Here is a 228,132-nt window from a genome sequence, read left to right as displayed (position 1 = left end):
TAACACGTCTTTGAGAACCTGCTGGACTGTCTCTGTATCCGTGTCACTGAGTTCCGCCGCCGCCGTTTCGAGACTGTCTTCGAGTGTCCCTTTCTGTGAATTTGTACGTAAGACTCGTACCCGTTCGCGCTCTTCTGCGAGGTTGATAAGTTCAAAATACGTTAGAAATGCCCGTGCGAGAACCCGCTTGTCTTCCGTTTCAAGCTCCGGAATTTCTGCGCGGACGTGCTCGCGTGAGTCACGGTTTCCAGCCCGGTATTCGACGAGTTCACTCCGAAACCGTTCGACTGTTTCGTACGCGGACTCCGACTCATGTTCCTGGATTATGTCTCCAAGCAACGCCGCAAACTCGCGGATGTTCTGCCCAAGCGTCCCCCCGTGTAACTGCTCTTTTGGCGTGTTGTCAGCCATCACCACTCATACAAACCGGCACAAAAAGTAACTTTTCCCTAATGATTTATTGATATACACCGTCGGATGCGGCGATTTTCGGAATAACTGCCAACTGTCGGTGAACGTCGCCAAACGCTGCTTGGGACATGTAGGAGACGACGGGCCACAGTTTGGGGAGTACAACTGTCGTGTCCCGACCACTTCACTGTACAGTTCGATTGTGTCACCAGAACACCAGTTGAATTACCCGGTGGTTCCAGAAAGAATTACCGCTGAATAGCGAGCACTGGTGTGTCAGCCTCGCGGATAACCTGTTCAGTGACGCTACCGTATAAGAACCGACCGACGCCGGATCGGGCGCTGGTTGCCATGACGAGAAGGTCTGCCTCGCGCTCAGACGCCTGTTCGAGAATGATTCGTGAGGGGACGCCTGTTTCGACAACACCGTCAGCGTCGACTCCAGCGGACTGTGCCTTCTCGACCAGCGATGCAAGTTCGTCCTGTTGTGTCACACGCTGTTCCTCAATTACATCGCTGTCGTGGGCCTCCGGTGCTGCAGTCCCTGACATCTCGACAACGGCAAGAAAGACGAGCCGAGCGTCGTGAGCAACAGCCTGACAGACCCCGTGGTCGGCAGCATCGCTGGCTGCTTTGCTTCCGTCTATCGGCACGATGATGAGGTCGTACACGGTTGCTAGTCGGCACGCAGCGTAATCAATTCCCGGCTGTAGTCAGCCTGTCCGCCGGAGGATGAGTCCAATATCGGCAACAACATCGAACCCCATCGGAACGAGGTGGAGAAGACCACCCACGACAAAGAGTTTCGGCCCTACCAGTGCCTCAAACGACGGCCACGGTGATAGAATAGCCAGGCAGACAACACCGGCAAGCGCATAGACGACACGCTCGCTCTTGCGAAGCTGTGGGTTCGACCAGTTATAGAGTGCAGTTGCGAGATAACCCACACCAACTGCGAGAAACCAGGGCCGCCAGTAGCCAAGGCCAAGCAGGTCAGTAGCGAAGGGGGCATCTGCGACAGGCCCGGGAAACCAGCCGGCAATAGTTGCCCCATTGATTCCAACCGCAGAGGCGTTCAGCCCGGCCCAGACAAGCCAGATACGGTTGCGTCGTACGGTCGGTGCGGTGTAGACAACAGCGACAACAACGATAGCAGCGGTGAGCGTAACCCATAGCGCGACAATACTTTCGAGTAAGCCAAACGGTGCAAGCGACGGCTCGGAGACGAACAGCCAGGACAGTGACCAGCCGAGAAGACCTTCCACAAAGCCAACAACAAGGAGACCGTCTCCGGGCAACGGGGGTGAGAGGAGTCGCCGAGTGTATCCCGAAAGGATTGCTACCTCCGTGCTGGCAGCCACTCGGGAAAAGTAGTCGAATGACACACCCTAGTTATGTGTGGCAGCATCTTAACCCGTCGCCTGAATGTGAACCCGGTTTCGTGGGTTACAGTCACACACCCAAGGTCGTCGCATGAACAATCCCAGCAGTCTGGCCAGTTGCGACTAGGACAAAACCCCCAAGCGAGAGCACGCCAATCGGGCCAGTCGCTGCGGCGAGATAGACGAATGTCCCGACGACAGACAGTGTCCCACTCGCATAGTAAATTGACTGTGCCTCAGTAAAGCGTCGGCCCGTATCGATGAGTCCAGCGGCGGGGAGAACCATCCACCCCACGAGACTAATTGCAAGCAGCGGTTCCGACTCTAACAGAAACCCACCGATGCCTGCGACTGTCACTCCAAATCCACCAACCAACACTAGCCGCCACCCACGGAGCGCACCAGTCTCCATCGCCGACCAGCCGGTGACGGTAAACATCGCGATGAAGCCAACCATCACAAGATGAGCTATGAACATCGCCGTGGTGCCCACGGGACCATGTTGTGCACTGGCGGCGACGAACCATGCGGCCGGCACGAGAACGCTTGGTGCTCCATCACGAACAGTCCGGAACATACTGAGTCTACTCACGATGGCGTCAAGAAAGTATCCGGGACAGCTATTAGATAAGCAAAACACACAATCAGCAGACCGTTGCTGGAGGCTAAGCGTCAGAAGATGTTTGTCTCGACGGTGCCCCGTTTCCTAAATTTCAGCGAGTGTCTCGTACTCGTCCCAGCACTGACACTCAAGATCCTCGATCGATGTGATCTCGTCAGGGAGATCAGATATCGGCATCCCATCTCCAACTTCATCGCAGTCGTCAGCGTGAACCGAGAAGTCCTCGCTAGACATAATGGGCATATCTAAACATACAATTGGAAGGTAATAATACCATCTACCACAGTCAAGCGGCCAACAAGTAATTCAGCTAGCAGAAGTATACCGAGTGGGCTTATGGCAGTCGGCAACGAAATGTCGGATATGTTCACGCTGGATATAGACCGGTTCATGTTCGAGTTGAAAGAAGGAGTTCTAAAACACGTCGGTAGTTCGACTAAATCTGCGACAGCAAAGCTCTACGATGTCGAATCTGTGGACGTCTACGAGTTCGGGGATGAACGTCTGAAAGTGACCTGTGAGGATGACGGTGGCAACGAGGTCGAAATCGCGCTCGATGCTCCCGAGGCCAGCAAGATTGCACGGGATATCGAGGCGCTTGAAGACAAGAGTGATATCTTCGAGTGAGCCTGTAATGCGAGAGGCCGACGCGTTTTTGCATCTCCCCGCGAAGAGTCTCGTGTGGAGAGTCTTGACGACGAGCTAGACCGTGCTCGCTCCCTGTCAGTAGACGACCTCGCCGACGCCATTGAATCAATCGGCTTCGAGTGTACCCACTGCGGTGCCTGTTGCAAGGCTGCCGATTGTGGTGATGACACCGACACAAGCGAGGACCATACCGCAACGGTGTTTCCCGACGAGGTGCGTGAGATACAGGCAAGCGAAGAGTACGACTGGCGTGACGTGGCCCGGCCGATGCCCTACGGTCTCGAAACAACCGAGTCCGGTCCAGCAGGTGAGACATTCGAGTGGGCGCTTCAGACCGACAGCTGTGGGGATTGTACATTCTACGACGATGACGCTGCCCGCTGCTCAGTCTACGGAGACCGCCCGCTTATCTGCAAGACCTACCCGTTCAGTGTTGCTCTTGGTGGGACCAGCCAGCCGATGGGCGAAGCTGTCGACACCGAAGGAATGGTTCGGGCCCATGAATGCGAAGGACTCGGCCGTGATATCTCACACGAGACGGCAAAAGAGCTGGCAGCAGCGCTCAAAAAGCGGGCAGTCCGGGAACTCGAAGAGGCAATCGCTGTCAGTGATAACTACGAGCCGGTCAACCGGGAAGAGGGTGTTGTCGTTTACGACTCAGAAGGTCCAAAACGGCCGGATGGGAGCGACTATTGACAGCCCTTCGACGGCGTGTCTGAAGGGTTTGAGACAGCAACTACTTTAGCAGTGGCAGCCTCACCAGTACATACGGAGGTCTACCTACCTGTGGAAATTTCAAATGAGCTACTCTGTCTGTTCAGCACTCAGGTATCGGACGACGGCGATAGTTACACCATCGAACTACCACAACGAGAGATAGAGACTGGCGCAGTCACACCGGGCGATACGTACCGTGTCGCTCTTATCGAGCCCGAAAACGAACCAGCTGCGGAAACGGCTGTCTCCGGCGAGCCCCAGCCACCGGTTGAGTCCGGAGAAATCCGCTACGTCGAAATCGAAGACCTCGGCAAGCAGGGCGACGGCATCGCTCGCGTCGAACGCGGGTACGTCATTATCGTTCCAAGCACCGAGGTTGGCGAGCGGGTAAAGGTCGAGATTAGCGAAGTCAAGTCGAATTTCGCAGTCGGTGAGGCAATTTCGGAGTAGTCGTCTTGGCTCTGTTGTTTCGGAGTTGTACCATCGGCTCCGTTGAACTGGTCAAGAGCGTCGCCTCTCAATCAGTATTGTCCACGTATTCGAAAAAACCACCAGACAGCGCGGCGTTAACTCTTTGTACCAAACAGGGTATATGGGCCAGCATCGTATAACATGTATGAGCACGACGGCCGACGCCCCAACTCAGACACCAAGTCTCTCGGAGAAACAACAGCGTATCCTCCGCTACCTCAAAGAGCGTGCCGACAAACAGACCTACTTCAAGTCCCGGCTCATCGCTGACGATCTTGACCTGTCTGCTAAAGAGGTTGGGACAAACATGAAAGCCATCGAGCAAGGAGAGTTTGCGCTCTCCGTCGAGAAGTGGGGGTACTCCTCTAGCACGACGTGGATGGTCACAACCTAGAAAAACAGTCTATTTATCGGGCGCATAGTCAAGCAACGACGGCGCGACGGCGGCCAACTGCGCGGCGTCGTCCCCGAAAGAGTCTGCGTATCGGACCAACAATACCAGTATCTGCTCAGGTTCGGTCACACTGTAGCCGTTTTCGCGTGAGAGCAGCCCTGACTTTTCGAGTCGCGCGGCATGTTTACTCACAGTCGCTTTAGAGACATCGAGCCGTGCTGCGATATCGCCCGCAGTTGTGTCACCATCCTCAAGCAGTGCAACGAGGATACCACGCTGTGTTTCACGGCGCAAATGTCCGAGTACAGTCTGTTCGAACTCGGAGAATTGTCCAGTCGGGAAGTACCGGCGGTAGTCACCGTCTTTCCGACTCAGGACAATACCTTCATCTTCGAGCTTGCGGAGGTGATGTTGTGTCTCGCCAGTGCCAAGCTGTAGGTCATCACGTATTTTCGAGAAGTGAGCACCCGGTGTCGCATTCAAGTAGCCAGTAAGCGCGTCGGGCGCATCGCTATCACTTTCTTCTCCGCTTGCGAGGCCAACAAGCGGGCTGGCTGCCCCAAGAGCGGCGAACCGACGGAGTGTCGACCGTTTTGACTGGTCGACACTCCTGTCACGGGCCATATCGGCTCATTGGGAAGGAGACGTATAACGGCTTCGTTACTCGAAACGGTATCGACCGAAGTCGGGCTATCCGTACCTGTAACAGCAAGTCGTCGCTAGTCGATTATCTCGTCAGGGTCTTTGATATCCGCGCCAGTTTCGCCGGCTTTGACTGCTTCGGCTTCTTCTTCCATCTGTTCGAGATCAACAATTTCGTCTTTATCTTCGAGTTCACCCAGAATCTCTTCGATGTCGTCAAGGCCGAGCATCTCGCGGGTCTCGTCGTCGAACTCTAAGCTTTCGAGTTCGTGTCCATTCTCTTTGAGATCACTGCCTTGCAGGTGACGACCGTACCGTGACACCAGCGAGGTCAGTTCCTGTGGCAACACGAACGTGTTGGACTCGCCTTGGCCGATACCTTCGAGTGTCTCCATTCCTTTATCGATGACCGCACGCTCGCCCATCGAGTCTGCTGCTTTCGCCCGCAGAACCGTCGAAACCGAGTCACCCTGTGCTTCGAGAATCTGGCTTTGCTTTTCACCTTGTGCACGGATGATGTTCGACTGTTTTTCACCCTGTGCTTCCTCGATGGCGCTCCGGCGTTCACCCTGTGCTTCGAGAATCATCGCACGGCGACGACGCTCGGCAGAGGTCTGTTTTTCCATGGCCTGCTGGACATCTTTCGAGGGGTTGACTTCGCGGACCTCGACGCTCTCGACGCGAATCCCCCACTCGTCTGTTGGTTCGTCCAGTTCTGTCCGGATTTTCGCGTTGATTTCCTGGCGTTTGTTGAGCGTGTCGTCGAGCTCCATATCACCAAGCACAGCACGGAGTGTCGTCTGGGCAAGGTTCGACACCGCACGCTTGTAGTTGTCTACTTCAAGAAACGCTTTCTTTGCGTCCATCACTTTGATGTAGACAACAGCGTCGGCTGTCACCGGTGAGTTGTCCCGTGTGATTGCCTCCTGTCGCGGCACATCAAGGGTCTGTGTCCGCATATCGAACGTATACGTCTTTGTCACGAACGGTAGCACAAAGTTGGGACCGGGTTCGAGTAGTCCCTGATATTTTCCGAACCGGGTGTACGCCCGTTTCTCGTACGCTCGGACGATAACGATGCTTTTGTAGGCGGTAATTACTGCGAGAATAAACAGTGTTGCGGCAATCAAGGTTCCTGCCGCGCCCGCCTGCAAAACTGTGTCAGGCATCATAACATCTGGTAGTTTGGTGCGACCATACTAAAGTGTTGGTCGTCGTTTCAACACCTACACAGAAAATACGAGGAATGTACAAAAAGTTTTTTCGTGGGTACTTTGTTGCCTTTCAATAAGTTATGAGTGACTACACAGGGACAAAAGTACGCTTCTCGAGACCGAGACAAAAATAGAAAGATACGTTTGTACAAGGATACAAACACACCTACCCACGACAGTATGGCGCGGTATCCTGGCGACCCAAAGTCGACCCAGTGTCGCGGGTCGCTAAAGCGTATGGTCGAAGAACACGAACACGACAAAACATTTGAAAAATGGACGAGAACGACGCGATATCTGGATTGAAAGAGCTCGGCTTGACAACGTACGAGGCACGGGTGCTGGTTGCGCTCCAGAAGCTGGGCTCGGGGACAGCCAACGAGATTAGTTCAGTTGTTGACGTGCCCCGGTCACAAGTATACGGCGCAGCCGGAGGCCTCGAAGAACGCGGGCTAGTTGAGACCCAGCAGTCGACACCAACGGCTTACCAACCGGTCCCGCTCGAACAAGCCCGTCGACACCTCATCGACCAGCTCGCCGAACGAGGTGCAGAGACGTTCAATTATCTAGAGCAGATACAGAACACACACGATAACGAAGAACGAAGCGAGGCAATCTGGCTGATTAATTCTGAGGACGCTATTGTCTCACGGACATCCGACCTCATCGAAGCCGCCGACACCCGGCTGTTGTACGTAGCCGAAAGCGTAGCTATGCTTGAACGGGAGCTTCTTGACGCGCTTGTCGACGCGGCGAATCGAAACGTCGATGTCATCATCGTCAGTAGTGACCCTGACGTGCTTGAGGCCGTCCCAGCCAAGGACTCGTATTCGACGTTCTGTGTCCCTGAAGACCGCGAGGTAGAAGTTGATACTGCTCGACTACTAGTTGCAGATAGCCGGAGTGTTCTACTAAGTACCCAATCAACCGCCACGATGCAAGAAGAAAATAGGGTCGCGTTCTGGACGAGCGAAAACCCGTTTGCCTCGTTTTTTGTCGAACTGGTCGAAGCGTGGCTGCGTGACCCCTTCGAATCGTAGGGACCGCGAGGCGGTGGGCTCAAGGTGCTGCCAGCCACAGAAACGGCCATGGGAACGGCGCTTGCATCCACAGACAAGCAGGTCACGGAGTTGCTCGACCGGTTACACGAGAAGTACCCTGATACGACTATTTCGCTGCGGTTTTCGAACCGACTGGAACTCCTGATTGCAGTCATCCTTTCGGCACAGTGTACTGACGAACGCGTCAACAGCGTTACCGCTGATCTCTTCGAGAAGTACGATGGCCCGGCAGCGTATGCAGAGGCCGACCAAGACGAACTTGCCACAGACATCAATTCTATCACCTACTACAACAACAAGGCAAGCTACATCCGCGACGCCTGTCAGCAACTTCTCGAAGAACACGACGGCGAGGTTCCAGATACGATGGCTGAGCTGACAGATTTATCCGGTGTTGGTCGAAAAACGGCAAATGTCGTTCTTCAGCATGGGCACGATGTTGTGGAGGGCGTCGTCGTCGATACACACGTTCAGCGACTGACGCGACGACTTGACCTGACTGAGAAATCCAATCCCGAAGCCATCGAGCGGGAGCTGATGGATACCATTCCAGAGAACGAGTGGCAACAGCTCACACATTTGTATATCAGCCACGGTCGGGCAGTCTGTACGGCTCGCAATCCTGACTGCAAAGATTGCGTTCTCGAAGATATCTGTCCATCCTCAAAAGTTGACAACGAGCGTGACCTTGCGTCCGGTGAGCCCTGGAGCTAAGATGCCATCGGACGCGACATGAGTCGGTAATCGGCCAATAAGTATATTCCGAGCCAGTCCTAAAGATAGTTACAGCAATAACAGAGAGTCATCAATGGATATCGAGACGGTTAGTCAGTATGAAAAGCTGGTTGAGTACTCAACGGACAGTATCACCCTTGTCGACGAGGCAGGAATAATCCAGTTCAAAAATGACGCTGTAAAGCGTATTCTTGGATACGAGCCAAATGAGCTGACTGGCGAAAACGTGTTCGATTATATTCATCCCGACGATGTGCCGGCGGTAAGGATGATACTGGATTCGGTGATTGAAAACGAAGAACAAGAAACGGGGCAAGGAGAGTTTCGGTTTAGACACAAAAACGGGGAGTGGGTCTGGGTTGAGTCGACAATTGCTGACCGGACAGACACATCACTAAACGGGTGCGTTATTAATTCTCGCAGTATCGACGAACGAAAGCAGCGTGAACAACAGCTTGTCGAAGAGCGCGTCAAATACTCTACACTTGTCGAACAGAGCAACGATGGCATCGCTATTATCCAAGACAAGACTGTCGCTTTCATCAACTCAGAGTTTACAGAGTTAACTGGCTACGAGAGTTGGGAGATCACCGGACAGCCATTTCTGGACGTTATCGACCCGAGAGACCGTGAGTTAGTCGAGAAGCGATATACAGACCGTCTTGACCCGGATGTGCCAACCCCGCCATCACGGTATGAAATACGTCTCTGCACGGGAGAGAACGAACAGTGCGTCGTTGAACTCAATGCCACCCAAATACAGTACGATGGCGATACGGCAGTACTTGCGACAATGCGTGACGTGACTGAGCGCACACGGTATGAGGAAGAACTGGAGCAACGGAACACAGAGCTGGAGCTACTGAATCGGATGGTCAGGCACGATATCCGGAACGATATGACGATAATTCTTTCTTGGGGGGAGCTACTTGAGGAGCATATCGACGAGACTGGAGAGGAACATCTCGAAAAAGTCCTCGCAAGCGGGGAACACGTCGTCGAACTAACGGAGATTGCTCGTGATTACGTCGAGGTTCTCACCAGCCAAGGCGAACTCGAACGCAAACCGATGTCGCTATCAGACGTACTCAGCACGGAACTTGCGCTCCGTCGTGAATCGTTCCCGGAAGCGGAGTTCGTTGTCTCCGGAGAGATTCCGTCAGTTGCGGTGCTGGCCAACGAAATGCTTGGCTCTGTATTCAGAAACCTTCTGACCAACGCTGTCCAGCACAACGACAGCGACGAACCGTTTGTCGAGCTTACTGTCGAAGTAGACGACGAGCAGGCAGTCATCGATATTGCAGACAACGGCCCTGGAATCTCCGACAGCCGAAAAGAAACGGTGTTCGGAAGAGGTGAGAAAGGGTTAGATAGTCCGGGAACCGGCATTGGACTCTATCTTGTCGACACGCTGATAACGCAGTACGGAGGCGACATCGAAATCAGAGACAACGACCCCCAGGGGTCGCTGTTTTCTGTGACGCTTCCGCTGTCTGGCTGAGAAAGTAGCGACTACGCATCCCGCGCAGTACGGTGGTTCTGTTTATTCCTCGGCGAACTTATCGTCGAGGAACTTGTCGGCTTTGCGCAGGATTTCGCGTGGGCCATCCTGGGTAATCGTGTTGATGGCCTGTTCGTAGTCACGCCACTGATGGTCGCGATGCTCGTGTGATAGTTCCGCTGATGCTTCGAACGAACGGGCGATAAACAGGTGAACTGTCTTGTGAATGGTGTCACCGCCCGCCTCGAAGACGTAGTCGTACTCCTCACGGAAGCCATCGATGAGCCGGAATTCAGAGATTCCAGCTTCCTCTGTCACTTCGCGGATTGCCGTCTGCTGGAGTTCCTCCTCACCTTCGACGCCCCCTTTGGGAAATTCCCAGTCGCCGGGGCGACTCTTCAGGAGGAGGTACTCTCGACAGCCACGCGTATCGCGAAAGAGGATGGCTCCCGCGCTCGTGGCCTCCTTCATTATCAGCGTCTATTACTCCATGCGTTAAGTGAATGTCGAACGCCTGCCGAACGCTCCCATAAGTCACGGGAACTGAGGGCACTGTCAGTAGACAATCGAAAACGAATGGGTTTTGTTGTCCCCAACGCTTGGGTTGTGTATGCCGTTCATCACTCGGCTCACACTCAAAAGTGGGGATGGAGACCTCCTTGAGTCGGTTGTTTCCGATATTAAGGAGCGAGCCGGGCGCAAGGGTGCCGAGCTCAAGGGGCCACACCCGAAACCGCCGACCAGACACAGCGTCCCGCAGTACCGAGGTTTGCGTGACGACGGTCGATTCGACCCGTGGGAGTACACCGTCTACAGCCGCGTCATCGAGATTATCGACCACAATGAGTTCGCCCGTTCGGTTGCGGGTGACGACTACCCCGACAGTATCCACATCGCTGCCGACGTCGAGCAGTTCAGCCAGACCGGCGAGTAACGGTAGTTTCGCACGCTACCCCTGTGTCACTTGCCTCCGGAATCCTCAGGATAGATGAAGGTGCTCTCGTGTTCTCCGATAATCTTCCAGTCGTTAGGGGCATCCGGATGACCTTCGTTTCCGGCGAACCGGAGAACATCAGGCGAGGCATTGTAATTCATGCGGCTCGGGTACTCCTCAAAGGTGAATCTACGCTCGTCGATACCGTTGTACTGAGAGTCGAGTCCGAGAAGGCATATCAAAATTATTTGAAAGAAGAAATAAAAGTAGCTGTCGGTGACTTTCCGGATTAGAAACTCGTATCTAGTGTGCTTATGTCGGTGAGGGCCGTTGCTAACGCCATGGCAGACGCCGCTCAGACAGACTGGCTCGTCTCGCTCCGCCGGGAACTCCATCGCCGGCCAGAACCGTCGTGGTGCGAGTTTTACACAACCGCACGTATCGTCGAGCAGCTTCGAGAAATGCCCGTCGACGAGATACTTGTCGGTGACGAGATACACGCCAAAGGCGAACGACAGGGAGTCCCGGACGAGGAAACGCAGCAGTTGTGGCTTGACCGGGCGCGGGAGACCAACGTCAACAACGAGATTCTTGACCAGCTTGCAAGCGGATATACAGGCGCAATAGCGACAATCGAGCGCGGTGAGGGGCCAACGGTTGCGCTTAGGGTCGACATCGACGGCCTCCCACAGCAGGAAGCCGACGGACAGGGCCACCAGCCCGCCGAGGAGGGGTTCCGGTCAGTCCACGAGGGGCACATGCACGCTTGTGGGCACGACGCACATATGACGTTTGGTCTCGGCGTCCTCCGAGAGTTTGTCGACCGAGAGTTCGACGGCACGCTGAAGGTCATCTTCCAGCCCGCCGAGGAAGTCGTCGGTGGCGGCCGACCGATAGCAAAGAGCGGACACCTCGATGACGTGGATGCGTTGCTCGCTTCGCACATCGGGCTTGATACACCGACCGGTGAAGTCGTCGCCGGGATGGGCGGGTTCTATGCCGTCTCGCACCTTGACGCGAGCTTCGAGGGTGAACCAGCACATGCTGGGGCAGCACCAAACCAAGGAGCAAATGCAGTACAGGCAATGGCAACAGCGGTCCAGAATCTCTACGGTATCGCTCGCCACAGTGACGGTGCAACGCGGGTCAACGCCGGCAAAGTAGCAGGTGGCACAGCCTCGAATATTATTGCCGAAGACGCCTATATCCAGGCAGAAGTGCGCGGTGAGACAACCGAACTGATGACCTACACCCGCGAGCGCGCTGTAGAGGTTATCGAGTCCGCTGCCGAAATGCACGACTGTACGGTCGATATCGAGCACGGTGGCGAGGCCCCGAGCGCAGCAAGCGACGAGGCAGTGGCGGACATTGTCGCCGACGTCGCTGAAACACATAGTGCGGTTGAGACTGTCACCCCACACGACGAACTCGGTGCGAGTGAGGACGCAACCTACCTGATGAATCGCGTCCAAGAGCACGGCGGTGTCGCCGCCTTTGTTGGTATCGGAACCAACCACCCCGACGGTCACCATACGGCAGCGTTCGATGTCGACGAACCGTCACTAGAGGTTGGCGTTGATGTCCTCAGCGAGTCGATTGCACATCTTTTCGACACTGAGACAGGTAGCAATTGACGGTCTCTCCGGCACTAACGCGCAAGGCGTTCTCCTCGCAGTCCTGTAGGGAGTCGAGTCCGATACAGTCGACAGTTACTACGACTCCGTTGCACTCCACGAGGAGAGAATCACATCATTACCCGATGGGTTGAGCCAGACAAGGTCGATATCAACCTCGCTGAGAACAAGTCGCCCGTCGGCACAGAGTGGTTCGGGGTTGTCCCCATCAATAGTGAGCGTGTTCCCTGCAGTCAGCCAATTTTTCTCGCCAATTCCGAAGTCGTCGTAGCCGTTGTAGGCGTCGTTAGGGGTACCACCAGCAGTACAGTTCGCCCCCTCGACTTCGACACGGAGTTGCTTTGGGTTTATCTGTCCGCCACGGACGAGTTTAATCATAACTGCCTCGTCACCGGACGGATTCTCGACGTACTCGTACGCCATCGTTACCGAGGGTGGGTCAACCTGTTCGTAGTCCGATCCCAGTGCGCCGAAAAACAGCGCCGCTGTCCCGACAAGCAAAAAGATCGCAAACAACAAAAGCAATATCGAGCCAAAGGCTGACATCGCTCTGTTGTCGAATTGTGATCGTTGCATCTACCCCCCCAGGTCAGCAGCAACGAGTTCCCCCGCTCGTCACTGCTTGTCGTACTAGATTATACCGGCATATTGTATAAAATTCTTGTGCTTTCTGAGTGACAATGATCGAGTTGTGGGCTGAGCGATAGTTCCCATCGGTCAGTGGCGGTCGCGCGATACAGACACCTTAACAGTTTAGTGAGGTACGGTTGTATAGCCCGTCATGACGGAATACACAGTCGAGTTTGTCGGGTCAGGCGAGAGACTCACGGTATCCGACAAGGAGACGATTCTCAATCGTTGTATCGAAGAAGGAATCGCCCAAGAGTTCTCCTGTCGTGTCGGAATGTGTCTTGCTTGCTCCGCGAAGATTGTCGAAGGCTCAGTCACCCAACCAGCAGCGCGGGGGTTAACCGAAGCCGAAAAATCAGAGTACGCGCTAACGTGTATGGCACGACCAGAGTCTGACCTGAAGCTGGACCGTGGGAAGTATCCGCCAAGTATCGATGACGAGCAGACAACTGAGGAGCGGGCGGGAGAGACGGCAGCTGCCGACGACTGAAACCGAAGGCAGTGACTAGGAGTGAAGGGTAGGCCATTTATGCGAGGGGTTCCTATTGTGCAGTATCGAGTCGTTGCCAGAGCAGACAAACCGGCTCATTCAACTCCCCATACATCCATGACCAGCTGTGTATACAGACTTCATTCGACGCTGGAACTGCCACTCGAAGAGCTGCACGAGTATCTGGAGGACCCAGATCTCCCTGAGCGCGTCGCGGACATTGACTTCACACGGCGAAACAATACACTCATTATCAGTGCAGTCCCGTCCGACGACAGCATCAGCAAGTACACGCCGACAGCTCAGTTGAAAGCCAGCGTGACAGAAAATCGAGTTTACGAGGAAGACCCAGAAGAAACGCCGCCGGGCAAGCCGCCCCGCACGAGCGGAGGTGGTCCCCAGTGGGGCTCACTCGACGACGAAGAAGAAGAAATCGAGTCGGAGCTAGTTGAGTACGCCTGCTTCAAAGGCGACCGTGAGACGGTGCTGCAAAACACAGCACTCCAGTACCAGATGTTCGAGGTACTCTGTGAAATCGCCCGCCGGTCAGAGAAAGGCGCGCTTACCGCTGTCGCAACAACCGAAGAAGATATTCAAGCGATTCGGATTGTCGACGGGGAAGATGTTCCGGCCTCGATTAATGTCACAGAGGACCCGGGTGAAGGAGAAGAAGATAGTGCCGTCGACTGGCGCAGCAACGATTTCATCAGCTAAGACAGATTGCAAGCTGGTCGCGCGGTTTTTCTGAAACGCAACGCTATGAGAGCAACGCTATTTTCGAAGGCAGAGGACACGCCGCGTACTCAGGCACCCAGCGAATCGAGGCCACGGGCTGGGTAGGCAACGATATGGTCAACACCAGCTTCGCGGAGGCAATCTACACGGTGAGAGACAGTATCCCTGATGCCGACGAGTGCATAATCACAGCAGGCTTCGAGCAACGTCTCGCGTGGGTCACCCTCGATGGTGCTGTCGTGAGGACAATCATCAGGGAGTGCCGCCCTGACGGGGCCACGACGGCCGGTGTATTCCCCGACAGCGTCAAGCACGGTGTCCTCGTCGTCGGTGAGAGCTGTCGGCGCATAGACCGCAATCTTGCCGTCGAACCCGGCATCACGGAGTGCACGAACATCTCTGATGGTACTCCGTGAGAGCAACTCGAACTGAGTCTGACCGGTCGCCAGCGCAATCCGTTCGACGCCTTCAGAACCGACCCACGGGTCAATACTCTCGTCGACGGCAGCACCAAGACGTGGCGCAATTGCGCGTTTGCGCTCGTCCTGTTCGAGGTAGGCTGGATGTCCAGCGACGAGAACTTCGCCGACGGATTCAGGGAGTGTTGCGCGGACGCTATCGTCACCGAGAGGGTCAAAGCCGTCCGCACGAACAGGAACCGTTGCACGGACATCGAACTGCTCGGCCAGGCGGTCGAATGCGGCTGGTGTTGGGACGTGCTCGTGGCCTTCGTAGTCGATGGTCACAGTCTGCACATCCAGCTTGTGGGCACGTTCGACGTCGACTTCGCTCGGTTTGAGCGCAACCGCGTCGATACCCACGTTTGCCAACCGTTCGCCTGTAATTACAGTCATAGCCGCTTCTTCTCTGTTTCTCAGCCAATCAGGCGGCTTAACGCTGTTGTTTGGATACGTTTTTGGTTTATGTTGACGAGTAACAAAACGAGAGACCCCAGACAGGCCATTCACAGAGGGTAGTCAGCTTCAGCATCGACCACGTTATCGATGTCAGGTGCAGTCCAGTCGGTTGTCAGCTCAAGGAACTGGACCAGAATCCGGGCCGTCGCTCCCCAGATGGTGTACTCGTCAACGTAGAAGTAATGGACGCGAATGGGGCCGTTATCGGGGTGGTCACGGTACTCTCCGTGGTAGTTATCGAGGTCTGTCAGCGCATCGAGCGGGAGGACTGCAATCTCTGCAACTTCGTCGTCTTGGGGTTCGTACTCATTGTCAGGGACGTGAGCAACAAACGGAGTGACTGAAAAGCCGGTGACAGTCAAGATATCATCGATTTGTCCGACAAACGACGGTGCGTCGGGGTTGAGACCGATTTCTTCGTTTGCTTCCCTGACAGCCGTTGCACCGAGGTTCGAGTCTTCGTGTTCCCGCCGACCGCCGGGAAAACTCATCTGTCCCGGATGGTTCGAGAGATGGTCAGCACGCTTGGTAAAGAGAAGATGTGGCACGTCACGCTCGACGAGAGGCACCACGACAGCCGAGTCGCGCTTTCCGTCGGCCACGGGTGTTGGGTCGAACGCCCGAACTGCGTCGAGGTCCATGGGCCAGTTTAGCACTCCCAGAGGCTTAATTCGTTTGCGTCGCCGCCGCGAGGTCCTGACGAACCGGTGCCAAGTCGACACCAGTCCAAGGCTCAACTTCGTAACTTGCGTCAAGCAATGTGTCGATGCGAGACTGGTCATCGGCGTCAATTGCGCTTCGAGCGTCTTCGCGGAACATCTCGGCAACTTCGTGGCCAACGTCGTCAGTGTCGACCGTCCGTTTCGAGACATCAAGAATATGTGGTAGGTCCCGTGCGTCAGATGGCAGTGTCGGGAACGCGAGTGGTCCCGCGAGTAACAGCGGTTTGCCAGAGTGGGCTTTTTCGTCTGCCCAGTCACGTTCCGTTGCCTCCCGGTCAGCTGGGTTGGCGACAGCGACAAGATGGTACGACCGGATAGCGGCGTCAATGGTGTCAGCGTGTGCTGACAGGTCGTACTCCCCACCTTGTCTGTAAACGAGTTCAGCCAGTGCCTCGGATAGCTCTGCCCGCGTGAGCCCGCCAAAAAGGTCGACGACACCGGCTAGCTCATCTTCTGTGAGGTCCATATCCACTCCGGGGCCGGAACGGTCTTTACTGTTGGCCTCTTCAGGAGACCGCCGGGAATCAGTCAGCCGACTTCTTTCCACTGGCCGCCACAGTCCGGGCAGACCCGAACCCGGCCGATCACGTCCGGGTCGTTCTCCGTGTCAAGATCCGTCTCACATTCGGCACACAGCAGTCGCCCGTACGTGTCTTTCTCCAGCCCTCCACCGCGCAACCCTTTTTGTGTGGATTTCATGCGTATGCGTACGAATCACAATCATAAAAGAGCCATGTTGTCTGTACTGTATAATCAGATAGATGAACTATACTGTTTTGTTGCCAGTAGCGGGTTGAGCTGTGGGCAAACCGACCAGTCGACCCCCACTGGGCACCTGCCGGAACCGGCAACCATTAATAGACACAATCCAAGAGACGGCTATGCGAACAGTCGACGCTGCCGGCCTGCGTATCGGCGACGGCCAGCCGCCACGAGTAATGGGTGTCCTCAACGTCAGTCGTGAGTCACCTTATGATCCCTCCGTCTACGACGACCCCGGAGAAGCGGCGATGTACGTCGACGACGAGCTTATCGGCGAGGGTGCAGATATCGTCGATATCGGTCTGGAATCGGCGAACAAGCGCCTGGACGTGCTCTCCGCTGAGGAAGAACTGGAGCGACTCGATACTGCAGTCGACACTATCGAGTCGGTGAGTGGCGATGCCGTGTTCTCGATAGAGACGCGGTACGCCTCTGTCGCGGCGGCGGCACTCGACCGCGGGTTCGATATGGTCAATGACATCTGTGGCTTTGCCGACCCCGAGATGCCCGAGGTTTGTCGAGAGTACGATGTCGCGGTCGGGAAAATGGCAAGTCCACCAGACCTCTCCCGCCCCGGTGCTGTCGACGATGTGGACTGGGTGGCTGCGCGCTCACAGGCGTGGGCTGACTCAGCCGATTACGTCGACAAAGTCTACGCGGCGCTTGAACAAAACGGGATGACAGAGAAAACGATTCTCGATCCTGCATTCGGGGGGTGGAGTGAAGACCAGACACTCGAAGACGACCACGAGGTATTCCGCCGACTCCGAGAGTTCCGTGCTTTTGGTCGACCGCTTTTAGTTTCGATTAACCGCAAGAATTTCTTGCGCGAGATTGCCGACCGCTCGACAGAAGAGGCCCTTCCCGTTAGCCTCGCAGCCACCTCCATGGCTGTCGAGCGTGGCGCTCATGTCATTCGAACGCACGATGTTGCCGAGACGCGTGATGCCGCTCTCATCGGCGACGCATTCACCGAACGAGCAAGCGCCACGGCAGCTGGTGTTACCGCAACCGAACTCGAGGTTGGCACCGCATCGGAGCTGGAACGGTATCTTGAGGAGTCTGAGGGCGAAAGCAATCACTCAGGAGACCTTATTGGGCGAGTCATCCGCGTCAACGGCGTCGACAATACCCAACAGCTCGGGGATGCAGCCGAGCGGGCAGGTGTTACTATCGCTACCGGAACGGAGGGCATACTGCTTGGCGGCGCAGAAAGCGCGCTCGCAGAGCTTGCATCTCTCCTTGACACGACAGAACTAGACGCGGTCGCAGCAGTCTGTCAGAGAGGAGGACCCTAGCGATGGATTATCTGCAAGAACGCATCGCAACGTTACACGACCTGACCGACCCGACTCCTGATGCGCCGCTGAGTCAAAGCGCTGTAGTTGTCCCGATTGCTGGAGAGCAGTCCGACGATGTGACTCCAGAGCAAGTGTTTGAGGCGCTGGAGACGGTTGGTCCCAAGGCTGTCGTCGTTCCGCTGCGTGCTCCCAGAGAAGTGGTTACACTCTTCGAAGATTGGGTCGAGCAGTTCGACCTGTCGGTGACTGTTCTATGGTGTAACGCTGACAGCGTCGAGCGTGTCCTCACCAGAAACGGTCTCGGCGGCGACTCTGGGAAAGGAAGAGATGTCTGGCTCGGTCTCGGTATCGCTGCCGACCGCGCGGAGTACGTCGCAGTCCACGATGCCGACGCAACGACCTACGACCGTCACCACGTCCCCCGCTTACTGGCCCCGCTTGCACAGGACTACAGCTTTGTCAAAGGTTATTACGCCCGTGTCGAGGGCGGACGGCTCTACGGGCGACTGGTTCGCCTTCTGGTTGTCCCCTTGCTCACAGCTCTCGCCGAACAAGACGACAAGTTGCTCGATTACCTCTCGGCGTTCCGGTATCCACTCGCCGGTGAGTTCGCACTCACCGCCACAGCGGCTCGACAAGTCCGAGCACAGCGAACGTGGGGCCTCGAAATCGGGTTGCTCGGTGAGGCCTACGCTGTCGCCGGTCGGGACGGTTCAGCACAGGTTGATTTAGGTGTTCACAGACATGACCACCGTCCCGTCGACGGGAGTGGCGGCCTCTCGACGATGGCCGACGACGTTGCCAAGGCGCTGTTTCGAGTGCTCGCCGACCATGATATCGACCCCGAATATGCCCAACTTCGGGAAAAATACCAGAAGAGTGCCGACAAACTCATCGAGCAGTACGCCGCAGATTCGTCGTTTAACGGCCTTGCATACGACAGGCAGAGAGAACGCGAGCAGGTACAAACCTACGCGTCAAGCATTCAGCCACCCGCACGCGATGACAGGCTGCCGCCATGGGAGAACATCGACATGTCACCGTCAGCAGTCACGGCGGCCTCTCGAAGCGCTCTGGCTGGCACAGGCACACCGTTGACGGATTGAGCTGACCGCGTGACCCACTGACAGCGATGTTGTTGTTTTCTGTGTTTCTTTTGTCTTGCAGTGGACTCGTGTAGTCTGGGTATCCGATTAGTGTGGTTCACTCGCGGGGTTTACCATCGGTCACGTCGCTTGGCTCAGTACGCTGCTCGCCGGCAGATGGCAGTGCCGTCTCTGACTCCACGGAAAGAGTGTCGATACACTCGTGTATCCCGAGGACCAGTGCCGGGACAACAATCATGAAGATATGTTCCTCGATAGGGATACCAAACAGGTTATAGCCAGTGCGCATCGTGATATCAAAGACGCCGACTTCGAGGGTGTACCAGTCCCAGACATAGGCAATCGGATACAGCGCGGCCACTGTCTGGGCGGCCCGACGGAGCGCGCCAGCGTAGCGGAGCAAGACAAGCGCGAGCGAGCCAAACGCCACCTCGGTGAGCAGGTACGTGTACGACCCAAAGACGGTGATATCCGGTAGCCCCGTTGCCGAAAGGGGTTGGAACCAGACCGCAACGACAAGGACGGCGAGAAAGACATACGCTCCGCGAATGAGGAGCATCGTGCCGACTGTCGGGTTTGCTCTGCTTGCAACGGCCGCTATCGACGCGAACGCCAGCGCAGCGAGCGGTGAAGCGGGCGGAAACAGCCCAGATATTGCTCCCCAGAGAACGCCAATCATCCCGAGTCCAACAAGCCCAAACGCCAGTGTCCGCGCCTGTGGCCGGCCAAGCACAACCGCGACCGTCCGCTTGGAAATAGAGCGGTCGTACCGATAGTCTTGCTCGTCATCGATGATTTTGACGCCTGCAAGCGTCGTCATGAAGACGAGCGCGAACCCAATCGATGTGCTGGATATCGTCGTTGCCTGTGCGTAGTGACCGCCGACAATTGCCAGCGCGATACCGGTTGGGTAGCCAAGCGTCGTCGTCACCGGGTTTGTATCGAGTTGGGGCGCATGCAGATAGCCAATGAACCACGTCGGGAGAGTGATAAGGGCCGCCGTGGCGTTGACGACGACAAAAAGGGCAACAGCACAAGCCACGAACCCAGCAGTCGCCCCAACCAGAGCAACCCGACAGCCATAGACGGTCAATGGATGGTCGTCGTCCTCGCCACGGTGGTGGTAATCGACGTACCCATCTTTGACGTGGGCAGTGTAGACCGCACAGAACATCGCGACCATATGAATAGCTCCGAGTCCGAGCGCAAACTCACCAGCGAGGATTGCACCGAACCACGAAGCTGCCAACGGCGGCAACATAAACACCGGATGCACCTGCGATGCGAGCGCTTGCAGGTCGGCGCGAACGCCGGTCGCATGGCGAGCGATTGTCATATACTAGCATAGAACAGTACCCGAATAAGTTTGTCCGTGTATACTGGGCTAGTATATCGAGAGACGACAACAGATTTCGAAGCGCTGCCGTGCAGACGCGGTGTTGTATGTCGGCATCGGCAGACAAGAACGCCTCGTTCGTGATGCTAGCAAGACAACAGTGGTTTGACAACCACTCAGCGTTGTTGTGTCAGTACGGCCATCGGCCACCGGTTTTGAGTTCTTGGACATAGCCGTCATCGATGTGTTCCCGAATCGTCGTACGGGACTTTGTCGCGACAGAAACCTCGTTGTCGGCGAGTCGGGCAACGGCTTCAGCAAGTAAAACAGCGAGGTCACGCAGGTCCCGGCTGTCGAGTTTGTCTATCGTGTCGGCGTGGGTATGCCCCCAGCCCCGGCCTGTAGAGTCGGAGGTACTGCCGGCCATCACTGCAGGAATCCCCTCCTGAACGAATGCCCACTGGTCACCGTGGGGCGAAATGCCCGACCGCGTCGAGAGTGGCGCGTTGAACTCGTCGGTCACAGATTCGAAGACTGACGCTAATGTCTCAAAGCCGTTGGTTCCAACCCAGAGGTTCCGCGAAGAGCCTGCGCCGTCAATGTTCACGACACATTTCACGTTGTCCAGATCGTGACTCTCCGACCAGTGATACGCCCCGCGAAGGCCAATTTCCTCGGAGCCAAAGGTGATAAACCGAACGGGATGATCAAGTTCGCCCTCGACTGCTGTCAGCAGGCGGCCAATCTCCGCGACAAGCGCGGAGCCGGTTCCATTGTCGAGCGCGCCGTCACTGATATCGTGAGCGTCGACGTGGGCTGTAACCAACACCTCCTCACCATCTTCGGGACCGAGGCGTGCCTCGACGTTGCGTGAGGTCGAGGGCTCGTTCCGGCACTGTGAGTCGATACTGACTGTCGCCCCGTCTACAGCGTAGCGAGCAAGACGTGTTCCGACTTCACTGCTGACACCGACAGCCGGAATCGGGCCGGGACGGTTGCCGTATCCCACCTCACCGGTCGGCGGGAGCGAGCCATCGATGTGATTCCGGAAGATGAAGCCGGCCGCGCCCTCGGTGGCGGCGTTTGAATACTTCTCCATTCGGTGAATCCAGCGGTCGGCCGATTCCGGTGTCTCGCTTGAGGCCATGACGACCGCGCCGTCGATATCTGCGGCCTCGAAGTCGTCGTACCCGCCCGGGCCGACATCGACGACATCGGCGGTGACGCTCCCGGACGGCGAGCCGGGCAACGAGATGACCTCATGTGTATTGTCGTGTACGCGTTCGTGCGGCGTTTCGACCGTGAGCGTCGCCTCCTCACGCCACCAGCCGGGGATGTCGAAGCGCTCGATGGTTGGCTTGCGGAGCCCGGCCCGTTCAAACGCGTCGCGGACGACAGCCGCACCGTCGGCCTCGCCCGCCTGTCCGGCCATCCGATTCCCGACGTCGACGAGGTCAGTAAGCACTTGCCAGCCGAAGTCGCTGGTCTGTGCATCCCCGACGACGCTATTGGGGAGCTTTCTCATACTCGCGGTTAGGCGAGCCCTCACAAGAGCCTGTCCCATCCCGCGGTGTGATTTCTCTCTCGATATTCTGCCAGAGTGCCGGCACCGGATGGAGGTCACCGGTTCGATAGCTGCCCGAGCGTCGATAAGGTCCGGTCCCAGGCATCGACCGCTGCGGTGGCTTTTCCGACCGTGGTACCGCCAGCGGTTCCAACAGTGTGCGGAACGTACGGGGGACGGAGTGAGTGCCCGGCATCGTCGTAGACGACCCGGTTGGCGGGAAACGAGGTGTCTGCCGACGCGAGACGGTCCATCGTCTCGTCGGTCAGCGCTACTGCATCCCAGACCGTGTCCTCACGCCCAGCCAAAACGAGCAACGGTGCGTCAGTGTCGTCGACCGGAATTGTCGCTGCTTCGAGTGTCTCGTTGTCCGACGCGTCTAACAAGTCGTGTGTCATCTCCAGCCCGTTTTCTGGCGGTGGTCCATCCGGGATTGAAAGTGAGGGAAGCGACTCGCCGTCGATAGCGATCGTGGCACTTCCTGGCCTTTCACCTGGCATGATTAGACCGCTCGGTGAGACGGCGACGACTGCGTCGACCCAGTCGCCGTATGCGGCGGCGGCAAATGCAAGTTCGCCCCCCTTGGAAATGCCCCAGATGCCGAGAGAGTCGGAGTCGACGACCTCATGACCTTTCAGCCAGGCTGCGGCATCGTCGATGTATGAGAGCGGGACATCTGTGGGTACGTCGGTCGGTGCGCCATCGCCAAGCCAGCGAAGCGCAAGCGCCGCGAACCCGTGACTGGCAAGCAGACGGGCGACACCGGTCATTGGCTTACCATCTGACCCGTGGAGGACAAGCACGCCTGGACACGGATCGCCGCTGGACGGATACGCGAACTCGCCGGCAACCGTCGACGACTCGATAGACTGGAGATGAACGCCCGCACCACCAGGCTGTCGTATCGTGGTCGCAGTTGCGTGTGTCTCTCCCTCAACCTGAACCGAGAGCTCGATTGTCACCGGCTCGTCGTGTATCGCACTCGATGTCTGATCGTCTCGTTCTGGTGTCATCGACCACAACCACCCCATCGGCGCAACTCCCTCGTAGTCTCCGTCGATGGGTATGTCACTACCTGTGTCTACCGTTCTTTCTGGCCCCGAATCGAACACCTGTCGCGAGCTAGCACCGCCGTAGAACCCGTCAGTCCGGGCGATGAGGGTAGTTCGCGTACCCGCCGGGAGGTCGGTGACAACGAGTGGTGTCTGTTCGTCCCGCTGAGCCGTCGCCGGGCACTGTATCTCTACCATACAACCTACTCAAAGGGAGTGGTGGGTAAGAAAATGTTGGGTATCTGAAAATAGTAAAGAATTATATGATGCACTCCGATGTAGTAAGTGACGTTTCCGGAGTCATTTTTACACGTCGACCCGGAGATATTCCGTATGAAAGTGGTAGTCGCCGGCGGCGGACTTGCTGGATTGGTAGCCACACGACACCTCGCCGACGCCGGACTTGACGTAACGCTGTTCGAACGCGAGAGCGAAATCGGGGGGCGCGTCCGGAGCAGCCACGAGGACGGATTCGTTCTCGACCGCGGGTTCCAGGTTCTCTTTCCATCGTACCCCGCCACACAACGCGAACTCGACCTCGATTCCCTCTCTCTAAGAGCATTCAGACCCGGCGCGACACTCGTCAGACCCGGTGAGCGAACGACGCTTGCCGACCCACTCCGAGACCCCGGCGCGTTGCTGTCGACGCTGTTCAACCGTGACGTGACGCTTGGCGATAAGCTACGAGTGTTACGCTTGCGTCGAGAGCTTGCTGGAAAGTCTCTCAACGATTTGGATACGGCAACGGAGATGAGCATCGAGGAATACCTCGACGAGCGTGGCTTTTCAGACCGGTTTTGCGACCGGTTTGCCACGCCCTTCTACGGTGGCATCACCCTCGACCGCTCGCTGTCGAGTTCGGCGTTCGTCTTCGAATACACCTTTAAGATGCTCACTGCCGGCCCGGCGGCGGTCCCAGCTAGCGGAATGGGAGCCATCACCGACCAGCTTGTCGAGTCAGCACGGAATGCAGGGGCGACAATCGAGACCGGTACACCAGTCGAAGCAGTCGAGCCGACAGACGGGACAATCAGCGGTGGCGCAGTCGTCGAAACACCACTCGAAACGATAGAGACAGACGCAGCAGTCGTCGCGACGGACCCGCCAACAGCTAGCACTCTGACGGGAGTTAACTCGATTCCCACGAAGGCACATGGTTGTGTGACACAGTACTTTTCGGTTCCCAAGACCCAGCGACTTGAAGGGAGCGACCGGCTTTTGCTTAACGTGGCCGACGCGCGGCCGAACCAGGTTGCTGTGCTTTCGGCAGTCGCCCCGGAGTACGCCCCAGACGAGACACATCTCCTCAGTGCGACGTTCCTCGGGGAGCAGTCAGCCACCGATGAAGAGCTTGCCGAGGCGGTTCAGGCTGCGCTGGGTGCGTGGTTCCCCGAAAATCAGTTCGAAGCGCTCGAACTGCTTCGAACGGACCGGATTCCGTTCGCACAACTCGCCCAACCCCCCGGGTTTGGCCGTGAGTGGCCTAACGTTGACGCGCCCAGCGGGCCGGTGTACCTCGCCGGGGAGTACACGGAGTGGTCCTCGATACAGGGCGCACTCGACAGCGGCCGGGAGGCTGCTGAGGCGATACAGCGGGACGGAATAGCCGGCAGCTAAAAAAGACAGCGGCGGTCAGAGAACCGTTGGCAGGTCGGTCAGCGATTCCAGCCGGTGTGTCGGTTCAGGGTCGGGGTCGGTCAGATGACTCTCGTGGGGACGGTCCGGGGGGACCCAGACCGACTGGAGACCAGCCTCGTGCGCACCGACGACGTCCGCGCTGTGGTCGTCCCAGACGTACGCTGTCGCCGCTGGAGGCACAGCGAGTGCCGCGAGTGCGCGGTCGAACGGCTCCGTCGCAGGTTTTGGGTCGACGCCGCCAGCCAGGTCACAGTACACCGTCACCTCGAAGCTGTCGGCGATACCCAACGTTTCGAGTTTCGCCTGCTGTGTCTCTTTTCGGCCGTTCGTGACGAGGCCAACCTCGTCTCGACCTGTACTGACCGCTATCTGAGTCCACGAGAACTATTCTATGACAGGCGCTGCCGCTCCTGCTCGTCGGCATCGAAACGGTCAGTCTGCAGGCGCTGTCTGCGTTGTTCGTCACGCTGAACGGCGTGACGATTCGCCTCGGTCACCAACACGGTGACGACAGGACGCTACTGAAACTCAGTTCAGCGAATGTTTTTGTGTTGTTCCAACGAACAAAACAGTATGAGCTCTATGACCGACAAATCGACCGGGAGCAACGTCCCGCCAGCGGAGGCGCTTTCGGTCATCGCAAACGAAACCCGTCTAGATATTCTTGAAGCCCTCTGGCGTGCAGAGGACCGCCCAATCCGATTTTCGGAGCTGTTCGACGAAATCAATCTCGACGACAGCGCCCAGTTCAACTACCACCTCAAACAGCTCACCGACCAGTTCGTCGCCAAGACAGACGAGGGGTACGACCTCCGTTTTGCCGGCGGACAGGTCATCCGTGCCATTCGGGCAGGCACGTTCACACGGCAACCCGAGGTCGACCCCTTCGACGTGCAAGGGTCATGTACGCGGTGTGGCGGCCCGCTGTATGCCAGTTACGACGACGAGCAACTTTCGGTTAGCTGTGACGACTGTGGCAAGGCACACGGCCAGTACCCGTTCCCGCCCGGTGGACTGGTCGACCGGACACCCGAAGAGATTGCACAGGCGTTTGACGAGCGAGTCCGTCACCTGCACTGTCTGGCCGCTGACGGCGTCTGCCCCGTCTGTAGTGGGCGGATGGAAACTGAAATTGCACGCGAGGAATCCTGCTGTCTCGATGTTTCGGTTCGTGCCGAGCACGTCTGCAAGCAGTGCCACCACGAGTTGTGTTCGCCGGTTGGTCTCGTATTGCTCGACGAAGCAGCGGTCACCTCTTTCTATGCTGACCACGACATCTCGTTGACGGACCGCCGTTATTGGACCCTTCCCTGGTGTGTCGACGACGAGTATACCACTGTCAACGCTGAAGACCCTTGGGAGGTCTCGGTCAGAATCCCGCTTGGTTCTGACGAGCTTCACGTTATCATCGACGAGGAGCTAACGGTAGCTGAGACGGTTTGCGTCGACTGCTAGCGCCGTCGACTACCTGCATTGAAAGATATCACCACCTCTGTTTCCAGATAGTTTATTTTCCGTCCGCACGCTTGTTCGACCATGGACTCAGAGAGTGAGCCACTTGTTCGTCACGCAGAGGATATCGAGTACGAATCTGTCGAGGCTGCCAACGGACTGTCGAAAGGCGTCTTGATAAACGAGGACCATGGCGCTCCAAACGTTGCAATTCGTCGGTTCACGCTGACAGCCGGTGGCGAGGTCCCAGAACACACAAACGAAATCGAGCACGAGCAGTACGTCCTGCACGGGGAGTATGTCGTCGGTATCGAAGACACCGAGTACACCGTCAGTGCCGGCGACTCGCTGCACATCCCAGACGGCGCAGTTCACTGGTACCACAACCCCAGCGATACAGAAGCTGCATTCATCTGTGCGGTTCCAACTGGCGATGACGACATCGAGTTGGTCGAATGACGCAGATATTCCAAAAGAAGGGTTTAGCCTCCTGTAACCGTTTCTCTGTCCGTGAACCGACTGGGGCTGGCGTCGATGGACCGTAGGAGCGTTGGAGTTGTCATGGGACTGCTCTCGGCTGCCTGTTTCGGGACACTCGCAATTTTCGGAAAGCTTGCCGAAGACGTCGGGCTAGCAACGACAACACTGCTTACGTTCCGTTTCATCCTCGGTGCAGGTCTTCTCTGGGTTGGGCTTGTACTGTCGGGCCGGGCAGAGCTGTTGGGAACGTGGGACCGCCGAGTTGCACTTGCGCTGGGCGTCCTCTATGCGTTTTTTACCGGGTTTTATTTTTGGGGACTACTGTTCCTCTCGGCAGGTCTCACCGGGCTCGTTTTCTATACGTACCCTGTCTACGTCTACGTGCTCGCCGTATGGCTCCTCGATGAGAGAGTTTCGCGATACAAAGTCGGTGCGTTACTCCTTGCGCTGAGTGGCGTCGGTCTCATCCTCGGCGGCGGCTCCAATGCGGTCGACTTCGTTGGCATTGTTCTCGTGGTGCTGGCCGCACTGGGCCTGGCCGGCTACATCATCGGCAGCCGAGCTGCACTCGCCACGGCTGACTCGGACGCCTTTGCCGGTACTGCGCTGGTCGGTACTGCACTCTCGTTTCTCGTGTTTAGCACCGGTTCAGGGCGACTTGGCCTCCCAAGTGGACTGGACCAATGGCTTGTCGTGCTCGGTATCGCTACCATCGGGACGGCGCTCCCAATGTTTCTGTATATCTCCGCACTTGACCGGATTCAAGCGAGTCACGCGAGCGTGCTCGGAACCGCTGAACCACTCGTGACTGTCGTGCTGGGTATTCTCGTTCTTGAGGAGTCTCCAACGCTGCTACTCCTCGTTGGAGGGGCACTGATTCTCAGCGGAGTCCTCATTATTCAGGCCGACGCGGGAGCGGAGCAAAATCTCACATAGCCGCTGTTTGCAATGTATCTTTGTGAATACGCAGTACGACACAACAAAACACGGCCGATGCTGGCTACTCAAAAAGAGAGGAACTTCTCGGCAGGGCGCTTTTGATAGGTGCGTTCAGCAGACACACTGACAAGCGTCTCCGCTTTGCAGTCGTAGGCTGTTAGTTCACCGCCGTAGACGAGACCGGTATCGAGACCGATAGCCCCGTCAGAGATAAACGGTGATTCAACCACCGTATGCCCAAAGAAAATACGGCCGGGGCCATCGTACTGCTCGAACCAGAAGGGGCCGTCGTACCCATTTTCAGGCGGAATCGCGCGCGATTCGAGCAGGTCGGTCGGTGTCTGATCGGAGAGGTCTCGCCGGGTGTCGACACCGCCGTGAACGGCCATCGAGTCACCCCAGCTAACGACAAGTGGCATCGACTCGATACTCTCGACAGCCGGTTCGAACGCTTCCGGGTCGACGCTGCCATTGAGGACTTTGGCCTCATTGTTGCCCCTGACACTCACAGCATTTGGCTGGTCATCAACAAACTCAACGACTCCGGTGCTTGCCGGTCCCTTTCGAATAAGGTCGCCAACGAATACGACCATCTCATCATGCGTCGGGTCAAGCCGGTCCCAGAGCGTCCGTAGCTCCGAAAGGCAACCGTGGACATCGCCCACAACATAAACATTTTCGTACGCATCAGCGTCGAACCGCCAGTGGTAGTTGGCGACGCGTTCACTGAACTCAGCGTCGCTGAAGGCCGACTCTGTGCCCCAACTACCAGTTGGTCGAACAAACTTATCGTTGGGCGGTTTCGCTTCTGTACGCACATCCTCGGCACGCTCCGTTGCCATACAAATCCTCAGTGATTGACCCTAAAAGGTCCTGCTAGTTCTAGTACGAAAGGGGAAAGATAGCTATATACTCATATGTACCGCCTGCTCAGTTCGGATGGGTTTCCCGGGCTTCCCGCATGTGTATCGCCTGTGCATTCCGTATCGACTCGTCGTCATCGGGCGTTTGGCGGGAATAGCTGCCGTCAGGGTGAAGCTCCCAAGATTTGTCGTTATCTGTGAGACACAGGTCGAGCACGTGTTGAAGTCGTCGCTGAATCTGCGTATCGTGTATTGGCGTCACAGCCTCAACGCGGTTATCGAGGTTACGTTCCATCCAGTCCGCCGAGCCGATAAAGTAGCGGTCAGCACCGTCGTCATGGAAATAGTAGATGCGGGAGTGTTCGAGAAAACGGTTGATGATGCTGTGGACGGTGATATTGTCGCTGACGCCAGCCAGCCCAGGACGGAGTCGACAGATGTCTCGGACGATGAGATCGATGTTGACACCGGCGCGAGACGCACGGTAGAGTTCCCTGATAATCCCGGGATCTTCTAGTCGGTTGACCTTGGCAACAATCCGTGCCTCCTTGCCGTCGTGGGCGTGTTTAGCCTCTTGCTGAATCAGCTCAACGAACCGCTCACGCATGTTACCCGGCGCAATCAGGAGGTCTCTGTACTCGTTGTGGAGGGAATGGCCGGTAAAGTAGTTGAACAGTTTCACGAGGTCTTGCCCAATATCGCGATTGGACGTAAACAAACCCAAGTCCTCGTAGCGTTTGGCTGTCTCCGAGTGATAGTTTCCAGTGCTGACATGAGAGTAGAGTTCGACGCCGTCGTCTTCTTCACGGACGACCAGTGTCGTCTTCGTATGCGTTTTGTAGCCGATGGTACCGTAGGCGACGTGGATACCCTCCTCTTCGAGTCGCTGGGCCCATTCGAGGTTGTTTTCTTCATCGAATCTGGCCTTGAGTTCGACCATGACCGCAACCTGTTTGCCGTTCTTGGCGGCGTCGATAAGCCGCTGAATTATCTGTGAATCGCTCGCTGTTCGGTAGATTGCTGCCTTAATTGCGAGCACGTCAGGATCATGGGCTGCTTCGTCGAGGAATCGTTGGACTGTCCCGTCAAAAGAATGGTACGGATGATGGACGAGAGCGTCATCGCGCTTGATTTCCTCGAAAATCGACTCTCCGGAGTCGTGTCCCCGGTGAGACAGCCGTGGATGTGGCTGTGGTGTCCACTCGTCGAGAGTCAGGTCCGGCCTGTCGAGATTCAGTAACTGATCAAAATCTCTGAAATCGAGTGGCGGCGCCAGCCGAAAGACAGCCCGTTCGTCCACATCGAGGTGACTAAGCAGCGTGTCGAGCATACGCTCGGACATTGTTTCGGTAATCTCGAGTCGAACAACTGTCGCAAACTGCCGGCGTTCAATGACTTCTTCGGCGCGCTGGACGAGGTCCTCAGCAATTTCTTCGTTGCGCCGGACCTCAGCGTTGCGCGTCGCACGGAACGTAGCGTGTTCGATGACATCTACGTTCGGGAAGAGAAAAGAGAGGTTAGCCGCGACAACCTGTTCGAGCGGTACGTACCGGGTTGTCTCGCCGACCTGAACCAAGCGTGGCCTGTTTTTTGGTATCTTGACACGAGAGAACGTCGGCTCGCTCTCGTGGGTTTGCTGTGTCAAGACCCCAAGCGAGAGCGAAAGGTTCGAGATGTGTGGGAACGGCTTTGCCGAGTCAATTGTCAGCGGGGTAAGCGTCGGCAGTACAGAGCTCTCAAAGTAGGAATTAACGTCTTCCTGTTCTTTGGCCGAGAGCTCCTCGTACTCACAGATATCGATGCCAGCCTCGGCGAGGGCCGGTCTGAGCTGGTCGTGGTAACACTGGGCCTGCCTGTTGAGTAGCGGCCCAGCTTTCGCTAGCACGTCGCGCCACTGTTCGTCTGGGGTTCGGCCGTCAGGTGATGTCGCCGTGATGTTCGCGGCGCGCTGTTGTTCGAGACCACCAACCCGTTTCATGAAGAATTCGTCCATGTTCTGGGTGAAAATGGAGAGAAATTTCACGCGCTCGAACAGTGGGTTCCGCTCGTCGGTCGCCTCCGCGAGAACGCGTCCGTTGAACTCAAGTTTGCTCAGTTCACGGCTCAAGTAGTACTCCGTATCACGGAGGTCGACGGTATCGTCATCGACCCATTCACACTCTGTGTGTCCATTGTTTACGTGTCCTCGTAACTGTGCTCGCGTCTCGAATCCCCTGCCACAGGAGAAACAGTCATATTGTTGTCTTTTATCTGCCATTGTCGACGTTGTTGTCATATTCGGACTTCGCAACTGCGTTCATAGAGCCTTCGTCGAGTTGTTACCGTCCACTGTCGCAAGGTCTGCGTTTCCAATATATCTGGAGTTGGATTAAATGAGTTGCTAGGAATAATATACAAACGTATAATATAATAAATATCAATATATAACAAGCCACAACGGTGAGACAGAGAGTAAGGCCACATGTTGAGAGGGGTCAGCAAAAGTCCGGTTCACTCAAATACCGTGAGGGACTACGCATCGGTGTGTCACGGCAGGTACCACGCGTCGATACGCTCTTTTTGCACGAGGCTAGCGATACCTATCGGCTCGTTGTCGAACGCGACGACGAGCGGATTCTCGGCGGGCGTCTGGAGGTCAAGGAGACGAATGCAGGCCCGAGGCCGGCTCGGCTCCGGGTTGTTGACGGGAGCGATGAACAACTCCATAGCCCTGACGAGTTCGTTAGCATGGCCCGTCGGGCGAACCGTATTCGTCTCTCCGAACAGACCTCGCGACAGGGGCGTGAGGAACTGCACGAACTACTCGACGCCTATCAACAGGAAGCAAAGGTTGTCCGTACCTGTCGTCTCTGTGCATCAAGTGGCAGATACTCACCGATTACCACCGAGACGGCAATTGAAACCGAGAACGATGAGTCAATCTGTCCGGACTGTGCCCGCGAGCAGTTGGACCGCGAACTCGCCTACAAGGGCCAGATATCCGGTACCGCACAGAACCGCCTCGAATCGCTTCTACTCGAAGTACAGGACCTAGAGCGCATCACGAACCTGCTCAAAGGGGATCTTGACCCTGAGCTTACGAAGTTCGACGAAATCAGTCCGACAGTCGAAGATGTCGACCCTGTTTCCGTTGACTCGCTCGACTTGCATCCAGGCATCCAATCGAAGCTACAAGGACGCTTTGACACTCTCTTACCGGTACAGAGTCTCGCTGTTGAGAACGGTGTAACCGCCGGCGACGACCAGCTTATCGTGAGTGCAACGGCAACCGGGAAGACACTCATCGGTGAGATGGCTGGTCTCGACAGAGCACTCAACGGGAAAGGCAAGATGCTTTTTCTCGTCCCGCTGGTCGCACTGGCAAACCAGAAGTACCACGAGTTTCAGGACCGCTACGGCGATATCGTTGATGTCACACTTCGTGTCGGTGCCAGCCGAGTCAACGATACCGGCCAACAATTTGACCCCACTGCAGATGTCATCGTCGGTACCTACGAAGGTATCGACCATTCTCTCCGAACAGACAAGAGTCTCGGCGATGTCGGCACGGTCGTCATCGACGAGGTACATACCCTCGGCGAAGGTGAGCGCGGACACCGACTTGACGGACTCATCACCCGGCTCAAACACTACTGCCGGGACCGAAACACGAACAGCGACACCCAGTGGATTTACCTCTCAGCGACAGTTGGGAACCCCGGGACACTGGCTAAGTCGCTGAAAACAACGCTCATTGAATTCGAAGAGCGTCCTGTCCCCATCGAGCGCCACGTCACGTTCGCTGACGGCAAAGAGAAAAGCCGCATCGAGAACAAACTTGTTCGGCGGGCGTTCGACCAGAAATCAAGTAAGGGGTACCGCGGTCAGACAATTATTTTCACCAATTCGCGTCGGCGCTGTCATGAAATCTCCCGAAAGCTAGAGTATTCCTCGGCACCGTACCATGCCGGGCTGGACAACAAACGTCGCAAGCGCGTCGAGCGACAGTTCGCTGACCAAGAGCTGTCGGCCGTTGTAACGACCGCCGCGCTTGCCGCCGGGGTCGACTTTCCTGCCTCACAGGTTATCTTTGACTCATTAGCAATGGGTATCGAGTGGCTCTCAGTACAGGAGTTCCACCAGATGCTCGGTCGTGCCGGTCGCCCTGACTACCACGACAAAGGAACAGTCTACGTACTGGTCGAACCCGACGGTGCCTACCATGGTAGCCAAGAAATGACCGAAGACGAGGTCGCATTCAAGCTACTAAAGGGCGAGATGGAGCCGGTGACTACCCGCTACGATGGAGCCGCCGCAGTCGCAGAAACACTGGCGAATATCACTGTCGCGGGCGACCGTGCAGGCGATCTCAACGAACGGATGGTCGGGGAGATACCGGCAAAGTACGCGCTGGGGAAGCTTCTAGAGTACGAGTTTATCGACGGCCTCGAACCGACAAGACTCGGGCGTGCAGTAACGAGTCACTTCCTCTCACCGGGGGATGCATTCGTTCTTCTCGATGGTATCCGTAAGGACGAAACGCCCTACGATATCGTTGCTCGGATGGAGCAAATCGACGACGAAGAGTGACTGGTCACTTCCTGAGGGCTGTAGCTACAATCGAGCCCGAAGACGGTACATGACGTTCACGCAAACTAACGCACGTTAGGACACACTCTGGATACTCGTGTCCGCTACTATTCTGCGGTGGTCGTTACGGTCGTCTCGAGGACCGTTATCTCCTCGTCAACAATGAGTGTCAGCTTGTCGTCGCCGGCTATAAAACTCACACTCGCCCGGAATGGGTCATTACTTGTGACCTGTGCGTGTTCTGTGCCAAAGGGTGTGAACTCCCAGATCGAGCGTCTCCGGATGTCGATACCGCGGTCGTAGTGGAAGCCGACGACTTCGGGGTGGGTGAGCAAGGAAAACGGTAATCCGCTCGTCGGCTCGCGCCCACACTGTAGGCACTCGTACTCCACGACAGGCATGTCGGAAACGTTGCCCAGTTGCTGGTCAACATCGTCGACAGAGGAGTCCCATAACGACGAGTCAGTGACATGGCAGGCGGTCCGTTCGACCGGTCCGTCACACTGCGCGCAAAACCCGGTATCAAGCCCCTTGATTGTCGTTCGGAGGTACTTACCGGCTACCGTTGGGATGTCTTCACGGTTACAGTTGACAAAAGTGCTGGGCGGGATGGGGAATTCCATCCGGACATCACACGTATCGCACTCGACGCGGGCTACTTCGTTCTCATAATAAAATGTCCGAGATCCATCGCAAGCCGGACACGGAGGGTCGATTGCTATCGGTTCCATCCGTCCCTTAGCTGTGTACGAGCCTGCCTCAATTGCGCCGTTTACCTGCCAGCCGGCTGCGGTGAGTTCGTACCCCTCCTCGGTCTTGGTGACAAATTGGCCGACAAGCTTGTCCAGGTGGTAGTTGAACTGTCCAGAATCCCTGATGTCGACGGCATCATGAAGCGCCGAGAACGTCATCAGGTCGTCACTGTTCCAGAGTGCCCGAAGGATATCAATTCGGTTGTCGTCTGATAGCAACGTGAAGACGTCCTCCGGTTCGTCGTGTTCGACGAACTGCGGATGGTCCATAGGGAAAGAATGTACAGCATCTCTCATAAATTTCGGGCACCACCGGAGACTTCCACAGACCGAAATCATCGAACGGTCAACAGGAGATCAACCGATAGCACAGGTTCATTGTCCTGAATATGGATCGTTACCTGCTGTCTGACGACACCCGTCGCCGTGGAATGGACGCTTTCTCACTTTGTGAGCCTCTCAGCTTCAGCGTGGACCGTATCGCCGATAGACACCGGCCTCACAAACCGAAGTTCGTCCGTCCCTGTGTCTGAAATCAATCGCTTAGCTCGACCGCCTCGTCGCCGCCTTTCATCTGCGGTCAGCTACTGTCGCTCCGTAGAACGACATTCGGTAGCTTCCGTCTACAGCAGTATCACAGTGGCGAGCGGACGGGTAACAGTAGTAGACACGAAACAATGGTGACGATGAAATCACAGCTATCAGCGACTGGCTCGTCGAGTGGCTCTGTGAGACACAAAACAAGTCGTCGCCAAACTGGTCTGCCGACAAGCAACGACGGTCTGCCAAGAGAACGGCTGCAAAATCCGCACTCATAAGCGACTGGGTATTTACCACCGCGAGAGGAAAACAACCGTATGGCCGGAGATGACGTTTCTGCTGGATTAGACGCTCACAGCTACCCACTGGACTCGATGCATCCGGACGGCGAGCAACTACCGGTTTTCGAGTCCAGCGCCACGAAAGGGGAGATCGTAGGGCTAGGCGAGGCGACTCACGGAACACACGAACTCTTTACGTTGAAACAGCGACTGCTTTGTCACCTCGTCGCCGAGTGTGGCTTTCGGACAGTCGCCTTCGAGACGGATTTCGTCAACACACTAGCACTTGACGAGTTTGTTCACCACGGCGTCGGCACGCCAGCAGACGCGCTCGACGATTTGATTCTTTGGGTCTGGAAAACCGAGACAATTCGGGACACTGTCGAGTGGCTCCGCACGTTCAATGTGGGGCGGCCACCCGAAGACAGGGTCCGCATCTACGGCGTCAGTCTTTCGAACCCGAGTGGCCCTGCTGACAGGCTCCGAACGGTTCTCTCAGACATCGACAGAGCAATTCCCGAGCAAGACAGACTAACCCGACTTGCAGACGAAGAGATACCAGACAACGGAGTTGCCCGTGATTCGTTTCTTGACAGTGGAATTACGGTTGCCGCGACTCTTCGGGACCACCTCAACGAGCACCGTGAGGAGTTCGTCGAGCAGTGGTCGGAACGGGGGTGGGAGACGGCGGTACACCTGTGTCGGCATCTTGAACAGAACTGCGAATGGAACCGGCTCCGACTCGCGACAGAGGGGTTCAACTCCGATGCCTTCGAGTGCCGTGACCAGTATATGGCAGAAAACGCAACCTGGTGTGTAGAAACCGACCCTGGAAACGGGGTTATCGTCTGGGCGCACAACACGCATATAAAGCGAGGGTCATTCGACATGGCCCACGAATGGGCAAGCGGAACGACGATGGGCGAGTTCCTCACCCGCGAGCATGGCTCAAGATACCATCCCTACGCGACCGACTTTGCCCACGGTGCGTATCGTGCGGTTGCCAACGCGGATACACCCCAAAACCGAGGTGTCCGGACAATAACTGCCATAGAACCGCCGACAGCGTCAGCAACCGCAGTTCTCGACAGCGTCGACACGCCAAACGCGTTTTTCAATATTGAGCGTGCCGCGGATGATAGTCGGCTCACATCGTGGGTCAAAAACCGACAGTTACGGGCCGTTTCAGCCGTGGTCGACCCGTCTGCAGGCCGTGAGCGGCGTATCATGGAAACAGACCTCGACGCGTCGTTCGACGGGTTGTTCGTCGCCGAGGAGACAACTCCGTCAATTCCACTTGACACAGTACCGTAAGTTGGTCAGACACCCATAGCACGCAGAGTCATGATGAGTCGATACGCGTTTAGCCCTCGCTCGTTGAGAAGGACATAATGAAAGTGACGTTCCTCGGGACCAGCGGCGCAGTTCCAACAACGGTACGCAACCCGAGCGGACTGCTTGTGGAACGAGAAGGTGACCGCCTGCTGTTTGACTGCGGCGAGGGGACCCAGCGCCAGATGATGCGTTACGGAACCGGCTTCGATATTGAACATATCTTTCTGACCCATATGCACGGCGACCATATCTTTGGACTGCCGGGACTCACACAAACATGGGATTTTCAGGACCGTGAGAAGCCACTAGCTATTCATGCGCCGACTGGGACTCGAAGCCGAGTTGAGCAACTGCTGTCGGCGACCGGTCAGAGCCCTTCCTACCCGATTCGGGTGACCCAAGTGTCGGCTGGGGATGTTGTCCTCGACTGCGAGGAGTATGAGGTACGCGCAATCCAGAACAACCATCGTACGAATGCTGTTGGGTACGCTCTCGTCGAGGACGACCGCAAAGGGGAATTCGACCGCGAGAAAGCAGAAAAGGAACTCGGGATACCACCGGGGCCGAAGTACTCGAAGCTCCACGATGGCACGGCAATTGAACACGATGGGCGAACCATTCAGCCCGAAGAAGTCGTCGGTTCACCACGCACCGGTCGGCGATTGGTTTACACCGGGGACACCCGACCGACCGACGGTATCGTGGATGCATCCACAGACGCCGACCTGCTCGTACACGACGGGACTTTTGGCAAAGAGCACCGCGAGCGAGCACTTAATACAGCCCATTCGACGGCTCGGGAGGCCGCACAGGTCGCCGATGATGCTGGTGTGAAACGCCTCGCGTTGACCCATATCTCGACGCGATACACGGGTCGTGTGGCTGAACTTGAATCCGAAGCGGCAGAACGGTTCGACGGGACGTTGTTCGTTGCCGATGACGGCATGCAGGTCACAGTACCGTACCCGGATTCCGACCGCGAGTTCGCAATCGAGCGGCTTGACTGAGCGGATACGTGGGTCAAAAGAGCGACGCAACCTGGTTTGCAAGCGTTTGAAAGGCTGCCGTTGCACATGCGTCAGCGTCGACAGCACGAACCGGGACACCTGACCGCTGTGCGCGACGGACGACCGCCGAGTCAGGTATCTGTGTAACGGGTCCCTCAAGTGTCGCTGCCAGCTGTCGAACGCGGGTGTCGGTAGCTGTTTGCTGTGATTCAACCCGATTAAGAACAATCCGTGCAAGCGGTGTCTCGACAGCCCGAGCGAGTTCTCGTGCTCGTAGGCTGTCAGCGACTGCTGGTCTGGTTGGCCGCGTCACCAGCACACATGCATCAGATGCGAGCAACGCCAGTCCCACATCGGCCCGTAGTCCTGCTGGCGAATCAATAACGACGGTGCCGTAGTGACGCTCAACGGTTGCGACCGTCTCGACAAGCGCCGTCTGGTCAGCCTTCCGGGCTCCCGCAAGCGAACGACCACAAGGCAACAACGCCACAGAGCCGTCTTCCGAGACGGCTTCAAGCGGCGTTGCCCGGCCAGCAAGCACATCGTGTAGGTCGGGACCGTGCCGTTGTGGTAAGTCTGCCATGCCGAGGTCGCCATCGACAACGACCGCGTCCAACTCCGCGCCGAGGTTGTACGCGACAGTCGACTTACCGACACCACCTTTTCCTCCAGTGACGGCGAGTTTCATACCACACGCTCGAGTGTTGATAACGGCAGTTCGACAGCCGATAGCTGGTCGGCGAGCGCTTCCGACCGGCGTTGGACCTCCTGAATGTGTTGTCTGTCGGCATCCAGCTGGGCCTGTAGCTCTCTGACAGCGCCGATGCCGCCGGCCTCATCTACCGCGGTCCGTATCTCGTCGGCGTCAGTTGTCTCAGCGAGTTGTTCGGTCGTCGCGACGCGCTTTTCGACTGCTTCGAACCACTCTATTGGTCCGTCTGTGTCGGTATCCGTTGTCGGTGTTACGCTGTCTTGTGTTGTCCCAGTGCCCGCAGTCGCCACTCTGCGGTCAACGTGTGGTCGCTCCGACATCGGAACAGTGCCAGATTCTTCGAGACTATTGGCTTGTTCTGGTTTCGAAAGCGTCTCCCGAGGTGGCCGAGAATCGCCGAGCGTCCGGACGATAGTTTCGGGTGTTACTGTCGGCTCCTGTGTAGGACTGCCCGTGTCTGTTATCTCCGCAGGCGGCTCTACGGGCGAAGCAGGGGTTGCGTATCCGACGACCAGCGGCTCACCACTGTGGACCGTTCCCTCGAATGAGCTGTCGTTCCAGCCGCGAGCAGGAACCCCCTGTTGTCGTGGGGGCCAGACCGGCTGGAGCCGGCTCTCGATTCGGACCTGCTTGGTCCGGTCACTACGCACCGAGAGTTCGACAAGTGTCACTGCTCCGGTGTCTTCGAGTTGCCAGTCGAGCGTCGCCATAGGCAGTCTGGTCTCGGCACCGTACTTAAATGTGGATAACAGAGGTGTCGAGCCACTCGCTTGCCTTAGATGGGGATTCAAACCAGTCAATAGCGAGCACCACCGGTGCGGATAGATTCCCAAGATGACCAACCGCAAGCGCCGCCGGAACCGGCTCCACATCGAACGGAGACCTTATTGGAGTCGATAGCGCATCGCTGAGCTGGTCGGCCATCATCTCTGAGAGTGTCGTGAGTGTCTCGCTGAACTCATCACGGAGCTGGTCCACAAGATAGGCGTGTGCTTCCCGTTCGTAGTTCGCTACCCGGTCCTGCAGGCGAAATCGTTGCTCCCGATTGTCTAGTTGAGCGCGGCGCTGCTCGCGTGCGCTGGTGTACGCTTGCTCAGCCGCGATGGCCGCTGTTTCGGCCTCAGAAAGGTACTGAAGCGCAGCCGCTAGTCGAGAGTTCGCTTCGTCGGTCGCCAGCCCGTTTTCTTCGCACTCCCGGACTCGACCGCGTGCCTCCGCAGCGCGCACTCGCGCTTGCTCGACGGTTTCCTCTGTCCCAGCCATTACCTCTCGATGCTGTCTGAGTGATATGCTCTCGACACACACGTCTGTGAGTTTTGCTCGGGCTGCCTCTAGGTCTTCGTCGTATGGTGTCGTCATTCCGCGTGTCCGTGCCGCTCGTGCGAGTGCTGTCTTTGTTTGAACTCCCATTCCGGGGTAGAGACAGCCGACAGCCTCATGTAACAGCGATGGGGTAGGACAGGAGACTTCGATTCGGTCGTCGGCGTCAGTACTCTCTGTACGAACCGCGTCAGCCACCGTCGTTGCCGTAACTTCTGGCTCGATTGATACTACCTCCCCACACCGGACAACATCGCCAACCCGGCAAATCATAACGACTGCTCTTTCATCTCGGCTGACGTGGGGTGGTCGGTTTCTGAGCGAAATTGCTTGTATGGCAGAGATGGCGTCTCGCGCGACTCGTAGTCGGTCGCTGCCTCTCTGACAGCCGGGCGAACAGCGTCGAACTCGTTGAACGGAGCAGTCCGTTCGACCTGAATGTCGCCGCCGTGTTTCACACGGAGACGGGTTGCCAGAAACGCACCAAACTCGGTCTCCTCAAGCAACACGACCCGCCCGAATCGCCGGACAACACTCTCTTCGTGGCCTCGGCAAATGTTTCGGAGCGTTTGCCGTGCTTCTCGGGAGTAAGCAATGACGAGCAACACACCAGATGATGGTGGCTGTCACTCACGTAAACGTATCTATATATCGTCAGGTCGTTACTCGGATACGCACGAAAAACGCTAGTCTGTTGGTTCCAAGAGCTCTCGCGTGCGAACGGTTGTTTCACCTTCAAGCGAAACTTTCGCGTCGAAAAGCGACGTGATGGAGGCGACATCTTGGTCGTCATGTGCGTTCGGGTCGATGTGGAAGTGTGAACTTGCACCGGCAGCATGTATCTGACCAGTGATTGCGTGCAAGAACTCGTAGGCGGTTGTAACGTCAACGTACTGGAGCATCGATGTAACCGAGTCAAAACAGACGTACACCGAGTCATCCCACCGCGAGAGGAACTGGCCGATAGCGATTCCAAGTCCAGTCAAGTCGCTAGCGGTTGAAACTGATTCCGTGACGACACCGTCAATGCTAGCGGCGTTGTCGCCAACAGTGATGACGCCAACATTCTCACTGTGGTCGTGGCCGTCAAGTTGATTGAGACAAGCCGCTGGCGAGCGCGTATATGTGACAAACAATACACTTGGATTTGACTGCTGTCCGGCCAGCAACGAGGTACAGACATCTCGGCCCTGTGCCATCGGTGGCTCTGCGAGCAGCACGTTCGTCGTCCCGTCGAGTTGTTCGTATATATCCATCGTCGCCTCCCTACTGTTGTTAACTACCACGGCCTCGGGTTATAAACCGCTTTGTCTTCGGTATGAGAAACCGCGACCCCGATGGGTCGGGGAACTCCCACTCGCAGTTTAGAACTCAACGTCAACCTCAGCATCCTCGGTCGCGTCGTCGAGACCGTCACGTTGTGTTTCTGCCGCAAGTTGTGTACTCAGGTCGATGTCAGTGAGACACTCCTCGAAGGTTGTCCGAAAGCGGTGGCTGGCCCGTCGTCCCCGGTCAGTAGCGTCGATGACCGCAGTTGCTCGTTTGATATCTGTCTGTGCAAACTCAGTCTCTTCGAGTAGCTGTGCCGTCTCCTCGGTCGTCCGCTCACGGAGGCGTTTGAGCTGTTGTTCTTCGATTTCGGTACCGACTGGGTCCGCATCGCGGACGAGGTGAAGCGCCATTCGGGCCTCGAAAACAGTTGCCGGCGTGACCGAGAGCCTTTCGCCTATCGCCTCGTCGTCATCTCCATCATAGAACGCTTCGACAAGTTGGGCGCGGTCCGCAACTGAGAGGTCGGGAGTGAATCCAAACCGCTCATCCATCTTCTCGATAGTGTCGACGAGTCGCTCCTCATCAACCTCGCCGGTATCAGCGACCGACCCGCGAGAAGCCTCCTGTGACTCCGTTACTGTCTCGTCGTCGGCAACATCGAGAAAGATGTCACGGAGTTCCTCCGTCTTTTCGTCCATATGACCGGGAATTCTGTTGGTCGGACATAAAAACCTAACTCTCGGTATCACGCAACGGACACTCGTCCCAACGCAAAAAAACCCAACAGCCATGGAGAAAAGGTTTAAGCAGATTGCATTCCCGGACATATATAGCATGAGCACCACGCCCACACGCAAAACATTCTGGCAGATAAGCTCGGTCGGGGAGGTTATCTTTTACTTCCTGACGGCAGTCACAGTACTCGTTTTCATTTATGGCCTCTACAGCCGCTTTGCACGCTATGCACAAGGAAAAGAAGACCCGTTCCCACGTCTCAACAACGTTGGGACGCGTATTTCGGAGGCAACGCGCATCGCCTTCTCAAACGAAAAGCAGTTCGACCGCGACCTCGTCGGCGGGCTGATGCACTCGTTTATTCTCTGGGGCTTCCTGACGCTGTTGATTGGAACGACCATTCTGTCTGTCGACAAGTACGCATACAAACCCTTCACGAACAGTTCCTTCTACGTCGGCGACTTCTTCCTCTCGTATTCGTTCGTGATGGACCTGATGGGACTGCTCTTTGTTGCTGGCATCTCGATTGCAATTTATCGGCGCTACGTCGTTCGGAACGAACGGCTCTGGGGCAAACATACGGGCTATGAAGACGACCTGTTCATCTGGTCGCTGTTCGTGCTAGGCGTTGGCGGCTTCGCGCTCGAATCCGTCCGCGTTCTCGGCTGGCAGGGCGGCCCACAGGACTTCGAACAAGCGAGTTTCGTCGCCTACTTCCTCGCAAACAGCTACGATTGGCTCGGTGTTACGGCAAGCCAGGCCGAAGCGTTCTATCCGGTCGTTTGGTGGAGCCACTCGATAGTGGCACTGTGGTTCATCGCATGGATTCCCTACGCCAAACCGTTCCACATGCTCTCGTCGTTTGCCAACGTTGTCACACGAGACCCCAAGGCTGGTGCTCGACTCCCCGGCGTCCCAGCCGACCCTACGGCCGATACCGCAACCGAAGAGATAGACGACTTCAGTTGGAAGCAGATTCTCGACCAAGACGCCTGTACAAAATGTGGGCGCTGTTCGTCAGTCTGTCCGGCTAAAGCGTCCGGTCGGCCACTTGACCCCCGTGATGTCATTCTCGACTTGAAGACCTACCGCGAGGACCGTGACGCCGGCGGCGAAGACGTTCCTATTATCACTGACGGCGGAACAAGCGTCATCGACAGTTCGACTATGGAGTCTTGTATGTCCTGTATGGCCTGTATGGACGCTTGTCCAGTCGAAATTGAGCATCTTACTCACTTTACCGATATGAACCGACAGCTTGTCGAGCAGGCTGATGTCGACTCGAACGCTCAAGACATCTTCCAAAACGTAATGCAACAGGGCAATACATTCGGCAACCCGGCACGCAACCGACCTGACTGGACCGATGACCTTGAGTTTGAAATTCCCGACGCCCGCGAAGAGCCAGTTGAGTTCCTCTGGTATGTCGGTGACTACCCGAGCTACGACGAGCGCAATCAAGAGGTTGCAAAAAGCCTTGCACGTATCTTCGAGGCCGCAGACGTGCAGTACGGCATCCTCTACGAGGATGAAGTCTATGACGCCAACGATGTGCGTCGGATGGGAGAGGAGCTACTGTACGTCGATCAAGCCTCCCAACTCATCGGTGCGTTTGAGAACTGCGAGTTCGAGACTATCGTCTGTACGGACCCCCACTCGTTTAACACTATCACGAACGAGTATTCTGAAATCGACTTCGGCGAATACGCCGACGACCCGATGATGGAAGTGCCCGTCGAGGGCTACTGGAACGCTGACGGGAGCTACGACGTGAAACACTACACGCAAGTGGTCGCCAGCCTCGCCGAGTCCGGGACGCTTGACGTGCCGGGGGCGCTTGAGTATACCGTCACCTACCATGACCCCTGTCACCTCGGCCGGTACAACGATGTGTTCGAGGCACCCCGAGAGTTGGTCGTCGAAACGGGTTGTGACCTTCACGAGATGCCACGCAACCGCGCCGACTCCTTTTGCTGTGGCGGCGGTGGCGGCGGTCTCTGGATGGACTACGATGAAGACCCCAAACCGAGTGAGGAACGGCTACGGGAAGCACTCGAAGACACTGACGCCGGCGACGCCGTCGAGAAGTTCGTCGTTGCCTGCCCAATGTGTATGACGATGTACGAAGACGGCCGCAAGACCGGTGGGTTCGAGGAAGACATCGAGGTCGTCGGTCTAACAGAACTGCTCGCGGAGTCACTCGAAGAAGCCGTCTAACGCGGTATTTTACCTCTGTGAGCGTGTCATAGAATCATTCGCAGTAACTCAGTAGATGGTTAGAACTCCAGTTTTTCTCGCCCAGAGAGTTACAGGCAGTGACACTGTCAAAATGGTATTTATATGATGAACTAGAACTTTTGTATATGTCAGACCAGTCTTCTAAAGCGTCGACCGGCCTCGTTAGCACAGAGACCAAGACTACAGCATTCTTCGTCATAGTAGCTCTCCCATCGCTGTACGGTACAACAACTGTAACTGACAGACAATGGATTCACTTCGCTGTGTTGCTTGGCGTTGGTATTATTATACCGACACTCATCAACGAATGGCGGAACTAATCTGATGGCACATCCAACGCACGCGATTGTAACACCGTGAGAGTTGTTCTATGGTACGCTCTCTGTTCTTCAGCGTAGCGACCGGAACTCACCAGACGCAGTATCTGACGCTACCTGCATCCGCCCGTCAATCTCTGAGTCGATTCCCTGTTCGCGGGCGTGCCCGACGAGCGCATCGTGCTGTGAGCCGTGGTCAACCTCAATGCATTCCTCTGTGAGCACCGGGTAGAGACCGTCGCTGATGAACTCAAGAGAGGGTGCGGCGACGGTGTACGACTCGGTAGCGTCGGGCCGTTCGCCGTCGACAGTTGCTTCGAGGAGTTCGAGGCCGTCGTCGTCACGTCGCCACGAGAGCGTCGCCCCGCTAACGTGACCGTACACCTCGGCGTCGAGTTCCAGAAACTCCGGGGAGGCGAGACTCTCGAACAGCGCCACTAGTTCGTCGCCGTCGAGGCAGGTCGAGTGGAGGTCGTTGTCGAACGGCGTGGTCGAACGTACGTCGCCGACCGACACTGTCTCTTCGAGGGGCGGCCCGCTCCGTAACATCAGCGGATGGACAACAGCAACGTCGGCGTCGGCAGCCCACCGAATCGAGTCGACAACGAAATTGCCGATGGGCGTCTCCGGGTATCGGTCGTTGCGGTCCCGACCAACTGGGGAATCAACGTCCGTGAGCATCTCGTTCAGTCCCAGCTCAGTGAACAGCTCCCGGTATGTTCCGGCCACGTCCTCGGCGACGGGGTACTCGGTAACGTCGTGGAGCGTAGCCGTCGCCCCCTCACCCGTGAGTTCGGCCTCGGTGAGTCGTTCGCCGCGCTCGCCGGGATGAGCGACCGGTGTTTCTGCGACGGTATCAGCCCGGCGCTCGTGGTCGTGGCCGCCCAGCACCATGTCGACGCGGTCGATTCGGGCGATGTCGTCGTCCCGGGAGCCGGCGTGAGAGAGGACAACCACATAGTCGAGGTCGGACGGCAGGTCGGCGACGGCGTCCTCGGCGGCGGCCACGGGGTCGGTCACGGTCAACTCGCCCGACGTGACGTGGTCAGCGAGCGTCCCGGGGTCGGTTACGCCGACAAACCCGACGCGCTCGGTCCCGACCGTGGTGACCGCCGTCGCGCGAACGCCAAGATCATGAGCGACCGGTCGGTCGCCGTCAGCGAGGTTGGCGATGAGCCATGTCTGGGGGGACTCGGCGGCGATATCCCGGAATCTGTCGACGCCGCTGTCGAAATCGTGGTTGCCGGGCACCGAGAAATCGGGGTCGGCGGCCTCGAAAAATCGGTGGGCGTGCTCGCCGCCGGTCTCTATCGAGAGCAGTCCCGGCGAGGTGGTGTCGCCCGTCCCGCAGACGAGCGTCCGGTCATCCCGGTGGTCGCGGAGACAGCGGGTGAGGCGGCCGATGCGCTGGGGGTCGTCAGTTGCGTTTTCGATATCCGAATAGTGGAGGATGCGAACGGACATAGATGAGCAGGGTTGTTGGCAGTCAGTACCACACCGGCCGGTAAAAGTTTCGTGGAACCGTCTCAGAACTGGGTGACCTTGGACTGGATACGGCCATCGTCGACCGTCTCCTCCTCACCGGAGAAATACCGTGCGAGTTCGGCCTGAGACACCTCGTCACTCTGTTGAAGGTAGGCCATTTCGGTCAACGACAGCGTCTCGCCGGCACGGAGTTTCCGGAGGAGTTCGTCAGCCGAGAGCGTATGAAAGGTTAGGTCGAGGTCGACAGTCGCGGCCCGGTCATTTCCCGCCTCCGCGACGTTGACTGCCTCGGCGAGCGCATCCTCGAAGTCGATGCCAGTCTCTTCGATACCCTGGTAGAGAAACGCCAGCGCGGAGACGAGCGCGTCGTATGCCTCCTTGCCCTCGTCGCCAAGTCGTTTCTCGAAGACAAGTCCGCGGTCCCGGTCCGCAAGTTGCTCAACCAACAACTCGAAGTCGTAGGTCGACTCGTACAGTCGGTCACGAATCCGCGCTCGGGCGTTGCGTTCGGCCTGTACGCTCGAAAACTCTGCCTCACCGTGCAGGTACTCCCTGTCCGACGGACTCAATATGCCGCGGTCTCTGTCATCAGACATAACCTATTATAGATTATTTATCTAACCCGTATATAAATTTCTAACCTAATATCGGTTATCTACCAGATGAGTTCGATAATAGTTAACCGGTTCGCAAAAAGAGACGAGGTATGTTCACGGCGACTATCGACGCGAAGGCGTTTCGGAACGTACTGGAATCTGTTGGCGTTCTAGTTGAGGAGTGTCGGGTCCATATCGACAGTGACGGGATGCGGTTTCGGGCGGCCGACCCCGCGCTGGTCGCGCTGGTCGACCTGACCCTCGACGCCGAGCACTTCGAACACTACGAGGCCAGGGAGACAGTTCTAGGCGTGAATATCGAACGACTGACAGAGATTTTAAGCGTCGCTGAATCGGGAGATTCCATCCAGATGGAACTTGACATATCCTCACACAAACTTACCGTTGAGGTCGGGACACTCTCATACACACTGGGGCTGCTCGACCCGGACTCAATTCGGGACGAACCTGACCTTCCCGACCTCGAACCCCCTGCAACGGTGACGCTGAAAGGATACCACATCGACCGAGGTGTGAAGGCTGCAGAGATGGTTTCGAACCACCTTCGGCTCGCCGTCGACGAGGATGAAGAGACATTTGCTATCGAGGCAGAGGGCGACACTGATGACGTGGCTGTCGAGCTTGGACGCGAGGAGGTAACGTCGCTCGCTCCTGGCTCTGCCGATTCACTGTATTCATTGGAGTATCTCACCGCAATCAATCGTGTGATTCCCAACGACGAACCTGTCACGCTTGAACTCGGTGAAGAGTTTCTTGCTGGGCTTGAGTTCGAAGTTCCCGAGGCAAAACAGTCTGTCTCCTATCGGATTGCGCCACGCATGCAGTACGCGTAAAAAGAGAAGAGAAAAACTGAAAGCGACAGCAGTTAGTCGTCAGCAGGCGCAGCGCCGCCGTCTTCGTGCTGCTGTTTGACGTAGGATAGTTTGCCACCAGCAGCGAGGATGTCGCGCTCACGCTCGGAGGCATCGAGAACGCCCGTTGCTTCCCAGTCGTCGTTTACGCGGATAGTAAACTCTTCTTTGCCCGACCGGACAGCGTCGGCGACGTTATCGACGACTTCGATATCGTCACCTTGGTCGATGTTCTCGTAGGCGTCTTCCTCAATCTCTAGTGGCAAGACACCGAAGTTGAAGAGATTCGCCTTGTGAATCCGGGCGAAGCTCTGTGCGAGAACTCCCTCGATACCGAGGAACATCGGACACAGGGCTGCGTGCTCACGAGAGGAACCCTGTCCGTAATTCTCGCCGGCGACAAGGAAGCCGCCGTCGGCGTTGAGTGCGCGGTCTGCAAACGTGTCGTCGACACGCGAGAGCGTAAACTCGGACAGTTTGGGGATGTTCGACCGGTACATCAGGATGTCCTGAGTCGCCGGGATAATGTGGTCGGTCGTGATGTTGTCGCCCATCCGAAGGAGAGTTGACCCTTCGATGTCCGCACCAAGCGGGTCTTTCAGCGGCACGTCGCCGATGTTCGGTCCTTTGATGAGGTCGTCGTCAACAGCCTCGTCGGGGTCGATGATGTCGTGTTCGGCCCCCTCGAAGCTGTCGGGCATCTCGAACCCAGGATCTTCGAGATCTTCGTCGAGGTCGCGCGGATCGACGATTTCACCAGCAAGCGCGGAGGCTGCGGCAACTTCAGGTGAGCAGAGATAGACGTTGTCGTCTTCGATACCCGAGCGCCCCTCGAAGTTACGATTGAACGTCCGCAGTGAAATCGAATCGGAGCCTGGGACGTGTCCAATACCGATACAGGCTCCACAGGTTGCTTCGGAGAAATTGACGCCAGCGGCCATTAGCTCGGCCGTCCAACCCTCTCGAGCGAGCATCTCGCTTGCCTTCTTCGATCCGGGAGCAACAATCATCTCCGTAGAGAGGTTGATGCTACGCCCTTCGAGCATCTTTGCGACAGGCAGGATGTCCTCGTATGCGCCGTTGGTACAGGAGCCGACCATAACCTGGTCGACATCAGCACCGGCGGCCTCGCGAACAGGGACGACGTTGTCGGGCATCGACGGCTCGGCGATGAGCGGTTCAAGGTCCGAGAGGTCGATAGTAATCGAGTCGTGGTAGTCAGCATCGTCGTCAGGCTGGAGTGGGTCGTACTCCTCGCCACGACCAACGCGGTTGAGGTAATCTTTGGTCTGCTCGTCGGCAGGGAAGATACTCGACGTCGCGCCGAGTTCGGTTCCCATGTTGGTAATAGTCATCCGCTCGGGCGCGCTGAGTGACTCGACACCCGGTCCGGTGTACTCGAATATTTTGCCGACGCCGCCCTTGACGGAGAGACGACGGAGCATTTCGAGGATGATGTCTTTGGCAGTGCCCCACTCCGGAAGTTCGCCTTCAAGCCGGACCTCGACAACTTCGGGCATCTCGATGTAGTATGCACCGCCACCCATGGCGACGGCAACATCGAGTCCGCCAGACCCGATTGCGAGCTGGCCGAGCCCCCCGGGGGTCGGCGTATGAGAGTCAGACCCAAGCAGGGTCTTTCCCGGTGCAGCGAAGTTCTCGCGGTGGACGTTGTGACAGATTCCGTTGCCCGGTCGGGAAAAGTACGCTCCGAACGTTCCTGCGGCCGAGCGGAGGAATCGGTGGTCGTCCGTATTCTTAAAGTCGAACTGGTACGTCTGGTGGTCACAGTACTGGGCGGCAAGCTCAGTCTGGACGTTGTCGAGGCCGAGTGCCTCAAACTGAAGCCAGACCAGCGTCCCAGTCGTGTCCTGTGTGAGTACCTGGTCAATCTCGATACCGATTTCCTCGCCAGGTTCGAGGTCGCCCTCAACGAGGTGGTCATCGAGTATTTTTTCGGTGACTGTCTTTCCCATAGCAACTCTAACTCGGCTAGCCACGGACATAAAAGATGTTATACGGTCGCCCCCCAGTCGACGTATGTTCAGAAGCGGTCAGTTTGTCGCTGAACAGTTCGGTGACCTGCGTGACTCTCAGGTACAACCCAATGGTGTCGATCTTACGTTTGATGCAGTCTTTGAACAGACAGAACCAGGCCGCATCGAACAAGGGGACAAGGTTGTCGGCGAGCGCAACGAACTCGACGCTACTGACGGAGTCTATCACCTAGAGCCGGGCGGTTACGTTGTCCGCTACGGCGAGCAAATACAGATTCCTGCAGGGCATGTCGGCTTTCTCTACCCGCGCTCGTCGCTCTTGCGTAACTCCTGTATGCTCGATACAGCCGTCTGGGATGCCGGGTACAAGGGTCGCGGTGAAGGACTACTCGAAGTATACCACGACATCGAACTCGAACGTGGTGCAAGAATCGCACAGCTTGTGCTCTCGAAGGCAAACCACAGTGAACGGTACGACGGCTCGTATCAAAATGAAAATATGTAATAAAGAATGTTAGTACGACAATGACAACCATATATAAGAGAAAGAACATATACTAACGTCCAGAATAATCGGAGCTGTCCCCCTAATAATATCTCGTCTATACTTCAATATCACGTAAAAAATATACATACAGAGTTGTACATTGATAGTCAGGTGTATACTATTTTAGCTAAAGACCAGTACAATTAAATAGGCGGGTTTAGAATCCTTATATAGCCGCGTTGGGGAAGGAAACCCGGACCGTGCCTCTGACAACACTTGACCGGACCCCAGCCGGCAACTACGGGTAGCCACAGCTTGGGGTCACCCAAGCATGGGGGTGGTACCCGTTCCTATATTTGCTCGTCGAGACGTATCGCTGTCATCTCGCCGACGCCGTCGACAGTTTGGAGCTCCGTCATAGAAGCCTCACGGATAGTGTCAATGCTACCAAACCGCCGGAGCAAACGGGTCCGCGTCTCTGGCCCAACACCAGCAACCTCGTCCAGTGGCGTCGACACATCGTCACGGAGTGTTTCGTGATACTGGACCGCAAACCGATGAGCTTCGTCTCGCACCCGCTGGAGCAGGTGTAACTTCGGGTCGTCACCAGACCAGTTGTACGTTCTATCGGCCGTTACCACGCGTTCCTCAGCTTTGGCCAACGCAATTGCTGGAACCTGCCAGTCAGCACTCCGGAGTGCATCGCGTGTGGCGTCAAGTTGACCACGACCGCCATCAATGAGCAATAGGTCCGGTTCAGGGCGGTCGTCACGGCCCTCAATCGCGCGGGTCACTCGCCACGAGACCAGCTTATGCATATTGTCGTAGTCGTCGTTTTGCTCGGGAAGTTTGCGGCGGCGGTAGTCGCGTTTTTCCGGCGTTCCGTCGACAAAGACGACGTTACTGCCGACGACGTTTGTTCCCTGAGTATGGCTCACGTCGAACCCTTCGATACGCGTTGCCGAATCGAGGCCAAGTGCAGAGGCGACTGCGACGCTCTCGTTGCGCTCTCGCTCCGGGCGACTAGCGTTTTTTATCGCGAGGTCGACCAGCGTTGCTTCCCGCCCAGCGCCGGGCACACGAAGCTCCACGCCAACACCGTCTAGCCAGGACGCAATATCGTCACCTGCTGGGTGTTCCGGACAGAGGATGACCTCTGGCAGCTCAGTCGACGCATAGTACTGGGGGAGAAAAGCCCCAAGAACCGCCGCTGGGTCGGTGATTGTCTCGGGGGCATCGAGCGTGTGCTGTTCTCGGCCGACGAGTTGCCCGCGCTCGGCCCTGAGCACGGCGACAGTCGGTGCGTTACCAGCGAGTGAAACGCCGATAACGTCAGTTCGCTGTCGCTCACTGGCAGCGGTGCTGACTGCGCTTGCACTGGTAGCCTGAAAGCTCTCGACAGCCGAAAGCATGTCACGGAGGTTGGCAGCCCGCTCAAATCGCTCGTCCTGTGCGGCTGTATCCATCTGGCGACGGAGCGGGTCCGTAAGAAGCCCAGTTTCGCCGCGAAAAAATCGTTCGACCGCCTCGATGTCGCTAATATACTGTTTGTGGTCGATTTCATTGGTACAGGGTGCACTGCACAGCCCGATATCGTGGTCTAGACAGGGCCGGTCTCGACTGTCGTATTTGTGGTCCGAACAGCCCCGCACACCGTAGACTTCCCGCAACGATTTCACGACCGTCTCGACCTGCCCCCTGTCGGTAAACGGCCCGAAGACAGTCGACCCCGAGTTGGGATCACGACTGACGCGGATTTGTGGGAATGTGTGGGCCGTCAACTCGACGAGCGGGTAGGATTTGTCGTCTTTCAGCCGGACGTTGTACCGCGGCCGGTGGCGCTTAATTAGGTTCGCTTCGAGTAACAGCGCCTGTGACTCCGTTTCAGTGACTGCAACGTCGATTTCCTCGGCCCGAGAGACCATCTGTCGGATGCGTTTACTCCTTGGGCCGTTTAGGACATCGTCGTTTGGGCGGTTTGTGTCGGCGTCTCCGCCTCGGTGGTCGGTGTACGAACGGACACGGCTCCGCAAATCAACTGCTTTCCCGACGTACAGTACCCGGTCGCCATCGAGGAACTGGTAGACGCCCGGCTCGGTCGGGAGGTCGTTTGCGCGCTGGCGAACCGCCTCGGCATCCATCATACGGAGATACGGCTCGATACCTATGACGCCGTCGGTCTTTGAAACAGCGGTAGGTTGGTCTTGTATTCGTCTCCTAGTCGGTCGCTCCGTCGTCGATGAACCCAGTATCGTCCGCGACCGTCTCGTCGGTGACTCTATCGCTACTGGCTGAGCTATGTCCTGTCTTCGATGGCGTGTCCGTGCCACTCTCAGTGTCCTCGCGTGGGTCGGGGAGAATCGCCTCTTCAAGCTGGTATGCAACGTCGCTTGCAGCCTCCGGACGGGGGAGATGAACATCATCGTTGTCACCTGCCTGTTCGAGAACGAGCGTCGGCGTCCGAAGATACCAGTAGACGCCAAGGAGGACAGTCGCAAGCAACAGGCCGAGCGCACCAATGTTCAACAGCAACGTGTCGAGGTTCATCAACAGCGAGAACATCGACCGAGTCGCATCCATGAACCCACCGAGGCCAAAGTCACTACTTGCCGTGGTATCGAGTTCGAGGCTGTCGCCAAAGATTGATTCCGGATCAAAAAGCACGCCAGCAACCACAAGAACAGCTCCAATGACACCAATCAGCAGTCCGCGCCGAAGCACGTTCGCTGGCGCGAGCGCGCTGGTGGTGACACTGGTGACGTTAGGTCGGTCAGCCTGCTGGAAGTTTTCTCCATCGAGTTGTGGCGTAAACGTGAGAACACGGTGGCTCGTTACGACGACGCGTGCGGCCCTGATGTCGATGTTTTTTCGCACAGTCTCCCCGTCATAGAGCAGGTCGTCCACTCGACGCTGCCAGCGAGACATATACACCTATACGTGACCCCCCATCAAGAACGCTCGGGTGTCCCAACTCGGAGGATACAACAGAATGGACCGAAAAGAGGGCGGTATGAGCGAAGAGACGACCCAAACGTGGCTCGTCGAGCGGAGTTACGGACAGACCGAGGACCTCGTCACGCTAGTGTACGCGACAAAGGATGGCAAGCGACACGTGAAACAGCAACTCTCTCACCAGATGCTATTCGACAAAGAGATTACCGCCGGCCGGACAGTTCAGGTCGACCGCCTAGAGCGTGTTGCTGATGAAGCAACTCACGAGCGGTATCACGAGGAGGCAGTTCGAATGGTCGAAAATCACGACCCTGACGAAGCAGTGTAGCGCCTGTCAAAAAGGCAACGAGCAGTCAGTCGATAGCAATGCCGTGTTGGTCCAGTAACGCGACAAGTTCGTCTTCGGAGAGAGTAGCAACATTGTGCTCGGCGGCGTTGTCACGCTTTCGCTGGCCGGGGTTCGAGCCGACAATGAGGTAGTCCGTGTTCCCTGAAACGCTGCTGGTCGCGGCACCGCCATTACGCTCGACTAGTTCCTGTGCCTCGCTTCGAGTACACGTATCGAGGGAGCCGGTAAAGACAAACGTCAGCCCGTCGAGTTCGTCACCGCCGGTCGTCTCGACAGGCTGTGGGTCGATATGGTCAAGCAGTCGGTCGATAACGGCGATGTTCTCTTCGGTCTCGAAGAACTCTCGAATAGCCGTCGCGACTTTCGGTCCTACATCGGGAACTGTCTGTAGTTCCTCCTCGCTGGCGGCACGAACGGCCGCGAACGTCTCGAAGTGTGTCGCTAACTCTCTTGCCGTTGTTGTGCCAACCTCTGGAACTCCAAGTGCCGTCAGGAAATCTGCAAGCGGTGGCTCTCGGGTTCTCCCAAGTTCCGAGACGAGGTTCTCAGCACTCGTCTCGCCCCACCCCTCAAGACCGGTGAGGTCCGCAGCTGTCAGTTGATAGAGGTCTGCGAGGTCGTCGACCAATCCGCTATCGACAAGTTGGGCAACCCCTTCCTCACCGAGGCCTTCGATATCCATCGCCTCCCGGGTCGCGTAGTACTGGATTGCCTGCTCGCGCTGTGCCGGACAGCCAAGACCTGCCGGACAGAACGCCATCGGGCCGTCGCGCTCGATTGTCGTCTCACAGGCCGGACACACCTCAGGGAACGAATACTGACCCGCATGTTCGCTGTCGATGACCGCAGTGACGTCGGGAATCACATCACCAGCGCGTTCGATTGCCACCACGTCTCCCACGTCCAGCCCGAGCCGATCGATTTCGGCGGGATTGTGAAGACTGGCTCGTGAGACAGTGACGCCGCCCACCTCGACTGGGTCGAGTAACGCAACCGGGGTGAGCCGCCCGGTTCGACCGACCTGAACAACGATATCACGGACAGTTGTCTGCTCGCTGCGGGCCGGGAACTTGTAGGCAAAGGCCCAGCGTGGAGCACGGGCAGTCGAGCCGAGTCGGTCACAGGCGTTGCGGTCATCAACTGTGAGGACTGTCCCATCAATCTCGTAGTTGAGTTCCTCGCGGCGGTCAAGCAGGTCATCTCGGTAGGCCAGTGCTTCGTCGATGTCGGCGACGACTTCTGCCTCGTCTGTCACGCGCAGCCCCCACTCAGGGAACCGGTCGTACAGCTCGCTGTGTGTTTCAAGCTCGACTGTCGATTCGAGCACCGAAAAGAAAAACACCGAAAGGGGTCGCTCGGCGACAACCGAGGGGTCGAGCTGGCGCAGTGTTCCTGCTGCGGCGTTTCGTGGGTTGGCAAACGGGTCCTCGCCGCGCTCAACGCGCTCGCGGTTGTGTTGCTGAAACCCCTCGCGTGGCATGTACACCTCGCCCCGCACTGCGAGAACATCGGGAAACTCCCCGCGCAGTTGCTGGGGGACGCTCGGAATCGTCCGAACCTGCTCGGTCACGTCATCACCCTGTTGCCCGTCGCCTCGGGTCGCGGCGCGTTGGTAGACGCCGTCCTCGTAGACGACTTCGAGCGAGAGGCCGTCGAACTTTGGCTCACAGAGATACGATATCTCGTCGCCATCGAGTGCCTCGTGGACCCGTCGGTCAAACTCTCGGGCGTCACTCGCCTCGCCACTCTGGTCGAGTGAGCGCATCGGTGCGACGTGGTCGACAGTCTCCAGTTCCGAGAGAGGGACCCCGCCGACACGCCGTGTTGGGCTTGTCTCCGTATCAAGCTCAAAGGCAGCTTCGAGCGTTTCAAGTCGGGAGAACAGGGCGTCGTACGTCCGGTCGCCGATGACGGGGTCCGCGAGCACGTAATACCGGTGGTCGTGGTATCTGAGTGCCTCACGGAGTGTTGCTGCCTGTTCGCGCGCCGCCGCCTCTGTCAGTTCGTCCACCGGCTCGAAGTCGGTATCCGGGTCAGTGACATACAGGTTGTCAGCCGGGGGCTGCTCACTCGCATCCATCGTCGGTGTGTTTGTCCCCGCTGTCTAAAATGTCGGTGACTCTCAACCGAAGTTGTCGTCTGTCAGTGACAGCTCAGGGCAAAGTTGAGACGAGGGGCTCAAAGCCCGGCGACGTCCTCGATAGCGTCGGTAAGTTCCTTGATACTCTCGACTGTATGTTCACCCATGTGGCCGATTCGGAACGTCTTCTGGCCCAGTTTCGAACCGTAGCCGTCCGAGAAGACCATATCGTACTCTTTGGAGACTGTCTCGATAGTGTCTGCAACGTCAATGCCCTGCGTGTTCTCGACACAGGTCACCGTCTGCGAACGGTGTCCTGTCTCGGCGAAGAGACCGAACTGTTCGCGTGCCCAGTCGCGGGTGTATTCGGCCATCTCGCGGTGGCGCTTGTCGCGGGCTTTATGACCCTCCTCAAGCATATGTTTCATCTGTTTTCGGTAAGCGAGCATGAGCGGGATGGCAGGCGTCGAGTGTGTCTGTCCCTTGCGGTCGTAGTACTCCAGCGTCCGTTCGAACCCGCCGTACCACGACGCCGACTCTTTGCTCAGTTCCCGCTCGTAGGCCGCGTCGCTGACGGTACAGACTGCAAGCCCCGGTGGCATGGCGAAGGCCTTCTGTGTAGAGGTGAAGATAGCATCGATGCCATGTTTTTCAATGTCGATTGAATCGCCACCCAGACATGAGATAGCGTCGACGATAAAGTACGTGTCTGGATACTCGGAAATGACATCGCCAATCGCCTCGATTGGGTTACGTACGCCCGTCGACGTTTCGTTCATCACAGTTCCGACAGCGTCGTACTCACCAGTTTCAAGCGCGTCACGGATATCCTCAGGTTTGACTGCTTGCCCCCAGTCGTACTCGATTCGGTCGACATCTTTGCCAAGTCGCTCAGCAACGTTTGCCTGCCGTTCGCTGAACGAGCCAGCCGTCGGCACGAGCATCCGCTCGTCGACTAGATTGAGTGTGGTTGCTTCCCAGAACTCAGTGCCAGAGGCCGTCAGTACGATGACGTTCTGGTCTGTGTCGAGGAATGTTTTCGTGTCCTCGACGATTGTCGTGTAGAGATCTGTCATCCGGTCCATCCGGTGGCCAAACATCGGCTGGGCCATCGCCTCAATGACATCTTCACGGACTTCGGTCGGTCCCGGGAGATACAGCGTCTTGTCGGGGTAGTCGTCAGTGTACTCTTGTTTCTTGGTCACCCAAACCACCTGTTATGCTGTATCACTCGACGGGGGGGTATGGGCGTTGCGGTCTGGCCGAGTTCACTGGCCCCGGTCTAACAGGTTGACACTGGCAGACGGGACATCGAGCCAGAGCAACACAGGTAACATGGCAAGCGCAATCGCAACCTCAGAAAGGCCAACAGCGAGAAACGCGGCTCTAAAGCTGACACCGCCAGCAACTGTCGCACCACCGACAATACCGGTCAGGAACCCAAGGCTCCCAAAAACGTTGAACCCACCCATTGCGACGCCGCGCTGGTCTGGAGAGGCGAGATCGGTGACAAGCGCCATCGTCGCCGGTGAGACGAGCGCACCAAGCACACCGACGCTGACCATCGCCACTCGCGCAACGCCGACCGTCGGTGCGTAGAACACTCCGATGATGGCAACGCCGTACCCAATCGAGCCGACTGCGACAGGCATGAGACGGCCAATACGGTCCGACAACCGACCCATCGGGTACTGTAGCAGCGCGAACGGGAAGAAAAATGCACCGAGCAAAATGCCAGTTCCAGCGGCTTCGATATCGAACGTTGACTGGAAGTAGACTGTTCCTACCAACGCAAAAAAGCCAGCAGTGAGCCGGTCGATAAATCCGAACGCAAACGGGACCGTGACCGCCGGTCGAGTGCGGATACTGCCAAGGATTGCTCGCAGGTCTCGCCCGCTGGTAGACGGCGTGTGATCTGTGGCAAAAGTCACCAGCACGCCCGCGCTGGCAAGCGCGAGCGCGGCACCGTACAACGGAACGAACGGGCCAAGCTCATAAAGCTGCCCCCCAAGTGGCGAGCCAAGCGCGGTCCCACCGCCAATAGCGAGGCCAGCAGCGCCCATGTTTCGACCATGGCCACCCTCAAGGTCCATCAACGTCGTGATGGCAAGCGAGAACGCACCGATGGTCGCCGCTCCCTGGAGGAAGCGAATCCCGAGGATGAGGTCATAGGGGACGGAACCGAACTGTCCAAGAAGCGCAAGCGAAAGGTAGCCTGCCCCACCGCCAAGCGCGCTAAAGAAAATAAGTGGCTTCCGGGTTCCAAGCGCGTCACTGAGTGCACCCCAGAGACTCGCAAAGAGAACAAAACCCAGGAACTCAGCCGTCAGAAACCATTTACCGGCGTCGAGAACGGCACCGACGTTGCCACCCCACGCAGCCGGCGTCGCACCAAGTGCGGCCACAAGTTCCGGAATCCCTGGGTAGAGGAGAACCTGCGCAAACAACACAGCGAACACGACACCCGACAGAACTGCGCGATCGCGCCTAGACTGCATGGAAGTTTAGTAGGGCGCAAGCGGTAAGCAGATAACGGTCTGTATACCGGGAAGAGCCAGACTGCGTCGGCGTCACAGGTGATTACAAGTGTCGAACGAGTACCAGTGCGTCTTCGCCGTCACTGTAGTACTCGGGCAGTGTCCGCCGGTGTTCAAAACTGTGAGTCCGATACAGGCTCAGGGCGTTTTCGTTGCCCTTCCTGACCTCGAGTTTGACCGAGTCAACTCCTTCAGTTTCGAGGATAGCAAGTGCCCGAGTCAGCAGTCGTGTCCCGATGCCCCCATTGCGACAGGGTTCACGGACAGCAAGGTCTTTGATATGACCGAGGTCGCGACCGTGTGAGTCGATGATATCGGCGACAACGTATCCGACAACGGTGCTATCCTCGGCAACCAGAAACCCTCGTTCCCCAAGGTAGCCCTGAAACGCAGTGAACGGCCATGGCTGGTCGAAGGAACTCTCCTCGATACGATAAACTGCAAGCAGGTCCCCCCGTTCAGCTTCCCGAACCGTCGGCGTCGAACGCTCGGGCGCTGTCGTGGTCACACCACACGTTACGTGACCCTGATACAAAGGTGTGCTGGCGGCGCGCACAGCAGACAGTGGACGTACACCCGTCTCTCTCTATAGTACTGTCGACGACAACCGACCCCGCCGAAAGGAAAGAATGGTTACTCGAACTTCTCGAACGGTTGCTGACACTCGTTACAGAAATGCATCGAGCGACATAATGACGGCCCCTTGGGATGTTCGCGCTCGGTATCAGTCGACTCACAGTAAGGGCACTCTGCGCCCTCGGTTTCACCGCTCGTTGTGACACTTGGGTCTTGTTCGCTCATTATTCGAGACTCATACCGAACTCACGCAGTGCTTCTTTACCCTGTTCGGTGACGAGGTCGACCGACCAGTCTGGGGACCACACCAGGCGGACCTCGGCGTTTTTGATGCCGTCGACACGCTCGGCGGCCTCCTCAACCTCGTCAAGGATGAGCTCCCGTGCCGGGCAACCGCTGTAAGTAAGCGTCATGTCGACAGTCGCCTCGTTACCCGCAACGTCGAGCCCGTAGATGAGGCCTAAATCGACGATACTGACCGGCATCTCCGGGTCTTCGACTGTGTACAGTTCGGCCCAGACCTCGCGTGCAAGCCCCTCAGCATCGTCACCGGTGGCTGGAACGTCACCGGTCGCGTGGTCTGTTGTCTCGTAGTCTGTGTACGAACATGCTGTGGCGTCAGGGTCCGCACGCGGACGGTCATAGTCGCTACTCATCGTCTTCGTCCATGAGTAGCGTTGCTTCGTTTCGTCCGAGGTTGCGGTACGTGCTCGTCATCTCCTCATGGAGTGAGTGCCAGTGGTCCGTGTGTTGGTTGTCGCGCCCGATTGGTGTCGCTGGCTCGGCGTCGGTCGGGACCTCAAAGCCCTGTTCAGTCAGGAACGACTCGACACGGTCTGCCCACTCGGTGTGCATCTCCGACAGACTCATTGACCGAATACCGAGGTTCGTGATATCGTCTTCTACGTCTCCAACTGGCTCAAAGAGAGTCAGCGCGTACGGATAGAGTTCGTCTAGTGCGTGCTGGACACGCTCACTCGCGTCGTCGTCCAAGGCCATCCGCTCTAGCCAGCTGCGTGCGTGTTCGAGGTGATACTCTTCTTCTCCTTGGATGCGGCCGATTCGGTCGCGGATTGGTTCGTAGGAGGACTCCTCAAGCGCGGACAGGCGGATATCTTCGGCAACATCGTAGAGATACGCCCGGACAACAGCGTTTGCCCAGTCGCCCTCCTCGAAGGGCAGTTCGACAAGCGTGCTGTGTTGGAAGTCGCTTGGGTCGCTCTCGTAAATGAGTGACTCCTCACTGTAACCCAATTGCTGAATTGCATCGTACCACAAACGGGCGTGTCCGAGTTCGTCCTGTGCGTTGTTCGAGACGGCAAGGTCCGACTCCAGAGTTGGGGCGCGGACTTGCCAGAACGTGTACCGCTCGGCTTGGATGAACTCGTCGTCAGCCAGCCGGAACAGCTGTGCTTCGACTGCGCGTTGCTCGTCTTCCGAAAGCTCAGTCGGCTCTCCGAGGTCTGCGTTCGTTGTTGACATTAGATGTCACCCCGCTGTTTCTCCGCTTCAATCTGCTCGGACTCCGATGCCTCGACTTCTTTGGCGGCCGGGTCGACGTTGTACGTCTGTGCGAACCGGTAGGACTTGTTGGTCGTCCCGCCGAAGTTGACATCGTCTTCTGAAACCACACCGATATACTCTTCTTTGACAACCCAGAGACTGTGGGTGTCGTTGTCGGCGAGGGCATCGAGTGCAGCCTGCTTGGCATCGCCCGCAGTTGTTGCCTCGACATCGCCACAGTGGCCGTGATACCCGCCGGCTCTGTCCTGACGGAACACCGCCCACGTCGTCTCGGGACCGTCACCGGCAGTATCGTCGATATCCGCGCCGGGGGAGACCTGCGATATCTTGTCCTGTGGGGCAACCCACAGCGCATGTGTCGGTTTTCGTCGGCCGTGTTGAATCACGGCGAACTGCTTTGCCATCTCACGGTCAGGTGCGTGAACGTCGCGGCAGTGAACGAACTCGTCACCTTCCTGTTGTTGTCGGAAGACTTCCCAAATCATGATTCTCAGTCTGCTGCCTGTGGCTCAGGGCTCGTGTCTGTGGTCGTCTGCCCGTCCATCATCGTACGGACCCACTGGACGGCTTCCTGTGCTTGCTGGCGGCCACCAATCTGTGTAATGCTGCCCTCATACTCGTTTTTCGAGACGGTGAAGAACTCGTCCCAGTCGAGGTCATCTTCGACAACCTCGTAGGTGCCGTCGCCGTTGTCTCGGATGCGTGGCTCGGCGGGAATTTCCAGTCCGTACTTTTCGGCTTTGTCCATGTACTGGTTTAGGAACGCGTTCCGAAGCTCGTCGTTCGTGGCGGTTTTCAGACCAACGTCTGCAGCAAAGTCGTGGTGCGTACTTGCATCGTCGCTCGGTCCGAAGAACTGGAGAATACGCGGCCACCACTCTTCGAAGGCCTCTTGGACCATCTCCTGTTCTCGCTGCGAGCCGTTCGTCAGCTCTCTAAGGATTGATTCTCCGTGTTTGACGTGCATTCCCTCCTCGAAGCAAATTTTGTCCATCGCATGTGCGTATGGCTCCCAACTGGACTGTTTCAGCGTCGCCTGCCGGCGCATCGCGGCACCATCGACGAAGAAGGCAATCATCGGCGTCTCGACGTAGCTGTCCATCGGGTAATGGAAGCAGTTCAGGAACTTGCCGTCACCGGTAGCCAAGTCGTCAAGCATCTCCTCGCGGCTCTTGATACCCAGTGACTCCGCCGCACGGTAAAGCATCTGTCCGTGACCAATCTCGTCTTGCACCTTTGCCGAAAACGCCAGCTTCCGTTCGATACTCGGTGCTTTCCGGATGAACGGCCGCTCAAGGTACGCCCCCATAATCTCACTGTTGGCGTGGAATTCGAGCATTCTGGTGGCTGCCTTCCGATACTCCTCTGGCATATCGTCCGTGGGGTTGAACTCTCGGGACCCGGCCTTCTCTTTGACTGTCTCGATATCCATTGTCATCTCTCATGATTATACATGGGGTGACGGGACAAAGCAATTGCCCCGTCTATATGGGGCTTTTATATAAAACCGGGACAAAGTGGCGGTGGATGATCGACGAATGCCTGGCTGTCGAGTTCGAGGTCGGGGGTGATGACTGCCCGTTAGCGGCAGCGACACGGGCTGTCGACGTGCGTATCGATTCACGGCCACCACAGTTGCGTGAGGACGGGAACGTTCTGTTACAGTTTCGTGCGCCATCGGACCCACAGCTTCAGGAGACACTAGACAGCGACGACCGGGTTCGTTACCTGCATGTTTCGGATTCGAGAAGCGAAGCCTCCTATCGGTGTCTCTCGAAACATCCGTGTGTCGTCCACGAACTCGTCAGTGCCGGCTGTATGGTCGAATCAGTCCAGTATGAGGACGGCCGGGCACTCGTAACAGGAGCGGTCGTCGGCCGTGATGTGTTACAGGGCGTGATGGAGCGGGCGGGAAAGACAGTGGGCGTCAAACTCAGGCGTGCCTACCAGCTACAGAGTCAAGACGAGCCGAGTCCGAGTCAGCAGTGGGATATTACCCCAAAGCAGGAAGCTTGCATCAGAGCGGCTCTCGAAGTTGGTTATTTTTCGATTCCACGCGAGGCTACGGCTTCGGAAGTTGCAGACCGCCTTGGAATCAGCAAGTCGGCGTTTCTCGAACGGCTTCACCGTGCCCAGCGGACGCTGTTCGAGCAGCTGTTTCTGTAGCGATATGCCAACAGAGACACTGTGTCGACAAAGGACACAAGCAGATCCCTGTTAGCTGTCGAACTCAAAGCGTGCTCGGAGTTCAGCCTCGATGTGGGCGACAAACTCGTCGAGGACAGTCTCACACTGTGTCGAGTCGAGTTGCATCGATTCGAGCCGACTGTCAGTATCGTCGGGCAGTTCGACCCGAAAGTGGCCGTCTCCTTCGTAGAACGGTTCACTCTCGGCCAGAATCTGTCGGTCAATAGCGCGTAATACGTCGGACGGGTGTTCACCGTGAAGTTGGTCGTACGCATTCGAGTACGCTGATTCGAGGTCCTCGAAGTAGTGGACGTACTTCTCTTCGAATTTCTCAGGGTCAAAGTCGGTCATAGCTACGTAGAGTGCCAGGAGCCAGTAAAGCGTTCCGAGGCTCCGAGTTGTATCTACCGACCAATCGCAGTGAGTGGCATCTCGGTCCCTCAGACTGGTGGCTGTAATTCTTTGAATTACTGGTCCCTGATTCGCCAGACGAGAGTTCCTCCTTTAGAAAACGCCAACTTCGAATCTTCACAGACTTACAGCCATCAGTATCAGTTACTGAACCATCGTCAGAAGCATCTTGAACTGCTCTGGAGCAGCGACTGCATGCGGTTCGGTTGCGGGCATACCAATCGCTTCGCCCGCCTCGACGGTGTATTCTTGGCTGTTGATAGTAACAATGGCGGTGCCTGTGAGCACCTGCACACCGTGTCGTGTGGGGCAGTGTGTTCGTGTATTGTCTCACCGTCATCGAGTGCAAAAATCATACTCCTCGCGCTCTCAACCTCAAGCAGCGTCCTGTGGACAATGGCACCCTCCTGATAGTCGAGTAGAGCTGTCGGGTCGACGACTCGCTTCGCGAGGTCTGGACACCGATTCGATTGGTCCATAGCCGTTGCGACGGTGACGGGTTCTGTCGGTTCTGTCCCGTACATCTTCGGCAAGAAAGGAGTGGCAGGCGGTGCTAGCGGTCTGGGCGGGGGATAAACTCCGTGTCTTCAGGTCCTTCGTATTGTGCCCGAGGTCGGATAAGCCGGTTTTCTGCCTGGTATTCAAGAACATGGCCGACCCACCCCCCGACACGGGACATCGCGAAGATTGGAGTGTAGAGGTCAATTGGGATGCCAAGCTGGTAGTAAACCGAGCCAGAGTAAAAGTCGACATTCGGGGCAATTCCTTTCTCTCCAAGACCCAACTCGTCGAGCAGGTGGGACTCGATGGTGGTGGTGTACTCGTACCACTTGCGGTCGCCGCTCTCTATGGCAAGGTCCTCACTGTACTCCTCAAGAATCTTCGCACGGGGGTCTTTGACATCGTAGACACGGTGGCCAAAGCCGGGAATGCGCCGTCCCTCGTCAATAGCATTTTTCACCCAGTCCAGTGGGTCCTCGCCGCTCTCATCGAGTTCAATGAGTGTCTGCATAACATCTTGGTTTGCGCCGCCGTGCCACTTGCCCGCCAGCGCGCCAACACCGCCGGTGACGGCGTTGTAGATGTCAGCGTACGTGCTAGAAATGACCATCGTCGTGAACGTAGATGCGTTCAGCCCGTGGTCGGCGTGCAAGATGAGCGCAACGTCGAAGATATCGGCAGCAACCTGGTCTGGCTTTTCCCCGTTTAGCATGTAAAGGAAGTTCGCTGCATGCCCAAGGTCGTCTCGGGGAGCAAGCGGTTCCTCGCCGTTGCGGTAGCGGTCGAAAGCAGCAAGCACCGTCGGAATCTTCGCCGTGATGCGACGGCCTTTCCGGAGTGCCGCATCGATATTTTCGGGGTCAGCATCCGTCTCAGGGTCCGACGCCGAGAGCATCGAAACAAGCGTTCGGAGCGCGGCCATTGGCTCCTCGTCGCTGGCGGCAAGTGTCTCGGCCATTTGGAGAACGTCTTCGTCGACGGCCCGTTCATCCGCCATCTCATCAACAAAGGTTTCATACTCCGCTTCGTTGGGAAGTTGGCCGTGCCAGAGGAGATAGAGCACTTCTTCAAACTCGGCATGCCGTGCTAGGTCTTCGATATGGTAGCCGTGATAGCACAGCTTGCCGACGCTGCCGTCGATGACACTTAATTCGGTTTCATCGACGACAACACCTTCAAGCCCGCGGTGTACCTCGGGGCTGGTCGCCTTCTTGAGTAGGTCTGCCATACCCGCATTATCGTACTACGCATAAAAAACGTCGTTGGTCGTTACCGCAGAGTTAGATTGCGTGTCAGTCCGCATCCTGTCTGTTAGTATTCTGGAATGCCAGCCTGGACAACGCCTGAAGCGATTTCGAGTTCGCTCGTGAGCAAAACCAGAAAGTCGTCGAGTGTGACGATGCCTTGTAGCTCTCCATCTTCGAGAACCGGAACACGACGGACACCACGCTCGCGTAGTCCTTCGAGTACGTCGTAGATGCTCTCCGTGACATCGACGGTATAGAGATCTTCGGTCATGACCTCGGCTGCAGTGATGGTCGCAGAGTTTTTGCCCTCACCAATAACCTCAAGCGCGAGGTCTCTGTCGGTAACGATACCGACCGGTGCCTTGTCCTCGGTGATGATAATACTCCCAACGTTTTCCTCTTCAAGCAGTGTCGAAATCTTACGTGTTGTTGTGTCCGGGTCAGCAGTGACGACATCGGTCCGCGCCATGTCTTTGATTGTCATTCTATGTAGACAATCAACCGGGTCGTAGGAAAAGCCTCCTATCCGTTCTCGGATTGCTATATACTGCTCTTGATAGGTCACGAGACACATTGCTAGCTATTATAACCAGTTAAGATATCGCTTCAGGAACGTTTCGACCGTGAACACGATTGACCCCGCGGCAATCGAAGCGAGGCTTGACAGGGCAACAAAGACGCTTTCTGAAGAACGCCGCCGGGTGACTGATGAGCTTGACGCACTGCAGGCGTTCACAGACCATGTCAAAAACAGCAAGCCTGAACAGGCACAGCCAGCAACTGTCGCTCCGGCTGTCAACCTATCAGTCTCCAAGTCGAATGAAACGCTTGAGACGGTGCGGGCTGCCTACGAGTCGACGTTCATGTCTACCCCACACTACGACGAAGACTACGACGAACCATACGTACAGAGTCTCGCAGTCGAGTTCGGTCCCGAAATCGCTGCTGCACTCGTCGGAGGGGAGCAGTTCACTCAGGCCTGCAAGGAAGGCCTGCTCGATGCAGTCGAGGAGGCGGTAACGAGACGTGAACTCCTCGTAGACGCGCTGGCCGACGAAGAGTCCTCGCTCTCTGAGGCACAGAGTGTCTTGCTGCCACTGAGCCAAGAGTTGGCCGAAATACGCCGTTCGAGCCGAGCAAACAGACAGATGGGTATTCTCGATGCACACGACGCTCGACTCACTGTGCTCGCCGAAAAGTGTGACCGACTCTTAGAGCGACGACAGGCAACAATTGTCGAACAACGCCGGACTCTGACACTCCCAATCGACGAACTTGACCTTCCAAGCTACGTGTATACCGACGTCGAACGGGAGAAACGGTATCCCGTGCTCGGGACACTCGCCGAATGTATTCAAATGCTTGATGAGTTGCAAAATGACGTGCAAGCTGCACTAGAACAGCAAGGACAGAGCACGCCGAGCTAGAGAGTTAGTGCTTGCCGGGGCGGACTACGTTGAATCAATGGCCTGTGCAGCCTCCAGCACGACATCGTGAGCGCCACCGTTCGAGGCGACAATACCGCGGCTGTCATGTCGCCACTCATCGCCATTGAGGTCGGTAACAGTTCCGCCGGCCCACTCGACCATTGCAGCGCCAGCAACAGTGTCCCAAGGGTTTGCCTGCACGTTCGTGACAATTCCCTCGATACCACCACTTGCAAGCATCGAAAGCGCTGCTTGTGCAGAGCCGGGGCGGCGCAGGTCGCCAAAGCGGTCGACGATAGCCGTCGTCGCCGCGGCATACTCGTCACGACGGTCCATCGACCACCAGATAACCGGCGCAACACGGAACCGTTCGGGGTCGGTCATATCGTTGACCGTCACCGACAGCCCGTTTCGCTGAACGCCTTCCGGCGTCGCCGTGTAGGTATCTCCCAGTGCGGGCAACTCGTTGACAGCAGCAATAGGTCGTCCATCGACGAGGCAGGCGACGCTGGTCGCCCATCGTCGGTTGCCTGTCACATAGTTGTTCGTCCCGTCAATCGGGTCGACAAGCCAAGCTATGCCTTCAGATGGAATCGTTGCTCGCTGGTCGTCTTCTTCCCCGACAATAACCGCGTCGGGATACTCGCGTTCTAATACATCGACAACAGCTCTTTGAGCCTCGTTATCTGCACGCGTGACAACGTCGGTTTTGCTTTCTTTCGTTTTAACTGCAAGGTCAGTCCGAAAAAGTTGCAACGCGATGCTGCCTCCAGCGTTGGCGCTCTCGTGGGCAACATCAAGGACATCGGTCGGTTTGAGTTCAGTTTGAGTCATAGCTATAAATCTCAGTTCGTTTGAATTTGGGTGGCATCATCGTGAGTCTTTTGGCCGAGTCGAGTTATCCAGACCGTCCCGAGGGTGTTTGCGATGTTGGCTCCGTAGGCGTCGGTGACTGTCCGCTTTGGCGACTGGAGGGCCGTTGCTTGTCTATCTGTGGGAAACTCCTGAAGTAGCCATCTTGGACGACAGACCTGATAACAGCGCCGCGGTCGTGGTCGTTAACCGCAGAGTCGTAGGCTTCGGTCAATCCCTCTTCACCCGCGAGAGGGACAACTGTGACAGTTGTCCCGCGCGCGTCAATGTGGAGAAGGAGATATGACGGTGGAAACGTCGAACAGCCCGGAGCACCGACAACGTTCAGCCCACGGTAGGTAGTGGCAAACGGCCAGTGAAGGTGTCCGGTAACGACGAGTTCAACACCGGCCTCTACGAGTGCATCGGCAGTCGCTTTGGGGTTGTGGACCCGGTAATCCGTCTCCGGAAGTACAGAATCGAACGGTGCAGGAATCGGTGCAAGCGGCTGGTGCATGACAGCTATTTGTGGCCGAGATTGGGTTGTCAGCTCTGCAAGCTCTGGGGCGGCCGTTGCCCCGCCATCGTGATTCGTGGCGGGGGAGGTACTGTCAACTCCATGAACGGTCGCGGAACCCATCGCTGTTGTAACCGGATAGCCGTTGTGTCCGTACCGTCGCCCGAACGCCGCGCCGTCAGAGAGTAAACGTTGAGGGCCAACATCGTGATTCCCGGGGAGAACAACTGTTGGTTCGGGGAGTGTCTCAACGAGTGTATCAGCCAAGCGGAACTCGTCTGCCCTGCCGTCTTTGGTGATGTCGCCTGCAACCACGACACCGTCGACATCAAGTCGATGTGCGTCGGCAATAGCCATCTGGAACCGCTGTTTCGTCCGATGGAAAACCTTCATCGAACCGCGGGCGGTCGGAGTCAGATGTGAGTCTGAGACCAGTGCGATGGTGGTTCCACTGCCCCGTGGTCGGGCGAACCGAGACAGGGGTGCACCCCCGCTCGCGGGAAAGGCCGGACGACCTCCTGTGTCTCTCTGACCAGTTGATGGTTCCGGGAACATCGGTATGTATTCATTACGTTGCTCAAATAAATATCTACTTGTTGAAATATATATTTGTGTAGATAACCGTCCAAGCAAGCCGGACAGCAACTGATGTCAATATAGAACACAATAAAACCCAGTGGAAACTCAGTCATCTCTCGCTGTCGTCTCGGCGTCACGCGTATCGAGCGACCCAGTATCATGACCGCTCCAGGCCAAGCGCCGCTGCAGGTAGATGGCGACCCTGACAAGAGCAAGCAACACAGGTACTTCGATAAGTGGGCCAACGACAGTGACAAAGGCCACGTCGGAGCCAACACCGAAGACGGCGACCGCGACCGCAATAGCGAGTTCGAAGTTGTTCGAGGCAGCGGTAAAGCCAATGGCAGTCGTTGTCGAGTAATCTGCACCGATGTGGCGACCCATCCCGAAGCTGATGAAAAACATCACGACGAAGTAGATGGTCAACGGAACAGCGATGAGCAACACATCAGTCGGCTGGTCGACAATAGCATCACCCTGTGTCGCAAACATGATGATAACGGTAAACAGCAACGCAATCAGAGTAAGGGGGCTAATTGTCGGAACAAACACCTCGTCGTACCACTGTTCACTCTTGACAGATGTACCGAGAGACCGGGTCGCAATACCAGCAGCAAAGGGGATACCGAGGAAGATGGCGATGGCCTTGAAGACCTGTACGACGGTAATATCGAACCCAGATCCGATACCGATATCCAGACCCAGCACCGGGGGTAATGCGAGGGCAAAAAACCAGACGTACACTCCGTAGGTGAGAATCTGGAAGACGCTATTGAACGCAACGAGGCCAGCGGCGTACTCGTTTGACCCTTCTGCGAGTTCGTTCCAGACGAGTACCATCGCAATACATCGGGCCATCCCGATGAAGATCAGGCCGAGGAAAAATTCGGGGCGAGCCGGCAGCCCAGGTGTGATGCCACTGAAAAAGAAAACAGCAAGCGAAAACATTAGTGTCGGGCCAATGAGCCAGTTCTGGATGAGGCTAAGCGAGAGCACACGCCACTTGCTGAACACTGCTGGCAACCGGCCGTAGTCGACTTTCGCCAGTGGCGGGTACATCATCAGGATCAGCCCGATTTCAACCAGAGAAAACTCCTCGATTGTCTCTGTCACACCCGGGGCAACGGAGCCAAGGCCGACACCGACCGCCATCGCCCCGAAAATCCAGACGGTGAGATACTTATCGAGGAAATCCATCGACCGAGGGTCACCACAGTCCGGACACTCACATCTCGGGCCGTGGTCGTGTTCGACAGCACTCATTATCGCCCACCACTCTCGTCAAACAGTGCCGTCACATGCGCTTGGACCTTGGTGTCCATCTCTCGCACGCGTGCAGATGACCCCCTTTTCGGTTCCGACAGCACCCAGTCCCGAACAGCCCTGTCAGCGATGTCAATGTCGAGTTCCTGCATCGTGTTCAGGACTGCTGGATAGACTGCGTTAGCAGGGTCAGTGCCGCCTGTGATGATTTCGATATCGTCAAGACTGCGTTCCGTCGCCTCGCGCTTGGCGAAAGTCGCCGACATCTGAGAACGCAAAGCGTTCTGGACGCAAACAGATGCGAGGTTCACGCGTTTTCTCCCCGAGGACGTGTCTCATCGAGCGTCGACAGAATCGCTGTCGCCCGCTCGGTGGCGTTGTAGTACCGCCACTTTCCACGTTTCTCACGCGTCACCAACCCGACATTAGCAAGGTCAGACAGGGCGTGACTCACTGCACTTTCGCTTACATCGGCGAGAGCTTCGAGCTCACAGACACACAGTTCTCGGCCGGCCGTATCGAGGGCTCGGACGAGTAACAGCCGTGTCTCGTTACTCAATACCCCCAATACAGCAGTATCCGTGTGTACGACGCGGTCGGCCCGGTCGGCAACCTGTTCTAGCTCTCCCATCCGGTGTTCGACGTCTGCCTCACAGCACTCTTCGAGTTCGTCTTCGAGAAGGCGTCGAAGACGGTCTTCGCTCTGGCCCATAGATGATAGTTGAAGAGCTATTCATATGTTTGTTCCGTCCCTTCCTTGCCCAAGAAAATATATAGTCAAACAAAGACATAAGTTGTAGTATTGTTATAAATATACATCTACCACAGATACTATATATATAATAGAAGCGTACTTATATTGAAATCAGCTACAAACAGGTGATGACAGAGGACAGGTCCTCACGACTTGCTACTAGTGTATCGAGGCGGAACTTCCTTGTCGGTGCAGGATCTGCGGGAGCAGTTGCGCTTGCAGGTTGTACCACAGGAAGCGACGACGAAGACGGGAGTGACGGCAGCAGTGATAGCAGCGACGATAACAGTGAGAGTAGTGACGGCAGCGACGACAGCAGTGACAGCAGCGACAGCAGCGACAGTAGCAGCGATGGGGAGTCAACGAGCGGCGACACAAAGATATCAGGGGAAATCGAGATTGCAGGATCGAGTACTGTCTTCCCGCTCATGCAAGCAGTCAGTGAGGAGTTCTCTAAGGAGTACAATGATGTAACTGTCAGCCTCAGTTCGACTGGCTCGGGTGGAGGCTTCTCAAATCACTTCTGTCCGGGGAACACGGATTTCAACAACGCAAGCCGTCCAATCAAAAAAGAAGAGAAAAGCCTCTGTTCGGACAACGATGTTGACTATATCGAACTCGTGGCCGCAACTGACGCCCTGACAGTTGTTGTCAACAATGACAACAGCTTCCTCGGCGACTCGCCGAGCCTGACCGTCGAGGAACTTGCTCAGATTTGGGAGAGTGACGCAGCGAGCACTTGGAACGAGATCAACTCCGACTGGCCGGAAAAAGAAATTAACCGCTTCGGTGCAGCCGACACCTCCGGTACCTACGACTACTTCATCGAGAACGTACAGGGTACTGAGCGGGGCCACACCGACGACTACCAGCCGACTGAGGACGACGAAACGATTGTCCAGGGTGTCAAAGGCGACGAGTACGCTATCGGATACTTCGGCTTTGCCTACTACTACCAGAACCCTGACCAAGCGACTGCCGTCCACATCGATAACGGAAACGGTCCTGTCGCTCCGTCCCTCGAAACGGCATCCTCGGGCGACTACCAGCCACTCTCTCGGAATCTCTACACCTACCCATCGATGAGTTCTCTTGCCGAAGAACACGTCGCAGAGTTTGCTCGATACTTTGTCGAGCAGACCACCAACGAGGAAATTGTTGCCGAGCGTGTTGGCTACGTGCCTGCGACCGAAGAGACACAGAAAAAGCAGATGGAAAAGCTCGAAGCCGCTATCGAGGAAGCACAGTAAGCATATGAGCACTGCGAATTGGCACCGAACGCGTAACTACGACGCGACGAATACATTGCCTGCCTCGCCTGCGCAAGGAATTGTAATTTCGGAAAGTGCATGTACCCCCTCATACAATCCAACAGTAGTGGTACGCTGTGAGTGACTCGCAGTCTGATCTGAATCTTCAGCGTTCGCGGGGCACCGAGCGAATTAAAGAGGGGACCTACGGTGGGTTCATGCTGGTCTGTGCAGCCGTGACACTCCTGACAACAGTCGCGATTGCCTTTACACTACTACACGACACGATTTCATTCGTCCAAGAGTACCCGATAGTCGATTTCCTGACCGGACTTGAATGGAGTCCCAACCCAGCAGGTGGCGAGTTGTTGTTCGGTATCGTTCCGTTGCTATTCGGGACCATTGTGGTAACAATCACGTCAGCGTTCATTGCACTGCCAATTGGCACGCTGACCGCAATCTATCTGAGCGAGTACGCGAGTACGCGCAAACGGGCAATTCTCAAACCGATGCTAGAGATTCTCGCAGGTATCCCGACCGTTGTCTACGGATACTTCGCGCTCGTGTATATCACACCGGCACTACAAGCGACGCTGTTCCCCAGTATGAGCACGTTCAACGCGCTTTCGGCGTCACTAATGGTCGGTATCATGGTCATCCCGATGGTTTCATCAATCAGTGAAGATGCAATGAGTGCCGTTCCGGACGAGCTTCGACAAGCCGGGTACGGACTCGGTGCAACGAAGTTCGAAGTATCGACAGGGGTTGTGGTTCCAGCGTCAATTTCCGGCATCGTCTCGTCGTACATCCTGGCCATTTCGCGAGCCATTGGTGAGACGATGATTGTCGTCGTCGCGATGGGGTCAAACGCGACGCTTCCGACAGTTCGAGAGGGGTTGTTCAACATTCCGTTCATTCACCCTGGCGATGTGTTACTTGAACAAGGGATGACAATCACCGTGGCGATGGTCAACATTGTCGGCGGCGACCTTGTGGGCGGAACGATTCCGTATGATGCAATGTTCGCTCTTGGACTGTTCTTGTTTATTACCACACTGATTATGAACATTATCAGCGATATCATCGCGGAACGCTACAGGGAGGAGTACTAACATGGGAGTCGAACACGAACACGAGCAGACGAATTTCGGACAGGTTAGCAGAATCAGGGGGAAGATATTTGAGAAGCTATCGCTTGGGGCCTCGGTGTTCGGTATCCTCATGCTGGCAGTGTTGCTCGTCTACGTTGTCGTCGATGCGTTCAATCTGTCCAGTGCTAGTCCAGAGTGGCTACTTACCTACTTCATCACGCTCGTCGTTCCGTTCATTGGCTTTTGTCTTTACAGTGCAAACGACCCAAAGCTCACGAAACAGGCCGTGCTTGCACTCGGCGGTGGCCTCCCAGCCATCGCAGGGACATACATAGGAGTCGAGGCGTTCATTAGGCCGGTTCCTGGCCTCACGTGGCAGCTTATCTATCTGTTCACAGTCGTTGTTCCAGTGACGGCATACGTCGGGTTTGCCGGCAGTCGCGAGCCGGTCGGTCGCGTCGGGTTCGGCTTGCTTGGCCGACTCGTCGGCGGAACTGCGCTTGGCTTCATGTTCCTTATCCTGTTTGTTGTCTTCGAACCACAGGCTTGGTTCTGGGCGTACACCCTCGGGTTCCTTCCCGCAGTCGGGATGCTGGCGTACAGCCGACGACAGCCAAAATCAATCGTCTCGGTGTTTTTCGCACCAGGTTTGATTGCGGCTTCAATCCTCGCTGTGAAGCCTGATGACCCGTTCATCACGATTAGAATCCCACTTGATTATTCGTTCTTGCCGTACGCCGCAGACTGGATAGAAGGGACTATTAGTGCAGTTACAATCTACCTCGCAGTGCTTTCAGTACCAGCAGCAATCGTAGTCAAGCGCGCCATCGAACGTCGGCGCAGAACTCGACAGGCACAGATTGGTGGCATCCTCGCTCTCGTCGTGGGGGTCACAGCAAGTATTGGAATCGGCGTCGCTGGTTTCGCACCAGAACTAATTCTTACGAACTACGCGGATTACCCCGGAGACTGGGGCATCTATGTCTGGAGTCTTGTGATTCCACTTACGCTTGCGAGTGCGGGGCTGACCGCACTGCAAGTGTCACGCAAGGCTGCCCGCCAGACGGGAGTTATTATCTTGTTCGTCACGGTGGTTGGCAGTCAAGCCGCGACAGTGGTTGGTATCTCACCCAAAACGGCAGTTTTGTTCCTCCTAGCAGTCTCTATTCCGACGCTTAGTTTCCTTCGGCAGGTTGCTAAACGGCAGAATGGTGTCATCGGAGTTGTATTACCGGTATTGCTCGCTGGTGGCGTCATCATCGGTGCAGTTATCGTCGACATCTGGGGCGTTACACCGCCGGATATCTGGCTTAACTGGTCGTTCCTCACGGCCGGCCCGTCTGCGACGCCCGAACTGGCAGGCTTCTATCCGGCAATCGTCGGGTCAGTCCTTCTCATTTCGCTTGTCGCAGTGTTTTCGTTTGTGCTCGGTGTCGGGACAGCAGTCTTCCTCGAAGAGTACGCACCGGACACCGGCCTCGGCGGGAAAGTCACACGGATTCTCCAGATTAATATCGCCAACCTCGCAGCAGTTCCATCGGTTGTTTACGGCCTGCTCGGGCTTGGACTGTTCGCGAATCTCCTCGGTTTCGGCCTCGGGACCGCTATTACCGGAGCACTCACTCTCACCCTGCTTATTCTCCCGATTTCAATTGTCTCCGCACAGGAAGCAATCCGGGCCGTTCCTGATAGCATGCGAAACGGGTCCTACGCGATGGGTGCAACGCGGTGGCAGACAACGAAAAACGTCGTGTTGCCCGAGGCGATTCAGGGTATTCTTACTGGCATGATTCTCTCGCTCGGGCGGGCAATCGGCGAGACTGCGCCGCTCATTATGATTGGATTTCCAAACTCGATTTTCAACCCACCCAGCGGTATTCTTGAGACGACAACAGCGATGCCGATGCAAATCTACGTCTGGTCATCTTCGGTCAAGTCCGGCTTCAGGTATGGAGCCGTCGCGGCCGGCGTTGTCACGTTGCTGATTGTACTCCTGTTAATGAATGCGACAGCAATTATCATCCGGAATCGCTACCAGCGAGACGCATAAGCGATGCCACGTAAGCGTTATCAAGACCAGCTCAGACAGCTCCGCGGTGAGGTTGCTGCCCTCGGTGATATGGTTCTTGACCGCTACGAGTTGGCTCTCGATGTGCTCGAAACTGGCGACTCAATGACAGCAACCCGAGTTATCGATGGAGATGAAAGTATCAACGAGTGGTTCCTCGATATCGAAGACCAATGTACGGAACTTATTACGCTCCAGCAGCCAGTCGCCGGCGACCTACGTATGATCACTGCGTCGTTCAAGATACTGACTGATCTCGAACGCGTGGGAGACCTCGCGACGAATCTCGCCCGCTACGGACACGAAGCGAGCGGCGAGCTGGCGACATCGGTCAATCTTACACCGATTGCGGAGGTGGCCGGTAAGATGGTCGCCGACGCGATGGACGCATACGCTAAGGACGACGCTGATAGAGCTAGGGCTGTCGCAACGCGGGATAACAAACTTGACCGGCAGTGTACCACAGCGAGTGAAGCTATTGCCCGGCGACTGCTAGAGGACTACGAACACACCATCGACGTCGACGCGCTGCTCGACCAGATTTCACGGGCACTGTTGACAGTACGAGATCTCGAACGTGTCGGTGACCATGCAGTCAATATTTGTTCCCGTACAGTGTATATGGTCGAAAACGATGACGAGTTGATTTACTGACGACAGCCCAGATATGCCACGTGTCAAGATACGAGAAGAAAGTCTCGCGCTTTAGCGCCGGGACAAAATCACGACTGTAGCCTCGGCGCTCAGATATCTTGTACGGAGACGGTCGGTTTACCAAGGAGGTCGTCTGCTCGGTCGGCCGGGCAGTCGGGTCGGCCAACGAGTGTCGTAACTGTCTCGTCAGGGTCGAGCACTGCCTCATAAATCAGTTTTTCACCTTCGACGTGCCAGTTATCACCTTTTGGCTGTTCTCCATCTGTCGTGACGAGTGCCTCGGTGAGTTGGACCTCTGCAGCCTCTTCCCTGACAGATTCTATCTCGTAGACGAGCACTGGGGCTGATAATGTCTCCCGGTCAAGATGTTTCGTTACGACGAAATCCTGTATCGCCGTTGTTTCGGACTCGGCGGCTCGTTCGGTAACGTCGTCGACGATCAACTGCCAGAGCTGTGACTGCTGGGGCGGCATGGCATCGCCGCTGTCGTCTGTGTCGTCTGGGGCTTCGTCTTCTGGCTCTGGCTCCGATTCCTCGTTCGACTTGTCGTCGGCTGTGTCGTCTTCACCGTCCCCGAACGTCTCGCTCGCGCTGTCGACGGGGTCGAGGACGCCGGACTGATAGAGATAGTAGTACCCACCGCCGACAGCTGTTGTCACGCCTGCGACACCCAGCGGGACGGCCAGATAGCCAAGGTCATCGAACAGAGAGGGGTCGTCAGTCTGGGCGGCTGGAGCAGAGTCGTTACCGGAACCAGGTGCTGTTGCACCAGTTGGGATTGTCGACCCAAAGCCTTCTTCGAGCCCGTAGACGTACCCGTTCTCGCTTCCAACGTACACCGCACCGTCATCCACCGCAGGGGCAGCCTCAACAGGCCGGCCAGTATTGACCGACCACAGTTCGTTCCCGTCCTCGGCATCGTAGCCAAATACCTGTTCACTTTCGCTGCTCACGTAGACAACACCGTCAGCAACTGCCGGCGATGTCGACACCTGCCTGCCGGTGTCAACGGACCACAGGGACTCACCCTCCTCGGCGTCAAGAGCATACACTTGGTGGCTCCGGCTGCCAACGTAGACAACGCCGTTTGCAACCGCTGGCGACGAAGTAATCGCACCATCGGTATTGAACCGCCAGCCACCTTCGCCACTCTTTGCATCGAGCGAGTAGATGAACCCGTCTTGTCCGCCAATATAGACAGTTCCATTGGCGACAGTTGGCGACCCAGGAATCCTGTTACCCGACTCGAACTGCCACAGTTTTTCACCTTCCTCAGTGTCGATTGCATAGAGCGTCCCGTCGTCGCTGCCCGTATAGAGAATCCCGTCGACGACAGCCGGTGACGATTCAATCCAAAATTCGGTTTCGAACCGCCAGCGTTCGGTTCCATCCGTGGCATCAATCGCATAGACGTTGCCGTCTCGACTGCCGACGTACACTGTTTCATCGACGATAGCTGGAGAGGACATCACTGCATCGCCGGTGCCAAAACGCCACTCTTCGTTGCCCGCTGTCGTGTCAACAGCGTAGATGACCCCATCTTGTGCCCCGACATAGAGAGTGTCGTCGGCGACAGCCGGAGTCGTTCGGACATCGCTTCCGGTATCAAAGCGCCACGCTTGTGTGCCTGCCGCGGCGTCGATAGCATAAAGGTTGCCGTCTCGGCTACCAACGTAAACTGTGCCGTCAACGACTGCAGCCCCGGCAGTCACCGGTTCGTCGGTTTCGAACTCCCATGCTGGACCGACATCCGATTTGGGGCCTGTCGCGTCGGGGCGATAGCCAGTGTTTGCGGGGTCTGCACCGTGCATCGGCCATGCGCCCGTGGTTTGACGGGACGCTTCGCTCACGCCGCTTCCACGGGTGGCCAGCGTACCTGCGGCCGTCGCTCCCGCGACGGACGCGAGAAACTGCCGCCGGGTCGAAGTCATTATCCGACCTAGATAGCGCGAAGGTAAAACCTCGTTCACTTCGAGTGACGATGAGACAGCACCCTCTCTGTTATCGTTCACAACGGTGACCGCTGCAGGTGCGGAATATCGGCAACGAGTTGTGTCAACTCATCAGTGTCGGTCCATTCATGTAGACGGTCGCTGGTCAGCAAGGCCTGAATGTGCAACGTGGCCATCTCGTTGGTATCATGTTCTCGCTCGGTTTCGTCGTTTTTGTCGCCGCACGTTGGTATCTGATTGGGTTGTTATTTTTTGGCTGTTATAGGACTTCCAGAAGAGAGCAAGGACTGTTCTCCCGTCCAGTCAGTGATGGAACACGGGTATCCCCTCCGAAACCGGCGTTACGTTAATTGGTGAGCATCCGCTAGATTGTATTGACGGAATGAGGCGTGATAACTTTACAGTCACTGTCCGGCTTCCCGATTCCGACGGTCGACCAGCGCTCGATATCGAGTACACCGGACCTGCGATGACACTGACCAATCAACTGACCGACGAGAGCGACGACCCCTACGCACCCGAAAAGATAGATACGGCATTTCGGTTACAAGGTTCCCTCGATAAAGAGGACACAACAGGAGTGTTTAGTCTCACACACCGGGTAACTGGCGAGTACCTGCTCGAAGTGAACGCGCCGGCTGAGACCGTCTTCGACCTCATCCATACCGCACGGGACACAAATGAGGACACCAGCAGTTATATCCTCCATATCGAACGCGGCGACAAGAAACCGATTAGCCACGAGATGGACACCCTGTTCGTTTACGACAGTGATGGTGACTTGCTCCGCCAGCATAGCCTTATTCCCAGCGGCGTCGAGCTTTAGACTCGGTCGGCGATTGCTGGGAGCATTTCAGTCACATCGGCCAAAAGCTCATACTCCGTGATGTCTGAGACTGGTGTTTCTTCGAGGTTGACGACGACCAGCGTTGCACCCGTCCGTACCGCTGTTCGGGGAAGCGACGATGCCGGCTGGACTGACAGCGACGAGCCAGCAGCGAGGAAAATGTCAGCTTCTCGTGCAGACTCGCGTGCCCGCTGAAGGGCTGTCTGTGGCAGTGATTCACCAAATAAGACGACATCCGGTTTGAGGAGCCCCTCACAGTCACTACATCGTGGCGGTACGTCACCGTCGACGACCCGCTCATGTACCGGGGCCGCACGCTGTTGCTGCCCACAGCCATCACAGATAACACGGTCAGCATTGCCATGTAGTTCGACGACTGTCTCCGAGCCAGCCGCCTGATGTAGCCCGTCGATGTTCTGTGTCACAACCGTATCGAGGACCCCCGCCTGTTCGAGTGTCCCTAACGCCTCGTGTGCTGCGTTTGGTTCGATATCACCGCCATACACTGCAGCGTGCATTTCGACGCGACGCTCCCAGAACCCATCTGGGTCGGACCGGAAACGGGCGTAGCGAAACTCTGATGGGTCGAACTCATCCCAGATGCCGCCTTCACTCCGGAAATCGGGAATCCCAGAGGCAGTGCTGACGCCTGCCCCAGTCAGTGCAGCGGCGCTATCGGCGGCCGCGAGCATGCGTGCTACCTCGGCAGCCGCGCTGTCCTCACTCATAGCAGATATTGACACCCGTGCGGGCAAAAGTGTCCGGCCCGGGACAGTGGCGGAGAGGGCTGCAGCATATCACGACTTGTTGGTTTCTTCTGGCGTTTCTGGGTGGGAAACAGCCGTCGCCAGTTTATGTTGCTGCCCAAAGACGGTGTTTGTATGGGTCTCGACCGGTCGGCGGTACTAGCAGTTGCGGTAGTGACCGTTATTATAGCGAGTGGCTGTCTCTCCGCCAACCCGCTGACCACCGCCCAAGAAGAACAAATAATCGGCGAGTTCGAAGCGGCGATAGACGACGTTAACGAGTACAGTGCAACCGTTAGGACAACACTGTTTGGCAACGAAACGGCCGAGCTACTGATGCGTGTCAAGACTCGCCCGAAAACCGGCGAAGTTCGCCAAGAAGTTCTTGAACCCGACAACCGTGCCGGAGATGTCATCGTGACGAACGCAAGCCAAACAGTAAGTTACGATGCAAGTGAGAACGATATCTTTGTCACAGCGCTCACACGTAGCCACGGACAACGCGTCATCGGCAACATGACCAGGCTTACCGAAACACATGAAATATATTACAACGGAACAGCGTCGGCCGCGGGAACAAAAGCCCACAAAATGACACTTGTTCCTGACGACCAGACAGTCGCGGTCGACACCCCCAAAACGCTCTGGCTAGACAAAGACACACTGTTCCCAGTCAAGATAGTGACCGGTGCGAGCAACGGCAACCGTGAGCATTCGATGACTGTACGGTACACCGATATCAGTATTAATCCTGGCCTCAGCGACGAAACGTTCGTCTTCGACGTGCCCAAAAACGCGACAGTGACGACGCCAGACGATATCCATCACTCTATCCAAGAGTTCGATAGATACGACGCGCTCGCTAATGCGACCACGTGGTCAGTTCCCGAGCCTGACATCCCAGATCGGTTCACGTTCGATAGCGGGACACTCTTTGCCGCCGACGAGCAGGTGACACTCGCGTACACAGATGGTACAGCAGATCTGTTTATTACGCAGGCGTGGGACGACAGGACCTGGAACCTAGATGGGACCCCCGTCGACATCGACGGGACAACGACGTACCGGACTGACAGCGGTCCGTTCACCACGCTCACGTGGGCGTGTGGTGAGACAAGCTATCGGCTGCTAGGGAGCGTTAGCGACGAGACGCTGCTTGGGATTGCGGACTCACTGGTGTGTTCATAAACCCAGACGTGGCAGTCCTCAGATGTCGACAGCGTACGAGAACTCAGCAGCTCGGGCAGCAAACGCGCCGAGTAGTTCTGCTGTCGCGTCAAGGTCGTCCAGGTCAAGCATTTCGACGGGCGTGTGCATATACCGGTTCGGGACGCCGATGTTCAGTGATGGGATGCCGCCACGTGAGATATAGAACGCATCGGCATCGGTTCCGGTTCGGCTCCCGGCCGCCTGGAGTTGGTGATCGACCTCAGCATCCACAGCGACGGTCCGGACCGCTTCGACGAGTTTGGGATGGTTCGTACTGCCGCGTGCGACAACTGGCCCTTCGCCAAGTTCGATACCGGTGTCTCGGTCACCGGGGACACCCGGTCCGTCGGTCGCGTGCGTCACGTCAGTGGCGATAGCAACGTCCGGTGCGAGGTCAAACCCGACCATCTGTGCGCCTTTTAGCCCAACTTCTTCCTGAACTGTACTAACCGCACAGACCGTCGCGTCCGGGTCGTGCTCGGCAGCGCGGCGAAGTGCCTCTGCTGCTGCCCAGACGCCGATACGGTTGTCGAGACCACGTGCCGTGATACGGCCGTCTTCTAGCTCTGAGATACGTTGTTCGAAGGTAATCGGGTCGCCAACCTCGACGAGTTCGTTGGCCTCTTCGCTGTCGTCGACCCCGATATCGACGTGCTGTTCGCGGATATCGCTGTAGGAATCGTCATCTCTCTCGCGCAGGTGAATTGCCGTTTGTCCGATAACGCCCGGGACCGGGCCACCGTCAGCATGGATGACAACGTGTTGCCCCCGCGAGACGGTCTTGTCAGAGCCGCCGATTCGAGTCAGACTAATCGAGCCGTCCTCATTGATATCTCGAACCATGAACCCGATTTCGTCACAGTGACCGGTGATGGCGACAGTTGGGTCACCACCCTCGATGACCGCGATAGCGTTGCCGTATTCGTCGGTCCGTACGTCGTCAGCGAACTCCGAGACGTAAGCAACCCATTCGCGTTGTCCGGCTGTCTCGAAACCAGACGGTGTTGATGTTTGGAGGAGCGAGTCGAGGAACTCTCGTTTTGAGCCGTCCATACTGAGCGGTTGGAGCCTGCCTACCTGAATCTACCGTTGTTGGCGAGAGATCAACTCCTGTGGACTGAGTGACGGGGCCGTTCCGTGACCGATTTCGACAAGTCTTTCATGATTATTGTTCGTATACAGCGATATGAGCCAGGAGGATGTGCTGGCGGTGCTCCGAAAGAGCGCACGCAACAGCCCGGAAGATATCGCACGGCAGCTAGATATGGACACTGACGAGGTTGAGGCCGTCATTGAACAACTCGAAGACGAGGGCGTCATCAAGGGTTACCAGGCTATACTCGACAGGCGAAAACTCGATGAAGAGGTAGTCCGGGCAGCCGTCCAGTTGAACGTTACTCTTGACCGCGAGACAGGATATGAGGATATCGCGAGTCGACTCGCCAAATTCGAGATGGTCGACTCTTTGCATCTCGTGAGCGGTGATTTCGACTTTCTGATGGAAGTCGAAGCAGGATCGATGCGTGAGGTCTCGCAGTTTATTAGCGACAAAGTCGCCCCAGTTCCGGAAATAACACAGACAATCACGCACTACGTGATGGATTCGTACAAAGAACAGGGGATACTGCTCGGGGACGGTCACGACGATGACCGCCTTTCAATATCACCATGAAACCGGCCAACCGTGTCGAACGGGTTCCTCCATCGGGAATCCGGCGCTTTTTCGAACTCGCAGAAGAGCAAGACGATATCATCTCGCTGGGCGTTGGCGAACCCGACTTCACAGCACCGTGGGCAACGCGCGAAGCAGCAATCGCTTCTCTGGAGCAGGGAAAAACGTCGTACACAGCCAACCGAGGACGACGTGACCTTCGAGAGGCAATTGGAGAGACGGTCGACCAGCGCTATGACCTCTCGTACGACCCAGATGAGGAAGTGCTCGTCACCGCAGGGGCAAGCGAGGCCGTCGACCTTGCCTTCCGTGCGTTTGTCGATCCGGGTGATACCGTCGCAGTCGCTCAACCCTGTTATGTCTCGTATGTTCCGGGCGTACAGTTCGCCGGCGGCGAAGTCTGTCCAGTCCCAACGCGCCGAGAGGACAAGTTCAAACTCACTCGCGAGGTCCTCGCCGACGCTGGGGCTGACGAGGCAGAGATGCTAGTGATGTGTTATCCGAACAACCCGACTGGCGCAACGATGACTCGCGAGGAACTCGGTGAGGTTGCTGCGTTCGCCCGGGAGCACGACCTCACTGTCGTCTCGGATGAAATCTACGCGGAACTCAGCTACGAACACGAGCATACCTCGATTGCGACGCTACCGGGGATGCGTGAACGGACAATCGTCATCAACGGCTTTTCCAAGGCCTACGCGATGACCGGTCTTCGGCTCGGGTACGCCCTTGCACCTGCCGAAGCGACGACAGCAATGAATCGGGTTCACCAGTATACGATGCTCTCGGCTCCGACAACGGCCCAGTACGCAGCCCTAGAGGGGCTTGCCTCCTGTGATGGCGTGGTCGATGAAATGGTCACCCAGTACGACCGGCGACGGAACCTCGTGCTTTCGCGGTTCGAGGAGATGGGTATCGACTGTTTCCGCGCCAGCGGCGCGTTCTACGCATTCCCCGCCGCGCCGTGGGACGATGCCGAGGCGTTCGCCGAGGCACTTATCGAAGAGGTAAACGTCGCAGCCGTCCCCGGGACTGCTTTCGGTGAGGGTGGAAACGGTCATCTCAGAGTGTCCTACGCAACAGGGATGGACGACCTCAAAGAAGCCCTCAACCGTCTCGAACAGTTTGTCGACACTCACGAGACAAATCCCAAAGCGTAGCATCGGCCCTGTCACGCCAAGTGTGTGACCGCGCGCCACCATTTTGCGCCACATGACGCCATCAGGTGGTTGTGAATGTCAAATTATTTGTCTCACAAGCGTGTCGAAAGTGAAGAAAGTACAACCTTATATCGGTAATATTCTGCTAAATATCGACTGAATGTCGAATGACGCTGTATTAAAAATAATCTTTTAAAACAAAATTATATATACTGCCGTATTGGATACATCTTCTGTGATAAGAGAAGAGATATTGTTCGATTTGATGGATTTGTTGGACACACAGTCAATAATAAGGAAAACAATGACATTCATCGAATCAGCGATACTCACAATCGACCCGAACGTAGTAGCGGATGGTACGAACATGCTGTGGGCGCTCATGGCAATATTTCTTATTTTCTTTATGCACGCTGGTTTCGCAATGCTAGAGTCAGGACAGGTGCGTTCGAAGAACGTCGCCAACCAGTTGACCAAAAACATGTTAACCTGGTCAATCGGTGTTGTCGTGTTTTTCATCGTCGGCATGGGTGTGGCGAACAACTTCGGTTCGCTCGTGGCCGGTGGCGAGAGTTCCGAGCTAACGATGTTCGGAGCCGGAGAAGGGTCTGGCTGGGTCATGTGGCTATTCAGCGCAGTGTTCGCGATGACTGCAGCGACCATCGTTTCGGGTGCAGTGGCCGGCAGAGCCAGGCTCCGGGCTTATCTTACCTATACAGTCTTGTTGGCTGCAGTCATCTACCCGGTCGTGGCGGGGATGGTCTGGAGTGGCGGCGACCCGCCAATTCTGACCGACATCGGTTTCCACGATTTTGCTGGTGGGATGGTTGTTCACGGAATGGGTGGTATCGCTGGCCTGACGGCTGCGTACGTGTTAGGCGCTCGTGTCGATCGCTACAATGACGATGGAAGCGTGAACGTCATTCCCGGCCACTCGATGACCTTTGCAGTGCTCGGGGCACTGATTCTTGCTTTTGGCTGGTATGGGTTCAATGTCGGGACCGCAGCGACAGTGTTTGCAGTCGACAGTGGCGAACTGGTACTTGGAGAGTATGGATTCGTCGGCCGGGTCGCGATGGCAACGACACTCGGGATGGCAATGGGTGCGGTCGGAGCCGCAGCAGCGTCGCTCCAGATCAGCGGCAAAGTCGATACGCTGTACGTGGCAAATGGCCTGCTCGCCGGGCTCGTTGCCGTTACTGGTGTTGCAGATGTCGTCACGCCAGTTGGTGCGCTCGCGTTGGGTCTGCTCGCTGGCCTCCAGCTCCCGCTTGTGTTCATGGTCGTCGAAAACTATCTCAAAATCGACGATGTCTGTGCTGTCTTTCCGGTCCACGGCAGTGCAGGTGTTCTCGGTATCGTCCTGTTTCCGCTGTGGTCGGTCGACGGGACAGCTATCGGCGACAGTATCGTTGCTGGTGGCGTTCTCTCCATCGAGGCAAGCGCCTTTGGCCCACAGGTCATCGGCGTTGCCGTCATCACAGTCTGGACTGTCCTGACGACGCTGGGTATCTGGGGCGGGTTCAAAGCAATCGGACAGGCACGCGTCAGCGAACACCACGAACGCGACGGGCTGGATATCAGCGAACACGGCGTCGAGACGTACCCCGAGTTCGGAGAGCCAAACATCGCGACCGACGGGGGCCGCCAGTCGGAGGCGCTACACCCTGATGGTGGCAGTGATATCGATCTGGTGACTGCTATTGTTCGCCCGGACACGCTCAGCGAGGTCAAGGAGGCATTGGCCGACGTTGGCGCACCGTCACTGACGGTGACAAATGTCTCTGGTCGGGGTTCCCAGCCAACCAAGACCGGCCAGTGGCGCGGCGAGGAGTACGTCGTTGACCTCCACCAGAAGGTCAAAATCGAGTGTGTCGTCGCCGAGGTTCCAACGACAGATGTCGTCGCTGCCATCTCGGACGCTGCTCGAACTGGTGAGCCTGGCGACGGAAAGATTTTCGTGTTCCCGGTTGCCGATGCAATCCAGATTCGGACCGAAAAGCGGGGTGTTGATGCAGTTTAGCCCACAGTGCCGGTCGAACCTGTCGTATTCATAACCTGTAAGGGGCTGCCTGTCGAACATAACGTATGGTAGACATCACGATTCTCGAACTCAACCTGTCGGACAGTTCATTCTCGGCCAGCAGCCAGTTTGGCGGCTCGGGCGAAGACGGAGAAAGCGAGGAGAGTACCGGTTTGTTCAACCGCGATACCGATAACGAAGCCGCCGGTTCGACATCGGGCAGGAAGACGAAGGCATTGGCCGTCGTCGCTACTTTTCTTTTTTTCGGCATCGTGGCCGCCGTTGTGAAGCGACTCAGTGGCGATGATGAACACGAGGTCGAAATAGAGACGCCAGAGGAACCAGTCGGCGTGACTATTGACGACGAGTAACGCTGACTCGCTGAGCCGTTTTTCCGGTTTCAAAACCGAAGTTGCTGGTTTCTTTTGGGCACATATACATTTACTTATACGTGTGTGAACAAAACATATGGCATGGACGAAGACCTGTATCGCACCCTAGTTGAGAACTCTGTCGATATAACGGCGATTATCGACTCTGCGGGGGTAATTACGTACGTAAGTCCATCCGTACAACAGGCACTCGGATACGACCCCGAAGAACTAGTGGGTGAAGTCGGATACGAGTATCAGCATCCCGACGACCGCGATGCGGTTGCCGACACAATCGAGAAAATAGAAGCGAACCCTGAGGAAACTGGAGTTGTTGAAACCAGGTTTCGACACGCCGACGGCTCCTGGCAGTGGGTCGAGTCTACAATACAAAACGAGTTAGAAAACGACAATATCGAGGGTATTTTGGTAAACTGTCGAGATATTTCCGAGCGAAAACACCAGGAAGCTGAGTACGAACGACTCGCTGACGAGTACAAGACGCTTCTCAGAAATATTGAAGAAGGGCTCTTTTTCCTCGCTGTCGAGTCAAGAGAGGCAGGCTATACGTTTCGGTTCGAGCGCCTAAACAAGGCGTACGAGGAACAAACAGGGCTCTCAGCCGAGGAAATGCAGGGCAAGACACCCAAGCAGGTATTTGGTGAGGAGTTGGGTTCTGGCCTCAATGCCAACTACCGACGCTGTGTCGAGGGACGCGAGGCGATTTCGTATCAAGAGGAACTTCCTGTTGAAGTAGGGAGACGATTTTGGCAAACACATCTTGCACCAGTTATCAGGGATGGAGAGGTGGCCCAAATTGTTGGCATCACCCGGAACGTCACTGACCGCGTCAAGCGGGAACGACAACTCCGACGGCAAAAAGAGCAATTAGAGGAGTTCGCGAGCGTCGTCAGCCACGACCTTCGGAACCCGCTCAATGTCGCACAGGCCCGGACGACGCTGCTCGCCGAGGAGTGTGAGAGCGAACATCTCAGCCCAGTGGTGCGGTCACTCGACCGGATGGAAGAACTCATCGAGGACACACTCACGCTCGCCAAGCAGGGACAAGTCGTCGCAGACACGGAGCCCATACAGCTTCTGGAACTTGTTGGGAAATGCTGGAAGACCATCGAGACTGACAAGGCGACCATCGATATTCCGGAGACACCCACAATACAAGGAGACAGGAGCCGACTCCAGCACGTCTTCGAGAATCTCTTTCGGAACGCTATCGAACACGGTAGTGACACCGTCACAGTCAGGGTCGGATGCATCGGTGACAGAGGACTTTACGTCGAGGATACCGGGCCGGGAATTCCCGAAGAGAATCGGGATGAAGTATTTGAGCCCGGACATTCGTCAGCTGACGGTGGAATTGGATTCGGCTTGACGATTGTCAAACGAATCGCCGAGGCTCACGGCTGGGAAGTTTCGATTACGGACGGCACAGATGGCGGCGCTCGCTTCGAGTTTCTCGGCGTCGAGATGGCAGAGGCCTGAGATGGCGCAGGCGCTGTTGCACAGAGTTTCTCTCGTGTGCTAGTCCAGTTCGGCAGCGAGCCGCCGGGCGATATGCAAGCCGAGGTCTTGTTTCGAGCCGGAAACGGTCTCGCTGTCCTCACTGTCGACAATGAGTGCCTCAGTCTCGGTCGTCCCCATGACGCTGGCGTTGTTACCAACGACAAAATCGAGGTCGACTCGCGCTTGCAGGTCGCGTGCGTGCTGGAGGAGTGCATCCTCGTCTGTATTGGTCTCGGCTTTGAACCCGACAATCGAAAGTTTGGGATGGGCCTCACGGACTGTATCGAGAAGTTTGGGCGTGGGTTCGAGGTTTAACGACAGGTCCTCGTTCCCCGAGCGAATCTTTGTATCTTTCCGGTCAACGGTGTAATCCGAGATAGCAGCCGCCGAGACAAGTGCGTCAGCAGCAGCCACCTGATCTTGAACGGCGTCAATCATCTCGGCAGCACTCTCGACATCGACGGTCTTCGCCCACGGTTCGTCAGGGCCATCATGGACGAGGACAACATCGGCCCCAAGAACGCGACAAGCGCGGGCAACGGCGCGGCCAGTCCGGCCCGACGACCGGTTCGAGAGGGTTCGAATCGGGTCAATTGACTCGGTGGTCGCGCCGCTGGTAACGACAACTCGCTGGCCATCAAGGGGACTCTCTCCAGTCTCACGAGCGACGGCCGTGACGATGGCGTCCTCAGTTGCGATCTTCGCTTTTCGTTCTTCGATTCGCGGGTCAACAAACGAGACGCCCCACGCTTCAAGTTGGTCGAGGGCGTCGAGCACACCCGGATGGTCGTACATCGGTTCGTGCATCGCTGGAACAACAACAATAGGGATATCGGCACCGAAAGCAGTCGTTGCACAGGTTGTTACGGGTGTATCATCGATGGCAGCAGCCATCTTTCCGACGGTGTTTGCGGTAGCTGGTGCGACTAGTAACACGTCCGCCCAGCCCTCCCGTCCACAGAGGTCAACGTGCTCGATTGCCCCCGTTATCTCGGTGATAACTGAGTTATCGGTCGCGTACTCCAGTGACCATGGGTGGATGATACCCGTCGCCGCGTCGGTCGTAACTGCCCGGACTGTCGCACCCTGTCGACGGAGTTCGTGTGCCAACTCGACGGTTTTGACTGCCGCAATCGACCCTGTCACACCAAGCGCCACGTTGACTCCATCCAACATACTCGTACTGCCGTGATGTGGCAACTTAAATGTCCAGTTCACTCAATAAGCAGGCAAGCGACCGGTTGTCTCCGAGTTGCTCCCACCGGGACCATGTTTTTGTCGCTGCCAGGGTAAAGGACCCACGTGTCTCTCCCGCTAACGCCGATAGCAGCCATTAGTCTCACAGCGTTGCTTCTTGTCGCGGGTGCAATCAACGGGCTTGCAGGGTTTGGGTTCGCTCTTGTCGGAACGATGGTGCTGGCAACGGTTATCGACCCGGCGACGGCAGTTGTATTTATGATTGTGCCAATACTTGGCGTCAATCTCTCGTTGGTGGGGGAGCTGTCGGCTGATGATCTCCGGAGCTGTGGTCGGCGCTTCACTCCACTACTGGGGGCAGCACTCCTCGGAACCGTGCTTGGTATGGGGCTCATCGATATCTTACCGAAGAAACCGCTTCGTCTCGCGCTCGGTGTCGTTTCGCTTGGGTTCGTGGTGAGCGCACAGGGCCTCGTGCAGATACCGGGTCTCGGCCGCGCGCGTGAGGGCTGTTTCGTTGAGAGTACGCCAGCGATGGTCGGGGTCGGCGGTCTCTCGGGTATCCTCTTTGGGGGGACAAACGTCGGCGTCCAACTCGTCGCTTACGTCCGCAGTTGTGACCTCTCCCATGGCCTGTTCGTCGGTGTTGTCGCGATGGTGTTTCTCGGTCTCAACGCTATTCGTGTTGGTGCAGCCGGGGTTCTCGGTCTCTATCCAGACCTACAGATTGTCGGTGGCTCCGTTGTAGCGGCTGGTCCTGCAGTCGTCGGGGTTGCCATTGGGAAACGGTTTCGCGTGCGCGTCAGCGAGCGTGCTCGCCGTGGGGCTGTACTGGGCCTGTTGACCGTTATTGGCTTCCGTCTGGTCGCTGCTGGACTCGGTCTCGTCGGGTGAGTCGTCGTCGGACAGAGAGAAATACTCAGCGATGGGACGATTGAACCAAAATAATTTATCCCTTGATAGATATATTGCCATGTATGACAAATGATAACGATGATCTAAGCCGTCGGCGGTTATTAGCAACGACAGGGACACTTTCTCTCACGGGCCTCGCAGGCTGTCTCGGCAGCGGCGGCGGAGGCGGCAGCGACCACGGTGACAAACAACTCAGCGACCAACGGGACCGGTCGTTACCCGATGGAGCAGAGACCTGTGTCTCGACACAAGGCATCGAACGGGACCTCGAAGGACTGAGTGCGAAAGAAGATGTCGGCTACCAGTTCCACCCGAACTACACCGGGGCAAGCGGGTTCATCGAGCTATGTGCGAACTGTCAGTTCTTTTGTCCAGGGAACCAGTTCGACGCCGGAGTCGGTGCGTGTGCTGCCGTCGAGGGCGGCATCTACTCACAGGACTGGTGTGCGCTCTGGCAACCCGTCGAAGGACTTGAAGAGCGTGATGGCTCGGGTGCACGAGGGAGCCAGACTAAAATCGGAAAGTAGCGAAAAAGAACAGTCGGCGGTAACTACGCGCAGTCGTTACGCGATGGCCTTTGCGGTGTCGTTGATGATGTCCGCAGCCATGCGGATTTCGCGCTCGGTCACGTCGAGTGGTGGCAGCAGTCGAAGCGTCTTCTTGCCACAGCCGATAGTCAATAGGCCACGGGAAAATGTTCCCTCTTGGATTGCATCACGGCGCTCTTCTGAGTCGAATTCGACAGCAAGCATCAGGCCCTTGCCCCGCACGTCAACTGCACCGGGCATCTCCAGTTCGTGCATGAGGGCTTGCATCTGTTGGCCACGCTCGGTGGTGTTGTCGAGAAGGTCGTATTCCTCAATTGCGTCAAGTGTAGCGACACCTTGTGCAGAAGCTGCCAAGTCCCCTGCCCCCCAAGTCGAAGAGATGCGTCCTTTCTTGTCCGGGAAGACTTCCTCACGGGAAATGGTCGCACCAACACGCAGTCCCTTTGCACTGGAGATAACATCCGGTTCGATTGCGTAGTGGTCCGACGCCCACCATTCGCCGGTTCGCCCCAGCCCAGACTGAATCTCGTCGGCGATGAGCGTCAGATTGTGTTTCTCGGTCATCTCAGCAATTTCATCCATGAACGCCTCACTTGGTGGTCGGTAGCCACCCTCACCCTGGAACGGTTCGATGATAAGTGCCGCCACCTCGTCGGCAGCAACGTAGCCAGTCTCCGAATCGAGCATCTCACGCAGGACCGATGTGTCGTCGAAGAAAAAGCCACACTCACAGGTCTCCGAGGAACAAGAGGCGTTGTTACAGTAAGGCATGTCTTCGACGCCATCAATTTCAGGGAAATGACTCCGGTATTTCGATCGTGAGCGGTTCAGCGAGAGCGTTCCAAGTGTCCGACCGTGGAATGCGCCGTGGGTCGTTATTGTGTACTTGCCGTGCGTGTGATCGAAAGAGATCTTCAACGCGTTCTCGACTGCCTCTGCCCCACTGTTGGAGAGAAAGACAGTATCCATATCGTAGTGGTCCGAAATGTCGGTCAGCCGGTCCATCAGGTCAGCTGGCCCCGGAATCGCAGCCCCACTTTCGGGAACCCCCTGTGCCGGTAGATAGAAGTCCTGACCTGCAACCTTGAGCGGGTCAACGAGGTCGAACGCCTCGAGTTTCTCCATTATTTTTGGATTGTTGTACCCGAGCGGGCTCGCTCCGACGTGCCCCGTGAAGTCCATCAGAACGTTCCCGTCGACATCGGTACAGAATGGGCCGATAGCGGGTTCAGTGTAGTCCCAAGCAAACTCACAAACGTACGTCGTCTTTGCAGCGTTTTCGTGGTGAAAATCTGCAACACTCTCTGCAATCTCTCCGGGAACATCAGTCACCTGCGGTTCAACAGAGTCTCTGTTCATACAGGTGTCTTTGAGAGAAGAAATATAAGTACTGCCAATCTCTTGCATTGCGTGAGCATGACACGTCCGCGACGGTAAATCAGCTCGTTACACTATCTACCAACAGTATTGGCCTCAAAAACGGGTAGAGTGTTACGCAGGGTTATCGCTCAAGACCGCCCCCTGTGACGGAGATTCTTACCCTTCGACGTACTGCTTTTCCCACTCACGCCGTGCCTCAATTTCCCGGTCGCCCCGACGAGTCAGAGTGTAGAAGTTTGTTCGGCGGTCGCGTTGCCCCTTCTCGACAAGCCCCTTCTCGACAAGTGTGTCTAGGTTCGGGTAGAGACGCCCGTGGTGAATCTCTTTTTCGTAATAGTCTTCTAACTCTTCTTTGATTGCCAGCCCATGTGGTTCTTCCCGTCCAGCAATGACGTACAGCAAGTCACGCTGGAATCCTGTCAGGTCATACATTCGTGCTAACCAATTACATATTACTGTCTGAATATCTTAAATATTTCGACTGAAATACATCATCCTGCAGTAATCATTTGACGGATGATATGAGTTATCTATAGAAATTAGATAACAGAGAATAGATACTGCCCAAGACGTTGACTGAGACACTGAATATGAAACACAGTTGATTCGTATAGACGAATTATATCGTCTCAAACAAGCTAAGAGAGTGAAACGTGTTGCGTATGTCTTCTCTTTTTTCGAGAGAATTCTATATATATTGTGCCTAGTATAAATCGCAAGCAGTTCTATTCAATTATCAGATGTATTCGAATAATATCCCAATCAGATAAACACTCAGTACCACACAGGCAACATGTTACAGACAGTCGTCGGGTTCAGTAAAGCAGGGCAGCGCCAGCTACGTTTCGTATGTGTCGAGCATGTGTTCAATGTACTGCGTGACGTGATTGTCCATGCGTCGCTTGAACCCGGCCTGTCGAGCGATCCGGTCGAGTTCACGGGAAACGAGACTGCCATACTGCAGTGCTTTCTTGTCACGGAACGCAATTTCGTCAGGAAGCCATTGCTCCGCAACGCGGCGAAGCGCCCACTTTCGTGTGCCCGCCTCTGTCACGAGTGAGTCGCCGGGGAGAGTCAGTGCGGCTGCAACAACTCGGTCATGGAGAAACGGAACAACAGGGTCGACACCACCGGCGGTGACGGCAAGCCAATCACGTTCGAGCTGGTCGGGAAGTGTACCGACAAGTTCACGCCGAGCGCCAGCGACAGTTTCGGCTGTAACTCGTGGGTCATCGGGCGCACGCGCGACTTTTTCGTACCCACCAAATAGCTCGTCAGCACCCTGTCCCAGTGCGAGTCGGTCGACACCCTCCGTGGCGCAGTGTTTTGCGAGGACAAACAGCGGCAGGGAAATTTGCACATCCATTGCATTTGTTCGCCCGATTGCGGTCGCAACTCTGGGGACGGCAGCTTCGAGTGTCTCGTGGTCGAGTTCGAGGACAGTGAGGTCAGCATCGAGGAGCGCTGCCGCCGACCGGGCCGCCTCGATATCGTGGCTTTCGGGAAAGCCGACCGTATACAATGGGACGTCGAGTGCCGACGCCAAAAGCGCCGAGTCGACACCACCCGAGAATGCGACTGCAAGGCCCGAGGTATCGACAGAGGCAATCGTCCGTTCGAGGGCAGTACGGAGCCAATCGAGACCCTTAGCCTTCTCGACCGGGTCGGGGTCAGGCAGTGTCCACAGTTTGCTTGTCTCTCCGTTCTCACGAACCGAGCCTGCAGGAAGGCGGACTGCTTCATCGAGGTCACGCGGGTCGTGACTCCATGCAGTCGGACGGTCAGGAGTAAAAAAGAGTGGATAGCGACCGAGCACATCACGGACGAGTCGGTCATCTACTTTGCCAGCGAACCCACCCGTACCGGGAAGAGGCTCATTCGTTTCGAGCGCTTGCTTGACTGTCTCAGTCGTCGTGCCAGTAACTGTCATCGCAATCTCAGCGTACGCTTCGGTTTGGCGAAGAGAGTCAAAAGTAGCCCGGTCTGTGCGCTTTGGGTCACAGTGTTGACCCAAACCGGATGCCGGCTGCCGAACTGGTTCCACTTAAGACTTAAACCCGTCGCCCCAAACTACAACACAGATGGTCCGTGATCCGCTCGCGGACGATAACCCGGAGCTAGAGTCCATCCTTGAGGCGTTACACGATGAGGACTGCCGGAAAATCGTCGCTGTCCTGACAGAGCCGATGACCGCCGACGAGATAGCCGAAGCAACAGACATACCACTGTCGACGACATACCGGAAAGTCGATAAACTGACTGACGCTTCCTTGATCGAAGAGGGAGTCGAGATTCGGTCTGACGGCCAACACGCGAGTCAGTACGTGGTCTCATTTGAGGAGGTCGCAATCGTGCTCTCGGAAGACAACGAGTTCGAGGTAGCGGTCTCAGGGCAGCCCCGGAGTGCCGACGAACGTCTCGCAGAACTCTGGTCGGAGGTTCGAAAGGAAACATGAGCTCCTACGAAATCACTGTTACGACACTCATAATCGGGTTCAAGACACTCGCGCTCGTTCTTGGCAGCCTTATCACGTACTTGGCATACAAAGCCTACCGCCGGACGCGGTCGCGCTCACTCGGTGCGCTCTCGCTTGGCTTTGGGATTATTACGCTTGGGACCTTTGTCGCCGGCGTTATCGACCAGGTACTGGACGCTGGCTTCCGGACAGGCCTGCTCATCGAGAATGCGCTGCTTGCGTTTGGCTTTCTCATCATTGTGTACTCACTGTATACAACGAGACCATGAAGACACTGAGCTACAGGTAGCCAAGATTTTGCGCCGAAATAAGGCCTGCCGTGACGAGCAACAGGACAGCAAGTAACGACGCGGTCAGGAAGAACGGTCGGGCGTTGTTAGCTGGTTCGCGCACCTTGTCACGCTCGGTCCCGTCAGTAAGTTTTGCCCCGCCAATTTCGACGGTCGTCATCAGGAAAAACCAGAACGTAACCATCGCAAGCACGAGCCAGCCGCTCTTGGTTTCGAAGAGGCTTTCACTGGTGTATTGCTGTCCGGCCATATGTCCGCCAGTGAGTAACAACACTACGGCACACGTCCGAGAAATTAGCTTGATTTTCCGTGCAACAGACTCTAGTGGCGTGGCATTGAGGGTTCCATTGCGAGCAAGTGGCAACACCGCGAGCGTAAGAAAGAGCACGCTCCCGGTCCAGACACTCGAAAACAGTGAGTGAAAGACCCATGCAGCTATTTCGATTGGTTCCATATCCCGCGGTTTTGAGGGGAATCCAATAGGTCGTTCGATTCCTGCGTGACACCGACCGACAGAGAATCAATCTCAGTGCCCGGCACCTGCGAGGTCGGCAAGTGCCTCTGCCAGCATCCGGGTACAGGTGGCACAATCTTCCCAGTCAGTCCACTCTGCTGGCGAGTGGGAGATGCCATCCTGTGATGGGGTAAACAACAGTCCAGCATCTGTTACTCGGGCAACGTTCATCGTATCGTGTCCACCACCGGATCGAACTGCCAGTGTCTCGACACCATGTTCGGTGCCTGCCGCTTCGATAGCCCCTCGACAGCGGTCACTCATCTCGGCTGGGTCAATCATGTGGCGCTTGGTAAGCTGTGTCTCGACCCCGTACTCTTGCTCGATGCGAGCAAGACTCTGTTGAGCGCGCCTGACCAGTTCTTTTATCGTCTCTGTGTTGGTATCCCGAATGTCGAGTCCAAGTTCAACACGGCGGGGAACAACGTTTGACGCATTTGGCTCAACCGCAGCGCTCCCCACAGTTGCCACAGCGAAGTCGTGTCCATCCGCGACGACATCGCGTGCAGCGCGGTTGATATCCGTAACGAACGTCGAAGCCGCGACAAACGCGTCGCTTCGGTCTCCCATCCGCACACCGCCAGCGTGGTTCGCCTCGCCGCCGAATTCGACGCCATACCGTCTGAGGCCGGTAATCGCCGAAACAACACCGGCCTGATAGCCCGCGTTCTCCAGTTGGGTTGACTGCTCTGGGTGAAGTTCAAGCCACGCATCCCACGCGGACGCGTCGAGTCGGTTTTCACCCCGAAAGCCAATACTCTCCAGATGCGTTTCAAGGGTTGTCCCACTGTCATCGGTGAGCGAAAGCGCCTCATCGGTGTTTCTCTGCCCAGTTGCGACCGAGGAGCCAAGCAAACCGACGCCAAACCGAGTTCCTTCTTCCTCAGTGAACGAGACGACTTCGAGCGGGTGCTCTGGTTTGCGGTCGGACTCCTGTATCGCTCGGACCGCTTCGAGCGCGCCGTAAATTCCCAGCAGCCCGTCGAAGATGCCGCCCTCTGGTACCGAATCAAGGTGGCTGCCAGCCGCGACCGGCGCGGCCCCGGGATCAGCGCTATCGGGAGTCCACCGGCCGACAATGTTTCCGACAACGTCGACTCTGACCGCCATATCGAGACCGTGCATCTTCGTCACCAAGTGCTCACGAGCCCGTTTATCGGCCTCAGAGCCTGTCAGCACTGTTCGTCCATGGCCCTCGCTGGCTACTGCTCCGAACTCACCATTGGTGAGCATGTTTTCTCGAAGTCGTCTCTCGTCGACCTCCATGGGTTGAATTGGCACTCGACCAACATAGACTTTGGAGTCCACGCCGGACACTGCTTGGCCAATATTATTCTTTTCAATATACAATATTGAATTATTGCTAAGATTTAAGAGGGAAAGCGCCACCAACGAGAACTATGACCGACGTGCGTCTCGAAGTCACGGAGGGACCGGAAGGGGGCACGACAGGGGGCGTAGTGGTGCCGCCTCCGCTCCCACCGGACGACCCAGAAGCGTGGTACGCTAAGAAAATACAGGCTCAATACGAGATACACCCTGGCGTCGTCGTGACAATGACCAAACGTGGAGGTGCATTTGACTACCAGATACGCGAGCCAACACTCACGGAACAGGACCGCCAGCAGTTGGAGGAAGTCAAGCGCCACTTCGCTGATGCGCATCTTGAGCGCCCGCAAACGCGCCAAGGGGCAGCTGAAGTGATGGAGGATGGGTTCGCTCCAAAACACGAGCGCATAGTTCAGCGGCTGGTTGATGGCTCGACGCCCACTCAACGACGCATCAGCTATCACGCCCTTGCTTCGCTTGCCTGTCTTGGCGAGTTGACACCGTACGCACTTGACGACCGCATTGAGGTCGCCGACGCCGACGAGTCAGGCCTCGTTGTTCACACCGAAAACTACGCGCCAGCGGCGACTGAACTCCCGGCAGACCCACCCTTTATCGAGCGGTTTGCGAGCGAACGCTTGGCGCAGTACACCGTCTCTTTTCATGGCTTCGAGATTCCAGTCATCCGATACCGTGAGAACGTACTGGGCCGGGACCCGTTCGAAACAAAGTATGCCGTCCGCGAACCAGACCTGCTACCGGGCGATGAAGACCTCATCACAGAGTGCAAAGAGCGCCTCTGGGAGACATCTGTCGACGGCATTATCGAAGACAAAGGAACGTTTGTCCGCCAGCGTGCCGAGTCAATCCTTTCGCGTCGTCTCCACCGGCGGAACACGCGAGCGTGGGCCGATGCACTGGCCTATCGCGTGCGTTCAGCACTCGCCGAGTATGACCTTGTCGTCCCTCCAGTCGAGCGCAAGTTCGCCGATGACAGGCTTGATGACCTCATATACTACGTTCTCCGGGATTACGTCGGCTACGGGCAGCTTACTGTCCCGATTCGTGACCCAACACTCGAAGATATCGAGGCAAACCGCGTCGACGAGCGGATTAAGGTAGTTCCTCGGGACGCTGACGCCAAGCGCATCCCGACCAACCTTCGGTTTGAAGATGAGCAAACGTTCGTGAATGTTGTGACACAGCTCGCAGCCAGCGACGGGACGGAGCTCAGTTCAAGTACGCCAAGTGCGAAAGTCAACCTGAGCCCGCCGGGTATCGACGAGACAATTCGGTGTGCGGTTGCACTCCCGACAATCAGCGAGAACGGACCCCACATCTCAATTCGAAAACAATCAGCCGACGTGTTGACGCCGGTTGACCTCGTCGAGAGCGGGAGTCTCCCCACCGAACTGGTCGCACTGCTTTGGCTCTACTACGAACACCACGGTGTCGTGCTGTTCTCAGGTCCGACAGGTGTTGGTAAAACAACACTGATGAATGCTCATATGCCGTTCATCAGGTTCGAAGATCGGCCAATCAGCATCGACGAGGGGTCCCGAGAAGTACGGTTGCCTCACGAGACAGGGGTCTCACTCACGACACGTGAGCACGAAAACGAGCACAAGCAGGTCACGATGGCCGACCTGATGACTGAATGCAACTACTTGAACCCGGATATCGAGGTCATTGCCGAGGTGAATACCGAGGAGAGTTTCGAGACCTTTGCTGAGAGTATTAATACAGGCCATGGACTTATCGGAACGACTCACGCCGGTGATATCGAGACGCTGGTGAACAGAATTATCGAGCAAGGGCTCCCGCCGTACCTGCTCCGTGAAATTGATCTCGTTATCTTTCCGCGACGTATCGATGGAGAACGCTACGTCGGAGAGGTTGTTGAATTGCTTGACGAACGCTCGTATCAACAACTCGACGACACTGCGATATCCGGTGTTATCGAGAAACGCGACACCACAATCTACTGGAACACAGTCATCGAACGCGACCAGACAGGTGAGTTTAGTGTTGCATGGGACCGCGACGATGGCGCGGAAACAACCTTCAATCGTATTGGGAAGCTAACTGACCAGCCAACCGACGAAGTATGGGCGGAGTTCCAACGGAAACACCGATACGTGAAACATATGGTACAGGAGGGTATCGACGATTTCGAGAGTATCTTCGAGCTGTTGGCCGACCTACAGACGAACGAAGCTGCGACCGTCGAGCGTCTCTCGCGACATGCGACTGTGGCAGAATCAGACGACGAACAGAGCGACTCAGGAGACGACAGATGACTGGGTCAGCAGAGAGCTACCACGACAGTTTGGGGAAAGTTGACAAGGGACTGTATGCTCTGTTTTCCCGTCACGCCGACGAGCAGGCACATACGGCCGACAGACAACGATACCGGGCAACAGGACTCGAAACAAGTTTCGACCTCTACATCGCGCGTATTTACGGTCTCGCTTGGGCGACCGCACTGTTGGCTGTAGTTGGTCTGTTCATCACGACATTATTGGTTCCCAACACAGTCACAACGAGATTACTAGAATTCGTTCGGGATGGTGTCCCGGTCGTCAATCAGCTACCTAGGCCACCACGTTTCTACATCGCAGCGGTGCTTGCAAGTCTCACCGGAGCAGCCACACGGTGGCTTGTCATTAGAGCCGGCCGGTTCTATCTCGGGCGTGTCGCAGCAGCTCGGAAAGCGGATATCGAGCGGACGCTGCCGGGCGCAGTCAGATATCTTCGGGTGCTTGCCTCGGGAAGTAACGACCAGCGCGAGATGCTACAGCGAATCGCTAGCCAGAACGCGTACGGAGCAACTGCTGATTCCTTTCAGCAGGTCCTGAACAAGGCAGCCTTGACAGGGAATTTGAACGAAGGCCTCACGATGGTCGCACGGGATACACCGTCACGCGACGTGCTCGCGCCCTTTTTACTGAAGTTCCGGGAACACGCCAGTCAAAGCCGTGACTCATTAGAGGGATATCTAGAAATGGAGGGGCGACTGCTCTCGCAGCGCCAAGAGCGAGCACACCAGCGCGCCAGCGGATATATGGAACTACTCGCCGAGGTATTTGTGGTGATGCTCGTCTTTCCGGCACTCGCCGTCCTTATTTTGACCGTGGTAAGCGTCTTCTCACCGGAGCTCACAGCGTCGGTTTCGACACCACTCGGGGCAACAACTTACCGAGGGTTGCTCGTGTATGCCAGCGTGGCATTCGTGTTGCTCATCGGCTTAGCAACAGCACTGACCGTCGCCTCGTTGCGGCCAACCGACCAAGCAATTCCAACCTATCAACGTCCAGCAACCGTCCGGAAAGTTTTTTCGACAACCCACAGCAACCCGGCCAGTGCAGCTGTCGTGTTAGTCTTGCCAGCGTGTGTTGCCGGTGGCTTCCTTTTCGCACTCGGGTACAGCCCAATCAACGTGTTGTTACTCGGGTATGCCGTCTACGGAGTACCAGTCGGCATCGTCGCCAGCAGACGGGCACGCGTCGACGACGCGAAAGATAGAGAGATACAGGATTTTATTCACGCAGTGTCGGGTCACGTCAGCCTCGGGATGCCGTTCCCTGCTGCAGTCAATCGAGTTGCAGAAGATGTCGACTTCGGGCCGCTCCAGCCCGATGTGGAAGCACTGGCGTTCAATCTGAGCCTGACAACGGCGGTCGACGAAACAGATGACGTGCGAGCAGCAGCACTTGACCGGTTCGTTGGCCAGGTTGGGACGCCGCTGGCCTCCCAGACGGTTGGTCTCGTTGTCGGTGCACTCTCGGCAGGTAGTAACACCGAGAAAGTCTTTGAGACACTGGAAACCGAAATTGGGCGGCTATATCACGAACGGAAAGAACTCCGATCGCGGCTGATGGTCTACGTGGCGGTAGGCTGGACAACCGCCTTGCTCGTGGTTGGAGTGGTCGTTGCAGTCAACGCGACAGTACTCGACGGCTTCTCTCAGCTTTCGAGTGTCGCTGGGTCGACCAGCGGGACCTCGCTTGATCCGAATGCCATCGACCCACCGCGGGATCGTGAGCGGTTCTATTTTGTGACGCAGGCGACCGTCCTCGCGTGTGGCTGGTTCGCTGGCATGGCAAGCCGAGGTAAGTACGAAGCACTCCTCCACTCAGGGCTGCTCGTCGTCATCACCTACGTCGTCTTCACTGGACTGGGGGTAGTCTGATGCGTGGTCAATCACATGTTGTCGGGTTCGTCCTCATCCTGGGCTTTGGCGTTATCGCTCTGGGGACACTTACCGTTGGCGTCGGAACCGTCATCGACTCACAGTCGTCGAACGCAGATGGCGCTCGTGTGGCTGGTGACTTGTCTGAGGCCGTGGGTGTCGTCGATCGAACCGGTGTATACACGGACCGCGTGAGCTTTACAGAAGGAAGTCTCACAACAGTCGAGCGGAGCTTGCGTGTTTTTATCGACGGAACACTCGCTCATGAGATTGGAGTCGACGCGCTTCGATTCGAGCGGGATAAAAGAACTGTAACCGCCGTTGGGGGTGCTGTTGTTCATGGAGCAGGAGCGAGTGCGTGGCTCGAAAGTAAACCACCAATAACGAGCTCCGAGTCGAACGAAGTACTGGTTATCGGCGCGCCAGTGCTTGGAGCAGGGTATACGACCGTTGGTGGCCAGGGTGGGGTGACAGTGACGCTTCAATCCAATATCAGCCATAGCCGGACATCTCTCGGTCGAGGGAACTTTTCGGTTGCAATCGAGACGCAAACACCCGGGCCGTTGGAGCGGTACTTCGAGACACTGAACGCGACGACAACTCGGCGGACGTTCTCTGGCGACGAACACGGGAGTGTAGTCGCCACGTTCCCACTCGAACGGACCGGCTATCTGGTTGTCCACGACCTCGCTCTGGAGGTCAACGATGGGTGAGTTTTCAGCGGCGAATCGTGGGGTAACGCCTGTTGTCAGCAAAACGCTTGCAATCGGGCTGACAGTGCTCTACATCGCCGGGATGACCACGGTGTTGTTCGGTGGGGTCGTCCCAGAATACCAAAATCGAACCGGGGCAGAACTTGGTGAGCGAGTGCTTGCGACGGCAGCAGGCGAACTCGAGCGTGCACCACCGGCGGTGCCAGGGACAGTCAAAAGACAAACGACGGTTATGCTACCCAAAACGATAGCAAACGAGGAGTACCGGCTCGTTCTCTCGAACGGGACGAATAGCCTCCGTCTCGACCACTCCAATCCAGCAATCGAAACAAAAACCCAACTCTCGCTCCCGCCAAGCGTCACGCCACAGAATAATAGCGTCAACGCTGGCACGTTCGTCATCACAGTCAGCGGGCAGTCAGCTAATCGGAAACTAAGCATCAAGGAGGAACAGTCGTGAGAGCACAGACAGAACTCGTTGCTCTTGGTATCGCGTTCGTGTTGCTAACGGGGACTGTCGTCGCCGGCGTCGTACTCGCCGACGGGTCGGTGGCGTCAGCCGAGCGGGAGTCGTTGGAGCGCCAGACCGCAGTCACACTTTCAGAGCGACTTGTGGATGAGCGTGCAAAACAGACACACCGAGAGAACGTCCTGTCGGCCAAAGCAGTTGCAATGCTTAACGAGACAATCCTGTATGAGACCTACAACATCCCCGATGACAGCGATGTAGCAATCAGCCTTGGTCAGAAACCAATCATCCAGACAGGAAACACTGAAAAAGGCACAACAATCGAGCGAATTGTGCTTGTTGAGCGTCGAACAGTCGAAACGCTTCGGCCCACGTTCAACAGACGTCAAGCGGTCACACTCCCTCGACGGGCGTCAAATGCGACACTGCATATCGACCCGCCATTAGAGACGACCGTTGAACACGTTACGGCAAACGGCCATGTCCTCCTCTCGAACAGTTCAGGGCTGAAAGGGACATTTGACGTGACACTCTCGTCGTACCAGACCACGACGTTTCGGTTCGAAGCAACGGGCGTGCTTGATGCTGGGAGTGTTGAGATTACATACGCTCCGCCAGCGACGACAAAAGCCACGTTACGGGTGAGTGTCGATGCGTAGATCCAAGAGAGCACAGGCGTCGGTTACTGTTTTGGAGGCAACACTTGGAGTGTTGCTAGTAGTGAGTGTTATTTTTACGTTCGCGCTTGGCGTTCCGGGCGCGAAAAGTGCCGACGCACAGGCACAGCTTGATATCTATGCCGCTGATGCAGCGACGCTGTTGTCAAATGAACCGCCACGACACCAAGACCAGACACGACTCGCCGAAATTGTCGCGTCAGCGTCGTCGTTCTCCCGCGAACGTGTGGAGCTTGAGCGCCGAGTTGAGCGGATACTTCCAGACAATGTGATGTTCCGTGTCGAGACGGCCTACGGGACCGCCGGTCATCCACTACCGGGAGATGTACCGACAGGCACAGAGACAGTACTAACGACCAACGGAGAGGTTACCCTGCGGGTGTGGTATGTATGATTAGCGGCGTACAGTCTGGCGACAGTCGGGGACAGCTTGTCCTCATTGCCGCACTAGCACTGACACTGGTGCTCGTTGCGCTTGGCGTCGCGTACCTTCAGCTCGGCTACAACGAGGATGTACAGACAGTAGAGCAACGCCCAGCATCACAAATCGAGGCGGTGCTCGAACGGATTATAGATAAGACAGCCACGGACGTCCCCAATATGTTCCACTGGTCCGACCGTGATACAGCAGCGCAAGCCGTTCGCGATGAGTTGAACGCCACGAGCGACCAACTGGAGACGAGCCGTCTGGGTGCTGGGCACCTCTATCACATCACGCTCAACGACACCCGTACCGCCCACTGGGAAAGTGCGAACTGTCCCGCCGGTCCGAACAGGCAGTTTGGGACGTGTGAAACCATCGGGGGCATAGCAGTACAGAACCGGACTGGCCGAACTCATGTTCTCGCTGCGGCGTTTGATATTATGATTACGACACCCAACGGCGAAACGGCCGTGACAGTTGTCATTAAGCCACAGGCAAAATATGATGACGCGTAAGCATAAGACCCTACCCAAGAAATGCGATATATGAACGATCAGGGGAGAGACACGACGTTCGAGCTCGAAGATGTCACAACAGTGTTCGAGGAGCGCGATGATTATGCGGAGCCACTGACGGCGAGTGAAGTTGCCGATGAGTTGGGCTGTTCTCGACGGACAGCGTTAAACAAACTCCACGAGCTCGAAGCAGAAACTGACCTGATGAGCAAGACTGTCGGGGCCCGGTCCAGAGTCTGGTGGATACCCGTTCACGTTTAATTGTCAAATCCCCACTCGCTTGCTCGCTTTTGGGCTTCCTGACGGGCAGCGTCTTGTATCTCAGCAATTCGCTCTTCGTCTTCTAGAAACGCCTCAACAGCGTGTTGGCTACTCTCCTGGTCGACTCGCTCGTCGGGTGCACGGTCACGCGTTTGCTGTGCAAGTTCTGTCACACCGGCGAGTTGTTCGGCCGGAGTACCCGGCTCTACCGTGAGTTCTGACATATCATGGACCGTGGCGAGCGCCTCACGATCAAGGTTGTACAGCTCGACCCGATAGGGGCCAGCAACTGCGATGTCGGCGAGGGCATCAGTCCCACCACAGCCAGTTCCCGTGTGATACGCGATTACTGGGATACCGCGGTCGAAAGTGAGAATTCCGGCACTATCGCTATCGAGCAGAAGTGCGTCCTGAGGGACAAGACGGGCGTATCCTGTGAATGAGTCCTCAAGTGCACGCGAAAGCGGCGTCGCAAGGTCAGTGACAACACGACGACGACAGAGACGGCCCTCGGGGAGTTTCATATCTCATCTGGGATAACTGCACTGCTAAATCGGTCCGCCACGGTATCGACATCTCGGGAACGCACAGTGAGAGCGCTCGCTGCCTTTCGGTAGGCTGCCGCAGCCGAAGATTCCGGCGCGTACGACAACAATGGGACACCCGCTCGTCGTGCTCCGCGAACCGCATCACTTTCGGAAACGGTACTCAGTGTCTCACCCTCGAAGTACTGTTCGGCTTTGGGAGCGATGTCTTCAATTGCCTCGTCATCGGTCACGCGATTGAACAGAATGCCAGCGACACCGGTACCGTACGTCGTTGCATACTCTTGAACTTTAATTCCATCAGAGAGCGAAGGTATCGTCGGCTGTAAAACGACGATGAGCCGGTCAGCGAGGATAATTGGCAACACAGCGCTACGACTGCCAAGCGTCGCTGGGGAGTCAAGGAGAATGATATCGGTTCCCTCTGCAAGCGTTGCAACCACATCACGGAGCCGATCTGGCCTGGCCTCACGGAATCCGGAAAGAGAGGTTCCACACGGAACGACCTGCATTCCAAAACGATTGTAGACAGCTTCTTCGACAGAAGCACTGCCAGCAAGTACCTCGTGAAGCGTCGTCTCAACATCAGCCAGTCCAGCGTGGAACAAGACATTTGCCATCCCCGTGTCAGCGTCGATAACTGTCACATCGTGCTCCTCTGCAAGAGCCATCCCGAGCGCCATCGTTGTCGTGGTCTTGCCAGTCCCACCTTTTCCGCTGGCGACTGCAAACGCTTCAACCATAGTGCAGATTGCTTCGGCTTCCTGTATAAACGCTTGTATCACCGCTGCTAGTTCTCAGCATCTGGTATCAGCGGTCGCCTCCCACAACACAGCAAGTGTCTCGCTGTCAGCCGCAGCAACAAGCAACTCACCCTCCCGGCGAGTTACGCCATCAGCCTCGGCTGCGAATAGTTCTGTCACGGCCTGTTCTTCCTCGTCTGGGTGAAATTGGATAAGCCCCTGCAGGCGGCCACGCGCGAACAGACCAGAGTGGACGGTCGGTGCCCAGCTAGCACACACCCGTTTCACCTTCGACCCCACTGCCGCCTGCATGGCCGTCGCTTGCTCGGAATACTCCGGATTCTTGGGAACCTCGCGCCCACAGATAAACGCGACTGTCCCAGCCTCAACCGGGACTGAACTCTCAGCAGTGACCGTCGTACTGTTGTACCGAATGCCGTCACCTCGTCGAGCGAGGTATATCTCGTCAGTGACCGGCTGGCAAACAGCCCCGACAACCGGCTCGCCGTCACGGAGCACCGATACGGCAGCCGAAAACAAGGGAAGGCCAGCAGTGAAGTTGTTCGTCCCATCGAGCGGGTCAACAATCCAGCGATAGGGTCCGGTTCCGGCGAGTTCGCCAGATTCCTCCGCAAAAATCTCGTGGTTGGGAAACGCCTGCTGAATAACCGGAAGCATCCGCTCTTCGGCAGCTACGTCGGCAGCTGCCTTTACGTCGTGAGTCGTATAGGTTCCTGCACTGTCGTCGGCGCGGTACCGCTCTCGAAGCACTGCACCGCCAGCGTGGACTGCTGCCCTGGCGACGCTTTCGATATCAACCATTATCAAAAATATATTTGTGACCGATAAGATACATATACTGATTCAGTTCGACGCGGGAAGCAAACAACACGGTACCCGCTACTGTTGCCGACCCGTGCGGGCACTGTGGTCGCCGGGTGGTGCTACTCCTCAACCCATCTGGCACAGCGGATGTCGAAGCTCTCACAGTCGGGACAGCGGTGATACTGGACCTCGTGCGGTGCCCCACATGCGAGACAGACGTATGGCGCCGTCTCATCCGCTCCCTCGGAGAGACCGGACGCCGCTTTGGCTCTCTCAAACACACCCATCGCAACCACGTACAGACAAACGTAACCAGCCAACAAAAAAGGGGAACATAGTTTACGCCATTTTTCCCGGTCTCTTCTTGTGGTTTCAGCCAAATTTGCTATACAGACACTCATCGACGTCGCCGAGGGGGTGGTCCAGTGGAGAAATAACGATTCTCGGCAAGAAAAATAACTAATCTGACAATGCGATCAAACGCGGTGAGTTGCTACCGGTGCAACGAATAGAATCACACGTAATTATGGTAAAAGTTACGACATATTTCTGAATATTACTTTCTAAGATAATCATAATATAAGATATAATTAGATGAGAAAATCAAGGATACAATCTCTCCAAAAGAAGAGATACCATTACTCAAGAAAAGAGAGTACCCACAGGTTGGCGGTGTGTCTGGCACAGTTGAACCAAGAGTTAGTAGATATAACCGAGCCATTGAACTGAGACTTTCTCTGTGATTCAGTACGATGGCTCTCCCAATGCAGGGCACCCGGTTTGTCTCCAGTCGGTTTCAGGGCTTGCTCACCGCAGGCCGCGGAAGCGAGATTCGTTCCTCAGTCGGTACCGTCCTGTTATCGAAGTAATTAAATTGAGCTAGTATATTTTTAAAATCGCAATATGGTAATAGATTTAGTCAAAAACTATGTTGAAGGTATCGTTGGGCGTACTCTCTTCAACATACTGTTGGTCCTGATGATTCTCGGTGTCGTCGCCATGCTTGCAGGCGGAACAAACGCTCTTGTTGCGCTTGGGATTCCACGCAACATTGCTGGCTCGTTTGTCACACTACTGGTAATATCGCTCTGTATCTACGGGATGTACTGGTTTGCCACCGAAATGATTGACTGGTGAGTGATTCGTCTTTGCTATCACCACTACGAACGCGGAGACAATTGGGGAAGCACTATTATCACGGTGTGACAAGATTTCTATGCCATTCTCGACCCTAACTCAATATCAACAGTTGCGCGCGCGGATACGAGCCTGCAGCGCTGAGGTTACTGTGTACTCCCAAACTCTGGTTTGCCTCGCTTACGAAAGAGTCAGTCGCTGCGCGAGTTCAATTCGTCAGAAGCCAAATCAGGCCAGTTCGATATGTCTTCAACCAACGGTTTCACTCTATTCGACAATTTTCTCGAGAGACAATCTGTCTTCTCTGATGTGAACTCGTCAAAACGGTCGGCCTTCGTCAACCTGACTGTTATCTCGCCTGCGTAGATCAGTTCATTTAGACGTTCTTTTTGCTACCGAGCCAGTTTGTCAAAAATCAGTCCGCCCTCCCCGATTTGAACGGGGGGCAAGTCGATCTACAGTCGACTGCTCTACCAGTCTGAGCTAAGGGCGGACATAAACAGTTAGGATGGCTCGGAGACTTAACCATTATGAATTCCCCCGACGAGAGCAAGACCGTCTGACTCATGTCAGACAGCCAGGGAAGATTGAAATAGGGTGGGTGACAAACAGTATGACGACGGGAATGAGCAAAATAACGTTCCGCGCGGACGACGAGCTCATCACGCAACTCGAAGAGTTCGATGCCTCAAAAAGCGAGATTATGCGGGAGGCATTGCGGGAGTACCTTGAGTCACGCGGGTCCGCGCAACCAGTCGAGACGACAACCACCGAAAGCGACAGTCTCGATGAGATTGTGACAGAACGTGTCGACATGCTCATCGCAGACCGCCTCGACGGAGCGTTTACACCACAACAGCCCCAAGATATCAACGTAAACATCTCGCTTGATGGCGATTCGGGGCAGTCCCCCAACGCAGATGACGACGGCGTAAACGTGCAATCAGACACGTCACACGAAACGTCAAACAATGCGTCACACAGCGACAGAACGGGTAAGACACCGTCGGAAGTAGACGAAAACACGCCTCCTGAAGAGTGTAAAACGTGTACACAATGTGGCGAAGATGTATCGCAGTCCCACGTTTACTGCCCGAACTGCGGAGAGAAGTCGTCGCACAGAGTCTTCTGTGAGTGTGGCGACGAGCTTCGGTCAGACTGGGGATTCTGTCCAAGCTGTGGCCGACGGACTGCTGCGGCGGACGTTCTCGAAGAACGGTAAAGTACTGAAAACGGACAGTACAAGGCCACTAGCAGAATAATCGAGAAATCGTCATACGTCTGACCGGTAGTTTTATTATCCCCCAGTCTGTTGTAATTCGTGCGTAAGACGGAAGTCTTACACAGCACCGGTCGCCGTAAACACCGGATTTCCGTAATGCGGTTTTGCTGTGTAAGACGAATGGACGAGTGAACGCTCGCCCCCGTCTTACCCACAAGGGGAATACAAATATGGAGCGTGTGACACTACGGATTCCGAAACAGCAGATAGAAGAGGTCGAACAAATGGTCGAAACCGGGGAGTACCCGAATCGGAGCGAAGCGATTCGCTCAGCGGTTCGAGAGATGCTCGCCGAGCACGACACAGAACCGGAGCGCCCTTCTGAGAAACGCAAGCGCCGCAAAGAGCGCACGTGGGCGAAGGTGTAAACGATGCAAGATATCGTCAATGAAGCCCTCGAGCGTGACGAACAAGAGCAAAAGCAGATGGCGGACGCCGACGGCTTTGGTGACCCACGAATCGTCATCGTCGGTGCCGGCGGTGCTGGCAACAACACAGTCAATCGACTGTACAACATCGGTGTCGACGGTGCCGAAACGATCGCCATCAACACTGACAAACAGCACCTGCAGATGATCGAAGCGGATACGAAGATTCTCGTCGGGAAGTCCCTGACAAACGGGCTTGGCGCAGGCGGCGACCCAAGTATGGGTGAGCGTGCGACCGAGATGGCACAGGGAACAATCAAAGAGGTACTTGGCGACGCTGATCTCGTTTTCGTCACTGCCGGAATGGGTGGCGGGACCGGGACTGGTGCAGCCCCAGTTGTCTCGAAGATTGCCAAAGAGCAAGGTGCAATTGTCGTCGGTATGGTCTCGACGCCGTTCAACGTCGAGCGCGCACGGACGGTCAAAGCCGAAGAAGGGCTCGAACGGCTCCGTGAGGAGGCGGACTCAATCATTGTGCTGGACAACAACCGCCTGCTCGATTACGTTCCGAACCTGCCCATCGGCAAAGCATTCTCGGTGATGGACCAGATTATCGCCGAAACGGTCAAAGGTATCTCAGAGACGATTACCCAACCGTCGCTCATCAACCTAGACTACGCCGATATGACCGCCATCATGAACAAGGGTGGTGTCGCGGTGATGCTTGTTGGTGAGACCCAAGACAAAAACAAAACCGAGGAGGTTGTCAAGGACGCGATGAACCACCCACTGCTCGATGTCGACTACCGTGGTGCAAGTGGGGGACTTGTCCACATTACGGGTGGCCCCGACCTTACGCTGCAAGAAGCAGAGGGCATCGCTCAGAATATCACCGACCGGTTGGAAGCTGACGCCAACGTCATCTGGGGCGCTCGTATTCAGGAAGAATACAAAGGCAAGGTCCGAGTCATGGCCATCATGACCGGCGTCCAGAGTGCACAGGTGCTTGGCCCAACCACACAAAAGCAAGCCGACAAGTCTCGGCAGGCAATCCAAGGTGTAGAAAGCGAGGAGTTTGACGCGGCAGCGAACTTCGAGCAAAACCAGGATTTCGGTGAAACGGACGGCGGACGCGAAGAAGTCGACCAGCAAAACGGCCTCGACGTCATCCGGACTGACTAACGATTCCGGGAGGTCGATTATAGTCGGTCGTTTCTCTCTTTTCGGACGTTGTCTGTGTATAAGAGGGCGTTTCTAGACTGCCTCGAGTGCTTCTAGTAGTCCACACTTCCGGCAAATGTTCCCGGTCGTCGGACTGCCACATTTTTCACACTCGTCAAGGCTTGTTGACTCACCGCGATGTTCTGTGGCGGCAAGTGCCGCAAGTTCTTCATAGCCGGCCATTATCGAGTGGCGGGTCCCGGGATGGCTCTCTTCGAGTTCGTACAGCAATTCCTGAATCTCTCCACGGAACGCCTCCGAGGAGTGAGGGCATTCAGTGATGTGAGCGGGAAGGTCTTGGAGGTGTGCATACAGCGCAACTTCCCGTTCTGGAACATCACGGAGTGGCTTCGCGCGCGGAACAAAATCCTCGCTGTCTTCTCTTGTCTGGTCGTGCTCGCTTCCATCGAAAGGGCCGAGGCTCGCGTCGAACTGTTGTGCAATCTTTTTGATATCTCCTTCGAGGAAATTCATTAACGCTGTTTCGGCTTCATCATCAAGATTGTGACCAGTCAACATCTTATCAGCCCCAAGCTCAGTCGCATATCGTGAAAGGGCATCACGACGGAACACACCACAGTATGCACAGGCTGACATGTTTTCGGGGTCGTCTTCGACAACGTTGTCCATGCGGACATCGAACTCGTCTTCGTAGTTGACAATCTCGTGTCGAATGTCGAGGTCAGTTGTTAGTTTCCGACAGGCATCGATGCTTTCGTCGCGATACCCCTCAATGCCTTCATGAATCGAGAGCGCAATCATCTCTACACGGGGATCAGCTTCGAACGTCTCGTGCAATATCTCGGTGAGAACGACACTATCTTTGCCACCAGACAGTCCGATAACCCATGTTTCGGGATTCTCAAGTGTTGCAGTATCAGGCAAGAGATTATCGTCACGAACCCGTCGGCGAACACGCTTCTCGACCGAGGCACAAAAGTGCTCCTCACAGAGATGCAGGCCGGAGTAGGCAGCATGTAGTACCGCATCAGCACCGCACTTGTCACACTCCATTATCGGCCCGTTACCGGCAAGAGCGGTTGACCCTTTCGGTCGGAGGTCGCTACTGTTTTTATTACGTAGCGCTAATGCGTGCGAAATGAGCGACTGGGACCGACAACGGGCAATCGAGCGCATCAAGCAACTCGTCGAAGCTGTCGAGACGGAGACGATGCCTGTGCCGGTCCGAGAAATCTGGGTTTTCGGTGAAGTTGTTCTTGGCCTCGACCCCGTTGAGCGACTCGATGTCTACGTTACGAAAGATATTCTCCTCGCAGATGACGCCAAAAGCGAACAGGAGTTTGTCGACTCACACGGTATCCAAGGTATCGGAAAGACAGTTCGGTCGGAGTGGGCCAGAGAGCATCCGGAGTATCTGCGTGCAACAGCAAATGGACACGCAGCACCCGAGAAATGTTTAGCTGCACACTTGCTCGAATCGGATGAGCCAGTGCACCTCGAAGTCTGTAACGCAAGTTTCGAGGACAATGTCACACAGCGTCTCGATGGTGCACAGGCCCGGGGCAACTACGAGGAATTACTTGACCCACGTGGTGCGTGTCTCTGGCTCGACGGACGCCGCTCGGACTCTGCGTTCGAAAAGCTCGAAGACGGCGAGTTTGTGTTACCGACGCTCTCGGCTGCATTCGACATGTTGGGTCTCGATGAACAAGAAGCAACTCAAGCTGCCGACGCAATCAAGAAGTTCCGCAACCGCCAAAGCGGCGTCTCTGTCCGTGGTGACATCGTCTGAGAATTTATCTGCAAGGACGCAGCCAGTGACAATATGCCCTGACAGAGTACGGCAAAACGAAGCGCCGGAGTGTGACACACCGTTTTGCTCGCTTGGTTGGGAACCACCCGTGTCACCTGTTCGCCCCCGAGTGCTGGGCTCAAATTAGAGGTCGCCACTCGTCACGTAGAAAGGCACAACCTCACGCTGTCGGTACGTTCCATCCTGCATCTGCTGGATGACTTCCCGTCCCATCGATCGCCAGTGTTCTCTGAGTTGCTCGAACGACTCTGTAGATTCTTTGCCCGCAAGAATCGTCTCCCGGTCGTCATCGATATCAGTTCCGCTAGCCTTGCGACGTGCGCCTTCGAGCGCACGCTCAGAGTACGGTGATTCAATAGAGCGTTCGTGGTTATACTGCCGCACCTTGACACGTTTGAACCCGGCTTCCTCAAACAACTCCGGGACAGCTCCAAGCGCTGCGTCAGTCTCGATGCCCTGAAGGTACAGTTCACGTGCTCGTTGTGCCAGCCGCGGTTCGGCCTTGACAGTTGAATCGATTGAGACCGCGCTGTTATCTGGCTCGATGACAGCCACGGACTCCGTGGCGACGCGTGCAAACTCTTCAAGTGCCGTAGATGGGTCCGAGAGGTTGACCAACAGCGCCTGACAGACAACGAGGTCGAACGTATCGTCCGCAAACGGAAGACGTGTCGCATCACCCTGAACCCGTGGGCTAGCGATATGCTCAAGCAGTCCGTTGTCGGCGTCAAGCGCGATGACAGATCCAGTCGTCTCGTCGCGGAGGATGCGGGTCAGTTCACCTGTCCCTGCCCCGACATCGAGTACGCATTGTCGACTTTTGAGCGATAGGTTTGCGAGTGCGTCACGAGAGTCGTCCCACATGCCCTCACGGGTCGACTCTAGGTACTCTGCAGTGAACCGTCTCACACTCGTCTTACTCTGGTCGAAGACAAATAGCCTGTCGTCTCTCGACGGGCAGTGCTCTCACTCGCTAAGTTCGTGGACGCGGTCGATATTCCACGCAAATCCCTTGCCATTCTCGGTCGGCGTTTCGAGAACGAGCGGGAGATCACGGATCGCCTCGTGGTTGATGAACGCACGCATCCCGTCTTCTCCAATTTCTCCTTTTCCGATGTGTGCGTGTTCGTCTTTGTTCGTTCCAGACGCGTGTTTCGAATCGTTGAGGTGGACACACGCAAGATTCTCGAAGCCAACCACATCGTCAAATGCTGCGAGTGACTCCGCGACCGCATCGGGCGTCGAGAGGTCGTAGCCTGCAGAGAAGGCATGGGCAGTGTCGAGGCAGACTTCGAGATCTTGTTCAGAACGGTCGAGAACAGCCGCGAGGTGTTCGAACTCGCCCCCCAGTTTGGTGCCACTGCCAGCATCTGATTCGATGAGGATTGTGACATCGTCTGGGACAGTCAACTCGTCAAGCGTGCTCGCAGCGTTGTCGAGCCCCTGTTCAACACCTGCGCCCGTGTGTGCGCCGAGGTGAACGTTGACGTACTCGATACCGAGTGTGGCTGCCGCGTCGACCTCCGCTTGCATGCTGGCAACAGATTTCTCGTGGAGGTCGTCTTTGGGCGTCGCAAGGTTCACTAGGTACGACGAGTGGATAACCCATGGGCCGACTGCTTTCTCGTCAGATTCTGTCTGGAAGCCCGTTGCAGCGTCGGCATCAATGTCGGGCTGTTGCCAGACCTGCGGTGAGGTTGTGAATATCTGCCCGCAGTTGCCACCGAAGGCACGCTGGCGGGGTATAGCGTTGCGGACATCATCGTAAGGAGGTGTTTCATCGTCCGACGAGACACGTGAGCCAGAAATCGAGACGTGTGCGCCTACCTGCATATCTTGAGTGAGTTGCCGCGAGCACATAGCAACTTCGGAGTCGAAAACAAACAGTCAACAACAGACAGGGTCAGACAGAGAGTGGGTCGTTCCGGCGGCGATTCCACTCCTCAGCGGTGTACTTCTCGTCTGCAATCTCGGCTGCTCTGTCGAGTTCGTCGTTAGTCCACTCGCCGACATCGGCGTCGCACCACTCTGTGAGGGCCGCTTCGAGAGTTTCGACGGCTTCCTTTCGGTCGATTCCAGCCTGTTCACGGATAGACGTGACTCGCTTATCGAAAGTCGACTCGCTCACCGCATCCGTCCGGAACGTTCCGAGATGGCGATCAGGTGCAAGCGCATAGGACAGCGAGCCGTGCTGGATGACCGCTTCGCGCTGGCGGTACTGTGCGTTCCCACTTATCTTGTGACCGTCTGCAAGAATGTCGTGTGCAGGGTTGACTTTCCGGAGATAGCAGGTTGGTTTGTGAATCTCCGGGTGTTTCTCGTCTGCAAAGGCGGCGTCGACACCCATCCGGTCAAACGCGTCGAGTATGGGTGTACAGAGCAGTTCGTAACACGTCATCAGGTCGCCCGGAAGTTCATCTTCTGGGCCAACAATCGAGTAGGAGATGTCACCGGAGGAATCGTGATAGATACCACCACCGCCGGTTGGTCGACGCGTAACAGTGATATCGTTGTTGTCGCAGTACTCCCAGTCGACAGTTTCAGGCGGTTGGCGGTACCCAAGCGAGAGTGTACTGGGCTCCCACGTGTAGACACGGACCGTCCGGGGACCGCCCGAAGCTGCAGTTTCAGCGGCCACTTCTTCAAGCGCCATCTGCATTGGACCGGGCCGGCTTTCGACGGGCACGAGTCGCCAGTCTCTGTCTGCAAGCTCAGTCATACCGGCAACTACACACGCAATGACAAAAATATACGCGAAACAGCGACCACAGGCAACAGAAACCGCAAAGTGAAACTACCTTCCGGCCACAGTACCGCTATGGCCGATTTCAACTATGAGACTGATGTCGAAGTGCGGTTTCAAGACCTCGATATCGCTGGGCACGTCAACAATGCAGTCTATGTCACGTACCTCGAAGAAGCCCGAGTAGGCTATCTGGGCGACGTGCTTGGCGTCACCGAACCCGAAGCGGTCAACGCTGTCATCGCTAACCTTGAAATCGACTACCACCGTCCAGTGCGAGACGATACTCATGTGACGGTCGCTCTCCGGACGCTCGAACCGGGAGAGGCAAGCATCCCGATGGAGTACGAAATCCGTGCCGACGGTGCTGTCGCCGCGACCGCAGAAACCGTGATGGTGACTGTTGACTTCGAGACAGGTGAGACACAGCCGCTACCCGATTCCTGGCGCGACCGTATCGAAGAGTACGAAGGGCACTGACGGCCAGCAACGCGGGAGTGAACACGGGGACCCATCTTTATCAGCAGCCTCGCCGTGACCCAACGTATGCAAGCTGGGATTCTCGTGCCAAACGACGCCGACGACCTCGCGGCGTTTGCCGAGCGCTCGGAAACACTGGGTTATGACTCGGTCTGGACAGGTGAACTCTGGGGCCGTGATTCGTTTGTTGCACTGACACGTGCGGCACTCCGGACCGAAAACATCCACCTCGGGACCGCCATTGTCAACGTCTATGGTCGCTCGCCGGCGACAATTGCACAGGCAGCCGCCACACTCAACGACGCCGCTGATGGCCGGTTTACCCTCGGCCTCGGGACGAGCACTCGAAAGGTCGTCGAAGACCTCCACAGCGAGCCGTTTGATAATCCGGCTCGACAGCTCCACGAAGCTATCGAGCTTACCAAGCAGTTCCTTAACGGCGAGAGTCGAGTTTCCTACGAAGGAGATAAATTCGACGTCGCTGATTTCCCATCGCTGTCGACCGACGTATCGGTGTACGCCGCCGCGCTCGGTCCTGCGACGAGACGGGCAACTGGGCGGACCGCAGAGGGCTGGCTCCCTCATAATATTCCCTTCGACCGTCTTGGCGAGGCCTTCGAGACGATAGCCAAGACAGCTGAGGCGGTCGGCCGGGACCCCCAGGCAATCACGACGATCCCCTACGTTCCGAGCGCGGCCAGTGACGACCCAGAGCGTGCCCGGGCAGCTGTCAGCGGTCATCTCGCCTACTACGTCGGGAGCGGCGAGGGGTACCGGCGGGCGGTCGCCGAGTCGTTTCCGGAGGCGGCAGACGCGATTGCCAAAGCGTGGCGGTCGGGGAACCGCGACGAGGCACGAGCCGCCGTCACCGACGAGATGCTCGACACACTCGGGGTAGCCGGCACGCCCGAACAGGCACGCAACCAGCTTGCTGAGGTTGCGGCGCTTGATGCTGTCGACGTTCCGCTTGTCGTTATTCCGGACGACACCGGCGACGAGTTGCGCCGAGAGACGATGGAAGCACTTGCGCCCGGGGAATAAATGAAAGAGAGAGCTGTTTCGGACGTGAGAGTCAGACTGTGACAGACAGCAGAGACCACATCGGTCAAGTAGCTTCACCCCGACCCCTAGTTAATGACCGATACCGGCCCGCTCTCGCCGGACCGTCCTGAAGCCGAAAGCGAGTTTCGTGTCGATGCACCGTTCGATCCCGCAGGCGACCAGCCCGATGCCATCGAACAGCTGGCGGCCGGGTTCCAAGAAGGGATCGACGAGCAGACCCTACTTGGCGTAACCGGCAGTGGCAAGACAAACACCGTTTCGTGGGTCGTCGAAGAGATTCAACAGCCGACTCTCGTCATTGCCCACAACAAGACACTGGCCGCACAACTCTACGAGGAGTTCAGAACTCTGTTTCCAGATAATGCAGTAGAGTACTTTGTCTCTTACTACGACTACTACCAGCCTGAGGCCTACGTCGAGCAAAGCGATACCTATATTGACAAGGATGCCTCTATCAACGACGAAATCGACCGCCTCCGTCACTCCGCGACCCGCTCGCTGTTGACACGTGACGATGTTATCGTCGTCGCCAGCGTCTCGGCAATTTACGGTCTGGGTGACCCGGGTAACTACATCGACATGGCCCTCCGGTTGGAGCAGGGCCAGCAAATCGAACGCGACGAGATTTTGTCCCGGCTGGTCGACCTGAATTACGAGCGGAACGACGTAGATTTTACACAGGGAACCTTTCGCGTTCGCGGTGACACCCTCGAAATTTACCCGATGTATGGCCGGTACGCCGTTCGTGTCGAGATGTGGGGCGACGAAATCGACCGCCTCCGGAAAGTAGACCCGCTAGAGGGCGAAATCGTCAGTGAAGAGCCAGCGGTGCTCTTACACCCCGCAGAGCATTACTCGATTCCCGAACAGCGCCTCAACGAGGCAATCGCGGAGATAGAGTCGCTCCTCGACGACCGAATAAGTTCCTTCGAGCGTCAGGGCGACCTCGTGGCTGCACAGCGTATCGAAGAACGGACGACCTTCGATATAGAGATGATGAACGAAACAGGCTACTGCTCGGGTATCGAGAACTACTCCGTTCACCTCTCTGACCGCGAGTCGGGTGAAGCACCGTACACACTCCTCGACTACTTTCCTGACAATTTCTTGACTGTCGTCGATGAGTCCCACCAGACGCTGCCACAGATTCGCGGCCAGTTCGAAGGCGACAAGTCGCGCAAAGAGTCGCTGGTTGAAAACGGGTTCCGGCTACCAACAGCGTTCGATAATCGGCCACTGACGTTCGGAGAGTTCGAAGAGAAGACCGACCAGACACTGTACGTCTCGGCGACACCGGGTGAGTATGAGCGCGACAACTCCGGACACGTCGTCGAGCAGATTGTCCGGCCAACTCACCTGATTGACCCTGCAGTGGAGATTGCCGACGTCGATGGGCAGGTCAGCAGCCTTATCGACCGTCTCCAAGCACTACCCGAAGACGAGCGTGCGTTGGTGACAACACTTACCAAACGGATGGCTGAAGACCTCACCGAGTATCTCGAAGAGGCCGGCATCGATGTTGCCTACATGCACGACGAGACAGACACCCTCGAACGTCACGAACTTATCCGGAGTCTCCGCCTCGGCGAAATCGATGCTATCGTCGGCATCAACCTGCTGCGGGAGGGACTGGATATTCCGGAGGTATCACTGGTGGCGATACTTGATGCCGACCAAGAGGGATTCCTTCGGTCAGAAACGATGCTCATTCAGACGATGGGGCGGGCGGCACGGAACGTCAACGGCGAGGTCGTGCTGTATGCCGACGAGCCAAGTGGAGCGATGGAGTCGGCAATTCAAGAGACACAACGTCGGCGGCGGATTCAACAGGCCTTTAACGAACAACACGGTTACGAGCCCCACAGTATCGAGAAAGCAATCGGCGAATCGAATCTGCCGGGGAGCAAAACAGACACAGGGGATGCCTCGACTCTTGACCCCGACAGCGAGGACGACGCGCTCCGGGCCATCGACGAGCTTGAAACGCAGATGCAGGAGGCAGCGGATAACTTGGAGTTCGAACTCGCAGCAGATATCCGGGACCGCATTCGGGAATTACGCGAAGAGTTCGAGGTCGAGCATGACGATAATGGCGTCCCAGTCGCCGATTCGGAATGGTGACCTGTCACGCATACTTACACAGTAAAACGACTACTCACCAACGTCATCCGATAGAAAAAGAAAGATGTCAGTCAGTGTCAACACCCGTGATTTCAAAGCGTGCGCCGCCATCAACACTCTCAGTGACAGCGATATCCCAGCCGTGAGCCTCAACGATATCCATCACAATTGAAAGTCCAAAGCCGGTGCCATCCGTATCAGTGGAGTAGCCGGACTCGAAGACGTCGTCGCGTTTCTCCGGCGGGATTCCCGTCCCATCGTCTGCAATGTAGAACCCATTGTCAAGCGTCCCGATAGTAATCCGGACAGCCGTATTGTCGTCTTGGTGTTCCTCTTCTGGCGCATTCGAGCCGTGTTCCATAGCGTTTTTGAGAAGGTTTTCGAGGAGTTGGCGAACCTGAATCGCATCAGCCAGGAGTATCAGGTCAGCATCAACAGTGAGCGTGTCTCTCCCGGATTCAAGCGTCTCCCAGCAGTTCTTCGCGACGCGAGCCAGTTCGACCGGTTCAGGGTCGCGAACCGCCTCGCCCGCGCGGGCAAGCGAAAGTAGGTTCTCGAGTAACTGGTCCATTCGGTCGAGTGCTTGGTCGATATCATCGATATATTCGCTGTCACACTCCTGACGAAGCATTTCGAGACGCAACTCGGCAACAGTCAGTGGGCTACGGAGGTCATGACTCACGACGCTGGCAAACTTTTCGAGTCTATCGTTTTTCTTTTGTAGGGTCTGTTCGTGCTCAATGCGGTTGAGAGCGGCCGTCGCGTGGGATGCTAGTAACTCCGCTGCTTCACGGTCCTCTGATTCAAACACAGCACGCTCTTCGGCGATTCCCTGAAAGATGCCCCATTTACCAAGCGGTACTGAGAGTCCGGAGGTGATGCGATCATAGACCGGTTTCGCTGTATCGTGTTCTTCTCCGTCTACCAGTATGACACTTTTTTGTTCCTGATACGTTTTTCCGGCGACGCCCTCATCTGTTCGCAAGAGGCGTTCGTCTTTTTCGAGTGGGCCTGCTTCGGAGACGCTTTGGGCGCAAAGCCAGCCGTCGTCCGGAACGCCGACCGCACACCAATCAAAGCCAAGAATCTCGACGGCGGCTTCAATGACTGTGTCATAGACCTCGTCGTGCTCGGTGGCTGCCTGAAGCTCAGCCGCAACCTTGTGCAGGCGAGTGATTCGTGACTTGTTTTTATCACCACCCACGTTGGTCATTATCGTACCACTATGGCGACGCGTACGCTTCAACCTTGTGTGCATTCCCCAAGAAGTTGGCATACTGGATGCCGACACGCCTAACTACCGGTCGCTCATAGCTCGTGTCATGAGCGACCCCGAACAGGACGTAGCCGGCACAGTCGAGGGGCAAGGGCCGGTCGAAATCGACGAAGAGATGGCACGACACATCGAGAATAAGCGTGACGAACTCTTAGAGAAGTTCGAACTCCCCGACGAATTTCCACCGGAAGTAATGGAGGAAGCAAAGGAGCGCACCGAAAACATCCAACAGCAGATTGAGGATGAACTCGACGAGAGAGAAGACCTGCGAGACCTGACGACGTGGACGACAGACCCTGTCGACGCACAGGACTTCGACGATGCACTCTCGGTCGAGGAGCGCGACGACGAGTACGTCCTCTGGGTCCACATTGCCGACGTGACACACTATGTCTCACCCGACACTGCGATGTGGGACGAAGCAAACACACGTGGCAATACCATCTATCTGCCGGGGTATACGATTCACATGCTCCCACCAATTCTGGCCGAGACTGTCTGCTCGCTGGTCCCACATGAGGACCGCCTTGCACACACTGTCGAGATGCACCTCGACAAGGAGACACTTGGCTACGAAACAATCGATATCTACAAATCGGTCATCCGGAGCAACGCCCGCTTGACCTATACTGACTGTGAGAACATTCTGGACGACCCCACGGTTGCCAAAGAGTTCCTCGAAGATACCGATGTGGACCTTCCAGAGCGCAACGAACTCGTCTCGACGCTTGCCCAGCGCATGCACGAGGCACGTAAGGAGGAAGGGTCACTTGTGTTGAACCCACAGCGCGACCGTGCCCACACTATCATCGAGGAGTGTATGCTGAAAGCGAACAAAGCAGTCACTCACGAGTTGATGTGGGACCGCGGTGTCGAGGCGATGTACCGTGTCCATCCACAACCCAGCCCCGACGAGTGGAGCGAAGCACTCAAAGAGATTCAAGAACTCGATGGCGTCTCGGTTCCCGGCGACAAGTGGGACGAACCACGCAAGGCAGTCAACGCGACTCTAGAAGAGGCTCCCAAACGACAACTAGACAAGATTCAGTGGGCCGTCATGAAGGTAATGCCCCGGGCAAAGTACATGAACGACCCATTTGGCGGCCACCACGCGTTGAACTTCGAGATTTATGGGCACTTCACGTCGCCAATCCGGCGGCTTTCGGACCTGATAAACCATTGGATTGTCTACACAAACGAGCAGTTCGAGGAACTGCCAGCTCTGTGTGACCATGCCTCTGACCGCCAGCAGGCTGCCGAATCCTGCGAGCGTGAGTACCGCGACTTCCTTGAAGAAATTGGGCTTAGTCCAGATGCAGTAAACAACCGTGGCATCGAAGTGGTCGAAGAGTAGTCGAGGGCGAAAGAGATACAACTCGCGGCTCGTTTGACACCGACAGGAATCTAGAGGTACGATACAACGATGGGAACGTCACGCCGGATGCGGTTCGTCCACGGACAGGTCGCCTGGATGGTGGCGACAGTGCTGGTGCTGGCCCTGCTTGGCTCACTGTCTTACGAGCTGTTTTTCGTCGTGGCGCTACTTGGCTTTCTTATTGTCACAGAGCTGACCGCTCCTGTCTCGATTACGCCCACGTGGCGACGGCGGTTGCGATGGGTTATTCTGCTCGGACTCGCCGGGTTCACCTACGTCGTGATTCGACGGATTCTCGAAATCCTTCCCCCGGGGGTGTTCGGATAGATGGCCCGGGCATCGTGGCTCCCGGAGGGCTGGAACGTTAGCCTCCCGCGCGCGTTGCTGGCTGCGCTTGGCTGTACCGTACTCGTCGCACTGGTGGTGCTGGCGACCGTCTCGACGACGGCTTTCGGGCTGTACAACCCCACTTGGGAGGGAACGAGCGACCTCCGTGAGGAAATCGGCGCCGACCGGAACCTCGACCTCCTCACTGACACGGCCGAGTACGGAGACCTCGACCCGGATAAGGCGGTCGCGTTCGTCATCGCACCTGATGAGGAGTACGACGACCAGGCCGCCGCGGCGGTTCGCCAGTTCGCCGAGCGAGGTGGCACGGTCGTCGTCTTCGAGAACTTTGAGACTAGCGGGAACGCACTGCTTTCAGACATTGATGCCGAGGCCCGCTTCGACGGCCGGGTGTTCCGGGATGAACAGCACTACTTCCGGGGCCCCGAGATGCCCGTGGCGACGACCGTTGAGAACCACACCCTCACAGAGGGGGTCGACCGCCTGACATTGAACCTTGCGACCGCCGTCGAGCCGGGCAATGCGACTGTTCTTGTTGGGACCAGCGAGTTTGCGTATCTGGCCGAGGAACCGGACGCAGAACTCGACGACGAGGACGAACTGGCGAGTTATCCCGTTGCGACAATCGAGTCAGTCGGTGCCGGCGACGTGGTGGCGGTGGGCGACCCGAGCATCACCATCAACGCGATGCTTGGGGAGTCAGACAACGCTGTCTTCCTCGAACAACTGTACGCCGATAGCGACCGTGTGGTCTTTGACCTCTCTCATCACGAGAGCGTGCCGCCGCTGACGAGTACGCTCCTGGTCATTCGTGAGACACCGCTGTTGCAGGTACTCCTCGGAGGGGTCGCCATCGCTGCCGTCGTCGCGGCGTCTCGCGGGCAGTTCCGTCGCCTCGGGCGACGGCTGACGGGGACTGCGGGCTGGCAGCAAGTCCGACGCCGAGTCGGGCTACGGTCCGACCCGGACGGACAGATGATGAGTGCCGACGAGCGGGCACGATACCTGCGACGCCAGCACCCCGACTGGGACGAGGAGCGAATCAATCGCATAGTGACAGCATTTAACCGCACCACCGAGCAAGAGAGTAAACGAGAATGAGTCGGGAGGACGCAACCACGGGCGGACAGCGAACCGGGGACGGCGACCCCAAGATGTTGTATGAGACAGTTTCAGCAGAGATGCAGCGAGTTCTCGTCGGGAACGAGGGAGCTGTCGAACATCTCATGGTCGGGCTGTTGACCCAGGGACATATCCTGCTCGAAGGGGTGCCCGGCGTCGCAAAGACAACGCTGGCGAACCTGTTCGCTCAAGTTTCAGGTCTCGACTACAGCCGCGTTCAGATGACGCCCGATATCCTCCCGGCGGACATCACCGGTACGTACGTCTACCGCGAACACACCGGAGAGTTCGAACTTCAGCGAGGCCCGGTGTTCTCGAACGTTGTCGTCGCCGACGAAATCAATCGGGCGACGCCCAAGACCCAGAGTGCACTGCTGGAGGCGATGCAAGAACGCAGCGTCACGATTCGCGGCGAGACGCTCTCTCTGCCCGAGCCGTTCATGGTCATCGCCACACAGAACCCAATCGAGATGGAGGGGACGTTCGAACTCCCCGAAGCCCAGCGCGACCGGTTTCAACTCAAGTTGACTATCGACCTGCCCGACCGGGACGTAGAGCGGGAACTCGCCAACCGCTTTGACGACGACCCGGAGCTGGGCCCTGGTCGCGTGACACAGGTCGTCGATAAACAGGCAGTACTCGCTGCACGGGAGGCGGTCAAAGACGTACACGTCGCCTCACCAGTGGTCGAGTACATCCTCGATATTGTCGAGGAGACGCGAACCCATCCAGACATCTCACACGGTAGTTCGCCGCGCGCGACGCTTGCTTTCCTTAACTCCGCGAAAGCGCGGGCCACAATCCATGGCCGGGAGTACGTCATCCCGGACGATATCAAGACACTCGCGGAACCGATTCTCGCACACCGTCTCGTCTTGAACACCGAAGCCGACCTCAGCGATGTCTCCCCGGCCGACGTCGTGGCTGACATCCTCCAAAATGTCGAGCCGTCGGGTGCCGGGGCCGAGGAACTCAGCCTCGATTGATTCTCAGCGGCCGGTGTTTTCCTGTTCTGTCTCGTCATCCCAGCGGAGCGTAACAAGCCAGTCTGCCCGCTCGTCTGTTGTGTCCACGTCCAGCGTGACTGGTCGGTCAAGAGCCACCGTGCAGCCGGCAGCGAGGAAGGATGTCAACGGATGATCGAGCCGGTCGAGGTCGCCAAGCGTGCTGCCCGTCACCCGGAACGTGAGCCGGCCGCCGGTTGGGTCACGCTCTGCGTTGATGGCATCGGCGAGTTCGAACTGTTCGACAACAGCCTCGGCTAGCTGTGTAGCGAGTTCCCCGGGTTGTGTCGCGACCGGCCCGCTTGATGCCCGCTCGAACTCCTCAAACAGCAACGCCCCCGTGGCTTCGAGCAGGAATCCCCTGCTGTCGGGTGCCGTCACGAACGGGCCGTCTTCGAGGGATGGAATGTCGTACTCGGGAGACTGTGGCACGTAGAGATGTGCGGCCCGGCTTTCACCAGGGAGATAGACTGCAGTTTCGGTGAGTCCAAGACTCTCGACCAGCGCCGCGTAGTTCGCGGCCACCGCGGTGTAGACTCGCTCGGTTACGTCCGCGGCGACAAACCGGGAAGGTGTCAGATACAGCGTGAGGACACCACCAAAGAGTCCGGTCGCACCGAGTGCGAACAGAACCTCCTGCCCCTCCGAGAAGAGAACGCCGAGAGTCAGTGTGAGAGCTCCGACAGCAAACAGCCCATAGGCAGTGCGGCGGTACTTTGACTGTCTAGCGCGTGCGTACTCGGTCCGCAGCCGGCGGTTTTCCTCCTCTAGAAGCTCGACACGTGCGGCGAGGTCGAGGTTGTCCTCTTGGGCGGGGACTGTCTCAGTGGTACTGCTATTCTCTGGAGTGGTTGTCGACGCGTCAATTGGTTCGCTCTCGTCAGCTGTCATTATCTATCATCGTCGTTGGGTCAGTTCCAGTCGAAACATCTGTACCATCGTCCACCAGTCCGAGTTGGAGAAGCAGGAATCGGTGTCCCGCGTAGGATGCCACGCCAAGCATACCCAACACGGTGGGCGCGAGGAGCCAGATGGGCAACGCCTCGGCGAGGAGCCAGATGCCCCCGGCAAGTAACCCGGTCGTGACGAGGACAACGGCAGCGAATCCTGTCGGATATGGCGTGGTCGCGACAGGCGCGAGCACCAGCACGAGCAGAGGTGTACCGACGAGCGTGACCGTCAACAGTGTCACCGGCGATGGCACCGTTGGGGCCGCCAGAACTGTCCCGGCCGCGAAGGCATACGGCGACCCGAGGAGATACCAGACGCCAGCGGTGACGATGCCGGCAAGCGCTCCAACAGGGCCAGCAAGGAACGATAGCGCGGCGACAAACAGGAGACAGGCTAACGCTGACAGCCATGTGTGGCCGCCGGCCACGGGCACCAGTTGCGTGTCCTCGCCCCAGACCGGGGGAAGGCGGCTGTCGGGCTGTCGGGTCGACGCAGAGTCCGATTGCTCGCGAGGAGTGCTCACGAGCGCCCACCTCCGGCCGGTGAACGCTGTGTGCCACCCGCAGCGAGGACGGCACCAAGCCGGTCACCCGGTCCAACTTCGAGGGCCGTGACACGGTCGAGGTGTGAGAGTTCGCGCCGGAGTTCCTCGAAGGCAACGTAGCGCTCGTAGCGGGCTTCGAGGTCTCGGACAGTTCCGGTTTCATAGAGCACCGTCGGCGCGAGTAAGAGCAGCACCTGCCCCCCGTTTCGGGCCGCCAGCGTCGCCGTCTCGCGGAGTTCCCGTGGGTCCGAATCGTCGGTACAGATGATGGAAACCTGCTGGCCAGACCGCCTGGCGAGTGTCGTCCGTACGGCACCCAGCAGCGGTTGGTCCGTCAAGTGTGTCCGATAATACTGCTGGCTATCGTAGAACGGCTGGAGCGTTGTGCTAAACTGGTCGTCTCCAGCTTCGAGTGCGACGAGAGACTGTCGGGCACCGTCCATTGGTCGCTGGACAGTACTCACCTGGGAGAGCCCTCCGAGTGTCACGGAGCCATCGCTGACCGGGTCAGCCTGCGCGTCTGTAGTGGGTTCGAGGTCTAACAGTGTGCGACGAATCGCGTTGTAGTGGCTGGGCGTCGTCGTCGGTTCGAACCGCGAGGTGATGCCCTCGTCGCCGACCGATACCATGCCAAGCGGGTCGTCGAGTCGCTTTGCGCTGTCGGCGAGCGCGAGGGCGACCTCCCGGAGGTACGCTAATTTCGTCTCTGCGGGTGGGCCGGCCGCGAGTGCGCTTCGGTGGTCGACGACCAGCAGCGTTTCTTGATCGGTTTCGGCTTCGTACTCACGGACATACGGCGAGTCGAGGCGGGCGGTCGCGTTCCAGTCGATACGGCTGGCCGAGTCACCCGGGAGGTACTCACGCAGTTCCGCTGGCTCGACGCCCGAACCCGGGTGGTCGGCGGCGTGTTCCCCGTAGGCAAGCAGCGCCTGGTCGCCCCCCTCGCCGACGTGGACGTTTCGCGGCCCGCGGGGCTGGACTGTCACTGCTGTTGTCTCACCGACGGGAACGGTCTGTTCGAAAAGGCCATCCGAGACGGTGACGTGTGCCTGGCTAAACTCGTGGCGACCGGCAACCGGCCAGCGCACGTCGACGGTCGTCTCGGCAGCCGTCTCTCCCGGATCAAGCTCGACAGTTCCGTCCTTACCGTCGGTTGCGGCTGGCAGGCCAGTCCGGATAAAACAGGCGAGTTTCGACGGCCGGTCGACTGTGGCACTCAGCGTGACAGTCGTCGTCTCGTCGGTCCGGACTAGCGTGCGCGCCGGCACCTGATTCACTGAGAGCGCCGAAACGAGCCCGGTGGTCGCCCGAGAGAACAGGTACTGCCGCGAGAGAACCCACGCGCTCAGAAAGACCGTTCCAAGGAGAGGGAACGCGCGACCGAGAACCGTCGCCAGGGCAGCGAGTACAGCACCAAGCCCTGCAATCCCCCATAGCCGGCGCGTGGCTTTCATATGCTGTGATTTTTCGGCGTACTGTTGAATGTATTGGTTGGTATCAGGAGACAGATTTTTGACCTGACACCTGCTCTCTGTGGATGTGAAACGCCTCGTCGTTGCTAGCCTCGTGATTGCCGTGATGGTCGCCGGGTTCCCGATGGTGGGTAGCGGCGACAGTGGGATGGCGACGGAGACAGACACAGCGGGGGAGCAGTCGGCTGACCTGCCTGGGCCAAGCAGTGCTGTCCTCCAACTCAACGATACGGACGGGAGTGGCAACGAGACCGAGCGCCACCGGAATCCCGACGACCGCGACGGGGAGGGCGACGAAGGGGCCCTTGGGTCGTGGCTGTCGGGCCGGTTAGCTGACAAACTGGGTGGAGGGGCAATTCAGATTAGCGAGGGGCAGTACGAACTCGCGCGTAATGTGCTCGGTGACGACTACGACAAACGGCTCGAACAGTTCATCGAAGTCGCTGGTGACGCCGGCAACACGACCGCCGAGGAAAAAGAGGAGACACTGCGGAGCGCCCGCGACAAAGAAGAGGAACTCATCGACCTCCGCCAAGAGTTCGAGGAGACGCGGGCCGCATACGAAGAAGCCGTCGAAAACGGGAACACCGAGCGCGCCCGCGAACTCGCCCGCGAACTGGTCGCCCTCGCCGATCGAATCGAAGACGTCAGTGCCGACCTCAAAGAGTTGCTCGCTGGCGTTGAATCGATTACCGGAGAGGATCTCTCGGAAGTGCAGACAACAGTCGAGCAACTCCAGAACGAGAGCACAGCAGAAGCAAGCGAGATTGCCACGCGGGTATTTGAGAGTACCGAACTGTCGGTCGACATCGCGAACGAACGTCTCTCCTTTCTTGATCCGGCAGTGCTGACAGGACAGATACAGACTGTCGACGGCGAACCGCTCGCCGACGAGGAGATACGGCTGACAGTCGGCAACAAAACACACAGAGTCGAGACGGGGCCGGACGGCGAGTTCAGTCTTGAACACCGGCCAACCGACCTGCCGCTGTCCACGGATACGTTGCCGGTTGCATACGTTCCCGAGCCAAACTCTATCTACCTAGGAGACGAGACCAACGTAGACGTCACCGTGATGCAGGTCGAGCCGACGCTGGACGTACAATCCGTTCCAGAGCGAGTTAGCTTCGGTGAGACGGTGACTGTCAGCGGCGACCTCAGTGTCGAGGGAATACCCGTCGATGGCGTTCCAATTGCGGTCACGCTCGGCGGGGAGAGACTCGGGACGATACCAGTCAGCGATGGGTCGTTCGAGCGCGCCATCGAAATACCAGCGAGCGTGCCCGCGGGTGAACAGGAGCTGTCGGTTTCGCTTCCCTTCGCGGAGCGGGCGCTCGCAGGCGTTGAGGAGACACAGACGGTTGTCATCGAAGAGACCAACACGTCACTGTCGGTGACTGCCACCCAACTCAACGGGAGCGCGCTGCAGGTGAATGGTGCACTCACGACCAGCGACGGCCTCGGAGTCGGCGGACAGTCGGTCGATATCACGCTCGACGGTGAGCGCATCGGGACCGTGCGGACCCAGAGCGACGGCAGCTTCGCCACGATACACCCAATCATGCCAGACGAAGGCGGCGAGAAGGTACAAGTAGGGACGACGTTCGACGGCACAGGGTCGAACCTCCGTCCATCACAAGCTGACACGATTGTGACGCTCGAATTGGTCGCCGGTCCCAATGAGCCGGGTGGTAGTGGTGGGCCGGGTGGTAGTGGGTCGCTTGTCGACGACACGTCCCTACTCAATGTGGTTGGTGAAAACGCCCTTCTGGCCGGGGCAGTACTGGGGGCAGGTGTGCTTGGACTGGTACTGATAGCGGCCCGGTTGTCTCGGCGACCTGATAACGATGGTCCGGGCGGCGATGGGACGATTCGTGACCCGGAACCGTCGGCAGAGCGCGAGACGAACGTACTTGACTCGCTGTTCGACCACGCGACGACGCAGCTTGAATCCGGCGACGCCGAATCCGCCATCGAGGCCAGCTATTCGGCGGTCCGCCGACAGTTTGAAGCCACGATAGACACCGGGCAGGCGCTTACACACTGGGAGTTCTATCGGGCATATCTTGACGCCGGAGACAAAAGCGAGGAGACCGGCGAGTCCGACACCGAAGACGCGCTCCGGGACCTCACCGAGACATACGAGCGGGCGGTGTACAGCCCGGGCACGGTGCAAGTCGACGAGGCGGCGCGGACCGTCGAGCGCGCCCGGCGACTGTGTGCCCGGACCGACGGCGGAGTGACGCCAAGCGAAGAAAAAGCGTGACCCCGAACGCCAAGAGCGAAAGCGAAGGATGAACCAACCCGGCTCGGCGACTACCAGGTAATTCCTTCATAGACGATGCCGTCCCGGCGAGAGATGATACGACGACCGTCAACGACGATAGGCTCTGCCATCCGGTCGAACTCCTCGTCGAGTGCTGCGAACTCATCCCACTCTGTCACGACGAGTGCGGCGTGTGCACCGTCCAGTGCCTCACCAGCGGAGTCTGCTGCTGTAAACTCGACCTCAGGGTAGCGTTCGCGCATATCCTTGACTGCGACAGGGTCGTAGGCGATAATGTCTGCGCCACGGTCTCGGAGCTTCTCGATAACCGGAACTGCTCGGGAGTTACGCGTATCGTCGGTGCCGGGTTTGAACGACAGACCCAGCACGGCAACACGCTTGCCTGCCACGTCGACGTGCTCGTCAAGCAGGGCGAGGAGATGGGCTGGTTGGCTGTCGTTACGCTCTTTGACAGCGTCGAGGACCATGGGGTCGATTCCCCGGTCGCGGGCGGCCGCGACGAGCGCATCGGTGTCTTTCGGGAAGCAACTACCCCCCCAGCCGACTCCGGAACGAAGGAACTTCGCGCCGATGCGGTCATCAAACCCCAGCGCCTCGGCGACTTCGTAGCTGTCGACACCGTAGGCCTTGCAGATGACGCCGAGTTCGTTGATGAGGCTGACCTTCGCGGCGAGGAAGGCGTTGCTCGCGTACTTTATCATCATGGCTTCACGGGTCCCCGTGTGGACGAGTGGAACGTCATCCTCGGCGGCCGCAATGACCGGGTCGTACAGCGTGTCGAGGCGCTTGCCTGCCAACTCAGAGTCCGTCCCGATGACGATTCTGTCCGGCGAGCGGAAATCTTCGACGGCACTGCCCTCTCGGAGAAACTCGGGGTTAGTCGCGACGTGGATGTCCACGCCGAGTTCGGCATCGGCGGCCTCGGCGATGGTCGGAGCGATGCGTTCCTCAACGACGCCCGGGACAGTCGTGCTCTTGACCACGACGACATGGGAGTCGTCTTTTCCGGCGAGAGTCTCGCCGAGGCTTTCGGCGGCGGCTTCGAGAATAGAAGTGTCGATACTTCCGTCCTCGTTTGAGGGGGTCGGGAGAGCGAGTAGCGTGAGGTCCGTATCGAGGATGTCCTCGTAGTCAGTTGTCGCAATGACCCCGTGTCCGCCGTGTTCTGCGAGAAGGTCGGCGAGCCCCGGTTCGTGGATAGGCGACTCCCCGTCATTGATAGCTTTAACAATCGAATCGTCGATGTCGACGTTCGTGACGCGGTGGCCAGCGTCAGCGAGACAGGCCGCAACTGTCGTCCCGACGTAGCCCGAGCCGACGATGCTGACGTTCATACTGGTGGTGACTACCCGCGAGTTGTTAAACGTCAGTATTAGTGGTTGGAGCGGGGATGGTGTGTCTATCGTGAGGCTGGCTAAGAACGGCAAGAAAACGACCATAGCCACTGCGTTCATCCCAACGCTTATTTTACTCACTCAAGCAGTATATGTACACATGGACGCTGTCGTACTCGCTGCGGGAGAAGGAACCCGACTCCGCCCGCTGACCGAAGACAAACCCAAAGGGATGGTCGAAGTCGCGGATAAGCCAATTCTCACCCACTGTTTCGAGCAACTCGTCGAACACGGTGCCGAGCAGTTGGTCGTCGTCGTCGGCTACATGAAAGAGACGATTATCGAACACTACGGCGACGAGTTCGAAGGAGTGCCGATTACGTACACTCACCAGCGTGAGCAAGATGGGCTAGCCCACGCGCTGTTGACCGTCGAGGACCACGTTGACGACGACTTCATGCTGATGCTCGGAGATAATATCTTCCAGGCGAATCTGGAAGACGTGGTGCGTCGCCACCGCGAGGACCGCGCGGACGCCGCGTTTCTGGTCGAGGAAGTTCCCTGGGAGGAGGCCAGTCGCTACGGGGTCTGTGACACCAACAAGTACGGCGAAATTATCGAAGTCCTCGAAAAGCCCGAGGACCCACCGTCGAACCTCGTGATGACCGGCTTCTATACGTTCACGCCCGCCATCTTCCACGCCTGTCATCTGGTGCAACCGTCGGGTCGCGAGGAGTACGAGCTATCCGATGCGGTTGACCTGTTGTTGCAGTCCGGGCGGACTATCGATGCGATTGGGCTGGAAGGGTGGCGCGTCGACGTAGGCTACCCGGAAGACCGTGACGAGGCCGAGCGGCGATTGGAGGGTGACGAGTCGGTCGAGGCAGAGGCTGATTAAATCTGTTACATGACCGCAAATTATCGTAGTCTATGGTACGCCAGTTACTGAGTCTCGAAAAAGGCTAAACCGCGAAAGCTGAGCGGCGGTCTGACAGGGACTGTTGCTCAACAAGGGCGGTATTTGTGTTACATGGTTTCTAACAACGCCCTGCAGTATCGTAGCGTCACGTTGCAATGACAATCGAGGAACCAGTAGAAGAGTGGGACGTTATCTTCGAGGAAAAACAGATAGAATTTGATGTTGCAGAGCTGCGATGTGGCATTGAACTTAACTCGTGACCATCAGTCTCAGAACACCCATACAGCAGCTTACTCGTAGTACTGAGTACCATTTGAGGGTCGAACATCGCACCAATAGACTATCCGTTTCTTAGAGCCAGTCGCTCAAAGAAACGATGTTTTGTTGACCGCGTGGACTCCCGGCATAGCGACTCAAACTATGTTTTTATCGCGGCTACAGGATTCTTGGCGCGTGCCTGGATACGCATATTGCTGTCGTATTACCATTCACTCGTGATTTAATATCTTAATAGAAGAACGTGGCAGACGTATTACTGATAGATGTGTGTTAATTAACCAGTGACCGATAGTCAAGTGTGGATAAACAGATGTTAAGTTAACTAAACACACCTGAATGGAAGGTCCTTTATCGTAACAGAACTAGCTCCGAATAGAAATAATATGGGGAGTAGTGAAAGATAATGAAAGCAGTAGTGCTTGCTGCAGGGGAGGGACGGCGATTGCAGCCGTTGACTAGCAGACGGCCCAAGCCAATGATTCCGGTCGCAAATAAGCCAGTTCTAGAATACGTCGTCGAAGCAGTGGCTGAAGCGGGGATCGAAGAAGTAGTGCTTGTCGTTGGATACAAGCGCGAACGAATCCAGACCTACTTCGAGAACGGGGACAAATGGGATATCGAGATCACCTACGCGATTCAGGACGCTCAACTCGGAACAGGACATGCCGTCCAACAAGTCCAATCCCTGGTCGACAATGAGTTCCTCGTTCTCAACGGTGACCGGATTATCGACGCAGATCTCGTCGAGGAGGTCCGCGAAACCGAGTCGCGGGAGACGCCTGCAACCATTTCGGTGACGCGTGTGGAGCCGGCACAGGAATACGGGATCACTGTGACTGACGACGACGGGCTCGTTCGAATCGACGAGAAACCGACCGGCGAGTCCCAATCCACCGTTATTAACGCCGGTGTCTATCGATTCACGGACACGATATTCGAGGCCATCGAGAAATGCAATCGGTCGCCGGACGGAGAAGTTTGTCTCCCGAGTGCGATCAATCATCTCGCAACGGAGACGACCGTCGACATCGTCAAGTATCACGGCCGGTGGCTGGACGTCACCTACCCGTGGGACTTGCTATTCGTCAACGACACTATCGTGACGGCCCACGAGGCTCCGGAGAACGGCCAGGTCGCCGAGTCAGCGACGGTCACCGACCGTGTGCACATCGGCGAAGGGACCGCCATCCACGCGAACGCGACGGTCAAGCGAGGAACGTCACTGGGGCCAAACGTTACCGTCGGGACGAATGCCGTCGTCTCGAACGCCGTCGTCATGCAGGACGCGACCATCGATGACGGGGCCGTCGTCCGTGACTGTATCGTCGACGAGAACGTAACGATTGGACCGAACGCGACAGTTGCCGGTGGAACAGCGACGGTCGCTGTCGAGGAGACGGTCCACACCGACGTGACTCTCGGCGGTGTCATCGGCGCGAACACACGTCTCGGTGGTGGAGCCGTCATCTCCCCAGGGACGGTTATCGGTGACGACGTCACCGTCAGGGACGGGACCACCGTCGGCGGCCAGATCGAATCGAACGCAACCATCTACAGAGGATAAGAATGTGTGGAATCATCGGCTACATCGGCTCACAGGACGCACTGCCAATCGTTCAGACAGGTCTACAGAATCTCGACTACCGGGGGTACGACTCCGCGGGTGTCGCACTCGACAGCGGGTCGATTGAGGTGTACAAGCGCGAAGGGAAAATAGACAACCTCCTCGATGTCGTTCCGGAGGCAAGTGACGCGAACTGCGGGATCGGACACACTCGCTGGTCGACACACGGGCCGCCGAGCAACGCGAATTCACACCCGCACACCGACTGTACTGGCCGTATCGCAGTCGTTCATAACGGCATTATCGAAAACTATGACGAACTCAAAGCGGAGCTGTCGGGTCACACCTTCACCAGCGGGACCGATACTGAGGTCATCCCGCACCTTCTCGAAGACGAACTGGACGGCGACACCTCACCAGTAGAGGCTATCAATGCCGTGGTAGACCGGCTTGATGGGAGTTACGCGTTCGTCGTGACGATTGCGGGCACCGACGCGATTCTGGCCGCACGCGAAGATAGTCCACTCGTGATTGGACACGCTGACGATGGGGCGTATCTCGCTAGCGATGTCACCGCGTTCCTGGGCCACACGCGTGACGTTTCGTATCTCGAAGATGGCGACGTGGCAGTCCTGACCGACGGTGACGTGGAAATTCACCGGGGTGGGTGCCCTGTCGAACCGACGGTCGAAACGATCGACTGGGAAGCCGATGCCGCCGAGAAGGGCGGGTATGAGCACTACATGCTCAAAGAGATTCACGAGCAGCCACAGGCACTGCGCCAGACAATCTCCGGTCGACTCGACACCGACATCGGTGATGTCGACCTCAATCTCAACATCCCCGAGGAATATCTTCAATCACTCGAGGAGGTGCAGTTTGTCGCCTGCGGAACGTCGTACTACGCGGGTGAGTACGCGGCGCGCCTGTTCGAGAAGATAGCAGACGTCAGAGCGACAGTAAGCCTGGCAAGTGAATACATGTTCGACGGCGGCCGCGACCCATCGCGGACACTTACTATTGCGGTTACCCAGAGCGGTGAAACAGCGGACACACTCTCGGCCATTCGTACGGCTGCTGAAGCTGGTGCTCGGACATTAGCTGTCACGAATACACTCGGCAGTACGGTTACCCGTGAAGTCGATGACAGCATGTACATCCGAGCTGGACCTGAAATTGGGGTCGCCGCGACCAAGACGTTCGCCTCGCAGGTCATAACCCTCGCGATGCTTTCGGTGTACACAGGGAAGCGGTGCGGGTCGTTGTCCGGTGGTCGTGCATCGACGCTGCTTGAGAATATGCGGGCGGTTCCCGGTGCAATCCAACAGGTACTGGATCGGGAACAACAGGTCAAGGCGGTCGCAGAGGAGTACGCCGACTCGGATGCATTCTTCTTTATCGGCCGTGACCTCGGGTATCCGGTCGCGCTGGAGGGTGCCTTGAAGCTCAAAGAAATCTCCTACGACCACGCAGAAGGGTTCGCATCGGGCGAATTGAAACACGGGCCACTGGCGCTCGTAACCGAAACGACACCTGTCCTAGCTGTGCTGACGGAGGGGTCGCGGTCGGAGAAGACGTTGAACAACGTGAAGGAGGTCCAAGCACGCGGCGCGCCAGTGATTGTTGCGTCGTCGATGGAAAACGAGAAGTTCGTCGATGAGTTGTTCAAGGTTCCCTCGGCTGGTTTATTCGAGCCTCTCGTCGCAAACGTCTACTGGCAGCTGTTTGCTTATCACGTCGCGGATTCGAAGGGCCGTCCAATCGACAAGCCACGGAATCTGGCAAAGAGTGTGACAGTAGAGTGACTGGTATGATTTTTGTTGGGTAGCGTGTCTCTTTTCTCTACCATGGAGGTGGTAAGCAGGCATCTAACAATACCGTCTGCTGGCAGACTTAGAACAGGGGACGAATTGCCTGATTACTCGGCGTTAGTCAAGTAGTTCGATAGATTGACGATGGCAGTCTGGCGAGTTCTCCTGCGCCTCTCCGCACAGGAGCACGAGCGCTCTCTGAGAAGTGTTTTCCTCGATCAAACGCACGCTCGGGCACGCACGGAGTGGCCGAGCGTGGTACCGCGAGTTCCGCGAAATTGTCCTGATGTGTTCTGTCTACAACATCAAACGAGCTGTCACCCACCAAAATTAAGCTATGTATGGCGATTCACCAAAGCTGAATCTTTTTTCAACTTCGCTGAGAACTCTACATAAAACATGACGAAATACTACAAAACCTATCTGTTCTGTGTTATGTAATCAACAATACACTTCAAAAGAATATAAGATATATCATTAATGATCAAGAATCATTTCCGTAAATCACATTTATTCCATTGTCATATATCTGATTGTGTGCTGATGAATCCATCTGTACATCTGGATAGAGTTCAAGTACCCCGCCTCCACGCCATGTTGGTTTGTAAGTAAAACTATTCTCGCCGAGTGGATAGACCTTTAGCCCGCTCTTTCGAAGTTCTTGTTGACGAATAATAACGAGGCCTGTTTGTGGGCCTGTCTGGATCTCATTGGTAGAGGATACCTCCATAATGTGAGGTTTGTCAGCATAGTTTGACCACTGGAGATATCTGAAAGACACGTAGTCAGCCATAACTCCGTTTTTACTATTCTGCGCCGCAAACACTGTTGCGTCCACCTCACTTTTCTCCAAGTATGGCGTATGGCGTGGTTCTTCTACAATCGGGTTTTCTGGTGCCACGAGTGTGTTTGAAACGGACAATCCGGCAGTCACAAGTAAGAAGGTGAAAAAAACGACACGCATCTGAGAACTGTCTAAGCGGTCATATAGTTCAATCGTACCGAAACTGGCTGCAATCGAAACCAAGGGAATGGTATACTCCGACCATCGGCGAAGTTCCAGAGATTCAAGCTGTTCGATAAACTGCAGTGGCCCCGGAAACGTAAGCGCAACTAGTATTGTACCTGCCAGTATAACTGTCAGTCCTTCCCAGTTGAGCTCGTCCTCTCGAAGGCTCCAAATACCGCCCAGTATCGCTAAAGATATCACTCCCACATACTGCAAGTTATTCCAAAGATTTGCCACAATAGTATCCGAATTGAAGGAGACTCCTCCACCTGGTGCCTCAACTGAAGTTGAAATTAATACGGAGAAAAATGCCAATAAAAGCTCTTCTGCATAGAAAGCCCAGTACGAAATCGCACCTATTCCAAGGAAAAAGATTACTCTTCCTGTATTTGTCGCTTGGTCGCGGTGTGAGAAAACTAGCTGCAACAAAAGCAACAGACACAGTATAGATAGAATATACGGGACAGTAGCTGTATGATACATAACAAGTACTATGATCGGAAAAGCGATCAGTAATTGCAACCGACGGCTTGAATGTAGTGTCGAAAATATGATGAATGCAGTAAACACAGTCATCACACTTCGGGGTATTGCCCTTATCATGTAGTATATATAGATTGAATTGATTGCTAGCAAGGCTGTAGCAACAGCGGCGTAACGCCAGTCTGTGAGTATCCAACGAACGGTTAGGAAGATAAAGAAAATTCCTAGAACACCGACAAGTCCAACAAATAGAACGTTCCATTTTCGCGGTGGAAGATAGGATCCCCCAGCAAGACTGAGTGAGCTAACCATGATGTGATATAACGGAAATGACTCATAGATGTCGAACGCATTAGTAATCTCTGTTGTGTTGAGTAGCGACTCAACAAGATACGCATGTGCCAGCGGGTCTGTGCCACCAACATAGAAATAGTACTTGAGTGTGACTGTATAAATGATATTTAAAAACAAAATACTAGCTTCAAACAATACCCCAAGTTTTAATGCTATTGTTTCCTCATGACAGAAAATTTGCCAGATTATGAGTGTAGAACACGCTGCAATCAAACTGTAATAGATGAGCGACCTGACAAAAACAACAGCAACTAGAACCGCACAGGCCCAGAAAATGAGATATACACTTACGGAACTACGGAGCGGCAATCTTGTCTTAATTCCGCTCTTTTTTTCCGACCGAGATATAGATAAATATAACACTGCTGCTAAAATAAGTGGCACCGAAATATAGCTGCCTTTTATTGCCAAGTTAGGAGAACCGAATGCAACTGGACCCAATAGTCCAACAACCCCAATCACAGCGGTAGCTATCCAAAGACTGTATTGGAAATACGTAGCTACCTTCCGTCTACTCTTGATACCCATCTATTTGTGGTTATAATAGGTGAGTACACGAAATGACAATGCACTCGACACTATCAAACGCCAATTCCATCTTCTATCGTCTTGTACTACTCCCCAGCAATTTATATATCCTGGTATAGCGGTCCCTAAGAGCGTCAGCCTTGCATGAAAAAAGCGACCCAGTAGGGTTGAGTCGGTGACTGAACAATGCTGGTCGCGAGCTGCCTGGGGTCAGCCCACGGCTTGTCTGTTGGGCCGTGAGTGGCATCCTTCTCCGAGAGACGTCGAAATCGAGATAATATCATCGGTTCGGAGCAGTGAAATCGGTATTACTTGCAGCAACCCCGAAGTGGCAGCAGAGGCTCACCGTCAAACCATACAGAAATGACTGCTTTACTGCGTCCAGACACCGCTGTCTTGCCTCATCCGGGAAGTAACGATGTTTTCAGCAGGCGAACCACCGCTGGCGAGTTTGCCCGAGTACTTCCCCGTAAGATAGATACTGACACTACTCAACGAAGTCAAGGAAATTGACTTCCATAGGCAAGAATCGACTTACTCGGCTTCGTTCTGCTACTCCACGAGATCAGTCGATTAGATTGTCTTCAACACGGCAGAGCGAATGATAGGCTATCTAATCATAGGGTATTTATAAACAAGAGACTCTGCTTCAAAATAGATGGGTGAGGCTGAATCGAAGATATCTAACCTAGGTTCTATTTCGCAAGGTGCAGGGATACATATATTAGGCCATATGGTTAAAACGGTTTTAACACTCGTCACCACAGTTATTTTGACCCGTACTCTCGGCGCTTCACTGTACGGTATCTACGCGTATCTTCTCCTCACACTACCACTGTGTCTGATATTTATAAATTTGGGGGCAAATAATTCGTTGTTACGATTCATTCCAAAGTTTGGTGAATCGAATGATAAATCACAGGCTTTTGTGACACTTTCAGCTACTATTTCGTTAATTATGAGTGTTGTAGTTGGGGTTCTTCTTTTTATTTTTGCTCCGACTTTGTCAGAACTGACAATCGATGAATCGCTGTTTAGTAAAACGCTTCGAATTCTTGCACTCATGCTTCCATTTTATGGTCTTACAAATATTGGAGCTTCCGTCTTCAAGAGTATCGAAAAGCTCCATTACACCATTTTAGTCAAGTCAATTTCACGACCACTTTTCCGACTTTGTTTTGTCGGAGGTGCAGTTCTACTAGGGTTTTCTATTATTGGAGCAACAATCGGACTAGTCTTATCGTCGATAGGTACTCTTCTGGTTGCTGTTTTTTTACTGTCAAAAAGCACACATTTTTCAAAAGTAAAAACACCTACGAAATCAGATGTGGTTTCCTATCTGAAATTTTCGATACCACTCACATTTAATCAAATGGGCTCCCTGTTATACAAGAGAACAGATATTTTCATGATAGGTCTCTTTTTATCGAGTGCCGCTGTTGGCGTATATCAAATTTCAATTACACTAGCGGGATTTCTCGCACTTCCTCTCACGGCTTTTAATCAGCTATTTCCACCAATTGCATCTCGCCTGTACAGTAACGGTCGACTTTCAGAACTTGAAGATCTTTACGAGATCGTAACCCTCTGGATTTTTACCATTTGCTTGTTCCCGACAATATTACTAGTCATAAACGCTGAAGAGGTCTTAGAGATATTCGGAGATGGGTTCTCAGATGGTGTCTGGGTTGTGACGTTAATTTCGCTTGCACAGTTGGCCAATGCTGCTGTGGGAGCTAGTGGATATCTACTTATGATGACGGACCATCAGTATATTGTTACATTAAACCAAGTCGTGAGCGGGGTTGCAAACGTTGTGTTAAATTACATCCTTATTCTTGAGATGGGCCTCATTGGAGGTGCTGTCGCAACAGCAACTGTTATTAGTTCAATAAATATCGCTCGAGTTGTCCAAGTATGGTATTTGGAAGATATTTTCCCATACAACTTGAACTATATTAAACCAGTTATTGCAGGCGGCGCTGCAGCTGTTATTTTATTCCTATTAGGTTTCAAATTATCCGGATTACAGCTACTTGTGCTCAGCTTGATCCTTGGCGGATCTACTTATTTAGGAATCATTATTATGCTGCTCTCTGATGATGAGATAGAGCCGATTAAACAGATAATAGCAGAGTGAATTTCTTCAAGTCACAGTTTGAAGCCAAGCGTAGACGACCCGGCCTGAATACAAAAATAGAAAGAGGAATAATTTGTGAATCTCTATTTAGCCCATGAACGTTCTCCAAGTTTCTCCTAGTCCAAGCTATCCTCCTACCTCCGGTGGTGACCACCGCACACACGGAATCGTAAAATCAATCCCCGGAACAGGTGACACAGTAATTAGATATGCACAACGGGTTCCGCCTTCAGCATTGTTTGATGGTTCCTACAAACAGGCTGTCGAAATAGAAAAAGATTATAAAGAAATCCGGAATGTGAGTTTTATAGAGAATACATCTAGAATATTGGGCATATTCAAACTCCCGTCTTCTACATTACTCCAATTTTACCTACGGTTTAATCCCACTGATACGTTGACATCTCTCGTTCAGTGGGCCGATATCATCATCGTGGAGGGTCCGTGGCAAGTACAATCAATTGTCGAAATGACCAATGATGTACCTGTTTTGTATTCAAGTCATAATGTCGAATTCAAACACTACAATCATCTCAACAGTGGTATAACAAAGCCCCTGTTCAAATGGGTTTATCGTCAGGAAAAGAATGCAGTCCAGATGTCCGATGGCATCATCTGTGTTTCCGAGCGTGATCTTACACAATATAGAGAAACCTGGGCTATTGACAGTAACACGTTTATCGCACCAAACGCAGTGTATGAGGATGACTTGATGATGCCGTCGGACCAGAAAAACGTCGCTCGACCAGATGGTGTTCCAGAGAACCAGACGACCTGCTTATTCGTTGGGACTGACCGTGCGCAGAATGAGCAGGCGGCACGTACACTCGTCAATTTGGCCCCTTCTTTTGACGGTCATCTACACATCGTGATAGCTGGCTCTGTCGGCAAAAACTTCTCCACAACGCCGTCAAATGTCACAACAACGGGGTTCGTTGATGCCCTCTATCCATACTATCATCATGCAGATATCGCACTCAATCCCGTGACAACCGGCGCGGGCACGAACATCAAACTGCTCGAGTACTTCGCAAACCGGGTTCCTGTGGTCTCGACACCGTTTGGAGTCCGTGGGTACGATGTGGAAGACGGGTACCACGTCACTGTCACCTCAGACAGTGAATTGCTTGAATCAGCCGTTGAATTATCTCGCTCGGGTAAACAACAAAAGCAGCAGATTGAAGCTGGATTTGAATTTGTTAAGACCCAGACTTGGAGCAACGTATCTGCAAATCTCCTTTCCGAGATTCGGAGTGTCTTCGGTGTTTAAAAACCGTGTCAAACATATCCTAGGTTCTTTAGTCGTTCTTGTACAGCCTGTTCATCCACATCGGAACGTTCACTTTCAGGGTCTTCGGATTGAATGCAACGTCTTTCGTCTGCCTTGGTTACGAACCACGGCACCTTGACAAGTTCGTCGATATAGGTCTGTGGCGGATGACCCCATTCCCGAATTGGAATCGGGAATGATCTTTCGTTGATCACGTTTCCATGATCTGAACTAATCACTGTTTTGCCGTCAAGTACGGGGAGAAGTTCTTCAACACTGCCAAAGACATACTCGAGATTACGCTGGTAGGCATCTTTCACAGTTTCGGGCGAAATATCGAGTTCACCCGTCAGAATCTCAGTCCACATATTCGTGGGTTCATCTGGATCAGGAATACGCTTGTCAAACTTCGTTGTGGAGCGGACAAACGGGAAATGTGGTTGCAAATAATGTACCAACAGTCGTTTCGACGGATGTCGCTCGTGTACTTGTCGGGCAGTCTCTGTGACCGTTTCAGCAAGAACGGTTTGATGATTGGCGTCCCAGCCGTTTTCTTGCCATATATTGTACGTTTTATAAAACGATGTCGAGATAGTATCCCGATTTCTCTCAAGCATAGGGTTTGCCGTTATGTATATTGTATCGTGGTACTCGCGCTCATCAAAATTGCCTAAAAGAAATTCATAGGTTGTTGAACCTCGTGATACTCTGGATTCAAGCCGACCCTCAAAAGGGACTTTCTGTTTGAAGTCCTCGTATCGGCAGGCATCAAGTATCAAAAGGTTGTCCCAGTCTTCAGCCATTACATCTGTACCTGAGTGGTTGTACGACTGTTTCCACCCGCGGCTATGATACATTGAGTTTAGATTTCTGAGCAACAGTCGAGGGTTGTTACGTATTTTATGTAGAATACGTTTGGGAGAGATTTCCGGTGACATACGCGCTTAATTGCAAGATATGGTTTTGAATATTAATGTATATCGGTTGGTGATTGTCGTGTTCTAACTTAAACCAGTTCCGGCCAAGGATTTCAAGTTGAGAAAACCAGTACGTTCCAGTCTTTCAATTCATAACCATACAGTATTCCAAAGCGGCACCCTCATCCCAGATAATGATGTGCGATGTGTTGCGAAGGCCGTGTTGTTACTGATGGCTAAAGATACATGATGTCAAGACCACTCTTGCAAATGAGGGCCGAGGAACAGTTCGATCCAAGATTTTGCGAGATATAGTCAATCCGTGGGATCATCAGAAAGTCGGAGAGCGAGAAGTCCTGCCGGACTCCGCTTACGACGATAGCTGGTGAAGCGTCGCGTTTGGGTCCTTTCTAGACTTGTTCAATTGGGTTGAGATGTTTGAGCCAACTGGAAAAATACGAAGTTAAAGTTGATGTGTGGGTGTATTTTGTCAGTAATACATACATTTTGTGGTGTGTCAGTCTCTTCGTTGACGCGTGCAACGAGAGTTCAATCAAATTATCTTGCTGAGATGGAAATTCTGGACGGTTTCGTGTGTATGAAAATCCGAGGTTCCGGAGGTGCCGATGCAAATGATCGGGATGACACCGAACGTCGAATTTCTCAGCTAACAACTGCTGGATTTATTTGGCTTTCCATGGCTGGTTTTCGTGCAGTATCTCAACATAGGAAGTGCCGCTCGAAATCACTGAACGGCGTTCTGTTCGGGTTGTTCTGTGCTGATTGGATACATGCTTGTCATGTGATTTCGCCAGCGTCAACCGCTGGAGGGTGGCGTGGCACGTGCAATCCAGAAAGTCCGGAGCTTCTGGAGTGAGACGCTGTATTTGCCTGTCTGACCGTCTTTACTCACTGGAAACAGTAGTCGTCCACCAGCGATAGCTGTGGCCTGAGCCGAAATATTTCCGTTTCCGTGAGTCTGAAATGCCAGCCTATTTAATCAAAAACAGTTTAAGTCTAACTGTTCGACTTGGGTATTCTCGCACACAATCCAGTTGTTCTGGGAGAGGTCAATTTCTCCGGGGCTTTATTAACCAAGAACACGGCAGTTCCCCTGTGGAAGAAAATCACTCGGTGCTCGTAATCTCAAACGTCGGACCGCATGCCGATAAAATCCAGAAACACTTTGAGCCACTAAAGGAGATTACCGGGCAGGTGACTATCGCGCGTGTTGACCCAGCTGTTCCGCTGGATGGTATCTCATATATAAGGCCTCCCCCGGTCGGGCCAAAGATACTCCAGGCGTTCCTCCTGTTTTTCTATACACTAAAGCACTGTTTCGTCAACAAGACGGACGAAATAGTAACTGTCTCGCTGCTTCCGTCCGGAATCTACGGTTTAGTTCTCGGAACGATGTTCAATAAGCCGACCCATCACTGGATTATCGGGTCAGACATAAACCGATATTCGAAAAAATATCCGCGAGTCACGTTCTTCCTGCTGTCGCGTTTCGACACTGTACTCGTCATGGGGACAAAACACAAAGAATATCTGGTTAAGAATGGGATTCAGGCCGAGAAAGTAAAGGTCATGCCTGGTTCGATAGACATAGATAAGTATCAACCCAAAGACGATTCCAAACATTACGATTTCATCTGGGTTGGACAGATGAAACCAATTAAACGTCCGTTACTCTTCGTCGAAGCACTCGATATTCTCCACAAAAGAGGATATGAATTCAACGCTGTGATGCCCGGTAGTGGACCACTAGAGCCGGAAGTAAAGGACCGAATACAAACGGGAAGCCTTTCAAGCTTCGTCAAACTGCCTGGTTGGGTTGAACCAAACGCGCTCGTGGAATACTACCATAAATCAGATATCTTTGTTATGACTTCGGAGAAAGACGCATTTGGATTTCCCTTAGTTGAAGCAATGGCCACTGGGCTCATCGGTATTGCACCACACCGCGAAGATCCTTCGAAAGGAAATACAGTCGATATCATTGATGATATGCAAAGCGGAATTATACTTTCAGAAATGACAGCCGAGAACCTAGCCGATACATTTGAGGTCCTGTTGAATGACACCGAACTACGCGAGCGACTCTCACAGAATGCACCGGATGTGAGAGAGAAGTTTTCGCGTAGCCAGGTCAGTGACGAGTGGAAAGACGTTTTCACCCAGTTGGATGAGGAAGAGATCCCCTCTGCGAATTCCCGGGGATAGATATTCGTCACCAGCGTCGTAACGCAAAGAAGATGGTATCCGATCTCCCGACGTTTTCATACAGGTGAGGAGACATAGTTACGCTTTTAGTAGATGATTTGTAAGGAACAACATGGCCCAGACACCACCTATTTTGTTTGTTATTTTAGACGGTGTCCGAAAGGACCGCCTCTCCCTCTACGGACACGACCGCAAAACATCCATCAACCTAGACACTATTGCCGAAGACGCCGTCGTTTTCGAGAATTCGTATACTCCGGGTCCGTGGAGCTTGCCGGCACATACGTCAATGCTGACCGGCCTGCACCCATCAGAACACGGAATGACGAATGTGTTCCCTGGTGACTCGACGGTTGTTCCGGATTCATACGAGACAATTGCGGAATCGCTGGCAGAACGTGGCTACCGAACTGGCGGATTCTCACACAACCCGTGGCTGGGACGGACCTCGGACCTTCACCGCCGCTTCGATGCGTTCGTCGAGTGGGACCTCGAAATCAGTTCCTCGCCACGGGACTGGAAGCCAACGAGGAAAGAAGAGACGTATTCGACACTCCATACGCTTCTCGGCAAGGCAAGCCGACAACCGCTGTCGCTTCTGAAAGATGGGTTCTTTACGTCTCGATTCCTATCGTCTGCGGAGCGATGGATTGTACGACAGGAAGATACACCGACATACACATTTATCAATCTGATGGGCGCACACACGCCGTACTATCCATCCAAAGAGGCGTTCCGTCACCTCGGACTTTCGCCCCCCTCACCGTTCGAGTCTCGGAAACTCAACATGTCTATCCTGAACGACCAGATCAGAGGTGACGGGATGGGTAGTACTCGGACAGAGCGGATTCGAGAGTTGTACGATGCGAGTATCCGAGATCAAGACGAGAAGCTCGGTTCGTTCGTCGACACGTTACAAGAGAGCGGCCTATACGACGAGATGCTCATTATTATTGCCGCAGACCACGGAAAGACACTTGGGGAATTCAGCCGAAACGAGACACCGACACACTACATCCGTGACGTGAACGTCAATGTTCCTCTCGTGGTGAAGCTTCCGGGGCAATCCGAACAGCGCCGTATCAAGGAGCCATTCGAACTCGTTCAGTTGATGGATTTTCTCCGTGAAGGCGAGTATACAGAAGAGTGTTTAGAGTCCAAAACGACGCAGTATGCACTGGTCGAAGACTACACGCCACACACAGCAGACGAACAGAAGGATGTTACGCAGTATCGTGCGGTGACAGACGGGAGTCAAAAGTACATCGTCGACGGTGCCGGAAACGAGTTCTTCATGGAGGGGACGGGTGCGTCCGAATCACTTGTCGAGCCTAGTGAGAACGCAGCGGAACTGAAAGACGCCCTCACCGCCCGGGTAGACGAACTGGACGAAAAGCGAGACGAGACCGGTGGACAAGACAGCGAGATGGGCGAGGAAGTCGAGTCACAGCTCAAGCAACTCGGCTATCTGAACTGATTGCATGAAGTTGGAAGGCTTCTACTGCAGTCGACTACTGGCATCTGCGAATCGCTCGGTCTACCTGGAGGACAAGCCTGGCGGAGAGTTGCAGAAAATCGGACGGATTCCTAACCAAGCCACGGGAAGAGAGGCTATATCGTTCAGACTCAAAACGACGAAATACTGGAGTTCCGCACTCCAACATTTTACCGGACCGATACACAGCATCAACGTCTGGCACCTCTCGGGACAGGAACTGCTCGCGAACGCGGAGCGATGGTTGTTCTACTCTCCTGACCGCGGTAAGAGCTGGAACCACGTCCTCACACTTCCGGAAAACTCGGCAGTTCGTGGCGTCCTTCCGACGGGCGTTACGGAACACGATGAGACCCTGTTCGTCGGGGAATATCTAACTTCGTACGACGACACTCCGCGGCTGTTGTGCAGTACGGACAGGGGGGACTCGTGGAGAGTTGCCCGAACGTTCCCGGAATCGAGACACATCCACGCCGTCCAATCCGACCCTTACTCCGAGAAGCTGTGGATTGCGACCGGGGACACGGACGAGGAATCACAGCTCGGATACGTCGAAAGTGGGGAGTACCACAGGGTCGGGACGGGGAGTCAACGCTGGCGAACAGTCTCATTCCAGTTCCTCCCAGACTCTATCGTTTGGGGCATGGACTGCCCATATGCGGAGGAAAATCAGATACTACAGCTACAGCGGACTGCCCTCCAGGGCGAACCAACCGAGTTACACGCCGTCCGGAATCCGATATACTACGCTGCATCTCTCTCAACGGACGAAGAAAAGATACTATGCTTCTCGACCGGATGCAGCCCAGTTCCCGATAGTACGGCACCCGACGACGCGAAGACTGGAACAGACAGCCAGGAGGCCACAGTCTGGATGGCGGGGTCGGCCGACGATTTCTCAACGTGGATCAAACTTGCTTCGTTCCAGCGACAAAATCCCCTCTTCGACAGGCTCGGCTTCGAAAAGTACAGTACAAACGCCTACGTGTTTCTGAAGGCTATCGATTCTCGTGGTCTCTTTTTCAACCCCTACAACACCGTCCACCACAGCGGTGAGATTCTTTCACGGAGTGTGGATGCGCTTCGGAACGAGTTGAAAGAGGCGCGACAGGGCCGTGTCTGAAAATCAGCCTTCCGTGGACAGTTCCTCATCTCGCTGGCGGAGAAACTCACTGAGAGCATATGTCATCCAAGCCTGACACCACCGCATGAGTGTGAATCGTTTCGTGAACCACTTCTGTTTCTGGTAGTAGAACTGTCCTTGTCCGGCGTACAAGTTATCGAGAGTCCAGTCGACAATCTCCCGGGCAAACTCCCGGTTGCCCGAATACGTAAATACGAGAATTCCCTGTGCCGCTGCGTGGACATCCCGTGGATACGGTTTCTGCTCGTCCCAGTGAGGTGCACCGTTGTCATCGTAGAGTTCTGTCCGGTAAAACTCTATAGCCTGGTCCACGACATCAGCGAATGCGTTCGAGTCAATTAGTTCCTGGTATCGGAGAAAGGACTCGATAATGAATCCGTTGTGATAGTTGTCCATCGAAAGGTGAGATGCCGAAGGTGGGTCAGTGTATTTCCAGCCACCGATTGGCTGTTGGTGACTTGCGACGTATTCAAGAATGTCAGTCGCCATCGATTTGTATCGCTCATCACCGATACACGCATATAAATCGACGAGCATGCGAGCAGCAACCGCATTCGCATTCAGTGTGTAACTCTCTCCGGAATCTGTCGGGTTGTACTTGACTTTAATACCAGGGTTGGCCTGAACCGGGTCAAGGTCGTTTTCTAGAAAATCACTGCCACTTGCTGCGATTTCCTGATACTGCTCGTTCTTGTTCGAAAGGCGAAGTAGTGCCTTGACTCCGTACGATGTTTGGACAATCCCAGGGACGCCCGCTGGTGTCTTGCCGTGTAGCCCCTGAAGCTCATGGCTATGCCCGATTGCGAATCCGGAGTATGTATCGGAGCCGTGTTCAATAATACGCTCGGCGAGTGCGTTTGCTTCCGAGCGGTACGTTTGCTCTCCGGTGAGCTGGTGTGCCGAGTAGTTTGCCATCAAGAAAAGTGAGAGCCCCTTCGGATTCGGCCTCGGTTCGACCAGAGATAGCGGTCGGAGGTTGACTGGTGCCCGCTTCACACTCTCCTGAAAGCAGAGATTCAGCCATCGGTTGTCCGCTGGAAGTGAGCGACGTATCTTGCTGCTCATTCCGTCGTGTTTATCGTAACCAATGTAATTCCGGTCTCTGGCATAGGAGAGTGAATCCAACAACACCTGTAAATAATCGTGACTACTGTTGTCCAGCACGCTTTCAGTCATCTCGTCCCATGTTGCAACAGGTGTTTGGTTATCATAGCGTCTCTGGTGTGGGAGTGTCGTATCCCATTCACAGCATAACAAAGCACCTATGTAGAACAGATACCTGTTTCGATTTGTAATGCCATCCACGGACGAGTATACTTTTGCGCTCTGTCTCTCACACGATGTCGACCGTGTCTACAAGACATACCAGTACATTTCCGAAGCAATCAGTGAACCAGCACCGAGAAAGCTCCCGCGAATGGTGTCGGGGAAAAACCCGTGGTGGCAGTTCGAACGTATCATGTCCTTAGAGCGTGACCTCGGCGTTCGTTCGTCGTTCAATATTCTCGACGAGCAGCCGATTACGTCTAGGCCCAAACGCGAGTTGATAACGAAGAAAGCGTGGCGACTTTTTGCAGGGCGGTACGACGTGACTGACCCACAGTTCAGGTCGATCTTGGAGGTATTGCAAGACGGTGGCTGGGAAATCGGACTGCAAGGGTCGTATCATTCCTCGGACAACCCAGAGCGGTTCGAAGTCGAAAAAGAAAATATCGAACGAAGTGTGAACGTCGAGTTACTCGGAAATCGTCAGCATTATCTTCGACTGAACAGGCCCGACACGTGGCGTTCACTGCGCGATATTGGAATCCGATACGATACGTCACTCGCAGATAAATACGAGACACAGCCACAGTTCGGATACGAACTCATTAGGCCGTTCGACGATGAATTCGTCGTGTTTCCGTGGACATTGATGGACGTAACTGCGATGGAATCCAGCACTGACTTTTCGACCGTGCTCGCGAACTGTGAACGCCTGCTTGAGAATTTCCAGGACAAAAGAAGTGTTCTCGTGCTTGATTGGCACCAGCGCGTCTTCTATCGTCCGGGCTTTCCACACTGGGCGGAACTGTACGAGGAGCTGATACAGCGTGCACAGGAGATGGGTGCGTGGGTTGGGCCGCCAGGTGAGTTCTATGAGGCGGTCCCACATCCGGACGGAACCGTTGCAGATGCACTTGACAGGCTTGACGACCCATGAGTAGTATCGACATCTGCGTGCTCGCTGACCCGTATCTTCGGGACTGCGACATCCGGGCACTCGTACACGCTATCGACGAACTAGATGTCACCATCTCGCTAGTTATCGTAAACGAACCAATCCAACAAAACATCGACCAGGAGGCCGCAGCGGACGCCGTCAACGAGAACATCGGACTGCAAACGGTCAAACTCTTCTGGGACGTTCTGAAAAAAGAACGGTTCTGGACGTTCGTAATAGCTGAGCAAAAGCTACTGGACCAGTTTTCCACAGCAGATACGCTCGAAGAACAGACGCCCGTTGAAGAGGTTTCGTGTTTCCAAGACGCTGAGATCAAGCGTGTCCAGCCGATTCGAGACGGCAACTGGAACGAACTCCCCCCGGAAATCGTCAGTCAAGTCGAGGACCGATGTGACGTGGCAGTTCGGTACGGATTCGGGCTGTTACGCGGGGACATCCTGTCGGCCCCGGAGTGGGGAGTTCTCAGCTTCCATCCGGCAGACATCCGTCGTTATCGAGGTCTCGGCCCGCCACAGGCATATCTCGATGGACGGGAGACTATCGGCGTAACCCTACAGCGCCTCACCGACGAAGTTGACGCGGGTGAGATAATTGCGTTCGACGAAGCGGAGATAGCCAAAACAGACACACTCTGGGACATCTATCCCCGAGTCCACGATGTCCAAGTCGAGTTGCTTGCCAAAGGACTCTCACAGCTTTCAGACCCTGACTTCGAGCCGACCGTCCCCGACGAGATGGGACCCTATTATTCGACGAAACGCCGACGGAAATTCTCGTTTTCGGTACGGATACTCCTGAAGAACTTCCGTCGACGACTGCGGTGAGTTCTTGATAGCAGTCAGTCGTCGGTCGCGGCAACGTCAGTCACGATCCTCTCGACGATTTTGGTCGCGGCATCCCCATCTCCGTACGGCGACGGCAGTTCATCCGGTGGACTGGCATTTCGAAGTTCGCGTTCGATTTCTTCTGTCCGTGCGCCGACAAGTACATTCCAACCACTCTCTACGGTTTCGACCCACTCAGTCTCGTCTCGCATCGTCACACAGGGCGTTTCGAGGAAGAACGCTTCCTTCTGAACGCCGCCGGAGTCCGTCGCGACTCGTGTCGCACCGTCGAGCAGGCGAACGAAATCGAGGTAGCCGGCCGGTTCGATAACAGTAAGCTGATTACTGGCTCGCTCCCAGAGGTCGTAGGCCTGTAGCTGTTTTTTCGTCCGTGGATGGACCGGAAGCACCACGGGAAGGTCTGCGTTCGAGAGACCGGTCAGGACTGCTTCGAGATTCGCACGCTCGTCGGTGTTTTCTGCCCGGTGAACCGTCGCCAGGATAAACTCGCTATCTGCGAGTGACAGTTCGTCGAGGATGGTCGAGTTCTCCTGTGCTACCTCGCGAGCCCAGAGCAACGCGTCGTACATCACGTCGCCGACAAAGTACACCCCGTCGGTGATTCCTTCGGAAGCCAGCGTGTCGACGGCCGACTCGCTCGGAGCAAACAACAAATCGGAAGCGTGGTCTGTCAGTACCCGGTTTGTCTCCTCGGGCATCTCCCGGTTGTAGCTACGCAACCCCGCTTCGACATGGGCTACCAGCGGGTCCAGTTTCGACGCGGCGACCGCACCAGCTAGCGTCGAGTTCGTGTCCCCATAAAGGAGGACAACATCTGGCTGTTCAGTTTCGAGAACCTCCTCTAACCGTTCGAGCATCGCCGCCGTCTGTCTGCCGTGTGTGTCGGAGCCGACGCCGAGATTGTAGTCCGGTTCGGGAATGCCGAGTTCGTCGAAAAACACGTCCGACATCTCCTCGTCGTAGTGTTGCCCCGTGTGAACGAGAATCTCCTCGTGTCCGGGGCGGAGTGCCCGCGAAACTGCGAAGGCTTTGATAAACTGTGGCCGTGCACCCACCACTGTAAGGACATTCATGACTGTTCACCACCAAGTTCGAATGTAACATCAAGCATATATTCAGTCACGTCTATTTTCTCGGTGATAAGTGCTTCCCGCTTTTGTTTCCACCTGTCTTCTGTCGCCGGGTCTGTGACGAGATCTGCGGCGATATCGATGACGGCTGTCTCATCAGCGCGTGAATAGAGCAGTCCGTACTCCTCTTCCAGTTCAACGAAGTTACTCATGTCACCCTCTCCGGCGAATGAGTTCGAACGAATAGATGGCGTACCGAGAATTGCTGCTTCGGTTGCCATCGTCTGTGAATCGCCGACATACAAGTTCGCATGGTATAGTAAGTCATGAATCAGGTGTGATGGAATCGGGAGACGATACTGTTCGAACTCTTCAGGAAGCGGACCTTCACTGGTGATATAGATGTCACCGTGCTCTGAAAGGAACGACACTAATTCACGTTTCATTTCCTGAGAGAAGCCCTGGTGGCCAACATCGTGATGTGCGCCCCACGAAACGAACCGGAGGACGAAGTAGGACTCGTCCGGGTCGACACCATGCTCGTGAAGCACCGCACCATCTGGTTGAAACCGATTCGGATGGAGGTATGCGAGTTCGTGATAACCATTGTACCGCTCTTGATTGTCACCGACATCAACGTCAAAATTCGCTGGAGTACAGAGACGGTCAGCAAACGGGTGTGTGAGCTTCGACGCGAGGTGTGCAGGCTCGCTGTCATTAAAAACCACAGTTGGGCAACCGACAATTCGTGAAGCATGAACAGTCGGTGGACTGGCAACACTGAATGTGATATCGGGGTTGTACTTACCGACAATCCGTACTGTTCGGATTTCGCGTTTTAGCCATTCCACGGCGAGGGAGAGGTTTCCGGAGCCCTTCGAGGACAGAGGAGTATGCTCTATTCCAAGCTTATCAAGAAGTGAGATGGTGATCTCTTTGTCTCTCGACAATACGTGTGTGTCATGACCATCCGACTCTAATTCGTTGATTGCGTGTTTAAATAGGTGGACATGGGCTGGATGGCCGATATCGAAGAGTACCTTCATGAATATATAAAATCCTACATTACCACCTATCGATCATGAATTTGTGTCTCTTTGTCCTCGTTTACCTGCATATCGAATAGCATGGCGAACATGAGAAACAGTACTCCGAGAATGAACACGAGTAGGCTCGATGCGGCAGGAACGAACAACGCAAAGTCCTTGTTGTATTTCAAGTTGAGAGCCCACACACCACCGAGTATACCGAGTGTAGAGGTCGTTATCCCAAATAGATAGAACAGTGCAAGGGGGTGAAAGTCCAGTACGAGATACTTCACCTTGAGCCGCCAGAAGAAGTTCCGTAACAGCATCCCGGAGACTTTCCGAATGTAGGTTCGATACTTGATACTCGATACCTCCTCGCCGTACTCAGCAGGCATCGCAACGTCGGCAACGCTCATCCCCTTCGCGTTTAATTTCACGAGCAAATCATTGCAGTAGCCGTAGTACTCGTACATCGCGTCGATACCCACGTTCTCTAGGGCGTACTTCGAAATAGCGGTGTAGCCATTCTGTGGGTCCATCGTCTTCCAATATCCCGACGATATCTTCGTCAGGAAAGTCAGAATCGCGTTGCCGATGAATCGAAGTTTAGGCATCTGGTGACGATACTCTTTGTACAACAGCCGATTCCCCTTCGCGTAGTCGGCCTTATCTTCAACAATCGGGTTAAGAAACTTGTGGAGTATATCCGGGTTCATCTGCCCGTCTCCGCCCATCACCGCCGTAATCTCTATCTCGTCGTCAAGTGCATGTTTGTAACCGGTCTTGATAGCCCCCCCAACCCCTCGATTGTGGTCGTGTTGGATTGGAACTATGCGAGGACTGAATACGGATTCGTTCTCGACACCACCATCCACCTCAACGAGGGATTCGTCGTCCGCCACCTCAACAGGAACCGGCTCGAGCATTTCGTTCACCGCCAACGGTCCACGTCGCCGTGCTCGCTCGTTCGCTTTCTCGGCAGACTCCCGTATTGCGTCCCACGTCCCATCGGTCGAACAGTCGTCGATGACGTACACGCGGTCGACATAGTCTGGCATCGTCTCGATAACCTCACCGATGAACCCCTCTTCGTTGTAGGCAGGTACGACTACTCCGATGGTGTGTTCTCTATACATTGAATCCAGATCCGATTGTATATATCCGATGCTGGGTTCCACCTAAGTTTAGTGATTCACGACCATCGATGACGACTGAACCCCCATCACGACCTAGCCTATCCCAATCAATCGTGTCGAACTCCTTGTGAGGCGTCACCAGTACGACACCGTCGAACTCGTACTCGTACAGTGCCGAAAGCTCTAATTGCTCTAGTTCGAACACCTCGAACTTTTCGAGTATCGGATCGACCCCGTACACGTCGGCACCCCGTTCCGACAGTTCGTCGGCAATCGAAATCGATGGTGAGGCCCGTATCTCTTCGACACCCGGTCGGTAAGTCAGACCGAGGACAAGCACCGATGCCTCCTCGACTGACAGCCCCTCAGCGTCGAACTCCTCACAGAGTTTCCGTACGGTAAACTCGGGCATAGAATCGTTCACCTCCCGAGCCGTCTCTAACACCGGCGCGTCCGTCTCGAACGGATCGATGACGAAGTACGGATAAAACGGAATGCAGTGCCCGCCGACACCAGGCCCAGGATCGTGGATGTTGCAGAACGGCTGCGTGTTGGCTACTTCTATGGCCTCGCGCACATCCATGCCAAACTCGTCGGTGAAGGTCGCCAGTTCGTTCGCCAGTGCGATGTTGACATCGCGGTACAGCCCTTCGAATACCTTCACACATTCGGCGGTCGTCGCGTTCGACACTGGTATTACACCTTCGTCGTTAATCTCCTCGTATATCGCCGCTGCCACCTGCGTGCTCTCGTCGTCGACACCGCCGACGACCTTCGGATACGCACCGCGGATGTCCTCGAGTGCCCGACCGCTCGATGTTCGCTCGGGGCAAAACGCCACGCCAAATTCCCCTGAGTTGAGCCCAGACACCTCAGCGAGCCGTGGCGTTACTCGATCCTCGGTCGTCCGCGGCGGGACTGTACACTCAACGACGACTAAATCGCCAGCAGTGAGCCCTTCACCGATATCCATGATGACCGAATCCAGTATCGACAGGTCCGGCTCCTTCTCGTCGGTGATTGGTGTTGGCACGATTACCACGTGTACAGTCGACTCTGAAGCCGCCCCCACTGTGTCTGTCGTCGCTTGCAACGCCCGTGATTCGACTGTCTCCGCCACAAGTTCGTCCAGTCCCGGTTCGCGCTTGACGTGACACCCACCATTATTGATCGTCTTGACCACGTCCGGATCAACGTCGACACCGATGACGTTCCCGGAAACACCTGCGTACACACTGGCAAGCGGTAGCCCCATCTTGCCGAGTCCGTAGACGGCCACCGGAAATTCGCCTGTACAGAATGCCGAACGAACTTGTTCCTCGGAGAGTGACTGGCCGTACAACCCCCCTTCTATTTCGCGCGTCGAACTCAATCGTGTAGCACCTCCACGTGCTTGTAGGGCGAACCGAACGCCTTACGATTTATTTCTTTCACTAGTTTGAGAGATTTTAGTCCGTCCTCTCCGGTCACGCGGGGATCGTGTCCAGTTCGTACCGACTCAATGAAGGATTCTAATTCATTCTTGAGTGGCTCACCGGTGTCGACGGCTGGGTTCTCGACGATGCTTTCGTGTTTGTACCGGACGCCCCCGTCTTCCGCAATATATTCTGGCACCGATTGACGGTGAATCTGCACCGTCTGGTCGATGTAATCAACCGTTACGTAGCACTCCTCAGCCGTAATTGTGAGTTCTCGAACCTTCCGCTGGGTTACGCGGCTTGCGGTCAGTCTGCCGATTACACCGCTTTTGAACTCGACCGTTGCTGTTGCGTACCGTCCACCTGCGTTACCGGTTGCCAAAACCTCGGTGACTGGCGCCTCAAGGAGCGCACGAATAACATCGATGTCGTGAATCATCAAATCAGTCACCGCCGAGTCCTCAATTGTTCGGTCGGGTTGGGGGCCTAATCGCTCTGCCTTGACCGAAATAACATTCAGGTCAGGTACGATGTCCATGAGGGTCTCGGTAACCGGATTGAACCGCTCGATGTGACCCACCTGAAGCGTGACATTGGCTTCGTCCGCACGGTCAATCAAATTCTGGCCCTTTTTTTCGTCTTCGACGAGTGGCTTCTCAACCAGGATATGCGTTCCCGCGTCGACACACTGCTTCGCGAGGTCGTAATGATAAGAAGTCGGGACAGCAATTGTCACCGCATCTGCTCGCGTAATTAACTTGTCAGCCTCGCATGCATCCGTGGCGTACTGGCCGGCTATCTCGCGTGCTTGTTCCGTGTCAGCGTCTGCGACGCCGACGAGGTCACAGCCACAGAGTTCGTTGTATACACGGGCATGGTGTTTCCCCATTGCCCCGACACCGATAACCCCTGCCGTGATTGATTCGTTACTCGACATAGTTGGTTATCACCTCGATAATTCGCTCAATATCTGAGTCCGCCACCTTCGGATGCACCGGCAGCGACAACACCTCGTCGGCGGCCCGCTCTGCCACAGGCGCAGTCGTTGAAATGTCCTTGTACGCCGGCTGTTCGTGGATACAGGTCGGGTAGTACACACCGTAACCGACGTCGTGGTCGTCGAGGTGCGCTTGGAGTTCTTCGCGCTCCTCGTACCGGATCGTATACTGGTGGTAGACGTGGGACCTGTCCTCGGGCTCGACCGGCGTCGTAACAGGAGAGTCCGCAAGTCCGTCGGTCAGCCTCGCGGCGTTCTCTCGACGTGCATCGATGTACTCAGACAACTTTTCGATCTGCGCCAGCCCGAGGCTGCCGGCAATGCTCGTCATCCGGAAGTTGTGGCCCACCTCGCTATGTCTGTACTTCTCGTTCCGTCCGTGGTTGACGAACCGCGCCGCTCTGTCAGCCACCGCTTCGTCGTCGGTGGCGATCATGCCACCCTCGCCCGTCGTCATGTTCTTCGTTGGGTAAAAAGAGAAGCAGGCAACATCGCCAAGTGACCCGACGCGGTCACCGTCGACTGTCGCGCCGTGGGCCTGTGCTGCGTCCTCGATGAGATACGCGTCGTACTCACCAGCGATCTCCTGTAGTCGCGTCACGTCCGCTGGCAACCCGTATAGATGGACGGCGAGAATCGCGTCGATGTCGCCGTCAAGCTTTTGAATCACTTCCTTGACTGAATCGGGATCGAGATTGTATGTCTCGGGGTCAATGTCTGCGAATATGGGCTCCGCACCGGCCAGCCGAATCGCATTCGCGCTCGCGATGAACGAAAACGGTGTCGTTATAACGCGATCACCCTCACCGAGTCCCAACGCCTCGAAAGCAGCATGGAGAGCTGTCGTTCCATTCGAAGTTGCAACAGCGTGATCAATCCCACAGTAGGTAGCGAACTCCTCTTCGAACTCGCGGACGACTGGTCCATCGGCGAGCATCCCGCTGTCGAGTACTTCTAGCACCTGTTCACGTTCGGCATCGCTGATGTCTGGGTTTGCTATCGGTATCATGCCAGTGTATTCCCTCCCTGGAGTTCCGCCGGTAGTTCGTGATGCTCAGCGGGCACACCCGCAGCGAGCGTGTCCGGCGGCACGTCGTCAATGACGACTGCACCGGCAGCGACGAATGCGTTTTCACCGACTGTCACGTTCGGCAGTATGGTCGCGTTCGCGCCAATCGAGGCACCTTGTTTAATCGTCGGACCCTCCAGTTCGGTTTCTTGACGAACCGGGTACGGATCGTTCGTCAGCACGCAACAGGGACCGAGAAACACGTTGTCCTCGATCGTTGTGTGACTGGGCACGTACACGCCAGTCTGAATACTCACGTACGAGCCAATCTTCGAGTAGCCGTCGATAACTGAGTTTGTTCCGACAAGCACGTCATCACCAATCGTTGTTTCCTCCCGAATCAGCGCGTTGTGACCTGTCGTAAATTCGTCACCAATCGTCACGTCACAATAGATGATTGTCCCGGCTCGAACTGTCCCGTTCGTGCCGAGTTTCGTCGGTGCTGCATCACTGTCATGTTCGTACCCGACAGTCGCTTCCTCGTCGACTGAACAGTTGTGACTCATGACTATGTTGTTGTTCATCAGGCAATCACCAGTAAGATGATATTTTCATATGTTGTATCGATGTTCTGTGTGAAGCGTACCGACCAAGGCTGGGCCGATTGGGTTTTGTCGTCTATCAGTGACAGCAACAACCAGACATCACGAGGGCGAAAGACCCCCTTTTTTCCCCGGGTCATCCTCTTTGTCTGGCCATGCCGTGTTTCTTTCTTGTCGGTCATGGCTGTCGCGACCGACATATGGTCTTAATCCATTACATTCTATTAGGCACCAGTCTAATTAATCCTAGGTAACACCTGTTCATGAGACCACTTAGCTGTTCTTCTTTTGAGAGTCTTGTCGGATATATATACACCCCAAATAGAGAATGATTTACAAACAATATTGCGAGTTTTGGCGTTCAATAGCACATACCAGATGCACCACTAGCTTGTAACAGACGCGGTCGGGTGCCCATAGATAATTACTTACACCTTCCACTGGGATTCAGGCACGGTGACTATAGAGTCAAGGCGAGCGCTCCCGGTTCGAGTGGTGCTCGGCGCATTCCTTGTACTTACAGTGGGACTCGGCATCCGACTCGTCTCCCGCTACCGGACGTCGCTGCCGTTCAATCCTGACGGGTTCGGGTTCGCCGCTCGCGCTGACCTCATCGCTAACGGAGGGTCTACTGCCGTCTTCAAAGGTCGGCCCCACGACTACGTCCTCCCGACACTTCTGGGGGAACTCCAGATGCTCACTGGAGCGAACTCGCTGGTACTTGCTCAGCCAGCCATCGCGATAATCGGTGCAGTACCCTGTCTGCTAGTCTTTGCATTCGTGCGACGAGTTGCACTCCAGCGGGGCTGGCAACCAACCCATGCCTTCGGACTCGCGGCCCTTGCAGGCGTCGCGCTCGCAATGCAAGGCTTGTATCTCCGCCACTCAATCTGGGTTCACTACGAGGTGCTTGGCCTGTTGTTTGTTGTCATCGTCGGACTGACTGGTCACTGGTTTTTCCAGTCAGGGCACGCGCGCTGGTTCCTCGCGCTTGCCCCCACGCTCACTGCACTCCCCATCACGCACCACCTCAGCTCGATGATGGGAGCGCTCACGCTGACAGCGCTTGCCGTTTACCATGTGACGAATGAACCGGATGCACGAACAGTCCTCCGTGCGCTTGCTGTCGGTGGTCTTTTCTGGGCGTACTTCGGCATCTACTACGTCCTCACACGACCGCCGTTTTTCGGTGATCTCGCTGCCAAGCCCGGCCTCTTCGTTGCTTGGGTTATTATCCTCGGGAGTCTGGCCGTCTTCCTACGAAAAGCGAGCCCCACCCTACAACGTCTCACCTTCGTTGTCCCGCTGGGTGTGGCCTTCGCCGTCACGGCAGTCAACGCGGTCTTCGACGTCTTCCCGGGAACCGCGTCGACACACCCACGGCTGCTCGTCTACCTCGGCCCGCTCGTCGTGCTCGCCGTATTGATGGTCTGGGGCGTCCCACTCGCCTTCGATAATCATGATATCGGTCCGGTCGTCCTCGCGCTTGTCCTCGCACCGCTCGCGTTCGTCAGCTTCGCGCTCACCGCAGGGCTGAGCCCGGAGTACAACCTGTTCGCTCGGCGCGGCCAGACCTTCGGCCACTTCACGATCACCGTCGTGGGCGTGCTCTCCGTCGGCGGGTTCGCGTGGACAGCGGACCGTCACTCAGTCCTCAAACTCGGCATACCGCTGTGTCTCCTCGCGGCCATCCTCGTTTCCACGCCACTGGCGTTCGCCGGGCCACCAGTTCTCCCCTACGAGCCAACGGTGACGGACGCGGAGTTCGAGAGCGTCACATTCGCCGAGACACATATCGAAGGCGCGTGGACGAGCGACGACAAACCCACACGGGTCGCCCGAAACTACTACGACGCAGATGCACCACGGAGCGCAGCAATTGCGTGGCTCCAGGGAGGCGCTGTTCCAGCCTGTCCGACACTCGTCCGCGATACCTGGATGACGGTAGGCGCACAAGCCTATCCCAGCGACCCGATTCCCGTCGACGTCAGGATTCTTCAGAAGTTCAGCACGACCAGTCAAATCATCTACGACGGCGGCACGACCGACAATTCACAGCGATTCGTCATTCCAGAACGCGCCGCCGAGACATCCCAGTGTTGACACGATTACGGGATAGAATCCCATGCATTAGCCAAGATCGAAGTAGCCGTCCCCGTAGAATACCTGCCGAGACGCAGGAAAGTGGTCGGTATCGCTTGTCCCCAAGGAAAGTATTGTAGATGTGTCTGCAGACTCAATACAAGCGAAAATCTGAACCCCTACCTACGGGCCACCGGGTTCCAAAAGAAGAGTTCCTCGGTAAACCACCCACCAATCCTACTCCATAATCCGGCCGTCACGGAGCGTCTTTGTCTCCACGAAGTACGAATCGAGCGCCGGGTCATGGCTGATAGTAACGAGTGCAGTCCCGGTCGATTCCTGAACATCGAGCAGGAGCGACGCCACCTGCTCGGTCGTTTCGGGGTCAAGCTGGCCGGTTGGCTCGTCAGCAAGGATTACGTCGGGACGGTTCGCCAGCGCCCGTGCAATAGCGACGCGTTGTTTTTCGCCGCCGCTCAGCGTCGCCGGATAGTGGTCTTGGCGGTCCGCAACCCCTAACGTCGACAACAGTTTCTCAACCCATGCCTCGTCGCGATCGCTCCCGTGAGTCTGTGGGAGGAGTGCGTTCTCGCGGGCGGTCAAGTCCGGCACAAGTTGGAAATCCTGGAAGACGAACCCAAGCGTCTCGCGGCGCAGGCGGGCGCGTTCACGTTCGGAGAGCCCTGTCGCGTCCGCTCCGGCTACCAGCACGCGCCCTTCCTCGGGTTCGTCAAGCAGTCCCAGCATCGTAAATAGCGTTGTCTTGCCAGCACCGCTTGGCCCCCGGACGAGTAGCCGGTCCCCCGACGAGACGGACAGCGACACCTCGTTGAGCAGTGTCATTCCGCTTCGTTCGACCGACACTTTCTCGGCTGCCAGAACCGGCATACTCACTGCTGAAAGCGTTCGACTGGCGAGCCTATCAGTGCTTGGATTAGGAATGACGAACAGGCCCCAGCTATCAGCCGTCTGGGACTGTCGCTGTCGGTTCCGATTCGATCGGGGCAATCAGTGGCTACTGTCGTCGTTGGCTGTTCGACTAGTTCCGTGGACAGGCGCTTACGCAGCTGGCGTCTCAACAGAGACAACGAACACACTCAGATAGCCGGAACAAACCCGTACCAGAGCGCGTTGGCCAGCCCTGTCATCAAGACCAGACACACCCCGTAGACTGCAAACCCGGCGGCAATGGGCCTGAGTGTCTCGCCACGAAGGGGCTGCCAGCGTCCAGTTCGTGAACCGAACCAAAGGGCCGTTACGGTACCAGCGAACAGGCAGGCGACGTAGACGGCGACCGTTGGGACCGAGCCTGTAAGAGTCGATAGCGGGCCAAAGAGGAACCCGTCTCGGCCTGCGAGCATACCCACCTCCCAAAATATCCGCGGGAGGATGAACCCGGCGAACGTACCAAGCGTCAGGACGAGTATGGCCCGGACCCCGTAGGCTTGGAACGGTCGCCACAGCAACTCTCCCGCTCTACGTCGGGCAGTCACAGGCTTGTTCCCAGCGTCGGCTGACAGCATGAACCACAGGTTCACGGCGCCAAACGTGCCAACAAATGCGCCAAACGTCGCTAGCCCGCTAATTGGCTGGACCGGTTGGCGGGTGAAAAACGAGTACGTGGCAAAGCCAAGCAACCCGACGAGAATGACCCCGGCAAGTCGGGCAGTCATCCCACCGGCCGAAAAGTCGGACCCATGTGACTGTTGCCCGTTGGTTGCTTTCGCCGATAAGCTTTCAGTTGTGGCATCTCCGCCAACCTCCGGGCTGTCTTCGACAGCCGGCTGCTCACCCCTGAACGTGAAATTCATCCCACCAGTGGGGACCAGAAGCGTGTCAATATGCTGAAAATGAAAGACGTCGTCACCGCTGTCGATGCCGACAGTGCAGTCGATACCGGCGTCGTCGAGTGCACGTAAAACGCGCAACGCATCGTGGAACTCGTCCATCTCGACGGTGACCGGCGACCCGCGCTGTTTGTCTCCATCGGTGAGTTTCTCGACCAGTCCATCGAACGACGGCGTATCGACGCTCTCAACAGTCGGTGGGACACGCCAGAGTTCGAACCCGGCGTCGTGTTGGCTGTCGCCGATAGATGGGACAGCCCACTCGTCGCTTTCGTGCAACGCCCGCAGTTCCTCGGCAAAACCAGCAAAGAGGTCCTCGCTGCCGTCGTAGGCTGCGACGAAGTGACCGGTTCTGGTCGTCTTCGTGTCACGGTCAGCCTCGAAAGTCCACCACAGCCGGCGGTCGGCGAGGTCGACGACCATATCGAGCGGGCGGTCGCCGGTCCAGACCATCTCCGCGGTCGTCGCCGCGTCGATGGCGTCGGTGTCGCCGGTGGCATACAGGCGGTCCGGGTCTGCCGTGGTCGAGTAGACTGCAAAGCCTGTCATTGTCGCCCCCTCATTTCACCGACGAGCTGGTCGTATCCAACCGGAACGAGGTTGCCGTCCTCGTCGAGGTACGGGCGGTACTGCCCGTCACGTTGTTCAGTGACGTAGTAGACGGGACGAATCGTCGATTCGCCGGTCGTCGCAAGCAACTCCTGAACGTCCGGGCGCGCCGTGAGGTGGTCGGTGACTGCCTCGCGAAACTCGGCGTAGCTATCGTAGGCCCGAGGCGCGTCGACATACCCTTGATCGATGAGGATGTCACACTTCGAGGCGACGAGGATTGTCTCATCGGGTTCGATTCCCTCCGTAATCGTCGTGTAGTGTTCGAGCCCCCACGACACTGCGCCCTCGTCGTGTTCGCCCTCGTGAAACTCCTCGGGGTAGACCAGCCGCTCAACGTCGAGGATGAACAACAGCGTATCTGCATCGACGACCCAGTCGACGACCTGCTCAGGAACACTGTTGCCCTCGCTGTCGGTCTCCCCGCGGCTGATGAGGTCGGCGATACGGGAGAGGTGTTGGCCGGCGTAATCCAGCGCGGTCAGTCCGAGTCGGCGAGGGAAGTAGTAGCCGGAGATGACCTCGAAAGAGGCCGCCCGGAGTTCGTCGTGGCTCGTCGAAGGGATTGGCCACTTCGCCTGCCCAGACTGGAGGTTGCTTGTCCGTTCCAGCCCATTTTGTAGGTAGTCGTTGGGCTTGGGGTGTGTGTCGCCATCGCGCAGCAGTTCGAGGCACAGGCCGAGCATAAGCATGCTCTTACCTGAACGCTCCGGCCCAAGCGTGATGTAGTTAGTCTCTGACTCATAGCGCACGAATCCAAAGAGCATGCCCAAGAAGATGAGCGACGCGATGGGGTCAACCACAGTCACGCTCCCGGCGAGAATGACCTGTCCCAGCGTCGCCATGACGACAGCGACGAGCACGGCAAAGAGGAGCCAAGCCGCGTACCGGAACTCTGGCAACTCGCCGTTCGAGAGCGTCGGTCGCCGAAACGAACTGCGCGACCGGTCGATTGCCCGCAACTGGTCGAGTTCGACGATGACGCCGGCGACAACACCAAGCACGAACCCAAGAACGTTCAACTGCGTGAGTTCAAGATTGGGAATTACCCACCCCGAGACAGCAACTGCGGCGACGCCAAGGCCCGTTCCAAGCCAGAGTAACATCGCCTGCACCCGTTTTTTCACGTCGAGCGTGAACAGGACCAGCATGCCGAGATAGAGGCCGAACATACCGAGCGCGAACAGTTGTGCCGCCTCCTGACCGGGGACACCGGTGACCTGTGCGAGCAGGTTTCGTCCCTCTTGGTAAATCGTGTTGCCCGGGACCCAGGCCCGCGAGAGCATCCATCCGATGACAGGAGCCGTCGCCACGACGATGAGAAATCGGACCAGTAACTTCCGTGGTTCCTTCCCCTGGATGCCGGTCTTGAATCCGGTCGTAGTTCCGGTGTCAGAGCCACCAGGCAACCCGACGACGGATGGTCCCCGCTCCCCGGGAGAGTGTGATGGCTCGGACGCAGTCAGCTCAGCCGCGGAGCCAGATTGTTCGGTGCTCGATGCTTCGGTAGTGGTCGGCTGGTCCGTTTCGGGCTGTGTGTCGCCCGTATCCGAGTCAGATACCCCGACCGACGGAGATGTGCCATCAGAGCGGGGCGTCCCGGGGGCGTCACTGGTCTCGGTGTGTTCTGTCGGAGAGCCTGGTGACCCAGTTGGTTCCCGGAGCTGTCCGAGAAAGGTCTCGAACCCACGGTCGTCTTCGGGCGCGTCGTCCGAAAAGTGGTACTCTGTGACGTAGGAAAGGCCGGCTTCGAGAGTGGCTGGCTCGATATCGTGTTCCTCGGCGACGCGAATGACGTACTCTCGAATGGTCTCGTCCTCGGCTGGCTCGACATCCGACAGTTCCCGAATCTGTTCGAGTGGACTACGACTCATGTGTGATGTTTTTTGTGCGACAGCCGACCGCAGCGTTGCCATAATTCTCCGAGCCACTCCACATAAAAGCAAAGGGTATCGCAGTTGGACCAGGGGGCTAACCGTTCGAAATTACAGTGGTGGGTATGCCGAAACGATGGCAGTTCTCCCTCGCTAGAATTATCTGTCCCGTTCAGTAAGTAGCGGGCATGAATGGTCTCCCTGCTCTCCCACTCGCCCAGACTCCGAACTGGTGGAGCGAGCCCTGGGGAGTTGCCGACTGGCTCGAAACGCTATTTAGTACGCCACTAGAGGTGCATGCGTTTCTCCTTGGCGCGGTTGTCGGCGTCACAATCGCATCGCTGACGCTTCGACAGGGCGAACGGACGACGTTCGCGCTGGTACTGGTGGTGTTTCTGTTCACGTTCGGTGTGCTGGAGACCACGTTCTTCTGTTCGACCGGCTTTACTGGCTGCGAGCATGTGCGCTACAAGCCGTGGTATTTCCTCGGCGGCTTTCTTTTCGCCTATCTTGGCTCGGAGAGTCTTAAGACACGGTATACTACCTACGATATCGGTGGCGCGACCGCCGGAAACCAGAGTACGAACAACTCCATTGGAACGCCGCTGGCAGGTCTCGTTGTGCTCGTGTTGCTCGGGTTCGCGCTGTACTCGTTTGTCACTCCGACACCGGTCCAGCCAATTAGCGGGCTGGCGACGCTGGGTGGGTTTGTCGGTTCGGCTATCGGACTTGCCGCGTTTCGATGGGCCCGTGTCACTCCTGAGCACGAACCGACGTTTGTCGAAGCACTATCTCGAAGTCTGTTTCGCGACCGTGACGAATCGGCGCTGGTAATCGCATACGGTACCGTGCTGGGATTCGGGTATCCACGCATTATCTGGGAACTGGGCACCCTGTGGGGGTTCGGTGGGTACCCCTTCGGTCCAATTCGCTGGGCACGGAACGGGTTGCCGTCGGTCGTCGTCTACGTGTTCGTCGTCTTTATCCTCTCGGCAGTATTTTTGGGGGTGTACGTCCGACAGCGTGAAAGCGACCGCTTCGGCGGGAACCGATTCGCGGCCCTCGTGCTCGGATTCGTTACGTATACGTTCTGTCTGTTCGTCGCAACCGGCTACGCGGGGACGGTCTGGTTCCGGGTTCTCCCGGCTACCTGATTGCCCCGTTGGAGCCGGAGAATCCAAACGATTCGACTGGAAACAGAGGAGTCAGCGTCGAAAGACAGCGTTGCGTGAATCGCTTCACAACGTAATCAAAAAATTAATTTGATATAATAAATATATTAAAATAAATATGTCCGGCAATTCTATCAAAAATACGGTTGGTGCTATTTCCGTTCTCTGGGGACTCTTGCTGTGTCTGAGTTTTACAGTTCAGGTCTTACGGGGTAGTTATGATGGTTTTCTGGTCATCTTGGCAGTAATTGGCCTTCTTTTCGTAGTTGCAGGATTACTCACTAGTCCCGTGTTCTGTTCGGTGCTCAAACGAAGACATGAGATTTGGACTGTTGGAAACGTAAAAACGGTCGAGTATGACACGATTGATGAAAGTTCGGATACTCGGTGTGTCGTCTGTGATTCGCCTGTTTCGAACGGAATGATTCGACGATTTAGGTACGAATTCGTCGTGGCCGGATTCCCGACAACCACTATCAACGAAGGCACGAATTGCTATTGTCGAACGTGTGCTTTGGAGGAGTCATCGATAGAGACGAACAATGTGCCAAAGTCTGCAACCACCAGCTGTAATGATCGCGAACCACAGCTAGAGTGATCGGATTGCGCCACGAAAAGATTCCCACCACAGCCGCTCAGTTGGTTTCTTTCGCCACGTCGTCCTCTACTGCCTCGGCTTCCTCTCGCAACACGTCAAGTTCTGCCTCTAGCTCCTCGTCGCTGAGCGTGTTACTACTGTCTTCATTGTTACTCTCATCAATTGTGTCCGTTTCGGCGTCCCAGTCGGCAGCGGTCGACTGGGAACTGTCGGCTGCGGACCATCCCGAAGAGAGTTCGTACGCTGCATAGCCGAGTCCGAACGCGAGGAGGAGGATAGCCGCGCCCGTCACCGCTCTGCTCAGCCAGAACGCGGCGAAGCTCAGGACCTGTCCGGCGAACAGCAACGCCAGCACGAGCGCGCCGACGAGCAAACCGACCGCAATCCCGCGAAGGTCGGGCATACCTGTCGTTGGCGTCTCACTCAATTGAATGTTTGGGGCAGACGGACAGACACACTGGGCAGGCATCCTATCCGCTCGATCCTCGGAGGACCGCCCGGACCGATAACCGGACGACCGACCGCGTCGAGACGATAGCTCCAATCACCGTGAGCACGAGACTCCCGAGGAACACCAGCCCGAGGATCGTGACCGACGGCCAGGGGTTGAGCGTAATTCCAAAGGCAGTGAGCAGACCGACCGCATCAAAGACCGCGACGACGGCGAGCGCAACGACGACTGCTAACGCCGCCGACGCCGCGCCGATGCGAACCGCGTCGGCGATGACCACACGGAAAATCCGCCGGGGTGAGGCTCCCGTCGCGCGGTAGATGGCAAGCGTTTGTCGTCTCGCCCGGACCGCACGCGAGAGGACGGCACTCATCGCGCCGACAATTGTCAGCGCGGTCAGCCCCACCATCGCGGCCAAGAGTACCGACAGGTTCCCGACGACGTACTCGATTGCGTTGCCGAGGCCGCCACCGCCGCCATAGTGACCGCCCGCTGCGAGCGCGCTGGCAAGGCGCTCGTCACCTGTGACACGGTAGGTGGCTGTCTCGGTGCGACCATCGTCGACTGCCACACTGACTGTGTACCGGCCTGCTGGCCGGCGGGCCAACGATAGTTGCAGCTCTGTCTCCTCGCCGGGGTCAAGCTGGACCATCTCCGTTGAGTCGGTTCCCGGTCCCTCGATACTGACTGTGGACTCGACCGTGCGGTTCCAAGGATTCCACAGCGTCGCCGTCGCTGTCGGGGTAACTGCAACCCCCGGCGTCGACGGTTCGACCGCCACCGACCCAACAAGTCGCTGCCCGGCCTCGGCAGTCACCTGGATGGGCTCGCTGAACGTCTCGCCGCCACTCCGGACGACAACCTCGTAGCTATCCCCAACTGAAGGGGTCCGGAGCCAGGCTCTGCCCTCCTCGCCGACCGAGACCGTCTCGTTTGCGACCGTAACCGTAGCGTCGGCCGACGCATTTTCAACCAGGACCTGGACGGCCGTGTCGGGGGGCAGTTCGGCCGGGATGGTGAGAGTGGCAGGCGGCGATTGGCCAACACGGAGGGGCTGTTCGAACGGCCCGACGGCGAGCGTGTACTGTCCTGGTTCAAGTGTTGTGGCCTCAAACTCGACTGTCGTCAACTCCTGGGGTTCGAGCGAGACAATCCGGTCGATTCGCTCGTTGTCGAGAGTCAGCGGAACCCCAAACTCCTGAGCGTCGTCGGTCGGGTTCCACACCGTCGCTGTCACCTGGAGTGACTTCCCGGGACCGACCCGTGCCGGTGTATCGAGGCTTACCACGACCGGGTCTGTGTCCGCCGACACGCTGGTCCGAACAATGTTCACGTATCCCGTTTCAACCGTGCTGAGGTGGCGTGCAGTCGACAGCGGGAGGAACACTTGGTTGTCATCGATGCCGCCAGTCCGGTAGACCCCAACGACGGTCACCCGTGCGATGCCGCGCTCGGTGCTGCCCCCGACGACCAGTTCTTCACCGGGTTCGACCCCCAGCAGTTCCGCGGCGTGAGTGCCGACCACAGCCTCGTCCGAGCCGGTGGGTGCACGCCCATCAAGCAGGTCGGCCCCGGTCACCGCGGCAAAGTCCTCGTAGTTACCGCCACGAGCCAAGTAGGATTCGCCGTTGTGGTGTCCAAACAGGAGTACCTCTGGGCTAGTGGCGATATCTGAATCGTCGAGCACACCCACGTACCCCTCGGGAACGTTGCTGTTGACCGGGTGGGCGGCCTCCGTCTCAGCTAGTGTTGTCCCCGCAGTCGTGAACGAGGCTCCGACTCCGCCCAGGGAGGCGACTAAAAGGACGATAACTGCAAATGCTGACAGCGTCGCCGTCGCCGGCAGAACAGTTCGGGGAGACAACAGCGTCGGCTGGAGTAACTCACCGACTGGGTCGGGTGTATCTTGTCCATGGCCGCCTGACGGGGCTGTATCGTGGGTGACGACGGATCCCATCGTCGCTGCCCTAGCGGTCAGGTAGCCGCTGAGCAGGCCGACACCCACAAGAACTCCAAGCGTACCCGAGAGCAAGAGCGCGATGCGGGGCGTGACCTGTAGCGTGAGTGTTGTTGGCAACCCCAGAGAGATAGCAATATTGACCGCGATATTCGGGATGATGACGCCGAGAGCGTAGCCAAACAGAGCTCCGACACCAGTAAGCAGTCCCGCACGCGCTGCAAGCGGGAGCCGAACCCGTCGGGGCGTCGCTCCCGTTGCTCTCGCGACACGAATTGTCCGTTCGCGGTCGGCAATCACGGCCTGAACTACGTTTGCAATCGTCACCGCAACGACGACACCAGCAATGGCGACGCCACCCCAGAGTATCGACATCATGTCGCTCGCGCCCCCGGCCAAGAAGGCGAGCACGCCGACCAGTGGCGTGCCTTTGTCGGGCGTCGGGTCGTCAGTCGCCTCGATGGCAATGGCAGATGCCGGACCGGCCGCCTCAACCGTGGCCGCATCGACCCGGACCCATGTCTGGGGCAGGATACCCGCATCGCTCCCCGGCGTGACCGCCAACTGCTCGGTTGCCGCCTCACCATCGAGAGTCCACATCGCCTCACTTGTCACTGGGCCGACCGCGCCCTCTGGCGGTAATGAGAGACCGAACCGCCCGTCCGCCGCGGTGGGAATTCCAACGGCTGTCGTCGACTCACCGTCCGCATTCGTCGCCGTCGACAGGGGGAGTACGACCGCTTCGGAGCCAGCCCCAGCACGAGCCCCAGCAGGGGAGTCATAGCTCGTGATTGTCCCATTCGAGTCGAACTCCGCAGCCAGCTTGGTCGTCTGCTCGCCGGTGGTGACGACTAACAGTGCTGTCCCGACGAGGAGGGCGGCGACGAGCGCAACCACGAGGACAGCGAGCCAATCACGGCGTGACCAGCGGGCGACGAGGACGCGAATATAGTTCATGCTGGTCGTTACTTACTCGGAGGGGTGTTCAACGCCCGCCATCAACTCGAAAATGGAAGCCCTTTCCTGTGCGAACGGTGCGGGATGGCCACCGACGGCGACAACGATATCGCCGCCAGAGCGAACCGTCCCAACGTAGAGGTAGACCGTAATCTCTTCGCCGTCTCGCTCGACGGTCGTCGCGAACTGGGAGATAGTCGTCTGTTTGCCCTGTACCACGCCGTCGTGTTCCTCAGCCTTCTGTAAGTCATCTAGTCCTGCGTAGTCTCCTTCGAGTTCGTCACCGAATTCGCTAAGCAGTTCCTGGTGAGACATGCCTGCCAGCGGGTTGAGCGGATTCCCCACAACTTCGATTGCGGGCGTCGAGACAAGGGTGAACACGGCCCCGTCAAAGGACTCGCGTTGGACCTCGATGGAGCGCTCGTAATCGGTCACGTAGTTCGTCGTCACGACCGTCTTGGTCTGTCCAAGCACCGCACGCTGCTCTTCGACGACAAGTTCGTCTTGCCCCACTTGCTCGTACTCGCCAGCGGTGAAGTTATCGGCCTGTGCGGTCGCCGGCTGTGCCTCGAACTCAGCTGACGACGAGTAGACCAGTGCGAGCAAGCTTGATGGGACAACTACCATGAGCGCAAGTAGCACGATAAGTACGACAAGCGCGATGCCACCAAACACCCGCCGTCTCGTGACATGTTTTTTCAGGGTCGCTATCGACGTGGTATCTCCCTCCTCGGTCCCGCTCTCTTCGGCCGGTTCCGAACTCTCTTCGTCCGGCTTGGCCGTGTCGTTCGCCCCCTCAGCCAGTTCGTCCCCCGAACTCTGGTTTTCATCCGTCGATTCGTCTTCGCTGCCCATGTAGCGTTATATAAGAGACGACTGACTTGTAAGTCTACCCCCAGAGTGAGGCAAACACATAACAGTTTGCTTGCCATGTGATTGTGTATGAAACGCCGAGGGTACCTTCAATTGCTCGGTGCGAGTGGGGGTGGGGCACTGTCGGGTTGTGCTGGAATACTGGGCAGCGCAGGGGAATCAGACAAGGGGTTCACGCCACAGGCCGGGGACTATCTTGCGGTTGCCGTCGGAAAACTCAACACAGTTGCGCTTGCTGTCGACGAGTTCCAGGGCGGAGACCCACGTGAAAGCACGTTCGACGAAACGAAACCCCGCGAGCGACTGGAGACCACCCGCGGGGCACTCGACGAAGCCGAGACGCTCGCCGGCGAGAGCCAACAGGCAGACATCGAGGCAGTCAGGCGCTATCTGACGATTGTGGAAGGCAGCGTCGACGCAGTTGTCAACCTCCTGTCCGCAAGCGACGGCCTCGAACAAGCACAGGAGCGTATTGACGGGACAGAAGTCAACGTCGAGGCAGTACAGGAGCCGATTACACAGGCAAGCGAGGCAAGCGCCAGCGCCGTCAAAGCCCGGGACCGAGCTATGTCGACCAGCGACGAGGCAGACGGTGACCGGCTCGCCGGCCTTGACGCCGAATTTACGGCGCTACGGAACGGTCTGGAGACGCTCTCGGGGTACGTCACTGGCGTCGACGGACTCGCTGGTGGCTACGACACGTATCTCGGAGGGGTAACCGACCTCCAGACCGCCGACGACGAGGTATCGAACGGTTCCTTCGAAGCGGCACGAGACGCCTTCGAGCAGGCCGTCGGCGAGTTCGACGCCACATCCACGCGGTTCGCCGACGCACTGGCTGACGCGCCGGAGACACTCCTCACCGACCTCGAACGCGGCAACCAGCGCAGCACGGCACTTGGGCATTTTGCGGATGGACACGTGACACTGCTCGACGGACGGCTGGAACTCGACACCGCGACGACCGCGGTCAAAAACGAGGAGTTCGAAGCGGCACGCGACTCACTTGCCGCCGGAAACGAAGCCGCCGTCGCCGCCAGCGAGCAGTTCGCGGCGGGGGTCGACGTTCCTATCGACGAGTTCGACGACCAGTTCAACACGGCCGACATCCGGACGGTCGCGATGGAGTCGCTGACCAATGGCTACATCACACTGCTCGATTCCAACGACAACATCCGGACTGCCGAAACGCAGTTCGAAAACGGCGAGTATGGGCCTGCCCGTGAGTCGCTATCGGTCGGCCAGCAGAAAGCGACTGCCGCCGACAAGGAGTTCCAAACTGGACAAGAGCAGTCCGGGAATTTCGTCGGCGACGAGTTCGAGACCGCACGGACTCGTGCCGACGGTCTGGTCTCCCTTGCCGGGGGATACAAGACGCTGCTAGATGCACGCGAGAGCATCGACGCGGCCGAAACGGCGCTGTTCGAGGGGCAGTATGACGGCGCACGCGAAGGGTTCCAGCAGGGCGTAGACCAGAGCGGTACCGCCGTGTCGACGTTCCAGTCCGGGGAGAGCAACGACCTGTTCGCGGAGTCGTTCGACCGGGCACTCCAGCGCGCACAGGCTGTCGAATCGCTCGCGACTGGGTATACGGACGTTACTGACGGTCTAGAGGGTATCGACAATGGCCGTGATAGCCTTGATAACAGAAACTTCCAGACGGCAAAGAGCCAGTTCGATGCTGCCGGCGACTCGTTTGGGACTGCAGCGGAAACCTTCGAAACTGGGCAAAGCGAAGCCGACGAAGAGTTCGGCGATGATTTCGAGCAGGCGCTGTGTCAGGTCGGCCATCTTCAGTCTGCCGCCGACGAGTTCTTGACTGCGGCCCAGGCGGCTATGGACGGGAATCGGAGCGAAGCTGAGACTGCACAAGAAAACGGCGAGGACGCACTCGACCAGACAGAGGAGTGCTAGCTCTGGGTCACGTTAATCCAGAGGTGGACGTCCCGGTACGCGTTCTCCACAGAGGGAGAGGCCGGCACGTCACCGGGATAGAGGAGATACTTAACGCGTAACCGCTCGCCGGTCCTCGTCGGCTGGATGCCGTGAGTCATCTGCCACGTGCCGTTGTTGGCAATCGACGGCGAGGTGAACCGGTCGAGTTCCGTCCGCTCCAAGACAGTTGTCTCGTTGCCATCTTGCTCGACAGTCTGTAACTGGGCCACGACTGTATAAGAGAGCTGTTCGTGCTCGTGGTTCCCGATACCAACGATGACCGGCTGAGACTCATCGATGGTGAGCTCCGTCGGATACGCCGCCGCGACCTGCTCCCCGTTTTCGTCTTCGGTCAGCAGGTAGAACTCGGTGAAATCCTCACCTCCAGGCGGGACGACAACAGCGTATCCGACGGCACCAACTGCCAGCAAAATGCTGGCCACAAGCAAGACATTGAGCGCACCGTCGAGTCGCGTCTCCGGGTTGAGTAGTTCCTCGCGGCCATCGTCAATCCACTGCCGGTAGGGTACCCGGAACCGTTCGTCGGCAGGTAACGACTGCCGACGGACCGCTGCCAGCCCCGTCGCAACGACGGTGAATCCGGCCACACTGAGCAAAACGGGCACAAGCCGAATCCCCCACGGCGTGAAGTTCAACACCAACCCGATGAGCGGGACAATAGCGATGCTGAGGCCAAAGGAGAGTGCAACGCGCTCAATGCCGTCGATACCTCGGTCGCCGAGAGCTCCCGATGTTCCCTCCTCGTCGGCATCGGCCTCTTCGGTATCGAGCGCGGCCGGTGGCGTTCCTGCCTCAGGAAAGAGTGCAGCGATGAACGCATAGCCCGGGACAAAAAGAACGAACACGAGACCGAACACCGCCCGGAGTGGTGTCTCGTTCAGGACTGGAACGAGGACGGTCACACACGTCGCGACGACGATAGCGAGGACGGCCGCGAGGTCTGCCGGCAACTCGCGTACCGGTTCCGGAAGAACCAGCCACAGACGCGGGGACGTACGTTCTTTGTCCGACACACTCTGCCCATTTTATAGCTGTACTGTTAACTGTTGTGTCGCAGTGCCGTCAGCCGACAGTTGGGTTGAATAAGAGACAGTTTTGCGGAAAATGCCTCCGCGTAAAAGGTAACCTAACGTTCAATTTAGTTTGGTTTGCTGTGTAATACTAACATGATAGCGTCTGTTGGGAGAAAGTAATGCCACCAAGTGCCAAGATGAGATGCGAACGATGTGATGCCTGGATTGCAGTCGAGGATAAGACAGAGTACGTCGAGTGTGACTGTGGGGCTGGGTTTGCCGTCACCATCACGCAGATCTCTGCACAATCTGTGTAGGTGGTAACCAACACACGTTTGGACCGGCAGTTCGAACAGTCGCTATGTTCACCGGAATCGTCGAGGAAACCGGGACGGTGCAGGCTGTCGAAGAAGATACTGACGGTCTGCGTGTGCGATTTGAAACAACGTTTGATGGTCTCTCGACTGGACAGAGTATCAGCGTCAGTGGGGCCTGTCTAACTGTCGAGGACTTTGGTGATAGCTGGTTTGAAGTGTTTCTCGCGACCGAAACTATCGACAAGACGTATCTTGGCAGTCTTGCTCCGGGAGAGCAAGTCAATCTCGAACGCGCGCTTCCAGCAGACGGTCGTCTCGACGGCCACTTCGTGCAGGGTCACGTCGATGGAACCGGCGAAGTCGAGGCTGTCGAGCAGATCGGTGATGACTGGCGCTTTGCGTTCTCACTCCCACCAGAGCTATCCCGGTACGTCGTCGAAAAGGGGTCAATTGCTATCGACGGTATCAGTCTCACCGTCGCGGCGCTTGAAGAGGGCATTGTCGAAGTCGCTATTATTCCAGAGACCTACGAGTTGACAACACTCTCCGAGAAAAATCCGGATGACCCGGTACACCTCGAAGTCGATGTCGTTGCCAAATACGTCGAGCAACTTATCGATGGCTATCAGTAAGTAGAGTTGGTAAGTTCGGTTTTATTGCCCACAAAAAGAGAGTTTGTCGGTGAACGCCCGGTCCGTGCACTACACGATGGAGGGCAAGTAGTCATCGCCCTGTCGACTGTTCTTGACATACGCACCCAAGATATCGACACATCACTAGAAGACGAACCGCTTTTGCAGGCCGCTGCCCCAGAGAGAAACATGAACGACGACGTGCCAATTCTCGACAACCATCTCCATCTGGACCCGGTCAACGGCCGTGGCGCGGAGGCTGCCGAAGAGTTCGCTGCGGCTGGGGGGACTCACCTGCTCGTACTCAACAAACCCTCCTGGGACCTCGTCGCCGAGGACGACGTTGGGACGAAAGAAGGGTTTCGAGAAACCTTCGAGCTGACGTGTGCGGTGACCGCTGAGGCGTCTGAACGGTTGCCGGGTCGTGCCTGGCCTGTACTGGGCGTTCATCCCGGCCTTATCTCTCGGCTCGTCGAACGGGGTCACGACCCTGAAAAAGCAAAAGAAAGTATGCAGCGTGGCCTCGATGTGGCCGCCGAGTTTGTCGCCGACGGCCCCGCGGTCGCTCTCAAATCTGGGCGACCACACTACGATGTGGACGATGCGGTCTGGGAGGCCTCGAACGAGGTGATGTGTCATGCGTTCGCGCTGGCCGGCGAAACAGGCTGTGCCGTCCAGTTACACACAGAGGGTGGCGAAGATTTTACCGAGATTGCAGAGTGGGCCGAAGGCCGCGGGCTCCCACGCGAACGCGTCGTCAAACATTATTCCGGTGGGCCGATTGACGGTCCGATTCCGAGTGTTATCGGAGATAAGGATGCACTGGAGGCTGCTGTACAGAGTGGCGAGCCGTTTTTGATGGAGACTGACTTTATTGACGACCCCGAGCGACCGGGTGCAGTGCTCGGTCCAAAGACCGTGCCCCGACGTGTCCGATGGCTTCGCGAAGAAGGGTACGAAGACGCACTCTATACCGCACACGTCGACACGCCGGCACGGGTATACGGTATCGAGACGAACTGATTGCCCTACCGGGTGACAAAGCATTATTTGTCGGTGGCTATAACAGAAGTCAGTGAGAGAGTCCCCACGGTCACAGCGAGCCGTCTCACCGGTTATTTCGACGGTGTTAGTTGTCGCAATTACGGTCATTCTTGGGGCTGTTATCGCGACATTTGTGCTTGGTTTAGGTGAAACTGTGTCAGACCCGGGACCGAATATCGGAGAGACAACAGGTGAAATCGAGCGACAGGACGGCTACCAGGGTGGTATCGTCCGGATTACACACGTTGCCGGCGACAGCGTCCCGGTAAGCGAAATGGAGATTGTCGTCGACGCAACTGATGCGGCCTGCAGGCAGCGAGCACGAATCCTGAATCTCCCGTCTTCGGCAACTGGATTCGGGGAGAATGGTTTCAGCGATGCAAATCTCGAAGCCGGAGATGAGAGTATTATCAGCAAAGGCCAGACGGCCGATCAGAAATGGGAGCCTGGTGTGCTACACACAACCAATCAAAATAGGTTTGAAGCCGGCAAGTTCTTTGAGTTCCGGATTGCGAAAGGAGAGTGCCAGCTAACAGCCGGGGACCAAATTACGGTCGACCTCGTTCATACACCGACAAAGAGTATCATGATTAGCCAAGAGATACAGGTTCAGGAAAGATGAACCGCCTGAGAACCACTCACAGGGCGAAACGATTGCTGTCGAAAGTACTATCCCCGGAGACGCGTACCGTTGAGTATGAGCAACGAGCCGGGGGAGTACTACACCGAAGACCGCTGGCAAAATTGGATTGATCGCTTGCGCGAAGAAGAAATTGACCCCGACGATGAGGACTCGGCACGTCTGTTGTTGAATCTGCAGGATGATACAGCAATTGCCGTCGCCAAGATTCTGACTGATTTCAACGAGGATGTCCTTGGAGAAGAGGAGACACTCGGGAAGCTAGAAGAGATTCAGGAAATCGTCCTCTCAGAAGTCGCATTCGACAACGAAGACAAAGAGATGCTCATCGAGGGCGTCCAGACTTCGCTGATGTGTGTCTTCCATGCTGCCCACGAGTATGTCGTCGGCGGCCCAGCCGAGGAAGGAACCATCGGTGAGTATATTGAAGCTGCCGCCGAAGAGGAAGCCAACGAAGACCTTGACGCAGCGCTTGGGTACTGTGTCCAAGCCGGCACACTCGTTATCGATGGCGAAGAAATGGATATGGGACTGGCCGAAGAACTTGAATTCGGTCTCGTCGCCGAGTGGGTCAACGGCATCGACAGCATCCAGACTGCGATGCGCGACCCCGAAGTAGTCGAAGAAGACGAAGAGTAACTGTTCCACGGTGCAGAACCTCTTTTAGCGGCGGCGACTATGCGTACATAGATGCGTCGCGGAGCCAACAACCAGAGTGAGCGGGGCCAATCCGAAGTTATCGGTATCGTGTTGCTGCTGGCTGTCGTTGTTACGCTGGTCCTCGGCGCGGGCGCTGTCATCATCGCCGACTGGCAGTCCCAGACAGATCAGGAGACGCTGGTAAACGTTCAAAGCAATCTGACCGCGACAGAACTGACACTGCAGCACATGGGCGGGGAAAGCCTGCCGCCCAAGGACGTACTGGTGGTCTTGGACGGTGCCAACAGGGAACTCCGACTCGATGACTCCGGTTTCAACGGAACCCCAGCCCGTTTTAAAGCAGGGAGTAGCTGGGAATATTCGAGTTTTTCGCCGCCGCTCACCGGCGAGGTTACCCTCCAAGTATTTGATACCGCGGAGAATACCTTGCTCCACCAGAAGCGGTACGATGTGTAAGTCCACCACGCCGACAGATAGTCTGTGACATTTTACTGATAGTACCAAAACCACAGCTATGAGAACTGGAAGACAGCTTTTTAATCACAAACATACAATACCTGGCTAATGCGCTTTCTGAGAGACGACAGGTCCCAAGCTATCCAGATTGGGGCCGTGCTAATCTTTGGCATCCTTATCGTCTTTCTCGCGCTCTATCAGGGCTTTGTCGTCCCCAATCAGAACGAGGAGATCGAGTTCGACCACAACCAGCAACTCCAGAGCGAGATGACCGACATGCGAAGCACTGTCATCTCGATGCCCGGGCAAACGACGACCCAGTCGGTGTCACTGAAACTGGGCGTACGCTACCCTTCCAGGGCGCTTTTCGTCAATCCTGGGCCGGCCAGCGGGAGCTTACGGACTGTCGAGACAACCAACGAGGCTGTCAATCTCACCATCGAGAACGCGACTGTAAACGGCGAAGTTGGCGACTTCTGGAACGGGACGGCACGCAGTTACAACACCGGCGCCATCGAGTACCGACCGAACTACAACCTGTTTGCGACCGCCCCGCAGACGATATACGAACACAGCGTCCTCTACAACGACTTCGGCGAGGAGACCACGCTACCAATTACCGGCCAGGCGCTGGTCAGCGACGACCGCATCACGCTGGTCACGTTGAACGGCTCGCTCAGCGAGAGCCGCATCGGCGACGCAGCAATCGACTTCGAGCCGGTGAGTACGAACACCCGGACGGTAGAGATATTCAACGAGAGCCACCCCGTGACGGTGTCGGTCCCGACACTGATGAACGAGAGCCAGTGGGAGGATGTCTTCACCGAGGAGCTGGCCGATGGGAACGTGACGGCAGTAAACACAACGGCACTCCCGTCGGTCGACGAATTCTCGCTGCTCGAAATTACGCTCGAACCCGGAACATACTCGCTCCAGATAGCGAAAATCGGCGTCGGTACCGGCATCGAAGCGACCCGGACAGCATACCTGACCGATACCGCCGGGAACGACACGACGATACAGAAAGGCCAGACACAGACGCTCAAACTCGAGGTTCGCGACGCGTACAACAACCCAGTAAGCGGCGTCACCGTCAACGGGTCCGCCGAGAAGGGGGTGTTCACCAGTTCGGACGCCGCGACGGTAACGGCAGACACTGACGAGAATGGACAGTTGACGGTGGAGTACGAGGGCATAAACCCCGGGAACAACGACATCAACTTCACCATCGCGGAGGGGTACGGCCCGGTCGCGGATACGCCACACGCCGCCGGAACGTCAAGAAACGTCACGATGACCGTCACGGTCGACCCACCGATGGGTAGCGGTGGCGGGAACGGATCGGCGGCGTTCAACGTGAGCTGGCTCGACCCGAGCGCCGAGCCGGGGACCGAGGACTGTGACGACAATTCCTGTACGCTCGACTCCGCGGAGGCACAGCAACTCGAACTGACGCTGAACACGAGCGCACAGAACGCGGGTGTCGACTTCGCCGTCAGCAACACCAGTGTTGGCACGCTCAACACGAGTAGTGGAACAACCGACAGAAACGGAGAGGTCACGGTAACGTTCCAGCCCCAGGCAAACGGCACCGTCGAGGTGTATGGCTGGACCGGTGGTGGTGGCGACCAGATCGAAATCGAGGTGACCAACGCCGGACTCATCTACCAGAACGACGCCGTGACCAACGACGGTGATGACTCCGATACCGTCGCTGGCGGGGTGAACTTCTCCGTCGCGAACCGTCTCGGCGAGAGCGTCACGATCACCGATGTCAATATTGCGCCGTCGAACAGCGCTATCACGGGCCTCAGCGACGATGGGCTCCCGAACGGCGAACCCGTGACGAGTGAGGTGTACATCGCCGCGGACCTGGCCGATGCCCACGTCGATTACAACGGCGGAACCGACCTCCCGGAAAATGTCAGTCTGGACACTGACGGGTTCAGCAACGACGGGAACGCACAACTCTCGGCCGACGCAACGGCGACGTTCTACCTCTACGAGTTCACTGACGGGACCTCGTCGGTCGACATGAGCGGCGAAGACGTAGAGATCACGGTCACGTACCAGCGGGCAAGCGGCGGAACCGAGACGCAGACGTTTACCATCACGCCAACCGACGGCTCCCCCCAGCCTGGAATCGTCTTCGCGGGCAAGAGCAACGGTCGCCTCTCGACTATCGACAGTCAGGGTCAAATCGCACGGTCGGTTTACTCGGTGACTGGGACAACGGCGGCAGGTCCGCAGACGACAGACTTCGCGTTCGGGCCCGGCCCCGAAGTCCCGTACAAGGACGGGAACGGAAATCTCGGCATCGTCGACCAGAACGGGAACAAGCAGGTGCTGGTCGACACGAACTACGGACCGGGTATTAACGATGTCCGTCTCGCAGTCGGTCGCGTCTTCGTCGGCAGTGGAAACACAGTTCAGACCAACGGCGGACCGTTCGTCTACTTCATCAACGGCAACGGGAAGTTGACTCGTGTCGACGCCAGCGGGACGACGAACATCGTGACCGTTGGCGGCACGCAGGTGAGTGCACAGGCAGTCGCTGGAACCGGTGACATCGACGCCGACGGCAGCCCTGAACTGGTCTTCGTCGACTCGAACAGCAAGTTCGACTACATCGACAGCCGTCAATCGGGTAACAGCGGGAATTTCAAAGCGACCATCGCCGACCTCTCGGGTTCGCCGACGCTGAACACGCCGAATGCCGTCGGGGCTCCGGCCGATTTCGACGGCGACAGCGCGGCCGAAATCCCGTATATCGACGGCAGCAAGCGGGCAAAATACGTCAACGGACCGGACGGAAACAACGCTGCGGGCGATACGACGACGCTGACGACCGCGACCGGTGGAGAGTATCCCGTCGGTGTCGCCGATGTCGCGGGTGACTCCAAACCCGAGGTAATCTACGTCGACACGTCGGGCAATCAGCGACTTGCATACGCCGGTCGCGGCAGCGTCTCCGGGTTCATCACCGACTCCAGTGGCAACGAAGTTCCGTCCGCGACGAACCCCGGCACGTCGTGATACTATGCTCGACCATCGATTACACACTGAAAGTGACTGTCGACGCGCCAAATCGGAGATGGTCAGCGTCGTCAGCCTCGTCGATGTCGTCGCGATTCTGTCGCTGATTGTCGGCACCGTGGTCGTCGGCAACGTCTCCGAATAGGCCGGCGGCAAGCCCCTAGTCGAAATGAACACCTCGGCGGCGGCCAACGACCGTGTCCTCGTCCACGCGGGTGGCAACTCACTTCAGGTAACGCCAATAGCGGGGTCGCGTCGCAAAGTCGTTTAGAATCGACAGTAGTATCGACTAACCCCTGACCTGTAACGCTTCCAAATTTACGTGCACTAAGTGCACGGTAATCTAACAGCATAACAGTGCACAATGAGTCGGGGGTCTGATAGCTGGTGAGAAAAGTCTAAACCGTTCTTCGACACGACCAACTTTCGTTTCTCGCCGACGAACACATCAAACGGACTTACCTCACAGCACTTCGTGCGAACGGATGACGCTGGCGCTGTTACAGAAAGCAACGAGGCTGGCCAGGAAGATCAGACCGATCTCGTAGCGAGCGAGACACGCGGCCTGGTCGTCCTCACGAATGACGACGATTTCGGCAGATTAGGTCGAAAAGAGCCACACGCAGGTATCGTCTGTTACAGTCCCCAGGACCACGAACCCGGAGACTTCGCCAAGGCAATCAAACGTATCGACCACTACTTCGAGCCAGCGGCGATGCACGGCCACATCGAGTGGATCGAAAACTGGCTGTGAGGCATTCGGACAGCAGTCAGAACTCCATCACGTCGTGAATCCCGTCCTGGATGCGAACAGCCTGTGGGAGGTAGTAGTCCTCCAGAGCGTGTAGCGGAATGTGTGCGTCGTAGCCGCCGATACGCTTGACTGGGGCTTCTTGGTGGAGCATTGCCTCTTCTTGGATTGTCGCAGCGATTTCGGCACCGAGTCCGCCAGTCTTGGGTGCCTCGTGGACAACGACACCTCGGCCAGTTTTTTCGAAGGAATCGACAATCGTGTCGATGTCGAGGGGTGACAGACTGCGAAGGTCGACAACCTCACAGTCGATGCCGTCCTCGGCAAGCTCTTCGGCAGCGATAAGAGATGGGCGGGTCATCGCCCCCCATGTAAACACCGAAACGTCTGACCCCTCGCGGCGGATGGAGGCCTCACCAAGCTCGATTTCGTAGGATTCTTGCGGGACTTCCTCGCGGAATGCACGGTAGATAAGCTTCGGTTCGAGGAAGATGACTGGGTCAGGGTCCCGGATTGCCGCGGTGAGTAGCCCCTTGGCGTCGTACGGTGTCGACGGCGTGACCACTTTCAGCCCGGGTTCGTGGACGAAAAACGCTTCCTTTGACTCGGAGTGGTGTTCTGGGGCGCGGATGCCACCGCCGTAGGGCATGCGAACGACGATTGGAGCTGATAGTTGGCTGTGAGAGCGGCTCCGAATACGGGAGGCCTGACTCACAAGCTGGTCGAATCCCGGATACAGAAAGCCCATAAACTGAATCTCTGCAACTGGGCGCATTCCCGAGAGACCGAGACCGATAGACGCACCGATAATACCCGACTCGGCCAGCGGCGTGTCGACGACACGGTGTTCACCAAACTCCTCGTAAAGTGCGTCCGTCGCCCGGAAGACGCCGCCGTTTCGGCCGATGTCTTCGCCAAGCGCCATGACGCGCTCGTCTTGGCTCATTTCCGTGTAGAGACCGTCACAGATGGCTTCGACGAGCGTCAACTCGTCAACGCTATCTGAGCTGTCTTCGGGTTTCTCCCGTGTTTCGGGTGCTGAGTCCTCAGATTCTGCCTGTTCTTCGACGTTTTCGGCGAGTGTCTCTGCGTAGGAACTCATTCTAACACCTCCGAGAACGCGTCATCGCCATACTTCTCGCGTAGCTCGCGGAGTTCGTCACGCTGGGTCTTGAGACGGTCAGACATCTCGTCGTAAACGTGGTTGAAGATATCATCAGGGTCGGCTTCGAGCGACTCAGCCTCGTCGATAGCAGCTTCGATACGGTCTTCGACGCGAGAGTCGATGGCCGCTTGCCGCTCGTCAGTCAGAATATCCTCGGATTCGAGATAGCCACGGAGCCTGTCAACCGGGTCCCGCTTGCGGTAGTATTCGGGTTCGTCTTCCGGCCGATAGACGCTGGGGTCATCCGAGGTCGTGTGCGCACCGAACCGGTACTGAATTGATTCGATGAGTGTCGGGCGGCTCTCGCCGGGACCAGGATCTTTTGCCTTGCGAATCGCTGCGCGGGTTGCTTGATACACTGCCAGTGGGTCGAGCCCGTCGACACGAATACTGTCGACGCCGTACGCGTCGGCCTTGGATGCGAGTGTCTCGCTTTTCGTCTGGCGTTCACGGGGCGTCGAGATTGCCCACTGGTTGTTGTTACAGACGAACACGGCCGGAACATCGAAAACGCCGGCAAAGTTAATCCCCTCGTGGAAGTCACCCTCACTTGTTGCGCCATCACCGAAGTGACACAGGACAGCACGGTCATTTTGCTCTTGTAGTTTGTACCCCCAGGCCATTCCCATGGCTTGTGGAATCTGGGTTGCGATAGGAATGTATTCGGGCATGACGTTTACGTCGTCGGGGATAGCATACCCTTCACGGTGGCCTCGGAGGGGAGCAAGCAACGAAGAGAGACTCCGCCCATGAACATGCTTTGCAGCGTGGTCGCGGTAGGTCGGAAACAGCCAGTCCTGTTCGTCGAGTGCGTAGCTCGTGGCGACCTGTGACCCCTCCTGTCCTGTCATCGGTGCGTAGGTCGCAATCCGTCCCTGTCGCTGGAGGCTGATTGCCCGCTGGTCGAACTGGCGGGCTAACACCAGCGCCTCATACATCGCGAGCATCTCCTCATCGGAGAGGTCAGGTACCGTCGCGTGCGGGTGAACGTTGCCGTCCGCGTCGAGTATCTGTAATCGATCGTGTTCGTCCTGTTCGTGTAAGCCAGATTGTGCGTGTATCATGGGTCGTTGTCGTGTTTCGTTGTGGTCAATTGCTGCCCAGTACGACACAGACCGACCAGCCCCGGGTTCGTTGCCAGCGATACCCGGCGACTGTGTCGAACTGTTCCCCCGTCTGGTTTTTCCGGGGAGTTATCGGAATATTCGTGCGATAAATCCGAGAATAAGTGGTACTGTGCATCCGCCTGCGACGCTTCCTTCGCCAGTAGATACTCTGGTGGCTGCACAGTCTTCGGGGAAAGTGCCCCAATACATATCTACAATTAACGATGGTGATATTAATAATAGTTCTGCATGCCGTGCTAGCAAGTAACAAGATCACCGAACAGAGACTTTTGTCGGTCAGAAGGCAATATATGTATGATTTTCTGGATAGTATCGGACAATCGACCACTAAAAGAACACCTTCATCAGAGAAAATTGTAAGCGCGTTATATTTCTCACAGCGCAAGAGAAAAATAACAGATTATCTATAGTTCATAAAATGGATAGGTTGAGCAGTATATGCGAGATGAGGTTCACAGTTTGGTGTTTCGAGATGAGCGGGAACCTGCGGAACGCTATTATCCCATGCGTGTGTGCAGTGAACTATGAGTGTTGATGGACTGGACGTGCTGGACAACAAACAGGCAATAGACACACACGCACACCAGCCGACTAGCGAGTTTCTCCACGATGCCGGCGGTCAGATGATGCAAGACGCCGCCGACCGATTTGGGACAGACCTAGAGACATGGAGCTACGAGGAGATGATAGCGGAGTACCACGACGTTGGGGTCGGTCGTGCAGTGCTCCTTGGCTGGGACGCCGAGACGAACACCGGGAACCCACCGGTGCCAAACGAGTACGTCGCCGAGGTGCGAGACGAACACGACGACTTCTTTGTCGGCTTTGGCTCCGTCGACCCACTCAAAGACGACTGCGTCGAGGAAGCCCGCCGGTGTGTCGAAGACCTCGACCTCTCAGGGTTCAAATTCCAGCAGATTGCCCAGGGGTTTGACCCGTCTGCACCGGAGCACGAACCGCTTTTTGAGACACTCGAAGAACTCGGCAAGCCGGTGGTCTTCCACGGTGGAAACTCGACGCTGGGTGCGTGTGCCCCCGGTGGTCGCGGACTCCACATTAAGTACGGGAACCCAATGCTGATAGATGATGTGGCGGCCCGCCATCCTGACCTGCCGATTTTGATTGCTCACCCCGCGTATCCCTGGGAAAAAGAGCAGTTGGCCATCTGCCAACAGAAAGGGAATGTGTATATGGACCTCTCGGGTTGGATGCCACGGTATATCGACGACCAAGTACTGCAGTATGCCAAAAGCCTCCTGAAAGACAAAGTCATGTTCGGGACCGACTACCCGATGCTTGAACCAGAACCGTGGCTCGAACAGTTTGCCGAACTCGATTTCTCCGAAGAAACCCAGCGCAAAATCCTCTGGGAGAACGCCAACTCGTTCCTCAACCTCGACTGACGAAGTTGGCCTTATCACCGGTGAGCACCCGGCAGGCCCAGATTACGCGAAAAATACTGTTTTCAATTCTGATATTCTTGTTAATTTATTAACAGTCGTCAGACAAGCGTCGCACGCAGTCAACGTCCTGTCTGGCAATTGGCGGCATCTACTATCGGTAGGTTTATATTGTGTTGGTAATTAATATCACACATGCAGCCGGATACTATCGTCCCGGCCGAGGTCGAAACGAGTTCGGAAGTGATGGCGTCAGTCGAGGAGGGTCCGGTAGACCGATTCATTCTCGCTGACATCTCTCAGGACGACGCCTTCATGACACTCAAACTTGATGATGCCGCCTCACTTCCGGCCTGGCGATAGCAAGCAAAACCGGAATCTTGTCACATTTTGTCAACTTATAAGCACCGCGAAAAACTCAGTTATTTAGTTGCGCGGTTTTTTTCTCGATATCTCAATTATCAGCATCGATAACAACAGAGGGTAAATAACGAACCCGCAGGTTCAAATTCGATGACGCCCCAGTGCTTGATGGATGGAACAGTCCGAGACCCGCTGGTCGAAGTTCTTTGGGTTCGCCACTCCCTACACGAACCAGCGTGATGCAATCGAGGCGGCAATCGAAGTCGGGCGTGAGCGGGGGTATCTTGCGATGGAAGGTCCCTGTGGAACTGGCAAGACGATGGCTGCACTCACTGCTGGCGCAACACTCGTCCGAGACGGGGAGTACGACAACGTCGTCGTCGTAACCCCGGTCAAACAGCAACGAGCCCAGTTTGTCGAAGATCTTCGGACAATGAACGCTGGGTTAGACGACCCGCTTGACGGAGCGGCCCTCGTTGGCAAGCGAGACCTCTGTCCCTACGGTCGTGAAGATGTCTTTCCCGATGATGTGGGCGTCCACGACCGCTGTGAAGACCTGCGCGAGAACACTGCACACTTAGTCGAAAGCGAGGGGTCCAGCGACGACGCACCCACCGCAACAGTAGAAATCGGCGGCGAGACAGACGAAGTATGGTGGGACCCACAGCGTGCTAGCGACCTCGTTAAACATGCACGACCGGGCGGAACAGGTCAACGGCAGATTACAACAGAAACACTCGACACCGCCGATGTCGAGAGTCCCTATCCACGCGGCCAACAGTCTGCCCCAGACTCGATGGCCGAAAGCGACGATGGCCCGCTGTACTGCCCGTTCGAAGCCGACTGGTACGCCCGAAACAAGGGCTCACCAGTAGATTTTGACCTGGGCGAAGAACACGTCGTCACTGCCGAGGAGTATCTGCCCGGGGCCGTCGAACGAGGCACCTGTCCCCACCGTGTCATGAGCGTGTTACTCGAATCCGCGGATGTCATCGTAGGCAACTACAACCACCTGTTCGACCCCGCGTCCCGCCCGATGCTTGAGTCTGTTCTTGGCGACGACACGTTTCTCATCGTCGACGAAGCACATCGCCTCGAAGAGCGCGTAAGAGACCTGCTCTCCAACCGTGTCGGTCGAAGCACGCTCAAGCGTGCCCGAAACGACTGCGTCCAGTTACTCCAGCGTGCCCGCCAGAGCACCGACCACCGCGAGCAGGTCAAAGATGAGTTGGCAAGTCACGACGTGCCTCTCGGTGCAATCGAGCAAGCCCGTGACTTCTATGATGACCTGCTTGGCTGGCTCGATGGACGTATCGAGAGATATCTCGACGACGAGTTTGGCCGCGAGTGGCGAACCGGGTCGCCCGGCGAGACACTCCCGGACCATGACCTCGAAGTGCCGTTGCGTAACCCCGAAGCTGTCGAGCGTGACGAGTTGACAGCATGGGCAGAATCAGCGGGCTACACCGGTGACCACTGGCGCTCGCTGTCGGCGGTCGGCCTTGCCGTCGAGCAGGTAATCGAAGAACTCGGCATGGCACGCACGCCGGTCTGTACCGCTGTCGGCGCACTGATGGGCCAGTGGTGGGAGTGTGACCACGCGACGTACCTCCGAGAGCTCGAACTCGAATACGCGCCCAAAGACAAACACAGCGCCAGCGAGCCATGGCAGACCCAGTACACCGCTGGGTTGGTCCTGTTCGAGTGTATGCCCGGCGACACACTCGAAGAAATCTTCGACGGTCTCGGGGGCGGGATACTAATGAGCGCAACGCTTGAACCGCTGGACGTGTTTGCGGAGGTTTCAGGTCTCGAAGCCCTCCGTGAGGCGAACCGACCAGTCGTCGAGCGAACCTACACGTTACCGTTCCCGGAGTCGAATCGTGCCTCTTGTTTAGTCGATACAACAGCATTTACCGCACGAAATCGCGGCGACCCAGACGAAAACGGGACCCCAGAGACGTGGAACCGGACACGTGGTGAGTACGCACAGGTCTTGCGCATTCTCGCGCGCTCGCCTGGAAACGTCTTACTTGCTATGCCAAACTATCGCGAGGCGATGTGGGCCGGGTCGTATTTGGCAGACGTGGTCGAGAAGCCAGTACTGGTCGACGAGAGTTCGAGCAACGAAGAGACAGAGGCGCTGAAACAACGCTTTTTCCAAGGAAAACAGAAGGTCCTCGTCACAAGCACGCGTGGAACACTGACCGAGGGCGTCGATTATGACGGCGATAAACTCCACTGCTGTGGTGTGGTTGGCGTCCCACTAGTCAACATCGGGTCGCCCCGTGTAACGGCAGTCCAGCGCGCCTACGCCGACGCATTCGGTTCGGACAACGCATTTGAGTACGCGTTGACTGTGCCCGCGGTCCGTCGCGCCAGACAGACCCTTGGGCGCGTGATTCGTGGGGCCGACGAGGTTGGCGTTCGTGCACTCGTCGGCCAACGGTACGTCTCCGATGCGCGACACAGCGTCAACCCCTACCTCTCAGCGGGCGAGCAAGAGGAGTTTGTCCGTCTCACACCAGAGTTTCTCGACGGGCAAATCCAGCGGTTCTGGGATACCAACGGCCGCCCAGACTGAGAGCCCGCCGAGAGTATTTAGGGATAGCACTCCGGAGGGTAGGTATGTATCTCGGAGCCGAATCCTGGCCAGACCTCGAAACGTATTTTGCTGAAGAGTCACTCGCGCTGGTACCCGTCGGGTCGACGGAACAGCACGGCCCACACCTGCCCGAGGGAACCGACCATCTCATCGCGGAGTCACTTGCTCGTACAGCAGCCTCGCAGTCCGGATATCTCTGTACGCCAACGGTAAACATCGGCGTCAGTTCACATCACCGCCAGTTTCACGGGACGATGTGGGTCGACCCGCCGGCGTTCCGGGAGTATATGGAGTCACTAGCACGAAATCTGACGTCCCATGGTATCGACCGAATCATCTTCGTGAACGCTCACGGCGGCAACATCGAACACCTCCGGGAAGTTGGCCGTCGCCTCCACAAAGACGGGACAGCCTACGCAATCGAGTGGATGTGGGACCAGAGTATCCCCGACCTCGTCGACGACCTCTTCGAGGTGAACGGTCCCCACGGTGGGCCAAAAGAGACGGCGATGATTATGCATATCAACAATGCGCTGGTCCACGAGAACAGGCTGACCGACGCACGAGATAATGGACTTGTCGATTGGGGACCGAAGACAGGCCGGCAGTTTGGCGCACGGACGTTTTTTGACTCAATCGAGAACACCGACTGTGGCGTGCTCGGTGACCAAACCGATGCGACCCCCCAAAAGGGTGAAGAGTTGTTCGAGGCAGCAACCGAACAGTTGTGTAAACTCAGCGAATGGCTCGCAGAGCAAGACGACGAAGAATTACTCCCACACGAGCATGTCTGAACTGGGATGATAATCGTTATTCCCTGTGAGTGAGTAGAGGGGCACAAGCGCGGCTAGTTCAGTGGACAGAACGTCTGGTTCCGGACCAGAAGGTCAAGGGTTCAAATCCCTTGTCGCGCGTTTTCTTCAAGACGATAGTAAGCAGTAACTGCCAAAGCATGGCATAAGTGCTATCGACGCAGTCCAGCGTTTTCCGGCCGGAACTGGACTATTGATAGCCGTGTATAGTTATGAGTGGGTCAGAGAGTTGTTTTCGTGGACTCAGATAGCGGTCAGTGCAGGGCAAGCAGTGACTGGTCAGGCTGGTCTCACCACAAGACAGAGTAGGAAGTGGTTGAAAAGTATAGGTCAAAATAGATATTACTCGTTTCAGCTATGTGTTACAGGAGCATTGTGGGTGGGCACAGAACAGAGCCGGTTAACTCTGGTACCCTGTGTGAAAGCGCAGCACAGACGTGACATCCTCCGCGCCCTGAAGGGCGCGGCTTCCCGGCATGAGAATACCAGCTAAGTGTCGTTAGTGCTGGCAGAGGGTTCGGACCCGTGGAATGCCGAGAGCGTCATCTGCGAGGATTCCTCGCTCGTCTCTCGGTGGGTCCTGGTGCTGTCACAGGCACACCCATTCCGTGGGATGTCATCGCCCGCCGCTTTCACTGGCAGGCTCTCACCCCACGGATCTAGGCGGTTCGCTATGTTGACCGCCGCATTGATGTCTGCGTGATACTCTGACACCCAACACTCGTCGTTGCTACACCGGAACTCGTCGCCGTTCCGGTGCCCGACGTGGCCGCACTCGTGACACGTCTGACTCGTGTACGCCGCGTTGACGTACTCGACCGGGATACCCGCCTCGCGGGCCTTGTCCTCGATGCGTCCCTGCAATCGAGCGAACGCCCATGCGTGGAGGCGTCGGTTCATCCACTTCCCGTAGTCGAGTGATTCGCGGATGTAGCTCAAGTCTTCCAGCACGATCACCGGTTTCTCGAAGCGTTGGGCATACTCGACCGCCCGACGGCTGGCCTTCTCCACGATATCGGTGAGTGCGTTCTGGTAGTGGCTGAATCGTTCGTCAATCCGCCATTGAGCGGCATCACGCTCTTGCAGGCGTTTCAGGGTCGTGTGCATCTCCTTACGGAGGTGTCGGGCACGACCACCGTTGACGAGTAGTGGGTCGGTCGGAGAATCATCTGTGCGGGCACAGCCCGCTAGCAGATGCGCTTCTCCGATGTCGAACCCGACCGGTGTCACGTCGGTGTCAGTCGCCGCGTGGTCTGATTCTGGCACCTCGTATTCGACAGTGACATGCAACTGCCAGGACGTGCGGTGGCGTTGCAATCGGAACTCGCCCACGTCGGCGTCCCCGTCGAGGAAATCGTGCCACAGGTCGCGCTGGCCTGGACTGATACGAATTGGTATCCAGAACGCATTACCGCGTCCTGCCTGAGGGACTCGCCAGCAAAAACTGTGGTCGCGCTCCGGCGAGTGGTCGACGTTGAATCCGCGCTCAGTGAACCGGACAGGGTGGTCGCTGTCGAGTTCGTCGGCGTCGTAAGTGTCACCACAGAGTTGTGGGACGTAGTTTTTCAGCGCGTCTTTCGCGTAGCTGGTCAGGTCGTAGGGCGTCACGATATCGTTGACTGCCTTTTGCGTCTCACAACCGGCACTGAACGACTCTCGGAGTGCTTCGCGGTAGGTCTCCAGCGTCTCTCGTAACTTCCGCTCTTTGTGTTGAGTCGGCGGGGCGAGCGTGGCTTGCAACGTTTTCGTGACGGTCGCGCTCATTGATTCTCCACGTACTCCCTAAGATCGTCCAGTGTTACCTGTCCAGTCGTACACAGAAAGTACCCTGGCTGCCACAGAGCTTTCGGAAGTCGCTGTTTCAGACCAGTGTACTCTTGTCTGAGTTTACGGGAGGTGACGCCTTTGAGGTGGTTGATAAACTCTGTGAGGTCTGTGGTTGGTTCGGCACTGAACAAGAGATGTACGTGGTCTGCTTCGCCATTGACATCCGACACCTCACAGCCGTGGTCGGCCGCAATGTCGTGGGCGAGTATTTCGAGACGGTTCAGTACCTTTCCCGACAACAGTGCCGTTCGGTACTTTGTCACCGTCACCAGGTGGTACTGGCAGGCGTACACCGTGTGCGAACCAGTCTGAAGGTCGTAGTTCATATCAGTCTCCGCGCTGTTCAGCCTCAACCGCAGCAGATTCGAGGTCTCTGGCCACGTTCTGGGCCTGATTGGGAGAAAGGTTGAGTGTGACTGACGCAGATCCGGCGCTGATATGGACTTCGACGTGTGCTGGTTCGTCGTCGGACCAGTGGCCATTCACCGAGAGTTGCGAGTCGTCGGCTGTTACCTCACCGAAATCAACCGCCGACCACAGCGAATCGTGCGTGGGCAACGAGACACAGCCACTCCCGTACTCGTCAGTGGAAACGTCCATCTCTTGGCCCGATACGCGGCCTGTTGTCGGCAGGAATCCAGCCGCTGCCAGTGCCGTCAGCACATCACGTCGCTGCATCACGCACCGGCCTCCATTGCCGTGTTGATCACTCCGGCCATGCCGCCGTCAGCCACCAGCAGTTCGTCCCACTCACCGCGTTTCGCCTCGGTGTGCTCGGTCCAGTCTCCGAGCGTGGAAAGTGGCGTGTCGGCCAGTTCGTAGGTCTCCATCTCGTCGTCAATCACGACGACGGCCTGGTGGTACAGACTCCAGAAGTGAACCGCGTCGTCGCCGTCCGTTCCGATGTACTGAGCGTCGTGGTACAGTTCGCGTGCGATACTTTCAAGCGTGTTCTCGTCTGATTTCTTCATGCTGGTAGTCACCAGCACAGTCGGCGGGTGTTCCCGCACCCGGCGGCGTTCTACCGCTCCTGTGCTTACTACAATAGAACAGTGCCAGCCACTTAACACTAACTATCTCTAACCAGAGATAGAAACAAGAGATAGTGGTAAGAGATAAGAGCCTACAACCAGAACCACGATGTATGGGCGGGAAAAACGTTCCGAGTATGGTGCTGGATGAGACGAAACTGAACGAGAAGGATAAGATCATACTTGACTACCTCACAACCGAAGGGCGGGCAACGCCCGCAATTCTTGAGGAAGTGATAGCTGAACAAACTGAAGGTGGTGGTGTCTCTAGGTCGTATATCAATCAGCGCCTCGTCCGTCTAGCAGAACACCATCACATCAAGAACATCCGAGGCAAAGGGGTCTACGAGTTTGTTTCCGACCCGCGAGCCGAGTGATTGGTATTCAGTTAGCTACGGAAACGGTGGATATTGCCGAAGCTTACGCGTTCCTTCCCGTCCTGAAGGACGGGATTTCCCGCTGATCTAAGATGATACCCGCGTAGACGAAAATTGACACGAGAAGACCGGAACCATCAAAAAATGCAGTCGAGAGACCGAATCCAAGTATGGCGGCGACCAGACAGAGAGAGCAAAAAGCTGTGTCTCAGAAAATTCGGCCATACGAGTGGGACGGACCTCTCTGTTATATTTGTGTGCACTATTTTTCTGCTCAGAACACTACGCACAAAGTCCAGTGACATTATTCCCGCCTAAAGCACGGAGCTTCCTCCTTGCATCTCCGTACGGCTATACCGGCTTCAGGTATCAGTCTCTACATCAAGCTGGCTGGCAAGTACGTTCGCCACAACCAACACCGGAACACAGACAGAAACCGAGCTATACAAACCGTTCATCGACGTAGTTTCTGTATGGACAACGACGACTCGCATGAACATGTCGTCCCCGGCACCGACGAAGACCTCGACACGCCGGACGTTCGCGGCCCTGATTTCCGGGGCGAGACTGGTGTTCACGAACTGCTCGATACTTACGCAACGACCGGTTTCCAGGCGACACAGCTCGCTGAGGCAATCGAGATTACAGAACAGATGCAAGAGGACGATGCGACGATGTATCTCACGCTCACCTCGAATATCATTTCTTCCGGGCTTCGCGAGACAGTTGCGGCTCTCGTTCGAGAGGGTCACGTCGACGTCATTATTACGACATCCGGCTCGCTAACTGAGGACGTCATTAAGACAGCAAAGCCCTTCAAGATGGGCGAGTGGGATGCTGACGAAGCGATGCTCCGCGAGCAGGGCATCAACCGGCTCGGAAACATCTACGTTCCGTCAGACCGGTACGTCTGGCTGGAGGAGTATCTATACGACTTCTTTGATGACTTTTTCGCCGAGGAGTCGGTCCGGACACCGACAGCGTTTGCACGGGAACTCGGAGAGACACTCGACGACGAGGACTCGGTGCTGAAACAGGCCGCTGACAATGATGTACCGGTGCACTGTCCGGCCCTAACTGACGCAGAGGTCGGGAATTTCCTCTACTACTACCGTCGGGGCAACGACATGGATGTGGGTATTGAAATCCTCGAAGATTACGATTCGCTCATCGAGGACGGACTGCTTGCGGATACAACGGGGCTGATTGCTGTAGGCGGTGGCGTCCCGAAACACCACGCAATCATGACGAATCTCTTCCGTGGGGGCGCGGATTACGCCGTCTATATCTCGACCGGAATGGAAGGCGACGGGTCGCTTTCTGGAGCACCACCGGACGAGGCAGTCTCGTGGGGGAAAATCAAAGAAGAAGAGACGAACTACACGCAGGTCGAAGCGGAGGCGACGCTCGTCTTCCCGTTACTCGTGGCGGGCGCGTTTACCGCCTGACCGGAGCCTTGGACTCCCAGATGAGGAGAAACACCGCGCAGGCTGTGGAAACCTGTGCAAAACACCTCAAATGACAGCCCGAAAGGGTCTCAAAGTAGCGACACTCTGTTTACCCAGCAACGGCATCGACAAGAGACAACGACTAGCAGTCAGTTCGGCCGTATCCGTACGAGTTTGTCGTCTCGCTCGGTGGGAAATCCGTCACCTGCTCTGCCGTCGCGGTTTGAGGTCGTTGCGTACAGGCCACCATCTGGCCCCTGCTCGACGTGTCGAATCCGCCCGAGTTCGTCGGAAAGCAACGGCGTACTTGCGGCGTGATAGTCGTTGTCCATCCAGTCGGCAGCGTGCCGATGTTCGTGGTCGGTCGTCAATCGTGACCCATCACGCGTGATGGTGAACGCGATGAGTTGCTGACTGATGAGACCAGCCACAATGAGACGGCCCTGTAGTGAGGGTATCGAATCGCCCGTATAGAAGAGACACCCTGAAGGGGCCCACGACGAGGCGCTTGCAACCGGTCGCTGGTAGTCAGTTCCCTTGTAGGACTCGAAGCCATCGCTGTTCCGTGCTTTCGGCCAGCCGTAGTTTCCGCCTGGTCGAAGCACGTTTACCTCGTCGCCGCCGCCCGGCCCGTGTTCGGCGATAATCGGCGTTCCATCAGGGAACCAAGCCACACCCTGGGGGTTCCGGTGGCCGTACGTGAACACCCGAGGGTCAGCGTCTGGGCCGATGTCAGGGTTATCTTGGGGTGCTGCCCCGTCTGGTTCGAGACGCAGGATCTTGCCACCGAGGGTTCCGGGGTCAGCGATTGCCTCGGGGTTGTCCAGTGCCGGGTCGCCATCACCGGCTGTTACCCACAGATAGTTTTCGGGTCCAAAGGTGAGACGGCCACCGTTATGATATGAATCACCCGGAATATTGTCGACGATAGTCCAGGAATCGTCGGAACTCGTATCGAAGGCAGCAACGCGGTTGATTCGCTCGTCGTCGCTCTTGGTCGTGAAGTAGGTGTAGACGAGCGGAACGTCGGGATAATTGGGGTGGACAGCAATCCCGAGGAGGCCACCCTCGCCGCCCTCAACGTACCAGCTATCTTCCTCCGAGCCCGGCGGAAGCGCCTCGGCATCGACAACCGATTCCGGCTCTGAAACGGTCTTATACCCGTTCTGTTCGACAGTCACGACACGTCCGGTCCGTTCAGTGACAAACAGCTCACCGTTGGGTGCAAAGGCAATATCCCACGGGATTTCGAGGTTTTCTGCCAGTATCTCGGCTTCGTAGCTGCCCGGTTCGGGAGCCGTTTTCGGGGCAGCCCAATCGGAATCGTACTGGTTCCATGCAGTCAGGTCATGTTGGACACCCACGTCGTATGGAATCTTGTCGCCGACACCGGTTGCTGTTGGCATTTCTTCGCCGTCGGACCCGTCTGATGAGTCCGATAGACAGCCAGCAACTGCCGCGACGGAGAGTGTGCCTGCTGCCCGGAGAAACCGTCTTCTGGTAGTTGGAGGGGGTGTCATGTCCGATACTCAGGAGGTATACATCAAGTGTCTTCTGGACTGTAGCTCACCGCCGATAATCTGGGTGCTAGAGTGGAATGGGCTATCCCCGGGTGTCGTCAGCGTTGGCACTACACGAGAAAAGTTGGCAGTCGTTATATAGGAGGGCGCCCGACTTTTGGGTGTGGATAGATACGGTATGCTGTTATCGTTTGTCTCTAGCATTGGGCACCCATTATCGTCGGAGGGCCCGAACACTCTGATAATTGTCGCGCTGATTCTTGGGCTCGGCGTGACAGCACAGGTGTTAGCGGACAGATTCCGCGTGCCAAGTATTCTCTTTTTGATATTGGCAGGTGTCGCCGTTGGGCCGGAAGGGCTCGAAATCGTGACACGGGAGACGTTCGGCGATTCGCTCACTACAATCGTCGGTGTCAGCGTCGCAATTATCGTCTTTGAGGGGTCGTTTCATCTCAAAGCGCAGAAACTCCAAGAGTCACCCTCGGCTGCCATCCGTCTTGTGACTATCGGGGCGGCTATCTCGTTTGTCGGAACGACAGTGGCAGCTAAGTTTCTCCTCGGTGTGGAGTGGGGGATTGCAGCGCTTATTGGGTCACTTCTGGTCGCTACTGGCCCGACAGTTATCACGCCAATTCTGACAGTTGTCCCAGTGCGAGACCGAGTCGCCGCTGCACTGGAGACGGAGGGCATTGTCAACGACGTGAGCGCGGCGATTCTGGCGGCAGTCATCTTCAAACTACTGGCCTCACAGGAGTCCAATCCTGCTGACTATCTGGTAGAGTTTATTATACGGCTAAGCGTCGGCGTGTTCATCGGTCTGACGACGGCAGTCGTGCTCTGGTTCCTGCTAACTCGTGTCGATATGCCGACTGGGTGGACGCCACAGAACGTTCGACTGATGACACTCGCTGGCGCAGTGGTGGCATTTAGCATTGCGAATTCCATTCGGGCTGAATCCGGCGTCGCCGCAGTCGCAACGGCAGGAGTCCTGCTTGGGAACCTAAATCTCCCCTACGAGGAGAAAATCGAGGAGTTCAAAGGCGATGTGACAATTATCGTACTCTCGTTTGTCTTTATCGCGCTTGCGGCGCTAATCGAGTTTAAATCCCTACAAGAGTTGGGGATTCGTGGCTTGCTGGTCGTCGTTGTCGTCGCACTTGTGTTGCGTCCGGGGCTTGTCTTTTTGTCGGCAACCGGCGAGCGATTCTCCCGGGGTGAAAAACTATTCATGAGTTTCGTCGGCCCGCGAGGTATCATTCCAGCGAGCGTGGCGACCCTGTTTGCTATCCAGCTACAGACGCCAGCTCCGCCGTCGAACCCCAGTGGCGGCGATATTCTCGCAGGGACAGTGTTTCTCGTCATTTTGGTGACTGTCGTATTCGAAGGCGGGTTTGCAAGGCAGATAGCGGAACGGTTACGGGTGATTCCAATGCGTGTACTCATCATCGGCGGTGGTCGTGTCGGCGAAGAACTGACTAAACGACTCGAAGCGCGGGGTGAAAATGTTGTCATTATCGAGCAGGACAACGAACTGGTCGAAACCCTCCGTGAGCAAGGCTTTACCGCCAGAGAAGGAGATGGGACAGATACAGGCTGTCTCAGACAAGCCGGGGCGGGCAATGCAAAAGTCATTGTCGCGGCCACGGGAGATGATGACACAAACCTGCTTGTGACACAGCTTGCGGATTCGAAATTCGATGCCGAGAAAGTGATTACTCGCGTCAATGAGCCGACAAACAAGGATGCCTTCGAAGAGCTTGGTATCGAAACTATCTCCGAAACAAGTTCAACGGCGTGGGCAATCGATAACCTCATCGAACGGCCAGGGCTGTCACGGTGGATGGGAGAACTGGGTAGAACTGGTGATATCCAGGAAATCGAGGTGACCGACGAGAGTCTCGTCGATTCGACGATTCGTGAGCTCAACGAAGAACTGCCCGACGGCTGTATGATCGCACTGCTAACTCGGGACGAAGAAAACACCGTCCCTGATCCGGACCTCCAGATACAGTACGGCGATCACCTTACCGTGCTGGGCGGGACTGACTCCGTCGAAGCCGCCATTACACAGATACACCCCCATGACTGACAGCGCAACAACGGGTGTGCCGACGACACAGCGCCAGTAGTGGCTGTCGAACAAGACGACGCGTCGGTGACGAAAAAATAGTTTTGCTCAGGTGTTTGGACGGTTCGCTCTGTTCGTTAGAAGTTGCCGTTGACGATGTCAGAAACGCGCTGACGGTCGAATAGTTCTTCCTCGACATCGTAAACCTGGTTGGCTGCCCGCTCGGTCATGACGAGGTTTGTGATAGGGCCCTGGTAGAGTGGTCCGCCACGGTAGACATCGCCGTTCTGGACAGCGGATAGATTGCTTGCGATGTTGTGGTCTTGCATGAACGAAAGAAGTGTGTCCTCAAACTCCTGTGCAGTTTTGGCCTCGTTCCCACGGAGCAAGAGCACATCAGGGTCAATCTCCAGCAACATTTCGTAGTCGACTCTGGAACGACCGGCGTGGAAATCGGCTACGTCAGTCGTCGCGAAAGCATCCTCGACGCCGAGGTCGCGCCACTGCTTGAAGCTGGTCCCGTCGTCGATGAGGTACGGCGAAAATTTCTCGGGCTTTTCTGTGGGCTTGGGCCACATAATTGCGACCGATGGACGCTCGTCTTCGGACGGGAGAATGCCCTCGATACGCTGTTGTAACTCCGTGTGAACTTTTTCGAAGGCCGCGTACCGTTCTTGCTCTTGGAACAGTTCGGCCATCTTCTCGAAGGCGTCGTACAGTGAGAGGTAGTCGTAGTCGTGCCACTCGTATCCACGCGAAAAGCTGCTGTTGCCGAAGAATGGCGTTCCTGTCGACGTGATGCGGTCGATATCTTTCTGCTCCCAATCGCCGGTCCGCCCGATTATGAAATTCGGGTCGCTGACGAACACGTCGACATCTTCGGCCATCGACAGGAACTCCTCTGGGTCGAGTTCGTCTGCCCAGAACGACTTCATATCGCTTTTATCGACGCTCACATCAGGAATCTCTTCGTACAGCTGCGTGTGATATCGCCCTGTCAGGTAGACGGCCTCTGGTGGGTCCTGTCCGAGCGCGATACCCATGTCAGCCCAACTCCCGTTGTTTGCTGCCCACGTTTCCGGCGGCGAATCGAATTCAAGCGTCCCAACCGGTTCCATCGTCACGCTGTAGGAACTGCTGCTATCATCGCTGCCTGTCTCATCTCCGCTGTCATCCGGTGTCTGCGTAGGAGTTTCCTCCGGTGTCTTTGTCTCCGTTTTAGGTGCCGGCGTCGCAGTACTTTCAGTGTCTGTCTTTTCATTACCAGTCGACTCATCGTCTCCATCGTCGCTGTTACCGATACAGCCCGCAACTACGCCAGCGCCAGCAAGCGCCGCACTCATTTTCAATAACTGTCTCCGCGTCTTGTTTCCATTATTCCGCATACTTTAGGCTAGCCTAAAATATCTAAAAGGGTTTCGAAGTAAGGAAAAGCGCAGACAGGAAGAAAGTAATTAACGTCGCTTATCTGAGGCGGGAAACACACCACGTCATCTTTGCCGATACATGCAATTTTCACCGAAGCCATTTAGGTTTGCCTAAAGTCCGTAACTATTTTACCGGTTTAGGTATCCCTAAATCATATGAGGAGCGACAAGAAAAGACGTTCCGCAGAACGGGAAACAGCGGTTATCACCGGGCAAGCGGAAGTGAACAGCAGAACACCGACACAACAGGAGAAACAATGAGCAACGAAAGCTCAGTTGGGGCGACAGCAGAGACAGGTTCCCGAGACAAAAACCGGTTCGTCTGGTTGCTTGACCGGCGACTCCTGACCACGGCACTTGGGAGTGTTATCCTCGTCGCGATAGCAGGTCTCTTGCAGGTACGGTACGGAGCGTACTCGATGACCCTCGGTGAGGTTTGGGCGGGCATCTTCAATCCAAATGTTATTTTCAACCTAGATGCGTGGAACTCTTTCCTCTTTGGCAGCGAGTTACCCGAGATGAGTCGAGACAGTCTCATCATCTGGGAGTTGCGCCTCCCGCGCGTGTTGGTGGCTATCATCGTCGGGATGAACCTTGCCGTCTCGGGCGCAATTTTCCAAGCGGTGACGCGAAACGAGCTGGCAAGCCCGTTCATTCTCGGTGTCTCCTCGGGAGCAGGGCTCATGATTCTGCTGACGCTGGTCGTGTTTTCCGGCATCACGTTCGCCTTTGGACTGCCATTTCTTCCTTACGAGATAGTGTTTCGTCCCTCGTCGTGGCTCCCGCTGGTCGCAGCGCTTGGCGGTGCAGCCGCGTTCCTTGTGGTCTATCTAATTGCCTGGAAAAACGGAACATCGCCGGTCAGGTTGGTACTGGCTGGTGTCATCGTCGGGACCGTCTTCAACTCCATGCAGACAGGCCTGTTCTTTTTCGCCGACAATATTGGAGTCGTCCAGTCCGCTATCGCCTGGACAACCGGGTCATTGACCGGCACAGGGTGGGAGGAGGTTCGGCTTGTCCTCCCGTGGTCGTTCATTGCGATAATCTTGGCAGTCGCCGGGTCCCGGCAGTGTAACGTGTTGTTACTGGGCGAAGAAACCGCACGGTCGCTGGGAATGTCGATAGAGAAAGTACGGTTTGCACTTTCGGGTGTCGCAGTGCTCGCCGCGTCGGCGAGCATTGCCGTCGCTGGTATTGTCAGTTTTATTGGGTTGATTGTCCCGCACATGGTGCGAAACCTCGTCGGAAGCGATTACAAGAAAGTCATCGTCGGTTCCCTGTTTGTGGGTCCAGCACTGATGGTCACAGCCGACGTCGGTGCGCGGCTGGGGATGGGTGCTATCCTCGGGGCTGACCTCCAGATACCGGTTGGTATCGTCACTGGACTCATCGGCGGGCCGTACTTCCTGTATCTGATGCGCAAACAGAACAATATGGGGCAGATATGACGACTAGACAACATTCGGAGACCAGATCATCGACAGACGAACAGGACAGTGAGAACGACGAACAGAGAACATCGACGGAGTTAGGACCGAGCAAGCTCGTCGGAGAGAACCTCGCAATTGGCTATCCAACGACCGATGAGCCGGTTGTAGAGTGTAACAACGTTGTCCTTCCAGAAGGGGAAGTGACCGCGCTGGTTGGCCCAAACGGGAGCGGCAAGAGTACGCTGTTAAAGTCAATGGCTTCTCATCTCACGCCCGAACGCGGTCAGTTCCTGCTCGACGGTAAATCCGTTCAAGAGTTCGAGTCGAAAGAACTCGCAAAAGAGCTTGGACTGCTCTCCCAAGAACATGACTCACCTGGGTCACTCACCGTCGAGACACTCGTCACCCACGGTCGGTATCCCCATCGAGGCTTTTTCGATACGCTCTCAGAAAAAGACTACGACGCTATCGACCGTGCAATCGACCTCGCAGGCGTCGAACACCTCCGTGAAACCGAAACCGCAAACCTGAGTGGCGGTCAGAAACAGCTTGTCTGGATTGCAATGGTGCTCGCACAGGATACCGACCTCCTGTTGCTCGATGAGCCGACGACCTTCCTTGATTTGCACCACCAACTGCAGGTCATGAATGTAATCCAGACGCTGAATCGCGAAGAAGATGTTACTGTCGGCGTTGTGCTTCACGATATTGGACAGGCAGCGCGGTTTGCAGACAATCTTATCGCGCTGAACGATGGGGAGCTATACGATTGGGGGCCACCAAACGAGGTCGTGACCGAGGAACTACTCGCTGACGTGTTCCGTGTCGACGCGACGGTCACGAACGATTCGGTCGGCCCACAGATTACGCCCCACTGCGCAATCGAAGAGTAACAACAGCCCAGCGAACAGATCTACAACGGGACCCTGCTTGGAGAATCGGAGGAGTTAACTTGTTTTAGGTAAGCCTAAAAATATGGGGGACAACAACAGTAGTAGCGGACGGGTAACGCGGCGCAGATATATCAGGGGCGGGGCACTTATTGGCAGCGGACTTATCGCCGGGTGTATCAACAACACAGATTCGAGCGATGAGACGCCGACCCAAGAAGATAGTACAGACACCAGTACCAACAACACAAATAAGTCGACAGGGGGCAGCGAGACAACGAAAACAGAGGCGACCGAAACGGAAACCAAGACAGCCACCGAAACGGAGACAACGCCGACCGAGGAGCCTGATGAATCGTACTCCGTGTCAATAGCTCCAATGGGCGAAGTGACATTTGACTCCCCACCAGAGACCGTGTTCACGCGACTTACACACCACGCTGACATGGCATTCGCCCTCGGGCATGGCGACGGAGTCAATGCGATGCACGCCCCCAAGTACTACCACGCCCTCTGGAATCAGTTCGTTGAGCGACTTCCTGACGTTACGCTCGACTGGACCGGGTTATACTCCTCATGGCAACCTAGCAAGGAGAAACTCTACGACCTCGACAGTGATGTTCACCTGGCCGACCCGGCGTGGATAACCCAGCAAAACGACTGGAACCGAGAGGATATCGACGAAATCGCATCGAAAGTTAGTCCGTGGTTTGGCAACTCGCTCAGTGACTCTCACCAGAAGCCACCAAAGGAGTGGGCCGACAGTTACGAGTACTACGGTCTCTGGGAGCAGTTCGGTATCGTCGCAGAGATGTTCCAAGAACAAGAGCGATATCAGGCACTCAAAGCAGAGTACGACGCGATGGTATCAGCTATCGAATCCGGGCTGCCGCCTGAATCTGAGCGCCCAACTGCAGTGATGATTGCTGCGTCTGACGTCGATGAGATATACTCGTACCCGCTCGATACGCCAGGATTCCTGACCGCACACACCGCTCCGTTCGGCGCCAAAGATGCCTTCGAAGGGAGCGTCGAGCCAGCCACCGTCATCGACTTCGAAGTGATGCTCGATGGGAATCCGGATGTCATACTCTATCTTGGCGGGATGGAACCGACGACAAACATGCAAAAGCGTCGTGACTTGTTCAAATCCGACCCTGTTGCCGGGGAAGTTACTGCCGTCAAAAACGACCGTGTCTACGCTCAAGGAGCCCGGTATCAGGGACCGATACTTAATCTCTTCCAACTCGAAATGACAGCCAAGCAACTCTATCCAGACCAGTTTGGTGAGTGGCCGACCTACGCCGAGGGGCCATATCCCGAGATAGCCGACGACGAACAACTGTTCGACCGTCAGCGAGTTGCAGACATCATCAACGGTGATTTTGAATGAGAGGGGCCCCCGAGCCGGCAAAGAAAGTACCAGCAGTTGACACTAGGGCAACTAAAAAGTACGCGCGAAACCTAACCAGAGATACCGTGATAGTATGAATGAGACCGGGTCCGCAGATGTCGTCGTCGTCGGTGGCGGAGTAGCGGGTCTTTCTGCGGCGGTGTTTACCGCTCGTCACGACCTTGATACGCTCGTCGTCGACGCTGGCGGGTCAATTCTCCGACGGAACGCACATCTGGAGAACTTTCCCGGGTTTCCCGCAGGTATCAACGCGCGACTGCTCCTCGATCTTCTGCGTGAACAGATTGACCGCGCAGGGTGTGAGCAGTTGTCTGCAGCGGTAACACAGGTTTCGCCCACTGACGAGGGGTTCATCGTCGAGACTGCTGACGAACGCATCACCAGCCAGTACGTCATCGCTGCAACAAAAAACGAGGTCGGGTATCTGGCAGGTATCGACGGCGTTGGCATTATCGACCGTGGGAAAACCTTTGTCGATGTCGACGACCGTGGCCGGACCGGTGTCAAAGGACTCTACGCGGCTGGCCGGGTAGCCCAAAAGCCACATCAGGCCATCGTCTGTGCGGGCCACGGTGCAGAGGTCGCGGTCACACTCCTCGAAGATAACGAGTCCCCGTTTTACCACGACTGGGTCACCCCCGATGGCTACTTTACGGACCGTGAACGGGACCTGCCACCAGGCTGTGAAGAAATCGACGACAGTGAGCGCCAACAACGCGAGGCTGACTCGCGTGGTTTGCTCCAGAAGTATCTCGCCGAACCACACCCAGATGATCAAGAAACACATCCGAGCCTCGATGGGGAAACACCGACGAACAACTAACGCCGCCGGATATGACCCGGCGGACTTACCGGCACCCTGAGACACGACATGAAAGAGACAGCACAGTACCTCCTTGCCCTGTATATTGCCGAACAGCGGCGTTCCCCACCAATTCCATCCGGTCACTTGGCCGAGATGCTCGACCGCTCTCCGGCGGCAACAACTGAGATGCTCCAGCGGCTCGAATCCGAGAAGCTTGTCGACCGTGAGCCATACCATGGAGCGATGTTGACCGAGACGGGACGCGAACGCGGAGAAGAGTTACACGAGACCTACGTTGCACTTTCCTGGTTCTTTCGGACCGTTCTCGACCTCGACTCCCACGAGCAAGAGGCAATGGAGATGGCCGGCCTGATGAGTCAGTCTGTCGCCCAGCGACTCGTGACGCTGCTCCTCGATGAGAACGAACAACCGAATCCATCGGTCGACACTCGTCAGGATAACCACTGAGAGTCCAAATCGTGCCACTTATAATTTAGGTTTGCCTAAATAGTAGCGATGACAATCAGCACGGACTGTCATCCGGACCGCATCGTCAGATCCGGTGTCACTAGAAGCCGGTGGGAGTGGTCCCGACGCCGCGATTTCTCATCCCGAGCGGCTGGATACAGAGCGATATCACCGTGTCACGCCTTTACCCATGACTGAGAACGCAGATGATTCGACCGAACAGGACGACAGAACGACGATCAGGTCCGGGCGGGACTTCAACCAGGAGTACCGTCTCGACGCTGAAGCGACGGGTGAATTTCTCGTCGAATTGGGCGAACAGCTCCAGTCAGACGATGAGCTAACCCTAACGACCGACGAGTGGGAACTGCCATTCGAGTTCGGTGAGCCAATCGAACTCGAAATTGACTACGAGGGTGTCGACGAGCCAGAACTCGAAATCGAGCTCGAACTGCCGGGTCACACCGAGGAGCCAGCTCCCGACATTCTGTAGCTGTGGCGGTTTCTGAACGCTGCCACGAGAGTGCTGATGCTGGTCGGATGTGGCACTGACAGCAATCGACCAAACTGCAGCCAGAAACAGCCCGCAACAAATCGAAAGCGACGCAGTGACAACCCGACAGCAGCGACAGCAGCGATTAGCTCACGTCCGGTGCTTCACCGGAACTGTGTGTCGCTGATTCGAGGACGAGCGTGTCGTCTTCGAGGTAGTGTTCGACGTGATGGGCGTACTCTTCAAGATCTTCGAGCTGTTCGCGGAGCATCTGTGCCGTCGCGTAGTCGCCCAGTCCTTGCGTGAGCTCAATGTGTTCTCGGTAGCTCTCGATGATGTCTCCCATCATCTCTAGGTCGTTGGCGAGCGAGGTCCGGATGTCGTATACATCCTCGTCTTCCGCTTCGACAGTGGCGTGTTCGGCGAGTGTCGGCATGCTGGCGTGAGGAACACCACCAAGGGCCTGCAGGCGCTCGGCAATCTCATCTGCGGCCTCTTCAACGTCTTCGTAGACCTCTTGCAGGAAGACGTGGATATCGAGGAACTCTGCGCCCTCGACGTTCCAGTGATGCTTGTGAAGCTGGTGGTACAGAACGTACGCATCAGCAAGGTCGGTGTTTAGTGCATCGACAATCTGCTCTGCTTTCTCAGGCTCCAAGCGGAGCGAGTTTCCTTCGACTGTTCCTGCTTCTTGTTTGATGTCTTTTTGGGTGCTCATCCTATCTATTTCTCTGGACGCTATCCACTTAAAACTTATCAAAAATAATACATTTTTCGTGCCACCTAAACCGAAACGGGGCACTCCAGACAACGGAATCAGGCCGTTTCAAACAGAGAGACATAGTGAGAGGTTTTTTACCTTATTTGGTAGAATTCAGTACTAATGAGTCGTATTGCCGTGCGAATCGCGCGGACGGAACTGCGCCGAACGCTTCGAACTGTTCTCTCTGATTGGACGAAGATGGCCATCTACGTCGTTTTGGGGTTGTTCTTTCTTGGACCAGTCCTCGTATTTGGCTCGCTTTTTCTGGCAGAGGCCGGAGAGGAATTGGTTGCCGGGGAAATTGGGAGCAGTGATCTGGAGACGGTGGCGAACGCGCTCACCGGCGTGGCCGCGGTTGCAGGAGTTGGGTTAACCGTGTTGGCGACCGGACGGACAGTGACAACCGTTGCAGATATCGACGAACCGGGCTCACTCCTAATCTCGACATCACTCCGGAACGTCGTCATGGGGTTGGTGTTGAAAGAAAGTCTCATCATTATGCTGTGGATTGCTGGCCCAGTTCTCGTTCTCTCAGGCGCTTTCGCATGGGGTGCGACTGCACCGTTGGTTCCGCTGTTCGCGTTGACGACAGTTGGTGTCCTTACTGTTGGTGCCCTCTCAGTTGGTTTCGTCGTAGGAATCTGTCTCCGGCATCTGCTCACAGTGTATGAACCGGTTGCACAGTACCGGACGCTAGTATTTGTCGCGCTTGGCGTCGCATACTTTGGGAGCATCGCAACCGGCTGGCTCAACGTAATCACTGGTCTCCTGTTCGACGTACTCGGTGATAGCCCGCTTGGCTGGCCCGGCCAGTTGTTACTCGTCGGGATACCAGTTATCGAGCCGACACTCTGGGAGGCTGTCGCCGGGGTAGCTGGGGCGGTTGGTCTGACACTGGTTTCACTCGGAATCGGTGTGCGTCTGGCGGAGATTCACTTGCTTGCCGACCCTGCGAAGGCCGACGGGCAAGAAGAGACCGTCGACTCAAACGACTGGGTAGGCTCACTGCTGTCGGGACTTGCATCTCGCTCTATCCGGACCGTTACTGTGACTGCTATCCGACGAACACGTCGAGCCCCCGCCCGCATTGCGTACGTTGCCTATCCACTTCTTGGCGCAGTCGGGTTCATCGGGGATGCTATCCAAAGCGGCGAGATTCCAGTATTTGCAGCAGTGTTGTTTGGTATTTACGTCGTCTGGGCGGCAGGTGCCTTGTTCACGCTCAACCTGCTGGGCGATCACGGCCCCGCGATGCCGGCAGTGTTGACCGCGACAATATCGGGGCGTGCTGCCGTGGCCGGGACAGTACTTGCGGGTATCATCTGTATGCTCCCACTTGCAGTTGTTGTCCCGCCTGTCGTGGGCTTCGTGAGTCCGCTCGATACCGTCGAAACGGCTCTGTTAACTGTCGGAACCGTTGTAGGAACACTCGTTTCGCCGGTGCTTGCGGTCGGTGTCGGTACCCTGTTCCCTCGCTTTGGTGAGGTGCGCATCACAAGCAACCGCCATGCGGTGATGCCGAGCAAGTCAGCGTTCATTGTGTACTCGTTGGCTATCCTGTTCCCGATTGGTGCCGGTGTTGTACTCTATTTTGACTCCGCACCGGAAGCAATCGCAGAAATTCTCTCAGGACTGATTGGGCTAGTGCCGAGTATTTCGTTCACCGTGCCGGAGATGGGTGTGACTGTTGTTGCTGCTGGCATTCTCCTCGCCGGGATTGTTGGACCGTTTCTCTCGGTTGGGTACGCCGTTCGACAGTTCAACACCTACCGGCCTCAGTAATCACAGATAGTATCAGCGCCGGAGAAGCAAACCTCAAACCGACTGCCCAGCAGCGACCTCCTCGGTGGCAGCCTCCTCGTCGGTCGTAACTGCAAGGAACGCATCTTCAAGCGTCGCGCTTTCGCCTGTTTCCGCGCGCGATTTGAGCATTTCTGGGTCACCTTCGGCGACGAGTTCCCCGTCGTGGAGTACACCAATGGTGTCGGCCAGTTCGTCCACAACCGGGAGGATATGCGTCGAGAGAAAAATCGTCATCTCTTGTTCGGCAAGTTCAGCGATGGTGTCACGCATTGTTCGTGCCGCCCGCGGGTCAAGCCCGCTTGTCGGCTCGTCGAGAAATGCGACAGCCGGCTCGTGCAAGACGGCCTGAATAACGCCAACTTTCTGGCGCATTCCTTTCGAGTAGCCACTGATACGCTTATTTGCGTCGGCCGAAAGGTCGAACCGATCAAGCATCTCATCGATACGCTTGCTCGACTCGTCTTCAGGAAGGTCACGAAGCCCGGCGACATATTCCAGTTGTTCGCGCCCGGTGAGTTCGTCGTAGATTGGCGGGTCTTCGGGCAGATAACCAATATGGGGCGTAACTGCCTCGCGGTTCTCGATAGAGTGGCCGGCGACGCGTGCAGTCCCCGACGTTGGTCGGGTCAGCGTCGTTAGCAGGCTCATCGTCGTTGTTTTCCCTGCACCGTTGGGTCCAAGAAAGCCATAGACGCTGCCCGCCGAGACGGACATACTCACCTCGGAGACGGCAATCGTCTCGCCGTACCGCTTTGTCAGTTTATCCATCTCGATAGCTGGCGTAGTCATATACACCAGTCCCTCCCGAATGCGTATAAAACCGGACGATAGGTTTCAGCCCAAGAGACAGTCTGGCATAGCATGGGCCGTCCGGATGGATTCGTCCGGTTTTTCGATAGAACTATTGGAGTCGATTGATAGCAATAGTGTATGTCGAAGACACGCACACTTGGCCAACTAGCTATCGTATTGCTCGGTACCGTTCTCGCAGTCGGTATCGGGGTTGGACTGTTCTGGGCCGTTCCCGAATTTACCGGCCTTGGCCTATTGGAGACACTACTTGTCGCCGTGCTTGCACTCGTGGGCGTCGTGTTCTCGGGCCGAATGGCTGGCCAACTGTTCCCCACCCACAACGTTGCAGAGGTCGCAGTCAACGACATTATCACACGCGACGGAGACAGCGGCGGTGGTCCACTCCCCGTGGGCGGTAGCGCAGCCTCGGCCGACGATATCGTTGAACAAATCGAGCAGGCCGACGCGGACAGTAGCGCACGTGCACTCATTGTAAAGCTCAACACCCCTGGCGGGGCGGTCGTCCCGAGCGAAGATATCCGCCGTGCAGCCGAGCAGTTCGACGGCCCAACTGTTGCCTACGCCGAGGACTTGGCCGCAAGCGGCGGCTACTGGATTGCCAGTGGCTGTGACGAGTTTCACGCCCGTGAGAACAGCATCGTCGGCTCTATTGGCGTTATCGGGTCTCAACTCGGTCGAACCGGCTTGGCCGAGAAACTCGGCCTTGACTACCGGCGGCTCGTCGCCGGTGAGTACAAGGATGCCGGGGCAGCGTGGCGCGAATTCGAGGAGCGTGACGCCGAGTATCTGCAGGGACTGATCGACGATTCGTACGACTCGTTCGTGGAGACCGTCGCCGAGGGACGAGAGTTAGACGAACAGTTCGTCCGAGACACAGAAGCTCGCGTCTACGCCGGAACGGAGGCAGCCAAGAACGGGCTCGTCGACAGCTGTGGCCCACGCGAGGAGATGGAAGACCGCCTCGCGGACGACCTCGGCGTCGAAGAACTCGAAATCGAGACGTTCGAGCCCGACAAAGGGGTGACTGACCGCATCGGTGCCGGCGCCCGGTCAGTTGCTCATGCTTTTGGTGCCGGTATTGCCAGCACCATCGCCGGCGATGACATACCGCGTATTCGCACCTGAACCCGTCGTCAGTGTTTTTCAGGTCGTTTCCCTCTGCAATTGGCGAGTAACAGCTATTGCCCACCCACCAAACGCGAGCGCAGCGAGCATTTCGGGGACTGCAAAGTAGTCACTCGACCCGGTGGCTGCGATGTAGCCAAACCAGCCACTCCATGCAAACACATGGACAACCCCAAATCCAACCGAGAGCCAACCACCGCGAGTCTCGCCGCGTTGAAGCAGTCCAATGCCGTAGAGAACGTGTGTGATGGGTCCGCCAACAAAAAACAGCATCGCGACAAACCCGTGTGGGTCGCGAGGCAGGTAGAACACACCGATGAGGGCGAGACTAGTTACCGAGATAAGAAAGGAGACCACGCTAAGACGTTCAACACGGTTCGTTGCGTGTCGCCAGAGCGGCCGGGTAAAGAACACTCCGATTGTGCCACCGCCAAACAGGCCACCGTTGAACAGCCAGAACGTCGATGCCTCCCGCCGCCCGAGGTCAGAAAGCGCCTTGCCCGCCCACGTGAACTCCGCCGATGACGCAATCAGTGTCGATAACGCGACACAGCCAAGCGCGAGGACCGGGGCAACGATACCACTCCAGACTGTTGCCCTGTCGAATAAATGCGACCGAGTTTCGGCGCGTTTTGCGTGCCTCTCGTCTGTATCGGCTTGTTGCATGAGAGATGTTATCTTGGCTCTCGCTAAAAGTTGTCTATCGGCGACACCGTTCGGGGCGGGAGCCACCGCGCGAGTCGTGTGGCGGACTCGTCGTCTGTCTCTAAGCCAGCAAGCTTGCGTGCCTCTGGGACAGCATGGTAGCCGACAACCAGCTGGGCGAGCGTTTCGATATCGACGCGGAGGTCCGGCGTCGCATCGTCAACACGTCGACACACGCCCGTTCCGTCCGAGACGGTAAGTTCGAACGTGCCGTTGTTCCAGGCGGCCGTTTCATCGGTGACAGCAAAAGTTAGCGTTCCAGTCGCTTCCTCGGGATAGGGGACTGTTTCGAGTGCGTCGATAACGCTTACGACGCGGACCATCATCCCCGGACGGACCTCGCAGTCGACCGCCTTCGGGTCCGGCACCATATCTAGCAGCGAGGACTCGGCTGGCCGGTAAAGCGTGACCGTCTCGACTTGTGAATCATGATTCGAGAGCAACCCAAGCAGGCCACGGAATGCCTCGTGGTCAGTAAAGGCGTTGTAGAGAACTTTCATCCGGGACTCGTCGTCGATACTGTAACCGACGTAGCCATGGAACTGTCCGTCTCGCTCAATTCCATAGACGTAGCGGTCGCCGGTATCGAAGATACGTCTGCGCCACCACGACTCATCGCGCTGTACCGTGAAGTCGTATTCCATCCCATAGGTCTCGACGACGTGCTGGAGTCGTTTCCAGTCGTCGGGAGTAAGCCGCTCAAGCTGACCCGGGCTGTCGCGTGCGAATGCGAGTGTTTCCGGCGGGCAGGTGTACTCCATCAGTGTACAGCCCATCGCCCAGCCGAACTGCTCGTAGTAGCCGTAATCAAACGGCCACAGTGCCACAAAGGCAAACTCGTTGCGCCAGCGCTCCAGACTCGCCGAGAGAAGGTCACGGACGTACCCTTCTCGCCGGTGTTCGGGCAGCGTCGCAAGCCCTGCCAGCCCGGCCATCGGGACCCACTCTCCGCGGTGACTGACAGTAAGCTCGTAGTGAGTGCAGACGGTCCGAAGCGTGCCGTCAGCGAAGAGGCCAAGCTGCGTTCCCAACAGGTCAGGCGTCGACTCGGGACCATCATAGGACGGCGGCCCGGCTGCGGCGTCAAACGCGTAGTCGACGACCCGCTGGAAGTCGACCTGCCGGTCGGCCGAAAGCGGCCGAAGCTCTGTTCGAGACATACTCTATCTCCGTTGCCGGGGTAGTATAAGCGTTTGTGACATGTTCGCGCCAAGAACAGCCTCAAGATCTTCGCTATGAGAAACTCACCACGGCAGGTTTTTCACGGTCCAGTGATGTTCTCGAAATGTGCTCGCGGTCGAACTTCACACTCATTCCGAAGCCTCCTACGACGGCCGAGACGCCGTCGAGTTGCTTCTTGAACAAGCCCAAGCTGTCGGACTGGATGCGATTGCTGTCACCGACCACGATGAAATATGGGCGAGCCGTGAAGCCGCCGAACTCGCCCCGGAGTACGACCTCATCTGTATCCCGGGAATGGAAGTCTCGACGGCCGACGGCCATGTTCTCTCGCTCGGGCTCGACGAGCTTGTTCCCGAGGGAATGCCTTTTCAAGATACGCTAGACTACATTCGTGACCACGGCGGTCTCGCAGTTGTTCCCCATCCCTATCAGGAGTCACGGAACGGCGTGCTGGCGAATATAACCGGCGATGAGCTCTCTACTGCCGACGCTATCGAAGTATATAACTCCCGCCTGTTGACCGGCTACTCGAACCGACAGGCCCGCCGGTTCGCGCGGAAACACTCTCTCCCGATGACTGCCGGGAGCGACGCCCATGTCTGTGAAATGGTCGGGCAATCTGTCACATGGGTTGATGCAGAAGAACCAACTGTCTCCGGTATTCTCGACGCTATCCGTGCCGGACAGACCGATATCGAGGGGAAGCGGACCCCTTGGCACGTCAGCCTACGGCAGGCTGCCGGTGGCGTTCGTCGCCGAATTGTCAACCGCCTTGGAATCGACTCGGACTGAGAGGGCCGGTTGGCGGTAAAGTTAGTTCGTCTTGGCGTCAAGGTCGTCATCCTGCTCAGGTGGTTCGACGCCTTCTGCCGCCTCGATTGATGCAGTTTCTTTTTCGATGTTGACGTGCCAGCGCTCGACAACCTGTTCGTAATCCGCGAGTTTGTTCGAGACGCGAATTTTTATATCGTCTTCATTGACATTTACCTCGAAGACGTACTCCTGTTCGTCACCGCTTCGAGTACGCTGGATGTTCGCGGAGATGAGGTCGTTGTCGAAGTAGTACGGCGACATCTGAGTCATCACGTTCTCGTAGACTGTATCTTCGACCTTGCGGATTGCCTTGCGACTTGCCGAGTCTGCTGCGCGTGCCACATAATCGATACTTTCACCCCATTTGTTGACAGCCTCGTCCGGTTCATCGAGGTTTTCATAGGACTCTGCGAGCTTTTCGCCGGCAGTCTGGAGGTCCTCTTCGGGTTGTTTGCCTTTCTTTTCGCCTTTACCCTGCTCAACGTGTGCCTGTTCAGCAGTCTTTTTGCTTACGTCTTCATCAAGGCGTTCGTGGCTTTTGGGCCGCCACTGGTCAAACTCATCGAGTGCGTGCTCGTCGATATCGAACTCATCAGAGAGTTCCTCGAGTGCTCGAGCAATACGCTCGCCGTGTTCAACAACATCGACCCAACTGCCACTGACCTTGAATCCGGAGACGCTTTCTTCCATCTTTTCCATACGAATGGTGTACTATTTTCGGCGTATGTGGTCGATGATGGTAAGCTTTGTCGCTGGACAGAGAGCATGTCGGGAAATCGAGTGTTTATCAGGGGGGTTTGCCTGGTAACAAGCAGACCGATTGCTAGCTTCGGCTGCAGTGTCGGGTTTTGGGGCCGTTTCTCGCTAGTTCTAAGTACTGACCACCAAAACGACCGAGTATGACACTCGAAGAGCACGAGCATGCGTCGGTTGTTACCCACGCACTCGCACAACACGTCCTCAGCGACCTCCGAAACGTCGAAACAAGCCAAGTCGGTTTCAGGAAGGGGCTGGTCAAACTGGGCCGTCTCTGTGGCTATGAACTCATCGACAGTCGATTCCCAACTGCAACCGGAACAGTCGAAACACCATTGGCTGAGACGGCCACAACCCGTGTGAGCGGCATGGAGGATGTTGTTATCGTCAACGTTCTCCGTGCAGCGACCCCCCTCGTCGAGGGGTTACTGAAGGCGTTCCCGACCGCACGGCAAGGCGTCATCTCTGCCAGTCGCGACGAGGAGGCCGGAATGGGCGATGAAGGCGAGTTTCCTATCTCGGTCCAGTACGTCAAACTACCCGAGATAACGCAGGATGACACAGTCATCATCGCTGACCCGATGCTCGCCACCGGCAGCACGATGGTGACTGTTCTCGATGAGATACTGTCAGGTGAGCCGCCGGAAACCTGCGTTGTCCTCTCGGCAGTCAGCGCTCCGCCGGGGTTAGAGCGTGTGACCGACCAGTTCCCCGACGTAGAGCTCGTAACTGTAAGCGTCGACGACGAACTCGACGAAGACGGCTTCATCGTTCCCGGCCTCGGCGATGCCGGTGACCGAGCATTCCGCACGACCTAAACAAGGTCTGACTAGTAGGATAGGCACGATTCGGTCTCTGGGACCGACTAGCCTAAAACGGACAGCCTGTTCGACAGGTGTTGCACCCGTCTATTTCATGTGGAAACCCACACCAATGTGAATATGTGACATTCACACAAACAAGTGCCGTCTTGTTAAATCCAATAGGTTCATAGGTGGATATAACGTCATACGTCAACCAAATATCTCCACTTGAAACGAGGTACTGTCGACGCCCACAAGAGTACAACTAGAGCGTACGCACCCAGCAGTCACTGATTGGTCTCAGTATGGAGTGATGCTCGACCGCTCGTTGCACTCCTGATACGGTCTCGCAGGTCTGCACCCTCAGTTATCGGAACGGAGACAGCAAACGTGACTGTCTCGGCATAGTCAGCCTCAAACTCGACGCCGGTTGATTCGAGAATCCCGCGAACAGTACCGGAGTCATCGTATTCGACTGCGATGGTAAATCGCTCGTGGGGGCGCTGTTCGACGATGTCGGCCTCATCAAGAGCATCCTTGACTGCACGGGAGTACGAGCGGGCCAGTCCACCGACGCCGAGGTTTGTTCCGCCGTAGTAGCGGGTGACGACAGCGACAACGTTTTCGACGGCTTCCTGCTGGAGAACATTGAGTGCGGGTTTGCCGGCACTACCGCCGGGTTCGCCGTCATCGTCAGAGTACTCTCGGAGCGGTTCGGCCCGGACACGGTAAGTCGGGATGTTGTGGGTTGCGTCGTTGTACTCCGTGCTCACGCTATCGATAAACCGCTCGGCTTCCGCAATGGTGGCGGCAGTGTCGACGTGGCCAATAAAGTCCGACCCACGTACCTCGAACCTGTCTTGGCCACGCCCCGCCACGGTCCGATAAACCTCGCTCACAACGAGAGATTGGGAGGGAATCGGTTTGGCCCTTTCGTCACACCTGCCATGCAGTATAGTGAGAGAGATCGCGGTCAATAAAATCCAAGGGCCCACCCACTCACGCAAGTTCGATACGGCGAACAAAGGCCAGTTCACGGATTTCATTGATAAGCTTGCCTGGGAGTTCGTCGTCAATAATGACGTATAGCTGTGGCAGATCGGTGAACTCGGGGTCCTCGCTGATGACCTGTCGGATGGTAATATTGTGGTCGCCAATCTTGTTTGTGACTGCGGCAACAATGCCTGACTCCTCAGCATCCCTGACGGTGACCGTAAGGACGGTCAGGTCAAGCACCGGAGCGAGGTCCATCAGGCTCGGGATAGCAGAGATGTTCTGAAAGATTGGGCGCAACTCGTCGTCAGCGAGGATAGCATCGGTCGTCGTATCGACCACTCGTCGGTCGACACCAACCTCGCGAGCGATACCCGTGTTTGGAATCTCGATCCCCCCAGACACAACGCGCCCATCGTCGTTGACTGAGAACCCCCGCTCAAGCAACAGTCTGATGACCTGTTGCTGGCTCGGCGAATCTGCGAACTTGTTCATAATCTCGTCGAACATTGGTGAAGTCTCGAACGCCGATAGTAAAGATGTTAGCAAAATCGAAGGCTGGAGTTCGTTAGCGATTCTTCAGTCTCCCGGTCATGCTGTGGATTTCGACGCTCGAATACACAGAAACGTCGGGTATTTCAGTCGTTTTTCGTAGGATTCTGGCTTTTTCTCTTTGAATCCCTCTGTGGGCCTCGGTTCGACCAGTTCGTCAATCTGAAAGCCAGTTTCGATGAGCGGGTTGATAACCTCAGAAAACGGGCGGCGATAGAAGGGAACGTCGACCTCATCGCTGCCAGCCGACCACGTCATCTGTTCTTGTTCGGTTTCAAAGTAGTTCTCGGCGTCGAATGCGATGTATTCATCGACTGGATGTTGTGCCGAAAACACGAGAAATCCACCGGGTCGGAGAAGACGCGCGAACTCAGTAAAGGCCTCATGCCAATCTTCGACGTAATGGAGTGGGAGACCGCTGACGACACCGTCGAATGAACCGTCGTCAGCGAACTCAAGGGGTTCTGTGATATCGCCCCGACGAATGTCTACGTCGTCGGTGAGTCGCTGTCTCGCCTGTTCGAGCATCTCGGTGTTGTTGTCAACAGCAACGACATCTCCACCCTTTTCAGCCAACCACTCTGCGTACCGCCCATGTCCACAGCCAGCATCGAGGACTCGTTTCGCTTCTATGTTCGGGAGGAGGTCGGTCATCGCAGGAAATTCTAGGTCCGTGCAGTACGGACTCTCTTCTTGGGACTGGTACGTTTGTGCCAGTTTAGAGTACGCATCTTCTATGGTGGGGCTATCAGTCGGCTGCATGGATAGCGCCGTTTATCGCTTGGCTGATTAATTATTGTGATTCCGTTCACAGAAGTGGCCAGCCGGAGTTGTCTGACGACTGCCCTGTGTCTCATCGGGAGCGTCGCCCCCGAAACGCGGCACTTACAAACGGCAGCGGCGTACCGTCGAGCAATGAGCGGCTCCGGTAAATTCTGCCCGCGGTGTGGCGATACTATCGAACGTGAGGAAGAAATCAGCCGCGAGGGCGTCGACAGTGCGCTCTGTGACTCGTGTTATATTGACGAGTACGACCTCGTTGACGCACCTAACCGCGTGGAGGTGCGTGTCTGTTCACAGTGTGGTGCTGTCTATCGGGGTAATCGCTGGGTTGATGTTGGGGCCGAAGACTACACCGATATCGCCATTGAATCGGTAAGTGAAGCGTTATCAGTTCACGTCGACGCAACGAGTGTCTCCTGGCAGGTTGCCCCCGAGCAGGTTGACACCACCACAATCCGAATGCACTGTCAGTTCTCTGGCGTCCTCCGGGGAACGCCAATCAGCGAAGAGGTTGTCGTCCCGGTGAAGATGGGGCGAGAAACCTGTGAGCGCTGTGGCCGTATCGCCGGTGGCTCCTACGCCAGCATCGTGCAGGTCCGGGCAAACAAGCGCGACCCAAGCGACGAAGAGTGCGACCGTGCCGGCGAGATTGCACACGAACTGGTCGACGAACTCGAATCAAAAGGTGACCGCGAGGCCTTCGTCACTCAGGTAACGGAAGTGACCGGCGGCCTCAACATCCAACTCTCGACAAACCGGCTTGGCGAACAGGTCGCCCGCCGTATCGTCCGTGAGTTTGGCGGCACTTACAGCGACTATGAGACACTCGTGACCGAAGACAGTGACGGCAACGAGGTCTACCGGGTCACCTACGCAGTCCACCTCCCACCGTTCAAACCCGGCGAAATCATCGACCCCGACAATGATGGGCCGGTCCTCGTCGAGAGCGTCCGAGGGAACCTCAAGGGAACGCGGCTGACGACCGGCGACCACTACGAGGCGTCTTATGAGGATGGCAACGCGCCCGACGCCGACCGCCTCGGCCTAGCCACTGACGGCGAAGAGACGACATTAGTTGCAGTCACCGACGAACACGCTGTGCAGGTGCTTCACCCAAGCACCTACGAGACCAAGACAGTTGCCCGACCTGATTACCTCGATACCGACGCCAACACCGTTACTGTCATCGACACGCAGAAGGGACTGTTCGTGTTACCTGACGGCGAGTAAGTCGGTCACAAGAGATTAACGACGCTCGCGCTGGAGTTCTCGGTCGATATTGTCGAGGTCGTCGTCGGCCATCTGCTGTTCGAGGCGCTGTTCGAGTTCGGCTTCCGAAATGTCACCGTTGGCGTACTGCTGTTGCAGGTCGTCAACCCCACTGGCCGAACCACCGTACTCCGTGCTTGTTGATAACGACGAGTTGCGCGAGCTACTGATGTCGTACCCTCCACTGTTCGCGCTTTGCCCCTTATCTCCCCCGCTAACGAGGTCGTATAACCGGTAGACACCATACAGGAGACCAGCAACGACAGCAAGTGTCACACCGGTTGTGATGAGCGACCAGAGAAAGCCAATGGCCGCAAACACCGCCGCGACGACAACGTTGACGACTGCCAGGGCCACGACACCAAGGACCACCCAGAGCAGAAGCTTACCGAGGTTCATATCTGGTATTCTAACCGCACGAGCAAAAAATGTATGCCAGTATTTCCTGACATTTGTCGGTCGGTCTGACTGGCCATGACTCCCTTCACACGAGGATTTAATTGAATCGCGGCAGAATGGAACGTATGGAACTTCGGGACGCAGTTGAGGCCGACGCCGAACGGATGGCGTCGTTAACCGACGCGCCACAGGATGTCATGCGCAACCTTGTCCACGACCGGACGGTTCGCGTCGCCGAGGACGGCGAAGACGTAACTGGTTTTGTTAGCTTCGACGCTCGCGAGCAGACAGTGTACGTGACCCAGATTGAGGGGACACAAGCAGTATTTGCTGATTTGCTCGACGAACCAATTCGGTTTGCCCGGACCGAAGGCATGGATATCGAACTGTTCACGCTTGATAACGAGACAGAGCTTCTAAATGCTGTCTCCGAGGCCGGCTTCGAAGAGGTTGGCCCGGGACCACGGTTCGAGGGAGAGCCGACAACTCGCTATCGACTGGAACGTCCGTGATTTGTGTATAATCTTGGTTATATTTTTGTAGTTGATAACCGAACGGCTAACCATGTCTGAGACAGAATCGTATGAGAACGAGTCGATCATTACGCAGGAAATGTTTGGCTTGTTCATCGCGTTCGGCGCTGATATGATTCTGTTATACGGCGCACTCGCAGTCTTTGATGTGGTCCACTGGGTTGTTCCCTTCGGCGTCATACTCCTTGTTTTTGGATTTTTCGGTGGATGGATTGTTCGAAGATGGCGGCGGCTCCGTGACAAACCCGAACAGAGAGACCCACACGAGACACTCAAGGCGCGCTACGCTGCTGGAGAACTCAGCGACGAAGCGTTTGAGGAAAAGCTCGACACACTGCTTGACTCGGACCGGCAGGTCGACAAAGAAGGAACTGCCGACAAACAGGAGCTATCCTCGTCTGAGGAACAACACTGAGACTGGTAGCTGTCCCTCTTTTAGCCATTTCCTCGTAAAAAAAAAGAGGAATCAGCACCCAGCACAGGTGAGTGTCGACTTACTTGGCATGTGAGTACAGTCAAGAATGAGCTGTTATTCAGGCGAAACGCCGGACAAGCCCAAAGACCGCGTCACGCACGCGGTCTGGGAGGAGTCGCGTGTTCACGACCAGTCGGGCAAACCGTCCGACAGGGTAGCGCGTCTCCGGGGCTGACACCGAAGCCGCGTCGTGGATGGTCGTCGCCACTTCCTCAGGTGTGGACGTGATTGGGAGTGAGCCCGAAACCGTCGTCGAGTCCTCGATTGATTCATACACCCAGTCGTACTCGTTGCCGGGAATGAGGTCGTCAGCTTCCGAGCCGGCGCGCTCCTGAAAGTTTGTCTCGACAGGACCCGGTTCAATGAGGACGACATCCACGTTGAAAGGCTCGACTTCCGCACGAAGTGCGTCACTCATCGCCTCCAGAGCAAATTTTGAGCCGGAGTAGGCCCCTCCGCCCGGCACCGACAGTCGGCCTTGAACACTTGAAACGTTACAGACAGTCCCTTCAGCCACTCGTAACAGCGGCAAAGCAGCCCGTATGAGTCGGTGTGGCCCATAGACGTTTACGTCGAACTGGTCGTGAAGTTCCGTGGCGGGGATGTCTTCGAGCGGGCCGTAGAGACCGTAGCCCGCGTTGTTGACCAGACAGTCGAGGCTCCCTATTTCGTCGTCGATACGGTCGATAACACGGGCGACATCGTCGTTGCTGGTTACGTCAAGCGCGTCAGTTCGTGCACCGTCGTCGGCGAGGTCGGTGATGTCGTCTGCGTTCCGGCTGGTCGCGTACACCGTCCAGCCGTCGTCAAGAAACAGTTCAGCTGTTGCCCGGCCGATACCCGAAGAACAGCCCGTGATGAGTACCGTCTCGTCTGTCATACCCGTGTTATCGGGCGGCCCACAGTTAACTGTCCACGGTCTTCAGTCGTCAACGCCTCGTCAGCTCACCAGCGTAGCTGTCGGCCAGCCGTGTCGGCTCCGGTAGCTTGTACTCGGAGCTCTGGCTCTCGACGATATCGGCGGCGGTCTCGGCACTCACTTGGTGCCCAGGACTGACGTACAGTGGGTTGATATAGCGGGAATCGGAGTTATACTGGCGTGTCTGGACTGCATGACCGATGACTGTGCCCTCGGGGGCAGTCACGTCGCCGTCAGCCTCGATTGCGACGCGTGTCCCTTCAGGTAACGGCTCCGACAGTGACCTTCGGGGCTGCCCACAGAGCAGACTTTTTGCAACGCCAACAGTTGGGATATCGAGTGTAACACCAATATGCGTTGCCAGCCCAGCCTCACGGAAGTGAATCCGGCCGCTGCCGTCGACGAGTACGACGTCTGGCTCGGTCTCGAGTTCTTTGAACGCCGAGAGAATTGCACCACCTTCCCGGAAACTTAGCAGGCCCGGAATGTACGGGATTTCTGTGGGCTCCGTGGCATGGACGCGCTCGATGACCTCACCACTCTGCATGATGACGAGAGCACTCGTTGCTGTTTCGTCGTCGAATGCCTGGTCAACGCCCGCAACAATAGGAGCCTCCTCGGGTGTCGGTCGCTGACTGTCATCCTCGCTGTCGTCAGAGAAGTTGGCGGCTGCTGCGATATCGTGCTGGAGTGTCTCCATCTCGTCGCGGCTGAGCGCCGGGTCGGGAACGAACTCGGGGCGAACGGGCCACACGGTTACGGTCGCCGGCCAGGACCCGGCGGCCGGGAACCACCTGGCCCACCGGGGCCGCCGCCGAATCGGTACTGCCCGGGTAACCGGACGCGGTCTTTGACGTGGTACCCGTAAGCGAGCCCAATGAGAACGCCCCCAAGGTGGGCGACGTGAGCGATACCGCCAGCGCCAGAACCGCCGGTGAGAACGAGCAAGACGCTAATGGCGATGGTTCCCCCTGTTAGTATCCAGATTTGCAGCGGGATGATGAAGTAGAGATAGACCGTTAGGTCGGGTTTCAGTACCGTCAACACACCCATAAGAGCAAGCGCTGCGCCACTTGCGCCGACGACGCCGGGACCACCGCTTCCGATAATAATTTGATAGAGTACCTGCCCAGCTCCTGCGAGGATTCCACTGGCAAGGAAAAGGGCTGCAAACTCTTTAGAGCCGATGTACTGCTCGACCAGTCGGCCAAAGAAGTAGATGACGATACCGTTGAACAGGATGTGGACAAAGCTAGCCGGCGAGTGGGCGAAAATAGACGTAACCCACGTCCACACATACAGCGGGTGCTCTGGTGAGAACACAAAGAGTGTATCGTGAAGACTATTACCAAAGGTGAAGAGCACCACAAGTTGGCTCAGATACGTCACAGCCATCAACAGGAGCATGAGGTAGGTCATGTTTCCCCGGAAGTACGCCAACGGGCCGCCGGGACCAGTGTCGATACCAAGTGACCCTGCCAATCCCTCATCGTCTTGCTCGTCGTCGAGTACCGTATCGTCGAAGCCACTGTCGAAGACGGCTCCTTCTTGTTCCCACTGTTGGAGCCCGGGACAGTTGTGGTTCTCGGGGAGCCGATGCTCCCCACAGTATGTCCCATCACAGTGGCGACAGTGATACGGCATACTCTCTTCTTGGCCGCAAATATCACACTCCGCCATTGCCCGACCATTGGGAGGGTGGTGGCAAAGGGATTGTGCTTGTTTGCAGGATTCGTACATCGACACCACGCGATACGCTGAAATGTATACCCCTCTAACTATCGATAGATGTCCGACTATGCCGCCCGTTTTGCTCACGACGCGCCCGGCGTCGAAGCTGCTGAATCCCTCCACATAGGTTCGACATATCACGTCTATGGTGCACGCCTTGACGGGAGTCGAGTCCGCATCGTTACCCCCGCCCCTGACGCGTTGCCCGACACACGCGCTATGGTGACTGACCGCTTCGAGGCGTGGTCGGCACACAGCACACACCATGCTCTTACCACTGTCCATGCTAGCGGAGAGACACCGCGACCATGGCTGGCAGTCGATACAACAGGAGCCCCGTTGCCTGACGTTGCACCGCTCTCGCCGGAAGATGCTCGGACAGTAATCGCACCAATCGCCGAGGCACTCCGCAAAGTGACAGCCACTGAGGGGAGGATACCGGTCGAACCGACTAATATTCGCATCCTCGCCGGTAACTCAGGGGAGACACAGATCTCAGGTTCCCGACTCGATTGGCCCCTGCGAGCCGAATTACCCGACCAGTCACCCTATGTTCCACCAGCCACTGGCGAAGAGGAGGCGTCTGCGGGTCGGGATATAGTCTTCCAGCTTGGCGCGCTTGCATCGTATGCCGTGACTGCCACACCGCCAGCCGATGATGGAGAGGAGACACACCGCGATGAGCAGTCTCGGTCACCGAATAACAGTGAACTACCGGCAGCATTCGAGGCCGTCATCGATACCGCGCTTGAATCAATCCCAGGAGAGCGATACGACAGCCCCTATGCGTTCAAGCGAGCGTTGATGTTCGAAAGCCAGCCAGCACCCGACCCCGACCCCAAACCCGAACCCGAACATCGATCTGCAGAGCGCGGTGAGACAAACACGGGTCTCGGTGCTGTCGACACACCGGAGCACGACGACTGGGAGACAAGCCAGAGTAGCGACAACGGCGGCGTCAGTCGCCGCACCGTTCTTGGTGCGCTCGGCGTCAGTGTCGCCACAACAACAGGCGGCGCGTGGTTTGCCACCCGGCGTCTGCTCGGGTCAGAAGCCGAGACGTTTCCAACCTTCCGGTACGATAGGGCAAACACCGGCTACGCCCCGGATGCCGTGGGGCCAACAGAAGGCATCACCGAGGCGTGGTCGGTTGATGCTACCGCGGAGGTTCGCGCCTCCCCTGTCGTCGGGAAACAGACAGCTATCATTACTAGTTCTATTGGCACAGCCTACGCACTCGATACGGCCACTGGAAGTGAGCGCTGGCGCGAGGAAATAGCCGAGATGGGCTTTATCAGTGCCACTATCGAGGACAACCTCGTGTATCTCATTGAGAAAAGAGAGGGTCAGCCAGGTGCAGTCGTCGCACGCACCCTGCAAGGCGGCTCCGAACGCTGGCGGCGAGAAATATCTCAGAGCCAGTACAGAACGCCGGTACTTGGTGGTAATACGCTGTACGTTCCCGGGGCTAAGGGGATTACTGCCTTCGAACTCGGAGGAGACAGGCAATGGACAAGCGAAGAGGCAGCAATAACGAGTCTCACAGGGGCCCTAAACGGTGAAACACTGTACGTGAGTGGCGTCGACAACATGCCTGATGAGAACGTCTCTTGGGATGGGCGAACTCACGGAGTGATTGCACTTGATACGAGCGACGGGAGCAAGCGATGGCTCTTCGAAATGGAGGATTTCACCAACTCTTCGCCAGCCGTCGCCAATGAGACTGTTTACGTTGGGAAAAGCGACGGCGATCTCGTCGCCATCAATACGGCCGATGGGAGCGAGCGCTGGCGGTTCGAAACGGACGACGGCATCACTGCCTCACCCGCGGTTACCGACTACAAAGGAGGCACCGTCTATATCTGTACACTCGGGGGAAAAGTCTACGCTATCGACAGCAACACCGCCGAGCAGCGTTGGTCTGTTACGGTAGACCGTCAGATTATCTCTTCACCGGCGGTCGTCTCAGATACGGTCTACACAGGTGGCCAGAATGGTATCTACGCGCTGGATGTCGCCGACGGGACCGAACGGTGGCGGTTCGAAACGGACGGCCCAGTCGTCTCTTCACCGGCTGTCGTCTCGAACACCGTGTTCGTCGGAAGTGATGACGGGACCATCTACGCGCTAACCGAACCGTGACCACCGGTACCACAATCGATTCTCATTTAATCCCGGCGAACAGTTGAAACAGATATGAGCGATGACGCAACGGACAACAGCCGGTTCGGCCAGGTCGGCGACCAGTACGACCCCGATGCGGTAGAGGACCGTGTCTTCGACCACTGGGAAGCCGTCAATGCCTACGAACGGACCAAAGAACACCGGGCCGACGAGGAATCGTACTACTTCCTTGACGGACCGCCGTACACCTCTGGCTCGGCACACATGGGGCACGCCCTGAATAAGAGCCTCAAAGACTGTTATGTCCGCTACAAGCGGATGTGCGGCCACGATGTCTACGACCGGCCGGGCTATGACATGCACGGTCTGCCAATCGAGACGAAAGTTGAGGAAGAACTCGACTTCGAGAATAAAAAAGACATCGAGAACTACGGTGTCGACAACTTCGTCGACGACTGCCGCGAGTTCGCCGAGGACAGCCTCCAGCAGCTGACGGCAGATTTCAAGTCGATGGGTGTCTGGATGGACTGGGACGACCCGTATCGGACGGTCGAACCGGAGTACATGGAAGCCGCGTGGTGGGGCTTTTCGCAGGCTAACGACCGTAACCTCGTTGAGCAAGGCCAGCGCTCAATTACGCAGTGCCCCCGATGTGAGACAGCTATCGCAAAAAACGAGGTTGAGTACGAAGACGTGCACGACCCCTCGATTTACGTCAAGTTCCCACTCCAATCCGGAGGCGACCGCGACAGTTACCTCGTTATCTGGACCACCACGCCGTGGACGATACCGGCAAACACGTTCGTCGCTGTCGACGGCGACTTGGCATATCAACAGGTCCGTGTCACCGCCGCTGATGGCACCGAAGAAGACCTCTGGGTTGCCGAGGCCTGCGTCGAGGAGGTCGTCGAACAAGGCGGCTACGAGGAGTTCGAAATTATCGAGGAAATCACGGGCAGCGAGATGGTCGGCTGGGAGTACGACCACCCACTTGCAACGGAAGTACCTGACCACCCTGACTCCGAGGGTGCGTGCCAGGTCTATACCGCTGACTACGTTGAAGCCGACCGGACAGGGCTGGTCCACTCCGCGCCCGGCCACGGTGAGGAAGACTTCGCCCGCGGTGAGGAAGCTGGCCTCAATATATTCTGTCCCATAGAGAGCAATGGCGTCTACACCGAGGCCGCCGGGGCGTACGAGGGTGAGTTTGTCCGTGACGCAAATGATGGTATTATCGCCGACCTCGAAGCAAAGGGGCTGATGCTTCAGGCTGACGAGACCCAACACAGCTACGGCCACTGCTGGCGGTGTGACACCGGTATCGTTCAGATGGTTACCGACCAGTGGTTCATCACCGTCACGGACGTCAAAGAGGACCTGCTGGCAAACATCGAAGAGAGCGACTGGAACCCCCAGTGGGCACGGGAGAACCGCTTCCGGGATTTCGTCGAAGAAGCTCCCGACTGGAACGTCTCACGCCAGCGCTACTGGGGTATCCCGATTCCCATCTGGCTGCCGACAGAAACCAGTGACGGCAAGTCGATAGACTGGAGTGGCAGCATGGACGACGCTATCGTTGTTGGCGACCGTGAGGAACTCGCCGAGCGCGTCGACCAAGAGATTGACCCAAAAACCGTCGACCTTCATAAAGGGACCGTCGACGACCTGACTATCACCGAAGATGGCATCATCTACAAGCGCGTCCCCGACGTGTTTGACGTCTGGCTGGACTCCTCGGTCGCCTCGTGGGGAACGCTTGGCTACCCAAGCGACGAGACCGAACACGACGACCTCTGGCCGGCAGACCTCGTCATCGAGGCTCACGACCAAACCCGTGGCTGGTTCTGGTCACAGCTTGGGATGGGGACAGTGTCAGTCGACCAAGTGCCGTACAACAACTTGCTAATGCACGGCCACGCGCTGATGCCGGATGGCCGCGCGATGTCGAAATCCAAGGATATCCGCATCGACCCGCATAACGTTATCGACAAACACGGTGTTGACCCGCTGCGACTGTTCCTTCTGTCGGTCAACCCTCGTGGCGAGGATATGCAGTTCTCCTGGGAGGGAACGCAGAAGATGCAACGCCAACTGAACATCCTCTGGAACGTCGTCCGCTTCCCGTTGCCGTACATGCAGGCCGACGGCTTCGACCCTGCAACGACGAGCATCGATGCGGTCGAAGACGACCTTGAACTCGCCGACGAGTGGATTCTATCACGGCTCGCTACGACCGTCGAGACGGTTACGGAGGAGCTTGAAGGGTTCGCAAACGACCATGCGGTCGAAGAGTTGCTTGAGTTCATCGTCGAAGATGTCTCCCGCTTTTACGTTCAGGTAGTCCGTGAGCGGATGTGGGACGAAGCTGACTCACCCTCCAAGCGAGCAGCCTACGCAACGCTCTACCGTGTGCTCGAAGAGACTGTTACGCTGATGGCACCGTTTGCGCCACTCGTTGCCGAAGAGCTTTACGGCGCGCTCACTGGCGACACTGGGCATCCGACAGTTCATATGGCCGACTGGCCCGAGCCCGACACAGCGCTTCAGGACCCACAGCTCGAAGATGAGATTACTGTCGTGCGGGCTGTCGAGGAGGCTGGCTCGAACGCCCGCCAGCAGGCCGAGCGGAAATTGCGCTGGCCCGTTCCGGAAGTCGTCGTCGACACGGGCAGCGAGACGCTGGCCGAGGCGGTCGAGGCACAGGCTGACCTCGTGTCCGAGCGGCTCAATACACGGAACGTCCGTGTACTCGGTCCCGACGACGAGTGGGGCGAGATTCGCTACTCCGCGACTGCAGATATGTCTGAACTTGGGCCGGCCTTCGGTGGAGATGCCGGTCCCGTGATGAACGCACTCAACGGGGCACGCGTCGACGACCCGACGATTGATGCATTGGAAACTGCCGTTGAGGACGAGACAGGCATGGACGTAGAGCTGACCGACGAAATGGTCGAAGTCGTCACCGAGACGCCGGACGGCGTCTCCGCGACCGAGTTCGAGGCACTGGATTCGACCGGCGTCGTCTACGTCGATACCGACCTCACCGAGGACATCGAAAGTGAGGGCTACGCCCGTGAAGTTATCCGCCGCGTCCAGGAGATGCGCAAGAACCTCGAACTCGATATCGAGGAAGAAATCGAGGTCGACCTCGACGTGAAAGACGACCGCGTCGCTGGCCTCGTCCGCGAACACGAGGACCTGATTGGGCAGGAAGTCAGAGCCGCCGACTTTGGAGCCCTCGAAGACGGTCACCGCGAGTCCTGGACCGTCGAAGGCGTCGAAATGGAAATCGCAATCAAACCGGTGAGCGAAGCGACGGCTTAGGTCGATATCCACGCCTTCGGCGTGGTTCACTGCGAGCGGGCTGTGCCCGCGAGCAGCATTTTTCACCCACGTTTTTCGAGGAGCGGTTCCCGCAGCGAGCGAGGGAACACGACGAAGAAAAAGGTGGCAGCGAGATGCGCAAGAACCTCGAACTCGATATCGAGGAAGAAATCGAGGTCGACCTCGACGTGAAAGACGACCGCGTCGCTGGCCTCGTCCGCGAACACGAGGACCTGATTGGGCAGGAAGTCAGAGCCGCCGACTTTGGAGCCCTCGAAGACGGTCACCGCGAGTCCTGGACCGTCGAAGGCGTCGAAATGGAAATCGCAATCAAACCGGTGAGCGAAGCGACGGCTTAGGTCGATATCCACGCCTTCGGCGTGGTTCACTGCGAGCGGGCTGTGCCCGCGAGCAGCATTTTTCACCCACGTTTTTCGAGGAGCGGTTCCCGCAGCGAGCGAGGGAACACGACGAAGAAAAAGGTGGCAGCGAGATGCGCAAGAACCTCGAACTCGATATCGAGGAAGAAATCGAGGTCGACCTCGACGTGAAAGACGACCGCGTCGCTGGCCTCGTCCGCGAACACGAGGCCCTGATTGGACAGGAAGTCAGAGCCGCCGACTTTGGAGCCCTCGAAGACGGTCACCGCGAGTCCTGGACCGTCGAAGGCGTCGAAATGGAAATCGCAATCAAGCCGGTAAGTGAAGTAACGACGTAACTCAATAGCCACGCTCAGCGAGGCGACTGTCTGAGCCGATATACACACCCGCCTCGTTTTTTACTCGTCTGCCGAGTACGGAGGGTATGGAGAAAGTCTGTGTCGACGACGTCGAAAACAGCATCCAGCCGGCGGCAGTGATGCGGAGTCTCACCGCGCCACTGGGATTGACTGACCTTGCTCTCAACTACTACGAACTCGAACCCGGCGATAGCTTTGCCTTTGCCTATCACAACCATGAGGTACAAGAAGAGACGTTTTACGTGCTCGCTGGGACGGCAACGTTCGAGACCGAAGGCGGCTCCGTTGAGGTTGCCGCGGGCGAGGTTATTCGGTTCGACCGAGAGGAGTTCCAGCGCGGCTGGAATCGTAGCGGCGAGCTAGTGCGTGCGCTTGCGCTCGGTGCGCCTCTTGAATACGGCGAGCAGGTCACGTTACGACACTGCTCAGATTGCGGTGAGCGAACGGACAGCCAGCTGGAAGGCGGTGAAGACGGAGAATCAGTCGTCGCCTACTGCACTAACTGCCAAAAGGAGACGGGACGGTGGTACCGCGGGTCGATGGACGGGACGGTTCCGTGACGCGGCAAGTTTGGGACAGCATCTCCGTTCGTGTAATGCACCCGAAAAGTCGTACAACGCCCGCTTGGATTGGTAGCTATCACGGCACTGTTCGCAGGCGACAGTGCAATCGGTGGGAGACGACAAGATATGTCAGTTCCGTACGGCGGTTCTCTTGGGGTTGGAACCGGAGCACTGTTGAAAGTTTTCGCGTTCGTCGTGGTGTCGACGATATGACGCTGCAGACCCCAGATAGGGGGCTTACACCGGTTGTGTAGCACAAACCTTATGTTTCTCTACCGATGCTGTGGTAATATGACACTGCTGGGCCACCGTCTGGCCGCCGCGCGCAGCACGCAGACCGACTCCGCGTCAGCTACTGCAGCGACAATTATTCGCTTTTTCACACTCTCGAAACGTTTTACACGTTTCACACAGTAATCGCGCCCTCACCGGGACGACGTTCCCAAGGCGCACGGTAGCCGGGTACCAGGGTAACATTTACCGATACCCCGGCAACTCGTTTGCACTGCTCCCTAACTGTCTCTATCGACCACCACAGATGTCTGCACACAACCCAGCCGCGAACCGACGAACTGACCGCGCCGCAAGCGAACTACACGCCGACAGCGGACAGGTATCAACCCGTATCCTTCTGGACTCGAGCACCCGACCCACCTGTGAAGCCTGCGGCAAGAGTATTGAGCTGAAATGCCGTCATAAGTGTCTCACTGTTCGAGATGGGAGTGGAACAATCAACGAGTTCATTTTCTGTAGTGAGACGTGCCTGTCGCGACAGCACGAGTAGCTGTTCTAACTGATGTTTTATATGCTGAGCAGTCGAACCGCAGATGATGCTTGGAAGTTTGCTTAAAACGCTCTGGAAGCTAGTCACCCTCCCGGTCAAGCTGGTACTCCTCCCGTTCAAAATCGCATCGTTCATCGTTAGTCTCATCGTCTACGGGAGTGTCCTCCTCGTTCTTGGGCTCGTGGTGTTCTTGTTCGTCCTCTGAGCTACCACCGGGTCGAGTCCCACTCGTGGGCGAGCAGGCTATACCAGAGAGTGTCTTGGTACTCGCCGTCGACGAACACCGCTTCGCGGTTGATGCCCTCGCGCTCAAATCCGAGCGATTCGAGTAGGGCCTGCGAGGCGTCGTTGAACTCAAAGACACGCGCACAGATACGGTGATAGCCGCGCTGCTGGAAGCCGTAATCCGTCAGGAGTGCGACTGCCTCGCCACAGTAGCCCTGCTCGCGGTGGCCGGGATGCATCCAGTACCCCAGTTCTGCACTATGAGTCTCGGCCTGCTTGGGACCAAGTCCGACCGTACCGGTCGGCTCGCCGTCGGCGGCCACGATGAAGTTGACGCCGTCGCCCTCACAGACGACGCTTTCGAAGAAATCTCGTTGCTGTGGGCCGTTGACCGGGTCCGCCCGGCCTATCGCCCGCCAAACGGTGGGGTCGTTGACGCCCTCCTGCAGGAAATCGAGGTCCTCCTCCTCTATTGTTCGTAACTCGATGCTGTCGCCGTCAAGGAACACTGGTCCTGGCATACGACCGGCTACACGCCCCGGTATAAAAGATGTTGCTCGGGTGTGTCAGAACTTATCACAGTATCGATACAAGTGAGTCTATCACACAACGTCCGAGATGAGTGTGTCAGTTGGGACAAGCCAATTGCTCACTTGCACTGTGTATTGACTGCTGAGTGAAATATCATATAGGCCGATATTTATACTATTACGCAAGGTGCACAACTCATATCAATTAGTGAATTGATCTCTGGTCGGTAATTCTATACACGGTGGAGCTATCATCACAGCTAAGACCAGTTATGATCGGAGAAATTAAAGCCATACGCACGGAGATGATACTTTATTATGTATTGATGGTGCTCTCACTCGGTTTGTGGGTCATCCGGGACGCTCGCGCTCGCGGGAGTAAACAGCCCTATACATGGGCATTGGTATCGGTCTTTACACCAGTTGGACTGCCATACTATCTCTACAAACGGTATCGAAATGCAGGTCTTAAAAAACGTGAGACGACAACGAGGCTCGACCGAGTTCTTGCAACGTGGGCCAGTGCTAGTTTCGGTGCATTTCTCTTAGCCGCCATTCTGACACCGCCTGGCCCATTCTCACAGATACGAGTAATGCTGATTGTCTTTCTCCCGGGTATGTATCTGCTCGTCTACCGTCGGAAATACCGAATGCTCCAGCAGTCAATTCAAATCTAGGTCTCCCAGGGTACCGGTATACACGACTGTTCTGCTGGCTACATCCACTGTACTGACCGCTTCTCGACGAGGCACAGAGCGTGCCTTTCTGTGAACGTCTCTGGGAGAGTTTCTCCACCAGGGGCGGCCGTTCTTGCCGTTCTCACGCCTGGCCGGTCAGATTCTCTGCTACACGCGCCTGCGACCGCAAGCTTAAGCCCGAAGCCGCACCAACTCGGTCGTGATGGGACCAGTACCGGACCTCGACGAGCGCGCCACAGCCTGTGCCCGCCGACTTCACGACGCCGAGTCAGTCCTGCTCGCCTCCCATATCGACGCCGATGGACTGACCAGCGCTGCCATCGCTTCGACGGCACTCGAACGCGCGGCACTCCCCCACGAAGTCGTCTTCAAGAAACAGCTCGACGAGGAAGAAATCGCGTCGATTGCGGCCCGCGAGTACGACACGGTCCTCTTTACAGACTTCGGAAGCGGCCAACTGGACGACATCACCGACCACGAACATGCTGGCGATTTCCAGCCGGTTATCGCCGACCACCACCAGCCTGCCGATGCGACGACGGAGTTCCACCTCAACCCGCTGCTTGAGGGTATCGACGGGGCCTCGGAACTTTCGGGAGCCGGGGCGAGTTACGTCCTCGCGCGAGCACTTGCCGAGACGGGCGAGGACAGCCCGGACAACCGCGACCTCGCGGCACTGGCCATCGTCGGTGCGGTCGGGGACATGCAGACCGTCGATGGGGAACTCGTCGGTGCAAACGAGGCCATCGTCGCGGACGGAGCCGAGGCGGGCGTCGTTGAGGAGGCAACCGACCTCACGCTGTATGGCACTCAAACGCGACCGCTACCAAAACTTCTCGAATACGGAAACGACGTTCGGATTCCGGGAATTTCGAACGATGAACAGGGTGCGGTGGCATTCCTTCAGGAACTCGATGTTGACCTGCAGACAGACGGGGGGTGGCGGCGGTGGGTCGATCTGAGTGCCGACGAGAAACAGACCGTCACCAGCGCATTACTCCAACGGGCGCTTGAGCGTGGCGTCCCTTCGGCGAAGGCCCAGCGTCTTGTCGGAACCACTTACCGCCTGTTAGACGAGTCAAAAGGCTCCGAGTTGCGAGATGCAAGCGAGTTCTCAACGCTACTGAACGCGACGGCCAGATACGAGCGAGCCGACGTAGGACTCGCAGTCTGTCTCGGCGACAGAGACGAAGCACTCGACCAAGCGCGCAAGTTGCTAGAAAACCACCGCCGCAACCTCTCGGAGGGCCTCGATAAAGTCAGCAAGCAGGGTGTCGAGCAGACCGAACACCTCCAGTACTTCGACGCTGGCGGAGAGATACGCGAGACGATTGTTGGTATCGTCGCTGGGATGGCACTCGGAACTGATGGCGTTGACCCTGACCGCCCGATTATTGCCTTCGCGCAAAAAAACGATGAGGAAATGAAAGTCTCCGCACGCGGGACTGGTCGGCTTGTCGGCCGCGGGCTTGACTTGTCGACAGTGATGAAAACGGCGTCGCGGGCAGTCGGCGGCGACGGTGGTGGGCACGATATCGCCGCCGGTGCGACCGTCCCTGCCGGACAGGAAGAAGCATTTCTCGAAGAAGCAGACGCGGTCATCGCCGAGCAGCTCAACTGATACCGCGCTGCGTGCGGTCGGTCACATATCGAGAGATCAGCGCTGTGTCGAAAAGAACGGTTTGAGTCGGTGATAGAGCACTTTAGTACCCCGTATCTCAGCAGTGGGATGACCCCACAGGAGACACCGGCGTTGACTGCAGAGGTCGTCGGCGATCTCTTGATCGGTGTCGAGGGAACACTGCTGGGACTCGGTGTACTCAACTGGGTGGTCAGCGTCCCCGAATTCGTGTGATAAGGATTTGACACGCTCGTCGTGTTGGCAGTCATCACGACGCCAGAGCCTGCCGGACTGTCCGTTCAGGTTCGACAGACCAGATAGGTTGTTCGGAAAAACACACGGCAAGCGCGAGGCGGCAAAGCTAATGCGCATTGGCGAGAGAGTACTACCAATGAGGCCGCGGGACGTCTTCGATATGGTGCTCGTCGTGCTGGTCAGCATCGTGCTGTATATCGAGTTTTATGGCACGACCACCAGCGGCGCGGGTGCTATCAAAGAGATTGCCGATGCGCTTGTGAACATCGACCCAATGTATTACTTGATCGTCGGCGGCGTCTTTGGTGTTATTTTCGTGAGCTACATCACAATCTATCTCCCACAAAAGCATAGTCAAAACCCGTGACTGTGATTCTCCCAGAGACCAAACGGCAAGAATTTGAGCGTCGGACAGCTATTTGGGCCCGATGACCGACTTCGACCCGGACAAATTCGAGGACAAGTACGCGAACTACTTCGCTGAGCTACAGCGCGCCTACAAGCAGGCGTTCGAGACGATGAACGATGCCTACGACTCCGAGCTGATTCACGCCATCGACCAGGGAATCCTCTCCGAAAGCGAGCCGTTCTACGAGGGAGATGGCGAGTTTCGCATCGAGCTACCCGACGAGCCAGAATCGCGTCTCCAGGGAGTCGTTGTCGACGACAAAAAGCTAGAGGCGACACTGGACCGGTATCTCGACGAAATAGAGGCCGAGTTGCAGCAGGTATTCGGGCTCACCGGAGAGTAAGGCAGTCGAGAAGTACCAGCGTTTACTACAAGGGACTCCTAACTGCGGGTATGGAACTGACAGCCGAACAGGAGCTGATACAGGAGACGATACGTGAGTTTGTCGAGGACGAAGTGGCCGATGTCGTCGACGAAGCCGACGAAAACCAAGAGTTTCCCGAGGACGTCTGGGACGAACTTGCCAAGCTTGGCTTTGCCGGGCTGACCGTCCCCGAAGAGTACGGTGGCTTCGATGCCGACGAGGTGACATACAGCATCATCAACGAGGAAATCGCCCGTGGCCACCTCTCGCTGGCGACAGCACTCTCAGTCCACGCGCTGGCGACCTCGTGTATCACCGAGTTTGGCTCGGAGCAGCACAAAGAAGAGTGGCTGCCGGAGATGAATGAGGGGCGACCGGTCGGCGCGTTCGCACTGTCGGAGCCACACGCCGGCTCGAATCCAGCTGCGATGACCACAGAAGCCCGCCCCGAGGGCGACGAGTACGTCATCGATGGCAAGAAACAGTGGATTACGAACGGGACACGTGCAGGTGTCTGTATTCTCTTTGCCAAAACGGACCGCGACGACCCCGAGACAGTGACCCAGTTCCTCGTCCCGATGGACACTGAGGGCGTCACGGTGGGCAAAAAAGAGGATAAGCTCGGCCTGCGGGCCAGCGACACGACGACGCTTATTTTCGACGACGCTCGGATTTCTAAATCCTACCGCTTGACCGAGGTGGGACAAGGGCTAAAGGCGGCGTTCTCGATTCTTACCGGTGGTCGCATCGCTATTGCCAGCCAAGCAGTCGGCCTCGCACAGGCGGCACTTGACGACTCTATCGAGTACGCCCACGAACGCGAGCAGTTTGGCACACAAATCAGCGAACATCAGGCAATTGCCCACAAACTCGCAGACATGCAGACCGATGTGCAGGCGGCCCGCCTGCTCAC

230 protein-coding genes, 2 tRNA genes and 3 pseudogenes (2 of these 235 only partly in view) are annotated in these 228,132 nt (G+C 56.5%); 122 read left to right on the top strand and 113 right to left on the bottom strand.

Annotated elements, in window-relative coordinates:
* The 5 genes from ppc to N5098_RS02245 all read right to left on the bottom strand — a co-directional run.
* Positions 1-411, bottom strand: the start of a protein-coding gene (gene ppc / locus N5098_RS02265) for a phosphoenolpyruvate carboxylase (protein WP_267636060.1). Its footprint begins 2,301 nt before the window's first position; 411 of the gene's 2,712 nt are visible here — the first part of the coding sequence; its start codon is at positions 409-411; its stop codon lies off the left edge, out of view.
* A 248-nt stretch (positions 412-659) separates the two neighbouring features.
* Positions 660-1,082 (bottom strand): universal stress protein, encoded by a 423-nt coding sequence (locus tag N5098_RS02260; RefSeq protein ID WP_267636059.1) that lies wholly within the window; start codon positions 1,080-1,082, stop codon positions 660-662.
* A 42-nt stretch (positions 1,083-1,124) separates the two neighbouring features.
* Entirely contained in the window at positions 1,125-1,796 is a 672-nt protein-coding gene (locus tag N5098_RS02255) for a hypothetical protein (RefSeq protein ID WP_267636058.1), read from the bottom strand.
* A gap of 67 nt (positions 1,797-1,863) precedes the next feature.
* On the bottom strand, positions 1,864-2,370 hold the full coding sequence (locus tag N5098_RS02250) for a hypothetical protein (RefSeq protein WP_267636057.1): 507 nt from the start codon (positions 2,368-2,370) through the stop codon (positions 1,864-1,866).
* A 129-nt stretch (positions 2,371-2,499) separates the two neighbouring features.
* Positions 2,500-2,658, bottom strand: coding sequence for a hypothetical protein (locus N5098_RS02245; RefSeq protein ID WP_267636056.1), 159 nt, complete (start codon positions 2,656-2,658; stop codon positions 2,500-2,502).
* Between the two features lie 120 nt (positions 2,659-2,778).
* Here N5098_RS02245 and N5098_RS02240 point away from each other — a divergent pair, with 120 nt between their 5' ends.
* From N5098_RS02240 to N5098_RS02225, 4 genes are all read left to right on the top strand, one after another.
* Complete coding sequence (locus tag N5098_RS02240; RefSeq protein ID WP_267636055.1) at positions 2,779-3,042, top strand: hypothetical protein; 264 nt, start codon at positions 2,779-2,781, stop codon at positions 3,040-3,042.
* 54 nt (positions 3,043-3,096) lie between these two features.
* The gene (locus N5098_RS02235; protein WP_267636054.1) at positions 3,097-3,759 is read left to right on the top strand and encodes a YkgJ family cysteine cluster protein; all 663 of its coding nucleotides are present in this window, start codon (positions 3,097-3,099) and stop codon (positions 3,757-3,759) included.
* Between the two features lie 90 nt (positions 3,760-3,849).
* Positions 3,850-4,230: a TRAM domain-containing protein gene (locus tag N5098_RS02230; RefSeq protein WP_267636053.1), complete on the top strand. Its 381-nt coding sequence runs from the start codon at positions 3,850-3,852 to the stop codon at positions 4,228-4,230.
* Positions 4,231-4,396: 166 nt separating this feature from the next.
* Positions 4,397-4,645, top strand: a complete 249-nt coding sequence (locus tag N5098_RS02225; protein ID WP_267636052.1) for a DUF7123 family protein — start codon at positions 4,397-4,399, stop codon at positions 4,643-4,645.
* A gap of 9 nt (positions 4,646-4,654) precedes the next feature.
* Here N5098_RS02225 and N5098_RS02220 read toward each other — a convergent pair whose 3' ends face one another.
* Both N5098_RS02220 and N5098_RS02215 read right to left on the bottom strand, forming a co-directional pair.
* Positions 4,655-5,269, bottom strand: coding sequence for a winged helix-turn-helix transcriptional regulator (locus N5098_RS02220; RefSeq protein WP_267636051.1), 615 nt, complete (start codon positions 5,267-5,269; stop codon positions 4,655-4,657).
* Between the two features lie 95 nt (positions 5,270-5,364).
* The gene (locus N5098_RS02215) at positions 5,365-6,459 is read right to left on the bottom strand and encodes an SPFH domain-containing protein (RefSeq protein ID WP_267636050.1); all 1,095 of its coding nucleotides are present in this window, start codon (positions 6,457-6,459) and stop codon (positions 5,365-5,367) included.
* 317 nt (positions 6,460-6,776) lie between these two features.
* On the opposite strand from N5098_RS02215, the gene N5098_RS02210 reads away from it, so the two are divergent.
* The 3 genes from N5098_RS02210 to N5098_RS02200 all read left to right on the top strand — a co-directional run bounded on the left by N5098_RS02210 (position 6,777) and on the right by N5098_RS02200 (position 9,798).
* Entirely contained in the window at positions 6,777-7,541 is a 765-nt protein-coding gene (locus N5098_RS02210) for a TrmB family transcriptional regulator (RefSeq protein WP_267636049.1), read from the top strand.
* 48 nt (positions 7,542-7,589) lie between these two features.
* Positions 7,590-8,276, top strand: a complete 687-nt coding sequence (nth, locus tag N5098_RS02205) for an endonuclease III (protein ID WP_267636084.1) — start codon at positions 7,590-7,592, stop codon at positions 8,274-8,276.
* A gap of 94 nt (positions 8,277-8,370) precedes the next feature.
* On the top strand, positions 8,371-9,798 hold the full coding sequence (locus N5098_RS02200) for a PAS domain S-box protein (RefSeq protein WP_267636048.1): 1,428 nt from the start codon (positions 8,371-8,373) through the stop codon (positions 9,796-9,798).
* A 42-nt stretch (positions 9,799-9,840) separates the two neighbouring features.
* Here N5098_RS02200 and N5098_RS02195 read toward each other — a convergent pair whose 3' ends face one another.
* The gene (locus N5098_RS02195) at positions 9,841-10,269 is read right to left on the bottom strand and encodes a bis(5'-nucleosyl)-tetraphosphatase (RefSeq protein WP_267636047.1); all 429 of its coding nucleotides are present in this window, start codon (positions 10,267-10,269) and stop codon (positions 9,841-9,843) included.
* Between the two features lie 139 nt (positions 10,270-10,408).
* On the opposite strand from N5098_RS02195, the gene N5098_RS02190 reads away from it, so the two are divergent.
* A complete protein-coding gene (locus N5098_RS02190) occupies positions 10,409-10,732 on the top strand; it encodes an uS10/mL48 family ribosomal protein (RefSeq protein ID WP_267636046.1) in 324 nt (107 codons plus the stop codon).
* A gap of 26 nt (positions 10,733-10,758) precedes the next feature.
* Here N5098_RS02190 and N5098_RS02185 read toward each other — a convergent pair whose 3' ends face one another.
* Positions 10,759-10,974 (bottom strand): hypothetical protein, encoded by a 216-nt coding sequence (locus tag N5098_RS02185; protein WP_267636045.1) that lies wholly within the window; start codon positions 10,972-10,974, stop codon positions 10,759-10,761.
* Positions 10,975-11,073: 99 nt separating this feature from the next.
* On the opposite strand from N5098_RS02185, the gene N5098_RS02180 reads away from it, so the two are divergent.
* Entirely contained in the window at positions 11,074-12,366 is a 1,293-nt protein-coding gene (locus N5098_RS02180) for an amidohydrolase (protein WP_267636044.1), read from the top strand.
* Positions 12,367-12,444: 78 nt separating this feature from the next.
* Here the strand turns inward: N5098_RS02180 and N5098_RS02175 are convergent, their stop codons facing one another.
* Positions 12,445-12,942 carry a hypothetical protein gene (locus tag N5098_RS02175; protein WP_267636043.1) on the bottom strand — a complete coding sequence of 166 codons (498 nt, stop codon included), beginning with the start codon at positions 12,940-12,942 and terminating at the stop codon, positions 12,445-12,447.
* A 205-nt stretch (positions 12,943-13,147) separates the two neighbouring features.
* On the opposite strand from N5098_RS02175, the gene N5098_RS02170 reads away from it, so the two are divergent.
* Positions 13,148-13,486 (top strand): 2Fe-2S iron-sulfur cluster-binding protein, encoded by a 339-nt coding sequence (locus tag N5098_RS02170; protein ID WP_267636042.1) that lies wholly within the window; start codon positions 13,148-13,150, stop codon positions 13,484-13,486.
* 117 nt (positions 13,487-13,603) lie between these two features.
* Positions 13,604-14,200 (top strand): DUF7110 family protein, encoded by a 597-nt coding sequence (locus N5098_RS02165; protein WP_267636041.1) that lies wholly within the window; start codon positions 13,604-13,606, stop codon positions 14,198-14,200.
* Between the two features lie 89 nt (positions 14,201-14,289).
* On the opposite strand, the gene N5098_RS02160 is transcribed toward N5098_RS02165, so the two are convergent.
* The 4 genes from N5098_RS02160 to N5098_RS02145 all read right to left on the bottom strand — a co-directional run bounded on the left by N5098_RS02160 (position 14,290) and on the right by N5098_RS02145 (position 16,559).
* The gene (locus N5098_RS02160) at positions 14,290-15,075 is read right to left on the bottom strand and encodes a DUF7388 family protein (protein WP_267636040.1); all 786 of its coding nucleotides are present in this window, start codon (positions 15,073-15,075) and stop codon (positions 14,290-14,292) included.
* A gap of 110 nt (positions 15,076-15,185) precedes the next feature.
* Positions 15,186-15,779 (bottom strand): NUDIX hydrolase, encoded by a 594-nt coding sequence (locus N5098_RS02155; protein ID WP_267636039.1) that lies wholly within the window; start codon positions 15,777-15,779, stop codon positions 15,186-15,188.
* 25 nt (positions 15,780-15,804) lie between these two features.
* Positions 15,805-16,326: a DUF7109 family protein gene (locus tag N5098_RS02150; protein ID WP_267636038.1), complete on the bottom strand. Its 522-nt coding sequence runs from the start codon at positions 16,324-16,326 to the stop codon at positions 15,805-15,807.
* Between the two features lie 62 nt (positions 16,327-16,388).
* A complete protein-coding gene (locus N5098_RS02145) occupies positions 16,389-16,559 on the bottom strand; it encodes an HVO_0758 family zinc finger protein (RefSeq protein ID WP_267636037.1) in 171 nt (56 codons plus the stop codon).
* 182 nt (positions 16,560-16,741) lie between these two features.
* On the opposite strand from N5098_RS02145, the gene folP reads away from it, so the two are divergent.
* Positions 16,742-17,920: a dihydropteroate synthase gene (gene folP / locus N5098_RS02140; protein WP_267636036.1), complete on the top strand. Its 1,179-nt coding sequence runs from the start codon at positions 16,742-16,744 to the stop codon at positions 17,918-17,920.
* A 2-nt stretch (positions 17,921-17,922) separates the two neighbouring features.
* Positions 17,923-19,029, top strand: a complete 1,107-nt coding sequence (locus N5098_RS02135; RefSeq protein ID WP_267636035.1) for a glycosyltransferase family protein — start codon at positions 17,923-17,925, stop codon at positions 19,027-19,029.
* A gap of 97 nt (positions 19,030-19,126) precedes the next feature.
* Here N5098_RS02135 and N5098_RS02125 read toward each other — a convergent pair whose 3' ends face one another.
* The 3 genes from N5098_RS02125 to N5098_RS02115 form a co-directional block, all read right to left on the bottom strand.
* Positions 19,127-20,365 (bottom strand): lycopene cyclase domain-containing protein, encoded by a 1,239-nt coding sequence (locus N5098_RS02125; RefSeq protein ID WP_368407981.1) that lies wholly within the window; start codon positions 20,363-20,365, stop codon positions 19,127-19,129.
* A gap of 190 nt (positions 20,366-20,555) precedes the next feature.
* Complete coding sequence (locus tag N5098_RS02120) at positions 20,556-21,890, bottom strand: M28 family peptidase (RefSeq protein ID WP_267636034.1); 1,335 nt, start codon at positions 21,888-21,890, stop codon at positions 20,556-20,558.
* A 95-nt stretch (positions 21,891-21,985) separates the two neighbouring features.
* On the bottom strand, positions 21,986-23,179 hold the full coding sequence (locus N5098_RS02115) for an acyl-CoA thioester hydrolase/BAAT C-terminal domain-containing protein (RefSeq protein WP_267636033.1): 1,194 nt from the start codon (positions 23,177-23,179) through the stop codon (positions 21,986-21,988).
* A gap of 135 nt (positions 23,180-23,314) precedes the next feature.
* On the opposite strand from N5098_RS02115, the gene N5098_RS02110 reads away from it, so the two are divergent.
* Entirely contained in the window at positions 23,315-24,598 is a 1,284-nt protein-coding gene (locus tag N5098_RS02110; RefSeq protein WP_267636032.1) for an NAD(P)/FAD-dependent oxidoreductase, read from the top strand.
* Between the two features lie 15 nt (positions 24,599-24,613).
* Here N5098_RS02110 and N5098_RS02105 read toward each other — a convergent pair whose 3' ends face one another.
* Positions 24,614-24,988, bottom strand: coding sequence for an HAD family hydrolase (locus N5098_RS02105; protein ID WP_267636082.1), 375 nt, complete (start codon positions 24,986-24,988; stop codon positions 24,614-24,616).
* A gap of 204 nt (positions 24,989-25,192) precedes the next feature.
* On the opposite strand from N5098_RS02105, the gene N5098_RS02100 reads away from it, so the two are divergent.
* The 3 genes from N5098_RS02100 (at position 25,193) to N5098_RS02090 (ending at position 27,487) form a co-directional block, all read left to right on the top strand.
* Entirely contained in the window at positions 25,193-26,074 is an 882-nt protein-coding gene (locus tag N5098_RS02100) for a winged helix-turn-helix domain-containing protein (protein WP_267636031.1), read from the top strand.
* Between the two features lie 81 nt (positions 26,075-26,155).
* Positions 26,156-26,530, top strand: a complete 375-nt coding sequence (locus tag N5098_RS02095; protein WP_267636030.1) for a cupin domain-containing protein — start codon at positions 26,156-26,158, stop codon at positions 26,528-26,530.
* 51 nt (positions 26,531-26,581) lie between these two features.
* Positions 26,582-27,487 carry a DMT family transporter gene (locus N5098_RS02090; RefSeq protein ID WP_267636029.1) on the top strand — a complete coding sequence of 302 codons (906 nt, stop codon included), beginning with the start codon at positions 26,582-26,584 and terminating at the stop codon, positions 27,485-27,487.
* Positions 27,488-27,555: 68 nt separating this feature from the next.
* Here the strand turns inward: N5098_RS02090 and N5098_RS02085 are convergent, their stop codons facing one another.
* The gene (locus N5098_RS02085; RefSeq protein ID WP_267636028.1) at positions 27,556-28,332 is read right to left on the bottom strand and encodes a metallophosphoesterase; all 777 of its coding nucleotides are present in this window, start codon (positions 28,330-28,332) and stop codon (positions 27,556-27,558) included.
* Positions 28,333-28,420: 88 nt separating this feature from the next.
* Entirely contained in the window at positions 28,421-30,628 is a 2,208-nt protein-coding gene (ppk1, locus tag N5098_RS02080; protein ID WP_267636027.1) for a polyphosphate kinase 1, read from the bottom strand.
* Between the two features lie 248 nt (positions 30,629-30,876).
* On the opposite strand from ppk1, the gene N5098_RS02075 reads away from it, so the two are divergent.
* Positions 30,877-32,922, top strand: coding sequence for a DEAD/DEAH box helicase (locus N5098_RS02075; protein WP_267636026.1), 2,046 nt, complete (start codon positions 30,877-30,879; stop codon positions 32,920-32,922).
* 107 nt (positions 32,923-33,029) lie between these two features.
* Here the strand turns inward: N5098_RS02075 and N5098_RS02070 are convergent, their stop codons facing one another.
* On the bottom strand, positions 33,030-33,944 hold the full coding sequence (locus N5098_RS02070; protein WP_267636025.1) for a winged helix-turn-helix domain-containing protein: 915 nt from the start codon (positions 33,942-33,944) through the stop codon (positions 33,030-33,032).
* Between the two features lie 587 nt (positions 33,945-34,531).
* Between N5098_RS02070 and N5098_RS02065 the strand changes: the two genes are divergently transcribed.
* The gene (locus tag N5098_RS02065) at positions 34,532-35,809 is read left to right on the top strand and encodes an erythromycin esterase family protein (RefSeq protein ID WP_267636023.1); all 1,278 of its coding nucleotides are present in this window, start codon (positions 34,532-34,534) and stop codon (positions 35,807-35,809) included.
* 77 nt (positions 35,810-35,886) lie between these two features.
* Complete coding sequence (gene rnz, locus N5098_RS02060; protein WP_267636022.1) at positions 35,887-36,837, top strand: ribonuclease Z; 951 nt, start codon at positions 35,887-35,889, stop codon at positions 36,835-36,837.
* A 13-nt stretch (positions 36,838-36,850) separates the two neighbouring features.
* Here rnz and N5098_RS02055 read toward each other — a convergent pair whose 3' ends face one another.
* The 6 genes from N5098_RS02055 to N5098_RS02030 form a co-directional block, all read right to left on the bottom strand.
* Positions 36,851-37,525, bottom strand: a complete 675-nt coding sequence (locus tag N5098_RS02055; RefSeq protein WP_267636021.1) for a MinD/ParA family ATP-binding protein — start codon at positions 37,523-37,525, stop codon at positions 36,851-36,853.
* The gene (locus tag N5098_RS02050) at positions 37,522-38,259 is read right to left on the bottom strand and encodes a DUF7857 domain-containing protein (protein ID WP_267636020.1); all 738 of its coding nucleotides are present in this window, start codon (positions 38,257-38,259) and stop codon (positions 37,522-37,524) included. Before N5098_RS02050 ends, N5098_RS02055 begins: the two co-directional genes overlap by 4 nt.
* Before the next feature lie 25 nt (positions 38,260-38,284).
* Complete coding sequence (locus N5098_RS02045; RefSeq protein ID WP_267636018.1) at positions 38,285-39,142, bottom strand: DUF7856 family protein; 858 nt, start codon at positions 39,140-39,142, stop codon at positions 38,285-38,287.
* On the bottom strand, positions 39,139-39,477 hold the full coding sequence (locus tag N5098_RS02040; protein ID WP_267636017.1) for a DUF7855 family protein: 339 nt from the start codon (positions 39,475-39,477) through the stop codon (positions 39,139-39,141). The genes N5098_RS02045 and N5098_RS02040 overlap by 4 nt, the downstream gene beginning before the upstream one ends.
* Before the next feature lie 78 nt (positions 39,478-39,555).
* On the bottom strand, positions 39,556-40,125 hold the full coding sequence (locus tag N5098_RS02035) for a DUF7504 family protein (protein WP_267636016.1): 570 nt from the start codon (positions 40,123-40,125) through the stop codon (positions 39,556-39,558).
* Between the two features lie 108 nt (positions 40,126-40,233).
* The gene (locus N5098_RS02030; protein ID WP_267636015.1) at positions 40,234-40,839 is read right to left on the bottom strand and encodes a hypothetical protein; all 606 of its coding nucleotides are present in this window, start codon (positions 40,837-40,839) and stop codon (positions 40,234-40,236) included.
* Positions 40,840-40,975: 136 nt separating this feature from the next.
* Between N5098_RS02030 and N5098_RS02025 the strand changes: the two genes are divergently transcribed.
* Entirely contained in the window at positions 40,976-43,093 is a 2,118-nt protein-coding gene (locus N5098_RS02025) for a (Fe-S)-binding protein (protein ID WP_267636014.1), read from the top strand.
* A gap of 146 nt (positions 43,094-43,239) precedes the next feature.
* Positions 43,240-43,434 carry a DUF7987 family protein gene (locus N5098_RS02020; protein WP_267636012.1) on the top strand — a complete coding sequence of 65 codons (195 nt, stop codon included), beginning with the start codon at positions 43,240-43,242 and terminating at the stop codon, positions 43,432-43,434.
* A gap of 69 nt (positions 43,435-43,503) precedes the next feature.
* On the opposite strand, the gene N5098_RS02015 is transcribed toward N5098_RS02020, so the two are convergent.
* Complete coding sequence (locus tag N5098_RS02015; RefSeq protein ID WP_267636011.1) at positions 43,504-44,895, bottom strand: bifunctional metallophosphatase/5'-nucleotidase; 1,392 nt, start codon at positions 44,893-44,895, stop codon at positions 43,504-43,506.
* 62 nt (positions 44,896-44,957) lie between these two features.
* The gene (locus tag N5098_RS02010; RefSeq protein ID WP_267636010.1) at positions 44,958-45,512 is read right to left on the bottom strand and encodes a DUF8102 family protein; all 555 of its coding nucleotides are present in this window, start codon (positions 45,510-45,512) and stop codon (positions 44,958-44,960) included.
* Between the two features lie 110 nt (positions 45,513-45,622).
* Between N5098_RS02010 and N5098_RS02005 the strand changes: the two genes are divergently transcribed.
* Positions 45,623-46,366, top strand: coding sequence for a DNA polymerase sliding clamp (locus N5098_RS02005; protein WP_267636009.1), 744 nt, complete (start codon positions 45,623-45,625; stop codon positions 46,364-46,366).
* Positions 46,367-46,398: 32 nt separating this feature from the next.
* Here N5098_RS02005 and N5098_RS02000 read toward each other — a convergent pair whose 3' ends face one another.
* A complete protein-coding gene (locus N5098_RS02000) occupies positions 46,399-48,360 on the bottom strand; it encodes an aconitate hydratase (protein WP_267636008.1) in 1,962 nt (653 codons plus the stop codon).
* 64 nt (positions 48,361-48,424) lie between these two features.
* Here N5098_RS02000 and N5098_RS01995 point away from each other — a divergent pair, with 64 nt between their 5' ends.
* Positions 48,425-48,886, top strand: coding sequence for a deoxyuridine 5'-triphosphate nucleotidohydrolase (locus tag N5098_RS01995; RefSeq protein WP_267636007.1), 462 nt, complete (start codon positions 48,425-48,427; stop codon positions 48,884-48,886).
* A 332-nt stretch (positions 48,887-49,218) separates the two neighbouring features.
* Here N5098_RS01995 and N5098_RS01990 read toward each other — a convergent pair whose 3' ends face one another.
* On the bottom strand, positions 49,219-51,009 hold the full coding sequence (locus tag N5098_RS01990; RefSeq protein WP_267636081.1) for an excinuclease ABC subunit C: 1,791 nt from the start codon (positions 51,007-51,009) through the stop codon (positions 49,219-49,221).
* A gap of 76 nt (positions 51,010-51,085) precedes the next feature.
* Positions 51,086-51,793, bottom strand: coding sequence for a hypothetical protein (locus N5098_RS01985; protein WP_267636006.1), 708 nt, complete (start codon positions 51,791-51,793; stop codon positions 51,086-51,088).
* A gap of 64 nt (positions 51,794-51,857) precedes the next feature.
* On the opposite strand from N5098_RS01985, the gene N5098_RS01980 reads away from it, so the two are divergent.
* The gene (locus N5098_RS01980) at positions 51,858-52,148 is read left to right on the top strand and encodes a DUF7967 family protein (RefSeq protein ID WP_267636005.1); all 291 of its coding nucleotides are present in this window, start codon (positions 51,858-51,860) and stop codon (positions 52,146-52,148) included.
* Between the two features lie 25 nt (positions 52,149-52,173).
* On the opposite strand, the gene ligA is transcribed toward N5098_RS01980, so the two are convergent.
* The 9 genes from ligA to N5098_RS01935 form a co-directional block, all read right to left on the bottom strand.
* Positions 52,174-54,249, bottom strand: coding sequence for an NAD-dependent DNA ligase LigA (gene ligA / locus N5098_RS01975; RefSeq protein WP_267636004.1), 2,076 nt, complete (start codon positions 54,247-54,249; stop codon positions 52,174-52,176).
* A gap of 98 nt (positions 54,250-54,347) precedes the next feature.
* Entirely contained in the window at positions 54,348-55,454 is a 1,107-nt protein-coding gene (locus N5098_RS01970; protein WP_267636003.1) for a pyridoxal-phosphate-dependent aminotransferase family protein, read from the bottom strand.
* A gap of 63 nt (positions 55,455-55,517) precedes the next feature.
* Positions 55,518-56,747, bottom strand: a complete 1,230-nt coding sequence (locus tag N5098_RS01965) for an MFS transporter (protein WP_267636001.1) — start codon at positions 56,745-56,747, stop codon at positions 55,518-55,520.
* An 82-nt stretch (positions 56,748-56,829) separates the two neighbouring features.
* Positions 56,830-57,294 (bottom strand): ribosomal protein S18-alanine N-acetyltransferase, encoded by a 465-nt coding sequence (gene rimI, locus N5098_RS01960; protein ID WP_267636000.1) that lies wholly within the window; start codon positions 57,292-57,294, stop codon positions 56,830-56,832.
* 125 nt (positions 57,295-57,419) lie between these two features.
* Entirely contained in the window at positions 57,420-57,587 is a 168-nt protein-coding gene (gene paaE / locus N5098_RS01955) for a 1,2-phenylacetyl-CoA epoxidase subunit PaaE (RefSeq protein ID WP_267635998.1), read from the bottom strand.
* Entirely contained in the window at positions 57,587-58,018 is a 432-nt protein-coding gene (paaD, locus tag N5098_RS01950; RefSeq protein WP_267635997.1) for a 1,2-phenylacetyl-CoA epoxidase subunit PaaD, read from the bottom strand. The genes paaE and paaD overlap by 1 nt, the downstream gene beginning before the upstream one ends.
* On the bottom strand, positions 58,011-58,844 hold the full coding sequence (paaC, locus tag N5098_RS01945) for a 1,2-phenylacetyl-CoA epoxidase subunit PaaC (protein ID WP_267635995.1): 834 nt from the start codon (positions 58,842-58,844) through the stop codon (positions 58,011-58,013). The genes paaD and paaC overlap by 8 nt, the downstream gene beginning before the upstream one ends.
* Positions 58,844-59,371 (bottom strand): PacF protein, encoded by a 528-nt coding sequence (locus N5098_RS01940; protein WP_267635994.1) that lies wholly within the window; start codon positions 59,369-59,371, stop codon positions 58,844-58,846. Before N5098_RS01940 ends, paaC begins: the two co-directional genes overlap by 1 nt.
* Positions 59,372-59,376: 5 nt before the next feature.
* The gene (locus tag N5098_RS01935) at positions 59,377-60,318 is read right to left on the bottom strand and encodes a Phenylacetic acid catabolic protein (RefSeq protein ID WP_368407986.1); all 942 of its coding nucleotides are present in this window, start codon (positions 60,316-60,318) and stop codon (positions 59,377-59,379) included.
* Positions 60,319-60,413: 95 nt separating this feature from the next.
* Here N5098_RS01935 and N5098_RS01930 point away from each other — a divergent pair, with 95 nt between their 5' ends.
* A complete protein-coding gene (locus N5098_RS01930; protein ID WP_267635992.1) occupies positions 60,414-61,052 on the top strand; it encodes a helix-turn-helix domain-containing protein in 639 nt (212 codons plus the stop codon).
* Between the two features lie 51 nt (positions 61,053-61,103).
* On the opposite strand, the gene N5098_RS01925 is transcribed toward N5098_RS01930, so the two are convergent.
* From N5098_RS01925 to N5098_RS01910, 4 genes are all read right to left on the bottom strand, one after another.
* The gene (locus tag N5098_RS01925; RefSeq protein WP_267635991.1) at positions 61,104-61,424 is read right to left on the bottom strand and encodes a DUF5783 family protein; all 321 of its coding nucleotides are present in this window, start codon (positions 61,422-61,424) and stop codon (positions 61,104-61,106) included.
* Between the two features lie 204 nt (positions 61,425-61,628).
* Positions 61,629-61,772, bottom strand: coding sequence for a cupin domain-containing protein (locus N5098_RS17500; RefSeq protein ID WP_267635990.1), 144 nt, complete (start codon positions 61,770-61,772; stop codon positions 61,629-61,631).
* A gap of 265 nt (positions 61,773-62,037) precedes the next feature.
* A complete protein-coding gene (gene citZ / locus N5098_RS01915) occupies positions 62,038-63,213 on the bottom strand; it encodes a citrate synthase (RefSeq protein ID WP_267635989.1) in 1,176 nt (391 codons plus the stop codon).
* Between the two features lie 83 nt (positions 63,214-63,296).
* Complete coding sequence (locus N5098_RS01910) at positions 63,297-63,716, bottom strand: CBS domain-containing protein (RefSeq protein ID WP_267635988.1); 420 nt, start codon at positions 63,714-63,716, stop codon at positions 63,297-63,299.
* Between the two features lie 139 nt (positions 63,717-63,855).
* Between N5098_RS01910 and N5098_RS01905 the strand changes: the two genes are divergently transcribed.
* Positions 63,856-64,659 carry a DUF7260 family protein gene (locus tag N5098_RS01905; RefSeq protein ID WP_267635986.1) on the top strand — a complete coding sequence of 268 codons (804 nt, stop codon included), beginning with the start codon at positions 63,856-63,858 and terminating at the stop codon, positions 64,657-64,659.
* Positions 64,660-64,683: 24 nt separating this feature from the next.
* On the opposite strand, the gene N5098_RS01900 is transcribed toward N5098_RS01905, so the two are convergent.
* The 5 genes from N5098_RS01900 to N5098_RS01880 form a co-directional block, all read right to left on the bottom strand.
* Positions 64,684-65,493, bottom strand: coding sequence for an inositol monophosphatase family protein (locus N5098_RS01900; protein WP_267635985.1), 810 nt, complete (start codon positions 65,491-65,493; stop codon positions 64,684-64,686).
* 64 nt (positions 65,494-65,557) lie between these two features.
* Positions 65,558-66,583 (bottom strand): metallophosphoesterase family protein, encoded by a 1,026-nt coding sequence (locus N5098_RS01895; RefSeq protein ID WP_267635984.1) that lies wholly within the window; start codon positions 66,581-66,583, stop codon positions 65,558-65,560.
* 129 nt (positions 66,584-66,712) lie between these two features.
* On the bottom strand, positions 66,713-67,870 hold the full coding sequence (arsB, locus tag N5098_RS01890) for an ACR3 family arsenite efflux transporter (RefSeq protein WP_267635983.1): 1,158 nt from the start codon (positions 67,868-67,870) through the stop codon (positions 66,713-66,715).
* On the bottom strand, positions 67,870-68,181 hold the full coding sequence (locus N5098_RS01885) for an arsenate reductase/protein-tyrosine-phosphatase family protein (protein ID WP_267635982.1): 312 nt from the start codon (positions 68,179-68,181) through the stop codon (positions 67,870-67,872). Before N5098_RS01885 ends, arsB begins: the two co-directional genes overlap by 1 nt.
* Complete coding sequence (locus N5098_RS01880) at positions 68,178-68,582, bottom strand: ArsR/SmtB family transcription factor (RefSeq protein ID WP_267635981.1); 405 nt, start codon at positions 68,580-68,582, stop codon at positions 68,178-68,180. Before N5098_RS01880 ends, N5098_RS01885 begins: the two co-directional genes overlap by 4 nt.
* 170 nt (positions 68,583-68,752) lie before the next feature.
* Between N5098_RS01880 and N5098_RS01875 the strand changes: the two genes are divergently transcribed.
* The 4 genes from N5098_RS01875 (at position 68,753) to phoU (ending at position 73,687) form a co-directional block, all read left to right on the top strand.
* Entirely contained in the window at positions 68,753-69,874 is a 1,122-nt protein-coding gene (locus tag N5098_RS01875) for a phosphate ABC transporter substrate-binding protein PstS family protein (protein WP_267635980.1), read from the top strand.
* 218 nt (positions 69,875-70,092) lie between these two features.
* Complete coding sequence (pstC, locus tag N5098_RS01870; RefSeq protein ID WP_267636080.1) at positions 70,093-70,986, top strand: phosphate ABC transporter permease subunit PstC; 894 nt, start codon at positions 70,093-70,095, stop codon at positions 70,984-70,986.
* A gap of 1 nt (position 70,987) precedes the next feature.
* Complete coding sequence (gene pstA / locus N5098_RS01865) at positions 70,988-73,015, top strand: phosphate ABC transporter permease PstA (protein ID WP_267635979.1); 2,028 nt, start codon at positions 70,988-70,990, stop codon at positions 73,013-73,015.
* 3 nt (positions 73,016-73,018) lie between these two features.
* The gene (phoU, locus tag N5098_RS01860) at positions 73,019-73,687 is read left to right on the top strand and encodes a phosphate signaling complex protein PhoU (RefSeq protein ID WP_267635978.1); all 669 of its coding nucleotides are present in this window, start codon (positions 73,019-73,021) and stop codon (positions 73,685-73,687) included.
* Positions 73,688-73,776: 89 nt separating this feature from the next.
* Here phoU and N5098_RS01855 read toward each other — a convergent pair whose 3' ends face one another.
* Positions 73,777-75,618: an outer membrane protein assembly factor BamB family protein gene (locus N5098_RS01855; protein WP_267635977.1), complete on the bottom strand. Its 1,842-nt coding sequence runs from the start codon at positions 75,616-75,618 to the stop codon at positions 73,777-73,779.
* Positions 75,619-76,021: 403 nt separating this feature from the next.
* On the opposite strand from N5098_RS01855, the gene N5098_RS01850 reads away from it, so the two are divergent.
* Complete coding sequence (locus N5098_RS01850; protein WP_267635976.1) at positions 76,022-76,465, top strand: DUF5793 family protein; 444 nt, start codon at positions 76,022-76,024, stop codon at positions 76,463-76,465.
* On the opposite strand, the gene N5098_RS01845 is transcribed toward N5098_RS01850, so the two are convergent.
* Entirely contained in the window at positions 76,462-77,214 is a 753-nt protein-coding gene (locus tag N5098_RS01845) for an SIR2 family NAD-dependent protein deacylase (RefSeq protein ID WP_267635975.1), read from the bottom strand. The genes N5098_RS01850 and N5098_RS01845 overlap by 4 nt on opposite strands.
* Positions 77,215-77,367: 153 nt before the next feature.
* Between N5098_RS01845 and N5098_RS01840 the strand changes: the two genes are divergently transcribed.
* Positions 77,368-78,420 (top strand): LolA family protein, encoded by a 1,053-nt coding sequence (locus N5098_RS01840; RefSeq protein WP_267635974.1) that lies wholly within the window; start codon positions 77,368-77,370, stop codon positions 78,418-78,420.
* Positions 78,421-78,438: 18 nt separating this feature from the next.
* Here the strand turns inward: N5098_RS01840 and N5098_RS01835 are convergent, their stop codons facing one another.
* Positions 78,439-79,494, bottom strand: a complete 1,056-nt coding sequence (locus tag N5098_RS01835) for a M20/M25/M40 family metallo-hydrolase (protein ID WP_267635973.1) — start codon at positions 79,492-79,494, stop codon at positions 78,439-78,441.
* A 133-nt stretch (positions 79,495-79,627) separates the two neighbouring features.
* Here N5098_RS01835 and N5098_RS01830 point away from each other — a divergent pair, with 133 nt between their 5' ends.
* From N5098_RS01830 to N5098_RS01810, 5 genes are all read left to right on the top strand, one after another.
* Entirely contained in the window at positions 79,628-80,113 is a 486-nt protein-coding gene (locus N5098_RS01830) for an Lrp/AsnC family transcriptional regulator (protein WP_267635972.1), read from the top strand.
* Positions 80,110-81,273, top strand: a complete 1,164-nt coding sequence (locus N5098_RS01825; RefSeq protein ID WP_303651791.1) for a pyridoxal phosphate-dependent aminotransferase — start codon at positions 80,110-80,112, stop codon at positions 81,271-81,273. Before N5098_RS01830 ends, N5098_RS01825 begins: the two co-directional genes overlap by 4 nt.
* A 304-nt stretch (positions 81,274-81,577) precedes the next feature.
* Positions 81,578-83,296, top strand: coding sequence for an ammonium transporter (locus N5098_RS01820; protein WP_267635971.1), 1,719 nt, complete (start codon positions 81,578-81,580; stop codon positions 83,294-83,296).
* Positions 83,297-83,361: 65 nt separating this feature from the next.
* A complete protein-coding gene (locus N5098_RS01815; protein WP_267635969.1) occupies positions 83,362-83,667 on the top strand; it encodes a hypothetical protein in 306 nt (101 codons plus the stop codon).
* A 102-nt stretch (positions 83,668-83,769) separates the two neighbouring features.
* Positions 83,770-85,167 carry a PAS domain S-box protein gene (locus tag N5098_RS01810; protein ID WP_267635968.1) on the top strand — a complete coding sequence of 466 codons (1,398 nt, stop codon included), beginning with the start codon at positions 83,770-83,772 and terminating at the stop codon, positions 85,165-85,167.
* Positions 85,168-85,206: 39 nt separating this feature from the next.
* Here N5098_RS01810 and coaBC read toward each other — a convergent pair whose 3' ends face one another.
* The gene (coaBC, locus tag N5098_RS01805; protein WP_267635967.1) at positions 85,207-86,364 is read right to left on the bottom strand and encodes a bifunctional phosphopantothenoylcysteine decarboxylase/phosphopantothenate--cysteine ligase CoaBC; all 1,158 of its coding nucleotides are present in this window, start codon (positions 86,362-86,364) and stop codon (positions 85,207-85,209) included.
* Positions 86,365-86,490: 126 nt separating this feature from the next.
* On the opposite strand from coaBC, the gene N5098_RS01800 reads away from it, so the two are divergent.
* On the top strand, positions 86,491-87,279 hold the full coding sequence (locus N5098_RS01800) for a TSUP family transporter (protein ID WP_267635966.1): 789 nt from the start codon (positions 86,491-86,493) through the stop codon (positions 87,277-87,279).
* A gap of 83 nt (positions 87,280-87,362) precedes the next feature.
* On the top strand, positions 87,363-87,827 hold the full coding sequence (locus N5098_RS01795; protein ID WP_267635965.1) for a high-potential iron-sulfur protein: 465 nt from the start codon (positions 87,363-87,365) through the stop codon (positions 87,825-87,827).
* Positions 87,828-87,863: 36 nt separating this feature from the next.
* On the opposite strand, the gene N5098_RS01790 is transcribed toward N5098_RS01795, so the two are convergent.
* The 3 genes from N5098_RS01790 to N5098_RS01780 all read right to left on the bottom strand — a co-directional run bounded on the left by N5098_RS01790 (position 87,864) and on the right by N5098_RS01780 (position 91,158).
* Complete coding sequence (locus N5098_RS01790; RefSeq protein WP_267635964.1) at positions 87,864-89,207, bottom strand: class-III pyridoxal-phosphate-dependent aminotransferase; 1,344 nt, start codon at positions 89,205-89,207, stop codon at positions 87,864-87,866.
* 177 nt (positions 89,208-89,384) lie between these two features.
* Positions 89,385-89,660 carry a PadR family transcriptional regulator gene (locus N5098_RS01785; RefSeq protein ID WP_267635963.1) on the bottom strand — a complete coding sequence of 92 codons (276 nt, stop codon included), beginning with the start codon at positions 89,658-89,660 and terminating at the stop codon, positions 89,385-89,387.
* A 406-nt stretch (positions 89,661-90,066) separates the two neighbouring features.
* Entirely contained in the window at positions 90,067-91,158 is a 1,092-nt protein-coding gene (locus N5098_RS01780; protein WP_267636078.1) for an asparagine synthase C-terminal domain-containing protein, read from the bottom strand.
* A gap of 151 nt (positions 91,159-91,309) precedes the next feature.
* On the opposite strand from N5098_RS01780, the gene N5098_RS01775 reads away from it, so the two are divergent.
* The gene (locus tag N5098_RS01775; protein ID WP_267635962.1) at positions 91,310-91,684 is read left to right on the top strand and encodes a winged helix-turn-helix domain-containing protein; all 375 of its coding nucleotides are present in this window, start codon (positions 91,310-91,312) and stop codon (positions 91,682-91,684) included.
* Entirely contained in the window at positions 91,681-91,974 is a 294-nt protein-coding gene (locus tag N5098_RS01770; RefSeq protein ID WP_267635961.1) for a DUF7521 family protein, read from the top strand. The genes N5098_RS01775 and N5098_RS01770 overlap by 4 nt, the downstream gene beginning before the upstream one ends.
* A 10-nt stretch (positions 91,975-91,984) precedes the next feature.
* Here the strand turns inward: N5098_RS01770 and N5098_RS01765 are convergent, their stop codons facing one another.
* Positions 91,985-92,449: a CopD family protein gene (locus tag N5098_RS01765; protein ID WP_267635960.1), complete on the bottom strand. Its 465-nt coding sequence runs from the start codon at positions 92,447-92,449 to the stop codon at positions 91,985-91,987.
* A 72-nt stretch (positions 92,450-92,521) separates the two neighbouring features.
* Positions 92,522-93,775, bottom strand: a complete 1,254-nt coding sequence (locus N5098_RS01760; RefSeq protein ID WP_267635959.1) for a M20 family metallo-hydrolase — start codon at positions 93,773-93,775, stop codon at positions 92,522-92,524.
* Between the two features lie 134 nt (positions 93,776-93,909).
* Here N5098_RS01760 and N5098_RS01755 point away from each other — a divergent pair, with 134 nt between their 5' ends.
* Genes N5098_RS01755 through N5098_RS01720 form a run of 8 tightly spaced genes read left to right on the top strand, consistent with a single transcriptional unit; the run spans position 93,910 to position 101,089 of the window.
* The gene (locus tag N5098_RS01755; protein ID WP_267635958.1) at positions 93,910-96,138 is read left to right on the top strand and encodes a type II/IV secretion system ATPase subunit; all 2,229 of its coding nucleotides are present in this window, start codon (positions 93,910-93,912) and stop codon (positions 96,136-96,138) included.
* A complete protein-coding gene (locus N5098_RS01750) occupies positions 96,135-98,030 on the top strand; it encodes a type II secretion system F family protein (RefSeq protein ID WP_267635957.1) in 1,896 nt (631 codons plus the stop codon). The genes N5098_RS01755 and N5098_RS01750 overlap by 4 nt, the downstream gene beginning before the upstream one ends.
* A complete protein-coding gene (locus N5098_RS01745) occupies positions 98,030-98,743 on the top strand; it encodes a DUF7289 family protein (protein ID WP_267635956.1) in 714 nt (237 codons plus the stop codon). Before N5098_RS01750 ends, N5098_RS01745 begins: the two co-directional genes overlap by 1 nt.
* Entirely contained in the window at positions 98,736-99,203 is a 468-nt protein-coding gene (locus N5098_RS01740) for a DUF7266 family protein (protein ID WP_267635955.1), read from the top strand. Before N5098_RS01745 ends, N5098_RS01740 begins: the two co-directional genes overlap by 8 nt.
* Positions 99,200-99,871: a DUF7263 family protein gene (locus N5098_RS01735; RefSeq protein WP_267635954.1), complete on the top strand. Its 672-nt coding sequence runs from the start codon at positions 99,200-99,202 to the stop codon at positions 99,869-99,871. Before N5098_RS01740 ends, N5098_RS01735 begins: the two co-directional genes overlap by 4 nt.
* The gene (locus N5098_RS01730) at positions 99,864-100,283 is read left to right on the top strand and encodes a DUF7262 family protein (RefSeq protein WP_267635953.1); all 420 of its coding nucleotides are present in this window, start codon (positions 99,864-99,866) and stop codon (positions 100,281-100,283) included. Before N5098_RS01735 ends, N5098_RS01730 begins: the two co-directional genes overlap by 8 nt.
* Positions 100,280-100,828, top strand: a complete 549-nt coding sequence (locus N5098_RS01725) for a DUF7261 family protein (protein WP_267635952.1) — start codon at positions 100,280-100,282, stop codon at positions 100,826-100,828. The genes N5098_RS01730 and N5098_RS01725 overlap by 4 nt, the downstream gene beginning before the upstream one ends.
* A 30-nt stretch (positions 100,829-100,858) precedes the next feature.
* Complete coding sequence (locus N5098_RS01720; RefSeq protein WP_267635951.1) at positions 100,859-101,089, top strand: HTH domain-containing protein; 231 nt, start codon at positions 100,859-100,861, stop codon at positions 101,087-101,089.
* On the opposite strand, the gene N5098_RS01715 is transcribed toward N5098_RS01720, so the two are convergent.
* The 4 genes from N5098_RS01715 to N5098_RS01700 all read right to left on the bottom strand — a co-directional run bounded on the left by N5098_RS01715 (position 101,086) and on the right by N5098_RS01700 (position 103,489).
* The gene (locus N5098_RS01715; RefSeq protein ID WP_267635950.1) at positions 101,086-101,613 is read right to left on the bottom strand and encodes a DUF8054 family protein; all 528 of its coding nucleotides are present in this window, start codon (positions 101,611-101,613) and stop codon (positions 101,086-101,088) included. The genes N5098_RS01720 and N5098_RS01715 overlap by 4 nt on opposite strands.
* A complete protein-coding gene (minD, locus tag N5098_RS01710) occupies positions 101,610-102,377 on the bottom strand; it encodes a cell division ATPase MinD (protein ID WP_267635949.1) in 768 nt (255 codons plus the stop codon). The genes N5098_RS01715 and minD overlap by 4 nt, the downstream gene beginning before the upstream one ends.
* 54 nt (positions 102,378-102,431) lie before the next feature.
* Positions 102,432-103,199 carry an inositol monophosphatase family protein gene (locus N5098_RS01705; RefSeq protein WP_267635948.1) on the bottom strand — a complete coding sequence of 256 codons (768 nt, stop codon included), beginning with the start codon at positions 103,197-103,199 and terminating at the stop codon, positions 102,432-102,434.
* Between the two features lie 122 nt (positions 103,200-103,321).
* Positions 103,322-103,489 (bottom strand): hypothetical protein, encoded by a 168-nt coding sequence (locus N5098_RS01700; protein ID WP_267635947.1) that lies wholly within the window; start codon positions 103,487-103,489, stop codon positions 103,322-103,324.
* Between the two features lie 616 nt (positions 103,490-104,105).
* Between N5098_RS01700 and N5098_RS01695 the strand changes: the two genes are divergently transcribed.
* The gene (locus tag N5098_RS01695; protein WP_267635946.1) at positions 104,106-104,339 is read left to right on the top strand and encodes a hypothetical protein; all 234 of its coding nucleotides are present in this window, start codon (positions 104,106-104,108) and stop codon (positions 104,337-104,339) included.
* Positions 104,340-104,758: 419 nt separating this feature from the next.
* On the opposite strand, the gene N5098_RS01690 is transcribed toward N5098_RS01695, so the two are convergent.
* Positions 104,759-104,832: transfer RNA gene (locus N5098_RS01690), tRNA-Tyr, on the bottom strand.
* A 132-nt stretch (positions 104,833-104,964) separates the two neighbouring features.
* Between N5098_RS01690 and N5098_RS01685 the strand changes: the two genes are divergently transcribed.
* From N5098_RS01685 to ftsZ, 3 genes are all read left to right on the top strand, one after another.
* Positions 104,965-105,561 carry a zinc ribbon domain-containing protein gene (locus tag N5098_RS01685; protein WP_267636077.1) on the top strand — a complete coding sequence of 199 codons (597 nt, stop codon included), beginning with the start codon at positions 104,965-104,967 and terminating at the stop codon, positions 105,559-105,561.
* Positions 105,562-105,791: 230 nt separating this feature from the next.
* On the top strand, positions 105,792-105,989 hold the full coding sequence (gene cdrS / locus N5098_RS01680; protein ID WP_267635945.1) for a transcriptional regulator CdrS: 198 nt from the start codon (positions 105,792-105,794) through the stop codon (positions 105,987-105,989).
* A gap of 3 nt (positions 105,990-105,992) precedes the next feature.
* Positions 105,993-107,171, top strand: coding sequence for a cell division protein FtsZ (ftsZ, locus tag N5098_RS01675; protein WP_267635944.1), 1,179 nt, complete (start codon positions 105,993-105,995; stop codon positions 107,169-107,171).
* 72 nt (positions 107,172-107,243) lie between these two features.
* Here the strand turns inward: ftsZ and ncsA are convergent, their stop codons facing one another.
* Positions 107,244-108,224 (bottom strand): tRNA 2-thiolation protein NcsA, encoded by a 981-nt coding sequence (gene ncsA / locus N5098_RS01670; protein ID WP_267635943.1) that lies wholly within the window; start codon positions 108,222-108,224, stop codon positions 107,244-107,246.
* A gap of 85 nt (positions 108,225-108,309) precedes the next feature.
* Here ncsA and N5098_RS01665 point away from each other — a divergent pair, with 85 nt between their 5' ends.
* Positions 108,310-108,963 carry a DUF7095 family protein gene (locus N5098_RS01665; protein ID WP_267635942.1) on the top strand — a complete coding sequence of 218 codons (654 nt, stop codon included), beginning with the start codon at positions 108,310-108,312 and terminating at the stop codon, positions 108,961-108,963.
* Between the two features lie 144 nt (positions 108,964-109,107).
* Here N5098_RS01665 and N5098_RS01660 read toward each other — a convergent pair whose 3' ends face one another.
* The 3 genes from N5098_RS01660 to N5098_RS01650 all read right to left on the bottom strand — a co-directional run bounded on the left by N5098_RS01660 (position 109,108) and on the right by N5098_RS01650 (position 111,703).
* Positions 109,108-109,893, bottom strand: coding sequence for a class I SAM-dependent methyltransferase (locus N5098_RS01660; RefSeq protein WP_267635941.1), 786 nt, complete (start codon positions 109,891-109,893; stop codon positions 109,108-109,110).
* A gap of 57 nt (positions 109,894-109,950) precedes the next feature.
* Positions 109,951-110,817: a deoxyribonuclease IV gene (locus tag N5098_RS01655; protein ID WP_267635940.1), complete on the bottom strand. Its 867-nt coding sequence runs from the start codon at positions 110,815-110,817 to the stop codon at positions 109,951-109,953.
* Between the two features lie 70 nt (positions 110,818-110,887).
* Positions 110,888-111,703 (bottom strand): lipoate--protein ligase family protein, encoded by an 816-nt coding sequence (locus N5098_RS01650; RefSeq protein WP_267635939.1) that lies wholly within the window; start codon positions 111,701-111,703, stop codon positions 110,888-110,890.
* Positions 111,704-111,802: 99 nt separating this feature from the next.
* On the opposite strand from N5098_RS01650, the gene N5098_RS01645 reads away from it, so the two are divergent.
* The 3 genes from N5098_RS01645 (at position 111,803) to uvrB (ending at position 115,390) form a co-directional block, all read left to right on the top strand.
* Positions 111,803-112,207, top strand: a complete 405-nt coding sequence (locus N5098_RS01645) for a thioesterase family protein (RefSeq protein WP_368407980.1) — start codon at positions 111,803-111,805, stop codon at positions 112,205-112,207.
* A 66-nt stretch (positions 112,208-112,273) separates the two neighbouring features.
* Positions 112,274-113,248 (top strand): LLM class flavin-dependent oxidoreductase, encoded by a 975-nt coding sequence (locus N5098_RS01640; protein ID WP_267635938.1) that lies wholly within the window; start codon positions 112,274-112,276, stop codon positions 113,246-113,248.
* 93 nt (positions 113,249-113,341) lie between these two features.
* Entirely contained in the window at positions 113,342-115,390 is a 2,049-nt protein-coding gene (uvrB, locus tag N5098_RS01635) for an excinuclease ABC subunit UvrB (RefSeq protein WP_267635937.1), read from the top strand.
* A 67-nt stretch (positions 115,391-115,457) separates the two neighbouring features.
* On the opposite strand, the gene N5098_RS01630 is transcribed toward uvrB, so the two are convergent.
* The gene (locus tag N5098_RS01630) at positions 115,458-116,603 is read right to left on the bottom strand and encodes a sensor histidine kinase (RefSeq protein ID WP_267635936.1); all 1,146 of its coding nucleotides are present in this window, start codon (positions 116,601-116,603) and stop codon (positions 115,458-115,460) included.
* Between the two features lie 109 nt (positions 116,604-116,712).
* On the opposite strand from N5098_RS01630, the gene N5098_RS01625 reads away from it, so the two are divergent.
* The 4 genes from N5098_RS01625 (at position 116,713) to N5098_RS01610 (ending at position 120,497) form a co-directional block, all read left to right on the top strand.
* A complete protein-coding gene (locus N5098_RS01625) occupies positions 116,713-118,020 on the top strand; it encodes an RNB domain-containing ribonuclease (protein ID WP_267635935.1) in 1,308 nt (435 codons plus the stop codon).
* A gap of 69 nt (positions 118,021-118,089) precedes the next feature.
* Positions 118,090-118,368, top strand: coding sequence for a DUF8044 family membrane protein (locus N5098_RS01620; RefSeq protein ID WP_267635934.1), 279 nt, complete (start codon positions 118,090-118,092; stop codon positions 118,366-118,368).
* The gene (locus N5098_RS01615; protein ID WP_267635933.1) at positions 118,369-119,490 is read left to right on the top strand and encodes a DUF4350 domain-containing protein; all 1,122 of its coding nucleotides are present in this window, start codon (positions 118,369-118,371) and stop codon (positions 119,488-119,490) included. It abuts the gene before it with no gap.
* A complete protein-coding gene (locus N5098_RS01610) occupies positions 119,487-120,497 on the top strand; it encodes an AAA family ATPase (protein ID WP_267635932.1) in 1,011 nt (336 codons plus the stop codon). The genes N5098_RS01615 and N5098_RS01610 overlap by 4 nt, the downstream gene beginning before the upstream one ends.
* Positions 120,498-120,500: 3 nt before the next feature.
* On the opposite strand, the gene N5098_RS01605 is transcribed toward N5098_RS01610, so the two are convergent.
* The 3 genes from N5098_RS01605 to N5098_RS01595 are packed head-to-tail and all read right to left on the bottom strand — an operon-like array spanning position 120,501 to position 123,464.
* Entirely contained in the window at positions 120,501-121,406 is a 906-nt protein-coding gene (locus N5098_RS01605; protein WP_267635931.1) for a DUF7982 domain-containing protein, read from the bottom strand.
* Entirely contained in the window at positions 121,396-121,989 is a 594-nt protein-coding gene (locus N5098_RS01600) for a DUF8163 family membrane protein (RefSeq protein ID WP_267635930.1), read from the bottom strand. Before N5098_RS01600 ends, N5098_RS01605 begins: the two co-directional genes overlap by 11 nt.
* Positions 121,986-123,464 carry a DUF58 domain-containing protein gene (locus tag N5098_RS01595; protein WP_267635929.1) on the bottom strand — a complete coding sequence of 493 codons (1,479 nt, stop codon included), beginning with the start codon at positions 123,462-123,464 and terminating at the stop codon, positions 121,986-121,988. The genes N5098_RS01600 and N5098_RS01595 overlap by 4 nt, the downstream gene beginning before the upstream one ends.
* A gap of 85 nt (positions 123,465-123,549) precedes the next feature.
* Between N5098_RS01595 and N5098_RS01590 the strand changes: the two genes are divergently transcribed.
* The gene (locus N5098_RS01590; protein ID WP_267635928.1) at positions 123,550-125,748 is read left to right on the top strand and encodes a hypothetical protein; all 2,199 of its coding nucleotides are present in this window, start codon (positions 123,550-123,552) and stop codon (positions 125,746-125,748) included.
* Between the two features lie 50 nt (positions 125,749-125,798).
* Here N5098_RS01590 and aglM read toward each other — a convergent pair whose 3' ends face one another.
* A complete protein-coding gene (gene aglM / locus N5098_RS01585) occupies positions 125,799-127,103 on the bottom strand; it encodes a UDP-glucose 6-dehydrogenase AglM (RefSeq protein WP_267635927.1) in 1,305 nt (434 codons plus the stop codon).
* 160 nt (positions 127,104-127,263) lie between these two features.
* On the opposite strand from aglM, the gene aglF reads away from it, so the two are divergent.
* From aglF to N5098_RS01565, 4 genes and pseudogenes are all read left to right on the top strand, one after another.
* Entirely contained in the window at positions 127,264-128,001 is a 738-nt protein-coding gene (aglF, locus tag N5098_RS01580; RefSeq protein ID WP_267635926.1) for a UTP--glucose-1-phosphate uridylyltransferase AglF, read from the top strand.
* A 703-nt stretch (positions 128,002-128,704) separates the two neighbouring features.
* Positions 128,705-129,865: a sugar phosphate nucleotidyltransferase gene (locus tag N5098_RS01575; RefSeq protein ID WP_267635924.1), complete on the top strand. Its 1,161-nt coding sequence runs from the start codon at positions 128,705-128,707 to the stop codon at positions 129,863-129,865.
* Positions 129,866-129,867: 2 nt separating this feature from the next.
* Positions 129,868-131,670, top strand: coding sequence for a glutamine--fructose-6-phosphate transaminase (isomerizing) (gene glmS / locus N5098_RS01570; protein ID WP_267635923.1), 1,803 nt, complete (start codon positions 129,868-129,870; stop codon positions 131,668-131,670).
* 188 nt (positions 131,671-131,858) lie between these two features.
* Positions 131,859-132,010: pseudogene (locus tag N5098_RS01565) on the top strand (IS5/IS1182 family transposase); the annotation flags it as partial.
* Positions 132,011-132,160: 150 nt separating this feature from the next.
* On the opposite strand, the gene N5098_RS01560 reads toward N5098_RS01565, so the two are convergent.
* Positions 132,161-133,984: a hypothetical protein gene (locus tag N5098_RS01560; RefSeq protein WP_267635922.1), complete on the bottom strand. Its 1,824-nt coding sequence runs from the start codon at positions 133,982-133,984 to the stop codon at positions 132,161-132,163.
* Between the two features lie 724 nt (positions 133,985-134,708).
* On the opposite strand from N5098_RS01560, the gene N5098_RS01555 reads away from it, so the two are divergent.
* Both N5098_RS01555 and N5098_RS01550 read left to right on the top strand, forming a co-directional pair.
* Complete coding sequence (locus tag N5098_RS01555) at positions 134,709-136,190, top strand: oligosaccharide flippase family protein (protein WP_267635921.1); 1,482 nt, start codon at positions 134,709-134,711, stop codon at positions 136,188-136,190.
* A gap of 94 nt (positions 136,191-136,284) precedes the next feature.
* Entirely contained in the window at positions 136,285-137,460 is a 1,176-nt protein-coding gene (locus tag N5098_RS01550; RefSeq protein WP_267635920.1) for a glycosyltransferase, read from the top strand.
* A gap of 8 nt (positions 137,461-137,468) precedes the next feature.
* Here the strand turns inward: N5098_RS01550 and N5098_RS01545 are convergent, their stop codons facing one another.
* A complete protein-coding gene (locus N5098_RS01545; RefSeq protein WP_267635919.1) occupies positions 137,469-138,263 on the bottom strand; it encodes a hypothetical protein in 795 nt (264 codons plus the stop codon).
* Between the two features lie 524 nt (positions 138,264-138,787).
* Complete coding sequence (locus N5098_RS17495; protein WP_368407979.1) at positions 138,788-139,051, bottom strand: winged helix-turn-helix domain-containing protein; 264 nt, start codon at positions 139,049-139,051, stop codon at positions 138,788-138,790.
* 39 nt (positions 139,052-139,090) lie between these two features.
* Between N5098_RS17495 and N5098_RS01540 the strand changes: the two are divergent.
* The 4 genes and pseudogenes from N5098_RS01540 to N5098_RS01525 all read left to right on the top strand — a co-directional run.
* A pseudogene (locus tag N5098_RS01540) lies at positions 139,091-139,276 on the top strand (IS4 family transposase); the annotation flags it as partial.
* Between the two features lie 217 nt (positions 139,277-139,493).
* Positions 139,494-140,603 (top strand): glycosyltransferase family 4 protein, encoded by a 1,110-nt coding sequence (locus tag N5098_RS17490; RefSeq protein WP_267635918.1) that lies wholly within the window; start codon positions 139,494-139,496, stop codon positions 140,601-140,603.
* Positions 140,604-140,715: 112 nt separating this feature from the next.
* A complete protein-coding gene (locus N5098_RS01530; RefSeq protein WP_267635917.1) occupies positions 140,716-142,080 on the top strand; it encodes a sulfatase in 1,365 nt (454 codons plus the stop codon).
* A gap of 4 nt (positions 142,081-142,084) precedes the next feature.
* The gene (locus N5098_RS01525; RefSeq protein WP_267635916.1) at positions 142,085-143,221 is read left to right on the top strand and encodes a beta propeller repeat protein; all 1,137 of its coding nucleotides are present in this window, start codon (positions 142,085-142,087) and stop codon (positions 143,219-143,221) included.
* Positions 143,222-143,224: 3 nt separating this feature from the next.
* Here N5098_RS01525 and N5098_RS01520 read toward each other — a convergent pair whose 3' ends face one another.
* Positions 143,225-144,418 (bottom strand): antibiotic ABC transporter permease, encoded by a 1,194-nt coding sequence (locus N5098_RS01520; RefSeq protein WP_267635915.1) that lies wholly within the window; start codon positions 144,416-144,418, stop codon positions 143,225-143,227.
* Between the two features lie 118 nt (positions 144,419-144,536).
* Here N5098_RS01520 and N5098_RS01515 point away from each other — a divergent pair, with 118 nt between their 5' ends.
* Both N5098_RS01515 and N5098_RS01510 read left to right on the top strand, forming a co-directional pair.
* Positions 144,537-145,445, top strand: coding sequence for a polysaccharide deacetylase family protein (locus N5098_RS01515; protein ID WP_267635914.1), 909 nt, complete (start codon positions 144,537-144,539; stop codon positions 145,443-145,445).
* A complete protein-coding gene (locus N5098_RS01510; protein ID WP_267635912.1) occupies positions 145,442-146,290 on the top strand; it encodes a formyltransferase family protein in 849 nt (282 codons plus the stop codon). The genes N5098_RS01515 and N5098_RS01510 overlap by 4 nt, the downstream gene beginning before the upstream one ends.
* Positions 146,291-146,304: 14 nt before the next feature.
* Here N5098_RS01510 and wecB read toward each other — a convergent pair whose 3' ends face one another.
* The 7 genes from wecB to N5098_RS01475 are packed head-to-tail and all read right to left on the bottom strand — an operon-like array spanning position 146,305 to position 153,553.
* Positions 146,305-147,384, bottom strand: a complete 1,080-nt coding sequence (wecB, locus tag N5098_RS01505) for a non-hydrolyzing UDP-N-acetylglucosamine 2-epimerase (RefSeq protein ID WP_267635911.1) — start codon at positions 147,382-147,384, stop codon at positions 146,305-146,307.
* Entirely contained in the window at positions 147,381-148,427 is a 1,047-nt protein-coding gene (locus tag N5098_RS01500; RefSeq protein WP_267635910.1) for a DUF354 domain-containing protein, read from the bottom strand. Before N5098_RS01500 ends, wecB begins: the two co-directional genes overlap by 4 nt.
* Positions 148,428-148,453: 26 nt before the next feature.
* On the bottom strand, positions 148,454-149,545 hold the full coding sequence (locus N5098_RS01495; RefSeq protein ID WP_267635909.1) for a glycosyltransferase family 2 protein: 1,092 nt from the start codon (positions 149,543-149,545) through the stop codon (positions 148,454-148,456).
* Positions 149,538-150,917, bottom strand: coding sequence for a nucleotide sugar dehydrogenase (locus tag N5098_RS01490; protein ID WP_267635908.1), 1,380 nt, complete (start codon positions 150,915-150,917; stop codon positions 149,538-149,540). Before N5098_RS01490 ends, N5098_RS01495 begins: the two co-directional genes overlap by 8 nt.
* Complete coding sequence (locus tag N5098_RS01485) at positions 150,914-151,900, bottom strand: Gfo/Idh/MocA family protein (RefSeq protein ID WP_267635907.1); 987 nt, start codon at positions 151,898-151,900, stop codon at positions 150,914-150,916. Before N5098_RS01485 ends, N5098_RS01490 begins: the two co-directional genes overlap by 4 nt.
* Positions 151,890-152,969 carry a DegT/DnrJ/EryC1/StrS family aminotransferase gene (locus tag N5098_RS01480; RefSeq protein WP_267635906.1) on the bottom strand — a complete coding sequence of 360 codons (1,080 nt, stop codon included), beginning with the start codon at positions 152,967-152,969 and terminating at the stop codon, positions 151,890-151,892. The genes N5098_RS01485 and N5098_RS01480 overlap by 11 nt, the downstream gene beginning before the upstream one ends.
* Positions 152,966-153,553 (bottom strand): acyltransferase, encoded by a 588-nt coding sequence (locus N5098_RS01475; protein WP_267635905.1) that lies wholly within the window; start codon positions 153,551-153,553, stop codon positions 152,966-152,968. The genes N5098_RS01480 and N5098_RS01475 overlap by 4 nt, the downstream gene beginning before the upstream one ends.
* Positions 153,554-154,027: 474 nt before the next feature.
* Here N5098_RS01475 and N5098_RS01470 point away from each other — a divergent pair, with 474 nt between their 5' ends.
* Positions 154,028-155,674 (top strand): DUF2339 domain-containing protein, encoded by a 1,647-nt coding sequence (locus N5098_RS01470; RefSeq protein ID WP_267635904.1) that lies wholly within the window; start codon positions 154,028-154,030, stop codon positions 155,672-155,674.
* 216 nt (positions 155,675-155,890) lie between these two features.
* Here the strand turns inward: N5098_RS01470 and N5098_RS01465 are convergent, their stop codons facing one another.
* From N5098_RS01465 to N5098_RS01455, 3 genes are all read right to left on the bottom strand, one after another.
* Positions 155,891-156,547 carry an ABC transporter ATP-binding protein gene (locus N5098_RS01465; protein WP_382230393.1) on the bottom strand — a complete coding sequence of 219 codons (657 nt, stop codon included), beginning with the start codon at positions 156,545-156,547 and terminating at the stop codon, positions 155,891-155,893.
* A gap of 203 nt (positions 156,548-156,750) precedes the next feature.
* On the bottom strand, positions 156,751-158,049 hold the full coding sequence (locus tag N5098_RS01460) for an MFS transporter (RefSeq protein ID WP_267635902.1): 1,299 nt from the start codon (positions 158,047-158,049) through the stop codon (positions 156,751-156,753).
* A complete protein-coding gene (locus tag N5098_RS01455) occupies positions 158,046-159,983 on the bottom strand; it encodes a hypothetical protein (protein WP_267635901.1) in 1,938 nt (645 codons plus the stop codon). Before N5098_RS01455 ends, N5098_RS01460 begins: the two co-directional genes overlap by 4 nt.
* A gap of 188 nt (positions 159,984-160,171) precedes the next feature.
* On the opposite strand from N5098_RS01455, the gene N5098_RS01450 reads away from it, so the two are divergent.
* Together N5098_RS01450 and N5098_RS17750 are read left to right on the top strand one after the other, a co-directional pair.
* The gene (locus N5098_RS01450) at positions 160,172-161,137 is read left to right on the top strand and encodes a hypothetical protein (protein WP_267635900.1); all 966 of its coding nucleotides are present in this window, start codon (positions 160,172-160,174) and stop codon (positions 161,135-161,137) included.
* A gap of 136 nt (positions 161,138-161,273) precedes the next feature.
* Positions 161,274-161,753 carry a DUF8108 domain-containing protein gene (locus N5098_RS17750; protein ID WP_464379762.1) on the top strand — a complete coding sequence of 160 codons (480 nt, stop codon included), beginning with the start codon at positions 161,274-161,276 and terminating at the stop codon, positions 161,751-161,753.
* Positions 161,754-161,790: 37 nt separating this feature from the next.
* On the opposite strand, the gene N5098_RS01445 is transcribed toward N5098_RS17750, so the two are convergent.
* The 3 genes from N5098_RS01445 to N5098_RS01435 form a co-directional block, all read right to left on the bottom strand.
* Positions 161,791-162,156, bottom strand: a complete 366-nt coding sequence (locus N5098_RS01445) for a hypothetical protein (RefSeq protein WP_267635899.1) — start codon at positions 162,154-162,156, stop codon at positions 161,791-161,793.
* A 67-nt stretch (positions 162,157-162,223) separates the two neighbouring features.
* On the bottom strand, positions 162,224-165,118 hold the full coding sequence (locus tag N5098_RS01440) for an FtsX-like permease family protein (RefSeq protein ID WP_267635897.1): 2,895 nt from the start codon (positions 165,116-165,118) through the stop codon (positions 162,224-162,226).
* 12 nt (positions 165,119-165,130) lie between these two features.
* Entirely contained in the window at positions 165,131-165,973 is an 843-nt protein-coding gene (locus N5098_RS01435) for a DUF6517 family protein (protein WP_267635896.1), read from the bottom strand.
* Between the two features lie 87 nt (positions 165,974-166,060).
* On the opposite strand from N5098_RS01435, the gene N5098_RS01430 reads away from it, so the two are divergent.
* Entirely contained in the window at positions 166,061-167,905 is a 1,845-nt protein-coding gene (locus N5098_RS01430) for a hypothetical protein (protein WP_267635895.1), read from the top strand.
* Here the strand turns inward: N5098_RS01430 and N5098_RS01425 are convergent.
* Entirely contained in the window at positions 167,902-168,960 is a 1,059-nt protein-coding gene (locus N5098_RS01425) for a DUF8471 domain-containing protein (RefSeq protein WP_267635894.1), read from the bottom strand. The two genes, N5098_RS01430 and N5098_RS01425, sit on opposite strands and share 4 nt — an antisense overlap.
* A gap of 179 nt (positions 168,961-169,139) precedes the next feature.
* Between N5098_RS01425 and N5098_RS01420 the strand changes: the two genes are divergently transcribed.
* From N5098_RS01420 to N5098_RS01380, 9 genes are all read left to right on the top strand, one after another.
* Complete coding sequence (locus tag N5098_RS01420) at positions 169,140-169,277, top strand: hypothetical protein (RefSeq protein ID WP_267635893.1); 138 nt, start codon at positions 169,140-169,142, stop codon at positions 169,275-169,277.
* A gap of 44 nt (positions 169,278-169,321) precedes the next feature.
* Positions 169,322-169,909, top strand: coding sequence for a riboflavin synthase (locus N5098_RS01415; RefSeq protein WP_267635892.1), 588 nt, complete (start codon positions 169,322-169,324; stop codon positions 169,907-169,909).
* A gap of 189 nt (positions 169,910-170,098) precedes the next feature.
* Positions 170,099-170,932 (top strand): TatD family hydrolase, encoded by an 834-nt coding sequence (locus tag N5098_RS01410; protein ID WP_267636075.1) that lies wholly within the window; start codon positions 170,099-170,101, stop codon positions 170,930-170,932.
* A gap of 52 nt (positions 170,933-170,984) precedes the next feature.
* A complete protein-coding gene (locus tag N5098_RS01405) occupies positions 170,985-171,575 on the top strand; it encodes a type IV pilin domain-containing protein (RefSeq protein ID WP_267635891.1) in 591 nt (196 codons plus the stop codon).
* 75 nt (positions 171,576-171,650) lie between these two features.
* Positions 171,651-172,232: a DUF2150 family protein gene (locus N5098_RS01400; protein ID WP_267635890.1), complete on the top strand. Its 582-nt coding sequence runs from the start codon at positions 171,651-171,653 to the stop codon at positions 172,230-172,232.
* Between the two features lie 51 nt (positions 172,233-172,283).
* The gene (locus N5098_RS01395; RefSeq protein WP_267635889.1) at positions 172,284-172,709 is read left to right on the top strand and encodes an archaellin/type IV pilin N-terminal domain-containing protein; all 426 of its coding nucleotides are present in this window, start codon (positions 172,284-172,286) and stop codon (positions 172,707-172,709) included.
* A gap of 108 nt (positions 172,710-172,817) precedes the next feature.
* Complete coding sequence (locus N5098_RS01390) at positions 172,818-175,745, top strand: Ig-like domain-containing protein (protein WP_267635888.1); 2,928 nt, start codon at positions 172,818-172,820, stop codon at positions 175,743-175,745.
* Between the two features lie 4 nt (positions 175,746-175,749).
* Entirely contained in the window at positions 175,750-175,890 is a 141-nt protein-coding gene (locus tag N5098_RS01385) for a hypothetical protein (RefSeq protein WP_267635887.1), read from the top strand.
* Positions 175,891-176,220: 330 nt separating this feature from the next.
* Positions 176,221-176,499, top strand: coding sequence for a DUF5615 family PIN-like protein (locus N5098_RS01380; RefSeq protein WP_267635886.1), 279 nt, complete (start codon positions 176,221-176,223; stop codon positions 176,497-176,499).
* 16 nt (positions 176,500-176,515) lie between these two features.
* Here N5098_RS01380 and N5098_RS01375 read toward each other — a convergent pair whose 3' ends face one another.
* Together N5098_RS01375 and pdhA are read right to left on the bottom strand one after the other, a co-directional pair.
* On the bottom strand, positions 176,516-177,598 hold the full coding sequence (locus N5098_RS01375) for an alpha-ketoacid dehydrogenase subunit beta (protein WP_267635885.1): 1,083 nt from the start codon (positions 177,596-177,598) through the stop codon (positions 176,516-176,518).
* Positions 177,595-178,725 (bottom strand): pyruvate dehydrogenase (acetyl-transferring) E1 component subunit alpha, encoded by a 1,131-nt coding sequence (gene pdhA / locus N5098_RS01370; protein ID WP_267635884.1) that lies wholly within the window; start codon positions 178,723-178,725, stop codon positions 177,595-177,597. The genes N5098_RS01375 and pdhA overlap by 4 nt, the downstream gene beginning before the upstream one ends.
* 587 nt (positions 178,726-179,312) lie before the next feature.
* Here pdhA and N5098_RS01365 point away from each other — a divergent pair.
* The 5 genes from N5098_RS01365 (at position 179,313) to N5098_RS01345 (ending at position 184,070) form a co-directional block, all read left to right on the top strand.
* Positions 179,313-180,191, top strand: a complete 879-nt coding sequence (locus N5098_RS01365) for an amidohydrolase family protein (protein WP_267635883.1) — start codon at positions 179,313-179,315, stop codon at positions 180,189-180,191.
* Positions 180,192-180,383: 192 nt separating this feature from the next.
* Positions 180,384-180,551: a DUF7556 family protein gene (locus N5098_RS01360; RefSeq protein WP_267635882.1), complete on the top strand. Its 168-nt coding sequence runs from the start codon at positions 180,384-180,386 to the stop codon at positions 180,549-180,551.
* A gap of 172 nt (positions 180,552-180,723) precedes the next feature.
* Complete coding sequence (locus N5098_RS01355; RefSeq protein ID WP_267635881.1) at positions 180,724-183,135, top strand: ATP-dependent DNA helicase; 2,412 nt, start codon at positions 180,724-180,726, stop codon at positions 183,133-183,135.
* A gap of 44 nt (positions 183,136-183,179) precedes the next feature.
* The gene (locus N5098_RS01350; protein ID WP_267635880.1) at positions 183,180-183,950 is read left to right on the top strand and encodes a creatininase family protein; all 771 of its coding nucleotides are present in this window, start codon (positions 183,180-183,182) and stop codon (positions 183,948-183,950) included.
* A gap of 47 nt (positions 183,951-183,997) precedes the next feature.
* Positions 183,998-184,070, top strand: a tRNA-Arg gene (locus N5098_RS01345).
* Positions 184,071-184,457: 387 nt separating this feature from the next.
* Here the strand turns inward: N5098_RS01345 and N5098_RS01340 are convergent.
* The 4 genes from N5098_RS01340 to N5098_RS01325 are packed head-to-tail and all read right to left on the bottom strand — an operon-like array spanning position 184,458 to position 186,766.
* Positions 184,458-185,732: an RNA-guided endonuclease InsQ/TnpB family protein gene (locus N5098_RS01340; protein ID WP_267635879.1), complete on the bottom strand. Its 1,275-nt coding sequence runs from the start codon at positions 185,730-185,732 to the stop codon at positions 184,458-184,460.
* Positions 185,729-186,121 carry an IS200/IS605 family transposase gene (gene tnpA, locus N5098_RS01335; RefSeq protein ID WP_267635878.1) on the bottom strand — a complete coding sequence of 131 codons (393 nt, stop codon included), beginning with the start codon at positions 186,119-186,121 and terminating at the stop codon, positions 185,729-185,731. Before tnpA ends, N5098_RS01340 begins: the two co-directional genes overlap by 4 nt.
* Before the next feature lies 1 nt (position 186,122).
* Positions 186,123-186,473, bottom strand: coding sequence for a hypothetical protein (locus tag N5098_RS01330; protein ID WP_267635877.1), 351 nt, complete (start codon positions 186,471-186,473; stop codon positions 186,123-186,125).
* Entirely contained in the window at positions 186,473-186,766 is a 294-nt protein-coding gene (locus N5098_RS01325) for a hypothetical protein (protein ID WP_267635876.1), read from the bottom strand. The genes N5098_RS01330 and N5098_RS01325 overlap by 1 nt, the downstream gene beginning before the upstream one ends.
* Before the next feature lie 173 nt (positions 186,767-186,939).
* Here N5098_RS01325 and N5098_RS01320 point away from each other — a divergent pair, with 173 nt between their 5' ends.
* Positions 186,940-187,203: a hypothetical protein gene (locus N5098_RS01320; RefSeq protein WP_267635875.1), complete on the top strand. Its 264-nt coding sequence runs from the start codon at positions 186,940-186,942 to the stop codon at positions 187,201-187,203.
* A 473-nt stretch (positions 187,204-187,676) separates the two neighbouring features.
* Positions 187,677-188,651, top strand: a complete 975-nt coding sequence (locus N5098_RS01315) for a deoxyhypusine synthase (RefSeq protein ID WP_267635874.1) — start codon at positions 187,677-187,679, stop codon at positions 188,649-188,651.
* A 149-nt stretch (positions 188,652-188,800) separates the two neighbouring features.
* Here the strand turns inward: N5098_RS01315 and N5098_RS01310 are convergent, their stop codons facing one another.
* On the bottom strand, positions 188,801-190,171 hold the full coding sequence (locus tag N5098_RS01310) for a PQQ-dependent sugar dehydrogenase (protein ID WP_267635873.1): 1,371 nt from the start codon (positions 190,169-190,171) through the stop codon (positions 188,801-188,803).
* A 178-nt stretch (positions 190,172-190,349) separates the two neighbouring features.
* Here N5098_RS01310 and N5098_RS01305 point away from each other — a divergent pair, with 178 nt between their 5' ends.
* A complete protein-coding gene (locus N5098_RS01305) occupies positions 190,350-192,260 on the top strand; it encodes a cation:proton antiporter domain-containing protein (RefSeq protein WP_267636074.1) in 1,911 nt (636 codons plus the stop codon).
* A 116-nt stretch (positions 192,261-192,376) separates the two neighbouring features.
* Here N5098_RS01305 and N5098_RS01300 read toward each other — a convergent pair whose 3' ends face one another.
* A complete protein-coding gene (locus N5098_RS01300) occupies positions 192,377-193,624 on the bottom strand; it encodes an ABC transporter substrate-binding protein (RefSeq protein ID WP_267635872.1) in 1,248 nt (415 codons plus the stop codon).
* 299 nt (positions 193,625-193,923) lie between these two features.
* Here N5098_RS01300 and N5098_RS01295 point away from each other — a divergent pair, with 299 nt between their 5' ends.
* The 6 genes from N5098_RS01295 to N5098_RS01270 all read left to right on the top strand — a co-directional run bounded on the left by N5098_RS01295 (position 193,924) and on the right by N5098_RS01270 (position 199,166).
* Entirely contained in the window at positions 193,924-195,114 is a 1,191-nt protein-coding gene (locus N5098_RS01295; protein WP_267635871.1) for a FecCD family ABC transporter permease, read from the top strand.
* Positions 195,111-195,989, top strand: coding sequence for an ABC transporter ATP-binding protein (locus N5098_RS01290; RefSeq protein WP_267635870.1), 879 nt, complete (start codon positions 195,111-195,113; stop codon positions 195,987-195,989). Before N5098_RS01295 ends, N5098_RS01290 begins: the two co-directional genes overlap by 4 nt.
* Positions 195,990-196,071: 82 nt before the next feature.
* Positions 196,072-197,379: an ABC transporter substrate-binding protein gene (locus tag N5098_RS01285; protein ID WP_267635869.1), complete on the top strand. Its 1,308-nt coding sequence runs from the start codon at positions 196,072-196,074 to the stop codon at positions 197,377-197,379.
* A 94-nt stretch (positions 197,380-197,473) separates the two neighbouring features.
* On the top strand, positions 197,474-198,223 hold the full coding sequence (locus tag N5098_RS01280) for an NAD(P)/FAD-dependent oxidoreductase (RefSeq protein ID WP_267635867.1): 750 nt from the start codon (positions 197,474-197,476) through the stop codon (positions 198,221-198,223).
* 48 nt (positions 198,224-198,271) lie between these two features.
* Entirely contained in the window at positions 198,272-198,673 is a 402-nt protein-coding gene (locus N5098_RS01275; protein ID WP_267635866.1) for a metal-dependent transcriptional regulator, read from the top strand.
* Positions 198,674-198,863: 190 nt separating this feature from the next.
* The gene (locus N5098_RS01270) at positions 198,864-199,166 is read left to right on the top strand and encodes an amphi-Trp domain-containing protein (RefSeq protein WP_267635865.1); all 303 of its coding nucleotides are present in this window, start codon (positions 198,864-198,866) and stop codon (positions 199,164-199,166) included.
* A 145-nt stretch (positions 199,167-199,311) separates the two neighbouring features.
* Here the strand turns inward: N5098_RS01270 and dpsA are convergent, their stop codons facing one another.
* Positions 199,312-199,884, bottom strand: coding sequence for a DNA starvation/stationary phase protection protein DpsA (gene dpsA / locus N5098_RS01265; RefSeq protein WP_267635864.1), 573 nt, complete (start codon positions 199,882-199,884; stop codon positions 199,312-199,314).
* Positions 199,885-200,049: 165 nt separating this feature from the next.
* On the opposite strand from dpsA, the gene N5098_RS01260 reads away from it, so the two are divergent.
* The gene (locus tag N5098_RS01260; protein WP_267635862.1) at positions 200,050-201,711 is read left to right on the top strand and encodes a hypothetical protein; all 1,662 of its coding nucleotides are present in this window, start codon (positions 200,050-200,052) and stop codon (positions 201,709-201,711) included.
* Positions 201,712-201,744: 33 nt separating this feature from the next.
* Here the strand turns inward: N5098_RS01260 and N5098_RS01255 are convergent, their stop codons facing one another.
* Positions 201,745-202,521, bottom strand: a complete 777-nt coding sequence (locus N5098_RS01255; protein WP_267635861.1) for an ABC transporter ATP-binding protein — start codon at positions 202,519-202,521, stop codon at positions 201,745-201,747.
* Positions 202,522-202,662: 141 nt separating this feature from the next.
* Here N5098_RS01255 and sppA point away from each other — a divergent pair, with 141 nt between their 5' ends.
* On the top strand, positions 202,663-203,670 hold the full coding sequence (sppA, locus tag N5098_RS01250) for a signal peptide peptidase SppA (protein WP_267635859.1): 1,008 nt from the start codon (positions 202,663-202,665) through the stop codon (positions 203,668-203,670).
* Positions 203,671-203,688: 18 nt separating this feature from the next.
* On the opposite strand, the gene N5098_RS01245 is transcribed toward sppA, so the two are convergent.
* Positions 203,689-204,336, bottom strand: coding sequence for a DUF998 domain-containing protein (locus N5098_RS01245; protein ID WP_267635858.1), 648 nt, complete (start codon positions 204,334-204,336; stop codon positions 203,689-203,691).
* A gap of 23 nt (positions 204,337-204,359) precedes the next feature.
* Entirely contained in the window at positions 204,360-205,535 is a 1,176-nt protein-coding gene (locus tag N5098_RS01240) for a GNAT family N-acetyltransferase (RefSeq protein ID WP_267635857.1), read from the bottom strand.
* A 127-nt stretch (positions 205,536-205,662) separates the two neighbouring features.
* On the opposite strand from N5098_RS01240, the gene N5098_RS01235 reads away from it, so the two are divergent.
* A complete protein-coding gene (locus N5098_RS01235; RefSeq protein WP_267635856.1) occupies positions 205,663-206,349 on the top strand; it encodes a CehA/McbA family metallohydrolase in 687 nt (228 codons plus the stop codon).
* A gap of 21 nt (positions 206,350-206,370) precedes the next feature.
* On the opposite strand, the gene N5098_RS01230 is transcribed toward N5098_RS01235, so the two are convergent.
* Positions 206,371-207,069, bottom strand: a complete 699-nt coding sequence (locus tag N5098_RS01230) for a DUF5828 family protein (RefSeq protein ID WP_267635855.1) — start codon at positions 207,067-207,069, stop codon at positions 206,371-206,373.
* Between the two features lie 200 nt (positions 207,070-207,269).
* On the opposite strand from N5098_RS01230, the gene upp reads away from it, so the two are divergent.
* The gene (upp, locus tag N5098_RS01225; protein ID WP_267635854.1) at positions 207,270-207,944 is read left to right on the top strand and encodes a uracil phosphoribosyltransferase; all 675 of its coding nucleotides are present in this window, start codon (positions 207,270-207,272) and stop codon (positions 207,942-207,944) included.
* A 272-nt stretch (positions 207,945-208,216) separates the two neighbouring features.
* Here the strand turns inward: upp and N5098_RS01220 are convergent, their stop codons facing one another.
* The 3 genes from N5098_RS01220 to N5098_RS01210 all read right to left on the bottom strand — a co-directional run bounded on the left by N5098_RS01220 (position 208,217) and on the right by N5098_RS01210 (position 210,236).
* A complete protein-coding gene (locus N5098_RS01220) occupies positions 208,217-208,828 on the bottom strand; it encodes an IMPACT family protein (protein WP_267635853.1) in 612 nt (203 codons plus the stop codon).
* A 100-nt stretch (positions 208,829-208,928) separates the two neighbouring features.
* A complete protein-coding gene (gene trpY / locus N5098_RS01215; protein ID WP_267635852.1) occupies positions 208,929-209,432 on the bottom strand; it encodes a TrpY family transcription regulator in 504 nt (167 codons plus the stop codon).
* An 81-nt stretch (positions 209,433-209,513) separates the two neighbouring features.
* Positions 209,514-210,236 carry a class I SAM-dependent methyltransferase gene (locus N5098_RS01210; protein WP_267635851.1) on the bottom strand — a complete coding sequence of 241 codons (723 nt, stop codon included), beginning with the start codon at positions 210,234-210,236 and terminating at the stop codon, positions 209,514-209,516.
* A gap of 153 nt (positions 210,237-210,389) precedes the next feature.
* Here N5098_RS01210 and N5098_RS01205 point away from each other — a divergent pair, with 153 nt between their 5' ends.
* Positions 210,390-211,487, top strand: a complete 1,098-nt coding sequence (locus N5098_RS01205) for a 60S ribosomal export protein NMD3 (RefSeq protein WP_267635850.1) — start codon at positions 210,390-210,392, stop codon at positions 211,485-211,487.
* Between the two features lie 15 nt (positions 211,488-211,502).
* On the opposite strand, the gene N5098_RS01200 is transcribed toward N5098_RS01205, so the two are convergent.
* Positions 211,503-211,925, bottom strand: a complete 423-nt coding sequence (locus tag N5098_RS01200) for a hypothetical protein (protein ID WP_267635849.1) — start codon at positions 211,923-211,925, stop codon at positions 211,503-211,505.
* 125 nt (positions 211,926-212,050) lie between these two features.
* On the opposite strand from N5098_RS01200, the gene N5098_RS01195 reads away from it, so the two are divergent.
* Positions 212,051-212,437 (top strand): hypothetical protein, encoded by a 387-nt coding sequence (locus tag N5098_RS01195; protein ID WP_267635848.1) that lies wholly within the window; start codon positions 212,051-212,053, stop codon positions 212,435-212,437.
* Here N5098_RS01195 and N5098_RS17485 read toward each other — a convergent pair.
* Complete coding sequence (locus tag N5098_RS17485; RefSeq protein WP_368407978.1) at positions 212,342-212,554, bottom strand: hypothetical protein; 213 nt, start codon at positions 212,552-212,554, stop codon at positions 212,342-212,344. The two genes, N5098_RS01195 and N5098_RS17485, sit on opposite strands and share 96 nt — an antisense overlap.
* Here N5098_RS17485 and N5098_RS01190 point away from each other — a divergent pair.
* Positions 212,490-212,873: an SHOCT domain-containing protein gene (locus N5098_RS01190; RefSeq protein ID WP_267635847.1), complete on the top strand. Its 384-nt coding sequence runs from the start codon at positions 212,490-212,492 to the stop codon at positions 212,871-212,873. The two genes, N5098_RS17485 and N5098_RS01190, sit on opposite strands and share 65 nt — an antisense overlap.
* A 118-nt stretch (positions 212,874-212,991) precedes the next feature.
* Here the strand turns inward: N5098_RS01190 and N5098_RS01185 are convergent, their stop codons facing one another.
* Genes N5098_RS01185 through N5098_RS01175 form a run of 3 tightly spaced genes read right to left on the bottom strand, consistent with a single transcriptional unit; the run spans position 212,992 to position 215,532 of the window.
* Positions 212,992-213,813, bottom strand: coding sequence for an SDR family oxidoreductase (locus tag N5098_RS01185; RefSeq protein WP_267635846.1), 822 nt, complete (start codon positions 213,811-213,813; stop codon positions 212,992-212,994).
* Positions 213,814-213,862: 49 nt separating this feature from the next.
* On the bottom strand, positions 213,863-214,606 hold the full coding sequence (locus tag N5098_RS01180) for an endonuclease V (protein ID WP_267635845.1): 744 nt from the start codon (positions 214,604-214,606) through the stop codon (positions 213,863-213,865).
* Positions 214,607-214,608: 2 nt separating this feature from the next.
* Positions 214,609-215,532: a rhomboid family intramembrane serine protease gene (locus N5098_RS01175; RefSeq protein WP_267635844.1), complete on the bottom strand. Its 924-nt coding sequence runs from the start codon at positions 215,530-215,532 to the stop codon at positions 214,609-214,611.
* 108 nt (positions 215,533-215,640) lie between these two features.
* Between N5098_RS01175 and N5098_RS01170 the strand changes: the two genes are divergently transcribed.
* The 7 genes and pseudogenes from N5098_RS01170 to N5098_RS01145 all read left to right on the top strand — a co-directional run bounded on the left by N5098_RS01170 (position 215,641) and on the right by N5098_RS01145 (position 223,322).
* Complete coding sequence (locus N5098_RS01170) at positions 215,641-217,725, top strand: outer membrane protein assembly factor BamB family protein (protein WP_267635843.1); 2,085 nt, start codon at positions 215,641-215,643, stop codon at positions 217,723-217,725.
* A 54-nt stretch (positions 217,726-217,779) separates the two neighbouring features.
* Positions 217,780-221,031, top strand: coding sequence for an isoleucine--tRNA ligase (gene ileS, locus N5098_RS01165; RefSeq protein WP_267635842.1), 3,252 nt, complete (start codon positions 217,780-217,782; stop codon positions 221,029-221,031).
* A gap of 134 nt (positions 221,032-221,165) precedes the next feature.
* Positions 221,166-221,390, top strand: coding sequence for a hypothetical protein (locus tag N5098_RS01160; protein WP_267635841.1), 225 nt, complete (start codon positions 221,166-221,168; stop codon positions 221,388-221,390).
* Positions 221,391-221,521: 131 nt separating this feature from the next.
* A pseudogene (locus N5098_RS01155) lies at positions 221,522-221,749 on the top strand (DUF5915 domain-containing protein); the annotation flags it as partial.
* Positions 221,750-221,835: 86 nt separating this feature from the next.
* Positions 221,836-222,330 (top strand): cupin domain-containing protein, encoded by a 495-nt coding sequence (locus tag N5098_RS01150; RefSeq protein WP_267635839.1) that lies wholly within the window; start codon positions 221,836-221,838, stop codon positions 222,328-222,330.
* A gap of 541 nt (positions 222,331-222,871) precedes the next feature.
* A complete protein-coding gene (locus N5098_RS17665) occupies positions 222,872-223,117 on the top strand; it encodes a DUF7576 family protein (protein WP_438267316.1) in 246 nt (81 codons plus the stop codon).
* 43 nt (positions 223,118-223,160) lie between these two features.
* Positions 223,161-223,322: a hypothetical protein gene (locus tag N5098_RS01145; RefSeq protein WP_267635838.1), complete on the top strand. Its 162-nt coding sequence runs from the start codon at positions 223,161-223,163 to the stop codon at positions 223,320-223,322.
* 1 nt (position 223,323) lies between these two features.
* Here N5098_RS01145 and N5098_RS01140 read toward each other — a convergent pair whose 3' ends face one another.
* A complete protein-coding gene (locus N5098_RS01140) occupies positions 223,324-223,863 on the bottom strand; it encodes a GNAT family N-acetyltransferase (RefSeq protein WP_267635837.1) in 540 nt (179 codons plus the stop codon).
* 335 nt (positions 223,864-224,198) lie between these two features.
* On the opposite strand from N5098_RS01140, the gene N5098_RS01135 reads away from it, so the two are divergent.
* The 6 genes from N5098_RS01135 to N5098_RS01110 form a co-directional block, all read left to right on the top strand.
* Positions 224,199-224,549 carry a hypothetical protein gene (locus tag N5098_RS01135; protein ID WP_267635836.1) on the top strand — a complete coding sequence of 117 codons (351 nt, stop codon included), beginning with the start codon at positions 224,199-224,201 and terminating at the stop codon, positions 224,547-224,549.
* A gap of 223 nt (positions 224,550-224,772) precedes the next feature.
* Positions 224,773-226,191 carry a RecJ family nuclease gene (recJ, locus tag N5098_RS01130; protein ID WP_267635835.1) on the top strand — a complete coding sequence of 473 codons (1,419 nt, stop codon included), beginning with the start codon at positions 224,773-224,775 and terminating at the stop codon, positions 226,189-226,191.
* Positions 226,192-226,299: 108 nt separating this feature from the next.
* Positions 226,300-226,425 carry a hypothetical protein gene (locus N5098_RS01125; RefSeq protein ID WP_267635834.1) on the top strand — a complete coding sequence of 42 codons (126 nt, stop codon included), beginning with the start codon at positions 226,300-226,302 and terminating at the stop codon, positions 226,423-226,425.
* Positions 226,426-226,582: 157 nt separating this feature from the next.
* On the top strand, positions 226,583-226,813 hold the full coding sequence (locus N5098_RS01120; RefSeq protein WP_267635833.1) for a hypothetical protein: 231 nt from the start codon (positions 226,583-226,585) through the stop codon (positions 226,811-226,813).
* A gap of 61 nt (positions 226,814-226,874) precedes the next feature.
* Entirely contained in the window at positions 226,875-227,198 is a 324-nt protein-coding gene (locus N5098_RS01115; RefSeq protein WP_267635832.1) for a DUF5783 family protein, read from the top strand.
* Positions 227,199-227,248: 50 nt separating this feature from the next.
* Positions 227,249-228,132, top strand: partial view of an acyl-CoA dehydrogenase family protein gene (locus N5098_RS01110; RefSeq protein WP_267635831.1) — the 5' portion only. Its footprint extends 241 nt past the window's final position; the window shows 884 of its 1,125 coding nt (coding positions 1-884); it begins with the start codon at positions 227,249-227,251; its stop codon lies off the right edge, out of view.

The sequence above is a fragment of the Halovenus rubra genome (assembly GCF_026586665.1).
Lineage (GTDB): Archaea > Halobacteriota > Halobacteria > Halobacteriales > Haloarculaceae > Halovenus > Halovenus rubra.
The sequence above is the reverse complement of the archived record's forward strand: the minus strand, read 5'-3'. Positions and strand labels throughout refer to the sequence as shown.

Excerpts from the sequence above, each read along its gene's own strand:
- N5098_RS02250 (WP_267636057.1), bottom strand. The coding sequence starts at position 2,370 with ATGTTCCGGACTGTTCGTGATGGAGCACCAAGCGTTCTCGTGCCGGCC.
- N5098_RS02245 (WP_267636056.1), bottom strand. The coding sequence starts at position 2,658 with ATGCCCATTATGTCTAGCGAGGACTTCTCGGTTCACGCTGACGACTGC.
- N5098_RS02240 (WP_267636055.1), top strand. The coding sequence starts at position 2,779 with ATGTTCACGCTGGATATAGACCGGTTCATGTTCGAGTTGAAAGAAGGA.
- N5098_RS02225 (WP_267636052.1), top strand. The coding sequence starts at position 4,397 with ATGAGCACGACGGCCGACGCCCCAACTCAGACACCAAGTCTCTCGGAG.
- N5098_RS02220 (WP_267636051.1), bottom strand. The coding sequence starts at position 5,269 with ATGGCCCGTGACAGGAGTGTCGACCAGTCAAAACGGTCGACACTCCGT.
- N5098_RS02215 (WP_267636050.1), bottom strand. The coding sequence starts at position 6,459 with ATGATGCCTGACACAGTTTTGCAGGCGGGCGCGGCAGGAACCTTGATT.
- N5098_RS02210 (WP_267636049.1), top strand. The coding sequence starts at position 6,777 with ATGGACGAGAACGACGCGATATCTGGATTGAAAGAGCTCGGCTTGACA.
- nth (WP_267636084.1), top strand. The coding sequence starts at position 7,590 with ATGGGAACGGCGCTTGCATCCACAGACAAGCAGGTCACGGAGTTGCTC.
- N5098_RS02200 (WP_267636048.1), top strand. The coding sequence starts at position 8,371 with ATGGATATCGAGACGGTTAGTCAGTATGAAAAGCTGGTTGAGTACTCA.
- N5098_RS02195 (WP_267636047.1), bottom strand. The coding sequence starts at position 10,269 with ATGAAGGAGGCCACGAGCGCGGGAGCCATCCTCTTTCGCGATACGCGT.
- N5098_RS02190 (WP_267636046.1), top strand. The coding sequence starts at position 10,409 with ATGCCGTTCATCACTCGGCTCACACTCAAAAGTGGGGATGGAGACCTC.
- N5098_RS02180 (WP_267636044.1), top strand. The coding sequence starts at position 11,074 with ATGGCAGACGCCGCTCAGACAGACTGGCTCGTCTCGCTCCGCCGGGAA.
- N5098_RS02175 (WP_267636043.1), bottom strand. The coding sequence starts at position 12,942 with ATGCAACGATCACAATTCGACAACAGAGCGATGTCAGCCTTTGGCTCG.
- N5098_RS02170 (WP_267636042.1), top strand. The coding sequence starts at position 13,148 with ATGACGGAATACACAGTCGAGTTTGTCGGGTCAGGCGAGAGACTCACG.
- N5098_RS02165 (WP_267636041.1), top strand. The coding sequence starts at position 13,604 with ATGACCAGCTGTGTATACAGACTTCATTCGACGCTGGAACTGCCACTC.
- N5098_RS02160 (WP_267636040.1), bottom strand. The coding sequence starts at position 15,075 with ATGACTGTAATTACAGGCGAACGGTTGGCAAACGTGGGTATCGACGCG.
- N5098_RS02155 (WP_267636039.1), bottom strand. The coding sequence starts at position 15,779 with ATGGACCTCGACGCAGTTCGGGCGTTCGACCCAACACCCGTGGCCGAC.
- N5098_RS02150 (WP_267636038.1), bottom strand. The coding sequence starts at position 16,326 with ATGGACCTCACAGAAGATGAGCTAGCCGGTGTCGTCGACCTTTTTGGC.
- N5098_RS02145 (WP_267636037.1), bottom strand. The coding sequence starts at position 16,559 with ATGAAATCCACACAAAAAGGGTTGCGCGGTGGAGGGCTGGAGAAAGAC.
- folP (WP_267636036.1), top strand. The coding sequence starts at position 16,742 with ATGCGAACAGTCGACGCTGCCGGCCTGCGTATCGGCGACGGCCAGCCG.
- N5098_RS02135 (WP_267636035.1), top strand. The coding sequence starts at position 17,923 with ATGGATTATCTGCAAGAACGCATCGCAACGTTACACGACCTGACCGAC.
- N5098_RS02125 (WP_368407981.1), bottom strand. The coding sequence starts at position 20,365 with ATGACAATCGCTCGCCATGCGACCGGCGTTCGCGCCGACCTGCAAGCG.
- N5098_RS02120 (WP_267636034.1), bottom strand. The coding sequence starts at position 21,890 with ATGAGAAAGCTCCCCAATAGCGTCGTCGGGGATGCACAGACCAGCGAC.
- N5098_RS02115 (WP_267636033.1), bottom strand. The coding sequence starts at position 23,179 with ATGGTAGAGATACAGTGCCCGGCGACGGCTCAGCGGGACGAACAGACA.
- N5098_RS02110 (WP_267636032.1), top strand. The coding sequence starts at position 23,315 with ATGAAAGTGGTAGTCGCCGGCGGCGGACTTGCTGGATTGGTAGCCACA.
- N5098_RS02100 (WP_267636031.1), top strand. The coding sequence starts at position 25,193 with ATGAGCTCTATGACCGACAAATCGACCGGGAGCAACGTCCCGCCAGCG.
- N5098_RS02095 (WP_267636030.1), top strand. The coding sequence starts at position 26,156 with ATGGACTCAGAGAGTGAGCCACTTGTTCGTCACGCAGAGGATATCGAG.
- N5098_RS02085 (WP_267636028.1), bottom strand. The coding sequence starts at position 28,332 with ATGGCAACGGAGCGTGCCGAGGATGTGCGTACAGAAGCGAAACCGCCC.
- ppk1 (WP_267636027.1), bottom strand. The coding sequence starts at position 30,628 with ATGACAACAACGTCGACAATGGCAGATAAAAGACAACAATATGACTGT.
- N5098_RS02070 (WP_267636025.1), bottom strand. The coding sequence starts at position 33,944 with ATGGACCATCCGCAGTTCGTCGAACACGACGAACCGGAGGACGTCTTC.
- N5098_RS02065 (WP_267636023.1), top strand. The coding sequence starts at position 34,532 with ATGGCCGGAGATGACGTTTCTGCTGGATTAGACGCTCACAGCTACCCA.
- rnz (WP_267636022.1), top strand. The coding sequence starts at position 35,887 with ATGAAAGTGACGTTCCTCGGGACCAGCGGCGCAGTTCCAACAACGGTA.
- N5098_RS02055 (WP_267636021.1), bottom strand. The coding sequence starts at position 37,525 with ATGAAACTCGCCGTCACTGGAGGAAAAGGTGGTGTCGGTAAGTCGACT.
- N5098_RS02050 (WP_267636020.1), bottom strand. The coding sequence starts at position 38,259 with ATGGCGACGCTCGACTGGCAACTCGAAGACACCGGAGCAGTGACACTT.
- N5098_RS02045 (WP_267636018.1), bottom strand. The coding sequence starts at position 39,142 with ATGATTTGCCGGGTTGGCGATGTTGTCCGGTGTGGGGAGGTAGTATCA.
- N5098_RS02035 (WP_267636016.1), bottom strand. The coding sequence starts at position 40,125 with ATGGATATATACGAACAACTCGACGGGACGACGAACGTGCTGCTCGCA.
- N5098_RS02030 (WP_267636015.1), bottom strand. The coding sequence starts at position 40,839 with ATGGACGAAAAGACGGAGGAACTCCGTGACATCTTTCTCGATGTTGCC.
- N5098_RS02025 (WP_267636014.1), top strand. The coding sequence starts at position 40,976 with ATGAGCACCACGCCCACACGCAAAACATTCTGGCAGATAAGCTCGGTC.
- N5098_RS02020 (WP_267636012.1), top strand. The coding sequence starts at position 43,240 with ATGTCAGACCAGTCTTCTAAAGCGTCGACCGGCCTCGTTAGCACAGAG.
- N5098_RS02015 (WP_267636011.1), bottom strand. The coding sequence starts at position 44,895 with ATGTCCGTTCGCATCCTCCACTATTCGGATATCGAAAACGCAACTGAC.
- N5098_RS02010 (WP_267636010.1), bottom strand. The coding sequence starts at position 45,512 with ATGTCTGATGACAGAGACCGCGGCATATTGAGTCCGTCGGACAGGGAG.
- N5098_RS02005 (WP_267636009.1), top strand. The coding sequence starts at position 45,623 with ATGTTCACGGCGACTATCGACGCGAAGGCGTTTCGGAACGTACTGGAA.
- N5098_RS02000 (WP_267636008.1), bottom strand. The coding sequence starts at position 48,360 with ATGGGAAAGACAGTCACCGAAAAAATACTCGATGACCACCTCGTTGAG.
- N5098_RS01995 (WP_267636007.1), top strand. The coding sequence starts at position 48,425 with ATGTTCAGAAGCGGTCAGTTTGTCGCTGAACAGTTCGGTGACCTGCGT.
- N5098_RS01990 (WP_267636081.1), bottom strand. The coding sequence starts at position 51,009 with ATGGATGCCGAGGCGGTTCGCCAGCGCGCAAACGACCTCCCGACCGAG.
- N5098_RS01985 (WP_267636006.1), bottom strand. The coding sequence starts at position 51,793 with ATGTCTCGCTGGCAGCGTCGAGTGGACGACCTGCTCTATGACGGGGAG.
- N5098_RS01980 (WP_267636005.1), top strand. The coding sequence starts at position 51,858 with ATGGACCGAAAAGAGGGCGGTATGAGCGAAGAGACGACCCAAACGTGG.
- ligA (WP_267636004.1), bottom strand. The coding sequence starts at position 54,249 with ATGGATGCGAGTGAGCAGCCCCCGGCTGACAACCTGTATGTCACTGAC.
- N5098_RS01965 (WP_267636001.1), bottom strand. The coding sequence starts at position 56,747 with ATGCAGTCTAGGCGCGATCGCGCAGTTCTGTCGGGTGTCGTGTTCGCT.
- paaE (WP_267635998.1), bottom strand. The coding sequence starts at position 57,587 with ATGAGCGAACAAGACCCAAGTGTCACAACGAGCGGTGAAACCGAGGGC.
- paaD (WP_267635997.1), bottom strand. The coding sequence starts at position 58,018 with ATGAGTAGCGACTATGACCGTCCGCGTGCGGACCCTGACGCCACAGCA.
- paaC (WP_267635995.1), bottom strand. The coding sequence starts at position 58,844 with ATGTCAACAACGAACGCAGACCTCGGAGAGCCGACTGAGCTTTCGGAA.
- N5098_RS01940 (WP_267635994.1), bottom strand. The coding sequence starts at position 59,371 with ATGATTTGGGAAGTCTTCCGACAACAACAGGAAGGTGACGAGTTCGTT.
- N5098_RS01935 (WP_368407986.1), bottom strand. The coding sequence starts at position 60,318 with ATGGATATCGAGACAGTCAAAGAGAAGGCCGGGTCCCGAGAGTTCAAC.
- N5098_RS01930 (WP_267635992.1), top strand. The coding sequence starts at position 60,414 with ATGATCGACGAATGCCTGGCTGTCGAGTTCGAGGTCGGGGGTGATGAC.
- N5098_RS01925 (WP_267635991.1), bottom strand. The coding sequence starts at position 61,424 with ATGACCGACTTTGACCCTGAGAAATTCGAAGAGAAGTACGTCCACTAC.
- citZ (WP_267635989.1), bottom strand. The coding sequence starts at position 63,213 with ATGGCAGACCTACTCAAGAAGGCGACCAGCCCCGAGGTACACCGCGGG.
- N5098_RS01910 (WP_267635988.1), bottom strand. The coding sequence starts at position 63,716 with ATGACAATCAAAGACATGGCGCGGACCGATGTCGTCACTGCTGACCCG.
- N5098_RS01900 (WP_267635985.1), bottom strand. The coding sequence starts at position 65,493 with ATGACTCAAACTGAACTCAAACCGACCGATGTCCTTGATGTTGCCCAC.
- N5098_RS01895 (WP_267635984.1), bottom strand. The coding sequence starts at position 66,583 with ATGTTCCCGGAACCATCAACTGGTCAGAGAGACACAGGAGGTCGTCCG.
- arsB (WP_267635983.1), bottom strand. The coding sequence starts at position 67,870 with ATGAGTGCTGTCGAACACGACCACGGCCCGAGATGTGAGTGTCCGGAC.
- N5098_RS01880 (WP_267635981.1), bottom strand. The coding sequence starts at position 68,582 with ATGGGCCAGAGCGAAGACCGTCTTCGACGCCTTCTCGAAGACGAACTC.
- N5098_RS01875 (WP_267635980.1), top strand. The coding sequence starts at position 68,753 with ATGACAGAGGACAGGTCCTCACGACTTGCTACTAGTGTATCGAGGCGG.
- pstC (WP_267636080.1), top strand. The coding sequence starts at position 70,093 with ATGCTGGTCTGTGCAGCCGTGACACTCCTGACAACAGTCGCGATTGCC.
- pstA (WP_267635979.1), top strand. The coding sequence starts at position 70,988 with ATGGGAGTCGAACACGAACACGAGCAGACGAATTTCGGACAGGTTAGC.
- phoU (WP_267635978.1), top strand. The coding sequence starts at position 73,019 with ATGCCACGTAAGCGTTATCAAGACCAGCTCAGACAGCTCCGCGGTGAG.
- N5098_RS01855 (WP_267635977.1), bottom strand. The coding sequence starts at position 75,618 with ATGACTTCGACCCGGCGGCAGTTTCTCGCGTCCGTCGCGGGAGCGACG.
- N5098_RS01850 (WP_267635976.1), top strand. The coding sequence starts at position 76,022 with ATGAGGCGTGATAACTTTACAGTCACTGTCCGGCTTCCCGATTCCGAC.
- N5098_RS01845 (WP_267635975.1), bottom strand. The coding sequence starts at position 77,214 with ATGAGTGAGGACAGCGCGGCTGCCGAGGTAGCACGCATGCTCGCGGCC.
- N5098_RS01840 (WP_267635974.1), top strand. The coding sequence starts at position 77,368 with ATGGGTCTCGACCGGTCGGCGGTACTAGCAGTTGCGGTAGTGACCGTT.
- N5098_RS01835 (WP_267635973.1), bottom strand. The coding sequence starts at position 79,494 with ATGGACGGCTCAAAACGAGAGTTCCTCGACTCGCTCCTCCAAACATCA.
- N5098_RS01830 (WP_267635972.1), top strand. The coding sequence starts at position 79,628 with ATGAGCCAGGAGGATGTGCTGGCGGTGCTCCGAAAGAGCGCACGCAAC.
- N5098_RS01825 (WP_303651791.1), top strand. The coding sequence starts at position 80,110 with ATGAAACCGGCCAACCGTGTCGAACGGGTTCCTCCATCGGGAATCCGG.
- N5098_RS01820 (WP_267635971.1), top strand. The coding sequence starts at position 81,578 with ATGACATTCATCGAATCAGCGATACTCACAATCGACCCGAACGTAGTA.
- N5098_RS01815 (WP_267635969.1), top strand. The coding sequence starts at position 83,362 with ATGGTAGACATCACGATTCTCGAACTCAACCTGTCGGACAGTTCATTC.
- N5098_RS01810 (WP_267635968.1), top strand. The coding sequence starts at position 83,770 with ATGGACGAAGACCTGTATCGCACCCTAGTTGAGAACTCTGTCGATATA.
- coaBC (WP_267635967.1), bottom strand. The coding sequence starts at position 86,364 with ATGTTGGATGGAGTCAACGTGGCGCTTGGTGTGACAGGGTCGATTGCG.
- N5098_RS01795 (WP_267635965.1), top strand. The coding sequence starts at position 87,363 with ATGACAAATGATAACGATGATCTAAGCCGTCGGCGGTTATTAGCAACG.
- N5098_RS01790 (WP_267635964.1), bottom strand. The coding sequence starts at position 89,207 with ATGAACAGAGACTCTGTTGAACCGCAGGTGACTGATGTTCCCGGAGAG.
- N5098_RS01785 (WP_267635963.1), bottom strand. The coding sequence starts at position 89,660 with ATGTATGACCTGACAGGATTCCAGCGTGACTTGCTGTACGTCATTGCT.
- N5098_RS01780 (WP_267636078.1), bottom strand. The coding sequence starts at position 91,158 with ATGACAGTTACTGGCACGACGACTGAGACAGTCAAGCAAGCGCTCGAA.
- N5098_RS01775 (WP_267635962.1), top strand. The coding sequence starts at position 91,310 with ATGGTCCGTGATCCGCTCGCGGACGATAACCCGGAGCTAGAGTCCATC.
- N5098_RS01770 (WP_267635961.1), top strand. The coding sequence starts at position 91,681 with ATGAGCTCCTACGAAATCACTGTTACGACACTCATAATCGGGTTCAAG.
- N5098_RS01765 (WP_267635960.1), bottom strand. The coding sequence starts at position 92,449 with ATGGAACCAATCGAAATAGCTGCATGGGTCTTTCACTCACTGTTTTCG.
- N5098_RS01760 (WP_267635959.1), bottom strand. The coding sequence starts at position 93,775 with ATGGAGGTCGACGAGAGACGACTTCGAGAAAACATGCTCACCAATGGT.
- N5098_RS01755 (WP_267635958.1), top strand. The coding sequence starts at position 93,910 with ATGACCGACGTGCGTCTCGAAGTCACGGAGGGACCGGAAGGGGGCACG.
- N5098_RS01750 (WP_267635957.1), top strand. The coding sequence starts at position 96,135 with ATGACTGGGTCAGCAGAGAGCTACCACGACAGTTTGGGGAAAGTTGAC.
- N5098_RS01745 (WP_267635956.1), top strand. The coding sequence starts at position 98,030 with ATGCGTGGTCAATCACATGTTGTCGGGTTCGTCCTCATCCTGGGCTTT.
- N5098_RS01740 (WP_267635955.1), top strand. The coding sequence starts at position 98,736 with ATGGGTGAGTTTTCAGCGGCGAATCGTGGGGTAACGCCTGTTGTCAGC.
- N5098_RS01730 (WP_267635953.1), top strand. The coding sequence starts at position 99,864 with ATGCGTAGATCCAAGAGAGCACAGGCGTCGGTTACTGTTTTGGAGGCA.
- N5098_RS01725 (WP_267635952.1), top strand. The coding sequence starts at position 100,280 with ATGATTAGCGGCGTACAGTCTGGCGACAGTCGGGGACAGCTTGTCCTC.
- N5098_RS01720 (WP_267635951.1), top strand. The coding sequence starts at position 100,859 with ATGAACGATCAGGGGAGAGACACGACGTTCGAGCTCGAAGATGTCACA.
- N5098_RS01715 (WP_267635950.1), bottom strand. The coding sequence starts at position 101,613 with ATGAAACTCCCCGAGGGCCGTCTCTGTCGTCGTCGTGTTGTCACTGAC.
- minD (WP_267635949.1), bottom strand. The coding sequence starts at position 102,377 with ATGGTTGAAGCGTTTGCAGTCGCCAGCGGAAAAGGTGGGACTGGCAAG.
- N5098_RS01705 (WP_267635948.1), bottom strand. The coding sequence starts at position 103,199 with ATGGTTGATATCGAAAGCGTCGCCAGGGCAGCAGTCCACGCTGGCGGT.
- N5098_RS01700 (WP_267635947.1), bottom strand. The coding sequence starts at position 103,489 with ATGGGTGTGTTTGAGAGAGCCAAAGCGGCGTCCGGTCTCTCCGAGGGA.
- N5098_RS01695 (WP_267635946.1), top strand. The coding sequence starts at position 104,106 with ATGGTAATAGATTTAGTCAAAAACTATGTTGAAGGTATCGTTGGGCGT.
- N5098_RS01685 (WP_267636077.1), top strand. The coding sequence starts at position 104,965 with ATGAGCAAAATAACGTTCCGCGCGGACGACGAGCTCATCACGCAACTC.
- cdrS (WP_267635945.1), top strand. The coding sequence starts at position 105,792 with ATGGAGCGTGTGACACTACGGATTCCGAAACAGCAGATAGAAGAGGTC.
- ftsZ (WP_267635944.1), top strand. The coding sequence starts at position 105,993 with ATGCAAGATATCGTCAATGAAGCCCTCGAGCGTGACGAACAAGAGCAA.
- ncsA (WP_267635943.1), bottom strand. The coding sequence starts at position 108,224 with ATGGAGTGTGACAAGTGCGGTGCTGATGCGGTACTACATGCTGCCTAC.
- N5098_RS01665 (WP_267635942.1), top strand. The coding sequence starts at position 108,310 with ATGAGCGACTGGGACCGACAACGGGCAATCGAGCGCATCAAGCAACTC.
- N5098_RS01655 (WP_267635940.1), bottom strand. The coding sequence starts at position 110,817 with ATGCAGGTAGGCGCACACGTCTCGATTTCTGGCTCACGTGTCTCGTCG.
- N5098_RS01650 (WP_267635939.1), bottom strand. The coding sequence starts at position 111,703 with ATGACTGAGCTTGCAGACAGAGACTGGCGACTCGTGCCCGTCGAAAGC.
- N5098_RS01645 (WP_368407980.1), top strand. The coding sequence starts at position 111,803 with ATGGCCGATTTCAACTATGAGACTGATGTCGAAGTGCGGTTTCAAGAC.
- N5098_RS01640 (WP_267635938.1), top strand. The coding sequence starts at position 112,274 with ATGCAAGCTGGGATTCTCGTGCCAAACGACGCCGACGACCTCGCGGCG.
- uvrB (WP_267635937.1), top strand. The coding sequence starts at position 113,342 with ATGACCGATACCGGCCCGCTCTCGCCGGACCGTCCTGAAGCCGAAAGC.
- N5098_RS01630 (WP_267635936.1), bottom strand. The coding sequence starts at position 116,603 with ATGACCAACGTGGGTGGTGATAAAAACAAGTCACGAATCACTCGCCTG.
- N5098_RS01625 (WP_267635935.1), top strand. The coding sequence starts at position 116,713 with ATGAGCGACCCCGAACAGGACGTAGCCGGCACAGTCGAGGGGCAAGGG.
- N5098_RS01620 (WP_267635934.1), top strand. The coding sequence starts at position 118,090 with ATGGGAACGTCACGCCGGATGCGGTTCGTCCACGGACAGGTCGCCTGG.
- N5098_RS01615 (WP_267635933.1), top strand. The coding sequence starts at position 118,369 with ATGGCCCGGGCATCGTGGCTCCCGGAGGGCTGGAACGTTAGCCTCCCG.
- N5098_RS01610 (WP_267635932.1), top strand. The coding sequence starts at position 119,487 with ATGAGTCGGGAGGACGCAACCACGGGCGGACAGCGAACCGGGGACGGC.
- N5098_RS01605 (WP_267635931.1), bottom strand. The coding sequence starts at position 121,406 with ATGACAGCTGACGAGAGCGAACCAATTGACGCGTCGACAACCACTCCA.
- N5098_RS01595 (WP_267635929.1), bottom strand. The coding sequence starts at position 123,464 with ATGAAAGCCACGCGCCGGCTATGGGGGATTGCAGGGCTTGGTGCTGTA.
- aglM (WP_267635927.1), bottom strand. The coding sequence starts at position 127,103 with ATGAACGTCAGCATCGTCGGCTCGGGCTACGTCGGGACGACAGTTGCG.
- aglF (WP_267635926.1), top strand. The coding sequence starts at position 127,264 with ATGGACGCTGTCGTACTCGCTGCGGGAGAAGGAACCCGACTCCGCCCG.
- N5098_RS01575 (WP_267635924.1), top strand. The coding sequence starts at position 128,705 with ATGAAAGCAGTAGTGCTTGCTGCAGGGGAGGGACGGCGATTGCAGCCG.
- glmS (WP_267635923.1), top strand. The coding sequence starts at position 129,868 with ATGTGTGGAATCATCGGCTACATCGGCTCACAGGACGCACTGCCAATC.
- N5098_RS01555 (WP_267635921.1), top strand. The coding sequence starts at position 134,709 with ATGGGTGAGGCTGAATCGAAGATATCTAACCTAGGTTCTATTTCGCAA.
- N5098_RS01550 (WP_267635920.1), top strand. The coding sequence starts at position 136,285 with ATGAACGTTCTCCAAGTTTCTCCTAGTCCAAGCTATCCTCCTACCTCC.
- N5098_RS01545 (WP_267635919.1), bottom strand. The coding sequence starts at position 138,263 with ATGGCTGAAGACTGGGACAACCTTTTGATACTTGATGCCTGCCGATAC.
- N5098_RS01530 (WP_267635917.1), top strand. The coding sequence starts at position 140,716 with ATGGCCCAGACACCACCTATTTTGTTTGTTATTTTAGACGGTGTCCGA.
- N5098_RS01525 (WP_267635916.1), top strand. The coding sequence starts at position 142,085 with ATGAAGTTGGAAGGCTTCTACTGCAGTCGACTACTGGCATCTGCGAAT.
- N5098_RS01520 (WP_267635915.1), bottom strand. The coding sequence starts at position 144,418 with ATGACTGAAAGCGTGCTGGACAACAGTAGTCACGATTATTTACAGGTG.
- N5098_RS01515 (WP_267635914.1), top strand. The coding sequence starts at position 144,537 with ATGCCATCCACGGACGAGTATACTTTTGCGCTCTGTCTCTCACACGAT.
- N5098_RS01510 (WP_267635912.1), top strand. The coding sequence starts at position 145,442 with ATGAGTAGTATCGACATCTGCGTGCTCGCTGACCCGTATCTTCGGGAC.
- wecB (WP_267635911.1), bottom strand. The coding sequence starts at position 147,384 with ATGAATGTCCTTACAGTGGTGGGTGCACGGCCACAGTTTATCAAAGCC.
- N5098_RS01500 (WP_267635910.1), bottom strand. The coding sequence starts at position 148,427 with ATGAAGGTACTCTTCGATATCGGCCATCCAGCCCATGTCCACCTATTT.
- N5098_RS01495 (WP_267635909.1), bottom strand. The coding sequence starts at position 149,545 with ATGTATAGAGAACACACCATCGGAGTAGTCGTACCTGCCTACAACGAA.
- N5098_RS01485 (WP_267635907.1), bottom strand. The coding sequence starts at position 151,900 with ATGTCGAGTAACGAATCAATCACGGCAGGGGTTATCGGTGTCGGGGCA.
- N5098_RS01480 (WP_267635906.1), bottom strand. The coding sequence starts at position 152,969 with ATGATACCGATAGCAAACCCAGACATCAGCGATGCCGAACGTGAACAG.
- N5098_RS01475 (WP_267635905.1), bottom strand. The coding sequence starts at position 153,553 with ATGAACAACAACATAGTCATGAGTCACAACTGTTCAGTCGACGAGGAA.
- N5098_RS01460 (WP_267635902.1), bottom strand. The coding sequence starts at position 158,049 with ATGACAGGCTTTGCAGTCTACTCGACCACGGCAGACCCGGACCGCCTG.
- N5098_RS01455 (WP_267635901.1), bottom strand. The coding sequence starts at position 159,983 with ATGAGTCGTAGTCCACTCGAACAGATTCGGGAACTGTCGGATGTCGAG.
- N5098_RS01450 (WP_267635900.1), top strand. The coding sequence starts at position 160,172 with ATGAATGGTCTCCCTGCTCTCCCACTCGCCCAGACTCCGAACTGGTGG.
- N5098_RS17750 (WP_464379762.1), top strand. The coding sequence starts at position 161,274 with ATGTCCGGCAATTCTATCAAAAATACGGTTGGTGCTATTTCCGTTCTC.
- N5098_RS01445 (WP_267635899.1), bottom strand. The coding sequence starts at position 162,156 with ATGCCCGACCTTCGCGGGATTGCGGTCGGTTTGCTCGTCGGCGCGCTC.
- N5098_RS01440 (WP_267635897.1), bottom strand. The coding sequence starts at position 165,118 with ATGAACTATATTCGCGTCCTCGTCGCCCGCTGGTCACGCCGTGATTGG.
- N5098_RS01435 (WP_267635896.1), bottom strand. The coding sequence starts at position 165,973 with ATGGGCAGCGAAGACGAATCGACGGATGAAAACCAGAGTTCGGGGGAC.
- N5098_RS01430 (WP_267635895.1), top strand. The coding sequence starts at position 166,061 with ATGAAACGCCGAGGGTACCTTCAATTGCTCGGTGCGAGTGGGGGTGGG.
- N5098_RS01420 (WP_267635893.1), top strand. The coding sequence starts at position 169,140 with ATGCCACCAAGTGCCAAGATGAGATGCGAACGATGTGATGCCTGGATT.
- N5098_RS01415 (WP_267635892.1), top strand. The coding sequence starts at position 169,322 with ATGTTCACCGGAATCGTCGAGGAAACCGGGACGGTGCAGGCTGTCGAA.
- N5098_RS01410 (WP_267636075.1), top strand. The coding sequence starts at position 170,099 with ATGAACGACGACGTGCCAATTCTCGACAACCATCTCCATCTGGACCCG.
- N5098_RS01400 (WP_267635890.1), top strand. The coding sequence starts at position 171,651 with ATGAGCAACGAGCCGGGGGAGTACTACACCGAAGACCGCTGGCAAAAT.
- N5098_RS01395 (WP_267635889.1), top strand. The coding sequence starts at position 172,284 with ATGCGTCGCGGAGCCAACAACCAGAGTGAGCGGGGCCAATCCGAAGTT.
- N5098_RS01390 (WP_267635888.1), top strand. The coding sequence starts at position 172,818 with ATGCGCTTTCTGAGAGACGACAGGTCCCAAGCTATCCAGATTGGGGCC.
- N5098_RS01385 (WP_267635887.1), top strand. The coding sequence starts at position 175,750 with ATGCTCGACCATCGATTACACACTGAAAGTGACTGTCGACGCGCCAAA.
- N5098_RS01375 (WP_267635885.1), bottom strand. The coding sequence starts at position 177,598 with ATGAGTTCCTACGCAGAGACACTCGCCGAAAACGTCGAAGAACAGGCA.
- pdhA (WP_267635884.1), bottom strand. The coding sequence starts at position 178,725 with ATGATACACGCACAATCTGGCTTACACGAACAGGACGAACACGATCGA.
- N5098_RS01365 (WP_267635883.1), top strand. The coding sequence starts at position 179,313 with ATGAGTGTTGATGGACTGGACGTGCTGGACAACAAACAGGCAATAGAC.
- N5098_RS01360 (WP_267635882.1), top strand. The coding sequence starts at position 180,384 with ATGCAGCCGGATACTATCGTCCCGGCCGAGGTCGAAACGAGTTCGGAA.
- N5098_RS01355 (WP_267635881.1), top strand. The coding sequence starts at position 180,724 with ATGGAACAGTCCGAGACCCGCTGGTCGAAGTTCTTTGGGTTCGCCACT.
- N5098_RS01350 (WP_267635880.1), top strand. The coding sequence starts at position 183,180 with ATGTATCTCGGAGCCGAATCCTGGCCAGACCTCGAAACGTATTTTGCT.
- N5098_RS01340 (WP_267635879.1), bottom strand. The coding sequence starts at position 185,732 with ATGAGCGCGACCGTCACGAAAACGTTGCAAGCCACGCTCGCCCCGCCG.
- tnpA (WP_267635878.1), bottom strand. The coding sequence starts at position 186,121 with ATGAACTACGACCTTCAGACTGGTTCGCACACGGTGTACGCCTGCCAG.
- N5098_RS01330 (WP_267635877.1), bottom strand. The coding sequence starts at position 186,473 with ATGCAGCGACGTGATGTGCTGACGGCACTGGCAGCGGCTGGATTCCTG.
- N5098_RS01325 (WP_267635876.1), bottom strand. The coding sequence starts at position 186,766 with ATGAAGAAATCAGACGAGAACACGCTTGAAAGTATCGCACGCGAACTG.
- N5098_RS01320 (WP_267635875.1), top strand. The coding sequence starts at position 186,940 with ATGGGCGGGAAAAACGTTCCGAGTATGGTGCTGGATGAGACGAAACTG.
- N5098_RS01315 (WP_267635874.1), top strand. The coding sequence starts at position 187,677 with ATGGACAACGACGACTCGCATGAACATGTCGTCCCCGGCACCGACGAA.
- N5098_RS01310 (WP_267635873.1), bottom strand. The coding sequence starts at position 190,171 with ATGACACCCCCTCCAACTACCAGAAGACGGTTTCTCCGGGCAGCAGGC.
- N5098_RS01305 (WP_267636074.1), top strand. The coding sequence starts at position 190,350 with ATGCTGTTATCGTTTGTCTCTAGCATTGGGCACCCATTATCGTCGGAG.
- N5098_RS01300 (WP_267635872.1), bottom strand. The coding sequence starts at position 193,624 with ATGCGGAATAATGGAAACAAGACGCGGAGACAGTTATTGAAAATGAGT.
- N5098_RS01295 (WP_267635871.1), top strand. The coding sequence starts at position 193,924 with ATGAGCAACGAAAGCTCAGTTGGGGCGACAGCAGAGACAGGTTCCCGA.
- N5098_RS01290 (WP_267635870.1), top strand. The coding sequence starts at position 195,111 with ATGACGACTAGACAACATTCGGAGACCAGATCATCGACAGACGAACAG.
- N5098_RS01285 (WP_267635869.1), top strand. The coding sequence starts at position 196,072 with ATGGGGGACAACAACAGTAGTAGCGGACGGGTAACGCGGCGCAGATAT.
- N5098_RS01280 (WP_267635867.1), top strand. The coding sequence starts at position 197,474 with ATGAATGAGACCGGGTCCGCAGATGTCGTCGTCGTCGGTGGCGGAGTA.
- N5098_RS01275 (WP_267635866.1), top strand. The coding sequence starts at position 198,272 with ATGAAAGAGACAGCACAGTACCTCCTTGCCCTGTATATTGCCGAACAG.
- N5098_RS01270 (WP_267635865.1), top strand. The coding sequence starts at position 198,864 with ATGACTGAGAACGCAGATGATTCGACCGAACAGGACGACAGAACGACG.
- dpsA (WP_267635864.1), bottom strand. The coding sequence starts at position 199,884 with ATGAGCACCCAAAAAGACATCAAACAAGAAGCAGGAACAGTCGAAGGA.
- N5098_RS01260 (WP_267635862.1), top strand. The coding sequence starts at position 200,050 with ATGAGTCGTATTGCCGTGCGAATCGCGCGGACGGAACTGCGCCGAACG.
- N5098_RS01255 (WP_267635861.1), bottom strand. The coding sequence starts at position 202,521 with ATGACTACGCCAGCTATCGAGATGGATAAACTGACAAAGCGGTACGGC.
- sppA (WP_267635859.1), top strand. The coding sequence starts at position 202,663 with ATGTCGAAGACACGCACACTTGGCCAACTAGCTATCGTATTGCTCGGT.
- N5098_RS01245 (WP_267635858.1), bottom strand. The coding sequence starts at position 204,336 with ATGCAACAAGCCGATACAGACGAGAGGCACGCAAAACGCGCCGAAACT.
- N5098_RS01240 (WP_267635857.1), bottom strand. The coding sequence starts at position 205,535 with ATGTCTCGAACAGAGCTTCGGCCGCTTTCGGCCGACCGGCAGGTCGAC.
- N5098_RS01230 (WP_267635855.1), bottom strand. The coding sequence starts at position 207,069 with ATGGAAAAGATGGAAGAAAGCGTCTCCGGATTCAAGGTCAGTGGCAGT.
- upp (WP_267635854.1), top strand. The coding sequence starts at position 207,270 with ATGACACTCGAAGAGCACGAGCATGCGTCGGTTGTTACCCACGCACTC.
- trpY (WP_267635852.1), bottom strand. The coding sequence starts at position 209,432 with ATGTTCGACGAGATTATGAACAAGTTCGCAGATTCGCCGAGCCAGCAA.
- N5098_RS01210 (WP_267635851.1), bottom strand. The coding sequence starts at position 210,236 with ATGCAGCCGACTGATAGCCCCACCATAGAAGATGCGTACTCTAAACTG.
- N5098_RS01205 (WP_267635850.1), top strand. The coding sequence starts at position 210,390 with ATGAGCGGCTCCGGTAAATTCTGCCCGCGGTGTGGCGATACTATCGAA.
- N5098_RS01200 (WP_267635849.1), bottom strand. The coding sequence starts at position 211,925 with ATGAACCTCGGTAAGCTTCTGCTCTGGGTGGTCCTTGGTGTCGTGGCC.
- N5098_RS01195 (WP_267635848.1), top strand. The coding sequence starts at position 212,051 with ATGGAACTTCGGGACGCAGTTGAGGCCGACGCCGAACGGATGGCGTCG.
- N5098_RS01190 (WP_267635847.1), top strand. The coding sequence starts at position 212,490 with ATGTCTGAGACAGAATCGTATGAGAACGAGTCGATCATTACGCAGGAA.
- N5098_RS17485 (WP_368407978.1), bottom strand. The coding sequence starts at position 212,554 with ATGAACAAGCCAAACATTTCCTGCGTAATGATCGACTCGTTCTCATAC.
- N5098_RS01185 (WP_267635846.1), bottom strand. The coding sequence starts at position 213,813 with ATGACAGACGAGACGGTACTCATCACGGGCTGTTCTTCGGGTATCGGC.
- N5098_RS01175 (WP_267635844.1), bottom strand. The coding sequence starts at position 215,532 with ATGGCGGAGTGTGATATTTGCGGCCAAGAAGAGAGTATGCCGTATCAC.
- N5098_RS01170 (WP_267635843.1), top strand. The coding sequence starts at position 215,641 with ATGTCCGACTATGCCGCCCGTTTTGCTCACGACGCGCCCGGCGTCGAA.
- ileS (WP_267635842.1), top strand. The coding sequence starts at position 217,780 with ATGAGCGATGACGCAACGGACAACAGCCGGTTCGGCCAGGTCGGCGAC.
- N5098_RS01160 (WP_267635841.1), top strand. The coding sequence starts at position 221,166 with ATGCGCAAGAACCTCGAACTCGATATCGAGGAAGAAATCGAGGTCGAC.
- N5098_RS01150 (WP_267635839.1), top strand. The coding sequence starts at position 221,836 with ATGGAGAAAGTCTGTGTCGACGACGTCGAAAACAGCATCCAGCCGGCG.
- N5098_RS17665 (WP_438267316.1), top strand. The coding sequence starts at position 222,872 with ATGTCTGCACACAACCCAGCCGCGAACCGACGAACTGACCGCGCCGCA.
- N5098_RS01145 (WP_267635838.1), top strand. The coding sequence starts at position 223,161 with ATGATGCTTGGAAGTTTGCTTAAAACGCTCTGGAAGCTAGTCACCCTC.
- N5098_RS01140 (WP_267635837.1), bottom strand. The coding sequence starts at position 223,863 with ATGCCAGGACCAGTGTTCCTTGACGGCGACAGCATCGAGTTACGAACA.
- N5098_RS01135 (WP_267635836.1), top strand. The coding sequence starts at position 224,199 with ATGGTGCTCTCACTCGGTTTGTGGGTCATCCGGGACGCTCGCGCTCGC.
- recJ (WP_267635835.1), top strand. The coding sequence starts at position 224,773 with ATGGGACCAGTACCGGACCTCGACGAGCGCGCCACAGCCTGTGCCCGC.
- N5098_RS01125 (WP_267635834.1), top strand. The coding sequence starts at position 226,300 with ATGACCCCACAGGAGACACCGGCGTTGACTGCAGAGGTCGTCGGCGAT.
- N5098_RS01120 (WP_267635833.1), top strand. The coding sequence starts at position 226,583 with ATGAGGCCGCGGGACGTCTTCGATATGGTGCTCGTCGTGCTGGTCAGC.
- N5098_RS01115 (WP_267635832.1), top strand. The coding sequence starts at position 226,875 with ATGACCGACTTCGACCCGGACAAATTCGAGGACAAGTACGCGAACTAC.